The organism is Geobacillus sp. C56-T3, from assembly GCF_000092445.1.
In the GTDB taxonomy this organism is placed as follows: domain Bacteria; phylum Bacillota; class Bacilli; order Bacillales; family Anoxybacillaceae; genus Geobacillus; species Geobacillus thermoleovorans.
In genome coordinates, this window is record NC_014206.1 from 2,044,151 (window position 1) to 2,274,836 (window position 230,686).

General features: G+C 52.2%; 213 protein-coding genes, 1 other RNA gene, 8 pseudogenes and 1 riboswitch (2 of these 223 cut by a window edge). Of the genes and pseudogenes, 48 read left to right on the forward strand and 174 right to left on the reverse strand.

From position 1 onward, the window contains the following. A pseudogene (locus GC56T3_RS10180) lies at positions 1–291 on the reverse strand (NAD(P)/FAD-dependent oxidoreductase); it reaches 1,150 nt to the left of the window's first position. 212 nt (positions 292–503) lie between these two features. Here GC56T3_RS10180 and GC56T3_RS10185 point away from each other — a divergent pair. Beyond that, positions 504–1,065: pseudogene (locus GC56T3_RS10185) on the forward strand (DUF502 domain-containing protein). A 42-nt stretch (positions 1,066–1,107) separates the two neighbouring features. On the opposite strand, the gene GC56T3_RS10190 reads toward GC56T3_RS10185, so the two are convergent. After that, on the reverse strand, positions 1,108–2,046 hold the full coding sequence (locus GC56T3_RS10190; RefSeq protein WP_013145444.1) for a magnesium transporter CorA family protein: 939 nt from the start codon (positions 2,044–2,046) through the stop codon (positions 1,108–1,110). A gap of 314 nt (positions 2,047–2,360) precedes the next feature. Continuing rightward, entirely contained in the window at positions 2,361–2,507 is a 147-nt protein-coding gene (locus tag GC56T3_RS19675) for a hypothetical protein (protein ID WP_013145445.1), read from the reverse strand. Positions 2,508–2,822: 315 nt separating this feature from the next. Between GC56T3_RS19675 and GC56T3_RS10195 the strand changes: the two genes are divergently transcribed. Further along, on the forward strand, positions 2,823–4,187 hold the full coding sequence (locus GC56T3_RS10195) for an ISLre2 family transposase (RefSeq protein ID WP_013145704.1): 1,365 nt from the start codon (positions 2,823–2,825) through the stop codon (positions 4,185–4,187). A gap of 218 nt (positions 4,188–4,405) precedes the next feature. Beyond that, entirely contained in the window at positions 4,406–4,696 is a 291-nt protein-coding gene (locus GC56T3_RS10200) for a HesB/YadR/YfhF family protein (protein ID WP_013145446.1), read from the forward strand. A gap of 23 nt (positions 4,697–4,719) precedes the next feature. Here the strand turns inward: GC56T3_RS10200 and GC56T3_RS10205 are convergent, their stop codons facing one another. The 17 genes from GC56T3_RS10205 to GC56T3_RS10275 all read right to left on the reverse strand — a co-directional run bounded on the left by GC56T3_RS10205 (position 4,720) and on the right by GC56T3_RS10275 (position 18,028). Beyond that, positions 4,720–5,139 carry a PaaI family thioesterase gene (locus GC56T3_RS10205; RefSeq protein WP_013145447.1) on the reverse strand — a complete coding sequence of 140 codons (420 nt, stop codon included), beginning with the start codon at positions 5,137–5,139 and terminating at the stop codon, positions 4,720–4,722. Next, a complete protein-coding gene (locus GC56T3_RS10210) occupies positions 5,139–5,453 on the reverse strand; it encodes a hypothetical protein (RefSeq protein WP_011231059.1) in 315 nt (104 codons plus the stop codon). Before GC56T3_RS10210 ends, GC56T3_RS10205 begins: the two co-directional genes overlap by 1 nt. A gap of 14 nt (positions 5,454–5,467) precedes the next feature. Then, positions 5,468–5,884 (reverse strand): thioesterase family protein, encoded by a 417-nt coding sequence (locus GC56T3_RS10215; protein WP_013145448.1) that lies wholly within the window; start codon positions 5,882–5,884, stop codon positions 5,468–5,470. Positions 5,885–6,002: 118 nt separating this feature from the next. Continuing rightward, the gene (tlp, locus tag GC56T3_RS10220; RefSeq protein ID WP_013145449.1) at positions 6,003–6,230 is read right to left on the reverse strand and encodes a small acid-soluble spore protein Tlp; all 228 of its coding nucleotides are present in this window, start codon (positions 6,228–6,230) and stop codon (positions 6,003–6,005) included. Positions 6,231–6,260: 30 nt separating this feature from the next. Then, complete coding sequence (locus GC56T3_RS10225) at positions 6,261–6,404, reverse strand: acid-soluble spore protein N (protein WP_011231056.1); 144 nt, start codon at positions 6,402–6,404, stop codon at positions 6,261–6,263. A gap of 55 nt (positions 6,405–6,459) precedes the next feature. Continuing rightward, complete coding sequence (locus GC56T3_RS18685) at positions 6,460–6,591, reverse strand: FbpB family small basic protein (protein WP_011231055.1); 132 nt, start codon at positions 6,589–6,591, stop codon at positions 6,460–6,462. A 121-nt stretch (positions 6,592–6,712) separates the two neighbouring features. Continuing rightward, positions 6,713–7,234 (reverse strand): TlpA disulfide reductase family protein, encoded by a 522-nt coding sequence (locus GC56T3_RS10230; protein WP_013145450.1) that lies wholly within the window; start codon positions 7,232–7,234, stop codon positions 6,713–6,715. 112 nt (positions 7,235–7,346) lie between these two features. Next, positions 7,347–7,499 (reverse strand): hypothetical protein, encoded by a 153-nt coding sequence (locus tag GC56T3_RS19680; protein WP_011231053.1) that lies wholly within the window; start codon positions 7,497–7,499, stop codon positions 7,347–7,349. A 249-nt stretch (positions 7,500–7,748) separates the two neighbouring features. Further along, positions 7,749–8,597, reverse strand: coding sequence for a sulfurtransferase (locus tag GC56T3_RS10235; protein WP_013145451.1), 849 nt, complete (start codon positions 8,595–8,597; stop codon positions 7,749–7,751). 120 nt (positions 8,598–8,717) lie between these two features. After that, on the reverse strand, positions 8,718–8,993 hold the full coding sequence (locus GC56T3_RS10240) for a YpbS family protein (protein ID WP_013145452.1): 276 nt from the start codon (positions 8,991–8,993) through the stop codon (positions 8,718–8,720). Further along, positions 8,990–9,178 carry a hypothetical protein gene (locus GC56T3_RS10245; RefSeq protein WP_013145453.1) on the reverse strand — a complete coding sequence of 63 codons (189 nt, stop codon included), beginning with the start codon at positions 9,176–9,178 and terminating at the stop codon, positions 8,990–8,992. The genes GC56T3_RS10240 and GC56T3_RS10245 overlap by 4 nt, the downstream gene beginning before the upstream one ends. After that, the gene (locus GC56T3_RS10250; protein WP_013145454.1) at positions 9,178–12,927 is read right to left on the reverse strand and encodes a dynamin family protein; all 3,750 of its coding nucleotides are present in this window, start codon (positions 12,925–12,927) and stop codon (positions 9,178–9,180) included. The genes GC56T3_RS10245 and GC56T3_RS10250 overlap by 1 nt, the downstream gene beginning before the upstream one ends. A 178-nt stretch (positions 12,928–13,105) precedes the next feature. Further along, positions 13,106–13,729 (reverse strand): isoprenylcysteine carboxyl methyltransferase family protein, encoded by a 624-nt coding sequence (locus GC56T3_RS10255; protein ID WP_013145455.1) that lies wholly within the window; start codon positions 13,727–13,729, stop codon positions 13,106–13,108. Next, positions 13,726–14,793, reverse strand: a complete 1,068-nt coding sequence (locus GC56T3_RS10260) for a type III polyketide synthase (RefSeq protein WP_013145456.1) — start codon at positions 14,791–14,793, stop codon at positions 13,726–13,728. The genes GC56T3_RS10255 and GC56T3_RS10260 overlap by 4 nt, the downstream gene beginning before the upstream one ends. A gap of 469 nt (positions 14,794–15,262) precedes the next feature. Next, positions 15,263–15,979, reverse strand: a complete 717-nt coding sequence (locus GC56T3_RS10265; RefSeq protein WP_013145457.1) for a hypothetical protein — start codon at positions 15,977–15,979, stop codon at positions 15,263–15,265. Positions 15,980–16,136: 157 nt separating this feature from the next. Further along, positions 16,137–17,444 carry a nucleobase:cation symporter-2 family protein gene (locus GC56T3_RS10270; protein ID WP_013145458.1) on the reverse strand — a complete coding sequence of 436 codons (1,308 nt, stop codon included), beginning with the start codon at positions 17,442–17,444 and terminating at the stop codon, positions 16,137–16,139. Then, positions 17,441–18,028: a xanthine phosphoribosyltransferase gene (locus tag GC56T3_RS10275; RefSeq protein ID WP_013145459.1), complete on the reverse strand. Its 588-nt coding sequence runs from the start codon at positions 18,026–18,028 to the stop codon at positions 17,441–17,443. Before GC56T3_RS10275 ends, GC56T3_RS10270 begins: the two co-directional genes overlap by 4 nt. A gap of 116 nt (positions 18,029–18,144) precedes the next feature. Then, positions 18,145–18,246, reverse strand: a riboswitch (purine riboswitch). Between the two features lie 29 nt (positions 18,247–18,275). On the opposite strand from GC56T3_RS10275, the gene GC56T3_RS10280 reads away from it, so the two are divergent. The 4 genes from GC56T3_RS10280 to GC56T3_RS10295 all read left to right on the forward strand — a co-directional run bounded on the left by GC56T3_RS10280 (position 18,276) and on the right by GC56T3_RS10295 (position 20,981). Then, on the forward strand, positions 18,276–18,566 hold the full coding sequence (locus GC56T3_RS10280; protein WP_041468426.1) for a hypothetical protein: 291 nt from the start codon (positions 18,276–18,278) through the stop codon (positions 18,564–18,566). Between the two features lie 125 nt (positions 18,567–18,691). Next, a complete protein-coding gene (locus GC56T3_RS10285) occupies positions 18,692–18,838 on the forward strand; it encodes a cytochrome c oxidase subunit 2A (protein WP_013145460.1) in 147 nt (48 codons plus the stop codon). A gap of 21 nt (positions 18,839–18,859) precedes the next feature. Continuing rightward, positions 18,860–19,330: a cytochrome c oxidase subunit II gene (locus tag GC56T3_RS10290; protein WP_011231043.1), complete on the forward strand. Its 471-nt coding sequence runs from the start codon at positions 18,860–18,862 to the stop codon at positions 19,328–19,330. A 1-nt stretch (position 19,331) separates the two neighbouring features. Next, positions 19,332–20,981: a b(o/a)3-type cytochrome-c oxidase subunit 1 gene (locus GC56T3_RS10295; RefSeq protein WP_013145461.1), complete on the forward strand. Its 1,650-nt coding sequence runs from the start codon at positions 19,332–19,334 to the stop codon at positions 20,979–20,981. A gap of 132 nt (positions 20,982–21,113) precedes the next feature. On the opposite strand, the gene GC56T3_RS10300 is transcribed toward GC56T3_RS10295, so the two are convergent. From GC56T3_RS10300 to gpsB, 5 genes are all read right to left on the reverse strand, one after another. Beyond that, positions 21,114–22,616 (reverse strand): carboxypeptidase M32, encoded by a 1,503-nt coding sequence (locus tag GC56T3_RS10300; RefSeq protein ID WP_013145462.1) that lies wholly within the window; start codon positions 22,614–22,616, stop codon positions 21,114–21,116. Between the two features lie 118 nt (positions 22,617–22,734). Beyond that, positions 22,735–24,672, reverse strand: a complete 1,938-nt coding sequence (locus tag GC56T3_RS10305) for an ATP-dependent DNA helicase (RefSeq protein ID WP_013145463.1) — start codon at positions 24,670–24,672, stop codon at positions 22,735–22,737. A gap of 122 nt (positions 24,673–24,794) precedes the next feature. Further along, complete coding sequence (locus tag GC56T3_RS10310) at positions 24,795–25,937, reverse strand: class I SAM-dependent RNA methyltransferase (protein WP_013145464.1); 1,143 nt, start codon at positions 25,935–25,937, stop codon at positions 24,795–24,797. 147 nt (positions 25,938–26,084) lie between these two features. Beyond that, an RNA gene (gene rnpB / locus GC56T3_RS18695) (RNase P RNA component class B) lies at positions 26,085–26,481 on the reverse strand. Positions 26,482–26,580: 99 nt separating this feature from the next. Then, on the reverse strand, positions 26,581–26,877 hold the full coding sequence (gene gpsB / locus GC56T3_RS10315; protein WP_011231037.1) for a cell division regulator GpsB: 297 nt from the start codon (positions 26,875–26,877) through the stop codon (positions 26,581–26,583). Here gpsB and GC56T3_RS10320 point away from each other — a divergent pair. Then, positions 26,876–27,070 (forward strand): hypothetical protein, encoded by a 195-nt coding sequence (locus tag GC56T3_RS10320; RefSeq protein WP_041468429.1) that lies wholly within the window; start codon positions 26,876–26,878, stop codon positions 27,068–27,070. The two genes, gpsB and GC56T3_RS10320, sit on opposite strands and share 2 nt — an antisense overlap. Positions 27,071–27,112: 42 nt before the next feature. Here the strand turns inward: GC56T3_RS10320 and GC56T3_RS10325 are convergent, their stop codons facing one another. The 13 genes from GC56T3_RS10325 to GC56T3_RS10395 all read right to left on the reverse strand — a co-directional run bounded on the left by GC56T3_RS10325 (position 27,113) and on the right by GC56T3_RS10395 (position 43,827). Continuing rightward, positions 27,113–27,358: a CotD family spore coat protein gene (locus GC56T3_RS10325; protein WP_025950050.1), complete on the reverse strand. Its 246-nt coding sequence runs from the start codon at positions 27,356–27,358 to the stop codon at positions 27,113–27,115. A 439-nt stretch (positions 27,359–27,797) separates the two neighbouring features. Then, complete coding sequence (locus tag GC56T3_RS10335; RefSeq protein WP_013145466.1) at positions 27,798–29,063, reverse strand: ribonuclease H-like domain-containing protein; 1,266 nt, start codon at positions 29,061–29,063, stop codon at positions 27,798–27,800. A gap of 83 nt (positions 29,064–29,146) precedes the next feature. Further along, complete coding sequence (locus GC56T3_RS10340) at positions 29,147–31,423, reverse strand: DEAD/DEAH box helicase (protein ID WP_013145467.1); 2,277 nt, start codon at positions 31,421–31,423, stop codon at positions 29,147–29,149. 248 nt (positions 31,424–31,671) lie between these two features. Beyond that, on the reverse strand, positions 31,672–32,457 hold the full coding sequence (locus tag GC56T3_RS10345) for an IclR family transcriptional regulator (RefSeq protein WP_013145468.1): 786 nt from the start codon (positions 32,455–32,457) through the stop codon (positions 31,672–31,674). Positions 32,458–32,612: 155 nt separating this feature from the next. Next, a complete protein-coding gene (locus GC56T3_RS10350) occupies positions 32,613–33,401 on the reverse strand; it encodes a fumarylacetoacetate hydrolase family protein (RefSeq protein ID WP_013145469.1) in 789 nt (262 codons plus the stop codon). Positions 33,402–33,407: 6 nt separating this feature from the next. Further along, positions 33,408–34,625 carry an NADP-dependent malic enzyme gene (locus GC56T3_RS10355; RefSeq protein ID WP_013145470.1) on the reverse strand — a complete coding sequence of 406 codons (1,218 nt, stop codon included), beginning with the start codon at positions 34,623–34,625 and terminating at the stop codon, positions 33,408–33,410. Between the two features lie 189 nt (positions 34,626–34,814). After that, positions 34,815–36,998 (reverse strand): malate synthase G, encoded by a 2,184-nt coding sequence (locus tag GC56T3_RS10360; protein ID WP_013145471.1) that lies wholly within the window; start codon positions 36,996–36,998, stop codon positions 34,815–34,817. Positions 36,999–37,105: 107 nt separating this feature from the next. Next, positions 37,106–38,551, reverse strand: coding sequence for an FAD-linked oxidase C-terminal domain-containing protein (locus GC56T3_RS10365; RefSeq protein WP_013145472.1), 1,446 nt, complete (start codon positions 38,549–38,551; stop codon positions 37,106–37,108). Continuing rightward, positions 38,548–39,909: a (Fe-S)-binding protein gene (locus GC56T3_RS10370; protein ID WP_013145473.1), complete on the reverse strand. Its 1,362-nt coding sequence runs from the start codon at positions 39,907–39,909 to the stop codon at positions 38,548–38,550. Before GC56T3_RS10370 ends, GC56T3_RS10365 begins: the two co-directional genes overlap by 4 nt. Further along, complete coding sequence (locus GC56T3_RS10375) at positions 39,909–41,231, reverse strand: FAD-binding oxidoreductase (protein ID WP_013145474.1); 1,323 nt, start codon at positions 41,229–41,231, stop codon at positions 39,909–39,911. The genes GC56T3_RS10370 and GC56T3_RS10375 overlap by 1 nt, the downstream gene beginning before the upstream one ends. 244 nt (positions 41,232–41,475) lie before the next feature. Further along, positions 41,476–42,381, reverse strand: coding sequence for an NAD(P)-dependent oxidoreductase (locus tag GC56T3_RS10385; protein WP_013145475.1), 906 nt, complete (start codon positions 42,379–42,381; stop codon positions 41,476–41,478). Further along, complete coding sequence (hyi, locus tag GC56T3_RS10390; RefSeq protein ID WP_013145476.1) at positions 42,378–43,175, reverse strand: hydroxypyruvate isomerase; 798 nt, start codon at positions 43,173–43,175, stop codon at positions 42,378–42,380. Before hyi ends, GC56T3_RS10385 begins: the two co-directional genes overlap by 4 nt. A gap of 64 nt (positions 43,176–43,239) precedes the next feature. Continuing rightward, complete coding sequence (locus GC56T3_RS10395; RefSeq protein WP_013145477.1) at positions 43,240–43,827, reverse strand: TetR/AcrR family transcriptional regulator; 588 nt, start codon at positions 43,825–43,827, stop codon at positions 43,240–43,242. Between the two features lie 175 nt (positions 43,828–44,002). On the opposite strand from GC56T3_RS10395, the gene GC56T3_RS10400 reads away from it, so the two are divergent. Together GC56T3_RS10400 and GC56T3_RS10405 are read left to right on the forward strand one after the other, a co-directional pair. After that, entirely contained in the window at positions 44,003–44,890 is an 888-nt protein-coding gene (locus tag GC56T3_RS10400; protein ID WP_013145478.1) for an ABC transporter ATP-binding protein, read from the forward strand. Next, positions 44,887–45,690 carry an ABC transporter permease subunit gene (locus GC56T3_RS10405; RefSeq protein ID WP_013145479.1) on the forward strand — a complete coding sequence of 268 codons (804 nt, stop codon included), beginning with the start codon at positions 44,887–44,889 and terminating at the stop codon, positions 45,688–45,690. Before GC56T3_RS10400 ends, GC56T3_RS10405 begins: the two co-directional genes overlap by 4 nt. A gap of 152 nt (positions 45,691–45,842) precedes the next feature. On the opposite strand, the gene GC56T3_RS10410 is transcribed toward GC56T3_RS10405, so the two are convergent. Together GC56T3_RS10410 and GC56T3_RS10415 are read right to left on the reverse strand one after the other, a co-directional pair. Further along, positions 45,843–46,481: a Bax inhibitor-1/YccA family protein gene (locus GC56T3_RS10410; protein ID WP_013145480.1), complete on the reverse strand. Its 639-nt coding sequence runs from the start codon at positions 46,479–46,481 to the stop codon at positions 45,843–45,845. A 48-nt stretch (positions 46,482–46,529) separates the two neighbouring features. Next, positions 46,530–47,684, reverse strand: coding sequence for an AbrB family transcriptional regulator (locus tag GC56T3_RS10415; protein ID WP_013145481.1), 1,155 nt, complete (start codon positions 47,682–47,684; stop codon positions 46,530–46,532). 222 nt (positions 47,685–47,906) lie between these two features. Here GC56T3_RS10415 and GC56T3_RS10420 point away from each other — a divergent pair, with 222 nt between their 5' ends. Then, positions 47,907–48,395, forward strand: coding sequence for a GNAT family N-acetyltransferase (locus GC56T3_RS10420; protein WP_013145482.1), 489 nt, complete (start codon positions 47,907–47,909; stop codon positions 48,393–48,395). Positions 48,396–48,758: 363 nt separating this feature from the next. Here the strand turns inward: GC56T3_RS10420 and cysK are convergent, their stop codons facing one another. After that, a complete protein-coding gene (gene cysK / locus GC56T3_RS10425; RefSeq protein ID WP_013145483.1) occupies positions 48,759–49,682 on the reverse strand; it encodes a cysteine synthase A in 924 nt (307 codons plus the stop codon). Positions 49,683–49,906: 224 nt separating this feature from the next. Between cysK and GC56T3_RS10430 the strand changes: the two genes are divergently transcribed. Together GC56T3_RS10430 and GC56T3_RS10435 are read left to right on the forward strand one after the other, a co-directional pair. Then, complete coding sequence (locus tag GC56T3_RS10430; RefSeq protein ID WP_013145484.1) at positions 49,907–51,010, forward strand: sensor histidine kinase; 1,104 nt, start codon at positions 49,907–49,909, stop codon at positions 51,008–51,010. 44 nt (positions 51,011–51,054) lie between these two features. Further along, a complete protein-coding gene (locus tag GC56T3_RS10435; RefSeq protein ID WP_013145485.1) occupies positions 51,055–51,411 on the forward strand; it encodes a hypothetical protein in 357 nt (118 codons plus the stop codon). Positions 51,412–51,485: 74 nt separating this feature from the next. Here GC56T3_RS10435 and GC56T3_RS19685 read toward each other — a convergent pair whose 3' ends face one another. Together GC56T3_RS19685 and GC56T3_RS10440 are read right to left on the reverse strand one after the other, a co-directional pair. Continuing rightward, positions 51,486–51,626: a hypothetical protein gene (locus GC56T3_RS19685; RefSeq protein ID WP_013145486.1), complete on the reverse strand. Its 141-nt coding sequence runs from the start codon at positions 51,624–51,626 to the stop codon at positions 51,486–51,488. Positions 51,627–51,728: 102 nt separating this feature from the next. After that, the gene (locus GC56T3_RS10440) at positions 51,729–53,666 is read right to left on the reverse strand and encodes a hypothetical protein (protein WP_013145487.1); all 1,938 of its coding nucleotides are present in this window, start codon (positions 53,664–53,666) and stop codon (positions 51,729–51,731) included. Positions 53,667–53,860: 194 nt separating this feature from the next. On the opposite strand from GC56T3_RS10440, the gene GC56T3_RS10445 reads away from it, so the two are divergent. The 3 genes from GC56T3_RS10445 to GC56T3_RS10455 all read left to right on the forward strand — a co-directional run bounded on the left by GC56T3_RS10445 (position 53,861) and on the right by GC56T3_RS10455 (position 56,055). Further along, positions 53,861–54,046: a DUF892 family protein gene (locus GC56T3_RS10445; RefSeq protein ID WP_011231015.1), complete on the forward strand. Its 186-nt coding sequence runs from the start codon at positions 53,861–53,863 to the stop codon at positions 54,044–54,046. 20 nt (positions 54,047–54,066) lie between these two features. Further along, complete coding sequence (locus tag GC56T3_RS10450; RefSeq protein ID WP_013145488.1) at positions 54,067–54,363, forward strand: spore coat protein; 297 nt, start codon at positions 54,067–54,069, stop codon at positions 54,361–54,363. 330 nt (positions 54,364–54,693) lie between these two features. Further along, the gene (locus tag GC56T3_RS10455) at positions 54,694–56,055 is read left to right on the forward strand and encodes a S8 family peptidase (protein ID WP_013145489.1); all 1,362 of its coding nucleotides are present in this window, start codon (positions 54,694–54,696) and stop codon (positions 56,053–56,055) included. A gap of 197 nt (positions 56,056–56,252) precedes the next feature. Here GC56T3_RS10455 and GC56T3_RS10460 read toward each other — a convergent pair whose 3' ends face one another. The 4 genes from GC56T3_RS10460 to GC56T3_RS10475 form a co-directional block, all read right to left on the reverse strand. Next, positions 56,253–56,828, reverse strand: a complete 576-nt coding sequence (locus tag GC56T3_RS10460) for a YitT family protein (RefSeq protein ID WP_013145490.1) — start codon at positions 56,826–56,828, stop codon at positions 56,253–56,255. A 167-nt stretch (positions 56,829–56,995) separates the two neighbouring features. After that, positions 56,996–57,166, reverse strand: coding sequence for a twin-arginine translocase TatA/TatE family subunit (locus tag GC56T3_RS10465; RefSeq protein ID WP_011231011.1), 171 nt, complete (start codon positions 57,164–57,166; stop codon positions 56,996–56,998). A gap of 108 nt (positions 57,167–57,274) precedes the next feature. Then, the gene (locus GC56T3_RS10470) at positions 57,275–57,454 is read right to left on the reverse strand and encodes an H-type small acid-soluble spore protein (RefSeq protein ID WP_011231010.1); all 180 of its coding nucleotides are present in this window, start codon (positions 57,452–57,454) and stop codon (positions 57,275–57,277) included. Further along, on the reverse strand, positions 57,455–57,616 hold the full coding sequence (locus tag GC56T3_RS10475; protein WP_227456639.1) for a hypothetical protein: 162 nt from the start codon (positions 57,614–57,616) through the stop codon (positions 57,455–57,457). Between the two features lie 125 nt (positions 57,617–57,741). Between GC56T3_RS10475 and GC56T3_RS10480 the strand changes: the two genes are divergently transcribed. Then, entirely contained in the window at positions 57,742–58,737 is a 996-nt protein-coding gene (locus GC56T3_RS10480) for an acyltransferase family protein (RefSeq protein ID WP_013145492.1), read from the forward strand. Positions 58,738–58,827: 90 nt separating this feature from the next. Here the strand turns inward: GC56T3_RS10480 and thiE are convergent, their stop codons facing one another. The 8 genes from thiE to GC56T3_RS10520 form a co-directional block, all read right to left on the reverse strand. Next, on the reverse strand, positions 58,828–59,493 hold the full coding sequence (thiE, locus tag GC56T3_RS10485; protein WP_013145493.1) for a thiamine phosphate synthase: 666 nt from the start codon (positions 59,491–59,493) through the stop codon (positions 58,828–58,830). 5 nt (positions 59,494–59,498) lie between these two features. Next, positions 59,499–60,299, reverse strand: coding sequence for a bifunctional hydroxymethylpyrimidine kinase/phosphomethylpyrimidine kinase (gene thiD / locus GC56T3_RS10490; RefSeq protein ID WP_013145494.1), 801 nt, complete (start codon positions 60,297–60,299; stop codon positions 59,499–59,501). Between the two features lie 18 nt (positions 60,300–60,317). After that, positions 60,318–61,127, reverse strand: coding sequence for a hydroxyethylthiazole kinase (gene thiM, locus GC56T3_RS10495; protein WP_013145495.1), 810 nt, complete (start codon positions 61,125–61,127; stop codon positions 60,318–60,320). Between the two features lie 172 nt (positions 61,128–61,299). Then, on the reverse strand, positions 61,300–62,322 hold the full coding sequence (locus GC56T3_RS10500; RefSeq protein WP_013145496.1) for a glycosyltransferase family 2 protein: 1,023 nt from the start codon (positions 62,320–62,322) through the stop codon (positions 61,300–61,302). Between the two features lies 1 nt (position 62,323). Next, complete coding sequence (locus GC56T3_RS10505) at positions 62,324–64,003, reverse strand: DUF6044 family protein (RefSeq protein WP_013145497.1); 1,680 nt, start codon at positions 64,001–64,003, stop codon at positions 62,324–62,326. 381 nt (positions 64,004–64,384) lie between these two features. Further along, positions 64,385–65,365, reverse strand: a complete 981-nt coding sequence (locus tag GC56T3_RS10510) for a phosphotriesterase (RefSeq protein ID WP_013145498.1) — start codon at positions 65,363–65,365, stop codon at positions 64,385–64,387. Then, positions 65,365–67,047: a long-chain fatty acid--CoA ligase gene (locus tag GC56T3_RS10515; RefSeq protein WP_013145499.1), complete on the reverse strand. Its 1,683-nt coding sequence runs from the start codon at positions 67,045–67,047 to the stop codon at positions 65,365–65,367. Before GC56T3_RS10515 ends, GC56T3_RS10510 begins: the two co-directional genes overlap by 1 nt. A gap of 175 nt (positions 67,048–67,222) precedes the next feature. Next, positions 67,223–68,059 (reverse strand): HAD family hydrolase, encoded by an 837-nt coding sequence (locus GC56T3_RS10520; RefSeq protein WP_013145500.1) that lies wholly within the window; start codon positions 68,057–68,059, stop codon positions 67,223–67,225. Between the two features lie 220 nt (positions 68,060–68,279). Here GC56T3_RS10520 and GC56T3_RS10525 point away from each other — a divergent pair, with 220 nt between their 5' ends. Further along, positions 68,280–69,560, forward strand: a complete 1,281-nt coding sequence (locus GC56T3_RS10525) for an IS110 family transposase (protein WP_041468437.1) — start codon at positions 68,280–68,282, stop codon at positions 69,558–69,560. A 396-nt stretch (positions 69,561–69,956) separates the two neighbouring features. After that, on the forward strand, positions 69,957–70,226 hold the full coding sequence (locus GC56T3_RS10530; RefSeq protein WP_013145501.1) for an excalibur calcium-binding domain-containing protein: 270 nt from the start codon (positions 69,957–69,959) through the stop codon (positions 70,224–70,226). Between the two features lie 88 nt (positions 70,227–70,314). Here GC56T3_RS10530 and GC56T3_RS10535 read toward each other — a convergent pair whose 3' ends face one another. From GC56T3_RS10535 to GC56T3_RS10630, 20 genes are all read right to left on the reverse strand, one after another. Then, positions 70,315–71,286 carry a DUF523 and DUF1722 domain-containing protein gene (locus GC56T3_RS10535; protein ID WP_013145502.1) on the reverse strand — a complete coding sequence of 324 codons (972 nt, stop codon included), beginning with the start codon at positions 71,284–71,286 and terminating at the stop codon, positions 70,315–70,317. A 193-nt stretch (positions 71,287–71,479) separates the two neighbouring features. Continuing rightward, complete coding sequence (locus tag GC56T3_RS10540; RefSeq protein WP_013145503.1) at positions 71,480–72,250, reverse strand: 5-oxoprolinase subunit PxpA; 771 nt, start codon at positions 72,248–72,250, stop codon at positions 71,480–71,482. Next, positions 72,247–73,218: a biotin-dependent carboxyltransferase family protein gene (locus tag GC56T3_RS10545; protein ID WP_013145504.1), complete on the reverse strand. Its 972-nt coding sequence runs from the start codon at positions 73,216–73,218 to the stop codon at positions 72,247–72,249. Before GC56T3_RS10545 ends, GC56T3_RS10540 begins: the two co-directional genes overlap by 4 nt. Then, positions 73,211–73,903 (reverse strand): 5-oxoprolinase subunit PxpB, encoded by a 693-nt coding sequence (gene pxpB, locus GC56T3_RS10550; protein WP_013145505.1) that lies wholly within the window; start codon positions 73,901–73,903, stop codon positions 73,211–73,213. Before pxpB ends, GC56T3_RS10545 begins: the two co-directional genes overlap by 8 nt. Continuing rightward, entirely contained in the window at positions 73,900–74,649 is a 750-nt protein-coding gene (locus tag GC56T3_RS10555) for an IclR family transcriptional regulator (RefSeq protein ID WP_013145506.1), read from the reverse strand. Before GC56T3_RS10555 ends, pxpB begins: the two co-directional genes overlap by 4 nt. Before the next feature lie 131 nt (positions 74,650–74,780). Beyond that, positions 74,781–75,269, reverse strand: a complete 489-nt coding sequence (locus GC56T3_RS10560; RefSeq protein ID WP_119877459.1) for a GNAT family N-acetyltransferase — start codon at positions 75,267–75,269, stop codon at positions 74,781–74,783. Positions 75,270–75,540: 271 nt separating this feature from the next. Further along, on the reverse strand, positions 75,541–77,061 hold the full coding sequence (locus GC56T3_RS10565; RefSeq protein ID WP_013145507.1) for a bifunctional ADP-dependent NAD(P)H-hydrate dehydratase/NAD(P)H-hydrate epimerase: 1,521 nt from the start codon (positions 77,059–77,061) through the stop codon (positions 75,541–75,543). Between the two features lie 348 nt (positions 77,062–77,409). Continuing rightward, on the reverse strand, positions 77,410–77,808 hold the full coding sequence (locus GC56T3_RS10570) for a hypothetical protein (RefSeq protein ID WP_013145508.1): 399 nt from the start codon (positions 77,806–77,808) through the stop codon (positions 77,410–77,412). Positions 77,809–77,871: 63 nt separating this feature from the next. Beyond that, positions 77,872–78,276: a thiol-disulfide oxidoreductase DCC family protein gene (locus GC56T3_RS10575; RefSeq protein ID WP_013145509.1), complete on the reverse strand. Its 405-nt coding sequence runs from the start codon at positions 78,274–78,276 to the stop codon at positions 77,872–77,874. Beyond that, a complete protein-coding gene (locus GC56T3_RS10580) occupies positions 78,276–78,959 on the reverse strand; it encodes an SOS response-associated peptidase (RefSeq protein ID WP_013145510.1) in 684 nt (227 codons plus the stop codon). Before GC56T3_RS10580 ends, GC56T3_RS10575 begins: the two co-directional genes overlap by 1 nt. A gap of 265 nt (positions 78,960–79,224) precedes the next feature. Further along, a complete protein-coding gene (locus GC56T3_RS10585; protein WP_049775748.1) occupies positions 79,225–80,778 on the reverse strand; it encodes an ATP-binding protein in 1,554 nt (517 codons plus the stop codon). Continuing rightward, positions 80,751–81,035, reverse strand: a complete 285-nt coding sequence (locus GC56T3_RS10590) for a response regulator (protein WP_015731693.1) — start codon at positions 81,033–81,035, stop codon at positions 80,751–80,753. The genes GC56T3_RS10585 and GC56T3_RS10590 overlap by 28 nt, the downstream gene beginning before the upstream one ends. A 114-nt stretch (positions 81,036–81,149) precedes the next feature. After that, a complete protein-coding gene (locus GC56T3_RS10595; protein WP_013145511.1) occupies positions 81,150–82,757 on the reverse strand; it encodes a diguanylate cyclase in 1,608 nt (535 codons plus the stop codon). Between the two features lie 145 nt (positions 82,758–82,902). After that, the gene (locus GC56T3_RS10600; RefSeq protein ID WP_013145512.1) at positions 82,903–83,832 is read right to left on the reverse strand and encodes an alpha/beta hydrolase; all 930 of its coding nucleotides are present in this window, start codon (positions 83,830–83,832) and stop codon (positions 82,903–82,905) included. A gap of 123 nt (positions 83,833–83,955) precedes the next feature. After that, positions 83,956–85,638 (reverse strand): acyl-CoA dehydrogenase family protein, encoded by a 1,683-nt coding sequence (locus GC56T3_RS10605; protein WP_013145513.1) that lies wholly within the window; start codon positions 85,636–85,638, stop codon positions 83,956–83,958. Between the two features lie 23 nt (positions 85,639–85,661). Continuing rightward, positions 85,662–87,197, reverse strand: coding sequence for a class I adenylate-forming enzyme family protein (locus GC56T3_RS10610; protein WP_013145514.1), 1,536 nt, complete (start codon positions 87,195–87,197; stop codon positions 85,662–85,664). After that, positions 87,194–87,583, reverse strand: coding sequence for a MerR family DNA-binding transcriptional regulator (locus tag GC56T3_RS10615; protein ID WP_013145515.1), 390 nt, complete (start codon positions 87,581–87,583; stop codon positions 87,194–87,196). Before GC56T3_RS10615 ends, GC56T3_RS10610 begins: the two co-directional genes overlap by 4 nt. A gap of 373 nt (positions 87,584–87,956) precedes the next feature. Next, complete coding sequence (locus GC56T3_RS10620; RefSeq protein WP_013145516.1) at positions 87,957–88,745, reverse strand: ABC transporter permease; 789 nt, start codon at positions 88,743–88,745, stop codon at positions 87,957–87,959. 2 nt (positions 88,746–88,747) lie between these two features. After that, positions 88,748–89,521, reverse strand: coding sequence for an ABC-2 family transporter protein (locus tag GC56T3_RS10625; RefSeq protein WP_013145517.1), 774 nt, complete (start codon positions 89,519–89,521; stop codon positions 88,748–88,750). Next, positions 89,518–90,489, reverse strand: coding sequence for an ATP-binding cassette domain-containing protein (locus GC56T3_RS10630; RefSeq protein ID WP_013145518.1), 972 nt, complete (start codon positions 90,487–90,489; stop codon positions 89,518–89,520). The genes GC56T3_RS10625 and GC56T3_RS10630 overlap by 4 nt, the downstream gene beginning before the upstream one ends. A gap of 159 nt (positions 90,490–90,648) precedes the next feature. Here GC56T3_RS10630 and GC56T3_RS10635 point away from each other — a divergent pair, with 159 nt between their 5' ends. After that, positions 90,649–91,014 carry a hypothetical protein gene (locus tag GC56T3_RS10635; RefSeq protein WP_013145519.1) on the forward strand — a complete coding sequence of 122 codons (366 nt, stop codon included), beginning with the start codon at positions 90,649–90,651 and terminating at the stop codon, positions 91,012–91,014. A 465-nt stretch (positions 91,015–91,479) separates the two neighbouring features. Here GC56T3_RS10635 and GC56T3_RS10640 read toward each other — a convergent pair whose 3' ends face one another. From GC56T3_RS10640 to GC56T3_RS10695, 12 genes are all read right to left on the reverse strand, one after another. Further along, on the reverse strand, positions 91,480–92,172 hold the full coding sequence (locus GC56T3_RS10640; RefSeq protein WP_013145520.1) for an ABC transporter ATP-binding protein: 693 nt from the start codon (positions 92,170–92,172) through the stop codon (positions 91,480–91,482). Next, on the reverse strand, positions 92,156–92,851 hold the full coding sequence (locus GC56T3_RS10645; protein ID WP_369769985.1) for an ABC transporter ATP-binding protein: 696 nt from the start codon (positions 92,849–92,851) through the stop codon (positions 92,156–92,158). The genes GC56T3_RS10640 and GC56T3_RS10645 overlap by 17 nt, the downstream gene beginning before the upstream one ends. Before the next feature lie 96 nt (positions 92,852–92,947). Then, the gene (locus GC56T3_RS10650) at positions 92,948–93,934 is read right to left on the reverse strand and encodes a branched-chain amino acid ABC transporter permease (RefSeq protein ID WP_013145521.1); all 987 of its coding nucleotides are present in this window, start codon (positions 93,932–93,934) and stop codon (positions 92,948–92,950) included. Then, positions 93,931–94,803: a branched-chain amino acid ABC transporter permease gene (locus tag GC56T3_RS10655; RefSeq protein WP_013145522.1), complete on the reverse strand. Its 873-nt coding sequence runs from the start codon at positions 94,801–94,803 to the stop codon at positions 93,931–93,933. The genes GC56T3_RS10650 and GC56T3_RS10655 overlap by 4 nt, the downstream gene beginning before the upstream one ends. Positions 94,804–94,820: 17 nt before the next feature. Beyond that, positions 94,821–96,029, reverse strand: a complete 1,209-nt coding sequence (locus GC56T3_RS10660) for an ABC transporter substrate-binding protein (protein WP_013145523.1) — start codon at positions 96,027–96,029, stop codon at positions 94,821–94,823. 726 nt (positions 96,030–96,755) lie between these two features. Beyond that, complete coding sequence (locus GC56T3_RS10665; RefSeq protein ID WP_013145524.1) at positions 96,756–97,346, reverse strand: hypothetical protein; 591 nt, start codon at positions 97,344–97,346, stop codon at positions 96,756–96,758. A 151-nt stretch (positions 97,347–97,497) separates the two neighbouring features. Then, positions 97,498–98,622 (reverse strand): cupin domain-containing protein, encoded by a 1,125-nt coding sequence (locus tag GC56T3_RS10670; RefSeq protein WP_041468440.1) that lies wholly within the window; start codon positions 98,620–98,622, stop codon positions 97,498–97,500. Between the two features lie 16 nt (positions 98,623–98,638). After that, positions 98,639–99,139 carry a DinB family protein gene (locus GC56T3_RS10675; RefSeq protein WP_013145526.1) on the reverse strand — a complete coding sequence of 167 codons (501 nt, stop codon included), beginning with the start codon at positions 99,137–99,139 and terminating at the stop codon, positions 98,639–98,641. After that, positions 99,130–100,077: a fumarylacetoacetate hydrolase family protein gene (locus tag GC56T3_RS10680; RefSeq protein WP_013145527.1), complete on the reverse strand. Its 948-nt coding sequence runs from the start codon at positions 100,075–100,077 to the stop codon at positions 99,130–99,132. Before GC56T3_RS10680 ends, GC56T3_RS10675 begins: the two co-directional genes overlap by 10 nt. Next, complete coding sequence (locus tag GC56T3_RS10685) at positions 100,077–100,505, reverse strand: thioesterase family protein (protein WP_013145528.1); 429 nt, start codon at positions 100,503–100,505, stop codon at positions 100,077–100,079. Before GC56T3_RS10685 ends, GC56T3_RS10680 begins: the two co-directional genes overlap by 1 nt. Before the next feature lie 15 nt (positions 100,506–100,520). Beyond that, the gene (locus tag GC56T3_RS10690; RefSeq protein WP_013145529.1) at positions 100,521–101,747 is read right to left on the reverse strand and encodes an FAD-dependent monooxygenase; all 1,227 of its coding nucleotides are present in this window, start codon (positions 101,745–101,747) and stop codon (positions 100,521–100,523) included. 38 nt (positions 101,748–101,785) lie between these two features. Continuing rightward, entirely contained in the window at positions 101,786–103,063 is a 1,278-nt protein-coding gene (locus GC56T3_RS10695) for a phenylacetate--CoA ligase family protein (protein WP_013145530.1), read from the reverse strand. A gap of 176 nt (positions 103,064–103,239) precedes the next feature. On the opposite strand from GC56T3_RS10695, the gene GC56T3_RS10700 reads away from it, so the two are divergent. Further along, complete coding sequence (locus tag GC56T3_RS10700) at positions 103,240–104,001, forward strand: IclR family transcriptional regulator (RefSeq protein WP_013145531.1); 762 nt, start codon at positions 103,240–103,242, stop codon at positions 103,999–104,001. Between the two features lie 181 nt (positions 104,002–104,182). After that, a complete protein-coding gene (locus GC56T3_RS10705) occupies positions 104,183–104,950 on the forward strand; it encodes an IclR family transcriptional regulator (RefSeq protein WP_013145532.1) in 768 nt (255 codons plus the stop codon). A 119-nt stretch (positions 104,951–105,069) separates the two neighbouring features. Here the strand turns inward: GC56T3_RS10705 and GC56T3_RS10710 are convergent, their stop codons facing one another. The 13 genes from GC56T3_RS10710 to GC56T3_RS10770 form a co-directional block, all read right to left on the reverse strand. After that, positions 105,070–106,530, reverse strand: a complete 1,461-nt coding sequence (locus GC56T3_RS10710) for an aldehyde dehydrogenase family protein (RefSeq protein WP_013145533.1) — start codon at positions 106,528–106,530, stop codon at positions 105,070–105,072. A 27-nt stretch (positions 106,531–106,557) separates the two neighbouring features. After that, entirely contained in the window at positions 106,558–107,268 is a 711-nt protein-coding gene (locus GC56T3_RS10715; RefSeq protein ID WP_013145534.1) for an ABC transporter ATP-binding protein, read from the reverse strand. Further along, positions 107,261–108,016: an ABC transporter ATP-binding protein gene (locus GC56T3_RS10720; RefSeq protein ID WP_013145535.1), complete on the reverse strand. Its 756-nt coding sequence runs from the start codon at positions 108,014–108,016 to the stop codon at positions 107,261–107,263. The genes GC56T3_RS10715 and GC56T3_RS10720 overlap by 8 nt, the downstream gene beginning before the upstream one ends. Further along, a complete protein-coding gene (locus GC56T3_RS10725; protein WP_013145536.1) occupies positions 108,013–109,002 on the reverse strand; it encodes a branched-chain amino acid ABC transporter permease in 990 nt (329 codons plus the stop codon). The genes GC56T3_RS10720 and GC56T3_RS10725 overlap by 4 nt, the downstream gene beginning before the upstream one ends. Position 109,003: 1 nt before the next feature. Then, positions 109,004–109,864: a branched-chain amino acid ABC transporter permease gene (locus tag GC56T3_RS10730; protein WP_013145537.1), complete on the reverse strand. Its 861-nt coding sequence runs from the start codon at positions 109,862–109,864 to the stop codon at positions 109,004–109,006. 155 nt (positions 109,865–110,019) lie between these two features. After that, entirely contained in the window at positions 110,020–111,249 is a 1,230-nt protein-coding gene (locus tag GC56T3_RS10735) for an ABC transporter substrate-binding protein (RefSeq protein WP_013145538.1), read from the reverse strand. Between the two features lie 230 nt (positions 111,250–111,479). Next, a complete protein-coding gene (locus GC56T3_RS10740; RefSeq protein ID WP_013145539.1) occupies positions 111,480–112,334 on the reverse strand; it encodes an extradiol ring-cleavage dioxygenase in 855 nt (284 codons plus the stop codon). An 18-nt stretch (positions 112,335–112,352) separates the two neighbouring features. Continuing rightward, the gene (locus GC56T3_RS10745) at positions 112,353–112,556 is read right to left on the reverse strand and encodes a 4-oxalocrotonate tautomerase (protein ID WP_227456641.1); all 204 of its coding nucleotides are present in this window, start codon (positions 112,554–112,556) and stop codon (positions 112,353–112,355) included. Positions 112,557–112,563: 7 nt separating this feature from the next. Further along, positions 112,564–113,349, reverse strand: coding sequence for a 2-keto-4-pentenoate hydratase (locus GC56T3_RS10750; RefSeq protein ID WP_013145541.1), 786 nt, complete (start codon positions 113,347–113,349; stop codon positions 112,564–112,566). Position 113,350: 1 nt separating this feature from the next. Further along, complete coding sequence (gene dmpG, locus GC56T3_RS10755; RefSeq protein ID WP_013145542.1) at positions 113,351–114,376, reverse strand: 4-hydroxy-2-oxovalerate aldolase; 1,026 nt, start codon at positions 114,374–114,376, stop codon at positions 113,351–113,353. Then, positions 114,373–115,272 (reverse strand): acetaldehyde dehydrogenase (acetylating), encoded by a 900-nt coding sequence (locus GC56T3_RS10760; RefSeq protein ID WP_013145543.1) that lies wholly within the window; start codon positions 115,270–115,272, stop codon positions 114,373–114,375. Before GC56T3_RS10760 ends, dmpG begins: the two co-directional genes overlap by 4 nt. 17 nt (positions 115,273–115,289) lie before the next feature. After that, positions 115,290–116,075, reverse strand: coding sequence for a 2-keto-4-pentenoate hydratase (locus GC56T3_RS10765; RefSeq protein WP_041468442.1), 786 nt, complete (start codon positions 116,073–116,075; stop codon positions 115,290–115,292). 21 nt (positions 116,076–116,096) lie between these two features. Continuing rightward, positions 116,097–117,572 (reverse strand): aldehyde dehydrogenase, encoded by a 1,476-nt coding sequence (locus tag GC56T3_RS10770; protein WP_013145545.1) that lies wholly within the window; start codon positions 117,570–117,572, stop codon positions 116,097–116,099. Positions 117,573–117,801: 229 nt separating this feature from the next. On the opposite strand from GC56T3_RS10770, the gene GC56T3_RS10775 reads away from it, so the two are divergent. Then, on the forward strand, positions 117,802–118,599 hold the full coding sequence (locus GC56T3_RS10775; RefSeq protein WP_013145546.1) for an IclR family transcriptional regulator: 798 nt from the start codon (positions 117,802–117,804) through the stop codon (positions 118,597–118,599). A gap of 163 nt (positions 118,600–118,762) precedes the next feature. Beyond that, positions 118,763–119,701, forward strand: a complete 939-nt coding sequence (locus tag GC56T3_RS10780; RefSeq protein ID WP_013145547.1) for an amidohydrolase family protein — start codon at positions 118,763–118,765, stop codon at positions 119,699–119,701. 69 nt (positions 119,702–119,770) lie between these two features. Here GC56T3_RS10780 and GC56T3_RS10785 read toward each other — a convergent pair whose 3' ends face one another. The 7 genes and pseudogenes from GC56T3_RS10785 to GC56T3_RS10815 form a co-directional block, all read right to left on the reverse strand. Further along, positions 119,771–120,361, reverse strand: coding sequence for a hypothetical protein (locus tag GC56T3_RS10785; RefSeq protein ID WP_013145548.1), 591 nt, complete (start codon positions 120,359–120,361; stop codon positions 119,771–119,773). A 25-nt stretch (positions 120,362–120,386) separates the two neighbouring features. Next, positions 120,387–120,813, reverse strand: a pseudogene (locus GC56T3_RS10790) (acyl-CoA thioesterase). Between the two features lie 15 nt (positions 120,814–120,828). Then, entirely contained in the window at positions 120,829–122,052 is a 1,224-nt protein-coding gene (locus GC56T3_RS10795; RefSeq protein ID WP_013145549.1) for an FAD-dependent monooxygenase, read from the reverse strand. Between the two features lie 23 nt (positions 122,053–122,075). Beyond that, entirely contained in the window at positions 122,076–123,527 is a 1,452-nt protein-coding gene (locus tag GC56T3_RS10800; protein ID WP_013145550.1) for an MFS transporter, read from the reverse strand. Positions 123,528–123,546: 19 nt separating this feature from the next. After that, positions 123,547–124,410, reverse strand: a complete 864-nt coding sequence (locus tag GC56T3_RS10805; RefSeq protein WP_013145551.1) for a fumarylacetoacetate hydrolase family protein — start codon at positions 124,408–124,410, stop codon at positions 123,547–123,549. A 22-nt stretch (positions 124,411–124,432) separates the two neighbouring features. Further along, entirely contained in the window at positions 124,433–125,986 is a 1,554-nt protein-coding gene (locus tag GC56T3_RS10810; protein WP_041468779.1) for an AMP-binding protein, read from the reverse strand. 113 nt (positions 125,987–126,099) lie between these two features. Further along, positions 126,100–127,194 (reverse strand): cupin domain-containing protein, encoded by a 1,095-nt coding sequence (locus tag GC56T3_RS10815; RefSeq protein WP_013145553.1) that lies wholly within the window; start codon positions 127,192–127,194, stop codon positions 126,100–126,102. A 215-nt stretch (positions 127,195–127,409) separates the two neighbouring features. Between GC56T3_RS10815 and GC56T3_RS10820 the strand changes: the two genes are divergently transcribed. Further along, positions 127,410–128,189: an IclR family transcriptional regulator gene (locus GC56T3_RS10820; protein WP_013145554.1), complete on the forward strand. Its 780-nt coding sequence runs from the start codon at positions 127,410–127,412 to the stop codon at positions 128,187–128,189. Positions 128,190–128,344: 155 nt separating this feature from the next. Here the strand turns inward: GC56T3_RS10820 and GC56T3_RS10825 are convergent, their stop codons facing one another. From GC56T3_RS10825 to GC56T3_RS10860, 8 genes are all read right to left on the reverse strand, one after another. Next, positions 128,345–129,523 (reverse strand): acetyl-CoA C-acetyltransferase, encoded by a 1,179-nt coding sequence (locus GC56T3_RS10825; RefSeq protein ID WP_013145555.1) that lies wholly within the window; start codon positions 129,521–129,523, stop codon positions 128,345–128,347. Positions 129,524–129,541: 18 nt separating this feature from the next. Beyond that, on the reverse strand, positions 129,542–131,083 hold the full coding sequence (locus GC56T3_RS10830; RefSeq protein ID WP_013145556.1) for a class I adenylate-forming enzyme family protein: 1,542 nt from the start codon (positions 131,081–131,083) through the stop codon (positions 129,542–129,544). A 28-nt stretch (positions 131,084–131,111) separates the two neighbouring features. Further along, entirely contained in the window at positions 131,112–131,612 is a 501-nt protein-coding gene (locus GC56T3_RS10835; protein WP_013145557.1) for a DUF3237 domain-containing protein, read from the reverse strand. 6 nt (positions 131,613–131,618) lie between these two features. Continuing rightward, on the reverse strand, positions 131,619–132,971 hold the full coding sequence (locus GC56T3_RS10840; protein ID WP_013145558.1) for an aromatic acid/H+ symport family MFS transporter: 1,353 nt from the start codon (positions 132,969–132,971) through the stop codon (positions 131,619–131,621). Between the two features lie 152 nt (positions 132,972–133,123). Further along, positions 133,124–133,903, reverse strand: coding sequence for an enoyl-CoA hydratase/isomerase family protein (locus tag GC56T3_RS10845; protein ID WP_013145559.1), 780 nt, complete (start codon positions 133,901–133,903; stop codon positions 133,124–133,126). Positions 133,904–133,971: 68 nt separating this feature from the next. Beyond that, positions 133,972–134,832: a 3-hydroxyacyl-CoA dehydrogenase family protein gene (locus GC56T3_RS10850; protein ID WP_013145560.1), complete on the reverse strand. Its 861-nt coding sequence runs from the start codon at positions 134,830–134,832 to the stop codon at positions 133,972–133,974. Positions 134,833–134,938: 106 nt separating this feature from the next. Continuing rightward, complete coding sequence (locus GC56T3_RS10855; protein ID WP_013145561.1) at positions 134,939–137,158, reverse strand: helix-turn-helix domain-containing protein; 2,220 nt, start codon at positions 137,156–137,158, stop codon at positions 134,939–134,941. 176 nt (positions 137,159–137,334) lie between these two features. Further along, complete coding sequence (locus tag GC56T3_RS10860; RefSeq protein ID WP_041468781.1) at positions 137,335–139,323, reverse strand: acetoacetate--CoA ligase; 1,989 nt, start codon at positions 139,321–139,323, stop codon at positions 137,335–137,337. 237 nt (positions 139,324–139,560) lie between these two features. On the opposite strand from GC56T3_RS10860, the gene GC56T3_RS10865 reads away from it, so the two are divergent. From GC56T3_RS10865 to GC56T3_RS10875, 3 genes are read left to right on the forward strand one after another with little or no spacing between them, the layout of a single operon-like run. Then, entirely contained in the window at positions 139,561–139,815 is a 255-nt protein-coding gene (locus tag GC56T3_RS10865; protein ID WP_013145563.1) for a FeoA family protein, read from the forward strand. Beyond that, entirely contained in the window at positions 139,808–140,542 is a 735-nt protein-coding gene (locus GC56T3_RS10870) for a FeoB small GTPase domain-containing protein (RefSeq protein ID WP_013145564.1), read from the forward strand. Before GC56T3_RS10865 ends, GC56T3_RS10870 begins: the two co-directional genes overlap by 8 nt. Beyond that, positions 140,511–141,905, forward strand: a complete 1,395-nt coding sequence (locus GC56T3_RS10875; protein WP_013145565.1) for a nucleoside recognition domain-containing protein — start codon at positions 140,511–140,513, stop codon at positions 141,903–141,905. The genes GC56T3_RS10870 and GC56T3_RS10875 overlap by 32 nt, the downstream gene beginning before the upstream one ends. Before the next feature lie 65 nt (positions 141,906–141,970). Here GC56T3_RS10875 and GC56T3_RS10880 read toward each other — a convergent pair whose 3' ends face one another. The 9 genes from GC56T3_RS10880 to GC56T3_RS10920 form a co-directional block, all read right to left on the reverse strand. Next, entirely contained in the window at positions 141,971–142,597 is a 627-nt protein-coding gene (locus tag GC56T3_RS10880; RefSeq protein ID WP_013145566.1) for a histidine phosphatase family protein, read from the reverse strand. A 36-nt stretch (positions 142,598–142,633) separates the two neighbouring features. Further along, positions 142,634–142,786, reverse strand: a complete 153-nt coding sequence (locus GC56T3_RS10885) for a peptidase U61 (protein ID WP_013145567.1) — start codon at positions 142,784–142,786, stop codon at positions 142,634–142,636. Further along, positions 142,783–143,238 (reverse strand): GNAT family N-acetyltransferase, encoded by a 456-nt coding sequence (locus GC56T3_RS10890; protein WP_013145568.1) that lies wholly within the window; start codon positions 143,236–143,238, stop codon positions 142,783–142,785. Before GC56T3_RS10890 ends, GC56T3_RS10885 begins: the two co-directional genes overlap by 4 nt. Positions 143,239–143,286: 48 nt before the next feature. Beyond that, entirely contained in the window at positions 143,287–143,589 is a 303-nt protein-coding gene (locus GC56T3_RS10895; protein ID WP_013145569.1) for a DUF5634 family protein, read from the reverse strand. A gap of 77 nt (positions 143,590–143,666) precedes the next feature. After that, positions 143,667–145,646 (reverse strand): bifunctional diguanylate cyclase/phosphodiesterase, encoded by a 1,980-nt coding sequence (locus tag GC56T3_RS10900; RefSeq protein ID WP_041468783.1) that lies wholly within the window; start codon positions 145,644–145,646, stop codon positions 143,667–143,669. Positions 145,647–145,780: 134 nt separating this feature from the next. Further along, entirely contained in the window at positions 145,781–146,518 is a 738-nt protein-coding gene (locus GC56T3_RS10905; RefSeq protein WP_013145571.1) for an IucA/IucC family C-terminal-domain containing protein, read from the reverse strand. Further along, complete coding sequence (locus tag GC56T3_RS10910) at positions 146,518–147,330, reverse strand: ABC transporter ATP-binding protein (RefSeq protein ID WP_013145572.1); 813 nt, start codon at positions 147,328–147,330, stop codon at positions 146,518–146,520. The genes GC56T3_RS10905 and GC56T3_RS10910 overlap by 1 nt, the downstream gene beginning before the upstream one ends. Before the next feature lie 12 nt (positions 147,331–147,342). Continuing rightward, positions 147,343–148,395 (reverse strand): iron ABC transporter permease, encoded by a 1,053-nt coding sequence (locus GC56T3_RS10915; RefSeq protein ID WP_013145573.1) that lies wholly within the window; start codon positions 148,393–148,395, stop codon positions 147,343–147,345. After that, on the reverse strand, positions 148,392–149,393 hold the full coding sequence (locus GC56T3_RS10920; RefSeq protein ID WP_013145574.1) for an iron ABC transporter permease: 1,002 nt from the start codon (positions 149,391–149,393) through the stop codon (positions 148,392–148,394). The genes GC56T3_RS10915 and GC56T3_RS10920 overlap by 4 nt, the downstream gene beginning before the upstream one ends. A gap of 199 nt (positions 149,394–149,592) precedes the next feature. Here GC56T3_RS10920 and GC56T3_RS10925 point away from each other — a divergent pair, with 199 nt between their 5' ends. Together GC56T3_RS10925 and GC56T3_RS10930 are read left to right on the forward strand one after the other, a co-directional pair. Then, on the forward strand, positions 149,593–150,567 hold the full coding sequence (locus tag GC56T3_RS10925) for an ABC transporter substrate-binding protein (protein ID WP_013145575.1): 975 nt from the start codon (positions 149,593–149,595) through the stop codon (positions 150,565–150,567). A 176-nt stretch (positions 150,568–150,743) separates the two neighbouring features. Then, complete coding sequence (locus GC56T3_RS10930; RefSeq protein ID WP_013145576.1) at positions 150,744–151,235, forward strand: PCYCGC motif-containing (lipo)protein; 492 nt, start codon at positions 150,744–150,746, stop codon at positions 151,233–151,235. Between the two features lie 178 nt (positions 151,236–151,413). Here the strand turns inward: GC56T3_RS10930 and GC56T3_RS10935 are convergent, their stop codons facing one another. The 5 genes from GC56T3_RS10935 to GC56T3_RS10955 form a co-directional block, all read right to left on the reverse strand. Then, complete coding sequence (locus tag GC56T3_RS10935) at positions 151,414–152,142, reverse strand: 3'-5' exonuclease (RefSeq protein WP_013145577.1); 729 nt, start codon at positions 152,140–152,142, stop codon at positions 151,414–151,416. Further along, the gene (locus GC56T3_RS10940) at positions 152,135–153,187 is read right to left on the reverse strand and encodes a DUF294 nucleotidyltransferase-like domain-containing protein (protein WP_013145578.1); all 1,053 of its coding nucleotides are present in this window, start codon (positions 153,185–153,187) and stop codon (positions 152,135–152,137) included. Before GC56T3_RS10940 ends, GC56T3_RS10935 begins: the two co-directional genes overlap by 8 nt. Before the next feature lie 17 nt (positions 153,188–153,204). Then, positions 153,205–154,506 (reverse strand): ammonium transporter, encoded by a 1,302-nt coding sequence (locus GC56T3_RS10945; RefSeq protein ID WP_013145579.1) that lies wholly within the window; start codon positions 154,504–154,506, stop codon positions 153,205–153,207. A gap of 176 nt (positions 154,507–154,682) precedes the next feature. Then, a complete protein-coding gene (locus tag GC56T3_RS10950) occupies positions 154,683–155,090 on the reverse strand; it encodes a VWA-like domain-containing protein (RefSeq protein WP_013145581.1) in 408 nt (135 codons plus the stop codon). A gap of 150 nt (positions 155,091–155,240) precedes the next feature. Next, entirely contained in the window at positions 155,241–155,435 is a 195-nt protein-coding gene (locus GC56T3_RS10955; protein ID WP_013145582.1) for a YozQ family protein, read from the reverse strand. A gap of 149 nt (positions 155,436–155,584) precedes the next feature. Between GC56T3_RS10955 and GC56T3_RS20185 the strand changes: the two genes are divergently transcribed. Both GC56T3_RS20185 and GC56T3_RS10960 read left to right on the forward strand, forming a co-directional pair. After that, the gene (locus tag GC56T3_RS20185) at positions 155,585–155,713 is read left to right on the forward strand and encodes a hypothetical protein (protein ID WP_013145583.1); all 129 of its coding nucleotides are present in this window, start codon (positions 155,585–155,587) and stop codon (positions 155,711–155,713) included. 15 nt (positions 155,714–155,728) lie between these two features. Beyond that, a complete protein-coding gene (locus GC56T3_RS10960; RefSeq protein ID WP_013145584.1) occupies positions 155,729–156,241 on the forward strand; it encodes a YndM family protein in 513 nt (170 codons plus the stop codon). Between the two features lie 338 nt (positions 156,242–156,579). Here GC56T3_RS10960 and GC56T3_RS10965 read toward each other — a convergent pair whose 3' ends face one another. Both GC56T3_RS10965 and GC56T3_RS10970 read right to left on the reverse strand, forming a co-directional pair. Next, positions 156,580–157,770, reverse strand: coding sequence for a toxic anion resistance protein (locus tag GC56T3_RS10965; RefSeq protein WP_013145585.1), 1,191 nt, complete (start codon positions 157,768–157,770; stop codon positions 156,580–156,582). 2 nt (positions 157,771–157,772) lie between these two features. Continuing rightward, entirely contained in the window at positions 157,773–158,417 is a 645-nt protein-coding gene (locus GC56T3_RS10970; RefSeq protein ID WP_013145586.1) for a 5-bromo-4-chloroindolyl phosphate hydrolysis family protein, read from the reverse strand. Positions 158,418–158,577: 160 nt separating this feature from the next. Here GC56T3_RS10970 and GC56T3_RS20190 point away from each other — a divergent pair, with 160 nt between their 5' ends. Together GC56T3_RS20190 and GC56T3_RS20325 are read left to right on the forward strand one after the other, a co-directional pair. After that, the gene (locus GC56T3_RS20190; protein ID WP_013145587.1) at positions 158,578–158,706 is read left to right on the forward strand and encodes a hypothetical protein; all 129 of its coding nucleotides are present in this window, start codon (positions 158,578–158,580) and stop codon (positions 158,704–158,706) included. A gap of 20 nt (positions 158,707–158,726) precedes the next feature. Next, a pseudogene (locus GC56T3_RS20325) lies at positions 158,727–159,408 on the forward strand (SIMPL domain-containing protein). Here the strand turns inward: GC56T3_RS20325 and GC56T3_RS10980 are convergent. The 6 genes from GC56T3_RS10980 to GC56T3_RS11005 form a co-directional block, all read right to left on the reverse strand. Next, the gene (locus tag GC56T3_RS10980) at positions 159,398–160,147 is read right to left on the reverse strand and encodes a hypothetical protein (RefSeq protein WP_013145588.1); all 750 of its coding nucleotides are present in this window, start codon (positions 160,145–160,147) and stop codon (positions 159,398–159,400) included. The pseudogene GC56T3_RS20325 and the gene GC56T3_RS10980 overlap by 11 nt on opposite strands. A 134-nt stretch (positions 160,148–160,281) precedes the next feature. After that, positions 160,282–161,547, reverse strand: a complete 1,266-nt coding sequence (locus GC56T3_RS10985) for an MFS transporter (RefSeq protein ID WP_013145589.1) — start codon at positions 161,545–161,547, stop codon at positions 160,282–160,284. A 218-nt stretch (positions 161,548–161,765) separates the two neighbouring features. After that, positions 161,766–162,500 (reverse strand): CAP domain-containing protein, encoded by a 735-nt coding sequence (locus GC56T3_RS10990; protein ID WP_013145590.1) that lies wholly within the window; start codon positions 162,498–162,500, stop codon positions 161,766–161,768. Positions 162,501–162,967: 467 nt separating this feature from the next. Then, a complete protein-coding gene (locus GC56T3_RS10995) occupies positions 162,968–163,192 on the reverse strand; it encodes a hypothetical protein (RefSeq protein WP_013145591.1) in 225 nt (74 codons plus the stop codon). Positions 163,193–163,271: 79 nt separating this feature from the next. Further along, a complete protein-coding gene (locus tag GC56T3_RS11000; protein ID WP_013145592.1) occupies positions 163,272–164,027 on the reverse strand; it encodes an SIS domain-containing protein in 756 nt (251 codons plus the stop codon). 145 nt (positions 164,028–164,172) lie between these two features. Continuing rightward, on the reverse strand, positions 164,173–165,609 hold the full coding sequence (locus GC56T3_RS11005; protein ID WP_013145593.1) for an NAD-dependent malic enzyme: 1,437 nt from the start codon (positions 165,607–165,609) through the stop codon (positions 164,173–164,175). On the opposite strand from GC56T3_RS11005, the gene GC56T3_RS19690 reads away from it, so the two are divergent. Beyond that, on the forward strand, positions 165,578–166,000 hold the full coding sequence (locus tag GC56T3_RS19690) for a hypothetical protein (RefSeq protein WP_193568266.1): 423 nt from the start codon (positions 165,578–165,580) through the stop codon (positions 165,998–166,000). The genes GC56T3_RS11005 and GC56T3_RS19690 overlap by 32 nt on opposite strands. Here the strand turns inward: GC56T3_RS19690 and GC56T3_RS11010 are convergent. Next, entirely contained in the window at positions 165,969–166,520 is a 552-nt protein-coding gene (locus tag GC56T3_RS11010; RefSeq protein ID WP_013145594.1) for a DJ-1/PfpI family protein, read from the reverse strand. The genes GC56T3_RS19690 and GC56T3_RS11010 overlap by 32 nt on opposite strands. 145 nt (positions 166,521–166,665) lie before the next feature. Here GC56T3_RS11010 and GC56T3_RS11015 point away from each other — a divergent pair, with 145 nt between their 5' ends. After that, positions 166,666–167,394, forward strand: a complete 729-nt coding sequence (locus GC56T3_RS11015; RefSeq protein WP_013145595.1) for an NAD-dependent deacylase — start codon at positions 166,666–166,668, stop codon at positions 167,392–167,394. After that, a complete protein-coding gene (locus tag GC56T3_RS11020) occupies positions 167,391–168,263 on the forward strand; it encodes a fructosamine kinase family protein (protein WP_013145596.1) in 873 nt (290 codons plus the stop codon). Before GC56T3_RS11015 ends, GC56T3_RS11020 begins: the two co-directional genes overlap by 4 nt. A 24-nt stretch (positions 168,264–168,287) precedes the next feature. On the opposite strand, the gene GC56T3_RS11025 is transcribed toward GC56T3_RS11020, so the two are convergent. The 5 genes from GC56T3_RS11025 to gltB all read right to left on the reverse strand — a co-directional run bounded on the left by GC56T3_RS11025 (position 168,288) and on the right by gltB (position 178,295). Continuing rightward, positions 168,288–170,381: a GDYXXLXY domain-containing protein gene (locus tag GC56T3_RS11025; RefSeq protein WP_013145597.1), complete on the reverse strand. Its 2,094-nt coding sequence runs from the start codon at positions 170,379–170,381 to the stop codon at positions 168,288–168,290. A 146-nt stretch (positions 170,382–170,527) separates the two neighbouring features. After that, complete coding sequence (locus GC56T3_RS11030) at positions 170,528–171,253, reverse strand: hypothetical protein (RefSeq protein WP_013145598.1); 726 nt, start codon at positions 171,251–171,253, stop codon at positions 170,528–170,530. A 176-nt stretch (positions 171,254–171,429) separates the two neighbouring features. After that, a complete protein-coding gene (locus GC56T3_RS11035; RefSeq protein WP_013145599.1) occupies positions 171,430–172,026 on the reverse strand; it encodes a phosphatase PAP2 family protein in 597 nt (198 codons plus the stop codon). A 79-nt stretch (positions 172,027–172,105) separates the two neighbouring features. Beyond that, a complete protein-coding gene (locus GC56T3_RS11040; RefSeq protein WP_013145600.1) occupies positions 172,106–173,590 on the reverse strand; it encodes a glutamate synthase subunit beta in 1,485 nt (494 codons plus the stop codon). Between the two features lie 145 nt (positions 173,591–173,735). After that, positions 173,736–178,295: a glutamate synthase large subunit gene (gene gltB, locus GC56T3_RS11045; protein WP_013145601.1), complete on the reverse strand. Its 4,560-nt coding sequence runs from the start codon at positions 178,293–178,295 to the stop codon at positions 173,736–173,738. Between the two features lie 125 nt (positions 178,296–178,420). Between gltB and GC56T3_RS11050 the strand changes: the two genes are divergently transcribed. Further along, the gene (locus GC56T3_RS11050; protein ID WP_013145602.1) at positions 178,421–179,332 is read left to right on the forward strand and encodes a LysR family transcriptional regulator; all 912 of its coding nucleotides are present in this window, start codon (positions 178,421–178,423) and stop codon (positions 179,330–179,332) included. 308 nt (positions 179,333–179,640) lie between these two features. Here the strand turns inward: GC56T3_RS11050 and GC56T3_RS11055 are convergent, their stop codons facing one another. Next, the gene (locus GC56T3_RS11055) at positions 179,641–180,627 is read right to left on the reverse strand and encodes an acryloyl-CoA reductase (RefSeq protein ID WP_013145603.1); all 987 of its coding nucleotides are present in this window, start codon (positions 180,625–180,627) and stop codon (positions 179,641–179,643) included. Between the two features lie 218 nt (positions 180,628–180,845). On the opposite strand from GC56T3_RS11055, the gene GC56T3_RS11060 reads away from it, so the two are divergent. Continuing rightward, positions 180,846–181,415 (forward strand): Uma2 family endonuclease, encoded by a 570-nt coding sequence (locus tag GC56T3_RS11060; RefSeq protein WP_013145604.1) that lies wholly within the window; start codon positions 180,846–180,848, stop codon positions 181,413–181,415. A 248-nt stretch (positions 181,416–181,663) separates the two neighbouring features. Here GC56T3_RS11060 and GC56T3_RS11065 read toward each other — a convergent pair whose 3' ends face one another. Then, on the reverse strand, positions 181,664–183,016 hold the full coding sequence (locus GC56T3_RS11065) for an aspartate aminotransferase family protein (protein WP_013145605.1): 1,353 nt from the start codon (positions 183,014–183,016) through the stop codon (positions 181,664–181,666). 207 nt (positions 183,017–183,223) lie between these two features. Beyond that, positions 183,224–184,846, reverse strand: coding sequence for a PucR family transcriptional regulator (locus GC56T3_RS11070; protein ID WP_013145606.1), 1,623 nt, complete (start codon positions 184,844–184,846; stop codon positions 183,224–183,226). 227 nt (positions 184,847–185,073) lie between these two features. On the opposite strand from GC56T3_RS11070, the gene gabP reads away from it, so the two are divergent. Both gabP and GC56T3_RS11080 read left to right on the forward strand, forming a co-directional pair. After that, a complete protein-coding gene (gene gabP, locus GC56T3_RS11075; RefSeq protein WP_013145607.1) occupies positions 185,074–186,465 on the forward strand; it encodes a GABA permease in 1,392 nt (463 codons plus the stop codon). A gap of 198 nt (positions 186,466–186,663) precedes the next feature. After that, positions 186,664–186,975: a hypothetical protein gene (locus GC56T3_RS11080; protein WP_013145608.1), complete on the forward strand. Its 312-nt coding sequence runs from the start codon at positions 186,664–186,666 to the stop codon at positions 186,973–186,975. Between the two features lie 101 nt (positions 186,976–187,076). On the opposite strand, the gene GC56T3_RS11085 is transcribed toward GC56T3_RS11080, so the two are convergent. Both GC56T3_RS11085 and GC56T3_RS11090 read right to left on the reverse strand, forming a co-directional pair. Further along, positions 187,077–188,510 (reverse strand): site-specific DNA-methyltransferase, encoded by a 1,434-nt coding sequence (locus GC56T3_RS11085; RefSeq protein WP_013145609.1) that lies wholly within the window; start codon positions 188,508–188,510, stop codon positions 187,077–187,079. 342 nt (positions 188,511–188,852) lie between these two features. Then, complete coding sequence (locus GC56T3_RS11090; RefSeq protein WP_041468447.1) at positions 188,853–192,614, reverse strand: bifunctional RecB family nuclease/DEAD/DEAH box helicase; 3,762 nt, start codon at positions 192,612–192,614, stop codon at positions 188,853–188,855. Between the two features lie 169 nt (positions 192,615–192,783). Between GC56T3_RS11090 and GC56T3_RS11095 the strand changes: the two genes are divergently transcribed. Then, positions 192,784–193,512 carry a hypothetical protein gene (locus GC56T3_RS11095; RefSeq protein WP_013145611.1) on the forward strand — a complete coding sequence of 243 codons (729 nt, stop codon included), beginning with the start codon at positions 192,784–192,786 and terminating at the stop codon, positions 193,510–193,512. Between the two features lie 38 nt (positions 193,513–193,550). Here GC56T3_RS11095 and GC56T3_RS11100 read toward each other — a convergent pair whose 3' ends face one another. The 7 genes from GC56T3_RS11100 to GC56T3_RS11130 form a co-directional block, all read right to left on the reverse strand. Then, the gene (locus GC56T3_RS11100; protein WP_013145612.1) at positions 193,551–194,510 is read right to left on the reverse strand and encodes a siderophore ABC transporter substrate-binding protein; all 960 of its coding nucleotides are present in this window, start codon (positions 194,508–194,510) and stop codon (positions 193,551–193,553) included. A 267-nt stretch (positions 194,511–194,777) separates the two neighbouring features. Beyond that, on the reverse strand, positions 194,778–195,533 hold the full coding sequence (locus tag GC56T3_RS11105; protein WP_013145613.1) for an ABC transporter ATP-binding protein: 756 nt from the start codon (positions 195,531–195,533) through the stop codon (positions 194,778–194,780). Continuing rightward, complete coding sequence (locus tag GC56T3_RS11110) at positions 195,527–196,477, reverse strand: iron chelate uptake ABC transporter family permease subunit (RefSeq protein WP_013145614.1); 951 nt, start codon at positions 196,475–196,477, stop codon at positions 195,527–195,529. The genes GC56T3_RS11105 and GC56T3_RS11110 overlap by 7 nt, the downstream gene beginning before the upstream one ends. Then, complete coding sequence (locus GC56T3_RS11115) at positions 196,470–197,417, reverse strand: ABC transporter permease (RefSeq protein WP_013145615.1); 948 nt, start codon at positions 197,415–197,417, stop codon at positions 196,470–196,472. The genes GC56T3_RS11110 and GC56T3_RS11115 overlap by 8 nt, the downstream gene beginning before the upstream one ends. Positions 197,418–197,870: 453 nt before the next feature. Continuing rightward, entirely contained in the window at positions 197,871–199,337 is a 1,467-nt protein-coding gene (gene gucD / locus GC56T3_RS11120) for an alpha-ketoglutaric semialdehyde dehydrogenase GucD (RefSeq protein ID WP_013145616.1), read from the reverse strand. A gap of 357 nt (positions 199,338–199,694) precedes the next feature. After that, a complete protein-coding gene (gene cysI, locus GC56T3_RS11125; protein WP_013145617.1) occupies positions 199,695–201,416 on the reverse strand; it encodes an assimilatory sulfite reductase (NADPH) hemoprotein subunit in 1,722 nt (573 codons plus the stop codon). A 24-nt stretch (positions 201,417–201,440) separates the two neighbouring features. Further along, the gene (locus tag GC56T3_RS11130) at positions 201,441–203,270 is read right to left on the reverse strand and encodes an assimilatory sulfite reductase (NADPH) flavoprotein subunit (protein ID WP_041468449.1); all 1,830 of its coding nucleotides are present in this window, start codon (positions 203,268–203,270) and stop codon (positions 201,441–201,443) included. A gap of 240 nt (positions 203,271–203,510) precedes the next feature. Here GC56T3_RS11130 and GC56T3_RS11135 point away from each other — a divergent pair, with 240 nt between their 5' ends. Continuing rightward, positions 203,511–204,407, forward strand: a complete 897-nt coding sequence (locus tag GC56T3_RS11135; protein ID WP_013145619.1) for a LysR family transcriptional regulator — start codon at positions 203,511–203,513, stop codon at positions 204,405–204,407. 30 nt (positions 204,408–204,437) lie between these two features. Here the strand turns inward: GC56T3_RS11135 and GC56T3_RS11140 are convergent, their stop codons facing one another. The 3 genes from GC56T3_RS11140 to GC56T3_RS11150 all read right to left on the reverse strand — a co-directional run bounded on the left by GC56T3_RS11140 (position 204,438) and on the right by GC56T3_RS11150 (position 206,197). After that, complete coding sequence (locus tag GC56T3_RS11140; protein ID WP_013145620.1) at positions 204,438–205,361, reverse strand: cation diffusion facilitator family transporter; 924 nt, start codon at positions 205,359–205,361, stop codon at positions 204,438–204,440. A gap of 17 nt (positions 205,362–205,378) precedes the next feature. Beyond that, complete coding sequence (locus GC56T3_RS11145; protein ID WP_011230902.1) at positions 205,379–205,687, reverse strand: helix-turn-helix transcriptional regulator; 309 nt, start codon at positions 205,685–205,687, stop codon at positions 205,379–205,381. A 192-nt stretch (positions 205,688–205,879) separates the two neighbouring features. After that, positions 205,880–206,197 (reverse strand): YbjQ family protein, encoded by a 318-nt coding sequence (locus tag GC56T3_RS11150; RefSeq protein ID WP_011230901.1) that lies wholly within the window; start codon positions 206,195–206,197, stop codon positions 205,880–205,882. A gap of 111 nt (positions 206,198–206,308) precedes the next feature. On the opposite strand from GC56T3_RS11150, the gene GC56T3_RS19695 reads away from it, so the two are divergent. Continuing rightward, a complete protein-coding gene (locus GC56T3_RS19695) occupies positions 206,309–206,527 on the forward strand; it encodes an SDR family oxidoreductase (RefSeq protein WP_193568239.1) in 219 nt (72 codons plus the stop codon). 120 nt (positions 206,528–206,647) lie between these two features. Here GC56T3_RS19695 and GC56T3_RS11155 read toward each other — a convergent pair whose 3' ends face one another. Continuing rightward, positions 206,648–206,905, reverse strand: coding sequence for a membrane protein (locus tag GC56T3_RS11155; RefSeq protein ID WP_013145622.1), 258 nt, complete (start codon positions 206,903–206,905; stop codon positions 206,648–206,650). Between the two features lie 358 nt (positions 206,906–207,263). Between GC56T3_RS11155 and GC56T3_RS11160 the strand changes: the two genes are divergently transcribed. Continuing rightward, positions 207,264–208,103, forward strand: a complete 840-nt coding sequence (locus GC56T3_RS11160) for an MBL fold metallo-hydrolase (protein WP_013145623.1) — start codon at positions 207,264–207,266, stop codon at positions 208,101–208,103. A gap of 252 nt (positions 208,104–208,355) precedes the next feature. Beyond that, positions 208,356–209,483: an FAD-binding oxidoreductase gene (locus GC56T3_RS11165; RefSeq protein WP_013145624.1), complete on the forward strand. Its 1,128-nt coding sequence runs from the start codon at positions 208,356–208,358 to the stop codon at positions 209,481–209,483. 104 nt (positions 209,484–209,587) lie between these two features. On the opposite strand, the gene GC56T3_RS11170 is transcribed toward GC56T3_RS11165, so the two are convergent. From GC56T3_RS11170 to GC56T3_RS18720, 5 genes and pseudogenes are all read right to left on the reverse strand, one after another. Then, a complete protein-coding gene (locus GC56T3_RS11170; protein WP_013145625.1) occupies positions 209,588–210,136 on the reverse strand; it encodes a YpiB family protein in 549 nt (182 codons plus the stop codon). Between the two features lie 18 nt (positions 210,137–210,154). Next, positions 210,155–211,642 (reverse strand): annotated as a pseudogene (locus GC56T3_RS20330) (glycosyltransferase). A gap of 354 nt (positions 211,643–211,996) precedes the next feature. Then, a complete protein-coding gene (locus GC56T3_RS11185) occupies positions 211,997–213,502 on the reverse strand; it encodes a malate:quinone oxidoreductase (protein WP_041468452.1) in 1,506 nt (501 codons plus the stop codon). Positions 213,503–213,911: 409 nt separating this feature from the next. Next, the gene (locus GC56T3_RS11190; RefSeq protein ID WP_011230891.1) at positions 213,912–214,403 is read right to left on the reverse strand and encodes a hypothetical protein; all 492 of its coding nucleotides are present in this window, start codon (positions 214,401–214,403) and stop codon (positions 213,912–213,914) included. Between the two features lie 243 nt (positions 214,404–214,646). Beyond that, positions 214,647–214,805 (reverse strand): annotated as a pseudogene (locus GC56T3_RS18720) (DUF4351 domain-containing protein); the annotation flags it as partial. Positions 214,806–214,950: 145 nt separating this feature from the next. On the opposite strand from GC56T3_RS18720, the gene GC56T3_RS11195 reads away from it, so the two are divergent. Beyond that, positions 214,951–216,387 (forward strand): DDE-type integrase/transposase/recombinase, encoded by a 1,437-nt coding sequence (locus GC56T3_RS11195; RefSeq protein ID WP_041468455.1) that lies wholly within the window; start codon positions 214,951–214,953, stop codon positions 216,385–216,387. 266 nt (positions 216,388–216,653) lie between these two features. On the opposite strand, the pseudogene GC56T3_RS11200 reads toward GC56T3_RS11195, so the two are convergent. The 3 genes and pseudogenes from GC56T3_RS11200 to GC56T3_RS11210 form a co-directional block, all read right to left on the reverse strand. Then, positions 216,654–217,372 (reverse strand): annotated as a pseudogene (locus tag GC56T3_RS11200) (DUF4351 domain-containing protein); the annotation flags it as partial. Positions 217,373–217,624: 252 nt separating this feature from the next. Further along, positions 217,625–219,037 (reverse strand): amidase, encoded by a 1,413-nt coding sequence (locus GC56T3_RS11205; protein WP_013145627.1) that lies wholly within the window; start codon positions 219,035–219,037, stop codon positions 217,625–217,627. Then, on the reverse strand, positions 219,003–219,212 hold the full coding sequence (locus tag GC56T3_RS11210; RefSeq protein WP_013145628.1) for a hypothetical protein: 210 nt from the start codon (positions 219,210–219,212) through the stop codon (positions 219,003–219,005). The genes GC56T3_RS11205 and GC56T3_RS11210 overlap by 35 nt, the downstream gene beginning before the upstream one ends. A 220-nt stretch (positions 219,213–219,432) precedes the next feature. On the opposite strand from GC56T3_RS11210, the gene GC56T3_RS11215 reads away from it, so the two are divergent. Then, on the forward strand, positions 219,433–220,737 hold the full coding sequence (locus GC56T3_RS11215) for an acetamidase/formamidase family protein (RefSeq protein WP_013145629.1): 1,305 nt from the start codon (positions 219,433–219,435) through the stop codon (positions 220,735–220,737). A gap of 70 nt (positions 220,738–220,807) precedes the next feature. Here GC56T3_RS11215 and GC56T3_RS11220 read toward each other — a convergent pair whose 3' ends face one another. The 7 genes and pseudogenes from GC56T3_RS11220 to GC56T3_RS11250 all read right to left on the reverse strand — a co-directional run. Then, positions 220,808–221,797: a restriction endonuclease gene (locus GC56T3_RS11220; protein WP_013145630.1), complete on the reverse strand. Its 990-nt coding sequence runs from the start codon at positions 221,795–221,797 to the stop codon at positions 220,808–220,810. 395 nt (positions 221,798–222,192) lie between these two features. Next, a complete protein-coding gene (locus GC56T3_RS11225; RefSeq protein WP_041468208.1) occupies positions 222,193–223,473 on the reverse strand; it encodes an IS110 family transposase in 1,281 nt (426 codons plus the stop codon). A gap of 270 nt (positions 223,474–223,743) precedes the next feature. After that, positions 223,744–224,262 (reverse strand): hypothetical protein, encoded by a 519-nt coding sequence (locus GC56T3_RS11230; RefSeq protein ID WP_033021287.1) that lies wholly within the window; start codon positions 224,260–224,262, stop codon positions 223,744–223,746. A 355-nt stretch (positions 224,263–224,617) separates the two neighbouring features. Further along, the gene (locus tag GC56T3_RS11235; RefSeq protein ID WP_013145632.1) at positions 224,618–227,572 is read right to left on the reverse strand and encodes a type III restriction-modification system endonuclease; all 2,955 of its coding nucleotides are present in this window, start codon (positions 227,570–227,572) and stop codon (positions 224,618–224,620) included. Between the two features lie 3 nt (positions 227,573–227,575). Continuing rightward, the gene (locus GC56T3_RS11240; protein WP_013145633.1) at positions 227,576–229,477 is read right to left on the reverse strand and encodes a site-specific DNA-methyltransferase; all 1,902 of its coding nucleotides are present in this window, start codon (positions 229,475–229,477) and stop codon (positions 227,576–227,578) included. Beyond that, positions 229,428–230,252, reverse strand: a complete 825-nt coding sequence (locus GC56T3_RS11245; RefSeq protein WP_013145634.1) for a DUF4391 domain-containing protein — start codon at positions 230,250–230,252, stop codon at positions 229,428–229,430. Before GC56T3_RS11245 ends, GC56T3_RS11240 begins: the two co-directional genes overlap by 50 nt. Positions 230,253–230,257: 5 nt before the next feature. Beyond that, positions 230,258–230,686: pseudogene (locus GC56T3_RS11250) on the reverse strand (helicase-related protein) (its annotated part continues 1,884 nt past the right edge of the window); the annotation flags it as partial.

The following is a 230,686-nucleotide window of genomic DNA, read 5'->3' on the forward strand; positions in this document are numbered from 1 at the left end:
AGCCGCCGAATTCGCTCGTGATATTGAATTTGCCGTCCGAATACGCCCCCGCTCCGCCGAATCCATTCGTGATCGAACAGGCCGGCACGCAGCCGGCATAGTCTTTTTTGCCGGCCGGCGGCGGACACTTTTCAATTTTTTTTGCAAAATCGGACAATTGCGTTTATAGATATCGTGCCCTTTATCGATTAAGAGCACGTTCGCTCCAGGGAGTTTGAGCGTCAGTTCGTAGCAAGTGAAAATGCCGGCCGGCCCAGCGCCGACCACGATCACATCGTAATGATTGTTCATGATCCATCCCCCATTTCCCATGTTCCATTCGAAAGTATACGGAACATTTGGCAGTTCGTCAAGGAAAAACACGAACTTTCTTACCGAATATAACAAAAAACGTTCGATATAATAGAGAGTTGTATAAAGCCAAAAAAATTGGTATGGTGGTAGAGAATGAATAGCGGGGAGGGAAAGGGATGCGTTTTTTCGTGAAACATTTTCTAAACGGCATGCTGACGATCGTGCCAATTTTACTCGCCGTCTATGTGTGCTACAAAGTGTTCACCGTTTTGGATGGGCTGCTTGGCCAATACGTCCGTCCGTATTTGGATGGCCGCTACATTCCCGGCCTAGGCCTATTGGCGACTGTCGCGCTGATTACCGTCTGCGGTTGGCTGTCGACGCAATACGTAAGCGGCCGCCTCATTCGACTGATCGACCGGTTGCTTGAAAGCATTCCCTTGATGAAAACGGTTTATTCCGTCGCCAAAGATACAATCGCTTCCTTCGTCGGGGAAAAACGATCGTTTTTCGCAAGTTGTGCTCGTTACAATGCCAGAAAGCGGCTGGAAATGCCTCGGCTTCATGACGATGGAGGATGTCGGCGCTTGGCACGATCCTCTCGCCGACTACGTCGCCGTCTATATCCCGCAGGCGTTTCAAGTCGCCGGGCTCACCCTGCTCGTCCCGAAAGAGCAAGTGGAAGTCGTCGACATCTCGCCGGAAGAGGCGATGAAATTCATCCTCTCCGGCGGTGTGGCCGTCCGAAAGCAAAAGCGGCTGCCCCAATGACAGGGCAGCCGTTCGCATGGCCATCCAAAACGCGCCTGGCCGTCAAAAGTATCGCTTTTTCCAAAAGATGTACGCCGTCGCCGCTGACAGTGAACCGGCGAGCGCCATCGCGATCAAAAAGGCGTACGGAGAGTGTTGGTACGGAATCGGTACGTTCATGCCGTAGAAACTCGCCACCATCGTCGGCAGCGAAATGACGATCGTAATGGCCGTCAAAAACTTCATCACAATGTTTAAGTTGTTTGAGATGACCGAAGCGAACGCGTCCATCATGCCGCTTAAAATGCTGCTGTATACTTCGGCCATTTCAATCGCCTGCTTGTTTTCAATAATGACGTCCTGCAGCAAATCCTGGTCATCTTCGTACATGCGCAAATAATTGAGGCGCATGAGCCGCTCCATGACGATGTTGTTCGCCTTCAGCGACGTCATGAAATACACTAAGCTTTTTTCCATGCTGAGAAGCGAAAACAGCTCCTTGTTTTTCATCGATTGGTGCAATTCTTTTTCGATTTCGCTCGTCCGCCGATTGATTTGCTTCAAGTAGCGCAAATAATACGTTGAAATCATGTACAGCATTTGCAACGCAAACCGCGTCTTCATAAACGTGTAAAAGTTTTTGATTTTGTTTTTGGAGAATTCTTCGAAAATCGGATTCTCCTGCAAGCAAACCGTAATAAAACACGTGTTCGTAATGATCATGCCGATCGGAATCGTCTCGTAAATCGGGCCGTCCACTTCATCATGGGCGACAATCGGAATGTCGACGATAATGAGCACATGGTTGTCTTCCTTTTCGACGCGCGACCGCTCCTCGTCATCCAACGCGTCTTTGATCGAATCGATCGGAATGTCCAAATGGTGGGCGATGTAGCGAATTTCGTCTTCCGTCGGGGCAACGAGATTGATCCAGCAGCCATTTTCAATATGATCGATTTCGCGCATTTTGCCGCTGGCATCGGACAAATACATTTTCATCATCTGGCATCCTTCCTCCTTTTCACGCGAGGAAGGCGGCGCCTCTTCCTTTCCGTCCGGAGCCCGTTTTCGTATGATGAGCAGCCGGCAAGAAAAGGAACAGGCCGCGTTCCCCGCTATATTCCGGTTCCGGTTCGTTCGGGCTTGAACTACTCATATACGAAAACGCCACTCCTTTCGAAAAAGATGTCCCTCAAGTAATGATAGCGCGGACCGGCCCGTTTGTATAGTAGGTGCCATAAAAAAAAGCAGCCTACTGGCTACTTTATTCACAAAACAGCGCGATGTTCAACCATCGCCCGCTCGATTCGGCTTTTTTATTCGCTCGATGGCGTCGTGTTGAAAAAATCAGGCGCTTGTTTGCCCGTTTGCCGGCTGTCCGAGCGGCGCGGATGCTTTTCATTGCTTTTCCCCATCAGTCCGTCGGATTCGTAGCTGAGCGGAAACGTCCGCTTTTTGCCCACCGCCCTCACCCCCTTCGCTTTTACTGTTTGCCGCCAGCCAGCGTTTTACTCCAACCGATGAAAACAAGGACACCGTCACTTTATGGAAAGCGCTTTATCCTAAAATTGTCAGCTAATGTTCACAGTGTGAGTAAAATATTTGTGGGTGACATTCCGAAATGATCCCCGACGAGGGTTGCGAACTTTTGTTCGCGACGCTCGTCGGGGCCACCAAGCGAAGCGCGGTAGAAAAAAGCAAATGTCATGCAAAAAGGACTCTCTCCCTGCTATGATGGTGATTGTCAACATCAACCGAAAACAGGAGGGAGAGAGTCCATGAAACATCTTACCACAGAATGGCCTTTATTAAAAGAGCTGGAGGAACAATTAGTCAGAACTCTTCAAAAGGTGTTCGCTGTCTTGTTGGCGGCCCTTTTGGAGGAGATTGATCAACAACTGGCGGAAGCGCGGGACAAGCGCCGGTATCAGCTGAAAGACAAACGGCCGACTACGATCCAAACGCTGTTTGGAGAAGTGACGTTTCGACGGAACTACTACTATGACCGGCAAACGGGGAACTATACCTTCTTGCTGGATGCCGAATTAGGCTTTGATGGGGCCCGATCGATCAGTCCTTGCCTCGAGGAAACGGCGGTCGAGTTGGCCGTAGAGTGCTCTTCCTACCGCAAAGCGGCTCGCACACTCGAGTCGATCGTAGGGTATGCGGTCATGAGCCACGAGGCGATTCGCCAACTGGTGCTGGAGGCCCCTGTCTCGCTGCACCACCCTGTTTCCAAACGGCACGGCCGAGTGCTGTTTGTGGAGGCGGATGGGCTGTTCATTTCCCGCCAGGGGAAAGGGAAACGGGCGAAAGAAGAGAAAATCCTGGCGATTCACGAGGGATGGAAACGAAACGGTTCGCAGCTTGAGCTGGTAAACCGGCGCCACTACCTCCATGAAGGGGCGGGAGACGTGTGGGAACGGTTTGAAGAGTGGCTGATGAACGAATATGCCTATGATCCGTGCCGGGACCTTTTGATCATCAACGGCGACGCGGCGTCGTGGATCACGGCCTGCCGGGAGTATTTTGGGAAGCGGGCGTGCTTTCAGCTGGATCGATTTCATGTGGCGCGGGAGCTGCGTCAGTGTCTGTCCGGCCATCCGCGTTGGCGGGAGGTGCGGAAGAAGCTGGCGAAACAAGACGAAGAGGGGCTTCTGGTGGAGCTGAACAGCGCGGTCGGCACGTTGGAGGACGAAGCGAAAGAGAAGCAGATGGCTGCCATGATCCGCCGGATCGAGTCGATGCCGGGATGCATCCGGGACTATCGGGAGTGGCTGTCGGAGCAAGGGGTGGAGACGACCGGCATGCGTCCGATGGGCCACGCCGAGAGCGTGATGAGCCGGTTTGCGCATCGGGTGAAATCCCGCCGCAGCTGGAAAGACCAAGGGCTTCGGGCGTTTCTGAGGGCGATGGCGGCCCGAATCGACGGGATCGGGTGGAGAAAGGGACGGTGGGAGGAGCAAGAGCCCCAGTCGGCCGTCTCGGCCTCAACAAAGTCCAAGCGGATCGAACAGGCCAAACGGAAGGCCGGACGGTTATGGGCAGATGTGGTGCGTCAGAATCTACCGTGTCTGCAGCGGTCATCCGGGACGCCGATCCATCAAGCGTTGTCGGCGCTCCGGGATGGTGGTTGGGTGTAAAAAAATGGAATATCGTATCATCGCCTCAAGATGAGGGATGAGAGTCCGAAAGCGCTTACGATATTAATTCCTGAAAATGGTTCGCTAACTAGTGATTGACAACGCCCGTAGTGAACCGAAAAAATGTTCTCCACAAAGTCTTGACTGACTCATGTTCACACAATCGTTTTACCGGCGCCGTCCATTCACTTATAATAAACAAGTGAGGAGGGGAAGCCATGAACATCATGATTACAAAAAAAGCGTTTGATTGGTACAAGCGGGAGCTCGGGCTGAAGCCGGGCGATGCGATCCGCTTTTTTGCCCGCTACGGCGGGTGCAGCACCGTGCAAAAAGGGTTTTCGCTTGGCATGGCCAAAGACGAACTGGTCGACAAGCCGGCGGCGCAGACGACGGTTGATGGCATCACCTTTTTTATTGAAGAGAGCGACCAATGGTATTTCGATGGACGTGATTTGACTGTGGATTTGGACGAAAAAAGCGAGGAGCCGGTTTTTCTCGTCCATTGAATGTCCCGCGGCGATTGAAAAAGCTAGCCTTGGCGCTCGCTTTTTCGAATAATGGCGATCGTGCAGCGGGAGATGCAGACGAGCTCCCCTTGTTCGTCCGTAATGCGCACATCCCACACCATCGTCGTCCGGCCGCGGTGCAACACCGTCCCTGTCGCCGTCACCGTCCCGCGGCGAACGGCGCGGACGTGATTGGCGTTGATTTCCAATCCAACGACGTTTTCCGTGTTGGGGTCCACAAGCGCGTACGCGCCGATGCTGGCGACCGTCTCCGCTAAGGCGACTGAGGCGCCGCCATGCAGCAGCCCAGCCGGCTGGTGCGTGCGCCAGTCGACCGGCATCGTCGCGACGACGCGGCCTTCGCCAATCTCAACAATTTCGATGCCGAGCGTATCGATCAACGTATGTTTCGACATTTCCTTCACAACGGCCAAATCGATCATCATTCCTTCTTCCCCCGTTTCGTGAATCGTTCCAGTTCAAACAGCCGTCCTTCCTGCTGCAAAATGCGCGTTTGCGTCTCACCGAGCAAATCGAAATGCGGAAACTCACCGCGCCGGTCGATCCACTCTTCCTTCAGCCCGTACTGCCGCCCCCAAGCGGCGAGTTTTTCGACATCGGCGCAGCCGACTTTCGTCACTGTCGTGCAATGCGGAAACCGTTCGTCGTACCAATAGTGGGTCAAAAAGGCGATTTCACCGCGCTTCACTTTCTCTTTCCATGCCGCGAGCTCATGTCGGCGGATGCCAAACGCCATCGCACCGCTCCCCTTTACCGCTTCGCCCGCTCATATGCTTCATGCCAGTCAGGAAAATATTTGCGGATCACGATCGGCCGAAACGTATCGCGCTTGACGCAAACATGCTGCGACTTTCCGGTCACCGCCACCTCGCCGTCCGGGGCGAGAATCTCGTAGCCGTATGTCACGCGGATGCCGTCATAGGCGTCAATCCATGTGCGGACAGTCGCGGTTTCCCCATAACGAAGCGGCTTTTTGTACGACACTTGCAAATCGACAACAGGCGAAATGATGCCTTCTTTCTCCATGTCAGCATAATGAAAGCCAAGCTGTTTGATCAATTCCGTGCGCCCGACTTCCATCCAAACTAAATAGTTCGCGTGGTAGACGACGCCCATTTGGTCTGTTTCCGCATAACGCACTTCAATTTGTTTTTCTGCCACTTTCACGTTCGTTCTCCCTCCATTTTTTACCGGGCCTCCTCTTCTATGTTACCATTCGCCCGTCGGCTCGCTCAAGCGGTAGACAAAAAAACGAAGCCGCCCCCCCGCATGAGGGCTGCTTCGTTTACTGGTAGCCGTGCTCCCGTGCAGCGGCTTCGTCTTTAATTTCCGCGCGCATGGCCGCGATCGCTTCTTCGCGGCGGCGGTTTTTCGCCCGGATCTTCTCCTGCTCCTCCGGCGACGCAAACTGCATCGTTTCTTCGGCTTTTTCTATGTTCTCAATGGTGTTTTGCACCATTTCTTGCAGCTTTTCCACATTGTCGCTGCGGTCATCCGGTTTCGGACGCGGCATGAATGCTTCCTCCTTTGCGCGAGTTTCCGGCTATTCGCCCTTCGTTTGGATGACTTGGGCGTGCTGGCCGGACTGGTCTTGCATTTGTTTGCCCTTGTTTCCTCCTGCGGCGCGAGGCTGTGTGCCGATATGGTTTGGCACGAAATGTTTGCGGCTTCCTTTCGGATTGCTCATTGTCTTCGCCTCCTCGCCATCTAGTCTGTCCGCCCGGAGAACCGCTATGCATGGGTCATTCTGCTTTTTTGAGCATCCGCTCTTCCAGCTTTTTCTCGATTTTTTCGAGCGCTTCCCGATCGTTCAACAATTGCCGTTTGTTCTCGCTGATCAGTTCTTGGAGAGTCATTTTGCGGGATCGTCTCATCGCTTCAACCTCCCCTCACTTTTATTGTAATCTTATTCATGCCCAAAAAAGATAAAAATTATGACAACTTTTTGAAAAATAACGAACCACGAAGAAAGCGCCTTTCGCTGCAGCCATCTGCTCAACGAAAAAGCGCTGTTTCCTGCTCGAGCCGCTTCGCCGTCACCGGGCCGACAATTTTTCGCCGAATGACGCCGTTTGGATCGATAATATACGTCGTTGGAATCGTTTGGATTCGATATTGACGAAGCGCTTCGCCGCGCACATCGAGGCCGACTGGAAACATGAGCCTGTTCGCTTTCGCAAACCGCTCAGCGTTGTCCAACGTATCTTGCGTCGTCAAATGAACGGCAAGGAGCGCAACTTCGCGGCCATACCGCTCGTAAAACTTGGCAAGCTCCGGCATTTCCTTTTTGCACGGCGGGCACCACGACGTCCAAAAGTTGAGGACGACCGCTTTGCCGCGCAGCGCCGACAACTTAACCGACTGGCCCCCAAGCGCCGGCAAGGTCAAGTCGGGAGCCGTCTGACCCACTTCCGGACCGGCTCCGTTTGCTTCATTCGGTTTGTCAGCTGCCATCACATTCCAAAGGCCATAGCCGGCGACAGCCAAGAACAAAAGAATGACTAGCCATTTCCGCACGTTGTCCCCTCCCTACCGGCGCCTCCCGCCGCTCTGTCCACGATTATAGCACATACGTTTGCCATTTGCCAACCATCGTGCTTAAAACGAAAAAACGAGGGGCGCGCCCTCATCATGATCGGATGTTTTTATGATCGTTTTTCATTTTCTCCGCTTCGACTTCTGCGTACGAAGCGAATTCGCTCCTCCATTCGTTAAAGCCGTTTTTCTTCTTCGCGTTGTTGTTTCGTTGGGCATTGGCATTGCCAAGTTTTGTCCGGCCCATGCGTCTCCTCCTCTGCTTCCGTCGGTTCACCTATAGTATCCGCCGGCGGCCAAAAAACTATGCATACAGCGGCTTCAACCGACGGCCGAAACAATGGAAGAAAAGCGAAACAAACACTAGGTGAAAATCGTTGAAAATCAACAACGCTTCGACCTCATGCGGACCGAAAAAAGAAAACGAAAAGGAAACAACGGTTCCATCCGACAACACCGAGGCGTCGAATGATGTTTCAGCCCGAATCGGAGAAAACTAAGCATCGGATGACGGGTCACCCGTTTCAATCGGGTGGTCCGGATAGGAAATCCAGTCGCTGAAACTGCCGACGTACAGCCGAACGTTGTGATAACCAGCTTCGTGGAGCGCCAACACGTTCGGGCAGGCGGTGACGCCGGAACCACAGTAAACGATCAACGGCTGCCCACGGTCAAAATCGGCAAACCGAGCCGCCTGCTCGACAGCGCTTTTCCAGTAGCCGCCTTCCGTCATTCCGTCTTTCCAAAACCGGTGCACCGCTCCTGGGATGCGGCCGGCTCGGCGGTCGATCGGTTCTTCCAGGCCGGCATATCGCTTCCATTCACGCGAATCAATGAGCACAGCCGAGCGATCGCGGACGGCGGCGCGCACATCCTCAACCGTCGCCAGCCATGACCGATCCGGACGCGGCCGAAACGGGCGGGACGCCACAGCAGGGACGACGTTCGTCACCGGATGCCCTTTCTTCTTCCATTCACGATAATTGCCGTCCAATACGTATGCGTGGGCATGGCCGAAATAGCGAAGCAGCCACCAGCAACGCGCCGCCATCGCCCCGTCTTGGTCGTCGTAAGCGACAACGGTCACCGTTTCATCGATGCCGACCCGGCCAAACACGTCCGCCGCTTGCTCGGCCGACGGAAGCGGGTGGCGGCCGCCGTGCTCTCCGACTGGGCCCGACAAGTCGCGTTCCAAGTCCATATACACGGCACCGGGAATATGATCTTCCTGGTAAACGGCCGCTCCTTTCGCAGGATCGCCAAGCCAAAACCGACAATCAAGAATGCGCGTGTTTTCGTCGTGCAAATGGCGAAGGAGCCATTCATGGGAAACAAGCGACGCCATATGTCCTCCCCCTTTTTGTTTTTGCTGACGCCAAACGTTGTTTCTTGATCGGAACGGAAAGCAGCCAATCATCAACAGGACGCCGGCGGCGCCGACACGCTCAGCCAGCGCTCGCCATCGTCACGATCGCTCTTTCCCTTCAAGCCGGTTCACGTACTCGCGCACCATCTCCGGCGTCACGCACCGGCGCGCCGGCACGAGGCCGCTTTTGGCCAGTTCGTTCATCCGCTTCGTCACTTCATTGATCCCATCAACCGTAAACGGCTCGCCGCGGCGGCACCGCTCGACCGCTTCGTCGATGAGCCGCTCGCGCTCGGCGTCGAGCATAGCAAATTGCTTCAAGATGGTATGCTGTTTTTGCACATGGGCAGTGATCGCGTGATGCACTTCGCTCAATGGTCCTCGTCCTTTCCTGCTTCTTTTTCCATCAAACGCCGGACGTTCGGTTTCGGCGTCCAACAGTTGAACCGATAGTTCGGTTTCGTCGCATAGCCGAGCCGGCGGCAATACGTGTACAGCCCGTCGGCTCGCTTTTCTATACGGTAGTGGATGCATGTAGCGCAAGCGTGAAACCGGTTCATCAACGCGCCTCCCCGCCGCGGCCCGAAAGAAGGCCGCGAAGCGCCGCTTCGATGCGGGCGAGCGCCTCATGATCCGCCGTTGCGGAGAGCACGGCAAGCAAGCCCTCCATATAGCTGTCGACTTGTTCCGCGAGAGCGGCCGAAAGTGCGGCGACGGCAGCCTTGTATTGTTCTGCATACGTCGCCACAAGCCGCTCTTTTTGCTCAGCCAAATAGGCGTCGATCGGCTCGACAAGCGCCGCCTCAATTTCCTCTTTCATCCGCCGCTTTTCGTCGCGCTCAAAAAATGATTTGGCGTTTTTATACAGCGAAAGCGCCTTGGTAAACCGCACCCGGTCTACATCCCCAAGGGCGTTGGCAAACTCCGGCGCCGAAAAGGCAAACGGCTCAGGCGGCGTGAGCGCGAGCGCATCATCGAAACGACGAAGCTCATGGAATAGGCGCGAGAACTGCTCGGCCAGCTGCTTGTGCAAAAACGACTCAACACGCAAGCTCGTCGCCCGCAACTCTTGGGCCAAATCAAAGCCAACCGATGCGAGCAACTCGTCGAGGCAACGCTCAAGCGCCCGACGCGCCGGGCCTTGGTCGTCGCGGAGCACCGCCGGGTTGAACGCCTCCTTAAACACATCGTTGAGGCGGAAAAAGACGCGCTGCTTGACGTAATAGAGCAATTCGTCGACTTCCTGGCAAAGCGCCTGCCGGCCGTAGGCATCATCAATGCCAGCAAGCACGGCGTGCATCTTCGTTTTCACCGCCTCAAGCGCCTGCCGTTTCTCCGCTTTTTCCGCTTCGCTTTGCCCGGCGGCGCGCGCGAATTCCTCTGCCGTCCGCCGCGCCCGCTCAAGCTCGGCATATGCGCTCTCGACGGCGACTTCCGCCAGTTCTTCCGTTAAGAAGCGGAAGAAGTCGGTTTCAAAGGCAGACAAGCCGGAGTCCGCCAAGACGCCGCGCGGACCGGGCTCGGCCCCCGTTTTTTCCGCCAGCGCCAAGCGGCTTGAGAGCGCATAAAGGCGCGGAAAGCGGATGCCGAAGCGGGCGAGCTCTCCGTTCATATAGGAAATGACGGCCTCAAGCTCCTCTTTCGACTGGGCCAAATCAGCCGCATTGATGACGAAAAACATTTTATCAAGCGCAAACGTGTCTTTCACGCGCCCAAGCTGAAGCAAAAACTCGCGGTCTGCTTTCGAGAACGCATGGTTATAATACGTCACAAACAACAACGCATCAGCATGCTTCATGTAATGAAACGCCACTCCCGTATGGCGGGCGTTAAGTGAATCCACCCCCGGGGTATCCACAAGCGTCACCCCTTGGCGGGTGAGCGGACAGTCGGCGTACAACACGACCTCATCTAAGAAACATGACACCGCTTCGTCAGCGACATACGTCTCGAGTTCTTCCCAACCGATGGAGACGATCTCCCCGAATCGACCGTTCATCCGCTCATAGCCGGCCGCGGCAGCTGCCAAAAAAGCCACATGCGGCTTTTGCGCCGGATGTTCGGCTCCCGATTCGGCCAGGCGGGCGCAAAGGCGGAGCGCTTCATCCCATGTATCCGCCTCATGGCCGCACTGCCGAAGCGACGATTGCACATCCGCCCAAATTTTCGGTTCGCTTTTCACCTTGACCACCGCCGTGCCGTGCGGATGCTTGTGATCAGGCGGGGCGATTTTGCTGATGGCGGCGGTTGTCGGGTTGGGCGACGATGGCAGAAGCGGGGCGCCGAGCAAGGCGTTCGCCAGCGACGATTTGCCGGCGCTGAAGGCGCCAAACAAGGCGACGGTAAACGATCGCTCGCGAAGCCGACGCGCCTTGTCGCGCAACGGTCCAGCGAAGCGGCCAAGCATTTCGGACCGTTCAAGCCAAGCCGCCGCCGCCTCAAGCCGATCGGCCGCCTCTTCGCTCCGCTGTTTTCCGCCGCTTGAAAGCGTCCGAGCTTCGTCCGCTCTTTCGCTCACTCCGAGGCCGGCCGCTTCCTGACCAAGCGCTTGCTCTTTGACGGAAAGACTGCTTGTTTCCGCTGGCTTGGATGCTGCTTGCGGTTTTGCCGCCTCGGCATGACGCGCTTTCCGGAAGACCGGCGGCGCCGTCAACGCGGCGAGACGGTTTTCATCAAGCGATGCAGACTCGCATGGAGCAGCGATCAGCTGCTCGAACGCACGCCGGCGCTCGTCCCGCTCGGCTCTGAGGCGGGCGAGGCGGGCGGCGAGCTCCACTTTTTCGCGCGCCGCCGAAAGCTGTCCGTTCAATGTTTCTGTTTGGGCGGCCGCCCGTTTGGCGATTTGTTCCTTCAGTTCGGCAAACAAGGCGAGCGCCGAGTCACGGTAGCGTTTTTTCAGCGCCGCCGCCACCTCATCCGTATAATTTAATAGCGCGGCGCCGCTTGATTCCGCCCCTTGTTTGACGAGGCCGGCAAGCATCGTCTCATCCCACTCCGCCGTCCATTGCTGGCACTCGCTGAGCCAAGCGTCATCAGCATGCCATTCTTTCCCAAACTGAACAAGGAGCTGGCGGACGTGCCATTCAATTTGCGCCGCCGCTTGCGCTTTGACGCTTTCATAAAACACCTCAAGCCGCCGCTTGCGCTCTTGCTCCGTTTTTGTCTTCGCGAACAACAAGCCCACTTTGAAATTCGGCTGCATCGCCTGCAAGTACGCCTCAGCCCGCTCCCTCGTCTCAAACGGCATCACGTACGCGTTTTGCAACACGCGCTCAAGCTCCGAACGGAACGCCTCCTCCGCCCGCGACGGCGCTGTTTGCCAATCGGCAAGCTCCGCCTCAAGGCGATCGAGCTCCGCGATGGCAGCCCCCTCGTCATCGGCGCCGCCAAGCGCCTCGAGGCGCGCCTCAATTTTTTGCTCAAGCGGCTCGTGCCGCGCGCGGAGATGCTCAAGATGGCAGTCGGCGATCCGTTTTAACGCCGACTCGGCGCCGCGGACGAGCCATTCCTCCTTGTCGGCAAACAACCGGCGCAAACAAGCGACAAGCTCATGCCATTCGTTGTGCGGATGTGACGGGTCTTTCAGCGACAAGAAAAACAAACGGGCCGCCTCAACCCCCCAACGCCGGAACGCCTCGGCGGCCGAGGCGCGAAATTCAGCGAACGGCAACTCGTCGTCGCAATGTTTATCGATTTGGTTGATGATCAAATAAACGGTCTTTCCTTCATCTGTTAATTGTTTTGTAAATTGGAAGTTTAATTCCGCCTGCACATGGTTATAATCCATGACGTAAAAGACGACATCCGCCAAATGAAGCGCTGACTCCGTCGCCAGGCGGTGGGCGTCATCGGTCGAATCGATGCCCGGCGTATCGAGGATCGCGACCCCCGGCGGGATGGCGTCCGTCGTTCGGCTGATTTCAATCCATTCGATCGTCTCCCCGTCCCGGCATTGGGCGCGAATCAAGTCCGGGTCGTACGGCGGTTCATACTCGACCGGCTCATCGCGGTGGAAAAAGACGCGCACATAGTCCGGACCGGCTTTCACCTTGACGAGATTGGCGCTCGTCGGAATCGGGCTGGACGGCAGCATCGGCTCGCCGAGCAACGCGTTGATCAAACTCGATTTGCCGGCGGAAAAATGGCCGCAAAATGCGACAATGAGCTCACCGGATGCCGCTTTTTCGATGAGCTGCTTCACTTTGTCCGCATGCTCCTGGTCATCCGCGGACTGAAGCTGATCGTGCATGTCGATCATTTTCGAAAGCCACAGCCGCAATGACGGCCGCTCAATCGCAATATGCCCCATGACCAAAACCCCTTTGTTTCCGTCAATGTCATTTACATTCATTTTACTGCATTTCGCCCCGTTTCCCAATAGAAAAAAAGAAAAATCCCGCCGTAACCCGACAGGATGACATAGAGAAAGAGGCAACGCCCTGCCGCCGCCCGCAGGCGAACGGCGAACAGATGCCATCATAGACGGCTCAAGGGCTGTTTTTCATTTGTCCGCTGCTTTCAGCTTGCCGCATCTTGCGGATGGCAGCCTCCCCCCTTAACCGGGGCAAAAAACGCGGCCGCTCCCGAAACGCCTCCCGGTAGTCGGTGAGCGCCACCAGCGCTCTTTCCTCAACCGCGATGCGAATCGACAGCAAAAATGCGTTCAAAAGTGAAAAGACAAGCGCGGTGATCGGTGCTTGAAACAAAAGCGGCAACAGCGCGATCTCTAAGGCGACAACCACATAGTTCGGGTGGCGAAGCCATCGGTACGGCCCTTTTTTCACTACTTGGCCGTTTGGCACGATCAAAATTTTCGTATTCCAAAAACGGCCGAGCGACCCAATTGTCCATACGCGCAGCCCTTGCACGACAAGAAAAAGCGGAAACAAAAGCGGCCAGCGGCGCGACGGGCGCGCGCCTTTTCGAAGCGCCTCAACAGCCAACGACAAAAAGAAACCGACATGCATCAATACGATCAACGGGTAATGGCGAGCGCCGAACTCCCACGCCCCGAGCGCTTTCACATACTGTTCGTTCCGTTTTGCAAGCCGAAGCTCAATGACGCGCATGCCGGCAACCGCCAAAAACACGAACCAAAACCGCACGATCATCCCCCCCATTGAAGCAGCACCATTTCCGCACTAAAGCCCGGGCCGAGAGCGATAAGCAGGCCGTTCCCGGGCGAAAGCGGCTGCCGCATCATCTGTTCGAGCACAAAATACACGGTGGCCGACGACATGTTGCCGTAGCGGGCGAGCACGTCTCTAGCGGCTTTTGTCTGTTCCGGACCGAATCCGAACGCCTCCTCGTACGCTTCAATGACTTTCCTCCCGCCCGGGTGGGCGATGAAATAATGAATATCCCCAAGTCCTAACCCATGTTCCTGCAAAAACGACTCGACTTGCGGGCGCAGCCAAGAGCGAACGATCGCCGGGATGTCTTTTGAAAAGATGACAAACAAACCTTCGTCACGAACATCCCAGCCCATCACGTCTTCCGAGCCGGGCATGAGCACCGAGCGGGCGGCGATGACACGCGGCGCGCCAGCTGTCGGCGCCGCTCCGTCGCCGGCCACAAGCAAGCACGCCACGCCGTCGGAAAAAAGCGACGTACCGATCACATTGCTTTTGGACCAATCATTGAGTTGAAACGTCAAACTGCAAAACTCAACGGCGATCACAAGCGCCTTGGCATTCGGAAACGCCCGGCAATAGTCGGCTGCCCGGGCGAGCCCAGCCGCCCCTCCCGCACAACCGAGCCCCCAAATCGGCACTCTTACGGCATGAGGGGAGAACGGCAATACGTTCATCAGCCGCGCCTCGATGCTCGGCGTCGACAGCCCTGTCGTTGAGATGTAAAACAGCGCATCGATCTCCTCATGCAAAACAGGGACGGACGAAGCCTTGCGCAAACAGTCATTGACCGCCTCTCGGCTGTAGCGGACGGCACGGTCGATGTACACCCGATTTTTTTCACCGAAACCGCGCGGCGCGCTGTACCAGGCAAGCGGTTGGACAAACGTGCGCGTATGAATGCCGCTGTTGTCAAACGCCTGCAGCAGCCGCTCCGCACGCGCCATTCGACCGGCGAACAGCCTGGCGACATGCTGCTTCACCTCGTTTTGGGAGGCTGTATACGGCATCCTTGCTGTGCCGACGGATAAAAGAACCGGCATACAAACACCTCGGTCTGTTCCTCTTTATTCTATTAGGATGCGCAACAAGCCAAACTATATGCAATGGAAAATATGTTTGTACACCCGTTTTTTCAGGAACAGCGGATGGATCTCTATATAGATGCAATTTGAAGCTTTACCATTTGCAACTTTTACCCAGTATTTGATCGACTGTCGGGCGACCGAACAACGCCGCTTCCAGACCCATATATGGGTCTGTGAAGCAGGCGGTTGTTCGGTCCTCCGTCACGCCTTGGCGTGACAGAGAAGCCTGTGGCTTTCCTCCGACAGTCGAAAAGAGGCCAACCGCTTTTCCGTCAAGGATATGTTAAACTTCTTCGTTGCATCTATATTAGTTTTCGCAGCCAAAAAAAGTTGCTGCAATCAAAAAACAGGCGCGGACAAAACCGGCCTGTTTTGGAAGAAACATGATCATCAGCGAGGATGTACAATAGGAGAGGTTCGTTATTTATCTCGCTTTTAGCGCGCGGATTTCACTTTCATGCTCGAGCAAGTGCAAAGCGAGGGATTGAAGTACGAGCTCTTGCCGCGCTTGTCCGGCAATGACTTCATTGACTTTTTGTTGCATTTCTGTGAGGGTTTGTTTCATCGCCGAAATTTCATGGAGCGTTTCTAACGTTTCCACGACAGCTTGCCGAATAAACGGCAATTCGGCAACGTCCTCTTTCGTCGCCATCGTTTGTTCCATGCGCCCAATCCGGCTGTCGAGCGCCGCAATGTCGTCTCTGTTGGCCGCCACGGTCTCTTCGAGCTGCCCGATGCGCTCATCCAGCACTGCGACATCCTCTTTCGTTGCCATCGTCCGCTCGATGGTTCCGATGCGCCCATCCAGCGATGCGACGTCTTCTCTCGTCGCTGCCACGGTCTCTTCGAGTTGCCCGACGCGTCCGTTTAACCGCGCAACATCCTCTTTCGTCGCGCTCACCGTTTGTTCAAGCCGATCGATGCGATCATTCATCCGGACAACGTCTTCTCTCGTCGCTGCCACGGTCTCTTCGAGTTGCCCGACGCGTCCGTTTAACCGCGCAACATCCTCTTTCGTCGCGCTCACCGTTTGCTCAAGCCGATCGATGCGATCATTCACCCGTACAACATCCTGTTTGGTCGCCATCTGATTCCGTATTTGCCGCAGCTCATCGAAAAGGCGCTCCACCCATTCATCCATTGTTTCACCCCCTTTCCTATTCGCTTTCCATTATACCATCATCCCTCCACCAGTTTCTATCATTTTCTCTGTCAATCGACACGCCAATAAAAAAGCCACCCCCATTTCCCGAGCAGTGGCCGGAAAACGAAGATGGCTATAAAAGCGATCAACACCATTATGAAATTTTTTGTTCCTGCAGCGGCAGGGCAACTGATTTTCTCGCTTTGCCTAGATGGAAGACGGCGTTTAAGATAATGGCGGTCATGCTGCCGGCGACGATGCCGCTGTCGGTTAAAATGCGCAAGCCGGTCGGCAGCTCGGCAAACAAGTTCGGCACCGCCGTCACCCCAAGCCCCACGCCGACCGAACAGGCGATGATCAGCAAATTTTCTTGCACAGTTAGGTCAACTTGGCCTAACATTTTCACACCGTAGGCAATGACCATGCCAAACATCGCGAGCATCGCCCCGCCTAAAACTGGAGCTGGTATGATCGCCGCCACCGCGGCGATTTTCGGCACGAACCCAAGCAAGACAAGAAACGCAGCAGCAGCGTAAATGACGCTGCGCGTTTTCACGCCCGACAATTGGACAAGGCCGACGTTCTGCGAGTACGTCGTGTACGGAAACGCGTTCAACAGCCCGCCGATGATGATGGCCAATCCCTCGGCGCGGTAGCCGCCCGCCAAATCCTCATCCGTCAGCCGGCGGCGGCAAATGTCGGATAAAGCGAAGTAGACGCCGGTCGATTCAACAAGGCTGACGATCGCGACGAGCACCATTGTTAAAACAGCGGGGCCATGAAACGACGGAGCGCCGAAGTAAAACGGCTGCGGCCAATGAACCCACGATGCCTCAGCGACCGCTGTCCAGTCCACTTTCCCCATCGTGGCCGCTGCCGCCGTGCCAGCTGCCATGCCGAGCAAAATGGCAATGGAGCGAATGAACCCTTTGAAGCAACGGTACAACACGATAATGAGCGCAAGCACGCCAAACGACAACGCCAAGTTAGCCGGATCACCAAAGTCCTTCGCCCCTTGTCCGCCGGCCATATTGTTCACCGTTGCCGGGATGAGCGTCAAGCCAATGACGGTCACAACCGAACCGGTGACAACTGGCGGAAACAACGTCCGCAACTTGCCGAAATACGGACTGATGAGCACCACAACCGCTCCGGCGCAGAGGATCGCCCCATACACCGCCGGCATCCCGTACTGTCCGCCAATAGCGATCATCGGCCCGACCGCCGTAAATGTGCAGCCAAGCATAACCGGCAAGCCGATGCCAAACCACTTGTTTTTCCACGCTTGCAAAAACGTCGCAATGCCGCACGTCAATAAGTCAATGGCCACTAAATACGTCAGCTGCTCGCTCGTTAAATGCAGCGCCCCGCCGACGATGAGCGGAACGACGATCGCCCCGGCGTACATGGCCAATACATGTTGGATGCCGAGCGATCCGACTTGCCACCATTTCATCTTCATCGACTCATCACCTCGTCAGCAAATTGAATGGCGCCACCATCAAGCGATGCGATGCGGGCGAGCGACACAACGCGGAAGCCGCGCGAACGAAGCAGCCGGCCGCCGTCTTGAAACGCTTTTTCAATGACAATGCCGATGCCAACCATATCAGCCCCCGCTTGCTCGATGATCTCCACCATTCCGAGCGCCGCTTGGCCGTTGGCTAAAAAATCATCAATGATCAGCACCCGGTCGCCGCGGCCAAGCAGCGAGCGAGAAACGATGATTTCATTCGCCTCTTGCTTTGTAAAGGAGTATACTTCCGTGCGGTACACGTCGCCGGTCATCGTCAACGGCCGCCGCTTGCGGGCAACGACAAGCGGAATGCCGAGTTCATAGGCGGCCATAAGCGCCGGGCTGATGCCGGACGACTCGAGCGTCAACACTTTCGTCGGCCGCTCGTCACGAAACCGGACAGCAAACGCCTCGCCAATCCGCTTCATCAGCTGAGGATCCACTTGATGGTTTAAAAACCGGTCGACTTTCAGCACCCCGTCCGCCGCGACCTCCCCTTCAGCGGCGATTTTCTCAAGCAACTCACGCATATTTGGTTCCCCCCAATAAAAAAAGCTTAAAAAACACCGGCCTCACTCATTCCATGAGTCAGGCAATGTCTTTTAAGCCAAGGCAAAAGAAAGGCGCAAAACATCCATTGCCGCCTTCCCTTGACATTGCCACTCATAGTCAGCCGATTTACGGTCGGCTGGTAGAGACTCGCAAGCCATATTCTTGCGATTATATGAGTGAGTCAGCGCGATTCAGTTATTAGCAGTATACCATGAGGGGGCGTGTTTGAAAAGCGGGTTTTCAAAAAAAACACGAACATTAAACAAAAAAACTTTCAATCATTCGTTTATTTCGATATTCGCCTTGACAGAAGCCGTTGCTTTAACGGGTGGCAAACAGCGTCTTTATGATAGGCTTAATCTCTTTGCTGCATCGCATTGCCTGTTCAATCGCCGGCGCTTTACATGCCAGCAAAAAGAACATTGGCGGGCTCTGCTGCCGCGAGAGAAAATGACGTCTTCATCATTTTTTCACAAACGTCACCATTTGTTCACACTTCCAGCATCGTTTTTGTGAGAAAAGTCACTGTTGCCCCAGTTTTGTACAGTTATGATAGTGTCAAAGCAGGGAAATTGGCCGTTTGGCGCACCTGCCGAATTGCTGTTATGGGGGATGAATCCAACAAAGAGGAGGGATACGGCATGGCAAAACTGATCACAGCGGCCCGGCAAACGAAAAAGGAAAAAGAGCCGGCGCTCAAAGGCACGCTGGCCTCTGTGTTTCTGCTCGGCTTTTTCGTCATTTTTTCTTGGGTCAGCGTCTACTTTTTATTTTTGCACCGCCTGTAAGCGGCAAAGGAGGGAATCGGTATGCACATCCATAAGTATGAAAAAATTTGGCTTGCGTTTGGCATCGGCTGTTTGATCGTTTTTTTGACGGTCGTCGGCGTAAGTGCATTCGCCGCCGGACAGCAGCCGCCGAGCTGCCTGACAACGATCGATCCAGAAAAAGTCGATTCGACCCCGCCGTTTGATCATCCGGGGCTCGTCAAAAAAGGAGACAAGGAATACGAGTTGAACATCGTCGTCGCCGCGTTTTCTTTTACACCGAATGCGATCGAAATTCCAAAAGGAGCGAAAGTGACGATCAACGTCACTTCGAAAGACGTCATCCACGGATTTGAAATCCCGGGAACGAACGTGAACATGATGGTCGAACCCGGTTATGTGAACAGCTTAACAACCACGTTTGACAAACCGGGCGAATATACGATTCTTTGCAACGAATATTGCGGCGCCGGCCACCATATGATGACGGCGCGCATAAAGGTGGTGGAGTAATATGGCACAACCGTTGGAAAAAGTCGATCGCCGCGATGCGAAACTGGCGCTTGCCCATTTGTTCGTCGCCTTTACCGCCCTCGCGCTCGGGGGGTTCGCCGGCCTATTGCAAACATTAGTCCGTTCCGGCAAGTTTGAGCTCCCGGCTGGGATCAGCTATTACACGATTTTGACGACGCACGGCGTCTTGCTTGGACTCGTGCTGACGACGTTTTTCATTATCGGCTTTCAGTTCGCCGCGGTCAGCCGTACAACCGGGGCGCTCTCAGACGGTTCGCGCCGGACCGGTTGGATCGGTTTTTGGCTGATGACAATCGGAACAGCCATGAGTGCGTTTTTCATCTTAACCGGTAAGGCGTCTGTCTTATATACGTTTTACGCGCCGCTGCAAGCGCACGCCGGCTTTTACATCGGCTTGGCGCTTGTCGTCGTCGGCAGCTGGGTGAGCGGCTTTGCGATGTTCGCTCATTATGCCCGCTGGCGGAAAACGCACCGCGGTCAAGTGAGCCCGCTGCTGGCGTTCATGTCAGTGACGAATATGGTGCTATGGCTCGTCTGTTCGCTTGGCGTCGCCGCCACCGTCGTCTTCCAGCTCATTCCGTGGTCGCTTGGGCTCACGGATCGGGTGAACGTGCTCTTGAGCCGGACGCTGTTTTGGTATTTCGGGCATCCGCTCGTCTACTTCTGGCTATTGCCGGCGTATATGGTTTGGTACGCCGTCATTCCGAAAGTGATCGGCGGCAAAATGTTCTCCGATTCACTCGCGCGGCTGGCGTTTATCTTGTTTTTGCTGTTTTCGATTCCGGTCGGCTTCCATCACCAATTGCTTGAGCCGGGGATTTCGCCGTTTTGGAAATACGTGCAAGTCGTCTTGACGTTCATGGTCATCATTCCGTCGCTCATGACCGCGTTCGCCATGTTTGCGACGTTTGAATCGTACGGCCGCTCGCAGGGAGCGACCGGCTTGTTCGGCTGGCTGCGGAAACTCCCGTGGAGCGACGCCCGCTTTTTCGCTCCGTTTGTCGGAATGCTGTTTTTCATTCCGGCCGGCACCGGCGGGATTATTAACGCCTCGCACCAACTCAACCAAGTCGTCCATAATACGATTTGGGTGACCGGCCACTTCCATTTAACGGTGGCAACGACTGTCGTCCTCACATTTTTTGGTGCGTCATACTGGCTCATTCCGCATTTGACCGGCCGGGTGATGACGAAAGCGATGAACCGGCTCGCCATCATTCAAACGATCGTTTGGGCGGTTGGGATGACGTTCATGTCCGGCTCGATGCATTTTGCCGGTCTGCTCGGCGCACCGCGACGCTCGGCGTTCTCAACGTACGGCAATTCGCCGCAAGCGCTTGAATGGATTCCGTACCAAATCGCGCAAGCGGTCGGCGGCACCATCTTGTTCATCGGCATTATTTTGATTCTCGTCATCGTGATCAACTTGGCCTTTTTCGCCCCGAAAGGCGAAACGGAGTTTCCGGTCGCCGAGGCAGCTGCTCCGTATGAACGGGCTGCACTGGCGCTTGAAAACTGGAAGCTTTGGATCGGCCTCGTCGTTGCGCTCATTTTGATCGCCTATACGGTGCCGATCATCGACATCATTCAAAACGCTCCGCCGGGGTCGAAAGGATACAAATTATGGTGAAACAAGAAGGTGTCCCCAAGCGATCGGGACACCTTCCTCTTTATGTGCATAAAACCGAGACACAATAGGACTTTGTCGACAGAAAAACGAAACGAACAGCGTAAGAACGATGTTTGCACTGACGCGCCTGTTCTATAATCGATAAAGCGCCTTATATTTTTCTTCTAAATATTGAATAAGATAATCGGCTTTCAGCGTTTCGCCCGTCGCATCGTGCACAAGTTCGAGCGGCTTTTTCATTTTTCCAAACTGGTGGATATGAACGGTCAGCCATTCACGGATCGGTGCGATGTTCCCCTCTTCAAGCAGCCCAGCTACATCCAACTCTTTTTCCATCGCTTGCTTGAATTGCGCCGCATACATATAGCCAAGCGCATACGATGGGAAATAGCCGAAGCTGCCGCCGGACCAATGGACGTCCTGCAACACGCCGACCGCATCGTTGTGCGGGCGGATGCCAAGGTATTGTTCATATTTCTCATTCCATACATCCGGCAAGTCGATCGCTTCCAGCTCCCCAGCAAACAGCTGCTTTTCGATTTCATAGCGGATGATAATATGGAGCGGATACGTCAGTTCGTCCGCTTCAATACGAATGAGCGACGGCTTCGCTTCATTGATCGCCCGGTAAAACGCATCAAGCGAAACGTCGGCGAACTGCGTGGGCGCGTATTGCTGCAGGCGCGGGTAATGCCGCTTCCAAAACCCATAGTGGCGTCCGATCATATTTTCAAAAAAGAGCGACTGCGATTCATGAATGCCCATCGACGCCCCGCTTGCAAGCGGAGTGCCGACAAGCGACTCGGAAATGTGTTGTTCATACAGCGCATGGCCGCATTCATGGATCGTGCCAAACACCGCGGTGCGGAAGTCGCGCTCGTCGTAGCGCGTCGTAATGCGCACATCGTTCGGGTTGAGCCCGATCGCAAATGGATGGACCGTCTCATCAAGTCTCCCCTTGCCAAAATCATAGCCGAGCTCTTTAAGCAACTCAAGCAGAAAAGCGCGCTGCTTTTCTTTTGGAAACGGCGCGAACAAAAAGGACACATCCGGCTTGTCGGACGCGGCGGAAATGGCGTGCACAAGCGGGACGATGCGTTCGCGCAGGCGGCTGAACAGTTCGTCAAGCAAATCGACGGTCATGCCCGGCTCGTATTGATCGAGCAGCGTATTGTACGGGTGTCCTTCATACCCCCAATAACGGATAAAGCGGCGCTGAAACTCGATGATTTGCTCCAAATACGGGCGAAACCGGGCGAAATCAGCAGCCGCTTTCGCTTCTTCCCAAACGCTTTCCGCTTTGGAACAAAGCACGACAAACTCTTTGTATTCATCCGCTGGAATTTTTTTATTGCGCTCGTATTCTTTTTTGCATTCATCAAGCGTTTTCTTTGTCACGTCATCCAGCTGCTCGTAGACGGCTTTGGGCGACAGCTTGGCGATAAAGGCTGCCATCTCCTCGGATGTCGACATGCGAAACACTTCTTCTGACAGCATGCCGATCACTTCTGATCGCTGCTCGACCCCTTTTTTCGGGGCGCCAGTCCGCAAATCCCAATACATGAGGCCAATCGCTTCGCGGTAGCCCGTCATTTTTTTCACGTATTGCAAAAACTGCGCTTCGATTGGTTTCACTATACTCAGTCCCCCTATGTATTTCATGGCCGTATCATCATTTCCATAACAAGGTGCCATTTTCCTGCTTGCCAGCGAGAAAATGCTATTTTTGTGGAAAATGAAAAAGGGAAGAATATCATTCTTCCCTCACCGCTGTCGGCAACACGTCTTTGATCGCCGCAATGACCCGTTCATCTTCCCTGTCGGTGACGAAAATGGAAACAATGCCGCGGTCATCGCGCGTGCGGATGAGCCGTCCGACTCCTTGGCGAAGGCGAAGAAGCATATACGGCACATCGACGTCCCAAAACGGGTTGCTATACGCTTTTCGCTTCGCCTGAAACACCGGATCATTCGGCGGATACGGCAGCGACCAAATCATGACGTTCGAAAGCGACGGCCCCGGGATGTCAAGTCCTTCCCATAAATGTTCGGAACAAAGCACCGTCTCTTCCTCGCGCTGAAATCCAGCGACCAAATCGCTGATTTCGCGGTCGCCTTCAAACAAAAACGAAAATGGTTCGCCGGCTGCCGCCTCTTTAAACTGAAGAAGCTCCTCGCGCGTCGGGAACAAGATGAGCGCCCGGCCTCCAGTTTTGCGCAGCTTTTCGAGCGCGTACTCGTACTTTTTGGCAAACAGCGTCTCATCCGCGCGGAACGTCGGCATAAAAATCGTCATCTGTTCGTCGTAATCAAACGGCGACGGCACGCTGAACGATAAATAGTCATCAATGCCTAAGCTTTGGGCGATATAGGCAAACGATTTTCCGCTCGATAGCGTCGCTGACGAAAAGATAAACGGCATTCGTTTGCTGAACACTTTTTCGCGCAACACTTCTTGAACGGTGCGCGGCATGACGACAAACGTCGCCTCTTGACGCGACGACTCAAGCCACGTAATGGCGTCGGCGTTTTTCAAAAACAAATCGAGTGAATACTGGATTTGGTCCAAATATTCATCCACAATGTTCAGCTGGTAATGATCGATCGTATACGTCTCGCTTTCAAACACAAGCTCGTTGCCGATTTCGACTATTTGGCCGCGGAGCCGCTTCGCCCATTGTTCAAGACGCGGCGACGGCAAAATTTCTTTCCGGTTCGAACCCGGAACGTCTTTCGCGCACGCTTTCAGCTCATCAAAAAAGCGCGTGCTCGTCTCCAGCGTCTCCTCAATTAAATAGGCGAGCTCTTCACGGATGTCGTTTTCAAGAAGACGTGTCAGCAACGTCTCAAGCGTCGTCTCTTTCATTCGATATGTCAACGCCTTTTGCGCAGCGAACTCCAATAAATGCCCTTCGTCAAACACGACACAGCTCGCTTCCGGCAACAGCGGCAGCTGTCCTTCCCGCTTGCGCGCTTCATACGTCCAAACATGTTCCATATAAAAATCGTGCGAGCAGACGATCAAATCCGCCGCCTTCCGGTAATAGTCGCGCCAAAGCGTCTGTCCGCAGCGATGCCGCTTTTCGCACGTGAAACAGTCTTGAAACGGATCCCAGGCGATTTTTTTCCACTGTTCATCAGTCAGGTGGGCGTATTCTTTTCGGTCGCCGTAGCGGTAGAACGACTGCAACGGTTTGTTGTCATGGACGAAGGCCGGAAGTTCATCGTAAATTTGCTCATACAGCTCGATGTCGTCATCGTCATACGTCGTCACTTCTTCCAGTTTATTCAAACATAAATATTGATCCGGCGATTTCGCCAGCCGGACGTCGATTTCCAGCCCGAGCACGTTGGATAGCTTCGCAATATCGCCTTCCTTTTTGACGAGCTGCTCAATGAGCGTCTCATCGGCACAGGCGATAATGGCCGGCTTGCCGGTATAGCGGGCGTAGCAGACTGCATACAGCAAATACACGATCGTTTTCCCTGTGCCAACTCCCGCTTCGGCGAAGATCACCTTTTTTTCTCGAAACGCCCGCTCGAGCTGAAACGCCATATAAATTTGCTCGTCGCGCAGCTCAAAGCCGGCTTCCGGCAAAATGTCATAAAAAACATCGCCGATCCACTGGCTCAACTTATCAAAAAAGTTTTCATTTTTTTCTACAACAAACGGATAACGCTCATGGCCCATCGTCGCCACCCCTCCAATTGGCATAAACTCACCCGGCATATCATGCATAAGCGCGCAACAAGTTTGTTGCGCGCCCGATCCCTAGTAACAAAACAATATTATGATCGATGGCCGCCGAGAAGTCAACTTCGAGCTTCGCGCGGCGGCCGCGGCCCCCAGTACTGGTAGTAATGCGTTTCAATAAAGCCGTTAAACAGTTTGCGCCGCTTCGTCGCCGGGCGGCCGTAATGCGTTTCAAAACCGCGGTGGGCGGTTAAAATGTACACCGACCACGTATCCAAGGCGGCGAAGGCGCGGCCGATGGCGCGATAGAGCGCTTCGACCTCCCGTTGTTCGCCAAGCCGTTCGCCGTATGGCGGGTTGCCGACGATCACCCCGTATTGTGCATCGGTCCGAAACTGCTCGGCGCGGCCCTCCCGAAAAGAAATGAGATCGGAAAGCCCCGCTTCGGCTGCATTCATCTTGGCGATCTCGACCATGTGCGGGTCAAGGTCAATCCCGCAAATATCAAGCGGTTGGTCGTAACGCGCCATCTGTTCCGCCTCTTGGCGCGCCTCTTCCCATACCGATTCCCCGATCCACGGCCATTGCTCCGAGACGAAATCCCGGTTAAACCCTGGGGCGATGTTTTGGCCGATCAGCGCCGCCTCAATGGCAATCGTGCCCGACCCGCAAAACGGATCGACGAACGGGCGATCGGGCGTCCAATTGGTGAGCAACACTAAGGCGGCCGCGAGCGTCTCTCTTAGCGGCGCCTCCCCTTGGCGAGCACGGTAGCCGCGTTTATGCAGCCCAGCGCCGCTTGTATCGATCGTCAACGTAGCGATATCTTTGTGAAGCGCCACCTCGATCCGATACAACGGCCCGGTTTCCGGGAACCACGACAAATGATAGCGCGCTTTTAAGCTTTCGACGACTGCCTTTTTCACAATGGCTTGGCAGTCGGAAACGCTGAACAGCGTTGATTTGACCGACTTCCCGATCACCGGAAACTCGGCATCTTTCGGCAAGTAATCGGCCCATGGCAACGCCTTCGTTTGTTCAAACAACTCCTCAAACGTCGTCGCTCGAAACTCACCGACTTTCAGCTTCACGCGGTCAGCGGTGCGCAGCCAAAGGTTGGCCCGGCAAATGGCGAGCGCATCGCCTTCAAACGTCACTTTGCCGTTCTCCACTTGGCACTCATAGCCAAGCCGGCGCACTTCTTCCGCGACGACTGATTCGAGCCCCATCGCGGCCGTGGCAATCAGCGAAAACGAAGTCATCTTGTTCCCCCTATCTGATAGATGTATGTATCCTCATTCATGGCCTATACTTCCATTATAGTCATATGGAAGGAAAACACACAAAAGAGAAAGCCCTCCTTCCTGCAGGAGGGCTTTCCCACGATTCCAATCACCGCGTTAATCATGTTCTGTAAGCCATGTTCTGTACCTTCGTACTGCAAGCGGCTTTCGCCTCGTACTCCGGCGGTAATCATCTATCTACAGGCAGCGTACGCCGCCTGTCCTTCCCTCCGTTCATTTCCTTCGGGAAGGTGCCCCTACCATCATTTGGGTTTCTCGCTCGTGGGGTTTACCGCGTTCCACCTCTAAGGTTTCCCTTAGAGCTGCGTCACTGTGGCACTTTCAGGGTAATCGAACCATATCCGCATGCGGACGTAGGTTCTTTCCCCGCCGTCAGCCCAGCCGAAGCCAGACTGCCCTAGCTTATGGATTCGCTAGGCACGAACACTACGGGCATCTCAGCACCGTGCGAGCATGGACTTTCCTCTACGGCCGAAACCGGCCGCAGCGATTACCCGAACATGATTAACGCTGCGAGCATCTTACAGTATAGCTGATCTTGGTGTGAGAATCAAGAAGAAAAAATTAGAAATCCCTGCATCAACTTCGCCCTGCCGGCTGGTTATTCATACAGTTTCCGGCCAAACACATGCTTTTCTAAGTTGGAAAGGCGCTGCAAAATGTCGTAGTTCGTCGTTCCCGCCGACATCGCCGGCCGTTTTTGAAGCTCCTCGACTTGCCGCTTCAGTCGGGCGTTTTCCTGGCGCAGCTCGTCAATTTCTTGCTGAAATGCTTCATAATCTTTAATAATGAGATCCAAAAATTGATCCACTTCGTCTTGGTTGTACCCCCGTATGCTTACCTTAAATTCCTTTTCTAAAATGTCTTTCGGCGTCAGTTTCACTTGGTGGGCTGACATGGCTTTTCACCTCAATCCGCATTCAACGATCATCTTCTCTTTATTTTTTCAGAAATTCAGCCGGTTGTCAATTGATGGTTGGCTTGCCGCATCGATCGGGAAGCCGCATGGCGCCCAAGCAGACTTCCCGGCGGCGCCGAAACGCCGTCCTCCCGCCCAAACGCCGCCGGCTGCCGGCGTTTTCCATCCGTAAAAAAACAGAAGCCGACAAAGCGGCTTCTGTTTTTGGCCCTTACTATCGAAGCGGAAACGGCGGAAATGGCATCGGTCCCGGACCCGGGCAGTACAGATGGCGATTGGCAGCCTGAGCCACCGCCGATTCCGTATGCGGGAAATAATGTTGATGTTCATACAGGTGATGATAAACATGCGTCGTATGCGATGGATGGATATGCGGCACAATCGTTGCTTCGAAATGATGCAAAACGTTGCAACGAGGCGGATGAACGATCGGCGCCGTTACATTCGGCAGGCAATGCATCATATTCCTCTCCTTTCATCAATTTAGGCTGTTGCTTGACAATACTAGCCTATGATGAACGGAGTGGACTCGTACTAGTATAAACACCCATTTTGAAGAGCCATTCGCGCCAACAATCTACCGGCTCTCTCGCCCCCGGTGCTTCGGACGTTTTGGCATCGTCATTCGTCTTTTTGAATCCGTTATGCGGCGCCGGCCGCTCTGACGTTCATTAATAGATATAATTGAACACGACAAACGTCAAACCGACGACAATAAAAAAGAGATACAAAATTTTTTTGTACATGCTCCGCATCGTCTTCTTCTCCCTGCCATCGTTTTCGTTCATTCCGATGCCATTGTACACGTTTTTTCTTTTTTCTACAAGATTCACAACAAAAAGACGAAACATTTTCGTTTTCTGTCATATTTTGCGCTTGCCAGGGAAATGGACGAGTTCTCATCCGTTTTTCTTGCGTTCAAGCCGCGCGAGCCGCCTGCGCCATTCCGCTTCTTCTTTCTCGCTATGTTGTCGGCTCATCTTAGCGAGCGACCTCCACGCTTCATATGCCATAACGGCATAACGGTGCGCTTCGGCCGCATCCCGGAAATAATGTTCATACACCTTCGCCAGTTCAAGCCCGGCCTTCGCCTTCCAATAGCCATTTCCGTGGATCAACAAGTCGCGCCAAAGGAGAGCAGCCTCTTCATATCGTTTTTCTTTTCGGTATAAAAGCGAAAGCTGCCATTTCGCCGCCTGCGCTTCCTTCGCCCCTTTGCCGCTCGCCTCCTCGTACACCCCCCTTGCAGCCGCTGTTTCCCCGACCGCTTCGAACCAACGGGCGGCGGCCAACTGCTCCTTGGGGTCAGCGAGCCGGTCCGCTTCAAGCAGCTGAACGGATAGGTGAATGTAGAGAACAATGAGCGACAACACGTCGCGCTCGTTATGGCGCAATACTGGCATGAGCCGGTCTGGATGGGGCGTTTGCAAAAACTCCTTGTACATCATCGGCGCCAAAAAGCCCGGCACATCATCGCCCCGCTCGACATGGAGAATGTGCCGCTCCACTTCCGAAAGGCGCAGCGAATCCAATTTGTCTTTCCATAAGCGGCGGGCGGCGTGATACAAATCAAAATGACCGAACGCTGGCAATTTTGGCACCATGTTGCGGACAAGCGCATGGCGCGTTTTCAGGCGCGGCCAGTCGAACGCTTTTCCATTATAGGTAACAAGCGTCGTATAATCGACGTCAGACAAAAAACTTTGATAGAGCGCCACTTCCGCCCCTGGGTATGGCAGAAGATGCTGGCGGATGGTGACGAAATCGCCAAGAATGCGGGCGTGGCCAAGCAAGAACATGATGTTTCCCGCCCCGCTTGAAAGTCCCATCGTCTCCGTGTCAAAAAAGAATAAGTCGCGAACGGCAAAGCCGCGGCAGGAGAGCGGATGGGAAAACGGCGCTTCCTGCCATCTTTCGTGCACTTCATACAGCGCTCCGAGCCGATAGCGGCCGTGCTGATAGTCAAGCGGATACACCGTTTCCCGAATGAGGCAGTAATCGCCGGCAAACCAATACGGCTTGGCGCCGTACTCCCGCCAAACGTCGGCATACAGCACGTCCGTCACAGGTCGTCCGTCCGGTTTCTCTTCTTCTTTTTCTTCATCGTTCTCCTTTTTATGCCGGGCGGCAAGCAATTCTTTCCATTGCGCCAACTTCGGCTTCATCCGTTCACCCCCTCCTTGCTTGACGTCGGCTTGCTTCTATAAGTTGATTCTCCCACACTCGGCAAAAACACGCATGACGACGCTTAAACGGACGGACCGGCCCAAACAGCAAGTTGTTCGTCCAAAAACTGGACAAGTTCGCGCTTCAACGACGGTCCGTCAGCGCTTGAAATGCCGATGCACGATGGGCAGCCGTCCGCACACGGGCAGCGTTCGACCCATTCTTTCACATGTTTCATGATCTCTTCATACCGTTCAAACACCGCCTCCGACAGGCCGACTCCGCCTGGATAGCGATCATAAAGGAAAATCGTCGGCCGTCCGGAATGCGGCGCCTTAAGCTGCGGCACGACGTGAAGATCGGACCGGTCGCACATGACAAACACCGGCACGAGATGACCAAGCACATTGGCGATGCCGACAAGGAGTTGTTCAAACAGCGCCGGGGAAAACCGTGACGGCACCGCCTCCCACTCGATCCACGCCGCCGACGTATGAAGCGTTTCCTCCGGAAGGCGGATCGGCCCTGATCCGATGTTTTCAAACGTCGACAGCTTCAGCTTTTTAAAAATCGTCGCCATCGCTCGGACCGATACATCACCGTAACGCACCGCCATTTGTCCGCGCGTTTCGCTCCGGTCTTCCGACAGCACATCAAGCCGGACAGCCAAATTGGCGTCCGTAAAATATTCCACATCCACTTGGCGGACGTACGCCTTTTTCTCCTCCCAGTCGAGCTTTTCGACTTGGTATTGTGCTCCTTCGTGCAAATAAATCGCTTCATCATGAAGCAGCGTCATTGCGCTGAAGCGGTCCATTTCGCCAATGACGCGATGGCGGGCAGTGTCGGAAATATCGATGATGACGACGTTTTCCTGAGCCGCGGAGCGCAAACTGATATCATGCGCGGGAAACGCGTCGCTCATCCAGTGCCAGCGCCCAGCGCGTTCGTTTAGCACCCCTTGCTCGGCCAAAAAGTCGAGCACCTCTTCGACCTCGACGCCGCCGAACGTCTCGCCGCGCCGGAACGGAAGCTCATAGGCGGCGCATTTGATATGATCGACCAAAATGAGCAGATTGTCCGGGTTGATGCGCGCCGCCTCCGGCGAGCGGGCGAAAAAGTATTCTGGATGGGAGATGATGTACTGATCGAGGGGGCTTGCGCTTGCGATCATCACAACGAGCGAATCGCCCTGGCGCCGGCCGGCGCGCCCGGCTTGCTGCCACGTGCTGGCGATCGTTCCCGGATACCCTGTTAAGATGCACGCTTGCAATTGGCCGATATCAACACCGAGCTCGAGCGCATTCGTGCTCACCACACCGATAATCTTCCCGCTGCGCAACCCTTTTTCAATGGCGCGCCGCTCGTTCGGCAAGTAGCCGCCGCGGTAGCCGCGGATCGTCGTATCGCCGATTCGTTCGTTCACCACCGCCTGCAAATGGCTTAAAATCAACTCGACACGGACGCGGCTGCGGGCGAAAACGATCGTCGGAATGCGGTTGACAAGCAGCTGTCTTGCGAGCTCAACGGCCGTTTTTGTCGCGCTTTGGCGGATGTTCATCGTCCGCTCGACAACCGGCGGATTGTAAAACACAAAATATTTCCGCCCGCGCGGCGCCCCATTGTTGTCAATAAGCGTCACCGGTTCGCCGATCAGCCGCTCCGCCAACTCTTTCGGATTGGCGATCGTCGCCGACGTGCAAATAAACGTTGGTCGACTCCCGTAAAAGGCGCAAATGCGCTTTAAGCGGCGGATGACGTTCGCCACATGGCTGCCGAATACGCCGCGGTATGTATGCAGTTCATCGATGACGACGTAGCGCAGCTGTTCAAAAAGAGAAATCCATTTCGTATGGTGCGGCAAAATGGCCGTATGGAGCATATCTGGGTTGGTGATGACAATATGGCCCGCTTGACGGATTTTTTGCCGCAGCGCCGGCGCCGTGTCGCCGTCGTATGTATGGCTGTAAATCGACACCCCCATCTCGGCGATGATCTCGTTTAGTTCATTTTTTTGATCTTGAGCGAGCGCCTTCGTTGGAAAGATATACAGGGCGCGGCTCGATGGCTCTTTGGCAATGGCATCGAGCACCGGCAAATTGTAGCAAAGCGTTTTCCCTGAAGCGGTCGGCGTCACAGTGACAATGTTCCGCCCGCTTTGGACCGCGTCATAAGCGGCCGCCTGGTGCGTATACAACGAAGCGATGCCGCGCGCTTTGAGCGCCGCGCCAAGCCGCGGATCGAGTTCGTCTGGAAACGGAACGAAATTCGCTTCTTTCGGTTCGATTTCATGCCAATACACGACATTCGGATCTTGGCGAAGCTGTTCGATCCATTCCGAAAGCGTCTGTTTTTTCACGTCGCAAGTCACCTCGTTTTCTATTTTACATGCATTCCGTTTGTTTGCACTACAAAAAACGCCCACCCAGAGGCAGTCCTCTCTCGTTTCAAACTGGCAGACAACCGATATATCGGAGCCGGCCGAACGACAGAACGTTCGATTGTATCTGAACGGTTTTGGAAAAAGGATGCCTTCCTCTCATCTTCCCCGCCAAGGCGGCATCCACATGGGTCATTCTTCTTGGCACAAAAAAAAACGTCCAGCCGCTACAGCTGGACGGAATGGGCTCCACGATAGCCGAGCCTTGCCGACAGTTCTTTGCCGATCTGCCGCATGCGCACAGTGAGCGATGTGATGCGGTCGTCCGTCATGCGGATCGTCGGGCCGGAAACGCTGATCGCCGCGACGACGCCGCCGGTATAGTCAAAAATCGGAACGGCAACACATCGGATACCGTACTCGTTTTCTTCCAAGTCAAGCGCATACCCGTTTTGCCGGACGGTCTCAAGTTCGCGGAAAAATGCCTCTCGGTCGGTGATCGTCCAATCGGTATGCTTCGGCAGTCCTTTCCGATCGATGATCTCTGCAGCCACCGCGGGCGGCAAATGGGCTAAAATGGCCTTGCCGACCGCCGTGCAATGCATCGGAGCCCGCTTGCCGACTTTGGAGTGCATGCGCAGCGTCTCCGTTCCTTCCAATTTTTCAATATAAATGACTTCCCCTTGGTCATAGACGACGAGGTGGATGACCTCGTTCGTTTCTTTTTCAAGCTGGCGCAAATATGGCTTCGCCTCTTGACGCAAATCAATGGAATCGAGCAGCTTCGAGCTGAGCTCTAAAAACTTGTACCCAAGCTTATACCGCTCCGTTTCCGGATGTTGTTCGATATAACCGTATTGGGCGAGCGTCGTTAAAATGCGGTACACCGAACTTTTGTTGATGTCCATTTGTCTGGCGATTTCCGTAACGCCCAGCCCATCCTTTTTCCCGCTGACGATGTCGATGATTTGCAGCGCCCGGCGGACAGATTTGACCATGTTTTCTCTTTCCATCGCATTCACCTCGATTTGTTCTCTCCGCTCGCCATTATACACGAACGGCCGGGCTTTTGCAGGTGAGCGGCGCGGCGCTGCCGTCAAAACGGAATGCTTTGACCGCTGGCACACCTGATGCTTTGCTTCTTTGGCGCAAGGATGCCGCGGGTTCGTTATGTGCGTCGGATGGAAACGGCCGGCGCTTTGGCGGCGACAAACGTATTGCGGAGCGTACCGATGCCGTCCACTTCGCATTCAATGACCGTCCCTGGACCGACGAGCTCGGCGCCGACCGGGCTTCCGGTTAAAATGACGTCACCTGGCTGCAACGTCATAACATGGGACAAATACGAGATCATTTTACTGATCGAAATGATCATCAACTCAGTCGGACTGTTTTGTTTTTCCTCGCCATTGACCCGCGCTTTCACCGATACGGCCCGAGGATCAAGCTCTGTTTCAATGACCGGGCCAAGCGGGGTGAATGTATCAAACGATTTGCCGATCGTCCAATGGCCGTCCGGGTGGAAAAACTGCGGCGCGGTGACATCGTTGGCGACCGTATAGCCAAAAATATGCGCCCATACATCTTCCTCGCTTACTTGCTTCGTTTCTTTGCCGATCACGACCGCCAGCTCGGATTCAAATTTCACTTCACCGGCCGCGTTTGGAATGACAACCTCCGCTTCCGGCCCGACGACGGATGAAGATGGTTTAAAGAAAAAGACGGGAATGTCCGGCATTTCAGCCGGCAGCTGTTCATGGGAAGCCACATAGTTGGCGCCGATGCCGATCACATGGCGCGGCGCAAGCGGCGCCAAAAGCGAAACACGATCATAGCGGAATACATTTCCCGTATAATCCCAATCAGCAAACATATTTCCTTCGATTTCGCGGATCACTTCATCGTTCACCACACCGGCGCGAATCGCGCCGTCGGCGAGAAAACGAACAAATTTCATCGGCAGTTACCCCTCTCTGACACGATCTTGTTCCTCGTCTTTTTCCTTGATTCGAGCCACCCCTGTCTCAATGGCGGCGCGGGCGACGGCGGAAGCCACCGCTTCGACAACACGCCGGTCAAACGGGTTCGGGATGACGTATTCCTCGGTCAACTCTTCCGGCTGGATCAGCCCGGCGATGGCTTCGGCGGCGGCGATTTTCATCGCCTCATTAATTTGCGTCGCCCGCACATCGAGCGCTCCGCGGAAGACGCCGGGGAACGCCAGCACGTTGTTCACTTGGTTTGGCAAATCCGACCGGCCAGTCGCGACCACGGCGGCTCCGGCGGCTTTTGCCTCATCCGGCATGATCTCAGGCACCGGATTGGCCAAGGCGAATACGACCGCCCCGCGGTTCATCTTCCGAACCATCGCCGGCGTCAACGCCCCAGCAACCGAGACACCGATAAACACATCCGCGCCTTGAATGACGTCCGCAAGCGTCCCGGAGACGCGGCGGCGGTTCGTTTGCCGGGCGATTTCTTCCTTGATGGCGTTCATCCCATGCGAGCGCCCTTCATAAATCGCTCCTTTTGTGTCGCAAACGATCAGTTCGCCGACTCCGATCGACAGCAGCAATTTGGCGATCGCCACCCCGGCAGCGCCAGCTCCGTTGATGACAACCCGGCAATCGGCGAGCTGTTTGCCAACGACTTTTAAGGCGTTCGTCAGCCCAGCGGCCACGACAATCGCCGTGCCATGCTGATCATCATGAAACACCGGGATCGCCATCTCTTGGCGAAGACGCTCTTCAATGACAAAGCAGGCGGGGGCGGCGATATCTTCCAAATTGATGCCCCCAAACGCCGGTTCCAGCAACTTGACCGTTTGAATGATTTGTTCCGGATCTTCAGTATCGAGGCAAAGCGGCACGGCATCGATCCCGGCGAACGCTTTGAACAAGGCGGCTTTCCCTTCCATGACCGGAAGCGCCGCCCGCGCGCCAATGTTGCCAAGCCCAAGCACCGCCGTGCCATTCGAGATGACGGCGACAAAATTGCCCTTCACTGTATAGTTGTACATTTCGTCTTGGTCGACGTAAATTTCTTTGCACGGTTCAGCCACTCCCGGCGAATAAATGAGACTTAAATCATTGGCATTCACGACCGGCACTTTCACTTCAACTGACAGCTTTCCTTTTGCCTGCCGATGGACAAGCAACGCTCGTTCTCGCAAATGTTCCATCACTGATCCCTAGCTACTAGCCTTCCCCTATCCCCTTGTACCGCCTTTTGTGCTGCTTTGCGTTTGACAACCGGCCAGTAGTAACTAGGAGCTGCCTCCTTTCTCTATTTATTTTCTTAATTTTCTGATCAAAATAGATAAGAAGGAACAAGGTCATCCATCCCTTGTTCCTTATACAGCTTTTGGCGTTTATTGCTGAATGGCGGCAAATTTCGCTTTTGCTTCTTGACGGCGGCGGTGCAAAATCGGCTCGGTATAGCCGTTTGGCTGTTCATAGCCGCGGAAAATGAGATCGCATGCCGCTTGGAACGCCACCGAATCATCGTAATTCGGCGCCATCGGACGATAGTTCGGATCGCCGGCGTTTTGTTCGTCGACGACTTTTGCCATCCGCTTGAGCGTCTCAAGCACTTGCTCTTTCGTGCAAATGCCATGATGGAGCCAGTTGGCGAGAATTTGGCTCGAGATGCGAAGCGTCGCCCGGTCTTCCATCAGTCCGACGTTGTGAATGTCCGGCACTTTCGAGCAGCCGATCCCTTGGTCGATCCAGCGGACGACATAGCCTAAAATGCTTTGGCAGTTGTTGTCGAGCTCTTCTTGAATCTCTTCCGCTGTCCATTGCGGGTGGTCAACGACCGGGATTTGCAACATGTCGTCGCGATAATCGTTCCGATCGTTCGCCAGTTCGCTTTGCACAGCGGAGACGTTCACTTGATGGTAATGAAGCGCATGGAGCGTGGCCGCTGTCGGCGACGGCACCCATGCCGTATTGGCGCCTGCTTTGAGCTGCGCTCCTTTTTGCTTCAGCATTTCTGCCATCAAATCCGGCATCGCCCACATTCCTTTGCCGATTTGCGCCCGGCCGCGGAAGCCGGCGGCAAGCCCAACGGCGACGTTCGATTTTTCATACGCCTGCAGCCAAGTCGATGATTTCATCTCGTTTTTGCGCAGCATCGGCCCCGCTTCCATCGACGTATGAATTTCGTCCCCGGTCCGGTCGAGGAAGCCGGTGTTGATAAAAATGATGCGGTCGCGCACTTGGTAGATGCAGTTTTTCAAGTTGATCGACGTGCGGCGCTCCTCGTCCATCACGCCGATTTTAATCGTATTCCGCTCAAGGCCGAGCATATCTTCGACACGGTCAAACAGCTCGTTGGCAAACGCCACTTCCGCCGATCCGTGCATTTTCGGCTTGACGATGTAGATGGAACCTTTGCGCGAATTCAAGTAGCGTGTATTGCCGATGAGCGAATGTTTCATAATCAAGCTTGTAATGACGGCGTCCATGATCCCTTCATGCACTTCCTCGCCATTCGCATGCAAGATCGCGTTGTTCGTCATTAAGTGCCCGACGTTGCGCACGAACATGAGCGAACGACCCGGCAGCACGAGCTCCCCGCCATCCGGCGTTTTGTATACGCGATCCGGGTTCAGGGAGCGCGTCATGATTTTGCCGTTTTTCTCAAATGTCGCTGTCAAATCGCCTTTAACGAGACCAAACAAGTTGCGGTAAACGAGCACTTTGTCTTCGGCGTCAACGGCCGCCACCGAATCTTCGCCGTCCATGATCGTCGTGACCGCCGCCTCCAACACGATGTCTTTGATGCCGGCTTTATCCGTTTTTCCGACCGCATGCTCGCGGTCGATTTGAATTTCAATGTGAAGGCCATTGTTCTTCAGCAACACCGCTGTCGGATGTTGCGGGTCGCCTTGGAAACCGACAAATTTTTCTGGCTCTTTCAGCCCCGTCGTCGCCCCGCCTTCGATCGTCACGACAAGCTGGCCATTCGCAACCGCATATTGAACGACGTCTTTGTGAGAGTGTCCCGCCATCGGCACTGCTTCATCCAAAAACTGCCGCCCGTAGGCGATGACTTTCGCCCCGCGCACCGGGTTGTACGACGAACCGCGCTCGGCGCCGTCTTCCTCGCTGATGGCATCGGTGCCGTACAGCGCGTCGTACAAGCTGCCCCAACGGGCGTTGGCAGCGTTTAATGCATAGCGGGCGTTCGTGAGCGGCACGACGAGCTGCGGCCCGGCTTGCACGGCAATTTCATCGTCGACATTGTCGGTCGTAATCGCAAAGTCCTCGACTTCCGGCTCCAAATAGCCGATGTCTGTCAAAAATGCTTTATATTCGTTAAAATCAAAGCGGCCGCGATGCGCTTTATGCCACTCATTCAATTTTTCTTGAATTTCGTCGCGGCGGGCGAGCAATTCTTTGTTGCGCGGCGTCAAGTCGGAAATGATCGCGCCGAAATCGCTCCAAAACTTGTCTTGATCCAACCCGCTGTTCGGCAGAAGCTCCTCGTTGACAAAGTCGTACAACACTTTGGCGACTTGGATGTTCCCTTTTTGTACGTATTCGCCCATTATTCTCTTCCCCTCTCTTGTTTCTTATTACGAAACATTGTTTCTCAATTTCTCTAAAAAGATGATACCATGAAACGAAATGACTGGCAATCGTTTTCAAAAAATTTTCATTTCACTGTCGACGGCGTCTTTGTCTCTACACAACGCCCCGGCGTCGGGAACAGCTTGCCGGCGTTGAGCAAGTTTTTCGGGTTAAACACGTCGCGGATTGCCGTTTGCGCCAAAATTTCCTCGTCAGTGAAAATGAAGCGCATCTCTTCTTTTTTCTCAATGCCGACACCATGTTCCCCTGTAATCGATCCGCCGACCGCCGCGCACGCCTTGAGGCATTCGCTTCCGGCGGCAAGCGCCCGCTCCGTCTCCCCAGGCTTGCTCGCATCAAACAGCACAAGCGGGTGCAAATTGCCGTCGCCGGCGTGGAAAATGTTTGCGATTCTCAGTCCATACTTGCGGCTGATATCGGCGATTTCCCGCAGCACTTCCGGCAGACGGCTGCGCGGAATGACGCCATCTTGCACTAAATAGTCAGGCGAAATCGCCCCCATGGCGCCAAAGCCGGTTTTCCGGTTCGCCCACCAGCGGGCCCGTTCTTCCTCTGACTGGGCGACTTTCACTTCGCGCACATGATGGCGGCGGCAAATCGTTAAAATATCGTTGATTTGTTCGTCGATCCCGGCGGAAATGCCATCCACTTCAATGAGCAACAGCGCGGCGATGTCTTTCGGATGCCCGACCGGAAACGCGGCCGCTTCGACCGCCTCGATGGCCGTTTGATCCATCATCTCGAGCGCCGCCGGCACGATTCCAGCGGAAATGATGTCGGAAACGGTCTGGCTCGCATCTTCCACTTCGTCAAAATAAGCGAGCACCGTCTGTTTGGCCTCGGGATTTTTCAACAAACGGACGGTGATTTTTGTCACGATGCCAAGCGTCCCTTCCGACCCGGTCAGCAGCCCGAGCAAATCGTAGCCGGGCGGATCGGGAACGCCGTTTCCGCCGATTTCAATCACTTCGCCGTTCGGCAAGACGACTTCAAGCCCTAAAATATGGTTCGTCGTCACTCCGTATTTTAAGCAGTGGGCGCCGCCAGCGTTTTCCGCGACGTTGCCGCCGATCGTGCAGCAATATTGGCTTGACGGGTCGGGCGCATAGTAATAGCCGCGGTGGGCGACCGAGTTCGTCAACTTCAAGTTGACAAACCCCGGCTCGACGACGGCGCGCCGGTTTTCGAGATCGACGTGCAACAGCCGCTTCATCCGCGTTAGGCTGATGACGACTTCGCCGTTTAGCGGAATCGCCCCGCCGCTTAACCCCGTGCCGGCGCCGCGGGCGAGAAACGGAAGATCATGCTCATGGCAGTATTTGACGACCGCCGCCACTTGCTCCGTGCTGTTTGGAAATACAACCGCCCTTGGCAAATGGCGGTGGACGGTGAAGCCGTCGCAGTCATACGCCATTAAATCTTCTTTCCGGTATAAAATCGCCTGTTCCCCAACGATGCGGGCGAGCGCTTGGATGTGCGGGTCGTTCGTTGCAATCGGCCGTTTTCTCATATGCGCACGTCCTTCCCTTCTTCTTTTTGGTACGCCCAATCGAGCAGCTGCACCGTATGGACGATTTTTTGGTTTCGTCCATGTTTCATGACGCCAAGCGCCATTTGCAGCATGCAGCCTGGATTGCCCATCAAGATAAGCTCCACCTCTTGCGGCACGTGTTGCATTTTGCTCTCAAGCACCGCTTGTGCCATGTCCGGATGGGTGAGGTTGTAAATGCCGGCGCTGCCGCAGCAACGATCGGCGTTTGGCATGGCGACCATTTCCACCCCCGGAATGCTTTCAATCAAAGCGCGCGGCTCTTGGCGGATGCCCTGGCCATGGGCCAAATGGCACGCATCATGGTAGGTGAGGCGCACGTTCAATTCCGCTTTCGGCGGTTTGAAGCCCGTGTCGTACAAAAATTTGGACACGTCCTCAACTTTGGCGGCAAATTGCTCCGCCTTTTCATGCCATTCCGGATCATGGCGGAACAGTTCCGGATACTCTTTCAACATGCAGCCGCAGCCGGCGGCGTTAACGATGACATGGTCGACATCTTGAAACGCCTCAATATTTTGCTTGGCGAGCTTCCGGCCGGTTTCGCGGTCGCCGGCGTGAACGTGAAGCGCCCCGCAGCACGTCTGGTTCGGGACGATGACGACATCGTTGCCGTTATGGGTCAACACACGGATCGTCGCTTCGTTAATATCACTAAACATAACATCCATGACGCATCCGGTCAAAATCGCGACGGTCCGCTTTGTTTCCCCCTTCGCCTTAATGAGCGGCTGATGTTTATACTTTCTCCGAACCGGCGTACCGACCGCTGGCAAAATCGCCTCCATCTCAGCCAAGTGATCGGGCATGACACGCAGCAGTCCGGTTTTGCGCGCCACCGTCTGCAAGCCGCTTTTTTGGTACCATTTCAGCAGGCGGCCGAGCCAATCGAGGCGCGACGGATGCGGAAAAATGCCTTTTAAGAAAACGTCGCTGACAAGCGCCTTCCAACCGGTGAGCGGAACCGCTTGGCGGAGCTGGCCGCGCACTTGTTCAATAAGTCCACCGACATCGACATCGGCCGGGCAAGCCGTCGTGCATGCACGGCAATCCAAGCACGTAAAAATCGGATCGAGCAAATCAGGCGTCAACTCAAGCTTCCCTTCGCCGACCGACTTCATCAAATGAACGCGGCCGCGCGGAGAGTGCTGTTCTTCACCCGTCTGTTCGTACGTCGGGCATGATTCTAAACACATGCCGCAATGAACGCAATCAGCCCACTTGCTCGGGTCCGGCAAATCGTGAAAACGATAGTTGCCAAGACTCGCGGTCGCACACGCCGGGCTGTCCGCCCGTTCATTGGTCATCGTGCTCATCATTAAATCCCCCCAATAAAGCGTTGATCGTTGACCGTTTTGTTCGGATCGATTTTTCGCTTAATGCCTTCGAGCAAGAAAAAGTACGACGGCTTTCCGCCCCAGACGTCGACGCGCTGGCGCAGCGAAAGCGGCAAATGTTTCACAATCGCGTAGCCGCCAAGGCGAACCGCCGTTTGGCGCAGCTCCTCGATCGCGGTCAACACTCCCTCTTCGCCGCCGTGCATATACGCCTGACAAAGCCCGTGGCCCAATCCGCCGTGCGCCTCGATGCGGACATGGCAACGGTCAGCGATTAAAACGCTTTCACGCAAGATGGAGAGTACATCCAAGTTGACAACCCCGATTTTCACTGCCGCTTCAACACCGTTTTCCGCCTGCTCCAGACGCCCGTTCGGTGCAATCGTGTAAAACGTCCGCCAAAACGCCGCTGTCTCTTCGCCGGCTAAAATGGACATTTCCACCGCTTTCGGCCGCAGTCGTTCAACCCAATGCTCTTGGTAATGGACGGCGTTTTCCACATCTTCAAACCCGATCACAAGCGTATAAACCGGCCGTCCCGTCAGCCGCTCGGAAAGCGCCGGATTGAGCAGTTCAAAACAAATCGGCTCCATCATTGTATCAAGGAACGAAACGGCAAACGAGCGAATGTCATGAAGATCGCCGCTTGGGAACGACAGCAACACAACGCTTTCATATTTCGCGAGCGGTCGAAGCTTGAGCGTAATCTCGCTCAGCACCCCGAGCGTCCCCATCGCCCCATTGAACAACTTATTCATATCGTAGCCGGCGACATTTTTTACCACTTTGCCTCCGGAACGAATGACGGTCCCGTTCGGATAGACGACGCGCAGCCCGATGACCGAATCGCGCGCTGCCCCATAGCCGAGCCGCTTCGGACCGCTGTCATTCGCCGCAATCACCCCTCCGATCGTCGCTTCCTCCGGCCAAAACGGGTCCAAGGCGACCTTTTGCCGATACGGAGCGAGCGCGCGCTGCAAATCACCAAACACCGTTCCGGCTTTGACAGTGACCGTCATATCGGCGGCCGCATGTTCGACAATGCCGGCGTAGTGTTCCAACGACAGCAAGATGTCCGCCTGTTCCCGTTGCCCGCCAAACCCCCGTTTTGTGCCGCGTCCAGCGATGACGACTTTTTTGCCATGGCGGTCGGCATAGCGGAGTACCGCAGCGATTTCTTCCTCTGTCCGCGGATAGACGGTCACCGCCCCATCATTGCCGAGGGGGTGGAACGATTCATTCCGTTTGATCTGTTCTGGATGCAAAAATGCCTGCAGCTCCTCAATCCATGTCAATGAAAGCATGAGCGCCCTCCTTCGTTTCGTAATAAGAAACATCGTTTCTTTTTATCTGTAAAAAAAAGCGAACCGCTCGAACCGTTTTCTTTATCAGGCGGAGGGTGTCCCAAAAGAATCGGGACACCTTTTCTGATCACCATCATATATACAAGTGATTTAGCCCAAAACAACCTTTGGAGCCAACCCTCCCTGCTACTTCTATTAAACCATCGCTCCTCCATTTTTTCAACGAATTTTTTGAATTTGACGATCATTTTGTCCATTCTGTCTCTTTTACCACCACCCCGACCCGCTGCTCGAGCGGCTGAATGACCGCGGCCATATCCAAGTCGGCAAGGCCTGCGGCGATCGCTTCGGCAAACGCTTTTTCCACCTGAACGCCAAGACGGTGGCCAAGGCCGATTTCATCCATCAACTCGTTCGCCAGGCGCACGTCCTTATGCACATACTTCACCGCCCCGCCAGGAGTGAATCGACGCGGCAACACGAACTGCTCCATATGGCGGCGCAGCATCCGGCTGTCTCCGTAGCTTTCTTTTAACAGCCGATACAGCTTACCGGCATGAAGCCCATAAGCGACGCCAGCGACCATCGCTTCCGCCGCGGCGACAGAATGGACAGCGACTAAGTACTGGTTGATCACTTTTGCCGCGCTGCCGGCGCCGCTTTCTCCTAAATATTCCACCGTTTTTCCTAACACCCGAAGCAGCGGGCGCACCCGCTCCCATGCTTCTTTCGCCCCGCCGACCATGATCGTCAGCGCCCCTTGTTCCGCCCCTTCCGGCCCGCCGCTTACCGGTGCGTCCAAATAGGCGACGCCGTGCTCATCGGCGCGCCGAGCGACAAACCGACTTGTTTTCGGACCGACGGTTGTAAAATCAAGGCAAATCGTCCCCGGATGGGCCGCGCTAAGGACGCCGCCTTCACCTGTATACACCTCGATGACATCATCCGGCATCGATAAGCACGTGCAAATGATATCCGCCTCGCCAGCCAGCTCTGCCACTGTCGCCGCCTGTCGGGCGCCAAGGTTGACAAGCAGAACCGCTTTTTCTGTCGTACGGTTGTACACCGTGACATTGAATCCCGCTTCAAGCAGCCGTCTAGCCATGCGCGAGCCCATCACGCCCAACCCAATAAAGCCGACGCGTGTCATCGTCCGCCTCCCCCTTTCATTCCGCGGTATTCATCATACCAGACAAAACTTTCGCTGCTTTTCCCCGATGGAATGTACTCAAGTCCAATCGCTCCATTGTAGCCGTGCTCTTGCAAAAATGCGAAAATCTCGCGATACGGAAGCTCTCCCGTCCCCGGCTCATGCCGCCCGGGGGCATCAGCGAATTGCACATGCGCGATGAGCGGTGCGTAGTCGGCAAACGTCGCTGTCACATTGCGTCCGAGCCGAGCCATATGATAGACGTCATATTGCAATTTCACATTCGTCCGGCCGAGACCGCGGATGATCGCCGCCGCTTCCTCAATATCGGTTAAAAAGTAGCCGGGCATATCGAACGGATTGATCGGTTCAATCGTCAGCGTCAAACCATGAACAGCAAGCGTTGCAGCCGCTTCGTCAATGCGGCGCATATACGTCTCCTTCGCCCGCTCGCGCGGCAAGTCCCTTGGCAACACTCCGGCCATGCAATGAAGATTCGGCACACCGAGCGGGAGCGCATAACGCACTCCTTCCTCCAGTGCACGCCGGAATTCATCATGACGGTCAGAAAAAATGGCGAGCCCGCGCTCCCCCTTTTCCCAATCGCCAGCGGGCAAATTCAGCAAAACAAGCGACAGCTCAAGCTGCTCGAGTTCATCAGCAATCGCCTCAGGAGCCACCGAGTACGGAAACTGGCATTCAACGTGCGAAAACCCATGTTGCTTCGCCTTGGCAAACCGGGCGAGAAACGGCGCTTCCGTGAAAATCGTCGATACATTGACGGCAAACTTCATCATGAGGCTCCTTTCTTCTCCATTTCTTTCTCTATATTCGCCCCACCGTTTGCCGATTCCTGCCTCACCGCGTTTCCCCTTTAATGCCGTAAAAAAACAGCCGCACCAGTTCTTCGATCAATCGCTCGTTATACAGGGAAACAGGGATTTTTTCCGACAGCTCCCGCCATCCATTCAAATAAATCAACAACGCCTCGATGGATAAACGCGGATCAACTTCCCCTTTTTGCTGGGCTTCGCGAATCATGTCCACCACCAACGGCAGCACCCGCGTTTCATTTAGCAGCTCGATCGAACGGCGAAATTCTTCATCCTCCTGCATCCAGCGCAGCATCACATCTGCCCAACCTTCTTTAAACAATTTCACCTCTTGGAAAATCGTATGCTTCACCCTTTCCTCAAACGATCCCGCTTGTTTCAAAAACGCCTCGTATTCATCCACTTGCCGGACCACGTCATCGAGGAGCGTTTCGCGGATAAGATTTTCCTTGCTTCCGAAATGATTGTAGATCGTCACCGGCGATACATGGGCCTGTTTCGCGATCTCTTGGATTGTCACCTCGCGCGGATCTCTTATTTTTTGGAGCAGCTCCAATACCGCCTGCTTGATCGCCTGCTTTTTTTGTTCCGTCCGCCTGGCAAAGCCGTTCATCCAGTACCACCTTCCGCTCCGTTTTTCTTTATCTTATTATACCGCTAAATATAATGAAATATAAATAAAAACAAATTACAAAATACATTGATGAACCACTAAATAATGACGTATAATAAAAATGAAATATTTAAACATAAATATTTCAAAAATCGATTCTGGGGGAAATCACGTCATGATCGAACTTCAACAGTTAACCAAAGTCTTTCCGAACGGCAGGGGCATTTTGGATGTCACCTTAACCGTCCGACAAGGAGAAGTGTTCGGATTTTTAGGGCCGAACGGCGCTGGAAAGTCCACGACGATCCGGCACTTGCTTGGATTTCTGAAACCGACAAAAGGGTGCGCTTCCATCAACGGGTTTGACTGCTGGCGTGAGTCGGTTCGGGTGCAGGCGCTCGTCGGCTATTTACCCGGCGAAATCGCCTTCCCTGAAGGAATGACCGGGATGGAATTGCTCGACTTGCTTGCTGGGATGCGGCGAATGAACACGACCCGCTACCGTGACGAGCTGATTGAACGGCTGCAGTTGGATGTCCGACTCCCGATCCGGAAAATGTCCAAGGGAACAAAGCAAAAAGTCGGCCTTGTCGCCGCGCTCATGCATGATCCCGAGGTGATCATTCTCGATGAGCCGACATCCGGCCTTGACCCGCTCATGCAACAAACGTTCATCGATCTTATTCGTGAAGAAAAGCAAAAAGGGAAAACGATCTTTTTGTCTTCACACATCTTCCCTGAAATCGAGCGGACGTGCGATCGAGTGGCCATCATGAAAGACGGCCGGCTGATGGCCGTCAATGACATTCATGAACTGCAATCGATGCAGCGGAAACTGTTTGACGTCATGTTGTCCCGCGAAGAAGATGCGGCAAAACTGCTCGCCTCGCCGCTTGAGATCGTTCACCATGCCGGCCGCCGCGTCTGCATCGCCGTGCAAGGAAACTACGATGCCTTCATTCGCGAGCTGGCTCAATACCAAGTGCAAAGTATCGATCTCCGCACACAAAGCTTAGAAGATATTTTTCTGCATTACTATGATCGCCGGGGGGACGAACGATGAATGCCGCATTATATAAACATATGGTCAAAGCGCAAGCCAAAACGATCATCAGCTATTCGGTCGGATCAGCCTTTTATATCGCGCTGATCGCCGGCGTCTATCCATCGTTGGCCGATTCCAAAGCCATCAATCACTATCTTCAACAGCTGCCGGATGAGCTTCTGAAAGTGTTCAACATCACCGGCATGGGCAACCTGCTCGAATTCATCGCTGGGGAGTATTACGGGCTGCTGTTTCTTTTAATTGGTTCGATCTACTGCATGACCGCTGCCAATCAACTGATGGCGCGGCCCATTGACCGTGGTTGGATGGCCTATTTGCTTGCGACGCCGAATTCGCGGCGAACGATCGCTTTCACCCAAGCGCTCGTACTGCTCACGGGATTAGCGGCCATCGTCATCTTGACAACCGCAGCTGGTTTTGCTGCCGACGCGTGGTTCGTTGCCGATGATGCTCTCGATGCAGAGCGGTTCCTGATCATGAATGCGATTGGGTTCCTTCTCTTTTTCGCCATCAGCGGCTATTCGTTTTTCTTCTCCGCCATAGCCAGCGACGAAAAGCGGGCGCTTTCTTTATCTGGCGGGGTCACCGTTCTGTCTTACAGCTTGGACCTTATCGGCAAGCTGGCTGAGAAAGCGGAATGGCTTCGGTATGGGTCAATCTTTGCCGCCTTCGAACCCGGAAAAATCGCCCAAGGCCAAGCTGAATGGCTCCCTGTCTCCCTGTTGTTATTGGCGATCGGCGCCCTTGGCTACACGGTGGGGATCAGTTTCTTTTCCAAACGCGACTTGCCGCTTTGATCAATGCCACCGTCATGGAAAAAGAGGGTGTCCCAAAAGGATGGGGACGCCCTCTTCCGTCTCTATATATGTGTGCTGACCGCTTCTTTAACACTATATGTTGTGCCTATCTTAAAGACAGACGGCCTTTTGGGTCAGCCCCTTTTTGGCGCTCAATCCTCATCGCTGGCGAAAAAACGCAAAATGTAGACAAACAAATTGATGAAATCAAGGTAAATATTGACGACAATCATCGGGATGTCCGCTTCCGTAAAGCCATAGCGGGCCAAACGGTTGATGTCGTAAATCGTAAAGCCAAGGAAAATCAAAATCCCCAAAGCAGCGATGCCTATTTGCCCCACGCTTGAGAATGGGATGAACCATTGGATGATCAGCAAGCCAAGGAGCGCAAACGCTCCAAGCATCAAAAACCCGCCGAGGAACGAAAAATCTTCTTTCGTTCTCGCCGCGTAAATGGCAACGCCGGAAAACGATACAACGGCCAGCGCAAACGCTTTGAACACCGCCGCCGCACCGATGATGGAAATGTAATAGCCGATGAGCGGATAGAGCGTCGCCCCCGAGACAAACATAAACGCAAACATAAGCGGATAGCCGACAGCTTTTTTCACGCGGGCGAACATCATGACCAACAGCAGCACAAGCTCAAGCGCGTAAAGGGGCAAATACAGGCCAGCCGGCACCCATTGCCCGGCATACAGCCCCGCCGTCGCAACGGCCAGCGCCGCTAAAAAGGAAACCGCCAACTTCGCCACTGGGCTATGCGGACGATAAACGGTCGAATGGTTCATGGCAACCCCCTCCTTTTTCTTTCTAGTTTAGCATATATTTGTTTCTTGTCACAGTCCTTTCTTTTGGATTGACGCAGACTGCATGGACCGCCCACCATGATGTATGGTCCATCGTTCGATCCACCGAAACCAGCGGGCGGCAAACCATTTTTTCAGCACCGGTGGAACGACAAGCAAAATGAAAAAAATGCGGAACATTTGATAACTTGTCACAACGGCAAGGTCGGCATGCGCCTCCCGCGCCAAAATTCCCATTTGATCCATACCCCCCGGCGCCAAAGCGATGAACGCTGTCAAATACGGCACGCCATGCAAAACCGTTAAGACAAATGCCGAAGCCATGGAAAACAAAATGAGCGCAAGGCCGGTAACCACAGCGGCCAGCACGGCTCTTCCCTTTTCCGCGATGCGAGCCGGTTTCAGCATTAAGCCTAGATAAGCGCCCATCGCGATTTGCGCGATATCTAACAAAGGCGCTGGCAAATGGGGCGCCGGCGTCCCGGCAATGACCAGAGCCGATGTTCCCATGATCGGGCCAAGCAAATAGGCAGTCGGCAGTTTGATGCGCCTTCCGATGATCGCGCTGGCAACCGTGACGATCAAATACAGCCAAACAAGACCGACGCTCCAATGCGCCCCTTGTCCGCTTTCTGCGCCCGTCCGCGCCTCAGCGCCGCCGGAAAAGAACGGGCTTAAGGCGATAAGCGGGACGAGAAACACGACGCCCATCAGGCGCATCACTTGAAAAAACGTGACAATCGTTGCATCGACACCGTCGAGCTCTTCGCCCAACACAAGCATTTGCGACAATCCGCCGGGGATGCTGCCGGCGGCGACCGAACGGAGCGGAATCCTTGTCCATCTCGCGACAAGGCAAGAAACAAGGAAGCTAAACAACAAAATCAACACCGTCGCCAGCAACATCACCGGCAATTGCCGGCCCATCTCCACAAGCGTTCCTGCCGTCATCGATGTCCCTAGCGTATAGCCGATCGGAATGAGCGCAGCGTTGCGAATGCCGACCGGCCAATACAACTTTCCCTTCAAAAAACGACCAACCAAAAGCAACGCAACGGCTGGACCGAGCATCCAATGGAGCGGAACGCCAAACAAGGCGAAAATGAAGCCGCCGAGCGCCGCGATCACCAGCGTCAACACGAGGCGCGCCATGTTGCTCCACTTCTCTTGTCTTTTCGATGTCAAGGGAACACCTTCTCTCTTCCTTTCGCAATGACTTTCATAGAACAAACCTTTCTGTGTTTTCTCTCCCCCCATGCACATAGCGAAAGCTTTCAGCCGTCCATAGTCAATACATAGTCAATACACACAGCGATGAGACCGTGCAAACAAGAAGAAAAAGATGGAAAAACAAAAAGGATCATTGGTATAATATTGTCTGATTCATCAAAAATGGAGGAATTCGAAATGGTTCATGAAATCCGTCTCTGTTTTTATCATTCCGACCATGACGCAACGCTGCGCTCGTTCTATCTACCAAAAGAACAGCAACGATTCACCGCACTCCCCGCTGAGGCGCTCAAAGCATGCTCCGAGGAAAAAGAAAGAAAGCCGATTGTCATCCTTCATCAAGAACGACCGGTCGGTTTTTTTGTTCTTCACACTGGCGAACAGATCCATCCGTTTACCGACAATCCGCGGGCCGTGCTGCTCCGGTCCTTTTCCATCAATTATCCAGAACAAGGGAAAGGGTTCGCCAAGCAGGCGCTCGCTTTGCTGCCGGCCTTCGTCAACACCCATTTTTCCGATATTAACGAAATTGTGCTTGCTGTCAATGAACAAAACTTGACAGCGCAGCGATTGTACTTGACTGCCGGTTTTATCGACAGCGGACGGCGGCGCGAAGGAAAAAAGGGGCGACAACTGTTGCTCTATTATCCTCTTTCTGCAACCTAGAAGACTGGTGATTTAAAAGGAAGTGCTGCTCTCCAACAGTATTTCTCAAATTGAGAAACCTTGCAACACCGCAACTTCATTTCTTTTGATTTCTCAAAAACCAAGCGAATCCGTTGTTTTTCACCAGTCTCCTAGAAGTCTGCCCGACGAAACCATTTTGGCGGATTCCAAAACAGTGAAATAAACAAATGTTCAAATCGTATAAAACGGAAGATTTTGCATAAATATTCGCTGACTTCAATCCATCGGACAGATTCCTAGGAACTATCAAACAAAAGCATTCCTCTTTGTTTTGCAGAGAGGAATGCTTCCCTTCCCATGAAAGGCAAGAAATCCTCGCTTTTTTCGTCGATCGACGTCCGCTTAATCAGCGAATAAATCGGATGACAAATACCGCTCGCCGGAATCGGGCGCCATGCAAAGGACGCGGGCGCCTTTCGGGAGCTGTTTTGCCACTTTGATGGCGTAATAGGCACTGGCAGCGGCCGAAGCGCCGACCAAAATGCCTTCCTTCGCCGCCAGTTCGCGCGCCATCTGTTGGGCATCCTCATCTTTGATCAAAAAAATGTCATCATAAATCGAGCGATTTAAAATTTTCGGGATAAACCCCGGACCCGTGCCGGGAATTTTGTGCGGCCCCGGCTTGCCGCCCGACAACACAGGCGAACCGTACGGTTCAACGACGTAAATGCGCAAATTCGGGATGCGTTTTTTCAGCTCCTCCCCTGTTCCGGTCACCGTCCCGCCGGTGCCGGCGGTTAACACGAACGCATCGAGCCGTCCATCAAATGCTTCATAAATTTCCACCGCTGTTGTATGCCGGTGTGCATCCGGATTGGCCGGATTTTCAAACTGCATCGGAATAAAGCTGTCAGGGATTTCGCTAGCAAGCCGGTTTGCCTCATCGATCGCCCCTTGCATCCGCTTCTCCGCCGGCGTCAAATAGACTTCGGCTCCGTACGCCTTTAAAATTTTCACCCGTTCGACCGTCGCATTGTCGGGCATCGTAATGATGCAGCGATACCCCCTGGCGGCGCACACCATGGCCAAGCCGATGCCGGTGTTGCCGGACGTCGGTTCAATGATCGTGCTTTTTCCCGGTGTAATTTTCCCTTCCGCCTCCGCACGGCGGATCATTTCCCAAGCGGGCCGATCTTTGACGCTGCCGCCCGGATTGAACGATTCGAGCTTTATGTATACCTCTGCCCCGTTTGGATCAGGAAGGCGGCGCAACTTGACAATCGGCGTGCCGCCGATCAAATCTAAAATCGAGTCATACAATTTCACGATCGTCCCCAACCTTTTGCAAAATATTTGTTCGTCCCATTCATTATAAATGATTTTTCCTTTTTCATTCAAACAGTCTGTCCGGCCCGCAACACCACGCGTTTTTGGATCGCTTTTCGCAAAAGGACGTTCATTTAGCCGGATTGATTGCGATTTTTCCTCTGTTCTAGTCCGATATTCCCCCTTATAATAAAAAATAAACGATGGAAAGCGAGGTGGCTTTTTTGGCATCTGCCGCACAGCAGCTGGTTGCCCATCTGGAAACCCATTTGCCGGACTTTCTCGCCTATTGGCGGCAGCATATGAAAATTGCCGACGATGACAAATACATCGATCATGTCGAACAAAACGGCTTAGCCGTGTTTGAGCTGGTCAAAGAAGCACTGTTGCGGTCGCTATCTAGCGAGACGGTCGAACGGTTAGCCAACAAAATCGCGAAAGAACGTGCGGAAATGAATGTCGGCATCGGCGCTCTCGTCTACAACGTCAACCTTGGGAGGCGGCTCGTCATCAACCACGCGCTCGCCGCGCCGCTGTCGGTCGACGAGCTGTCCCCGCTCATCGACCATTTGAACGAGCTGTTTGACCAATTTCTGTTTCATGTCATCACAAAATACAATGAGTTAAAAGAAAAAGAACTGCATGAAAAAAACGCGCTCATTGCCAGATCGCATCAAGACCGGCTGACGCTGCTCGGACAAATGTCATCGAGTTTTGTCCATGAGTTTCGCAATCCGCTTACGGCTATTATTGGTTTTATTCAATTATTGAAGTTTGAGCATCCGCATCTTCCTTATTTAGACATTATCGACCATGAGTTGCAGCAGCTGAAATTTCGCATTTCGCAATTTTTGCATGCCTCACGCAAAGAAATTGTTGAAAGCGAAAAAGAAACGTTTTCGCTGCGCCAGTTGTTGGAGGAAATTATCGAGTTTTTATACGCCACGATCGTCGACAGCGATGTCGACCTTTCGGTGGCGATCGATGAATCCATACATATATTTGCCTATAAAGATCAGCTGCGCCAGGTGCTGGTAAACATTTTGCTCAACTCGATCGAAGCGGTGAAAGAGAGGGAAAAACCGCGGCGGATCAACATCGCCGCCCGTTGCCAAGACGGAAGCATCATCATCGAAATCGCCAACAACGGTCCGTCAATTCCGGCCGACATTGTGGAAACGATTTTCGAGCCGTTTTTTACGACAAAAAAACTCGGAACCGGCATCGGCCTGTACATTTGCAAAAAAGTGATTGAAGACCATGGCGGAGATATCTGCTGTTTTTCCAATGACAAGGTGACGACGTTTTCCATCCGCCTCCCTGCATAATGAACAGCGGAAATGGGCATGATGGATGAAAAAAGGTGATGCCGATGAAAACGTTTTGGAAAGGCTGGTTGGAGCAGGCGGCAAGTGCCATCCGCGAATGGCTCGAGCGGGAGATGCATTCGTTCGCCGAGCTCGCTGCGTTCATCCGCCATCATCCGGATACCGTTCGACAAGAACGCACATGGCTTGGCTTGACGTACCGGTTCTACTCGCTCACGATAAACGGAGTGTCATTGAAAATGGAAACGAAAGTCGCCCGTGAAGGCGAGGAGCGCATTCTCTTTTTATCGGTCCATGCTCCGCGTACGAAAGCCGCTGTCTACCGCGCCTATGACGAAGACGGCGATTTGGCGGACATCATCGCCACTCCGCCGCTGTCCCAAAAAACCGCACCAGTTTGACCACGGTGCGGTTTTTTCATCATCATTTCGCGAAAAAGCCCCGCTTCCGAGCGAAATGAAAGCAGGAAGAAAGGTCAACCTTTCATGCCCTGCAGCCATTCTTGGTAACATTCCGGACAAAGCGTTTCTTCGCGTTCTTCGCCATTCGTATGGAACGATACGTAATGCACCTTGTCATCGCACTCGCACTGACAGTAAAAACATGTTTCGCTCATCGCTTTCCCTCCCTTGCCTATTAGTGTGAGCCGTCTTATAACAGCGTTGCAAGGGAACTATTCCCATCGGCATGAGCGCAGAATAAACGACGCTCGATGCGGTCAGCGCGAGGTGAGCGACAACAAATAGTCCAATACCGCCTCTTGCTCTTCCTTCGTAAATCCGGCTTGACGGTCGATCCAATACCGGTGCCCGGCGCCGGTCACATGCACCGTCCGCAAGTCGGAGTCCTTGGCGTTGGCGGCGATGACGCGCTCGCGCCATGTCCGGTCGATCAGCGCCCGCAGACTGTTGCGCGCATCAGGAGCAATACCGTTTCCGACCGTGCCCGTCAACCCGAGTTCCCCGTTCGGCCCAACCGCCACGCCGCCGTCGTGCAAATACGGCGCACTCCACGCCAGGCCGATGAGGCTCGGCACTTTATACCCGCCCGGCGAATCACCGTGGGCGAAGGCAAGCCTGATTTGTTTTGGATCTAAATGGTTCGTCGGCACGTTCAATACTTTCGCCCCCTTTGGGATCGGGACCGGCGTATCCGGAGCGTACAACACGGCCTCTCCGAACACTTTTTCTGTCTTTTTCAGTGCTTTCGCCCGTGACGGTTCCGTGCCGATGACATTCGCCGCCACGACGCGGTTGTTCGTCAAATACGCCCCGGCATGGCAGCGGATGCAGCCGGCGCGGACAAACACCTCTCTTCCTCTCGCCGCCCGCTCCTCGCTGATCCGTTCATTTGGCGGCGGAGGATTGAGCGTATTTTGCCAAGCGGCCACGGCATTGTTTTGCTCATTGAACCGATAACCCGGCTCGCTGACGATCAACCCATCTGGAGCGACGAGCGATACTTTCGGAAACTGCGGCGGCGCGACAAACTGATTAACGCCGGCCGTTTTCGGCGTCGGGTCGACTTTCGCGAAAAAGGCGGACGGTTTCTCCTTTGTCGTCGGCTGATAGCGAAACCGCGGATGGGCGGCGTTTTGCAAAATCGTGCCAATATACACTTCTTTATCAATGCCAAACAGCGCTTCGCTAATTTCCGCCTGCGCGAGCGAATCGGCATTTTGCGCGTGCACGTTGTTGCTGAAAGCGGCCAAGCCATGGAATGAGCCGGCGGCGGCAAAGCCGCTCCACCCGTACGGATGGTCGCCGCGCGTAAACGAATCCGGAATTTGCGCCGGATTCGCTTTCATATCGATCGTCGAATCAAAATTGCCGCGCGGCCAGCTGGCAAAAATGCGATCCACGTCCCGCTCAAGCAGCTCCGGATCCGGCAGCGCCGCTTTGCGCCCGTGCGAATCGATGATCGTCCGATCGAACGAGCGGATATATTTTTTCAGCGAGCGGATATTGGCATGAGTAAAATAAGCGCTCGAATTCGTCGCCAACGCCATGAGCATTCCGGCATTCAAATCGTTGTTCGGCGCCCCTTCCACCACTTTTTTCGTCACTGGATCGACGGTCGCATGGCAGGCGGCGCAGCTGATGCCGACGCGCACGCGGCCACCGTCGGTAACGATCGGCATCCCGAGCGGCAAGTATGACCCTTTGGGCACGTCGATGCCCGTGTCGATCAACTCGCCTTTTTTATATGTGCGGCCGCCGATCGTCACATCTTCGGCAAGCGGCACGCGCAAATTCGTCGTCCCTTCTCCTTTTAATGCGACAATGGCTTTGGCCATATTGGCAAGCGTCAGCGGCCCGTCGACAATACCCATAATGTCGGTCAAAAACACTTCATTGCCGAACGTTTCTTTATAAAACACCTCCTTGCCGAGACGAAGCAACCGGTCATCGACGACAACCGCCCCTTCCTCTTTTTGCAAATGCCCGTTTCTAGCCGACAACGCTTGGATGCGGCTGTCATCCGCTGCGATCCATCGCCCCCACACATCGATTCCAGTCTGTTTGCTCGCTTCATACGGCGCAATATCGCTCCCATCCGGCACAAACGCATACTCGCCCCGGCGCAAAAGAAGAACGGCGCCGGCGGCTAAGAGAAGGAGAACAGCAACGCTTAGCACAATGAATATTTTTCTCACCCGTTTCCCTACCTCCTTCATAAGCGGATTGCGCCCATAGTATACCCCGCTCTAGACAAAACTTGAGCGCGCGGACTCCTTCTTTTTCCCATTGTCGCGATCGTTCAAAGCGCCACGACCCGCTTTTCCCATCATTCCCCACCCATACAGCAAACAGCCGGACACATACTATGTCACGGAAGGTGGTGAGAAGAATGAACGCGGCAGGAACACACGAAACGCTTGAGCTGCACGAACTGCTTATGTTTAAAAGCACCTGTCTTGCCAAAAGTGCCGCCATGCAGCAAATGGCAAGCGATCCACAATTGAAATCGCTCATTCAACAAGACATGCAAAAGACACAGCAGCACATCCGCGACTTGCAAAACTTGCTGTCATAAGGAAAAAAGGAGGGACAACGATGCAGGCAACGATGACACCGACCGGCGTATTGAACGATCAAATGATCGCCGCTGATTGCCTGATCAGTGTGAAAAACGCCATTAAAGGATGCGCAATGGCCATCGCCGAAGCTTCCACCCCGGAAGTGCGCAACACGTTAAAGCAACATTTGAATGACGCGATCACATTCCATGAACAGATCAGTCAATATATGATCAACAAAGGATACTACCATCCGACCAACGTTCAAGAGCAGCTGCGCCTCGATTTGCAAGCAGCGCAGCAAGTGCTGTCTAGATACAATCAAAACGTTTAACATATCTTGGACAGAAAAGCCGCTTATCTATTTTTCGACTGTCGAGGGCAAGCCACAGGCTTGCCCCCGTCACGCCTTGGCGTGGCGGAAGACCAAACAACCACCCGCTTCCTAGACCCATACATGGGGCTGAAAGCGGCGTTGTTCGGTCTCCCGACAGTCGATCAAATGCTCGGCAAAAGCCGCAAATGTGAAAACTTCAAATTGCATTTGTATGCAATCGGTCGGCCGCTGAAGAAGAAAATGGGATTCGCCATGGCAAAAGGTGAATCCCATTTTTCATGATTTGTCCGTCAATCGCCCATCCTAACAACAAAGGAGGTGAACAGCGTGAAACGCCGATACCGAATATGGGCCGCGGCCAGCGCGGTTGTTGCTCTACTCGTTGCCGCAGCCGCCTTGGGGCGACCGGCTCTAGAAGAAAACGCCCCGGCTCCACCGCGGCTGAAGCCGTTTGACGCCGAGGTCGCACCCACCCATCCAACCGTTGTCGCCTTAGACAGCTTAAGCGCAGGCGAGCAGCTGAAACAGCAGTTGAACAAGCACCCGCGCATTCGGGAAATCCTCCATAATCGCCGCGGTGACCGAAGCCATTATTTCGCCAATGAGATCGTCGTCCGCTTTCGGGCATTGCCATCGGAAAGCCGTCTTCAACAAATGGAGGCAGCCATCGCCGGCCAGCTCATCAAGCAGGTCGACCACGTGTTTGTATTCCGCTCGCGCGGGCAAACGTATGAAGAGATGCGCCGCTATTTCCGATCTCTTCCGATGGTTGATTATTGCGAACCGCACTACATTTACATGCAAAATGAGTGGAACAAGCCGGCGCCGGTGCCGAACGATTCGTTTTACGCCCGCTACCAGTGGAACTTGCCGGCCATTCATACGGAAGCTGGTTGGACGCTGTCGCGCGGCAAGCGGAATGTGCCTGTCGCCATCATTGACAGCGGGGTCGATTTGACCCATCCCGATTTAATCCGCCGCCTTGGTCCCGGATACAACGTATTGGCCGACGACCGCTCTCCGAATGACGAAAATGGCCATGGCACCCATGTCGCTGGCATTATCGCCTCACAGCCGAACAACGGCGAAGGAGTCGCCGGCATAACATGGTTCAACCCGATCATGGCCGTCAAAGCATTAAATGCGGACGGCTATGGAACGAGCATTGATGTAGCGAAAGGAATCCGCTGGGCGGTCGACCACGGGGCAAAGGTCATCAATTTAAGCCTTGGCAACTACCAACCGTCCTCGGTGCTTGAGGAAGCGATCCGCTACGCCGACGCCCATGATGTCGTGCTTGTCGCCGCTTCCGGCAACGACAGCACGTCGCAGGCGAGCTTCCCAGCCGCTTATCCAGAAGTGATCAGTGTTGGCGCTGTCAACCCGGATCTTTCCTATGCGCTTTATTCCAACTACGGCGACTATGTGGATGTCGTCGCGCCTGGAACGAACATTGCCAGCACGTTTGCCGGCCACCGGTACGCCGCCCTTTCCGGCACGTCGATGGCCGCGCCGCACGTCACCGCGCTCGCCGCTTTGATCCGCTCCGTCAACCCGCGGCTTTCGAACGATGAAGTGCGCGACATTATTCTCGAAAGCGCTGACGATTTGGGAGAGAGAGGAAAAGATCCGTATTACGGCTATGGGCTGATTAACGTCTACCGCGCGCTCGAGCTGGCTAAGCGATAACCGATGCTCCTTCCGCCAATGATTGGGGAACTCGTCGCTGGGAAAGGTCAAACGGACAAAATTCTCATCTCCTGTGCGAACGATGTTAAAACTCCCCCACAGCATAAATCAGCAAACAGCCGGAAACGGCGCCTTCGGTGCCGCATTCCCATAGAGGAGCGCCTATCTGCTGAAACGAAAAACGATGGGGATTCGGGCTATACCCCCATCGTTTTTTCGCGCGTCAACATCGTCGTCACCGCCCCGACGACCGTGACAACGACAAGCGAGTGGACAAACGGCACTGAGTCGATGATCATGCTCCCAGCTGAAATAATGCAGGCGTCAATGACAAAAATGATGATCCCGACGTTCCAGTTCGTCCATCTAGCGATAAACTGGGCGAGCAGGTCGGTCCCGCCCGTGCTCGTCTCCTCGCGCAGCATCAAGCCGATGCCCGCGCCGACCAGCACCCCGCCGATGACCGCGCTCAAAAGCGGATCCAACACCACCACGCCGCGCAAAACGGACAATACGTCAATCATCCATGAGGAAAATAAAAGTCCGTGCAAGCTGTTGTAAAAAAACGGGCGGTAGTAAAACCATGCGGCTGCATAAAGCGGAACGCTTAAGACGATCATCGTCAACCCAGCCTGAACGTGCCACACGTATTTGGCGATCAGCCCGAGCCCGATCATCCCCCCATCAAGCAAATGGTGAGGGACTAAAAAGACGTTGATGCCAACGCCAAGAAGCAGACTGCCGACAATCACCGCCGCCATTTTTTTGATCATCGCGAAACCCCTCCGCCACGGCTTATCCCAACGAGCCAACATGCCTCCATATATATGTATATGGCGCCCCTTGACAGAGCTTGTCTCTTTTTTGCCGCATCGCGGAGGAAATGGCTAGTCACGGACGAAATACAAAAATAAGAGGCCAGGCCTCTATGCCCAACCTCTTATTTTTGCGCTTTTGTCGTCTCGTCATCGTCGATGATGCCTTTTGTCGCATTCTTAAATTCGCGCAGCGTTTTCCCGGCCGCTTGTCCTAACTCCGGCAGCTTTTTCGGTCCGAAAATGAGCAAAGCGAAAAAGACGATGAGCGCAATTTCTCCAAAGCCGATGTTCATGTTTGTCACTCCAATGTTCAAGCGTCGTTTCTTGAATCATTATACCATAGAAGAACGGACGGTGTCATCGTCTTTCCCTTGACAAAACGGCGACAATTTGCACATCTCTCATTGTTCCTCAAGCAGTCGCACCGGTACGTCTTGTTCGTGTTCCGGCTCATCGGTGAAATAAACGCGAGCCATTTCGCGCTCATCATCGACGTGCTGAATCACCACTTGTTTCCCTTTATACATCACCGGAACGATCTCCCCAGCTTCAGCCATTCGCTTCGCCCGCAACAGTTCCATCTACTCCCCTCCTTTCGCACTGTCCTCCGCCTGCGCCCGCAAGCTTTTCCAAAACAACTCGTCGCTGCAGACGATCTCATGAAGCTCGCCTTCGTCTCCTTTGGCGTTGATGATTTCAAGCAACTGCGTCATATCGCCCATTTCGTGCCGATCGTTTTTCACCGAATCATCCCCTTTCTTTGGCAAACTGATGACAGCGGACATCCCATCGCTTCGTTTCCTGCGTTGACTCCCTCAAAAAGAAGGAGTATGATTCGAATTGGTGTGTATAGAAAGGAGGAAACACTATGAAGGAGCGGGACTATTATTTTGACAACGCGAAATGCGCGCTCATGCTCCTCGTCGTGTTTGGCCACTTTCTACGCCCGTACATTGACGGCGTCTTATGGGTGCACAGCTTGTATACGTGGATTTTCTTTTTCCACATGCCAGCGTTCATTTTCATTTCCGGCTATTTCGCCAAAAAATTCCATGAGCACGGCTACTTGCAAAAAATCACGAAAAAATTGCTCATCCCGTACGTTCTGTTCCAGCTGCTGTATTCGATCTACTATTTCTTCCTGTATGACAAACAGTCGCTGGAACTTGACTTATTGACCCCGCATTGGAGTTTATGGTTTTTGCTCAGCCTGTTTAGCTGGAACGTGCTGCTGTTATGGTTCGGCCGGCTGCCAAAGCGGATCGCATTGCCGATGGCGCTTCTTCTCGGCTTGACCGGCGGCATGATGGAAGCGGAAAAATGGCTGAGCTTGTCGCGGACGCTCACGTTTTTCCCGTTCTTTTTGCTTGGATTTTTCTTTCAAAAGTCGGCGATCGAGCGCTTGTTTGCCGCCCCAGTGCGCCTCGTTTCGCTATTTGTGCTTGTTAGCATGTTTTTCGTCATCCATTTCGGGTTTCCGGATTTGCCGCAAGATTGGCTGTACGGCTCGAAATCGTACGATACGCTCGGCGTCTCGGAACCAGCCGGCATTGCGAGCCGCCTCGCCATTTATGGGGCGAGCCTGCTCATGATGTTTGGCTTTCTGTCGCTCATCCCGAGCCGTCGCTTCTCCTTTTCCGTGCTCGGGGCGCGCACGTTTTGCATCTATATCTTGCACGGGTTTATTTTAAAATATTTGCACGAGACGCCATTCCCAGACTTTATTATGGATGTGCACGGCTATCCGCTTCTGCTTGCACTGTCGGTTGCCATGATGCTCATCCTTGGAAGCAAGCCGGTCGCCCGGCTCGTGCGGCCGCTGTTGGAATGGCGATGGCCGAACTGGCGGCAGACAACGACCTAGCAGTCAAAAAAGAAGGTGTCCCGAAATATCAACGGGACACCTTTTTCCATTTATGGCGCTTTGCCTACAAGTGGAAACCGACTTTTTCATTCAGCGCGTGCGAGCTGCCCGCACCGCTTCCGCTAAGGCGGCGGCCGCCGCCTTTGGCGACGGAGCCGAAGCGATGGCGCTGATGACGGATACCCCATCCGCCCCGGCTTCCACAACGGTTTTGGCGTTCGCAGCCGTAATGCCGCCAATGGCGACGATTGGAATGGTGATGCCGGCTTCGCGCAAGCGGCGGAGAACATCCGGTCCTTGCGCTTCCTTTGCATCCTCTTTCGAACTGGTCGGGTAAATCGGGCCGACGCCGAGGTAATCGGCGCCCGCCTCAACGGCCGCCATCGCTTCTTCGACGTTGTGCGCTGAGACGCCCAAAATTTTATCGCCGATTTTTTCCCGCACGCGCCGCGCGTCCTCATCGTCTTGACCGACGTGGACGCCGTCGGCATCAATGGCGAGAGCCAGCTCGACGTCATCGTTGACGATAAACGGCACCCCATAAGCGCGGCAAAGGTGCTGCAGCTGCCGGGCGAGCTCCTCTTTGTCCGCCCCTTTTAAAGCGCCCGGCCCTTTTTCGCGGAATTGAAACAACGTCACACCGCCGTCAAGCGCTTCTTTCAGCACATCGGCGGCCGGACGTTCGCTGTTTTGGCTTCCCATAATGAAGTAAACAGCCAGCCGCTCCTTCATTTCACCGCTCGCGATGCGCGCCATCGTTCTCACTCTCCGTATTGGCGGTACGCCCAATGGTTCGTCGGCCCATGGCCTTGGCCGATGCCGAGCGGATGGGCAATCGCCGATTGCACAAACGCCTTCGCCGTCGCGACAGCGTCGACAGGATGCCGCCCTTTCGCCAGCTCAGCGGCGATCGCCGCGGCAAATGTACACCCCGTTCCGTGCGTATGGCGCGTGTCAATTCGCTTGCTTTTAAAATAGGAAAATTCGCTGCCGTTATACAGCAAGTCGACGGTTTCTTCGCCATCATCGTCATGGCCGCCTTTCACGACGACATAGCGGGCGCCCATCCGGTGGAGGAGGCGCGCGGCTTCACGGCGGTCATCCATCGTGCGGATGACAACGCCCGTCAACGCTTCCGCTTCTGGAATGTTCGGTGTAATGACAAGCGCCATCGGCAGCAGCTCTTCTTTCAGCGCGGCCACCGCTTCCTCTTGCAACAGCGGAGCGCCGCCTTTGGCGATCATCACCGGGTCGACGACCAGCCGCTCCCATTTATGTTTTTTCACTTGTTCAGCAACCGTACGAATGATCTCGGCACTAAAGAGCATGCCGGTTTTCACCGCATCCGCGCCTAAATCGGCGGCCACCGATTCGATCTGGGCGGCGACGGCTTCCGCCGACAGCGGAAAGACGCCTTGCACGCCAAGTGTGTTTTGCGCCGTCACCGCCGTGATCGCTGACATGCCAAAGACGCCGAGCTCCTGGAACGTTTTGAGATCGGCTTGGATGCCGGCGCCGCCGCCGCTGTCCGACCCGGCAATCGTCAACGCTTTGTACACCATCGTGTTTCTCCTCCCCTTTTACCGTTGTTCCACCCGGCCATACCGTTTGACATCATCGACGCTTGTATACGCCAACGCGTCCAAAAACGCCGTCTGGAAGCTGCCCGGTCCGCGCTCCCCGGCTTTGGCCGCCGCCTGCTCCGCTGCGACGCCGTAATACACAAGCGCGGCCACCGCCGCTGCCGCCGCATCGCGCTCAACGGCCGCAAACGCTCCGACAACCGATGTCAGCAAGCAGCCCGCTCCGGTCACTTTTGTCAACAACGGATGGCCGTTCTGAATAAGATACGTCGTCTGTCCGTCCGCAACGACGTCCTCTTTTCCAGTAATCGCGACAACGGCGCCGAGCTGCTCCGCCGCCCGTTTGGCCAACGCCACTCGATCGCCGCTTCCTCCGCCGGCGTCGACTCCTTTAATCGCCCACGCCTCACCGATCATATTGGCGATCTCCGCCGCATTGCCACGGATCACGGCGAGCTTGACTTGTTCCGCGATGCGGCGCGCCGTCTCCGTCCGGTAGCGCGTGGCCCCGGCCCCGACCGGGTCGAAAATGACCGGCACGCCGGCTTCATTGGCCGCCTGGCCGGCGACAAGCATCGCTTCCACCTCTTTGTCATTCAACGTCCCAATATTGAGGACAAGCGCTCCAGCGAGCTTCGCCATCTCGCCCACTTCCTCTTTCGCATACGCCATCACCGGCGAAGCGCCAAGCGCAAGCAGCCCATTTGCCGTAAAATTCGTCACAACGACATTCGTGATATTATGGACGAGCGGATTCTCCTCTCTTACCCGCTCGAGCAGTTCCGCCCATTCATGCCAATTGGCCATTTCCGGTTTCTCCCCTTTCCAAGCCTTTTCGCCGGCCATACACTGACTTTCGCCGTATTTTCGGCCAATGGAATGATCCATTCTCCCCATCCATCAGTCTACTCTTTCTTTTTTTGAATTGCAAGACAAAGAAAAAAGGCGGCCGCCAAAGCGCACCTCCCTTTTTGTTCCATTACGAACGCGGCCATTCGGCCGCCCCTCCCTCTTCGGACGGCGCCGCTGGCGACAGCCGCTGCGGCAGCGGCCAATTCCACAAATCCAAATCGATGATATAGCGCGGCCGCCGTTTCGTTTCTTTGTAAATTTTTCCAATATATTCACCAATCAGCCCGAGCGCCATCAGCTGCAAGCCCCCTAACAGCCAGATGGACGTAATGAGCGACGTCCAACCCGTTTCCGTATGCCCGACCCATTTGAGAAAAAGAAAATAGGCGCCAAACATCAAGCTGACGACAAACGAGAGAAACCCAACGAGCGAAATGAAACGGATCGGGGTGACGCTGAACGACGTCACGCCGTCAAGCGCAAAGGCGATCATTTTTTTCAGCGGATATTTCGTTTTCCCGGCCAGCCGCTCTTTTCGGTCATAATAAACCGTCGCCGACCGAAAGCCCAAAAGTGGAACGATGCCGCGCAAAAACAAGTTCACTTCCCCGAACTGTTCAAGCGCGTCCACAGCGCGCCGGCTCATAAGGCGATAGTCGGCGTGATTGTAAACGAGATCGACGCCAAACGCCTTCATCAACCGATAAAACCCTTGCGCCGTATGGCGCTTGAACCATGTATCGGCATCGCGCCGCCGGCGCACGCCGTAGACGATGTCATAGCCTTCGCGAAACTTTTGCACAAATTCCCGAATCGCCGCTACATCATCTTGCAAATCGGCGTCGATCGAAATGAGGCAATCGGCATGCCTTTTCGCGGCGAACAGCCCAGCAAGCAGCGCGTTTTGATGCCCGGCGTTATGCGCCAGTTTCAGCCCTTTCACTTCCGGGTGGCGCAAACTCGCTTTGTATATGATCTTCCATGTGTCATCACAGCTGCCGTCATCGACGAACAAAAGCGCGCTGTTGGATGAAATGAGCTGCTCTTCAATCAATTGTTCGCGCAACTCCCGTAAGCGGCGGATCGTCTCCGGCAGCACCTCTTCTTCGTTGTAACACGGCACAACAATAGCCAACGTCGGTTCGAACATGTCACCTTCCTCCCTCCGGCACGACTTTGTATAAATAGATGGTCCACGCGGACTCTTTGGAACGGAACACCCGCTCAAGGCTCAAGGCGTTTTTGCTGGCATTTTCAATCGGCAGCGCTGAAAAAATGTAGCGCCCGCCCATGTCATAAAACACGTTTGTGTTCAATTCCAAGTTGCGAATCGTCCGCTTCGAGTTTTTCTGAAACATATACCGCTTGCCCAGCTCATCGACGAACAAATAGCAGCGCCCGCCCCATTCATCGAAATACTGGCGCAGTTTTTTGTTTTTCGCGAGCTCCTTGGCGATGATGCGGCGAAACCGATGCTTGTATTCGAGCGGATAAAAGTTGTTGTACGTATCGAGTGTGTAAAAGCCGTTGTATTGAGCGATCGCCGGGTGGATGCCGATGCTGGCGACACGGTATGTATGCACCGGTCGGCCGATATAGCGGCGAATGGCGGCAAACTGCTTTTCCGCGTAAAACTCGCGAAACGACGGCTTGTCGCGGTAGACGATTTCCTCATTGCATAAAGCAAGCACGACAAGCTGCAAGACAATGGCCGCCGCAACGACCGCCCGCCACCTTCGGCCTTCCTGCCAAAAAATTTTCAGCGCCAGTGCAAACAAGACGTAAATCACCATTGGCCGCAAAAAATGGTAGCGGGCGAAATTGAACTTATCGAGCAAATCAAACCGTTCGGTGAGCGGCAGCCATCCTTTGTAAAACCAAAACGCATACCATGTCGACAGCGCGAAGTTCAACCCGTGCAAAATCAAAAACAGTTTCTCCCGCCGCCAGCTTTTCCGCTTCCATACAATGTACAAGGCAACGAGCGTCACCGGTAAAATGACGAGCCCATGCACGGTCATGACGTGGGTGTGGCCGAGCACATAGTTTTTGAACGTCAGCCGGATGACGCGCCAAAGCGGCAGACGGGCGTGGAAATATTCGTCGCGGCTTGTCGGCTCATTGGAAAACAAGAGCGAATGGACAAGCCGGTAATCGACCGCCAAATAGAGCATCGTCATATAGACGATGGCCGCCAAAAACCGCCAATTCCAACCCTTGCCGCGGATGACATCAATGAGCCACCAAATCCCAAGCGCGCTCAAGAAAAAGAAAAATCCAAGCACGAAGCTCGAATAGAGCGGCAAAAGCGTCAACACCGCCCAGTTCACCCATGAACGCTCGCCGCCCCGAATGTTTAAAAACGCCCAAAGCGCAAGCGGCATCCCGAGCGTACTTAACATTCCCGATGGCCAAAACGGCGTCAAGGCAAACGTCAACGAAGAGCCGATGCGAATCCATCCCCAGCGCTCGCCCGGCAGCACATGTTTTCGCAGCAGCAAATACATGCCGATGAACGCCAATACGCGGGTTGCGGCTTGACTGAGCCCATAGGCGTAAATGGATGGAAACAGGGCGTGAAGCCAAACGATGCCGCTGAATTCTGTGCCGAACGCGTTGCGCGGCAGGCCGTTGATGATTTGCGGAATGACCCCATCGACCGGTCCGAACAGCTCACCGCTTCGAGTGAGCACCTTATACCAAGCGATGTTGGAATCCAAATTGTCATGAACGCGCATATGCGCATCTTCACCGAGCACAAAGTACGGCGACACGTACAAGGCGATGGCAACGAAAGAGAAGAGCAGGAGTCTCTTTTCGATGGACGGCACCTTTTCTCCCCCTTTCGCTTTTACTCATGTCTTTCCTTATTGTTCAACCCAACAGGAAAATTATTCATGGGAATGGAAAAAAACGGACTCCCGTCCAAACAAAAAAAACCGCCGTCGGCCAATTGAAGCCTGATGACAGCGGTTTTCTATTCACCTTTTGAACAGCCTTTTGCAGGCAACACAACGTTGCCCAAAAAAGCTGGTGATGGAACGAAAAAAACGCTCGGACCATGGAGATTTCGCTCTTGAACGCTCTCCACCTACGCTCACGCGTGGAAGTGTGGGGTCTTCTCGGTTCAGGATGATCAACAACCGCTTTTCCGCGCGTTGGCAACAACGATTTTGAAGAAAACGCGGTTTTTATCGACCTTGCAAACGGCGTCAAGACGAGAACAACGCCGCCGGATTGCCGATGAACATTTGCTCAAGCACTTCGTCGCGGACTCCTGCATTTTTCAGCGCGGGAATGAGGTTCACAAACAAATGCTCGACATGCCAATTTTTCATCATTTCCGCAAACGGTTCCGGCAGCGTAAACGGACGACCGAGCCAAACGTTGACAGTGTCATGCGACAGCATAATTTGTTTCTCGTACCCATCGCGGAGCAGAGCAAGGAGCGTCCGCACCCGCTCCTCATCAGTCGGCGCGCCGACCATCCCTTGGATGCCGAAGCGGTCAAAAGCGATGTAAACGCCGTAAGCAAGCGTCTTTCGATGATAGTCCGGGTCCGTGTTGCCGCACATATGGCCGATGACAATTTTTTTCGGATCGGCGCCGTGCTCAAGCAAATAGGCGGCTTGTTCCGGCCCCATCGTTCCTTCTTGCGTATGGGTGATGATGACCGCACCCGTCTCTTTTTGCGCGCGGGCGGCAGCGCGGAAGAACATCTTTTCGTACTCGGTGATGCGCCCTTTGCTCGAGGCGAGCTTGATGACACCCGCCTTGATTCCGGTATCGGCAATGCCCTCGGTCAGCTCGGCCATAAACATATCGTAAATATCATCTTCCGCTGTTCCGAGAAGCCGGCGGAATTGGAAGTACGGCGGCGCCCCTTCCCCTTCATAATAATAGCCGGTGGCGCAAATAATGTTCATCCCTGTCTCTTCAGCAACGCGCCGCAAAAATGCCGGGTTGCGCCCGCAGTCGTTCGGCGTCGGATCGACAACCGTTTGAATGCCGTGCCGCTTCATCTTTTCCGCCGCCTCGACTGCGACGCGAAGCGCCTCGTCTTCGCGGAACGTGCCGCGCGTCACATCGCCTTGAAACCCTGGATAGCCGAAGAGGAAATGCTCGTGGATGAGCGTTTTGCCAAGCTGTTCCACCGGCACTGGGCCAAGGACGGTTTCGACCGTCTTCGCCATCAGGCGTTCACCCCTTTCCCCGCTTTTTCATATTCCTCTTCCTGCAATTTTCGCCAAAGCAACTTGCCGCTTGACGTCATCGGCAGCGACGAGCGGAATTCGACGAGGCGCGGATATTTGTACGCCGCCATTTGCGTCTTGGACCATTCAATGATCTCTTCTTCCGTTACTTTGCCGACATACTCGTCATGAAGGACGATAAACGCCTTCACCGTTTCGCCGCGGCGCGGATCCGGCACGCCGACGACGCACGCCTGCTGAACAGCCGGATGTTTGTACAAAAGCGACTCGACTTCGGTCGGCCACACTTTGTATCCAGAAGCGTTGATCATCCGTTTGACGCGGTCGACGATGAAAAAGTAGCCTTCCTCATCCATCCGCCCGATGTCGCCGGTGCGGAAAAACCGCTTGCCGTCGAGCTCGATGAACGCTTCTTCCGTTTCTTTTTCACGCCGGTAATAGCCGCGGAACACTTGCGGACCACAAACGACGATCTCCCCGACTTCGCCGACGCCAAGCTCCCGCCCCGTCGCCGGGTCGATGATGCGCGCGTCGACGTCAAACGACGGAACGCCGAGACATTGCAATTTCGGCCGGTCCGGCGGATTGAAATGCGTCTGCGAAATCGTCTCCGTCAGCCCGTAGCCTTCAAAATAACGGACGCCGGTGAGCTGGAACAATTTTTCCCCGACCGCTTCCGGAAGCGCCGCTCCGCCGCCGGAAATGCTCGAAAGCGAGGAAATGTCATACCGGCCAAGCGCCGGGTTGGCCAAAAAGTCGATCAGCATCGTGCTGATGTTCACCCAATGCGTGCAGCGGTGCAATTCAATCAGCCGGGCGGCCGCGTCCCGATCCCAGCGCGTCATCAACACCATGGCGGCGCCGGCGAAAATCGGCGTATGCATGCTATGGACCATCCCCGTGACATGGAAAAACGGCAGCGTCGCCAACGCGACCGAATCGCTCGTCACATCGCCCCAGTGGTAGGCGCCGACGATGTTGGCGTTCACCGTCCGGTGCGGGTGGATGCAGCCTTTTGGCACCCCGGTCGTCCCGGACGTGTACGGCAAGACGGCGATGTCATCAACATGGCTGTTGTATGGAAGCGGCGGCAATTGGGCGCTGAGGCAGTCCAACCATAAAAGAATGCGCTCATCCCCAATGGCCCGCCGCGGCGCCGCCACTTCAGCCGGAAGCGAAACCGGCGATTCATCGGAAGCATAATCAGAATAAGCGGCGACTATGATTTGTTCCAACGCCGTTCGTCCAAGGAGCGGGGCCGCTTTGTCAAGCAGCTCCTGCCCAACGATGGCGGCTCTCGTTTCGCAATCATTGACGTAAAAGGAAAGCTCCTCTGAGGTGTTCATCGGATTGATCGGCACGACGATCGCTTCAGCGCGCAAAATGGCATAGTAGGAGATGACAAACTGCGGAGAATTTTGCATGTACAAGAGAACGCGGTCGCCCGGTTTGACGGACAGCTTTTGCTGCAAATAGCCGGCCAACGCGTTCACTTCACGGAGCAGCTGTTTGTACGAATACGCGGCTCCGTAATAGTAAATCGCCGTTTTGTTCGGATAGCGCTTCGCGGACGTTTCGAGATGATCGATGAGCGTCGTCTCCGGCACAGCCAGCGTTTTTGAGAGCCGTTTCGGCCAATACGGGTAATGTCTCGAATTCATTCCGTTCCCCTCCTCCTTTTCACGCGATCGTTCACTGCGGCAACCGCCGCGCAAGCAGCATTGGATAGCTTTTTTACTGACCGGTTGGTATATAGCCGGCTGTTTTTTTATTGTACACGCTCTCATGAATATTTTCAACAATTTTCAGAATATACAAAACAAAAAAATACACCGCCTACAACAGGCGGCGCAACACCGGCACACAAGCCGACGTCGAAGCGACGATGAAATCTGCATCCCCTTGTTTCGCCAAGCCATAGGTGTCGATCAACATCGTCCGGCAGCCGAGCCGGCGGGCTGGAGCGATGTCATTGCCGATGTTGTCGCCGACGCAAAGCATTTGCCGATAGTCGACGCCAAAACGCGCCCGGATTGCTTCCAAGTGGGCGGCCGTTTTCATCGGTTTGGCAGCTCGGAAAATTTTATGGTCAAATGCATCTGCCAACCCCAGCTTCCGCAAAATGGCTTCGCTGTCCGACTCCGGGCTGTTCGTCATCAACACAAGCACCGCTTTTTCGCGCAACTCGGCGAGCGTCTCCGCCAACCTCGGCGCCCCGTTCATTTTGAATTTCGGCCCCATCATCCATTCGCGCGTCTCCAAAAACGCCGCGTAGGTGTCTTCGTTCGTCAATCCGTAATGGCGGCCGATCGAGCTTGGCACCCACCAAAGGTCGCCGATGCTGAAAAAGCGGTCCAAGTCGACCGCCACCGGCTTCGTGTAAACCGTTTCGATTTCCCGCTTCGTCAACGGCTCGCCGCTCCAGCGGAACGCCTTACGAACCTCGCCTTCTTCGAGCCATACAATCAAATCTTCTTTCGCATCGTACACGCTCCCGATTCGAAGCGGATGACAACCGGCGAGCACGGCGCGGTAGTCGTCCCAAAAGCGCGGCCGATCTGCTTCACGAAGACGTTTCGCCACCTGCTCGGCATAATAGTCAAAATGCTCCGTTTCCTCGTATAATGTTCCGTCCAAATCAAAGACGATCGCTTTGATGTCTGCTCCGTGCATACCGTTTCCCCTTTCTTGGCCCGTCATCATTTGCTTGTTCGTTTTTGGTTGATAGACGAAAGCAAATATGGCAAAATATGATTCTAGAAAAGCTTACCATTATGTTGCAAAGAGGAGCATTCCCGTTAGGAGCTTTTCCGGGGACTTGATCAAAAAAAGCCCTCTTGGTATGATGCAGGGGTGTCAAACACATCACTCACCATACCAAGGAGGACTTCAGATGAATTGTACACAAAACTATAAAATTGATCAAGTCACCGAACAAACGCTTGTCGTGGGCATCGATATCGCGAAACGAACCCACTACGCCTGCTTCGTGGATGACCGGGGGCGTGTGCTTCGCAAATCGTTCCCGATCTTCCAGTCGAAAAAGGGCTTTCGCCAGCTGTATGAAGCGATTCAGGAGGCGATGCAAGCGTTCGGAAAGCCGCAGGTGATCGTCGCGGTGGAGCCGACCGGGCACTACTGGTTGAACCTGGCCTACTTCCTCGAGGAGCACGGGATCCCGTTGGTCATGGTCAACCCGGCGCATGTGTGCCGGTCGAAAGAACTCGATGACAATCTGCCGACGAAACATGACGCCAAAAACGCCCTGGTCATCGCCAGACTGGCGAAAGACGGACGATTCCTCGTCCCCCGGCTGCTGCACGAGATCGAAGCCGATTTGCGCGTCGGGAGCACCCTCAAAGAAAAGTTCCGCAAGGAACAGACGGCGGTGAAAAACGCGATTACCCACTGGACCGACCGGTATTTTCCGGAGTTTTGGACGCTGTTTCGCGACGTGGGAAAAACGGCGCTTTCGGTGCTGGAGTGGACGCCGCTTCCGGCTGATATGGCGGGCCGATCCGCCGAGGAGCTCATCGAGGTGTACCGGCAAAGCGAAGGGTTGAAAAGCCCGCAGAAAACCAAGATTCGGGCGTTGATCGACGCCGCAAAGGACTCGATTGGGGTGACGGAAGGGACGACGATGGCCCGGTTTGAAATCGCCGCGCTCGTCCGCCGATACCGCCAATTGGAGGCTGAGATCGCCGCGTTGGACGCCGAGTTGAAGGCGTTGGTTCAAACGACGATGGAGTATCAATGGCTGAAAACGGTCGACGGGTTGGGAGACGCCACGATCATCGATCTGCTGGCGGAGATCGGCAGCTTCGCCCACTATCGGGACCCGCGTCAATTGGTGAAGTTGGCGGGCCTGACGCTCAAAGAGAACTCCTCCGGCCAGCGCAAAGGGCAAAAGCACATCTCCAAACGGGGACGGAAACGGCTGCGATCGGTGCTGTTTCGGGCGATGATTCCGCTGATCCGGCACAACGAGGCGTTTCGCGAGCTGCATGAGTATTACACGACCCGCCCCGTCAATCCGCTGACCGGAAAGCAGTCCATCGTCGCATTATGCCGGAAGCTGTTGAATGTGCTGTTTGCGATTTGTATGAAGAAACAAGCCTTTGACGCGGAGCGAATGAAACAGGACGTCTTGTCCCAGGTGCAACGGGCGGCCTAAGGCCTCCCCCTGCGAACGGAAGAATCGTTGGACAACAGGATGACACCGGAGAAGCTGGCGTGATTTTATCCATTCGACCTTGAGTCCCCAAAGGAGCTTGGCCGGCCTCCGCCTGATGACGAGACCGAACGAGGGAATGTTGGCGCGAAGACGCCCGGAGACATGGGAGGGTTCGTCCTCATCAGCGACGCGGAGATCCAAAGGGTGCATCGAATACGCTTCTCCCCACGGAAGGAAAATGTACCCAGCCGTGGCCGCGAAGCGCACCCTAGGTCTGTAAGATATCCACAAAACTGAAAAAGGATGTAAGGGATTTTGTCGAAAAATATTTTTTGGACACCCCTGAGAGGCTGAAAAGCCTTGATAAATCAACATTTCTAGAGGGAGGAACACATGATGAGATTCGTGATCTCGCTTGTCCTTTCCTTTGCGCTCGCAGCCAGCTTTTTCTTCGACTCGTTCCGTTCGGCCGAAGCGGCAACCAAAATCAAAACGTATCCAAACTGCACCGCGCTGAACAAAGAGTATCCAGGGGGCGCGGCTCGCTCCGCCTCTGTCAAAAACAAAGGAGGAAAAACGAGATATAAGCCTTATGTATCGAAAGCATTATACGATGCCAACAAACGATTGGATCGAGATAAAGATGGGATCGCCTGCGAACGATAGGCTTTCGCCTTTCGTTCTCCATCTTGTTCAAAGCCAAAGAGCAATCGAATCGCCCTTTGGCTTTTGTTTTCTTCGAATGCACGATCGCTCACACCGCCTTTTCTCGTCCTTTGCCCGAATCGCGGACATCTAAGAGAGCAGGCGGGTACGGGGCGAAGTACCGCTGTTGCAACAAATAATCGTTTTCTTCGCGAATGGCCCATGATTTCAAGACGCTCGCCACACTGCTGAGCGGCAGTTGTTGCGCCCGGTATTGCGCCAGCAGTTCCAAAACATATTGCTTTTCTTTCGCCGACATCTCTTTTTTGAAATAGCCCATCAAATGTTGGCAAACGTTCACATGGGAGCGGCGCTGTGGAGCGCGGGCAAATAACGCGTGCAATCCTTGTCCATACGCCTCAAGCACCTGTTCGACCGGGAGGCGGTCGCGATTCGCCACCAAGCGTCCAAGTTGTTTCAGCCACGTTTGACTGTACGCCATAAATAAATATTTATGTTCAGAATGAAATTGCACGAGCGCCTTCATTGACCGTTTTGCCTTCACTTCGCGAAATAAAGCCAACGCAAACACCTTCGTCAAAAAGTGTTCGCGAATGGCCGCATTCGTCAAGCGCCCTTCTTCCTCAATGGCGGCATTAGGGAAGCGTCGGAAAACATGCTCGGCGAACAGTCCGACTCCCTTCTCAAGCAACATGTTGCTTTCCTCGTCATCATACACTCTCACATCTTTGATGCCGCACGTCGGGGAGCGCCCCTTTAAAATGAATCCATCGACTTCTCCGACTTGACCGAAAAAGGAGGCGGCAAATTCATTCATTTCCCTCGTCCAATCTCGGTTCGTCGACGACTGCACAAGCCGCCTTTCCTCGCCTCGTTTCACAAGTCGGACCGTCTCCCGCGGAACTCCAAGCCCAATGGCCACTTCTGGGCATACAGGCACAAGCCGAGCAAACTCCCCTAAACGAGAGACAAATGAATTGTGAATGATATCGCCGTTATACCGGCAGGCAGAAAAGCCGAGGCATTCGCTGACAACCACTGTTGGAATGGCATAATACATCTCTATTCCCCTTTCTCCTTCCATCGTCTTACTTTTTATTGTAACCAATCGAACAGGTGACTGTCATAAATGCTGATTTCATGTGGCGGTTAGCAAAAAAGAGCACAAAAAACGAAAAGCTGTGTAGGAGGGGGCGACTGAAACAACGCCGTCCGACCAAAAAAGCTGTACGTGAGAAATGAGTCGTTCTCGATCACCCATTATTCCGTTGTTGCACCGCCTGAATGGCGATTCCTTCGTTTTGCAAGGCTTGATAGAGCCGCTTGGCAAATCGCACCGCCTGTTCATTGTCGCCATGGAGACAGACGGTGTCGGCTTCAATCGCCACGTCCGTCCCTTGCACCGAGCAAACGCGCCGGTCGCGGATCATCATAAGCACTTGCGTGACCGCTTCGTCTTCATCCGCGATGATGGCGCGCGGATCGCTTCTTGGGGTGAGCGAACCGTCCGCCTGATACGTCCGGTCGGCGAACACTTCGCTCGCCGTACACAAGCCGTAGGCGCGACCCGCTCGGATCAGCTCACTTCCCGACATGCCGTATAAGACAAGCATCGGATCGACATCATGCACGGCTTTGGCGATCGCTTCGGCCAGCGCCGCGTCTTTCGCCGCCATATTGTACAAGGCGCCGTGCGGCTTCACATGCGTCATCACGCCGCCTTCCGCCTTCACAAACGCAGCCAGCGCACCGATTTGGTAGACGACGTACGCATACACTTCTTCCGGCGAAACGGCCATCGCCCGCCGTCCGAAGCCAAGCAAATCCGGAAACCCCGGGTGGGCGCCGATGGCAACGCCATGCTGGATGGCGAGTTGCACCGTCTGCCGCATGACGAGCGGGTCGCCGGCGTGAAACCCACAGGCGATGTTGACAGAGGTCACGTACGATAAGATTTCTTCCTGCCCAAGCCTATACACCCCAAAGCTTTCGCCGAAATCGCAATTCAAATCAATCGTCCTCACCGTTCTCCCTCCCATTGACGGCGAATGGCCGTAATCCATCGAGTCAGCCGTTGCTGTTGTTCCTTATAAAGCCACATCGCTTCTTCCGGCCCGATCGGCTGAAATTGGATAAAGTCACCCGGGCGAGCCTGCGCGAGAATCGGCAAATCCACAGACGCAACCTGGGCGATGCGCGAGTAGCCGCCGGTCGTCTGGCTGTCCGCCATCAATACGATCGGCTGGCCGGATGCTGGGACTTGCACCGTGCCGAAAACGACCGCTTCCGAGACCATCTCCCGCTCGCGCACAAGCGCCAACGTTGGACCGGAAAGCCGATAGCCGATCCGATCGGACTGCGTCGTCACCTCATAGCGGGCGGCGAAAAACTGGCGGCGGCTCGCCGGCGTAAATTCGTCATACTCCGGACCGGGAACCGCGCGCACCGTTTTCGTTTTCCCACCGATATAGCGGCGGGCGGCCGAAGCAAGACCCCAACGCATCCGGCCGATAACACGACGCCCATGAGTAACGCCGACCGGCAGTGCATCGCCCCGCTGCAACGGGCGGCCTGAAAGCCCGCCAAGCTGGGCTGGAACGTACGTGGAACGGCTGCCCATCACGGGCGGGACGTCGATGCCGCCTGATACAGCGATATACGCTCGAAACCCCGTCCGACACACCCCTACTTCGAGCACATCGCCCGATTTGACGATCTCCGGTTTCCAAAGGGAAATCGGCTGCCCATTGAGCGTGCACGGGAAATCGCCGCCGCATACCGCAACGACGGCCTCGACGCGAAACCGAAGCGTCGGTCCGGCCATCGTCGCCTCAAGCACCGCCTCATCACCGTTGTTGCCGACAAGCGCATTAGCCAGGCGATACGCCCACGCATCCATCGCCCCGCCCGCCGGCACGCCGGCATGCCGGTAGCCAAAACGCCCGCCATCTTGCACGGTTGTAAACAACCCAGCCTCGATGACGTCAATCATGTTCCTCGCTCCAACGTGCAAATTCATCAGCCCCAATCGGCTGAAACGCGACGATATCGCCAGCCGCAAGCAAACTTGGCTTCTCTCGGTGCGGGTCAAACAGCTTCAGCGGCGTTCGACCGATCAGTTGCCAGCCGCCCGGCGTCGCAAGCGGGTAGACGCCCGTCTGTCCGCCGGCGATGCCGACCGAACCGGCAGGCACTTTTGTGCGCGGCACCGACCGCCTTGGCGTCGCCAAGCGCGGCGACAGCCCTCCTAAATAGGCAAATCCAGGAGAAAAGCCGATCATATAAACTCGGTAGCGTCCGGCCGAATGGAGCGCTATCACTTCGTCTTCTGTCATCCCATGGAAACGAGCGACATCCGGCAAATCCGGACCGAATTCGCCGCCGTAACAGACGGGAATGACGACCGTCCGCGCCGAACGCCGCACCGCTTGTTCAGACCGCCTGATGTTTTTCCTTAGCCATGCGCCTATGCCGATGTAATCGATCACCAATGGATCATAGTAGATGGTGAGTGACGAAAACGCCGGCACGATCTCCTCGATGCCTTCTTTTCGCTCGGCCTGAAGCCGGGCGGCCGTTTGGTGGACGATATCATTCACGTCCTCGTCAATGCGGTCTGAAAACCGAACCGTCACCGCATATTCGCATAATGGAAACAACGTATACTCCACCGTCATCCCTTCCCCCGAAAGCCGAGTTCGCGCGAAATGTCCATCGCCGCCTGCTTCAATCGCGGAACGATGCGCGCCACATCATCTGGCGAAAAGCGCTGTTCCGGCCCGGCAACGCTCAGCCCGGCAACCGCCGCGCCTTCATGGTTGAAAATCGGCACCGCAACGGCGGCCGAATAGTTTTCCAGCTCAGAATAGCTGACCGTATAGCCGCGGTCCCGGTCTTCTTCCAACAACCGGCGCAGCGCTTCTTTGTCGGTCACCGTATGTTTGGCGATTTTGACAAGCTCGACTTGTTCTAAATAACGTTCCCGATCCGCCTTGTCCATAAACGCGAGCAAGACACGAGGGCACGCCCCGGCATACAGAGGGGCGCGCCGCCCGACTTTCGTATAGACGCGCACCGGCTCGGACGTCTCGACTTTTTCAATATACAGCGCCTCATCGCCGTCGCGAATGACAAGATTCACCGCTTCGTTCGTCTCCTCTTTCAGCCGCTTCATCACCGGCAGCGCCGCCCGGCGAATATCGAGCCGCTCGGCGACGAGCGCGCCAAACGTCAAGAAGGCTAAACCGAGCTCATAGTAATCGCCTCGTTTTTGCAAAAAACCGAGGACAACAAGCGACTGCGCCATCCGGTACACCGACGTTTTGGGCATCCGAAGCCGCTCGACCATTTCCGGCAGCGTCAACCGTTCGCAATCGAGAAACAAATCAAGCAGTTCTTTTGTTTTTAAGACCGTTTTATTCATCATTGCCCCTCTGTTCCGAATATCAGAATATTAATTCCAAAATACGAGTTATATATTTTTTATTATAATGAAAAGTGGAACAACTTTCTACCACAAAATGAAAAGCGCCCGCTGAACGGACGCCGTCGGATTCAAATCGATAAGCGTTTCAAAAACACATAACTCACTTTTTGATATTCCATTTTTTCCTCATAGAAGCGATGGGCGTCAACCCGTTGCAGGCCGGATGACAGCGAGACAATCCCGTAGCCGTGCTCCTTCGCCCATTCGTGCACATGCGACAGCAACGCTTTTCCATACCCTTTCGAACGTTCGGCTGATGTCGTGACCAAATCGCAAACCCAAATAAAACGGCCGTTATAGAGCGTGATCATCGGCATGAATCCGACAACGGCAACCATTTTGTCCTGATCATATAACGCCGCAAGCTTATACCCTTCTTTTTCTTGCGCTTCACGCACAAGCGCGACATACGTTTCTTCATCCAAATGAGTGCGCAGCTCCCGCATGACCGGAAAAGCGCTTCTTACTTCCTCCTCCGTCTCGAGCCAAACAAATTGCGGCATGACTCCCATCTCCCTTCTTCTATTTCTACATTCATGATATCCATGTTTGTCCAAAAATGGAACTTCCGCCTTTCCGCAACGTTGATCATCGTTTCGAAAGAAGACTCCCGCTTCAAGCGCGTGAAGGGCGCAGCCCAGCGATCAGTGGAAGATTGTCGGCTGATAAACCAACGATTACAGCTGCAGCCGCAAATACGGCCTCAGCGGTAAAGTTTGCGCCCGAACCACATGCCTTATGCGCAGGAAAAAGACAACGCCAGCCGGTCATCGCAAACCGGCTGGAATCGTGTTCATCCCCCATTGTCCCTTTCAATGGGCCGGTTGATCACGTCAGCGAAGCGAGCACAGCCGGCAAGGCATCCACAACGTCCGACGCCAATACATCCCAGGGCGAATGACCGTGTTGAACAAGCCAATCAGCAGCCTTTCCATGCACGAAAACAGCATTGCTCACCGCAGGCTGCACCGCCTCGTGCTGCAACAAAAACGCCGCCACGATGCCCGTTAACACGTCACCGCTGCCGCCTTTCGCCAAAGCCGGGTTTCCGGTCGTGTTGACATATTGCGATCCATCCGGTGCCGTAACAATCGTATACGGCCCTTTCAACACGACATATACGCCATATTCCATCGCCAACCGCTTGGATACCCCAAAGCGGTCGTGCTCCACCTCGCGAATGGAGCGACGGACGATGCGCGCCATTTCCCCCGGATGCGGAGTGATGACCGTCGGCGCGCTTCGGCGGCGCACCTGTTCGGCGTAATCATCCCAGAAAAATAGGGCATCGGCATCGAGGATAAGGGGCATCGGCTTTTGCACCAACTCCCCAACAAGACGGCGCACCCCTTCCGTTCTCCCCATTCCTGGTCCAACGGCGAGCGCATCGACATCCAGCCCGTCCCAATCGGCCGCTCCGGCAAACGCTCCCCCCTCGGCCGGCCACGGTCTACACATCGCCTCGGGCACCCGATTGGCAACCGCTTCGTACACCGTTTCCGGAACAGCCATAGTCACAAGTCCGGCCCCACTTCGCAGCGCCGCTTTGGCGGCGAGCGTCACCGCTCCGGCCATCGCCTGTGACCCGCCGACAACAAGCAGTTTGCCGTACGTTCCTTTATGAGAGAACCGCTTCCGCTTTGGCATCGTCCCCATGACATCGCTTCGCTCCCACACGAACCGACAGGCTGCATTCGTTTTGACCACGAGCGGCGGAATGCCGATATCCACAACAGCAAGCTCCCCGTAATAATCGGCCGCTGGGAATGTGTACGCCCCAAGCTTTGGGCATTGAATGGTGAATGTCACATCCGCTCGAACGGCTACGGCGACATCACCGCCATCAGCCGGCACCCCGCTTGGAACATCGATTGCGTACACAACAGCCCGCGAGCGGTTCACTTGTTCAATGATTTCTTGATACGGAGAACGAACCTCACCTTTCACGCCGATGCCAAGGAGCGCATCAATGATCACGTCGTAGTGCGGCGCACGCATCGCAAACTCTCGTTCATTCCCTTCATACGGAATCCACGAATACCCGGACCGCTCGTACACCTCAAGTGCGGTGCGCGCCGCTCCTTTCACCTTTTCCTTTGGTGGAACGAGCCATACATCGGTTTCGTAGCCGTAGCTTTTCAACATGCGGGCAACAACAAACCCATCCCCGCCGTTGTTGCCTGCCCCGGCAAGCACCACCACGTCAGCGGTGCGTGGAATTCGTTCTTTCAGCGCTGAAAACAGCGCCTGCCCGGCGTTTTCCATCAATGAATCAGCGCTGATGCCGATCCGCTCCGTCACTTCTCGGTCGATGGCGTACATTTCATCAGATGTTACGATCGGAATCATGTTCTTTTCCCCTTTCGATTTCCACTGCTATGTTTGATGTACAATGTTTTCATAAGGAAAGACGTGCCGAAACGTTTTCCTTGAGCTGCAGAAGGCAACCGCCAAAGCCAACAAGTAAACAATTAAGGAGGAAAACCGAAATGGAGATTGAAGCAACACCAACAGCGGGGACGCGCCACTGCCACACCATCCTCGTATCTTCTATCATATCTTCACCATGAAAAACCTCGTTTCCACCGTAGGCAAGTAAGGGGGAGAAGATCAACGCCGTCTTGCGCCTTGTCATATTCGCTTATCAATTTTGCCGAAAAACGACGGTCATCGCCTTCGCGATGACCGCCGCCTCGATTACGGCTGCTTGGCGATCACTTCCAGACCAAACTGCAGGCAATCGTCGCAAATCGCCGCCAGCGGACCTTTGGCCAGCCTTGGTTTTTCTTTGAGACAAAATGAGCAGCGGCCGTCGCCATGCATCTCTTCGGCCTCCAAGGCCAGCGTTTCCTCAAGTTTTTCCAATGAGAAGATAGCCAACGCCTCGTATACATTATCAAGCAAATAATCATCAATATAGGCACATTTTCCTTCCCAACGGAGCGCGATGAGTTTCGCCGCCACCGCCATCCCTTCGTAAAACCGGCGCCGGGCCTCGTCCTCCCTTTGCTCGGCCATAGCGATCAATTCATCGGCAAAACGCTCAAGCGCCCGAGGCGTGCAATCATCAAGCCATCGTGTTGTTCCGCTTGTCATGCCCATTTCCCCTCCCTCGTTTCTTTCCCTTTTCAATACGACAAACGGGCGTATTTTCCTTCTTCACTGCGGTAATTCATCAAGAAAACGAGCCCGCAGTTCAGGAGGCGGCAGCTGGCAATGATCACGCTTTGGAACGAGACGATGCCGACGATTGGCAATCGCGTCATACATATGATCGCGCAACAGCCGAGGGATGAGAAACCCAGCCGCTGCCAGCCAATTCCACGGCCAAGCTAGACGCCGGCCGATGCGCAGGACAGCGTCGGATTTTACATAACAGCATCCGTTCTCGATGAGGACGACGCTGTCTTCTGCTGACATCTCCTTCTTTGCCAGCAACGCTTGGCCAACGATGCTCTGTTGCGCCGCAAAGCGGAACACCGCCTGGCGGTCGCGTGCGGCGATCCAGTGCGCGCTCACATGGCAAAACAGGCAATCGCCATCAAATAAGATGACAGGATGCATCACGTTCCCTCCATTGACCGGCTGTCGACCGGCTCGATGCAGGCGATCACGTCGTTTTTCGACGAGTTGACCAGCGGCGCCACTTCGTACATGCGCATCTCGCCGCTCGGATACGGCGACAACAACGATTTCAAATACTCGCTGTCATCCAAGCGCGGATCAAGCCAGTCGTCATGCCGCTCGTAAGGCAACATGACCGGCATCCGATCGTGAATGGGGGCGATGAGCTCGTTCGCCTTTGTCGTGATGATCGCGCACGTCTCAATCGGATCGCTCGCTCCCTCCCAGCGCTCCCACAATCCAGCGAACGCAAACGGCTCGCCCGTTTTGAGGGTAAACCGGTACGGCACTTTTTTCGTTCCTTCCTTTTTCCATTCGAAAAATCCATCGGCTAAAATCAAACAGCGCCGCCGCTTGAACGCATGGCGGAAACTCGCCTTCTCATCGACTGTTTCCGCCCGGGCGTTGATCATCTTGGCGCCGATGCGGGCATCTTTCGCCCAAAACGGCACAAGCACCCAGCGCATCATTTTCCCGACTCTTTCTCCCCCTTCCGCGACGATGGTCAACACATCTTGACCCGGGGCGATGTTGAACCGGGGCGTAAGCGAACCTTGATAACGGAAGTGAAATCGATCCTGCAACGCCAACAAATCAACAGTTAAGGTAAACCGCCCGCACATGCCTTTTCCCCCTTCTTCTCATTAGCTCGATGGAAATAAACCATCTTCTACCATCAAACTGTCAACAACGCTCTTCCCATGTACACTCATGTGCTGAAAGGGTAAGTGTTCCTAATCTGTTCTCCTTTTTGATCAAATAACGACGGTTTGAGCAAAAAACTAATTTTTCACCAGCCTTCTAGATGATCCCATTCCTTTCCTTATCAGTTTACAAAAAAAGCGGCCGAGAGGGAAATCCGGCCACCTAATGAAAAAGAGCATCAGTTCACCTCTTGCGGCAACGGCGCCAGAGGAAACCGAACCGTAAACGTGCTTCTTTTTTCTCTTCCGAAACGACGGTTACCTCACCGCCGTGCGCTTTCGCAATTTCTTTGACGATCGTCAAGCCGAGCCCTGTTCCGCCGATGCGGCGGCGATCGGAGTTATCAACGCGGAAAAACTTCTCAAAAATATGCGGCAACGCTTCCGCCGGGATGCCAAGCCCTTCATCTTGCACATCGACGCACAGGCAGCCGCTATGTTCATACAACCGGATCACAACGGCTCCACCGTTTGGAGAATATTTCACCGCATTATGAACTAAGTTCGTAAACAGCTGCCGCAAACGCTCTCTGTCGCCGCGGATCATCGTCCGCTTTGTCTCGACCGAGACGGAAAACGTATGAATATCCGTACCCATTTTTTCGGCGTCGATGATTTTTTCCATGATCGGAACAAGATCAACCGGCTCCCAACGATACGTTTGCCGACCGGCTTCCATGCGCTGCACATCGAGAAAATCATTGATCAAAGCCATCAGCCGCTCCGCTTCTTGGCCAATGGCGGTCAAATATTTTCGCTGCCGTTCCGGCGCAAGCGGTTTGTTCAGCAACAACTCCGCCAAACCGAGAATGCCCGCAAGCGGCGTCCGCAATTCATGGCTGACCGTGCTGACCAGCTCAGACTTCATCCGATCCACTTCCGCCTGCTTGGTGATATCGCGATGGACAAAAATCGTGCCAAATTTCGCTCCCCCGCGATAAAGCGGCGCAGCATACACTTCCATCACCGCCCGCTTTTCTTTCAGCTCATACGTCATGACCGATAACTCATCCGCTGGTCCAAACACGGCTTGATCAAGAAAAGCGCCAAGCGGTCTTCCATCGACGACCAACGCGCAAAGCTGCTGCTTCCATTCGGCGTACGGCATCTCGTGCCATCCGTTGGCCGCGGCGCCGAACCATTCTTTCATCCGCCCGTTCATGAGCTTGTTCGTTCCTTGAAGGTCGACAAGCTGAATGCCTTGATGCAAATGATTGAAAATCTCTTCTGCCAGACGGCGGTCTTTTTCTGCTTCTTCATACAAAGCTAGCTTTTGCAAAGAAATCGAAATATGCCTGCCAAGCTGCTCTGCCTCGGCCGCTTCCTCATCCGTAAAGGCCGCCCCCAACCGACTTAAGACGATGATGGCCTCTATGTCATCGCTTGGCGATAACACGGGGACAAACAAATCGTGCGAATACAGCGGCCCATCATGGTAACCGCGTTCAAACATCGGCAGCTCGCAGCGCACCGCAAATGCACGCTTCGTCTCGAGCAGACGGTGTTCAAGGCCGTTGTACAGCTGGTGCAAAAACCGCTGAACACTCATCGCTGATAAACCGAACGAAGCATGCGTCCGCTCATCATCCATCGCGACGATAATGCCCCGTTCCGCCTTCATGATGGCGCACAAACGATCGATGATGCTGTTTAATACTTCCTTCTTATCAAGAGATTGCGCTATGCCTTTAATGAGAGCGTTGCGTCGCTTCAGCTCCTGTTCGCGGCGCTCAGCCATCGCCAGTGCTTGCTCCAGCTCAACTTGCTGGGCTGTTTCCCGGGACAGTCACGACGAACATGTTCGAGCACCTCAACACCGCTATAAAACGGCAGCATATAATCCAGCACCACCAAATCATAATCGCGTTCGCGCAGCCGAACGAGCGCCTCTGCTCCGTCCACCGCTTCGTCCACTTGATGCCCTTCATCGGTCAACAAATCGACTGCCAACATGCGCAACACATCTTCATCCTCAACAAGCAAAATCCGTTTCAATCGTTCTTCCTCCCCCCTGCTTCTCCCCTTGCCGGCCAAAGGCAAATCCTTCTCCACTCTCCCCGATGCCCAACGGGGGTTATCCCACAAGGGCATAGAACGGTCGACACAACTCTACATCCGTTTCAGCAATCGGCTGACCCGCGCCTCGAGCTCAAGCCGTTTAAACGGCTTCGTTATATAATCATCCGCTCCCAACTGAAGCGCTCGCGCGATATCTTCTTCACTTTGCCGCATGGTCAACATAATGATTCTATACCGTGAGGCATCGCGTCGGCTGCGAAGACGGCGCAATACCTCAAGCCCGTCCATTTTGGGCATCACTCCATCCAAAATGACAAGGCATGGCGAACGGTCCTCGTGCCACGATGATTCGACAAACGACAACCCATCCGCAAACGCCCGCACTTCACACTGCTCTTTCCGATCCCGGGCAATGTGATCAAGAAGATCTGCCACAATCGTGCGAACAATCACATCATCGTCAACAATCGCCATTTTCACGGTTTTTCGTTGCTGTCTGCCGTCGAGCTTTTCGGCAACCACCGTCCGATCACGCCCGCCGTTTTTGGCCGCATACAGCGCCGCGTCCGCCTGCTCAAGCCAATCATCAAGCACCGCTCCCCCTGCGTTTACTTCCACGATTCCACAAGAAAAGGTGCAATGAAACACTTTGTTCCCCCCAGAAAAAGAGCGGGAGCGAAATTGGTCGCGAAGCCGCTCAATGACTTCGATCGCGTCTTGTTGCGGTGTTTTCGGCAAAAAGAGAAGAAATTCCTCACCGCCGAAGCGAAACGCCAAGTCATTGGGCCGTGTTCCGTTCCGAAGAAGCGCCGCAAATTCACGCAACACTTCATCTCCGACTAGATGGCCGTACTGATCGTTAATCTTTTTAAAATGATCAAGATCAAGCAATGCAATGCAATACGGATCCCCATGTCGCTCCCGCTCGCTTTCGAACTGGCGGTAGGCCTCAGGCAAATATTTGCGGTTGTATAATCGGGTCAATTCGTCGACAAGCAAAAGAGCTTCCAACTGCCTTTTCCGCTCAACCAGCCGATTCACGCGAATCAGAAATTCGGATAACGAAAACGGTTTGACTATAAAATCGTCAGCGCCCAATGCATAACTTTGCAGGCGCACCTCTTCACGATCATCGGCGCTGATGATGACGGTTGGAACAAATTGTGGGCCAAGCGCCGCTTTCAATTCTTTAAGGACAATCAACCCGTCCGTTCCGTTCATATGGACATCGATGACAATACAGTCGGGCTTCACCTCATAAAATTGCGCGACCGCCTTTTCCGGTTGGGCGACAGTGACAATATGCCAACCTGTTTTTTCCATATGCTCTTTCATAAACATAAGAAAGAGCGGGTCGTCATCAATCATCAAGACCAATGGCGCTTCCTCGACCGCCGCTTTCGAAAGCGAAAAATGAGGTGGAATGTCGCGATACGTCTCATCGTAATACCAATGCATCAGTTCGTACACATGCTCCTTCAAAGCCGCAGGCGTCCATGCTTGTTCCCTTTCTGACTCAAGCCGCTTCAGCAGACGCCGCGCTTTTTCTCCAAGCTCTTCCATGCCAATCACCGCCGCTGTGCCCGCAATGTTATGGAAAAACCGATGCACATCTTCATACGTAATTGTTTCCGCCCGCTCCCATTGTTCCAATTTGGAACGAATATTGCGCCAAAAATGCTCCTTGTATTTGTCCATGGCCCGACGCTGTCCCCCCCCCGTTTTCATCTCATCTTCTTAAACGGCACAAAAAAGAAGGAACTGCCGAAGCCGTTCCACTATTTTTCATTATATATAGTTTTTGTTGTGCTGTACACGATCAAATCTATTTTTCTAGCCTCTGTCATTCAAGCGACTGTAAAAAAGAAAGCATGCGGCTCACGTATTGGTCGCCGTACAACGAGAAACTTTTGACATGATCCGCTTTGTCCGTCAGCCATAGCTGAAACGCATCCGGATGGGTTTTGTACAGTTTTACGCTTTCTTCATACGGAATCGAACGGTCGTCTTTGCTGTGAATGAACAAAATCGGCCTCGGCGCGACACGATCGACGGCATGGATGGGCGAAGACACGCCTAGATCCAAATCGGCCAGCGCCGGAACGATCGCCAAAATCAAATACGTAAACGGCACGTTCGGCAGATGCGTCCATACCGGCATATTGGCTCGCAAATACGATTCGAGGTCGCTGAACGGGCTGTCCGCAATCACCCCGCGCACGTCATTGTCTTCTGCCGCCGCCAAGATCGATGTCGCCGCTCCCATCGAAACGCCGTATAAGGCGACTGGCTCGCGATAGTGCCGCTTCGCGTAATCGATGACGCCAAGCAGATCGTCTTTCTCTTTGACGCCGATCGTAATCATATCGCCTTCCGACTCACCGCTCGCACGAAAGTCAAACAAGATGATTCGATACCCTTTGTCAACAAGCCGCTTGGCGAGCGGCAAAAACGGCACGTTTTTCTGAATCCGGTTGCCGGCATACCCATGGGCAAAAATGACCGTCATCTTCGCCGCTCCTTTAGGCGGAATGATCCAGCCTTCGAGCGCCGTTTTCCCATCTTTGCTTGTAAATGTCGCACTTTCATACGCCATGCCATAGTCTTTCGGCGTCATGGTAATCGGCTCGCGCGGTTTATGCGTCAGCTGCCAGCCGACATAAACGGACAAACCGACGCAGGCGAGCAACCCCAAAATAACAACGCCAATGGCCGCCGAAACCCAAACGCGCCGTTTCGTCCGGCGAGGCGTGCGCACCAATTCCATGCGCATTTCCCCCTTCTTGTTTTTCCCTTTCTTTCATCCTACTTGTTCAATTGCTCATTTGGCAATCAAAAGAGATGTCCGCCCAAAACGAACATCCCTTTCACCCACGGCCCGCTTCATGCCGCCAATTTACGAATGGGCAAGCGGGGCAGACGCTCCTTTACATCTGACGATCAAGTCAAACTCACGCACCGACGTCATGCGTTCATCGACGAGCCCGCGCTCCCAAACATGGCGCAAAAACAGCTCAGCGATCAGCCTGTTCCGTTCGTTTTCTTGCCCGCGTTCAAGGGCGATGATGCTCAAATACAGATCGCACATCCGATTGGCGATCGCTTTCGCATGGAACGTCTGGACCTCTTCCGACTGGCCGTTAAGACGCGCCAGTGCTGCCCCCCATTCCTTAAGCCCTTCTTCGACCGGGCGGGCGAGCGGCTTCACGTCAGCTGCCAAACGCTCAAGGCGCTCCTGCATCTCGGCGGCAAACCGTTCGTGGATGCGATATTTGCGCATCAAACGCAGCACCTCGAGCGCCAAAATGTTCGCCGTCCCCTCCCAAACCGTCAGCACTTGCGCATCGCGCAACAGGCGTGGCGTGACAAAATCTTCAATATACCCGTTGCCTCCATGCATTTCAATCGCCTCATGGCTGAACGCGATCGCCTCTTCGGCGGTGCGCATCTTAAGGAGCGCAATCAGAAGCCTGAGCCATGCTTTCTCCGCCTCGTTCGCTTCATGCGGCGCGGCCATGACGCGGTCAAACAAGGCGATCATGTCAAAGCAGGCGCTCGTTTCCACTTCCTGTCTCGCCGTCAAATTGGCAAGCGTCTCGCGCACCATCGGGTAATCCGTCAAGACATGGCCAAAGGCAGTGCGTCGCTCAGCGTATTGTTTCGCCTCTTCAAGCGCCCGCTTCATGATGCCGACCGAGGCGACCGCATTGCAGACGCGCGACAAATTGAGCGCTTCCATCATATAATAGAAGCCTTTCGCCGGATCGCCGACGACATACGCCTTGGCGCCGTCAAACACGACTTCGGCGGACGGCACGGCGCGCACGCCTAACTTGTCTTTCAGGCGGCGAATCGAGATGCCGTTTAACGTCCCATCTTCTTTGCGCCACGGGACAAGGAACAAGCTCAGCCCTTTCGTCCCCGGCCCGCTCCCGTCGATGCGCGCCAACACGAGCGCCACGCCGCAGCGGCCGGCATTGCTGGCAAAATATTTTTCCCCGTATAACTTATAATGATCGCCGCACGGCACGGCGCGCACCGCATTGGCGCCAACGTCCGACCCTCCTTGGCGCTCGGTTAAAAACGTCGCCCCTTCGTACAACTCGACTTCCCCGGTGGAGATGACATGGGGCAAATACGTCGCCTTCAGCTTTTCATCGGCAAAATGCTCGAGCACATAGGCGGTCGCCATCGTCAGCGTCACCGGGCAGTAAAACCCAGGCTCTGCTTGGGATAAGATATACCCTTGGGCATATGAATAAACATAGTTTCCTTTTCTCCCAAGCTCGGGAATCGGCTTGTGCACATAGCCGACAATCCCCGTTTCGTACGTCTGTTTTGCCGTCTGCTCGTATCCTTCGTTCACCCACACTTCAGAAATGTCGTTTCCAAACCGGTCGTACTTAATGAGGCGCGGCTGCCCTTCGCGGTCGGTGTGCACGGCGCGGCGGTCAACGTCCGTCAAGCAAAATTCGTAAAACGACGCGAGCTTTTCTTCCGCATACCGATACAATTCGTCATCCAAATGCCGTTTCAAATTCGCCAACAAATTCGGATCGACTTCATAAAGCGGTTTCATCGTCTCTCCCCTTTCCCCTCTTCTTATCGTCCCTGTGCTCCCTGCGCCGTCGTCTCCCGCGTCCGCAGCACTTGTTTCAACACTTTTCCCGTCGCATTGCGCGGCAATTCAGCGATCGCCTCATACAGACGCGGAATTTTATAGCCAGCCAGCTTGTCAGATAGGAAGCGCTTACATTCCTCCGCAAGCGGTTCGAGCGGTTGGCTCAATACAACAAACGCTTTTGCCGTTTCGCCCCACTCCGGATGCGGCACGCCGATCACGGCAACATCGGCGATCGCCGGATGCGTTCGCAGCACATCTTCGACTTCCTTTGGATAAATGTTGACACCGCCGGAAATGATGACATCTTTTTTCCGGTCGACGATCCAAATGTAGCCGTCTTCATCGCGGCGCGCCAAATCGCCGGTGTACAGCCAGCCGCCTTTGATCACTTCATTCGTTTTTTCTTCGTCCTTGTAGTATCCTTTCATGATGCTCTCCCCGCGCAGCACGATCTCCCCGACCTCGCCGGGCGCAACTTCCTGTCCGTCCTCATCGACGATGGCCACCTCGCAATGAAGAGCGGCATACCGGCCGACGCTCCCTGCTTTTTCGCCATGCTCCTCGGGAGACAAGTACGTCCCGTTCGGGCCGGCTTCGGTCAAACCGTATAAACACATCATCCGCCCGGCGCCAAAACGGCTGGCGACAAACCGCACTTCCTTGCGAGACAGCGGCGCCCCTCCGTACATCCAACAGCGGACGGAAGAAAGGTCGTATTCGTCAAACCGCGGATGCTTCGCCGTCAACAAATACGCCACTGGCGCGCCGAAAAAGTGGGTGATCTTATGGCGCTCAACGAGTTCAAGCAAGGCATCCGGAGAAAAGAAAGGAGCCAGGACATGGGTCGCACCGACGTACGTGCCGCCTATGAAAAACAAATGAAGCGGCGCCGAGTGGCTGAGCGGCATGAGATGCAGCAGGCGGCTTTGACGGTCGATTTTCGTTTCGATCACGATCATATCCGCGACCGTGATGACATTGCGATGGGTGAACAACACCCCTTTCGGCCGCCCCGTTGTCCCCGACGTATACAAAATCGTCGCCTCATCATCTCCTTTGGCTCGGCAGACGATCTCTTCTGGATCACCCGAATCAATCAACTCCTCGAGCGACAGCCAGCCGCCTTCCGCCTTCCCCGTCTTCACCCAGATTCCATCGCTTCCACCGACAAGCGGGGCGAGCACTTGATGCACCGAATCATGAGCGATAAGCCCCTTCGCCTCGCTATGGCTGAGAATGTACTGCACTTCCGCCGCCGTAAGACGGGCGTTGATCGGCACAACAACCGCGCCAAGGCGCAAAACGGCAAAGTACGAAATGGCAAACTCCTTGGTATTGGGCATATACAGCGCGACTTTATCGCCGCGACCGACGCCAAGCCGAGCCAATGATGAGGCCAAGCGATTGACGATGCGGTCGACCTCGGCGTATGAAAGCTCCGTTTCCCCCTCGATGATCGCCGTCTTGTCGGGAAATTTTCTCGCATTGCGGGCGAGCAGTTCTGAAATGTTCATCCGTCTGATTCCTCCCATTCTCGCAATCGCTTTTCAAAGTCAGAAAGCATCGCTTCCATCTCCGCCTTCAGCTGCTGCAAATCCTCAATCCGCTCGCTCACCTCCTTCAATTTCCGCCGTCCGTATTCGACCGTTTTTTCAAGCTGTTTCTTCCCCGTTCGGTCCTCATCAAACAGCGAAATCATCTCATGGATTTCGTCAAGCGAAAAGCCGAACCGTTTGCCGCGCAAAATGAGCTTGAGTTTCGCCCGCTCCTTTTTCGTATACAGCCGCTGCCCTGACTCGGTCCGGATTGGGGAGAGCAATCCACGTTCTTCATAATAGCGGATCGTCCGTGTGCTCACATCAAACTCTTGCGCCAAATCGGAAATGGTGAAATAGTGCATGGCCATCCCTTTTCTAGAATCAATATTCTGAATTTTATTTTAATTGACGTTGACGTAAAAGTCAATGAGTAGGAAAGCAAAGAAACCATCATCCTCCCTTCTCTGTTCCATTCTTTCCGTCGCCCAACCATCAACATAAAAAAATGGCTGTGGGAGCCGTCGGCGAAAGGAGACATCCTAAGCCAATGCAAAGAAAGAGACAGTCGACCGAACGCACAGGTCATCAGCACTGAAACGCTTTTCCATTATTCATGGCGGCCAGAAGCGAATCGAGCGGCATGATGCTCGTCGATATACTGCCGATCACCGTCGATATCTTGGCCAAATAGCCATGACTAAAGAAAAAAAAGCCCCCGTCTAGGGAGCCGTTTCCTCACCCGCCTGCCCCGGTGTAAAAGCGCAAGGCAAACCGCCAAAAGCGACGGGCCAGCCATAAAAAGAGAATGGCCGCAGCCAAAGCCGCCAGCGCTGTCGGGATGCGCCATTTTCCAAGCAGCGCCAAAGCCGGCGTATTGGTGATCAACACCGCCGGCAAGATGTAGGTAATCACCAACCGCACCGCCCCGCGGTACATGCTGCCGGGAAAGCGGGCCGTATCAAAAAACGAATCGAAAATAAACGACAAGTCATCGATGCGCACGACCCAAAACGAGGTCGTCATCAACATCATCCATAGCGAATAAATGAGCAAAAGAGAAGCGACCATCACGATCAGAAACATGCATACGTCGGCCGCCGATGGCACGTAGCGTTCGACATACAAGCCGAAGCCGATGACGCCGATGCCAAGCGCCACATCGATCAGCCGCCAAAAGACAAGGTGGCGGAAGCTGACGTAAAACATGCTGTCGACCGGCTTCGTCAAAATATAATCGAGCGTGCCGCGCCTGACATGCTCAAGCAGCCGCGGCATGTTCGGGCGGAGCGCAAAGTCAATGAATCCGCGCAGCGTATTAAAAACGCCGAGCAGCACAAGCACCTCCCCATACGTCCAGCCGCCTAAGCGATCCGTCTGGTAAAAAAAGATATGGACGGTGAGCAGGGCGATGCCGACGCCAAAAAAGCTGGCGATAAAATTGCCGAAAAATTCGCTCCTGTATTCCATTTCCTCGACCAAACAAGCGCGGAAAAACTCGCGGAACACCCGCCCGTATCGCCGCATGTTCACCCACCTACCGCCTGATTTTTTCTCATCCCCGCTTTCCACAGCCATTGCAAAGCACCAATCAGCGCAATCATCCACCCGGCGGCGATCGCAAAGCCGCGCGCCAACTCTCCTCCATCCGCCGCCCCGGTGGCGATTTCGATCGGAAAACTGATCATATAGCGGAACGGCAGCCATTCGCTCCATTCGCGAAGCGCCGGCGGAAGCATCTCGAGCGGCGCGATCCGTCCTGACAAAAACAACGAAATGACGTCGATCACGCCGTACACAGCCGCCACTTTCGTCATCCAAAACGCAAGCAACCCGCACGAGTAACTAAGCAAAAAACGAAGCGCCGCGCCCAATACAACTGCCATCAAAAACAACATGATTTGACTTGCCGTCATGTGAGGACGAAGCGCCGGCCAAAATGTCGCTGCCACTACCCAGACAGGCACTAAAATGACGGCAAACAGCCATTTGTAGACGATATTTTCCGCGATCGCCCAATGGATCGGATGAAGCGGCCTAAGCAGCAAATTCGAAAACGTCCCTTCACGAATTTCACGGTCCAACTCCCATACATCCCACGCGCTCGTCATTCGTTCGACAAAAATGACGGCCATAAAATAAAAGACAAACGAATCGCTCTCTTCCGGATGAATGTTCATCCAGACAAACATCGTAATGAGCGGCTGCGTGATCGCACCGGTCATCCAGACGAACGTCGCGAGTCGATACGCGAGCATTTCGATGTATTTCATCCGCAACAAAGCGATATATTTGCGAATCATACACGCTCCTCCTGAAACGCGCGCGTAATCACTTCCTCAAGCGGCGGGTCTTCAATATTGATGTCGCGGACATCAAACCGCTCTAATAACCGCGCTGCTGTCCCCGCCGCCTTCTCGCGCGCCACCCGCAATACGACTGTTCCTTCTTCGATTTCCGCCACTTCTCCATACTCTCCCCAATCCATGTCCGGAACCCGTGAAAACCGGACTTCCAACCGCTTGTACGGCGCCAGCTTCTCCGTCAGCACTGACAGTTCCCCGTCGTAAATCAATCGCCCGTAGTTGATGATCATCACCCGGTCGCAAAGCGCTGCGACATCACCCATGTAATGCGACGTCAACAAAATCGTCGTCTCGTGCTCCCGATTGTAGTCAACGATAAAGCGACGCACGTTTTCTTGCGTATGAACGTCAAGCCCGATCGTCGGCTCATCCAAAAACAACACTTGCGGCCGATGCAAAAGCGCCGCCGCCAGCTCGCAGCGCATCCGCTGCCCGAGCGACAGACTGCGCGTCGGCTTGTCCAACAGCGGCGCCAAGTCGAGCAGTTCCGTCAATTCCTCGAGCGTCTGGCGGAACGACCGATCGTCGATGTCATAAATCGCTTTATTGACCAAAAACGTCTCCATTGGCGGAATGTCCCAAATGAGCTGGCTTTTTTGCCCCATCACCAAGCTCATCATTTTTTTAAACTCTCGCTTTTGTTCAAACGGCACAAACCCGCCGACCGTGATCTCTCCTGATGTCGGATGCAACAGGCCGGCAAGCATTTTCATCGTCGTCGTTTTCCCCGCCCCGTTTGGCCCTAAAAAACCGACAATCTCCCCTTTTTCAATCGTAAACGAAACGTCCTTCACCGCCTCAATGACGCGGTAGTCGCGCCGCCATAAACTGCGCGCCGCCTCAAGCCATCCCGCTTCGCGGCGATGGACGCGGAACGATTTATGCAAATGGCTGACACGGATCACAGTCCCCATCCTCCACTGTTTGTGCTGTTGACATTCTTTTGTTATATCACATCGAGGGGGCGCGCCGCAAAGAAAAAATTTTCGTCATTTTTCCTCTATGGTTTCCTTCTTTTGTCATGTATAATAGAAAAAGAATCGAACCGGAAAGGAGATTGTCGAATGGGAACCATCTCAAATGAAATGATTTGGCAAGCCATTAAAGAACTCGCCGATCAGCTCCAACAGACAAACGAACAAGTCGGACAGCTTAGCAAACAGATGCAGCAAACGAACGAGCAAGTACAGCAGCTCGGCGGACAAGTGCAGCAATTGAACAAACAAGTGGAGCAAACCCATGTGCAAGTCGAGCAACTCACCAAACAAGTGCAGCAAACCAATGAACAACTCAGCCAATTAAGCCAGCAAGTGGCCGACATGGACAAACGGCTCACCGACGTCGCCAACGGCCAAAACATTTTGGTCGAAGAGCTGTTTGAAAACAAAAAAGAGATCAAGCGCGTCAAAACCGCTCTCAATATGTATTAGGGCCGGCCCTCTCGTCCGGTTCATCTTTTCGATGCTCAACAGCCCCATTATTTCGCCGTTTTTCTCCGCGTTTGTTTTCTCATCTTTGCTGAGCTCACCGGATGATGTTTTGGTTGAATGAGCCATCCCTTTGACAGTCCCCAGCTTCTTTGGTCAGCTTACAAACGATCGTGCGTTTCGAACGAGTAGCCATCTGTCTGCAATCCCCTGTCTGCTGTCGATGCCGGTCAACTGAATGATTTTAGCCGCAAAAAAGCCTGAAAGATCCAACGGAACAGATCTTCCAGGCTTTCTTGTGGACCTTTACTCCACCAACTTGCCTGTTGCGAAACGGGCGGATCAGCTGCCGTTGGGCCCGCCAAACGGGCGAACATGCCGAACCGGCAGCGAGAGAGGAAAATGGCACCAACCAAGGTTATGGCTTGACGCGGATCGGTATACAGCATCAATATGGCACCGGCCAAGCTAAGAGCTCAACAGCAAATACTTGTTTTTGACGTGGGCATCCAACTCGTCCGGCGCTCCGCCAAATACGACGGACCCTTTATTTAAAATGTAGACAAAATCAGCCAGCTCCAACGCCATCGCTAAGTTTTGCTCGACCAAAAAGATCGTTAGCCCTTGTTGTTTCAACTGTCGAATGATTTCCGCCACCTCCCGCACCATGAGCGGCGACAATCCTTCTGACGGCTCATCAAGAAGCAGCACTTTCGGATTGGTCAGCAACGCCCTGCCGATCGAAAGCATTTGCTGCTCTCCGCCGCTTAAATCTCCGCCCATCGATGACTCCCTTTCCTTCAGGCGCGGGAACATGGCGTAAATGTTCTCGAGCGTCCATCCGCCTTCCACCGGACGGTAGGTAGTCATTAAGTTTTCTCTCACGGTTAAATTCGGAAATACTCGTCTCCCTTGCGGAACGAGGGCAACCCCCAGCCGCGACACTTGAAAGCTCGCCTTATCCTGGATCTCGATCTGCTCCAAGACAATCTTCCCTGTCCGAGCCGGAACCATCCCCATAATCGAGTGAATCGTCGTCGTCTTTCCCATCCCGTTCCGGCCCAATAGAACGGTTACTTTTCCCCTTTCGACCGTTAATGAAACATTGTGAAGAATATGGCTATCTTCGTAAAAAGCATTTAAATTAGAAATATGAAGCACCAGCCGCCTTCTCCTTCCCGATATAAATGTCGTTGACCCGTTCGTCGCTTCGCACCTCTTCAGGGGCCCCGTCGATGAAAATGGAACCGTTGTACAGCACAATCATCCGTTCTGCCAAGCCGAACACAACATCAAGATCGTGTTCAATCACCATCATCGTAATATCCTTTGGCAACTGCCGAAGCAGCTCGGCGATGTAGTTCGTTTCGGCTTGAGATATGCCCGCCGTCGGTTCATCAAGTAACAGCACGTCCGGCTCCATTGCAATGCCAAGCAAGATTTCCACTTGCCGCTGTTCGCCATACGACAACGTTTTCACCCGTTCATTGGCTATGTCCGCAAGCCCCCACGTTTGCAGCAAGTGCTCTGCCTCCTCAAACAGCGCCAGCCACCGACGGGCGTTTCTCGGCTTGAACCAAATGTTGGCCATCCCCCGCTTTCGTTGCAACACTAACAGCAAGTTGTCAAGCACGGTCAGTTCATTCAATAAGTTGTTTTTCTGAAACGTGCGCACAATCCCCGCTTGCGCCCTGCGGAAGTTCGGCATGCGGGTGATCTCCTTCCCTTTATAGTAAATCTTCCCGCCAGTCGGAAGGAGATCCCCTGTCAGCAAATTGAAAAACGTCGTTTTTCCCGCTCCATTTGGGCCGATGATCCCGATTCGCTCTCCCTTTTTCACAGTAAGGGAAACATGTTTAATAATTTTGCAGCCCCCCAAAATGTTTGCTGATTCCCTCTACATGCAAGATGACATCCTTTTCCGCTTCCTTCCTCATCACTGGTTCGCCTCTTTCTTCACCAATGCTTTGGCTTTTCGCGAAAACGATAGCCGATTCGCTGACGGCTTAGTCAACGCACGCCCGAAACCGACAATCCCTTGAGGGATAAACACGACAAAGAGGATGAAAATCACTCCGATGATCAACGTCCACATCGTCGTATAAGAGCTGACGATCGTTTCGAGAACAACGATGAAAGCTGCTCCTAAAACAGGGCCGATCATCGTTCCGGCGCCGCCGATCAGCACCATGATCAACACCGATCCGGACATCGTCCAATACACATCGTTTGGCGAAACAAACCCGTTAAAAGTCGAGTATAAAGCGCCCGAAACCCCGCCGATGGCACCAGCAATGATAAAGGCGGCGTATTTATACAAGGTGGTGTTATACCCGATGGCTTTCATTCTCATCTCATTTTCCCGAATCCCTATCAACACATGGCCGAAAGGAGACTTGACCATCAAGCTTAACACGATGTACATCACGATAAAGACAAACAAAATGACATAATACAAAAAGACAGGATGAGAAAGGTCCAACGTTCCGAAAACCGGGCTCGGCAAACCGGACAGCCCGTTCGATCCACCGGTTAACGTCGTCGATTGGTGGACGAACGAGTAAATCATTTGCGAAAACGCCAACGTGAGCATAAGGAAATAAAACCCGTTGACTCTCACGCAAAACAAGCCGATGATGGCCGCTGCTATGGCGGCAATCAAAAACGACGCCAACATCGTCACTAGAAACTGAGGCGACCACTCCTTAGACAGCAAAGCGGATGCATACGCGCCGATCCCGAAAAAGGCCGCGTGTCCCAATGACACAAGCCCCGTATAGGCGACAAGCACATTTAGGCTTAGAGCAAAGATCGCCAAAATTAAAATTTCAGCGAGCAAATTCAAATAAAACAAGGAAAAGAGAAAGGGTGCGGCGGCAAGCAAGAGGATCGCAGCCGCACTGATGAACATTCGCTTATTCAATGTCTGACCACCTGCTTTCCGAGCAATCCATCCGGTTTGCAAATTAAAATCACCACCATCAGTCCGAATACAAGAAACAAGCTGAGCTCCGGCACGAGAAAACGGCCAAACGTTTCAACGATTCCCACCACTAAGCTGGCGACAAATGTTCCAGCGATCGAACCGAGGCCGCCGACAACGAGGACGACCAAAGCCAAAATCAACGTTTGAAACTCCATGCTTGGGTATAAGCCAAGGATGGGCGAGGCGATCACCCCGCCGACCCCCGCCAAGTATCCGCCGGCAAGGAAGACGGCCGTAAACACGAGCTTGATATTCACCCCTAACGCGTTGATCATTTCCTTGTCGCTCAACCCGGCGCGAATGATCGCCCCCCAGCGGGTTTTTTCTTGGACGAACCATAAACAAAACGCCAATACAACACCTGCGGCTACGACAAACAGCCGGTATGCTGGAAAGTCCTGATTCCATAAATGCAATGTTTCTGACAAAGGAGGAGGAAGGGGGATAGATAGTACATCTGATCCCCATATCATCGATGTTACATCATGAATGACATACGCTAATCCGAACGTCAGCAGCACTTGGGATAAATGCCCTAAATGGTAGGTTGGTCGAAGCAAGATGAGTTCGATGGCGAGGGATAAGACAGCTACAACGAGCGGTGCAACAATTAGGGCAAGCCAAAAGTTTTCAAACCATTGCGAGGTCATCGTATAGGCGACGTAAGCTCCAATCATATATAGGGAGCCGTGAGCGAGGTTCAACACCCCCAATATTCCAAACACTAAAGACAAGCCGCAAGTGATGACAAACAACAACATGCCATACGACACGCCGTTGACAAGTTGGGCGGCAATGACGTCCATTTTTCTTCTCCCCCGTTCTATTGCCCAGGATCTTTCACCTTTTCGATTACCTCAATCACTTTGTTTTCTGCTTGGCCGTTCACTTCTTCTGTTTCGATGATGTACATATTTTGAATGATATGATGGGTTTCTTTATCAAACTGAATCGGTCCCCGCGGGCTGACAAATTGCACGTTGGAAATCGCCTTAACTACTTTGTCAGGATCGGAAGCATCGCCGCCGACGGCTTCCAACGCCTCTGCGATGATTCTTGCGGCATCATAGCCTTCCAACGCTTCAATCGTCGGGCGTGCGTTATATTTTTTCTCAAACGCTTCGATAAACGCTTTATTTTCCTTTGTATCCAAATGGTAATCCCAGAAAATAGATGCGATCGTTCCGACTCCCGCATTGCCTTGCTGCTTGCGAACGTCCTCTGAAACAAGCCAGCCTGAACCAATTAATTTTTTCTCTTTTTTCAACCCGAATTGCTCGTATTGCTGAACAAATTTCACTGCGTCGCTTCCTGCAAAGAAGGCATAAACCGCATCTGCTTTGGCGTTTTTGATCGTCGTTAAATACGAGGAATAGTCATTGTTGCCTAAAGGCGGATACACTTCGCCGACCACTTTTCCGCCCGCTGCTGTATATGCTTCTTTAAACGCCGCGGACACCTCGCGTCCAAAGGCGTAATCGGCTGCTGTGATATATACGGTTTTTCCGACATGATCGTACGCCCATTGGCCCAGCGAATAGCCGATCTGCCAGGAAGAGAACGACGATCTCCAAATATAGTCGCTTCGCTTGCTTCTTGTTAGGTCATTTCCTCCAGCATGGGATACAAGAAACGGAACCTTTTTCTTGTCCACCTCATCCCGAATTGCATAAGCAACCGCCGTGCTCACTGTTCCCGTCAAAAGATCGACTTGATCTTGATCAATTAACTTTCTGGCCTTTCTGAGCCCCACTTGCGGATCGGCTTCTGAATCTTCGACAATGAGCCGAATATCCTTTCCAGTTGTTTTCCAACCGATGCTTTCAAAATAGAGTTCCATCCCCATTTGTAAATTTTTTCCTAAAGAGGCATAAACACCAGATAGAGGCAAAAGAACACCGATTTTGATCGTTCCTCCTTCCTTCGACGCTTTCTCGGTTTTTTTCGTTGTTGACTGGATGGCGCTATTGCCGCAGGCGGATAAAACAAGCAACAACATCGCCAGCACGATCAAGTAGAACTTTCTTTTCACCCAGGCCCCTCCTTGCAAATATTTTTTTGGTTTCTTACTCATATTTCGCAACCTTTGCATAATATACAAAAAACGACCAGAATATTCGCATAAATATAATTTTTTATACAAAAATTGTAAAATAATTAATTTTTATTCGGTCAAATCGGGCTTATTTCAAATTTTTATTCAGGGTGCGAAATGTGAGTTCTTAAAACGCTTTCATTTTTTTGAATCGCTTCCTCCATTCACCCCTATTTTAACTATTTAAAACTTATCAATATTTATAATATATATAAATTTTATAAAATTCAATATATTATTTTATCTTTAGTCAAAAAAACGTATAGGTAAAATAGTCTAGATGAGATTCAATTGTCTTTATAAATACAGATTCTTCGGAAAATATATATTTTATTTATTATGATTTCGCTATTTTTTCGTAATGTCATAATTTTAAAGATCTTTTCAAAAAATGCATGAGGAAGCAAGAGGCTGCTTAAAGCGGCCGGTTGGCCAGCTTTGTTTTCCGAAGCCAACGGTCATAAGAAACAAATGCCCCTGATTTCAACGCTCCTCGCTCCCATTTTCTCCGCCATAAAAAGAGCCTGGACGATCTTGTCTAATCGATCGCCCAGGCTTTCCTGCCGTCAAAACGGATATGGTCTCGATTTGTCCTCCACCTACACTTCCCTCACCGTCAAGCCGTTGAGACAAAACAAATCCGTTTGAGCAAACTATTTTAGTTTAGATGACGACAAACTGTCCATTAACACCCCCTAAGGGCCAATGGCCGCGCTCCAACACAGAAATAAGAGAAAGAAACGGATTTGTCTTCCACCCCTCCAGGTCGGATAACATCTCCCACGCACAAACCATTCCGCCGATGTACATCATATACCCGACCGCAGTGGTCACAACATTGTTGCCGTACGGGCTCAATGCCGCAAAGATCGGATCAAAGCTATGTTGAAAAATCAAAGCCGGCACCTCATCGGCAAGCGCCAAAAGCGCCTCCAATCTTCCTGTTTGCTCAGCCTGCTGTTTCAATTGATCGGGAACATGCCGCAGCACTTTCCAAATGTCATCGTCTTCAAGGCGGAGCGCCCCAACGAATGAGGCGAGCTCTTCTTTAGCCAACCATCTGATCTCTAATCGGCGAATGCCGAAAAAATCGGCGAACTGGCGGAGCCTCTGTTCTACTTGCTCATCTCCCTGCTCGCCAAGCGAAGAAAGCCAATCGATCACCGCGAACCGTTCAAGCAGACGATGAATCGACGCATGCTCCGCCCCGACGGCTTCCGCATCGTTTGTCCCTTTGGCTGAAATCACGCTCATTTGGTTCCCCCCTCAGCTTGTTTAATTGCAGCTCCGAAGAACAACATTCAATCAGTTCGGTGCAATGACCACTATATTTTCTTGAACGAAACAGCACAAAAGGTTGCATTTCATGTCACACTTCCCCTGCAACTGTAGAGGGCGCAGACACTTAGCCGCGCACCGCCTCCGGCTCAAACTCTCCGACAACTGTTTGATGGCCGTTGTTGTTCGGGTATGCTTCCTCACGCTGCAATCCGAGCTTTTCCATAATCGGCAAATCGTTGGCGCAGAACAGAAGCGCTTCTTCGTTCGATGTGTTCACATGCTCGTGCCAAGCCCAGTTCGGAATGACAAAATAGTCGCCTTTTGTCCAATGGAACCGAACGCCGTTGATGACTGTATATCCTTCTCCTTTGAACACGTGGTAAATCGCCGAATACGTATGGCGGTGCGCCTTTGAACGGTAGCCGACCGGCAGTTTTTGCATCCATGCACCGATGTTTGGGTTGGCCGTCTGGCCGTTCGATGGGTTAATGTACTCAACGGCGATGCCATCGTACGGATCGGGTTCAAAATCGCTGAGCCCCTCCAACGCCGCTTCGGTCTGCTTCCATTTATACAACCCAAGCGGAGCCACTTTTGATTTCCGGTCACCAATCGGCCGAACCATACCGCCGCGGTACTTGCGCGCCGAATAATCGTCTGGAAGCGACGGCGGCTCGATGCCGTCCGGATACGGCTCAAAGAACGTGCCGCCTGTGGCGTAAATAAACGGAATATCCAAGCAATCCATCCAAAACATCGGCCCTTCGCCCTGATGGCTATGACCATGCCATAATCCACCCGGGGTGATGAGAAAATCACCTTCTTCCATGAACAACCGCTCGCCTTGGACGATCGAATACGCCCCTTTTCCGTCTGTGATGAACCGCATGGCGTTTTGAGTATGACGGTGGGACGGCGCCGTTTCGCCCGGCAAAATAAGCTGGACAGCCGCGTACAGCGTGTTGGTTGTTGACGCCCAACCCCACGGCTGGCGCTGTTTGAGCCCCGGGTTTTGCAAGTAAATGGCCCGCCGCTCGCCACCCCGTTCCGGCGTAAAAATTTGCGTCGCCTCCAAAAGCAGCTTGCGGATCGTCTCTCCTTTCCATAAATACGGCACTGCTTCCGGTCTCGGCTCTTTATGCATCAAGTCCGGAATCGCTTCCCAAAGCGGACCTAAATGGTATTGTTCAATTTTTTTCGTAAACTCTTTCACTTCTTTGCTTTGGAAAAAAGGATTTTTTTCCGCCACATGAATTTCCCCTTTCTCATTGTTTTGATTGAGCGGCCTCATGTTTGCCTAAATTTCGTTCAATTTGCCGCAAATGGCCGGCCAAATGCTCGGTCAAAAAATGCTCGACTAAAAACGTCATCGGCTTGACACCAAATTTCGGGTTGCGATGTGGGGCTTCAAGAGCCAACTGATCATCTCTCAACCGTTCCAGCTGTTCATCCGCAAATTTCGCTGCTTTCTTAATCCCATGGATGACGTCGCTGACAGTGCGAGAGTCTGCTTGACGAACCGCCGCCAGCCTCGCTTCATCATTGAGCCCCCGGCCCCACTCCCCGCCGCCGGCTTGAATGACGCGTACAAGCTCCCTTGTCCAATAGCCGATCACTTCTTCGACGTGGCAAAGAATTTCCATGATCGACCATTCATCAGCAGACGGCTTCCAGCGGATCACCTCCTCCGTCAATGAGCTGACTTTTTGGATGATCTTTTCTACTGTTTCTTTCATTTCTTGCCGATATTGCTTAATCAACGGCATGACGACTCCACCTCCACCTGACTTGGCACAGCGGCAACGCGATTTTCGAGCACGCCAATGCGCTCTACCTCAATGCGCACGACATCGCCGTGCTGCAAAAAAACTTGCGGATTGCGGGCGACCCCTACACCGCCCGGAGTTCCTGTGCAAATGACATCTCCTGGTTCAAGCGTCATGATATGCGACAAAAACTCTACAAGATAATGAACGTTAAACACCAAATTTTTCGTATTCGACCGCTGCCGCTCTTCCCCGTTAACGCTCAATGAAATTTCGAGCGAATGTGGGTCCGGAATTTCATCCTTCGTAACAAGCCACGGTCCCATCGGTGCGCTCCCATCAAGCGTTTTTCCTTGCAGCCATTGGATCGTCCTCCGCTGCAGATCTCTTGCTGTCACATCATTGACAATCGTGTACCCGGCGACATACTCAAGCGCCTCCGCCTGCTTGACATTCCGCGCCCGCTTGCCGATGACGAAGGCAAATTCCGCTTCGTAATCGAGCTGACTCGTGATCGGTGGCAATGGAATGTTATCTTCCGGACCGATGATCGTGTTGCTAAATTTGGCAAAGATGACGGGGTATTCCGGCAGTTCCCGTTTCATTTCCAAAATGTGTTCACGGTAATTGTGACCGACGCAAACAATTTTGTTTGGTTTTAATATCGGCGCTTCGATTTTGACGTTGGCCCGGTCGATCACCAGCCCGTTTTCCAAAGCAAATTCCACCGCCTTTTGCGCCTCTTCTAGACTTTTTTCCCCACCTTCGAGCAGCTCGATCGTATTGGGTGGAACAAGCGCCGCGGCGAGCTGTTCGGCGCGCGGGCACCCCTCCGCTCGAAGCCGCGCCACATATGCTTGATGGAGATCGATGACTTGGTTGTCCACGATGCATCCAGCACGCACCGCATCCCCTAATCGGTAGTTGATCATTTTCATCATGATCCCTCCTTGTATCTGATCATTGCCCCTTCTCTTTTCATCTTTTCGCGAAGCTCGGCTGGAATGGGGGCTGCTTTCGGCCTGCCTCCGGCAAACGTCGTCCACACCCGCACTTCATATCCTTCGGCAACGAGCTGTTCTCCTCGGAAAAACTGATGCTGGATGTGAAACGATTTTTCTCGCAGCTCGGCAATGGTGGACTTTACACAAACTTGATCTTCAAAAAAGAGCGGCGCATAAAACTGACATTTCGCTTCCACAATCGGCATCCCGATTCGCTCTTCTTGAAACCATTTCCATGTCGAATGCCCAAGGCTGATGAAAAAGTGGTGGGATGCTTCATCCATCCATTTGTAAAAATTTGGATAAAAAACAATGCCGGCCGCATCCGTATCCCCCCAGCAGACTTGGAAATGATACTCCATTGCTTTCCCTCCTGCTCAATATTTTGTCGACAGTTGCGGTGGACCCGATTTCGGCCCGTACGGCCCTTCATCGAGCCACTTGCCAAGGCGCGGCAAAATCGGTGCCAATGAAGCGGCCACTTCGCGTTTCATATTGATCGCCGGATCGGTGCCTTGAATGTGCTCTAACGCGATCCCCGCACAATCGCGGTTGTATCTCGCCGCAATCAGGCGTTCATTGGCAGCAGCAGCAATGGCTGCTTTTGCTTCTTCGCGCGTGTTGGCCTGAAGCGCCGTCTGAATCGCCTTGGCCGCCATAATCGCATCCGGCACGCCGGAGTTCATGCCGCGGGCCCCGAACGGGGCGAACAGGTGAGCCGCTTCGCCGGCCAACAGCACACGGTGATGGCGGTCAGTGAGCGACTTCGCAACCACCTGGAAAAAGCGGTACGTCGACACCCAGGTAATGCGGTCGGCATATTTTTCCGGCATCACTTTCGGCAACCATTGCTTCACGCCTTCCACACTGCCGAACTGCTCCGGATCATCGCCGTCAAGCAATTGCAAATCAATGCGCCAGCCGCCGGCAAACGGCACAAAGAGAACGTTGCGTCCACCCACAGCCGGATGCTGATAATGAAACACCCGCTCAAGCGGCAGCGGATCGGCTTCATCTTCTTTGACATCAACGACGACAAAGTAGTCTTTCGTCCGCGGCCCTTCCATTTCGATGCCGACCGACTGGCGGACAGTCGAACGAGCCCCGTCAGCCGCAATGAGATAATCGCACGACCATCGTTCGCCGGATGCAGTGATGACAGTGGCTCCTTCCTCATCAGTTTTGACATCGGCAACCGGCGTCTCCCAAACAAACTCGACTCCCGCCTCCAGGCAGGCTTGATACAAAAACTTCTCCGCCTCGACTTGCGGCAAGCTTGTAAACGGTGGAAGCGCATTCGGATCAGGAGCCGGATACCGCTTCATATACACCTCCTTGCCGCGGAACAATGTACGCTTGATCGGCCATACGATGCCGTGTTTGGCAAAGGTCCTGCCTAACCCAGGGAAAATATCCTCTAAATGCTGTAGCGTCGCCTTATGGAAGTAGATCGCCCGGCTTCCCGGACGGAGGCGGTCTTTTGGTTCCGCTTCCAATATGGTCGCTGGAAGCCCAAAATGGCAGAGCGCCAACGCCGCGGTTAATCCGATCGGCCCGGCTCCGACAACGAGAACTGGACGCCGTTGAACGTTTGATTGGTCCATCACTCTTCTCCTTTCCGTTTTCATATCATCTATTTTGTTTAGCTCACTTGTTGTGGGCGGTTGCGCTCGTCAATGATTCGCTTCGCTTTCATAGAGAAACGCGGCAATGATCCCGGAGGGACCCGTTCGACATCAATTCGAATGCCAATCCGTTCTCTGAGACGGTCGGCTAAACGCCGCCCGACATCCTCTTCCGACTCGATTTGCACTTTCACTTGATTCATTTCGTGCTCTGTGTAATAGACAATGCGAAATTCTTTAATCTCCATAAATTCCCTGACAATCGTTTCAATCGACGATGGAAAAATGTTAACGCCACGAACAACAACCATGTCGTCAGCCCGTCCAATAATCCCTCCCGGCAAAAAGCGATACGGATTTCCACAAGAACATGGCGCTGACGAACAAAGCACGATATCTCTCGTCCGGTACCGAATAAGTGGGTAACCGTAACGGCTGAAGTTGGTAAGCACGAGCTCCCCCCGCTCCCCCTCCTTCACCGGCTGCAATGTTTCTGGATCAATAATTTCTGCTAAAAATTGTGCTTCGTTAATATGAAGCCCGTTGCGAGCCGAACATGAGTAGCCGTACGCTCCCATTTCCGTCATCCCGGCATGATCGTACACGGCCGCTCCCCATCGCATTTCAATTTGCTCCCGCGTTGACGGCACCGACCCGCCCGGCTCTCCTGCGGTGATGATGGCTCTAATCGGCGTCGATGGCAAATCGATGCCCATTTCCTCAGCTACTTCGGCTAAATGAAGGGCATAGCTCGGTGTGCAAAGCAATACGGTCGCCCGGTTTTCAATCATGCTGGACAACCGCTCCTTCGACGACTGGCCGCCTCCGGGGATGACAAGCGTTCCCATTTTTTTCGCCGCCTCATAGGCAGACCAAAAACCGATAAACGGTCCGAACGAAAACGCCAAAAACAGGCGGTCGCGGTTCGTCACTCCGCTTGATTTCAATACTTCCACCCAACAATCCCGCCACCAGTTCCAACTTTCTTCCGTATCCAAAATTTTCAGCGGCTTGCCGGACGTACCGGATGTTTGATGGTAGCGGACATAGCTCGTTTCCGGGTAGCAGTGATTCCGACCAAACGGCGGGTAGAGATGTTGGTCTTGCACAAGCTCTTCTTTCGTTGTAAAAGGCAACTTCCGAAAATCATCCATGGTTTGGATTGGCAAGCAAATATCGCGAAGCTTCTCCCTGTAAAACTCATTAAACTGAGTGACAAAAACAAGCAATTCATTGATTTTATGAAGCTGATACTGTTTCAAGCTCATCTCCATCTCTCGAACCGACAACTCCATGCGCTTTTCGATCCCCTCTTTCTATTTTCTTTAATCACATTTACAATATTTAAAACGTTCTGAAAGTTATGTTATACTATTATTGTCCCGTATAAAAGTTTTGTATTCCTCTATACGAAACATGGTGAGATTTTTTGAAAACGATTTCTTATTAAATGAAGGAGGCAGAGCAACTCATGGAAGTTCGCAAAACTCGAACGTCTTTTTCGTCATTAGAAAATGCCTTGAGACTGCTGCAACTGTTTTCGATGGATGAAACAGAACTTAGCATCACCGATATTTCTGAGAGGCTGAATATCAGCAAAAGCGCCGCCCATCGGCTGCTGCAAACGTTAAAAAGCGAGGGATTTGTCAAAAAAGACGCGAAAACCAACCTATACTCCCTCGGTGCTTCTTTATTGGCAATGAGAAAAATCATTCATTCCCGATTTCCGATTTGCCAGATCGCTCTCCCTTTCTTGCAAGAACTTGTTTCGCTATCAGGAGAAAGCGCACATATCGCCACCCTGCACGGCGCTGATGTCATTTATTTGCACAAAGTAGAGTGCGATCATCCGATTCGTCTTCTTTCTTACGTCGGCAAAAAAAACCCGGCGTTTTGCACGAGTACCGGTCAAGCCATTCTCGCTTATCAACCAAGAGAGACGATCGACCGCATCATCGCCCGTGGACTCCCAGCGTTTACACCAAGAACGATCACCTCACCGTCTGCACTTCTAGAAAAACTCGCACAAGTCAAACAACAAGGCTATGCCATCAGCCGAGAAGAACTTCATGAAGGGGTGACGTCAATCAGCGCCCCGATCCGCCACCGCAATGGGGAGGTGCGCTATTCTGTTTCGATCGCTGGACCGATCCAACGCATCAACGACCGTTCCATCCCTCATCTCGTACAGCTTGTCATGCAAACAGCCCATGCGATTTCTGCCAAACTGTAAAGCTGTCCTCCAAATTTTATAGAGCAAGCACATATAAGTTGAACTTTGTTTTACATCCAGCAAAGCGCCCGCCGCATTCTATCAAAGTCGACTTGTATGAAGGAAAAACAGAATCGAACAATCGGAAACTCTTTATCGCAACTTATACAGTTGGCATGAAAACCAAGAGGAGGTGTCTTACTTGAAAAAAGCGGCGGATACTCTTTCCTCTGTCAAAAACGGGATGCGCATTTTACGCTTATTTTCTGTTGAAACACCGGAGCTGGGCGTTACAGAGATGGCTCAACGACTCGGGCTGCACAAGACGACCGTTCACCGACTAGCCACCCTATTAGAAAAGGAAGGATTTCTCGAGCAAAACAAAAAAACACGCAAATACCGCCTTGGCCTTTCTATTTTGCATTTAAGTGGAGTGATTGATCTGCATACTGAAATATTTAAGGACGCTGTTCCGATCCTGGAATCATTGATGAAGAAAGCTAATGAAGCTGTTCATTTATCTGTGTTGGAAGACGACCGAATCGTTTACTTATACAAAATCGAATGTCCACACCCAGTGCGCCTGCTCTCTCATATCGGCCGAAGCAACCCGTGCACGTGCACAAGCTCAGGAAAAGTCATTCTAGCGTTCAGTCCGAAATCGATAGTAGAAAGCATTCTCCGCCGCGGGCTGCCAAAATACGGACCGAACTCGGTGACTGACCGTAACGAGTTCATCCGCCAGTTAGCCACCATCCGCCAGCAAGGGTACGCCGTCTGCATCGACGAACTGCATGAAGGAGCGACAAGCATCGCCGCTCCGATCCGTGACTATTCCGGTGATGTTGTCGCCGCCGTCAGCATCGTCGGGCCGAATCAGCGGATCACTCAAACAAACATTCTCCGGCTGGTTGAGCTCGCCTGCCAAGCCGCCCGAGACATTTCATTGCTGCTCGGATATTATGACTAAAGGGTTCTCTCCCTCTCTGCTAAATAAGTGCAACCAATGACCAAAAGATGAACAGCTGCCGTATCATCACAAAAAGCCTGGAAGATCCGACTAAACCCGATCTCCCAGGCTTTTCTCTATTAAAACGGATACGTTCTTGCCTTCGTCTGCACGGACACCCATTTCACCGTCGTAAATTCATCGACCACCCATGGGTTTCCAAAACGGCCTAGGCCGCTTGCTTTATTGCCGCCAAACGGAATGTTCGGAGCGTCATTGACCGTTTGATCGTTAATATGTGTCATACCGCTGTCAATTTGCAGCGCCCATTCTTTTCCTTTTTCAACATCACTTGTAAAAATGGCGGAACTGAGCCCATATTCCGTTTGGTTGGCGATAGCGATCGCCTCTTCGTCTGTTCTCGCCTTAATCACCACAGCAATGGGGGCAAACAACTCTGTTTGAGCGAGCTTGCTCGCTGGATCGACATCCACAAATACATACGGGGTCAGCACATTACCGATTCGCTTTCCTTCCAAAGCCATTCGAATACCTTCTCGTTTTGCTTCTTCGATCATTTGCAACGCCTTTTGCATTTGCTTTTCGTTGATGATCGGTCCGATCACAGTGCTCGGATCGCGCGGATCGCCGCACGGGAGCGTAGCCGCTCTTTGCACGAACTTCTCAACAAATTCGTCATACTTGCTCTCGTGGACGATGATGCGATTGATGATCATGCAAATTTGTCCTTGGTGAATGAATTTCCCGAAAATAGCCGCATTAACCGCTTGATCTACGTCGGCGTCAGATAAAACGACAAATGGGCTGTTTCCTCCTAATTCCAACGCCACTCGTTTTAACTGTCTGCCGGCGATCTCCCCAATTCGTCTGCCTACCGCCGTCGACCCCGTGAAGCTGATGAGGCGTGGGTGTGGGTTGGTCAACATCTCATCACCAATCTCATCAATGTCGGTTAACAAAACGTTCAATACCCCTTTCGGCAGCCCGGCATACTCAAACGCTCGGGCGATCACCACTCCCCCGACAAGCCCGACTTGAATATCAGGTTTATGCACAACAGTGTTGCCCAGAGCGATCGCCGGCACAATCGTTCGCAGCGATAAGTTTAATGGAAAGTTGAAAGGAGAAATGGAAGCAATCACACCCAATGGCAATCGGTAGATGTAGTTGACTTTCCCCTCTATATTCGAAGGCACCTCTCTCACAGTCCGCACTTCATCGACATAATGCAACGCCTCTTCGAAGAGCTCGAGAGCCAAATGAAACTCGACATTCGCCTTCAATAAAGTGCCCCCTGTTTCGCGAACAATCAAATCGACGATCTCCTCACGATTTGCTTGTAAATATTCCATCGCTTTGTGCAATACTTCTTTTCGCTGAGCAGCTGAGGAGCGCCCCCACTCCTTTTGCGCTTCACCTGCCGCTTCAAACGCACGGTGAAGCTGTTCAACTGTCGCTAACGGGACAGAGGCAACAACCGACCGATCATACGGATTCAAAATATCATAGGTGCGGCCGCTTTCTCCTTCTACCCATTCTCCATTAATAAAGCTTTTGTTCCATTGTTCGTAACGTTCCATTTTTCTTTCACTCCTTAGCAAATTATCTCAAGCCGAAACCCCCAAATACTTATGCTGGACATCTTCATTGACCATCAATTCATCCGGCGAACCGCTCCATACGATTTTTCCTTTATTCATAATTAAGATTACATCTGCTGCCTTGCAGGCTAGGGAGATGTTTTGCTCCACAATTAAAATCGACAACCCCGCCTCTTTCAACTGAACGATAATCTCCCCAACTTGGTCAATGATGACCGGAGCCAATCCTTCAGATGGTTCATCCATTAATAAAAACTCTGGATTGGTCATCAGCGCCCGCCCGATGGCCAGCATTTGCTGCTGGCCGCCTGATAACTGCGTGCCGAAGTTGTTTTCCCGTTCCTTTAAGACAGGGAACAATTCATAAATTTTCTCCAGCCCCCAATGTCCGCGGCCTTCCTGCTTTCGTTTCCGCGCCGGCATCGTCAAGTTTTCTTTTACCGTCAACGACGGAAAAATTCTTCTCCCCTGCGGAACGAAGCCAATGCCAAGGCGGGAAATTTGATGGGGAGGGAGCGATTCAATCGGTTGATCTTTAAACCGGATGCTTCCTTGTTTTGCTTTATGCAACCCGACAATTGTATGGATGGTGGTCGTTTTTCCTGCTCCGTTTCGCCCGAGCAGGGCGACGCATTTTCCCTGCGGAACGGAAAAACTCACTCCTTGAAGAATGTAGCTTGTTCCGTAATAAGAATGGATATCTTGAAGCTCAAGCATGTTGTTTCGCTCCTCCCCCGAAGTAAATTTCCTTAACCATCTCATTGTTTCTAATCTCGTCTGGCGATCCACTTAAAATAACTTCCCCGTGATGCAGAACCGTGATGCGGTCCGCAATGGAAAAGACGACATCCATATCATGTTCCACCACCACTAGCGCTATAGAACGGGGCAATTTTTGAATCATTGCCGCTGTCTGCGCCGTTTCCGCTGGCGACATTCCGGATGTCGGTTCGTCAAGCAAAAGAACTTTCGGGTTGCTGGCCATGGCCAACAACACTTCAAGCAATCGCTGCTCCCCATAGGAAAGATGTTTCACCTTTACATGACGGCGATCGGAAATTTCCCATTGCTCCAAAATATCGTTTGTTTCCTTGCGTATATCGGACCGGACGGTCAGGGGCGAAAAAATATCGTACCGATACGGTTTTTTCGCTGCGAGCGCCAAATGAATATTTTCTTCCACTGTCAAGTCGCCAAATAAGTTGTTTTTTTGAAACGTCCGCGATATCCCTAAATGGACGAGGCGGTGGGCAGGAAGTTTGCTGATCTCTTTTCCGTCCAAATACACAGCACCGGCATCAATAGGCAGAATGTTCGTTATGCAATGGAAAAGAGTCGTTTTCCCTGCACCATTTGGACCGATGATGACATGGCGCTCTCCAGGGCCCACCTCCAAAGAAACGTTGCGCAACACTTGCAACGTTTTGAACGATTTGCTAATGTTTTCTACTTTAAGCAGACTCAATGGACTGCCTCCCCCTTCTTTACCGGTTGTTGCGAAACCGCTTCACCTGTCTGTTTACGGAAAACCAAAAAACGCCTTCCGTGTTGCAGCCAATGAATAAGTCCTCCTTTTCCAGCAAGAACAAGAGCGACAAGCAGTCCCCCCATGATCATCGGCCATCGTTCGGTATACGTGCTCATAAAATTTTGCAAGTAAACAAAGACGCTGGCCCCAAGCGCCGGTCCAAGCAGCGTGCCAACTCCACCGATAATCACCATCACCATCACTTGCCCAGAAAACATCCAGCTGGATAAATCCGGTGAAACAAAGACGTTAAAATAGGCATAAAGCGCACCAGCCAGTCCCGCCAGTGATCCCGACAATGTATAAACAAGAAGTTTGTAGACTCGAACGTTATAACCGAGAGCGCTCATCCGTGCCTCATTTTCCATTACACCTCTCGTAATCTTTCCGGCCGGTGATCCCACAAACAGATACAAAAGAAAGTAAGACATGACAAAAGCGATCCCCATCACATAATAGAGAGCATTTGGAGACACAATTTCTCCAAAACCAAAATTCATGACAGCGGAAACGGACATTCCATCTGCTCCGCCTGTCCAAGGCTTTAATTGCCAAAACAAAACATACAGCAATTGTCCAAATGCGAGGGTAATCATCAAAAAGTAAAATTTGGACGTACGGATAAACACTGCTCCGGTGACCAAGGCAATCAGCCCGGAAATGACAACGGACAACAGAAGCAGCAAATATGTGTTCGCTACATGCTGACCAATGACCGCAACCGTATAAGCGCCGATGCCAAAAAAGCCGGCATGCCCAAGTGACACCATTCCCCCATAGCCCATGATCAACCCGAGGCTCATTGCAAAAATCGCCATGATATAAATCTCCGTCGCCAAATTGATCCCGAAATCGGACAGAACAAGCGGCATAGCGAAAACAAGAGCAATCAGCAACACAACGCCAAGCAACAGCTTTTTCACTCTATGCCACCTCTCTTCCAAACAATCCTTGCGGACGGATGATGAGGACAATCATCATGATGAGAAACACCGTCAACATCGATAAAGACGGGAACCATACCTTTCCGAGCGTTTCAATCACTCCAATGGCAATCGCTCCAATAAACGAGCCCTTCCATGAACCTAAACCGCCGATAACGACGACAATGAGGGACGTGACGAGAATCTCGCTGTCCATTCCCGTATACATGCCGATCAACGGCCCGCCCAATACGCCGCTCAATCCTGCCAACGCCGCCCCAAACGCAAATACCCCGGTGAAGACGAGCCCAACATTGATGCCAAGGGCGCTAACCATGGCACGGTCGTCCACACCTGCACGAATGATCGCCCCAATACGCGTTTTCGTTTCCAAGTACCATAGCAACAAAGCCAATAGGCACCCAACTAAAACAACAAACAGCCGATACAGCGGAAACGCCGTGCTTCCAATGGCTAATGATCCGCTCAACAAATCTGGTACAGGAAGCGTGTGCATCTCCGTTCCCCATATCCATTCAACAGCATCAGCAATGATGAAACTTAACCCAAAGGTCAGCAACACTTGTTCAAGCTCTTTGCCATATACATGCTTAATCAGCCATTTTTCCAGGAATAATCCGAATATAGCTGTCAGAAAGACAGCTAGAAATAAGGCAATCCAAAAATTTAGTTCTTCATTGATAAAAGTAAACGCAATATAAGCGCCAAGCATAAACAACGTTCCATGGGCAAGATTTACGACATTCATGACCCCAAGGATAATCGTCAAACCAGCAGCAATCATGAAATAGAGCATCCCATAGGCCACTCCTGTCAACAACTGTGCTGAAATGGCGGACACCCCTGATCCCACCTTTTTCTCTAAATTTTTAGCATCTTCATTCAGAAGTTGTACTTGACTGTTTCAAAATATGTCATACTTTGTTCAGAAAAAATTAAGTTCCATCACTAATTTTTTAGCAAGGAGGAGACGATCATCTCCTCCTTGTTGATGAATTAAAACGGCGAGGCCTCAGGCATCTTTACATTCTCTACCGTCTCAAGTATTTGAGGAACAATTGCACCGTCTTTTAAAACATTTTTTGAAATATAGAAATTTTGAATCGGGTTATGTGTTGCCGGATCGATCGTAATTTTGCCACGCGGACTATCGAGAGAAATGCCTTTCAAGATTTTAATCAAATCCTGAGAGTTTAAACTCCCAGCTTTATTTATTGCTTGATCAATCGCTGCCGCTGAGTCATATCCTTCGACGGCAAAAATATTTGGCAATTTCCCATATTTCTCTTTATAAGCTTCAACAAATTGTTTGTTTTGTTCATTATCCAAATACGGTGAATAGTTGATGCCGGCAATGATTCCTTCAGCCGCTTCACCAGTCGGCTGAGTCAAAAGCTCATCCCCAAACTCCAGGGGGCCTGTCAACGGAATCTTCCCTTTTAAACCAAATTCTTTATACTGGGTAATAAACCGAATACCGTCGCTTCCAGTAAAGAACGCGTAAATGAAATCCGGCTTTTCCGCTGATGCCTCTTGAAGATACGGAGCAAAGTCGTTCGTGTTCAATTTCGGATAAATTTCTTTCAAGACTTTTCCGCCCGCCGCTTCAAAGGCAGCCTTGAACGCCCGAAGCACTTCCTTTCCGGCTGGATAGTCCGGCGCAAGGATAACGGCTTTTTTGCCTACTTGTTCTGCTAAATATTTCGCGGTGCTGCTGCCGTTTTGCCAGTTCGAGAACGAGACACGATAGACGTAATCGCTCTTTTTGCTCCACGAAAGGTCATCACCAGCAGCGTTGGCATCGATTAGCACTTTTTTATCCTTTTCGACTTCATCACGCAATGCATACGCAACCGCTGAAGAAATCGGCCCTACCAGGATATCAACTTTTTCCCCATGAACGAGTTGCCGATATTTGCGCAAAGCCACCTGTGGGTTCGCTTCATCATCTTCTACCTTCATTTCGACTTTCTTCCCGCCAAGCATCCCGTTATGTTGCTCCAAATACAATCGGAAGCCGTTTACAATCCCCACGGACAGAGGCGCAAACGTACCGGTTTGGGAAAGAATAAAACCGATTTGGACCGATCCCCCAGAACCTCCTCCTTTGTCATCCGAACCGGATCCGCTCGATGTGCTGCTTTGCGCGCATCCCGTTGTCATGAGCAGGGCGACCATCGCCATCACCCCCGCTGCCCGTTTCCAAATCCCTTTCGTTTTCCTCATTCTTCTCGCCCCCTTTGTTATTAAAGCGTTTTCATTTTTTGTCAAATGAATAGATTGCAATCAAAAAATCGGAATCCCTCCCTAGCGCATGCCACGTAATATATTGTAAATATTTAAAAAATTACAACTATTATATTAATGCAAAAGTTGTTGCATATGAAAGCGTTGTACTCCTCTATATGAAACAAAATGAGTTTGCTTTTTTAGTAGAAAACCTAATGAAGCTACGTTCACGAGTGCTGTGTAGTCTGTTGAGGAATGTACACCATCTTGTACTGAGCAGGAGCAGGTTCAAACGTCATCACGACATTCCCGCTGCCAGATGATTGACCATACCCATAATAACGGCTTTGATAGTTTTCCTGAATGACACCGAGCAAGGCGGCCAGGTGGCGCCCTCCGGATTCAACACCCGCTGCACGCGCGTACTGTGGAAGCATGTTCCAGGCGGCTTGCACATTATTGCTTTGTAAGTATTGCAAAAATTGCCGATCCAATGCCTGCTCGGCCAATGTCGGCAGCGCCTCGGGCCGACGGACGAGATTATGCGCCAGTGCACCACTACATACAAACATCGTCTTTTTTTTGCTTTCGCGCAGCACTTTACCGATTACTTGCCCCCATGTGTACGTTTCTTCCAAGTTCGCCGCCCACGTCACCGATAGGCTGATGACGGCGATGTCCTCATTCGGCGCTAAATAGCGGAGCGGAACAACCGTCCCGTAATCCCAAATGTAGGTCGGGTCATTGACTTCAACGACCCGAAGCCCGGCTTCTTTCCCCGCCTTTACAAGTTGTTTGCCAAGCTCTTCATCCCCTGGATAATCATAAGGGACATCGGCAATCAAATCAGGACATTCTACGGCGGTCAATACCCCCTTATGTCTTGGCGTAGCATCGACAAAATGGTCGAAGCTTGACATCCAATGGCAAGAAATCAAAACAAGAGTATCCGGTTTGACTTGCTCGATGATTTTCGCCACTTCGTGCATCCCTTTGACGAGTTCATGTTGAAACTCAGGAGTTCGATCCTCAAAACACATTCTCGGCGTATGCGGCACAAGCATGGCTAATTCCAAACTCATCGTGATTTGTCCCCCTCTTCATTTTCGTTGTTTATCTGACATTGGGATGCCGGCGACACCCCAATGAGATTTCGGCACTTCTGATACGATCACCCGCACGTTTTCCTTGGGCGAACCTAAAACAGCGCTGATTGTACCGGTTACTTCGCGAATCACTTCTTTAATCTTTTCTTCCGGCCTTCCTTCGAGCAGATGAATATGAACAATCGGCATGCGGCTCATCCTTTCATCAATCTGTCGATCGGAACGAAACCGTTCCTAATTGCTCAAACTGGGCAAACACAACATCCCCTGCCACAAAACGGACAGCTTCTGTCATCGCTCCGGCTAAAATGATTTCCCCCGCTTTCAATCCTTTTCCTTTTCTGGACAACATGTTGGCCAGCATGGCAATCGCGTTGGCCGGATGCCCCAACACCGCCGCGCCAGCGCCGAACGCCTTCCCTTCACCGTTGATGGATAAACTCACTCCCAGCAAGTCGAGTTCAAGGGAGACGGGAGGAACGAGGCGGCTTCCGAATACGACCCTAGATGAGGAAGCGTTGTCGGCAATCACATCCGGCAAGGCAAACTCGAAGTTAGCATAGCGGCTATCGATAATTTCCAGCGCTGGGATGATATACTCCGTTGCCGCTAAAATGTCCGTCGCGTCAATATTCGGCCCTCGGACATCCTCTTTTAAAATGAAGGCGATTTCCGCTTCCACCTTCGGATGGATCAGTTCGTTCATGGCCACCGTCCCTCCGTTAGGGACGACCATATAATCAAACACATACCCGTAGATCGGCTCGTTCACCCCCATTTGCGCCATTTTCGCAGCGCTCGTCAATCCCATTTTCGGGCCGATGATCCGATAGCCGTCTTTCTGTTTCATCGCCACGAGTTGTTCTTGTATAGCGTACGCTTCTTCGACCGTCATATTTGGATATTGGACTGTGAGACGAACCATTTCTCTCTTCTCATGCTCAGCGTTCAAAAGCTCCATAGCGAGTTTTTCGTAGTCAAGAGAAGTCACTTTACTGCCCCTCTCCTACAGCCGCTTTTGGACGCGCCATTTCCGCAGCGACGTCGACGATCATATCTTCCTGCCCGCCGACAACCTTCCGCCGGCCGAGTTCAATTAAAATATCGCGAGCATCGAGGCCAAACATTCGGGCGGCGCGCTGCGCGTGAAGAAGGAAGCTTGAATAGACGCCAGCATATCCGAGCGTCAAACTGTCACGCGTAATCTCCTGAGCTTTTGGCAAGATCGGCGCCACAAGCTGCTCAGCTAAATCCATCATTTTATACAAATCAATGCCGGTCGGAATGCCCATCCGATCCAACACCGCGACCAGCACTTCCGTCTGTGTGTTGCCGGCACCGGCCCCCAGGCAGCGGACACTGCCGTCAACGCGCGTCGCTCCTTCCTCAATCGCGGCCAATGTATTGGCCATCGCCAATGATAAATTGTTATGAGCGTGAAAACCGACTTCAATTTCAAGGCTTTCCCTTAATGCTCGAACGCGCTCTTTCACTTCATGCGGCAAGAGAGCACCGGCTGAATCGACGACATAGACGACGTCCGCCCCGTAGCTTTCCATAAGCCGCGCTTGATGAACAAGCACCTCGACAGGCGCCATATGCGCCATCATTAAAAACCCGACCGTTTCCATACCAAGCTCTTTTGCCGCGGCAATATGCTGGGCCGAAATATCCGCTTCCGTCACATGGGTCGCGATGCGCGCCATTTTCGCTCCTAAGCGGGCGGCCTGTTTCAATTCCTTGACCGTCCCGATGCCTGGAAGAAGAAGCACCGCAATTTTGGCCTGCCGGCAAACCGCCACAGCTGTTTCAATCAGCTCAAATTCATCGGTCCGCGACAAGCCATACTGCAGCGAAGATCCCCCCAAACCGTCTCCATGTGACACTTCAATATACGGAACGTTCGCTTCATCGAGCGCTTTGGCGATCGTGGCCACTTGTTTTGTTGTATATTGGTGGGCGATGGCATGGCTGCCGTCGCGCAATGCCACTTCTGTAATGGTAATGGCTCGCTTCATCGTTTCCCCTCCTCAGCCAACAACTTCGACAATCGATGCTTCGCCACTTCCTCCGCCACTTTCACCGCAGCGGCGGTCATAATATCCAAGTTTCCAGCGTACTTCGGCAAATAATCACCCGCTCCTTCCACTTCAACCATGACCGTCACCTGATTTCCTTCAATGATCGGACTCGTGCGGAGCCGATAGCCGGGAACGTACGAGCGGATCGTTTCTACCATTTCCTCGATCGAGTCGCAAATTTCCCGCGCCGCTGCTTTCTCCCCTTCGACAAGTGCGTATATTGTGTTTCTCATCAAAATGGGCGGTTCAGCCGGATTGAGAATAATGATGGCTTTTCCGCGCTTCGCCCCACCGATTTTTTCGAGCCCTCGAGCAGTCGTTTCCGTAAATTCATCAATGTTCGCTCTTGTTCCCGGCCCTGCGCTTTTGCTTGAAATCGTCGCAACAATTTCAGCGTAAGCAACCGGCTGCACGCGCCCAATGGCGTGGACAATCGGAATCGTCGCCTGTCCACCGCATGTGATGAAGTTAATGTTGGTCTCTTCCAAATGTTCCGTTATATTGACAGGCGGCACAACAAACGGTCCAACGGCCGCAGGAGTCAAATCAAAGACGACCTTCCCAGCCTGCTTCAACAGTTTGGCATGACGGATGTGCGCTTTCGCCGACGTCGCGTCGAAGACGAAATCAGCCCATTCGGGATGCTCCAAAAACGCTTGGATGCCGCTGTCAATGACGTGATACCCTTTCTCTTTTGCTAGACGCAGCCCTTCCGATTGAGGATCGATCCCAATTACTGTTGTCAACTGCAACACATCCGAACGTTCAAGCTTCAACATCAAGTCAGTCCCGATGTTCCCAGAACCAAGAATTGCTACATTGATCTTCTCCACGGTTTTTCCTCCCTTGTTTATGGCGCAAACTCGACCCGTACTTCCCCCAAATGGGCAAAGCGAGCGAAAAACACGTCGCCGGGCTCGGCGCTCACCGCTGCCGACAAAGCTCCGGATAAGATCACTTCTCCCGCCTTCAACTCTTTTCCATATTCATAGAGCTTATTTGCCAGCCAAGCGACGCAAAACGCAGGATGCCCGAGCGCTGCGGCCCCAACACCGGTGTTGGCCAGCTTACCGTTTCGGTAGAGCGCCATGCCGATTTGCGCAATATCAACAGCATGGACAGACAACCGTTTTTCCCCCAAAACGTAAAGTCCCGATGAAGCGTTATCGGCGATTGTATCTTCAAGACGGATGTTCCAATCGGCAATGCGGCTGTCAACGATCTCCAGCGCCGGAACGATATAATCCGTCGCCAGCAGCACGTCAATGACAGTCACGCGCGGGCCAACTAAGTCACGTTTTAAGACAAACGCAATTTCTGCTTCCACCTTTGGCTGCAGCACCCGCTCCCACGAAACAACCCCGCCGTTTTCCACCGCCATATCATCAAGCAAATGGCCGTAATCCGGTTGGTCAACCCCAAGCAGCTGCTGCATCGCCTTAGAGGTCAATCCGATTTTCTTGCCGACAATCCGGCGCCCTTCCTTTACTTTTTGTTTGATCGTCCGCAATTGAATTTGATAGGCGTCATACACGGTCAGCGCCGAATCGAGTGTCGTCAAAGGAGAGAGAGGACGTCTCTCCCTCTCAGCAGCCAGCAGCAACTCGGCGCAATCGTCCCACTTCTTCACCGTCATCACCTCTTTCGTCCATCGCGGCTAAAGCTTAATGCAAATGTTCGTCAATTCTGTATAAAACTCAAAGCTATGCATGCCGCCTTCGCGCCCGATGCCGCTTTGTTTCATACCGCCAAACGGTGTGCGCAAATCACGTAAAAACCACGTATTGACCCAAACGATTCCGGCTTCAATGCGCGCCGCCACCCGGTGCGCCCGACGCAAATCGTTCGTCCAAATCGTCGCGCTCAATCCGTAGTGGGTGTCGTTCGCTTGGGCGATCACTTCCTCTTCTTCGTCAAACGGCATGACCGTCACGACCGGTCCGAACACTTCTTCGCGGACGATGCGGCAATTTCGGTTGACACCGACAATAATCGTCGGTTCAAGATAATATCCTTGATCCAAGCCGTCCGGCCGCTTTCCACCGGTTAAAATACGACCGCCTTCCTCCTTCGCCAGCTCGATGTAGCTCATCACCCGTTCGTAATGCTCTTCGCTGATGAGCGCGCCGACATTTGTTCTCGGATCAAACGGATCGCCGACAACGAGTTCTTTCGTTTTGGCCACAAACTTTTGCAAAAATTGTTCATAAAGCGGCCGCTCTACATAAATTCTTGACCCGCACAGACACACTTCCCCTTGGTTCATAAAACTCGATTTCAACGTCGTCTCGATCGCTTCGTCCAAATCCGCATCGGCGAAAATGATGTTCGGATTTTTCCCTCCCAACTCGTAAGACAGCTTTTTCAATGATTTCGCCGCCGCCGCCATAATGACTTTTCCAGTTGTTGTCTCTCCAGTGAACGTAATGGCGTCAACATCCGAGTGCTCAGTCAACGCCGCCCCTGCCGAATCCGGACCAAAGCCATGAACAACATTCACAACGCCATCCGGCACCCCGGCTTCTTTGCAAATTTCGGCCAATACAGTTGCGGTGAGCGGCGTCCATTCCGCCGGCTTGATGACGGCCGTGTTCCCGGCTGCCAAACACGGGGCGAGCTTCCACGTCAACAACAGCAACGGCAAATTCCACGGATTGATCAGTCCGACGACCCCGACCGGTCGGCGGATCGAATAGTTGATGGCCACCTCATCGGTCTGATACGCTTCCGTGCCGACCGATCGCAAGTAGTCGGCGAAAAAGTGGAAGTTATACGCTGCCCGCGGAATATCCAACGTGAGGGAGAGAGAGTATGGCTTCCCCGTATCGAGCGACTCGAGGCGAGCCAGTTCCTCTTTGCGCTCTAAAATGAGATCGCCGATACGGCGCAAAACTGCGATCCGCTCCCCAGTCGTCATCCGCTTCCACGGTCCGCTAAGCGCCCTTTTTGCAGCGGCCACCGCCAAATCAATCTCTTCTTTCCCCCCTTCACAGACGGTGCCGATCACTTCCCCCGTAGCGGGATTAATGTTTTGAAACATCTTGCCGCTTTGTGAAGGCAAAAACCGCCCGTTGATGAAATGTTGGCAGTCAAATGCCTTCACTTTCTCGCTGGCTACCACTTCTGTTTTCATTCATCGTTTCCTCCTCCATCAAGTCTGAATAAACCAAAAAATTAGAAATCTTTTATCTCCATCATAACAACCTATTGTCCCGTATACAACATTGATGTTCTTATATATGAAACTATCAAAAAATTTTTTTATTTTTTCTCCGTAAATATCTGAAAATACCTTCTTAATATGTTATGATATAAGAAATATTGTTCTTTTATATGAAACTATCAAAAAGGGGATAGACTCAATGAAGCACACTGCCGAAGACTATTTGCTTTCATCCGTCAAAAATGCTCTTCGCATTTTGCGCAGCTTCTCACTGGATGAACCGGAAAAAAAAGTGACGGAATTAGCCTCTTCCCTTGGATTGTCAAAAAGCACGGTCAGCCGTCTTCTTCACACATTGGCCAGCGAAGGGTTCGTGACAAAAGATCCGGAAACGCAAAAATATCGGCTGGGCTTGACCATTTTGCAATTGAACACGGTGTTGACATCTCATTTAGAAATCAACCGGGAAGCGCAACCGATACTGGAACAGCTAGTTGATGACTTGCAGGAAACGGCGCACCTTGCCATGCTTGATGACCAGAGTGTGATCTACATTCACCGAGTGGAAAGCCGGCAGCCTGTCCAGGCTCTTTCACACATCGGCCGACGAAATCCGCTTCATTGCACAAGCTCAGGCAAAGTGCTGCTCGCTCATCAAAAAGATGAGGATATTGAAGCGTACATCGAGCAAGGATTGACGCAGTTTACGCTAAATACGATGACCGACCCCCGCGTGCTGCGCGAGGCATTGCATGCCATTCGCCGGCAAGGCTATGCCATCAGCATCGAGGAACTCCGCGAAGGGGTCGCTTCCATCGCGGCGCCGATCCGCGACTACACTGGAAAAGTCGCCTACGCTCTCAGCGTAATCGGACCAGTTCACCGTTTTCATCCATACGATCCTACAGTCATCGCCAAAGTAAAACGCGCAGCAAGTGAGATTTCGGAAAAAATCGGCTACTGGCCGCCGCCCTCGTCAACGAGGCAGTCGACATAATGGTCTAGAGAGCCGATGATTTAACAGAGAACCATCAAATACTTTCTCTATTTCTCTAATAACTGAAAAACAGTGCAGAAAAAGCCTTTGGTTGTATTCACGAACCGATGATTTTCAAGAAATCATTGTTTTTCGCCAGCCTTTCTAGAGAGGAGAAAAAGCAATGGAAAAATGTTTTGATATCCATACGCATTTCATTCCACCCGAAGTGATGCAGTGGCTGAAAGAGGAGCAAGCCCATATCTCTGTTCATTGGGATGACAAGGAAAAGATGTTGACCATCAACCGTCAGTGGGGGTTTCGCCTAAAGGAGGAATTCATCGATCTGCCTGCTTATTTTGAGGCGCAGCGGCGGGCGGGCGTTTCCCATTCGCTCCTCTCTCCCATTCCGCAGCTGTTTTTATATGACGCGGAAGCCGCCGTCACCAACGAACTGGCGCGCCTTTACAACGATGCGCTATGCCGATTGGCCTCAACCCATTCTGATCGCTTATCGGCCTTGGCGACCGTGCCGCTCAATGACCCAGAACAGGCAGCTTTAGAATTGCGGCGAGCGATGAAAAACGGGTTAAAAGGGGCGATCATCGGACCATCTGTCGAGCAGAAGCTTCTCACCGATGATTCGTTTATTCCATTTTGGGAAGAAGCCAATGCACTAGGCGCTATTCTGTTCATTCATCCGCTTCTTTGCGACGACCCACGCCTAAAAAGACGGCGAATGGCAAATTTGATTGGCGTCCCTTGGGAAACGACCATTTGCGCTACTGACTTGCTGCTTGGCGGCTGGCTCGATCGCTACCCGCACGTCCGCATTTTATTGGCCCATGGCGGCGGCTTTCTTCCTTATCAAATTGGACGGTTACAAAAAGGGTATGACGTATGGCAACCGGTGGCTTCTTTACTGCAAGCCCCACCAACCGACTATTTGCGCCGCTTTTGGTTTGACACCGTTGTTTGGGATTATCGCGTGCTGCAACTATTGATTGACCTCGTCGGCCAAGATCGGGTGCTTCCAGGCTCGGATTTTCCGTTCGACTTATCACAATGGCCGCCTGTACAGCCAAGCCTTGAATCCATCCAAGCTTTCTTAAACTTGTCATAGTAAAAAAACAAAAGGGGGCAGATGTTCGTCTCGCCCCTTTTCGTGCTGCGGCTATGCGTCGCCTAAAGCCTAAAATAGATATAATTGTTCATCACCCATGCCTAACGGGCAATGCCCATATTCAAATACGCGCAGAAGCGCCCGAAACGGATTTGATCCCCATCCGTCAAGGTCGGCAACAGATTCCCAGGCGCAAGCCATTCCACCGATATACATGACCGAGCAGACAGCCGTCTTTACCACTGATGAGCCGTATTGATGGAAAGCACGATACGCCGCATCAAAACAATGATGGAATAAACGGACTGGAACTTCGTCGACCAGCCTGGTCAAACATCCTTCTCTCCCTGCAACAGCCGCCGCTTGCTTCATGTGCTCCGGGATGGGAAACAAAGAGCGCCATAACGGGCTTTTCGCCAAGTTCATCTTTGCTAAAGAAGGGACAATCGTTCCTTCTTCTAGCCAATGGATATGATAATGATACTGCTTCAAATCAAAACTAGCCATCCATTCACGAATCGCTTCTTCTGCCTCTTTCCGATAATGTGGAATGCCTGCATTAACAAACCAATCTATGTTTAACAGTCCAGAAAGGACAGAAATCACTTGCTCAGTCCGCGGGCCATATTTCTCTTTTTCCATCTGCCACAACGTAGTCATGATTCTCCTCCTAGTTGTTTTAGAACTATGTCTGAGACTCTACTGAACGAGAAGACAACTGTTCAACCAACACTTGTTTCACATTAGTAGGAATCGGAACAGCTTTTGGCCTCCCATCAGCAAATGATGCCTATGCTCTCATCTCATACCCAACAGCAACCACTGTTTCATGTTCATAAAACTCGTGGACAATTTGAAATACCTTCTCCCGCACTTCCGTAATCGATGAACCAATACGGACTTCTTCACCAAACACTAACGGGAAGCGAAACTGGCATTTGGCCTCCAAAATCGGCAATCCTATCTTCTGTTCAAATAGTTATTGTTGTTGGATAGCCAAGTTCAGCAAAAAAATGATGCGTCGCTTCGTCCATCCATTTATAAAAATTCGGGTAAAAAACAATGCCAGCCGCATCCGTATCTCCCCAATGGACTCGGAAAGAATACTCCATCGCAATTCCTCCTCGTCAATATTTCGTTGACAGCTGCGGCGGCCCCGATTTCGGCCCGTACGGCCCTTCATCAAGCCATTTGCCAAGACGCGGCAAAATCGGCGCCAATGAAGCCGCTACTTCCCGCTTCATATTGATCGCTGGATCCGTTCCTTGAATGTGCTCCAACGCCATCCCCGCACAATCGCGGTTGTATCGCGCCGCGATCAGGCGCTCATTCGCAGCGGCCGCAATGGCTGCTTTTGCTTCTTCGCGCGTGTTGGCCTGCAACGCCGTCTGAATCGCCTTGGCCGCCATAATCGCATCCGGCACGCCGGAGTTCATGCCGCGGGCCCCGAACGGAGCAAACAGGTGGGCCGCTTCGCCAGCCAACAGCACACGGTGATGGCGGTCAGTGAGCGACTTCGCAACCACCTGGAAAAAGCGGTACGTCGACACCCACGTAATGCGGTCGGCATATTTTTCCGGCATCACTTTCGGCAGCCATTGCTTCACGCCGTCCACACTGCCGAACTGCTCCGGATCATCGCCGTCAAGCAATTGCAAATCAATGCGCCACCCGCCGGCAAACGGTACAAAGAGAACGTTGCGTCCACCCACAGACGGATGCTGGTAATGAAACACCCGCTCAAGCGGCAGCGGATCGGCTTCATCTTCTTTGACATCCACGACGACAAAGTAGTCTTTCGTCCGCGGCCCTTCCATTTCGATGCCGACCGACTGGCGGACAGTCGAACGAGCCCCGTCAGCCGCAATGAGATAATCGCACGACCATTGTTCGCCAGATGCCGTGATGACAGTGGCTCCTTCCTCATCGGTTTTGACATCGGCAACCGGCGTCTCCCAGACGAATTCGACCCCTGCCTCCAGGCAGGCTTGATACAAAAACTTCTCCGCCTCGACTTGCGGCAAGCTTGTAAACGGTGGAAGCGCATTCGGATCAGGAGCCGGATACCGCTTCATATACACCTCCTTGCCGCGGAACAAAGTGCGCTTGATCGGCCATACGACGCCGTGTTCAGCAAAAGTCCTGCCCAACCCAGGGAAAATATCCTCTAAATGTTGCAACGTCGCCTTATGGAAGTAGATCGCACGGCTCCCCGGCCGGAGGCGGTCTTTTGGCTCCGCCTCGATCACCGTCGCCGGCAGTCCGAAATGACGCAATGCCAAGGCCGCAGTTAATCCGATCGGTCCTGCCCCGACAACGAGAACAGGGCGTTTATTTGTTTTTTCTGTCATGCAAATATCTCCTTTCGTCAACTTCAATGGTTTACATCTGTTTCTTGGGCGTTTATTACAGTAGTTAGTCTACCTTCTAAACTAGGCTTTACAGCAATGACAAGCAGTAAGCTCGCTGCCATTAAAATACCATCAAGCAACAATGCACTTCCCCAGCTTCCTGAATGATCGCGCATGGCTCCCGAAATCACCGGCGCTAATAACGCTCCAATTTCGGAGAACAAATTCAGCATCCCAAACGCCGCACCTCTATATTTTGGCGGAGCAAAGTCAGCTGTAAGGGCATGGTTGACCGGTTGAAGCGCAAAAAAGAACACCCCGGAAGTAAATAAAATAAGAGACATGATTACCGGATTGCTGCCTCCTGACATTACATAAAAGGCAAAGATGAAAATGAAGACAGTCAGCAGCCCCGTCAACACTGCCAATACATTACGTTTTCCGTTGACTCCGTCAGCAAATCGGTCAGCTAATCTCCCCCCAAGTGGAAAGCCGATGAGACCTGCAACAGCATTAAACGAAGCAATTAACGCCGCTGAAACGAGCGTGCCTCCCCCAAAATCTTGCACAATCGCCACTGACCAAAATCCATAAAACCATAGATGCCATAATACCGGAATGAACGAAAGATATAGAAACAATAGGTTGCGGCTTTTTAGGATCGGCCCGACTTCTTCACTCTTTGCTTTATAAATATACACGATATACAGCACCGCCAGCGCCGTCAAAACGAGGCCGATCGTCGCTGGCGATAATTGCATAGCATTCGTGGCATAATACAAAGTCATAATGATGATCAAGAATAAGAAAGAAGTTTGCAACAGTCGCCCCACTGGTGGACCGTACGACTCCGATTGCACTGCAAAACCGTCCGGCCTCATCCATTTGTACATCATAGCGCCGACGATAAGCGTAATGGCTCCCATAAGCAAAAACGGCGCTTTCCATGCATGCGTCCCCATCGATGGCTGAAACAGTTGAATAACATATGGAGTAGCAATTGTCGCAATCGTTAACCCAAGCGTAAGGCCGGTCAGCACAACGCCCATCCCAAGCCCGACTTTTTCCGGTGGCGTCACTTGGGTGATCAAGGAACGGTCGTTCGAATAAAAGACACCCTCCCCAAGCCCCGTAAGCACACGCAAGGCGATAAACGCCACCAAACCACCGACCAATCCAGTCAACAGCGTCGTCACACCGGCCCATATAATGCTGATGATGACGATGACACGATAGCCAAACTTGTCGCCGAAATATCCGCCGGGGAATTGCGTAAGCATATACCCGGCGAAAAACAAGCTGCCAAGCAAACCTCCAAGCGCGTGGGGATTGGACGATTCCGCCAAAAACTCAACTTTGTTTTCAATCATCCATGTAACGACAGGTCCCGTCAATGTTCGATCAATGTAGGAAACAACCCATCCCAAAAAGAGCATTAACCACACAGTATGGTACCGCTTCCATCCTCTTTCCATGAACAATCCCCCCTTACCTTTATCGCAATGCAGCCGTGCGGGAAGCCAAGGCGACGTGGACGGAATAACCCCCGATCCCCTCAATCTCCATGCGGATGACATCCCCGTCATGAATCGGTCCGACGCCATCCGGCGTCCCTGTCGTAATGACATCACCCGGCTCAAGCGTCATAATGTGCGAATAAATTTCTACAAGCTCGGCAACAGAACAAATCATTTCTTTTGTATTGACTTTCTGCCGAACTTCTCCATTGACTGTCAGCACCATATTGACGTTGTTCGGGTCGTCAATCTCCTCTTTCGTTACGATCCACGGCCCCATCGGAGTGAATGTATCGAACGATTTGCGCAAACAACGTTCCTCATGATGCACATCATCCGGGCGCAACGTGACATCAATCAACCCTGTGTAACCAAATATATACTCGTAGGCATTTTCCGCCTTGACGTTTTTCGCCGTCTTTCCGATAACAAATGCGAGTTCCAACTCATGGTCAAAACGGCGGTTCGGATCGGGCAAAACAATCGTGTCACCAGGTCCGATGATAGAAGAAGGCGCTTTCAAGAAAAAACCGAGCCCCCTTGCCGTATGCTCCACTTTCATTTCCTTTTGGTGGGACACATAGTTGACGGGAGCGGCGACAATTTTCCCTGGTTTTTTCACTGGCTGGCGCAACCGAACATCTGCTAGTGCATAAGCCGGGCATTCGTGCAAATGGTTTTCGATTTCTGGACGATAGACATCAAACTCAGCAATCAGCTGCGTCATCGGACAGAAACTGACACCTTGATGAAGATGCCCGAACAATCGGCTCCCAATCTCATAAATGACATCATCGACAATAACTCCGAGCTGAAAGTCATCAAACAGTGCTAGTTTCATATCATTTATCCACTCCTTTTCTCTACTTGACTTCCATCTGGGCATATTGCTTCCGCAACATTCCTTTGCTTACTTTTCCCGATGCTGTCGTCGGCAATTCGCTGATGATTTTTAAATATTCCGGTAATTTATATTTTGCCATTCCCGCCTTAAGCAAATATTGCTGCATGTCCTCAAGTGAAAACGTTGTTCCTTCTTTCAAGGACACGATCGCACAGCCGCGCTCTCCGAGCCGTTCGTCTGGAACTGCGATCACTGCCGCTTGACGAATATGCGGATGTGAAAGCAAAACTTCTTCAATTTCTGCGGCGTGCACTTTCAGTCCACCACGGTTGATAATGTCCTTTTTTCGACTGACATAATGAACGTATCCTTTTTCGTCTTTCCATCCTAAGTCTCCAGTGAGGAAAAAACCTTCTTTCGTCATGAATTGCTGAGTTGCGGCTTCATTTTTATAATATCCTTTAAACAGCGAACGACCGCGAAAACCAATCTCCCCTACTTGCCCGTTTGGCAATGGCCTGTGGTTCTCGTCAAAAATGCCGATTTCCCCCGTCGGGCACGCCCGGCCGACCGTATCAGAAGCGAGATGTGGCGCATCATTCGGTCGCGTAAACGATCCCGCTCCAATTTCCGTCATCCCCCATTGGGCAACGATGCTGCAACGGAAACGCTGACGGAACGATTCGACCATCCAAGCCGGAATTTTTGTCCCCCCTGTTAAGACTAGACGTAGTTTTGATGGATATACCTTTGTCTCATCCGTTCCTTTTAATATATCAATCAAATGGGCAGGTGCAGCTACACAAAAGGTGACTCCATGCTGGCTGAAAGCATCTAAAACACGCTCAACCGAAAATTGCGATAACATCACTTGAGTAGCTCCGCTATAAAGGCCCATTAAAATCATCGGCAAAGAAAACATATGACTCATCGGCGTCAAACAAAGCATGACGTCATCGCTCGTCAATCCATATTCCTGCCCATTGTGCAAATGGGCAGGAATAAATGTCTCATACGTATGGATGACGGCTTTCGGGTCAGACTCCGTTCCCGATGTAAACAACATCATCATTGGATCGTCCGGGGAAACCTCGCCGTGATCCGCCGAAAGTCCGTTTCCTGTCAGCATCGCATCGAAGCTATAATGATCGGGCTGCTTTCTTCCCCCAACGATGATGATGTGTTGCAACGTCGGAATCATCTGACGGAGTGATTCCATCATTTCTGCATGATCGAATCCTTTCCATTGATCAATGGAAATGACTGCTTTTACATGGGCAAACGAAAACATAAAGGACAGCTCTTTTTGCCGATACACTAAGTTCACAGGCACCATGACGGCTCCCAAGCGCGCCAAAGCTAAATGGACCACCACAAACTCCCAGCTGTTCGGTAGCTGTACTGCCACGGCGTCGCCTTTCTGCACGCCCAAATCTCTCAACCGCTCAGCCAGCTGCAAAGATCGTTCGTTCACTTCCACAAAAGACAGTGCATGTTCCTCATCAATCATGGCGGTCTTATCCCCATAACGCGCCACTGCATGCTCAACAATGTCCTGCACCATATTCGGCATTTGGACCTTCACCTATACAACCCCCTCTTTTTGATTGGCTTACACAGACGCCAAATCAAATCATCTGGATCATTTAAAATCGCCAGGCGCACCTTGGAAAAACGGTATATATGTTAAACTCGAGAGAGAGGCTCGAATACATCAATGATAGATTGATAGCCGCCGTTTTTGTCATACGCTTCTTCTCTCTCCAAATCAAGGCGCTCCATGATCGGCAAATCATTAATGGAGAATAAATGGGCGTCTCCCGCTCCTGTATTGACATGCTCGTGCCAACTCCAAGGCGGCAAAATGAAGAAATCGCCTTTCGCCCATTCAAATTTGACTCCGTTGATTATCGTGTATCCTTCACCGTCAAGAACGTGATACACGGCGCTGTGAACATGGCGGTGCGCCTTTGTGTGCATGCCAGGGGTTAATTTTTGCATCGTCGTTCCAATGCGCAAATCCGCTGATCCCCCAGTCAACGGGTTAATGTAATCAACCGCATAGCCGTCATACGGATCAGGATCAAGCTTGGACAAGTTCTCAAGCACTTGTTTCGTTGTTTTCCATTTATAGGCGATCAACGGAGAAGGATAGCCTTTTCGCTTCCGGTCGGAAACCGGACGTAACGCCCCCGTTGCATATTTAAACGTTGAACCGTTGTGAGGACCAGAAACAGGAAATACATCTTCAGAATACGGCTCAAAGAACGAACCAGCAAAGTTTCTTACCAGCCCAACATCGAGGCCATCCATCCAAATAACCGGTTCCGTCCCTTCATGGCCGTGATCGTGCCACGTCCATGCCGGTGTCAAAATCAAATCTCCGCGCTCCATATATGTTCGTTCGCCATCGACGGCCGTATAGGCCCCTTCTCCTTCAATAATGAATCGGATCGCCGATTGACTATGGCGATGCGCAGGCGCCACTTCGCCTGGCAACAACAGCTGCACTCCGACGTACAGTGTGTTGGTCGAGTAACCAATTAGACCTTGTTTCAATAGCGATGGATTTTGCAAATAAATGACTCGACGCTCGCTCTCTCTCCCTAAGCGAAGCAACTCTCCAGCCTCGAGCAAATACTTACGGATCGTCTCCCACTTCCACAAATACGGCATAACCTCGTGATCAGGCTCAGGCGTCACCATTTTGCCAAGCTTCTCCCACAACGGCCCTAAATACACTTTCTCCAATTCTTCATTAAGACGGTCAAACGCTTTCATTTTTGTGTCCTCCATTATCCTCTCTCCCCTCAATTCGTATAGTGAATTAATAATTCATTTTTGCAATTTAAATAATACAACAAAACCAGATATTTGTCAAACTATTTAAAATATAAAAATAAATAACACTTCATCTTCTCTCTAACCTGGGCATCGGCTATCTCTTTATGTTACAATGAGTGTTGAAAACGAAATCGCTACAGAGGAGCACAATCATGAGAAAGGTAAATGTGGAGACGATTCGTTCAGTGGAACGCGCGGTTCAAATCTTGAACTGTTTTAGTTTTGAACGCCCTGACCTCTCTATTGAAGAGATTGTTACGAAAACAAAACTAGCGAAAGCCACTGTTTACCGCCTGTTATGGACGCTCGAAACGCAAGGACTGATCCATTACGATCAAAAGGAAAACGTATACCGCCTCGGTTATAAAATGCTCGAATACGGTGGAATCGTTCTCGAAAACCTAGACATGCGACGCGAGGCGGAACCGTTTTTGCATGACTTGCAGTCCCAAACAGGCTATACAGTCTTATTTGCTGTGCGCCAACAAGACAGCTTGCAATACGTCATCCGCCTTGACAGCGACGAAGGCTTTCAGCCACGCTCATATATCGGGCGCCGGCGCGTCCTGCATTACGGGGCGCTTGGAACAACCATCATGGCATACTTGCCCGATGAAGAGGCAAAGGCGATTCTCGAAAAATATCCATTGGAGGCCCATACGCCGAACACGATCGTGGACAAGCATCAATTTCTTGAACGTTTGCGTCTCATTCGCAAAGACGGATTTTTTGTCGATAAAGACGAAACATTTATCGGTTTTACGGCGGTCGCCGCGCCCGTTTTTGATCGAACTGGCATCATCGGCGCCATCGGGCTGGCCGGCGCCACATTTAAAATGGTGGAAACACTGCCTGAGCTGATCCGCCAAACAGTCAGCACAGCCCAACATATATCGAAACGACTCGGGCATCTTTCCTATTCCCCTTCCTAATTAGGAAGCTGTTTCTCGTCCCCGAAATTAATGCAACAATAAAATACGGCGGTTTTTCCTGTTGCATATGGAAAAACCGCCGTTGCGATCATTTGCTCCTCGACTTCCCTTGTAAAAGCACTGTCCAGTTCTTTTTGTGTTTATCTCTTAACCCATTACAGTCTTTCCCAGATCGCCGCAATGCCTTGGCCGCCGCCGATGCATAGTGAAGAAACACCGTATTTCTTTCCTCTTCTTTTCAACTCATAAACGAGTGTCAACGTGATGCGCGTTCCTGAAGCTGCCAATGGATGGCCAAGCGCGACCGCCCCACCGTTGACGTTGCCTTTGTCATCATCAAATCCCAGTTCCTTCTGGCAAGCCAAATATTGGGCTGAAAATGCTTCGTTGATTTCAATCAAGTCGAGGTCATCAATTGATAAATTCGCTTTGTCGAGTGCCTGGCGAATCGCTGGAACAGGGCCAATCCCCATATACTGCGGTTCAACTCCGACGATGCCCCACGAAACGAGACGGGCGAGCGGTTTCAATCCGCGCTTGGCAGCATAGTCCCCCGAGGCGACAATAACCGCGGCCGCACCGTCGTTCATCCCACTGGCATTGCCTGGTGTCACGACTCCGTTTTCGAGAAAGCGCGGTTGAAGCGCCCTTAACTGCTCCAAACTGGTCTTCCGCGGATGCTCATCGGTGTCAACGATCATTTCTCCTTTTTTTCCTTGCACGGTGACGGAGACAATTTCTTGGCGGAAATACCCATTGGCCATTGCCGTAAGCGCCCGTTCATGGCTGCGGAGGGCATGTTGGTCAGCCTCTTCGCGCGTAATGTCATATTTTTTCGCTAAATTTTCTGCTGTTATAGCCATGCTACAGCCGCCAACTGTGTCATACAGACCATCCCACACCCAGTCCTCCACCGTTGGGCTGCCTAATGGTGCTCCCCAGCGCATGCCTCGGATGACGTGCGGCACTTGGCTCATGTTTTCAGTGCCTCCCGCCAACACCACTTCCGATTCTCCGGTTAAAATAAAGCGCGCCGCCATGATAATTGTCTCGAGTCCCGTTCCGCACAACCGGTTCACCGTCACAGCCGGCACGTCGATGGGCACCCCGGCCTTCAAGCCGACGTGGCGAGCAAGCAAGTGAGCATCCCGGCTTGACTGCTGGACATTGCCAAATACAACATGGTCGATTTCTTCTGGCTCGATTCCTGCTTTTTTCATCGCTTCCCGCGCCGCAATAGCTCCTAAATCGGTCGCGGAGATTTCACGAAACGAACCGCAAAATTTAGCAAATGGCGTTCGTGCTCCTTCAATCAACACAATATCCGTAGACATATTCTCCCTCCCAAATATTCAATATTCTTTTAACATTTCTTTTAATTTCCCCTTCTGAATTTTTCCGCTCGCCGTCGTCGGGAATTGATCAACAAAAACAACTTTGTTTGGAAGTTTATAGTCCGCAACCAATGGACGTAAAAACTCGATGATGTCTGCCTCGGTTATATGAACGCCTTCCTTGGGTTGAATAACAGCGCAAACTGATTCGCCTAATACTGGGTCAGGCAAGCCGACTACTGCCGAGGCGAAAACGACTGGGTGCTGCTGCAAAATCGTTTCGATCTCTTTCGGATAAATGTTGTACCCTCCACGGATGATAAGCTCCTTTTTCCGTCCGATAAATCGAATATATCCGTATTCATCCATCATCCCAAGGTCGCCAGTATAATACCAACCGTCCTCATCAAGCACCTCGGCGGTCTGTTCCGGCATGTTGTAGTATCCTTTCATGACACCAAACCCTCGGCAGGCGATTTCCCCAATTTCCCCTGGTGGAAGCGTCTCTCTCCGTTCATTGACAATCTTCACTTCATTTCCTTCCAACGCTTTGCCGACCGTTTCAAATATTCGATCTTCTTCTGCCTCAAACGGGGTGATCGTAACAGAGCCAGTCTCCGTTGTCCCGAACGATATGCATAACGTCATTCCCATTTTCTCACGTATCGCTTTTACCGTCTCCAACGGACAAACATCCGCTCCCGTCATTCCTGCGCGCAATGACGACAAATCGAATGACTCACTATTCAATACGTTTAACTCCATATGAAGCATTGCCGGCACAGCATGATGAATCGTTACTTTTTCTTTTTCGATAAGCCGCAGCGCCTCTCTTGGGCTGTACCTTTCCTGCAGCACCATTTTTGCCTGGCTGTATACAGCGGACATCAAGTTGCACGCCATGCCGAACACATGGAAAATCGGCGTACAAATAAGAAACACATCATCTTGGTTGCACCTCAAGCTGTCGGCAATCGCCACACCTGATTGGACGATGCCGCGATGAGTAATCATCACTCCTTTTGGCGCTCCAGTCGTACCAGACGTGTATAAAAGACAAAACAGGTCATGTTGCGGATCAATCGTCACCATGGGAAACGATTGATCAGTTGCATAGGCCATAAGCTGTTCCAAAGAAAGGAAGCCTGATTTGACAAACCGAACCGTAATAATTTGATCAACACTGGTTCCAATGAAACTCAATCCGATATGCTTTTCGATTTCCTCACATACAAAAACAGCTTTCATTCCAGAATTTTTTATAATATGTTCAACTTCGTGCTGTCGATATTTCGGATTAAAAGGAACAACAATCGCTCCAATTTGGGAGATGGCAAAAAATAGTTGGACCGTTTCCAACCAGTTCGGCAAACAAACGCCCACCCGATCCCCTTGCTTGATGCCGAGCGAGACTAGAGCTGATGCCAACTGGTGGACTTCCTTGTGCAAATCACCGTAGGTGATTCGGCGCCGCAGGTCATAGATGGCCTCTTTGGATGGATTGTCCACCGCAGCTCGTTCCAATAGTTGAGGAACAGACAAAACACGAACGGTTTCCATCTCTCCCCGTCCCTCCGTTTTTCAAAAGTTAACCGGCTTGATAAAACGTGATTTCCACTTCCGTTGGCTTTCGAATTCCTTCCCCAACAAACACCATTTTATTCAAAAAATCATATCGTCCGCTTTTCACTTCAAAAATAGGGGTCGTTTTAAAATAATAAGAGTCCCGCGGCACATCTTCGCCGCGGAATATTTTATCGATGATTTCTTTCGACCCGTGTCGGTATCCTTTATTGACAACATAAATAGGCACCCCATCATCCGTCTCGATCACATAATGGGCGAGCAGCTCTGCTACCCCATCTCTCCGAATCAATTGATAGTCCGCCCCTCCAGGCAACACCTTTCCCCGCATTAAAGGTCCCTCAAAACTTCCACCGAGAATGGGGATCACTCTTCGGTGCCCATATCCGACATCTCCTATTTCAATCGGTTTTCCAACCTTAATGTGAGCAGTAAATATATGTTCAAATCGGATGGTTGTTCCCTTCTTTCTATGAAATTGGCCTTCTCCGTCTCTACAAAGCAGTTTTGTTCATGAAACAGTCACTTGCCCACTCTCTGTCTTCGCTTGCTCGTTGCGATAGATTGCATACTTTTCTTGCACGAGCAACACGGCAAGGCCCCCTAATACCGCGGCGCTTGCGATAGCAGCAAAATTATATTGAGGCGGCAAGTTAAGGGACAGCAAAACCCCAACAAATGTCGGTGCAACAATGCCACCAATTCTGCCGAACGCCATCGTGCTCCCTAAAGCAGTGGACCGCATCGCTTCCGGATAATATTGAGAAACAAATGCATTGGCAATGTTTTGGACACCTACTGAGGCAGCTCCAATAATGGCAATCAGTGCAAAAGCAACGATTGTACTGCTCATAAAACCGATCAGCGATAAAGCGACCGCTCCACAGAAGAACAAAGGAACAAGCACCCTCTTAAATCCCCATTTATTCACTAACGGACCGAAAACTATAGTGCCCACGATCGCCCCGATTTGCATTACAGCGGTGAATGCAAGGCTGGAACTCAAATCATACCCTGCTTTCATCATCAACCGGGGAAGCCATGTGTTCATTGAGTAAATGAGAACAAATGCGCTGAAGCAAGATAACCAAAACATCACGGTGCTAAACGCCCGATTCTCCGTGAATAATTTCACGATAGGCAAAGAGACTTGAGTCTTTCTTTCAGGCTTGACTAGTTCAACCACACCATCATGACTAATATGAGGATCAATCAAAGCAAGAATTTTTCGTGCTTCCCCTTCCCTTCCCTTTTCTAGAAGAAAACCAACCGACTCGGGAACACCTTTCATTAAAAACGGAAGGAATAATACCGGAACACCCCCGATCCAATAGATGGACTCCCACCCAACCGTCGGCAAAAGCGCCCGGCTCGTCAACGCAGCGGCAATAGCACCAACTGAATAACCGCAAAAAATCGAGGCAACAACGGCTGTGCGAACTCGTTTTGGAAACATTTCTGTCGCTAGCGCAATGACATTGGGCATAACGCCGCCAAGACCAAGCCCAGCAATAACCCGAGAGATGGTAAATAAAATTGGATTTGGAGCGAAACCGGCAAGGAAGGTAAAAAAGCCAAATAAAAATGTAGTCAACAAGATAATTTTTTTGCGTCCCATTCGATCGGCTAGCATGCCAAACAATACCGCTCCAATCGCTGTTCCTATGACTGTATAGCTGCCGATGGCACCAGCTGTGACATCTGAAATCCCCCACTCTTGAATCAATAAAGGAACCGAAGCTCCATAAATGACGACATCATACCCATCAAGCGTAATCACGAGAAACAGCCAAATCATAAGCCAAATATGGAATGAACGGACCGGGCTATTGTCAATCACATCAGCCGGATGAATTTGTTTCACATGGGTTCCCTCCCTCAAATATATTTACGTTTTTGCTCTTGCCATCCACCGCTTTGGGATGCTAGTCAAGACCGATTCGTTCCCCAAAGGCAGTAAACATCTATCCGGGTCAGAACTTGCTTAATAACCCTGTTCTCCGTTACTGACCATATCTATTTTCCACTAAACGCCGGCTTCCGTTTTTCAGCAAACGCCCGCATGCCTTCTTTTCGATCTTCGGTCGCAAAGGCGTTTCCAAAGCAGGCGGTTTCCACCATCAACCCTGACTGCAAATCCACATTGGCTCCTGTGTTGACCGCTTCTTTCAACATGCGCAGGGCCATGGTCGGTTTTTGCGCCAATTTTTCGGCCCATTCTTTTGCGGTTGGCAGCAATTGATCGGCCGGAACGACTTTGTTCACTAAATGGATGGCAAGCGCCCGCTTGGCATCGATCATTTCGCCGAAATAAAGCAATTCTTTCGCCACTCCTTGACCGACGATGCGCGGCAGCCGCTGCGTCCCGCCGCCGCCCGGGATGATGCCGAGGTTGACCTCTGGGAAGGCAAACTTGGCGTTCTCTGAGCAAATGCGCAAATCGCATGCGAGCGCCAACTCGCAGCCCCCGCCAAGCGCCAGTCCGTTCACCGCCGCGATTACCGGTTTGGAGGCGTTTTCAATTTTTAAAAACGCGATTCGTGAAATTTTGTTCATTTCCATCATGCCGGCCAAATCCAAGTCCATCATTTCACGAATATCGGCCCCGGCTACAAACGCTTTTTCCCCCGCTCCGGTGATGACCACGGCCCCTACTTGTTGGTGGGCTTCGAGCTCATCAATCAAAGCAGATAGCTCTTGAAATACTTTTGTATTCAACGGATTGAGCGGAGGGCGGTGAATGGATACAACCGCCACTCGGTTTTCGATTTCACATTGCAAAAATTCATAGTTCACGGTTCATTCCTCCTCCTAGAATTTTTGGCAACCTAGGGTGACGTATGGCGAGCATCGCCGCTCCACCCTCATCGGACATCATCGTAATCGTAAAACCCGGCTCCCGTTTTTCGGCCGAGCCTTCCTGCCCGGACAAGCTGTCTCAGCAATAAAGGCGCTGCAAATCGGTCATCCTTAAACTCTTGATAAAAATAATCCATGACATGAAGGCCGATATCGACCCCGGCAAAATCTTGCAGCGTAAACGGCCCCATCGGGTAGTTCAAGCCGAGCGTCACCGCTTTATCAATGTCTTCCATCGAAGCCACTCCCTCCTCGACGAGGCGAATCGCTTCGATGAACTGCGGAATCATAATGCGGTTGACGATGAATCCTGGGGAATCTTTCTTCACCTCAACCGGTTCTTTGTTCAGCTTTCGGGCAAGCTCTTTCGCCTGTTCGACCGTTTCATCGCTCGTTTTGTATCCGCGTACGACTTCGACGAGTTTCATCAGCTGCGGGGGATTGAAGAAATGCATGCCGACAACTTGGCTTGGACGGTTGGTGGCAGAAGCGATTTCTGTGATGGACATTGATGACGTGTTCGTCGCTAGGATGGCGTATTCTGGTGCAATGTTGTCCAATTGAGAAAAAACTTCTTTTTTCACCTCCATGTTTTCGATGACAGCCTCAATAATGACATCCGCCTGCCTCATTTCCTGTAAGCTTGTCGATCCTTTCACCCGTTCTAGCACCTCATGTTTTTGCTCGGCGGTTAATTTCCCTTTCGCCACGCTTTTATCCATAAATGCTTCCATCCGCGAACGTGCTTTTTGTAGCATGCGTTCGTCGATGTCTACTAATATGACATCAAATCCCGATAAAGCGGCCAAGTTGGCAATGCCGCTTCCCATCGTGCCTGCTCCTACGACTCCGATCGTTGATGTCATTTGTCAAGTCCTCCTCTGTTTTTTTAGAATTTTCTATATTATCTTTGCTATTGATTATAAAAAAGGTGAAAATAAAAAAATACCTGCATGATGCAGGAAAACACGCTTATCTTTTCGACATTTTGGCGGAAGGCAGACCGTATAAGTCGTATAATTTCAACGCCATCATCAAGTTGAACCGTTGCTCTGCACCCTGCAAAGAAAAACCGAGCATTTCTTCAATCTTTTCCAAACGATATTGAAGGGTGCTGCGGTGAATGTACAGCCTTTCAGCAGTTTCCGTTAAATGGCCGTTGCAATCAAGGAAAACGCGAACTGTTTGCAGCCAGTCGGCATTCCGCCCCACGGAATGCCGGAGCAACGGACCAAGGTATTTGTCGACAAAAAGTTTCGCGGCCTCTAATTCTTTTAAATGGTGCAATACCGTATACGCCCCGAGTTCATCAAAAAACGCCACGCTTTTTCCGGGAAAATTGCGGATCATCACTTGCAGCGCCTGCATCGCCTGCCGGTAGGAAACATAATAATCTCCAATCGACGAGGCCTTTCCACCGATCCCTAAAAAGACACGGTACGACGTCTTCTCTTCGTTGATCCATCGGCTTATCCGCTGGTGCCATTCGCTCCAATATTTCTCCGGCTTCTTTCTTTCTCTTGCCGCTGGGGCGATCAAAATATATTGGTCTTCAACAGCTCCGTACAACAAGCTGGAGTCCTCGGCGGCAATTCGCACTTTTAGCCGGTTCCAGAGCACCGTCTTCTCCGCATTTTGTTTGACTAAATCAACCGTCCCGTTCGATTCATCCATCTGCAAGTGCAACACAGCAAGCCGATGCTCTTCGAAAATGTTCCATTGAAATACATTGGCGTACTGAATGATGCTCTCTTCATCTTCGATTTCTGCGGCCAGCAACTTATGCAAAAAACTGTCTTTCAGCTGTTCTTTTGTCTCAAACACGAGTTTTTGTTTCATAAATTGAATCGAAAAAATATTGCGGGCCAACTCAACACCAAGAAGAAAAAAATCGTCCATTTCGTTTGGCGATGTCTCAATGGCTAAATAGCCAACCGCATCTCCACCATTATGAATCGGCCAAACCACAATCGACAAATCTGATAATCCTTCGAGCTGAATATGTCCGCCCATACGGCTTTTCCCTAGCACTTGATTGAATACCTGCTTCGCAATTTGCTGTAGCTGTTGCCCGCTCAGCCCACTTCGTTCATGTGCAATTGGCCTCATAAAACGGTCAAACACGATGACCGCTTTATCAAACATGTGGCTTACTGTTTTTGTAATACCGTGAAAATCTTCATGTCGAATCGTTTCTTTCATCAATTTTTGTTGGTATTGAAGCAGGAAACGCAAGCGGTTGGTATGATCCCGCTCCTGTTGGTACAGCCGGACATTTTCCAGCATCACGGCCACGTAGTTCGCCAGCATGTCCAAGATCTCGACATCTTCTTTTGTAAATGTCCCTTCGTTTTTCCGTTCGACGTGCAAGACGCCGATCGTTTTGAAGTTGACGACCAGCGGCACCGTTAACTCATCTCCGCCTGGTCTCTCCAAGAAGGGGAAATAATCGCTGACCCGATAGTTATTTTTCATCATCACTTGTTTCGGACTCGCTACTTTGCCGTATAAAGGGGGATGAACAACGAAGCTGTTGTCCTCTTCTCTGTATAAATACATACAGGCGCCGCCCGCATTCGTCCCCTTGCCCGCCCGTTCAACGATTTTTTCGACAAACTGCTCAAGCGGCGTATCCAATGAAACATGCTGCGCCAGCCACTGAAGGCCGACCATTTTTCGCCGTTGGGTTTCTTTTTGCCTGGCGACTGTAACAGCAAGGGCAACATCTTCTCCAAAATCGTCAAACAACTGCCTCGCCTCAGCCAGCAAAGAAACATAACGGCGAAATCCGATCATGCAAATGCCATATTCGCTTTCTTGATCCTTAATGGGAACGCTGAACCACGTTTTAATACCGTTTTTCCTCAACAATTCGATCAGCAAACACGGGCTGTCCTCTTCCACCTCTTGAAATGTTGTGCTTCCTTCAAACAGCCGCGGCAAACAATTGGCCATTGCGATCGGGGGATGGGGGATTCCGCGCTGAAAATCTCCTTGATATAACGTCGGAACAACATGGTCTCCTTCCTTTAGCACAATCGCAATCAAGTCGCACTCTAGTTCCTCACGAAATGAGTTCACCAAGTATTGCAGCGCTTCCCCTTCCGTATTAAACTTCACCAGTTTCCGCGCTGTTGTCCGCAAATGATTTTCAATTTTTTTCATCAGTTTTTGCCGCTTGTTTTCGTCCATGGTGCTTGCCTCCTCCTAGAAATATTGATGCATTACATTTTTGCGTCCTCTCAAGAAAGTCTTCCGGCAACATCAATGGCTTCTCTTATGAGCCAAGGAGTGTCTTAGACATAGAAAGGTTGTTATTAAGCGTCGTCACTTAATAACAACCTTTCGCACGTTTCAAGAAAAGGACTTCAGCTTATCTGCGTCTTCGCCGCCAGCGTCTTCGCCAGCTCGAGGAAAAAGTCGAGCGCCTCTGGATTGGCCATTGAGCCCGGGTTGACTGCCTTTTCGAGCGGGAAGCCTAAGAGCAGTTTCCGGATCGGAATCTCCATTTTCTTTCCGTTTAGCGTTTTCGGAATTTGCTTCACCTCGTAAATTTCATCTGGAACAAAGCGCGGCGAGACGTGTTGCCGAATCGATTGGCGGATGCGTTCTTTCAGCTCGTCATCGAGCGCTGCGCCCGGCTTGAGGACGACAAACAGCGGCATAAACGATTGCTTGCCCATCATTTCCAAATCGACAATGAGGCTTTCGAACACCCCGTCGACCGCTTCGACCGCACGGTAAATTTCGCTCGTGCCCATGCGGACGCCGGCGCGGTTGATCGTCGAGTCGGAGCGTCCGTAAATGACGCATCCCCCTTGTTCGTCAATTTTGATCCAGTCGCCGTGCTTCCAGATGCCCGGGTACGTGTCAAAATAGCTGTTCCGATACCGTTCGCCGTCTGGATCGTTCCAGAAAAAGAGCGGCATCGACGGCATTGGTTTTGTGATGACAAGTTCGCCGACTTCATTGACAAGCGGCCGACCGTTTTCGTCAAATGCCTGCACATCCGCGCCCAACGCGCGGCACGAGAGGACGCCGGCGCGCACCGGCAAAATGGGGGAGCCGACGACAAACGCGGTGCACACATCCGTTCCCCCGCTGCATGACGCTAGACAAATATCGTCCTTGACGTTTTCATACACCCATGCGAACCCTTCGACCGTCAGCGGCGAACCGGTCGAGAGCACGGCCTCGAGCTTTGACAAGTCATATTGCTCTTTTGGCTTCAGGCCGAGCTTCATGCAGATGTTGATAAACGCCGCGCTTGTGCCAAAATGGGTGATGCCCGCCTTTTCGGCCAAATCCCATAAGACGTTGCCATCTGGATACGTCGGGCTGCCGTCATAGAGCACGATGGTCGACCCGGCCAGCAGTCCGCCGATCAAAAAGTTCCACATCATCCATCCAGTCGTCGTAAACCAGAAAAACGTGCTGTCTTTCGTCAAGTTTTCGGAAATCGTCAATGCTTTCAAATGTTCAAGCAAAATGCCGCCATGCCCCTGGACGATCGGCTTCGGCAAACCGGTCGTTCCCGAAGAATACAAAATCCAAAGCGGATGGTCAAACGGAACGTCTTCATAGACGAGCTCCGCCTTGTCCGCCACGACATCATCCCACAGCACGACGCCCTCATCCGGTGCTTCCATCTGCCCGCGCCAATACGGAAGCAGCACCGTCTTTTTCAATGACGGCAATTTGGCGCGCAATTCGGATACGACCGGCATTTTGTCAAATTCTTTGCCGTTGTATTGGCAGCCGTCGACGGCAAACAAGACAGTCGGCTCGATTTGCGCGAACCGGTCAATGACGCTGCCAGCGCCAAAATCCGGCGAGCAGCTTGACCAAATGGCGCCGATCGAGGCGCACGCCAAAAACGCCATCACCGTCTCGGGGATATTCGGCATATAAGCGACGACGCGGTCGCCGCGCTTCACTCCCATCGCTCGCAATGCTTTGGCGATCGCCGCCGTTTTTTCGCCGAGCTCCTGCCATGACACTTCCCGGTACGGCACGCGTTCCGAGCGGAAAATGATGGCCGGGCGGTCGGCGCGCGCATGCCGGAAAATATGTTTCGCATAGTTGAGCGCAGCGCCTGGAAACCACTCCGCCCCTGGCATCTTCCGCTCCCGCAGCACACACTCATACGGCGTTGCCGCCTGAACACCACAATATTCCCAAACCGTTTCCCAAAATGACTCAAGCTCGTCGACCGACCATGTCCACAGCTCGCGGTATGAAGAGAAGGAGAGCCCTTTATGTTCTCTCAACCAATCCATATATCGATGAAGGTTGGAGCTCTTGATTTGTTCCTCCGTCGGCTGCCAAAGAATCGTCCCTTCCGTAATCGCTTTCATTTCATCGTGCGTCAATGGACGCCGTCACCGCCTTTCTGCCGATAATTTGTTCAGACTATTCATATGATAACATGATTTCCTACTGTTTTGAATAGTTGTTGGTTCGACAACTCTGTCAGAAAAAGATGAAACAAATTTGTTGACAACAGCGAGGCAACTGGAATATGATAAATTCAAAAGTTGGTCTAAGCAAAAAAAATGTCTTTTATAAAAAATATTAACCGGAGGGAAACTTTTATGGCACAAGGAAAACGTTGCCGCCTCTCCGATATGAAACCGGGCGATCGATTTCGCATCGAAAAGGTTGATGTTCCTGATCCTATGTTAAAAAGGCGGTTGCTTGATTTGGGATTTGTACCCGGCGGGGAAGTGAAGGTTGGACAAAGAAGCCCGCTTGGCGACCCGACCGCCTATCGCGTTTGTGGAACGACGATCGCATTAAGGAAAGAAGAAAGTGACTATATTTACGGGGAGAAGATCCACCATGACTGATATGACGTATACGATTGCCTTAATGGGAAATCCGAACACCGGCAAAAGCACGTTGTTCAACGTCTTAACGGGCCTGCGCCAACATACCGGCAACTGGCCCGGGAAAACGGTCACTCATGCGGAAGGAGAATGCCGCCACCGCGGCACATTGTACCGGATCGTCGACTTGCCGGGAACGTATTCGCTCTATTCCAATTCAGCCGATGAAGAGGTGGCGCGCGATTTTCTCCTGTTTCAACGTCCTGACGTCACGGTCGTTGTGGTCGACGCTACGGCATTAGAACGCAACTTGAATCTAGCGCTTCAAGTATTGGAAATGACCGACCGCGTCATTATCGCTATCAATTTAATGGATGAAGCGAAAAAGAAAGGCATTCATATCAATACAAAAAAATTAGCCGCCAAACTCGGCGTGCCGGTCGTGCCGATCTCGGCCCGCAACCGGGAAGGAATCGATGCACTGCTTGATACAGTGGATGCCATGGCGCATGGCCGCATCAACACCAACCCGCTTTCCATCCGGTACAGCCCGGAAATCGAACGAGGCATTGCCAAACTTCTTCCACTCGTGAAAGACGTGATGGGAGACACGTATCCTGCTCGCTGGATCGCTCTTCGTCTCCTTGACGGCGATACATCGCTGCTTCAAGCGCTGAAACAACCGCCGCAACCATTGATCAAGGAGGGGAACGCGTATGCCTGCTGCGGATCTGTCAAATCAGTTTGACCAGCTAATGAAAGAAGCCAAGTCATTAGCACCGGCTGACACGCGTGAACAGATCGTTTCTGCCATTTTCCAAACGTCAGCTGCGCTTTCTCAAGAATGTGTCACGCATACAGCGGTCGCAAAATGCGATCGAACGGAACAAATTGACCGGATCGTCACGTCGAAGCGGTGGGGATTTCCCATTATGCTGGCGCTTCTCGCCGCTGTCCTTTACATGACGATCGCCGGCGCCAACGTATTTTCCGATTCGCTCGCCCGCTTGTTCGGAACGATCGAAACGTATCTCACCATGGCCTTTCAAGCGATTCACGCCCCCGACTGGCTGCACGGCCTCATTGTACTTGGCCTATACCGCGGCACGGCTTGGGTCGTCAGCGTGATGCTGCCGCCGATGGCGATTTTCTTTCCCGTATTCGCTTTGCTCGAAAATTATGGCTACTTGCCGCGTGTCGCCTTTAACATGGATCGCTTGTTTAAAAAAGCGGGGGCGCATGGCAAACAATCACTGACGATGGCCATGGGCTTCGGCTGCAACGCGGCGGCCATCATGTCGACGCGCATTATCGAATCACCGCGCGAACGAATGCTGGCCATTTTGACCAACAACTTCGTCCCCTGCAATGGACGTTGGCCAACGCTGATCCTGCTTTCCTCCTTATTTATGGCAGCCGGCTATACAGGCGGATGGAAAACGTTCGTTACGGCGGGTGTGGTCGTCGCCATGGTGTTGTTTGGCATCGTCGTCACGTTGACCGTTTCATGGGTCTTATCCAAGACGGCCTTGCGCGGCATTCCGACCCATTACACTCTGGAGCTGCCGCCGTACCGACGCCCGAAAATCATGGAGACGATCATCCGGGCCACCCTCGACAAATCACTCTATGTGCTGAAACGGGCGGTAACGGTTGCGGCGCCGGCCGGCATTCTGACATGGGTGCTCGGCAACGTTCACGTGGGAGATACGACCGTGCTGGCGTATTTAGCCGACTGGCTTGACCCATTTGCCAAAGCATTGGGATTGGATGGCTACATTTTGATGGCGTTCATTTTAGGCTTGCCAGCCAATGAAATTGTCGTGCCGATTTTGCTGATGGGCTATTTATCCGCGGGGGCGCTCACTGAAGTCGATGGCCTGTATTCTCTAAAACAAATTTTGCTCGACCACGGCTGGACGTGGCTCACCGCCCTCAATATGATGCTGTTTTCCCTGCTTCACTACCCATGCGGCACGACGCTCGTCAACATTTACAAAGAAACGAAAAGCGCGAAATGGACGTTCGTCGCCTTTGCCTTGCCGACAGCGATTGCCATTGCGGTCACCTTTACGACCGCACAGCTGGCGAGATGGCTCGGGCTCGTATAAACGGCGCAGCCCCGCTTCCCGATCAAGGGAAACGGGGCTGTTTTTTGTCTAAATGAAGCCGCCATCTATACTTCTTTTACTTCCTCCACATGGGATGCGTCCCCTTCGACGACAACGCGAAAACCATCCCCATCTGCCTCCACGATCGTCACACTCGTGCCGTACATATACGGCGGCGACCACAGGTGGTCAAGCGGCGCGCCCTTGAACGCCGCCACAAGCGTTTTCAGCACGACGCCGTGAGTGACGATTAACACCGTTTCTCCCTCGTGCCGCTCGATGATGCGCCGCACCGCTTCAAGCGCCCGCTGCTGCACGTCACAAAACCGCTCGCCACGCTTTGGAGCGTACAGATGGGGCGCGTTCCAAAAATGGTCGAACGCGATCGGATCCATTTGCCGAATCTCGTCATGCGTCTTTCCTTCCCAATCGCCAAGATAAATCTCGCGCAGCCGCTCGTCTTGATAGATCGGAATGAGCCGCCCGCCGCGGACAATCTCCGCCGTCTCAAGCGCCCGGCCGCTTGTGCTTGTGTAAATCGCGGCCAATTCCACCGCTTCAAGCCGCTTTCCAAGCCGCATGGCGTCTTGCCGCCCTTTTTCCGTGAGCGGCGAGTCTTGCCAGCCTTGCATCCGCCTTTCGACGTTCCACTTCGTTTCCCCATGTCTGGTCAAATACAAGGTTGTCGCCATGTCTTCCCTCATGTCTCCTCTCTATTAATCTACCTCTCATTCAACCGCCCGCTCAGGCAAGCGAAACGCAACAGATCCGCTTTTGTCCGTTTTCATCTCTGCTTGAATGCCTTTTGGCAACACTGCCATTGGATCTGTATGGCCAAAATCGGCATCATACACAACCGGAAACTCGTACCCGCGTGTCATCCGCTTCGTTTCACGAGTTTCGTTAACTCGATTCTTTCCGGCGTTTCGATGCGCTCGATGGCACGAAACCCATGGCGTTCGTAAAAGCGAATGGCCGGCGCGTTGCCGCTTCCGGTCGTCACGACGATCTCGCTTATCGACGGTTCTTGCTTGATGACAAAGTCGAGCAACGCGCTGGCGATCCCTTGGCGGAAACAATCCGGATCGACCATCAGCCGGCAAAGGCGAAGCGTCTTCCCATTCCGCTTGCAAGCGATCGCCCCAACGAGTCGTTCCCCTTGAAAATAGCCGAAAAAGCGCTCGCCGCATCGTTGCAGAGAAGCGATCGTATCGTGAAGCGGCGGGAGCGCCTTGCTGCCGATGATCTGCGCCTCGATCGTATACGCGCGCCGCTGTAGGTGCAGCACCTTAACGGCCGTTTCGTCGTCTGCTATGTGAAGTTCCGCAATCATGCTCCTCTCCCTTTCGATGGCGAAAAAGCGGCCGAGCCCGGCCGCTTATCATGAATGAATCACTTCCTCCATCGCCTCTTGCAGCGAATGAAAGCCTTTTTTCTCCCGACCGTCTTTTCGAACGGTCCATTCCTGCTTCTCAAGCGCCAGTTCACCGCGTTCGTTTTTTACAAACGGCATGTGAATGGTGATCATCTCATCGTCTTTGTTGATCGTATAGCCGACATAATAGCGATTGCCTTCACCATGCTCTTCAAAAATGCCGACTTGGTCGAGTCCATAGGCTTCCATCATCGGCTCGAGCGTGTCGATGAACTCCTCGATCACAACGCTTCTTGGCGCAAATTCCATGGTTTTTCCTCCTCTTGCCTAGTCATCAAGTGTAGTTTGCGGCAAGCCGAGGAAACTCATGAGTGGAAATGACCGACTTATGACGAAGGCCCATTGCAAGCCGTGCGGTTGTACTCCTCAAGCCATTGCTGCAACTTTTTCGCTTCGAGCGAGCGGCTGAAGTAAAACCCTTGCGCATAGTCGCAATGCATTTGCGAAAGAAGCGCCACTTGCGGCTCGGTCTCGACCCCTTCAGCCAACACTTCAATATCCAGGCTTTTTGCTAAATGAATGATCGTATCGACAATCGTGGCATCTTTCGAGTTTTCCGCAATGCCTTGAATAAAACTGCGGTCGATTTTCAACAGCGACACCGGCAAATTGCGGATGTAAGCCAATGATGAAAAACCGGTTCCAAAGTCATCGATCGCCGCCTGTACGCCAAGTCGCTGCAGTTCGGTTAAAATGTGCCTGCCGGTCTCAATGTTTTCCATCAATCCGCTCTCCGTCACTTCCAAAATGAGCCGGTTAGGCGCAAGCCCCGTCTCGCGCAAAACGCGCTTCACATGCTCGATGAGCTCCGGACGATTGAGCAAAAACGGCGACAAATTGACGGCAAGCTTGAGGCCCGGAAATTTTTTTTCCCACTCTTTCACTTGGCGGCACGCCTGTTCCAACACCCATAATGTAATTTCAAAAATAAACCCGCTTTCCTCCGCCAACGGAATGAAATCGAGCGGTGGAATGTCGCCAAGCGACGGATGACGCCAGCGCAACAGAGCCTCAACCCCCATCGCCTTTCCTTTCGCGAGCTGCACTTTCGGCTGATAGCATAAATACAACTGCCCGCGCATAATGGCAAACGGCAAATCTTGCTCGATCACCGCCTGCCGATGCTCGGTCGGGCGGTAAAAGGCATAGCCGTTCCGCCCCCGCTCTTTCACTTCGTACAACGCTTGATCAGCGTATTTCATCACTTGCTCGATCCGATCGCTGTCTTTCGGGAAAAAAGCGATGCCGATCGATAAGGTCGATTGGATGAGCTGTTTTTCGTAATAAAACGGCTCGTGAAACGAACTGACAAGCCGCTCCGCCAAGGCGGTCATCTCTGTTTTCGTTATGTTCGGCAGCAAGAGAACAAACTCATCACCGCCGATGCGGGCAAAAAAGTCGCCGGGACGCAACGCCCGCTCGACGCGCTTGACCGCCTCGCGCAAAAAATAATCGCCGGCTTGATGGGAAAAATGATCGTTGATCCATTTGAATTTGTCAAAATCCAAATAACAAAGAGCAAACGGCGTCTGACTCGCGATCAGCTCATGAATATGCCGCTCGAAATAGCTGCGGTTGGCGATGCCCGTGAGCGAATCGAAATAGGCAAGCTGACGGAGCTTTTCTTCGTACCGCTTCCGCTCGCTGATGTTTTTCACGGTCACAATGACGCAATCGAGCGTCCCCGCTTCATCGATGATCGCCTTCCCTTGCGCCTCCATCCAAACCCATTCGCCTTTCTCGCCTTGCTTGCGAAATTCGGCGGATTGCGTCTCGTATGTATCGTACAGCTCAGCCAATTTTTGTGCCACGACCGGGGCGTCATCAGGGTGGACAAACGTCAGCACCTCTTCGTATGACACTGGAAGACGCTTGTTTGTTTTTCGCTTCCATGACGGCGGAATGTATGACAATTCACGATTGGGAGAAAAAATCAACACGTAATCGTTCGAATGCTCAACAATCAGCTGCAGACGCCGTTCCGCTTCGGCAAGCCGCGCTTGCAGGCCGCTCTCCTCCGCTTGGCGGCGAAGAACGCATAGGACGGCGGCCGTCTGTCCGTTTTCACCGATGATCGGCGACACGCCCGCAACCAATAAGCCGTCAAGCAACTCCCAGCGAAAGGCGGCCGGGCGCTGTTTCACCCGTTCAACCAACGCCCGTCCTTCGACGGACAGCGTCCTCTGTTCTTCTTCACTCAGCGCCAAGCCGGCAAAAGCCGGATTGTTGTAAATGATCACGCCTTGCAAATTCAAGATGACCACTGCTTCTGTGAAGTGATGGAAAAAGGCCGTATATTTGTCCATGCAATTGCTACCTCGCCGTTTCACCAAAATAAGCGATGTCCACACTTCCATTTTCACGAAAATCACGGCAAAAATCAACAAATTTCGCAAACATTTTGTCAAAAATATGGAACTGCCCACCGGCGGCCTTCCGGTCACCCGGTTTGCCGTTGGCGGGCGCGAATGGGACACGTTTGACAGCACGTTCCCCCATTTGTTTTCACGTACAGGCAGCACGTCGTCCGCTGCATGCCGCTTGCTCCTTTAAAAAAGCGGCGAAGTGGGTTGTCTTTTTGTCCAAACAACCGGCCGTCTGCTTCATGAATAAGGAAGCGGAAATCATCGCGCAGCCGGTCGGCGACCGGGGCAAGCGACTCATCCTCGAGCCAACGTTCATATACCCAATACACGTAAATCGCGACATTTTCCCATAAGACGAGCGGCGATATGCGCGTCAGACGCCGCAACCGAGCGATGAGCGGAGCGAACAAGCCGGCGAACACGTCGCGAACGACTTGCTCGCGCCAGCGGCTGCGCTCAATGCCGCACGCCTCCGCTTCCGGCGGCTCAAAGCGAAACCGCGGCATCCACATCTCCCCTTCGCCGTCCGTGTCAAGCCAAATTCGCCCAGGATCGAGCACAAGCCGCTTGTTCCATACCGACATGGCGTATAGCGTCATCGGCGCCAAAAAGCTTAAGCGCTTGACAAGCATCGACGCCGCAACGGCGTCATTTGCCGCTCCCATCTCGGTGCGGACGTGCGCGACATACTTCGCGAGCTGCCCGTCGTCATGAAGCAGCCAAGCAAACAACATCGACGACGAGACATCAGCCGCCCCGCTTGAAAAACGGTACGTTTCCAACGTTTTCATTTCGTCTTCACGCAGTCTCATCACGATACGCCTTCTTTCTGTAAAATTCGCCGTCCTTTCCCATACGGAATGCAAAGCGGGGTGCCAAAGATCGGATCGTACGTGATTTGGCAATCCATTTGGAACACATCTTTCACGAGCTGGCGGGAAATGACGTCTTCCGGCTTTCCTTCGGCATACACCGTTTTATCGCGAATGGCGACGAGATGATGGGCGTAACGGCACGCTAAATTCAAATCGTGAAGCACCATGACGATCGTCCGCCGTTCTTTTTCATTCAGCTCAAACAATAAATCTAAAATGTCAATTTGATGCGCGAGATCCAAATACGTCGTCGGCTCGTCAAGCAAAATGATGTCTGTTTCTTGCGCTAATGTCATGGCGATCCATGCGCGTTGGCGCTGTCCGCCGGAAAGCGAATCGACCGGCCGCTCGGCGAATTCGGCGAGTCCAGTTGCCTCTAGGGCCCGCACAACCGCTCGCTCATCTTCGTCACTCCATTGCTTGAACCACGTTTGATACGGGTAGCGCCCTTGCTTCACAAGTTGCAAAACGGTCAGTCCTTCCGGAGCCGTAGGCGACTGCGGCAAAATGGCGAGCCGGCGGGCGATTTCTTTTGTCGGCTGTTTGGCGATTTCTTTTCCATCCAGCAGCACAGCGCCGCTTGTTGGTTTTAGCAGCCGGGCCAAGGCGCGCAGCAACGTCGACTTGCCGCAGCCGTTCGCGCCGATGAACACCGTGATTTTTCCTTTCGGAATCGTCAAATGCAACCGGTCAATAACGATCGCCTCGCCATAGGATAGCGTCAACTCTTTCGCCTGCAACCCATGCATGCGCATCCCTCCTTATAATTTCCGACTTCGGTACAATAAATAAATGAAATACGGTGCTCCAATCGCCGCGGTAAACACTCCGGCCGGAATTTCCGTCGGCGCCAAAAGCAGCCGCCCAGCCAAATCCGCCCCCATGACGAGCACGCCGCCTAACAGCGCAGCGGTCGGAAGAAGAGCGCCAAACGCCGAACCGACAAGGCGGCGCGCCATATGCGGCGCCATCAGCCCGACAAAGCCGATGCCGCCGGCGAAAGCGACCGCGCCGCCGGTGAGCGCGGTGCTAAGCAAAACAAGTCCCAGCCGTTGCCGTTCGACCGCGCCGCCAAGCCCAATCGCCAGCTCATCGCCCAGCTCCTGCACATTGACATGCCGCGCGGCCAACATCGCCACAAGGAGCAGTCCGATGACCCATGGCGCCATGAGCGAAACGTGCTGCCAAGAAGCACCATACACACTGCCCGTAATCCACACGTTTGCCTGGCTCGCCCGATAGATGGGTCCTGTGATCATCAACAGTGTCGTCAACGCCTGCATGAGCGCAGAAACGCCGATGCCGACAAGCACGAGCCGAAGCGGGGCGAGGCCGTTTTTCCACGCCAGCATATATACGAGCCAAGCAGCGGCCGTAGCGCCGAGAAAGGCGGCAAGCGGCAGCCAGTGGATGCTGACGGTCAAAGAGTTGTTTTCATCGCTAAACAGCGCCAAAAAGCCAACGACCGCGGCCGCCGCTCCGCCGGTGATGCCGAGCACATCCGGCGAAGCGAGCGGATTGCGCACCATTCCTTGCAAAACCGCGCCGGCGACAGCCAGCGCCATTCCGGCCAGCCAGGCAACCAATACGCGCGGCAGGCGGAACGTCACAATCACCGTCTGATGAATTTCCTCTCCGTATCCGAACAGCGCGGCAGCGGCCTCAAGCGGGGACATGCGCATTTCGCCGCTGCCAATGCTGATAACGAAAAGGAAGACGGCCGCTGCTATGAGCGCGGCGAGCACCGCAACAGCTTTTTTGTCATAGAAAAACGAGATGTGTTTTCCCATTCGGACCGTGATGTATTTTTTCATTTTGCGGCGATCCCCCTGCGGGCAATGTAGATGAAAAATGGAACGCCGAGCAAGGCGGTGACGATGCCGACCGGCACTTCGCGCGGCATCAGAACGTAGCGCGCCCCAATATCGGCCATAAGAAGCAAAATCCCGCCGAGCAAGGCGCAATACGGGAGCAGCCAGCGGTGGTCGACGCCGGCAAGCGCCCGCGCCATATGCGGCACCATCATGCCGATAAAGCCGATCGGACCGGCGACGGCGACCGATCCGCCAGCCAGCAGCACGACTAACAGAGCGGCGGCAGCCTTGATCAAATTCGTTCGCTGTCCGAGTCCTTTCGCTACATCGTCTCCCACCATTAAGATGTTGACATGGCGCGCCAGCAGCATGGCCCCAGCCCAGGCGGCCGCCAAATACGGAAAAACGGCCGTCAACAACTCGAGCTTCCGGCCAGCGACCGACCCGGCCAGCCAAAAGAGCACTTCTTCAAGCGCTTTTTCATTCATCGCCAGCATTCCTTGCGTCAGCGAGGCAAATAAAGCCGCGACCGCCGTGCCGGCAAGCGTCATTTTGAGCGGCGTCAGCCCGTCTTTCCCCGCGGCGCTGATCACAAACACGATCGCCGCCGCGGCAGCCGCCCCCATAAATGCGACCCAAGACAACATTTGCAATGAAGAAATGGAAAAAAAGGTGACCATCACAACAATCAAAAAACCGGCCCCGGCGTTAATGCCGAAAATGCCTGGCGAAGCGAGCGGGTTTCGCGTCAGCGCTTGCATGAGCGCCCCAGCCATCGCCAAGCTGGCGCCAACGGCAGCCGCAATCAACGCTCGCGGCAGCCGAACCGTCGCCACGACTAAATGGGTGTTCGATCCATTATTGTCGATAAGAGCCGCCACCGCCTGCCGCCAACTCGTGTCGGTATATCCACAAACGATGCTCATCCACATGGCGGCAAGCAGCACAATCAGCAAACCGATAAGGCCAATCATTTTTTGACGGTTTGTCGCCAGCATCTCTGAGATCTCCCTTGCTTCATTCTCTATATCTCTATCGTCAAGTCTATTTGATAATGACTCTCATTGTCAATGTTTTTTCGCATTTTCTTATGATTTTTTTATCATTTTTTCATTTATAGTTGACAATGATTCTCAATTTTATTTATTATATCAACGTAAATGAAATTCATTATCAAATTCAAAGGGGGATTAGCTAATGAAATCAAGGCATCTCACCCTTCTTTCCGCCTTCATCCTTTCCCTCCTGCTTCTTGCCGGCTGCGGCGGAAAGCAGGAAGAAAAAACAGCCAAACCAGCGGAAAACAATGGGGCGAAAGCGGAAGTGAGCTACACGGTCGAACACGCCATGGGCACGGCCGAAATCAAAGGAACGCCAAAACGAGTCGTCATTTTGACGAACGAAGGAACCGAGGCGCTCCTCGCGTTAGGCGTGAAACCAGTCGGCGCCGTCAAATCGTGGACGGGCGATCCGTGGTACGACCATATTAAAGATAAAATGGAAGGCGTCAAAGAGCTCGGTTTGGAGTCAGAGCCGAACGTGGAAGCGATCGCCGCCTTGAAACCAGATTTGATTATCGGCAACAAACTGCGCCATGAAAAAATTTATGAACAGTTGAACCAAATCGCCCCGACCGTGTTCTCAGAAACGCTGCGCGGCAACTGGAAAGACAACTTTATGCTGTATGCGAAAGCTGTGAACCAAGAGGAAAAAGGGAAACAAATCATTGCTGAATATGACAAACGCATTGAAGACTTAAAAGCAAAACTCGGCGACAAGCTGAAGATGAAAGTATCGATCGTCCGCTTTATGGCCGGCGACGTGCGCATTTACCATAAAGACTCGTTCTCCGGCGTCATTTTGGATCAACTTGGCTTCGCCCGCCCGGAATCGCAAAACGTAAACGACTTTGCGGAAACCGGCGTGACGAAAGAACGCATTCCAGCAATGGATGGCGACATCCTGTTCTACTTTACATATGAGACGGGGGACGGCAAAGCGAGCGAACTTGAAAAAGAATGGATCAACGACCCGCTCTTTCAAAACTTAAACGTCGCGAAACAAGGCAAGGTGTACAAAGTGAGCGACACGATTTGGAACACGGCTGGCGGTGTGCTCGCGGCTCATTTGATGTTGGATGATATTGAGAAATATTTCTTGCAAGGGCAATAATCGCCCGCTAACGAAAGGCAGAAGCGGTCAGCTGCTTCTGCCTTTTTCCTCTTCCATCATTCCTGCCCTGTGGCTCGTCTCGACGCTAACTTCATTTCCCAAGGGCAAAAATAGTTGCTGCTTATCCATCGGTATGGTACATTCAAAATGCAAACCTCGCACGGAAAGGAAGAAAGATGGTGAAACGTTCTGCCTTCATCACCGCATGTGTATTGTCATTCAGCGTTCTGCTCTCAAGCTGCACCGATGACGGCGTTCAGGAACAAAGCCGCTCACAGATGACGAAAACCGCCACCGGCGATATTCGTGAAACGACAAAATCGATCGAGCATTTGCCAAGCTTTTTGAGCGCGTTTGAAGAAGAGATGGCTGTCTTGTACCAACAGGCTGCTGAACACCGCGAGCTGCTTGAGAATATCCCTTGCTATTGCGGCTGCGGGCAATCGGCTGGCCATAAGAACAATTATGACTGCTTTGTGTATGAAAATAAAAAAGACGGCTCGGTCGTCTGGGATGATCATGCGACCAAATGCGGCGTCTGCCTCGACATCGCCGCTGAATCGATCGCCGCTTACGATCAAGGGAAATCGATCAAAGACATTCGGCATATGATCGATGAAAAATATAAAGAAGGCTACGCCGAACCGACGCCGACAAAGCCGCTCTAATACGAACGAAAAAAAGCGCCAAATCCGGCGCTTTTTTCACTGCAACCAGCCCCCTTTGCCTGCAAACCCCTTTTTGCCCCGCCGAGCGCCCACTGCTTTTCGATCAACAGAAACAGGCTGCTTAAACTGGATTTCGCTCTTCTCAAGGAGAGTTCACAAAGGCTTCGCACAGGCAACATCAACACCGGCTGAGCGCGGCGTACAGATCATGCAGCGTGTCGATGCCGCGCTGGCGGAATTCATCGAGCAAGATCGCCCATAGCTTCGCCATCGCTTCGACGTCGCCATCCGCCGTATGGCGGCGCGGGCAACAGATGCCATAACAAGCTAACGCATCGTCAAACGTCGGGCACGAATGGCCGATCAGCGTCATCATCGGCTGCAAGTCGACAAAACGTCCGCTCCATTTTTGCCGATAATGACGCCAAAGGGCATGGCGCAAAAACGCCAAATCATGACCGATATGATAGCCAATTAAGACGCCGGCGGCAATAAACGGCACAAACGTGCGCAGCGCCTCGGCAAGCGGCGGAGCGAACACCACATCCTTCGCCTCAATCCCGGTCAAGGCGGAAATATGTTCCGGAATCGGCTTTTCCGGCTTGACGAGCGTCATGTACGCATCGGTCACGACTCCTCCAACCGTTTTCGCTGCCGCCATGGCCAAAATTTCATCGCCTTGCTCCGGGGAAAAGCCGGTCGTTTCCATATCGATGATGACAAACGGGATGTCAGTCAAACGGTCATGCCAATCGATGATGTGCTGTTTTTCCTTTTGCAGCGAGCGAAGCCATGTTTCCTGTTGCAGCGAATGGTCATGCCCAAATAAGGCGGATGATGCCTCGCGCGGAACGCCGAGCGACAACAAGCGGAGCGCCCGCTGCCAAAAACGGTGCCGCTCATGCATGAATGTTAGCCACCCGCCGGGCGACAAAGCGCTGCAACCGTTTTGCGGTGCGCATCGCTTGCTTCAGCTGCTTTTGCTCTGTCCGCTCAAGCGTCCGCCATAACACATATTCACGCCCGTCCCCCGCCTCGGTGCTGTACTTAAGACGAATCGAATAGTAAACAGACAGCGCCTCGCAAACGGCGGCGGAAAGCGGCGCCGTCAATACGCCAGCCGCCTCAAGCGCCCGTCGCCGCTCAGCCGTGTCCGCCGCCGGGACGCGCGCAAAACAGGCCAACCATTTTAAGGCATTGGTGAGCTGCACGTAGCCGCTTTGTTTCATATGAACGGCCCCGCTGTGCGGCCCCCATCGCTCCGTTTGCACGTTGCCCAGCCAACCGAGCGGAACCGGAGGAAATTGAACGTGCTCCCCCATGCGCGCCAACAGCGGCGGCCGTTTGGCCACCGCCGAAAACAGCATCCTCCTGCCCTCCTCAGCCAATTCCGTCTCGCCATAAAGCGGACGCATATCCATCGCGATCAACAAAAAGCGAATGTCGTTCGGCCACCCGCTGTCTAAATAGGAAGAAAGTTGTTGCTCCCAACCGCGGACCGACTGCGCCCACCGCTTGTTCGTCGCCATCACGTAACCGGAGCAGTACGGATAGCCGGCCTCATGCAACATGTCCACCCCAACCGCCGCCATATGGCGGATGAATTCATAACAAGCCGCCTCCTCTTCCTCAGGACAGTCGAATAAAATGCCGTGGTCCTGGTCCGTCCAAATCGTCGGCTCACGTCGGCCGATGCTTCCCATCACATACCAGCACCACGCCGGGGGACGAATGCCGACCGACCGTTTCATCGTCTCCCGCTCCGCAAGGAAAAACGCGCGGCGAAGGATGGCTTCATGCACGCAAACGACGTCGCTTGCAAGCTGCTTCATTTGTTCAGGTGCCAGACAGCGCCGCAGTTCGCGCGCCAGTTCATCATGACAAAAACGAAGTTCGGCGGCCGACTCAGCTCGGTTTAGCCGCTCGACCACCTTTGCCGCCAACGATTCCATCACCTTTCCCCTCCTGGCTACTGCTGGGCGAGGGTCTTGGGCTGATACGCCGGATCGAGCTGTTCCGGATAGCCATAAGAACCGTGCTCGCTAATATCAAGACCTGAAATTTCTTGTTCCGCCGTGACACGCAGCCCGATCGTTTTCTTCATGGCATATAAGATGACAAACGAAACAGCAGCGACATACACCGCAGCGCCGAGCACCCCGACCGTTTGCACAATCAGCTGATCAAATCCGCCGCCGTAAAACAGTCCAGCCTTCCCGATGCCCGTGATCTCGACTAAACGCGGCGAGGCGAAAAACCCGGTTGAAATCGTGCCAATAATGCCAGCGACACCATGGACGGAAAAAGCATAAATCGGATCGTCAATCCCTTTGCGTTCAAAGTAGATGGATGTCCAGAACGTAAACGACCCCGCCACTGCACCGATCACAACCGCCGCCCACGGTTCGACGAACGCGCACGCGGCGGTAATGGCAACCAAAGCCGCGAGCACGCCGTTGACCATCGCTGGAATGTCCGCTTTGCCGACCAAAATTTTCGCCGTCACAATCGCGGCGATCGCTCCCGCCGCGGCGGCCAAATTCGTCGTCAGCGCGACATAGCCGAAAAATCCGTCGCCAACCGCCATCGTGCTGCCAGCGTTAAAGCCGAACCAGCCGATCCATAAAATCAATCCGCCAATAACCGTATATACTTGGTTATGCCCAGGAATGACGTTTGGAGTCTTATCTTTATTGAACTTGCCGATGCGCGGCCCAAGCAAAATTGTAGCCACGAGCGCCGCAATCGCTCCTTGCAAGTGAACAACGGTCGAACCGGCGAAATCTTGCATTCCCATTTTTCCAAGCCAGCCGCCGCCCCACACCCAATGGCCGATCACCGGGTAAATGGCGATCGTAAAAATCGTGCCGAAAAGAAAATAAACAGACAGTTTCGCCCGCTCAGCGAAGCCGCCCCAAGCGATGGCCAGCGACACGCCGGCAAAGCCGAGCTGGAATAAAAATTTGAGCTCGAGCGGCACATTCGCCCACGACAACGAGTCAAACGTTCCTTTTCCTTCTTTTAAAAACCATCCTTCCGTCCCGATGAAGCTATTCCCAGCCCCAAACGTAATAGCAAAGCCGAACGCCCAAAACGCCAATGAGGCGATGGCAAAGCTTAAAATTTGTTTGCCAGCCACATGCCCGGAGTTTTTCATGCGCGTTGATCCAGCCTCAAGCAAAGCAAACCCTGCCTGCATGCCGATGACGAGCACCGCCGAAAGCATGACCCAAAGGGCATCCAGCCCAAGCGTCAACGTTTTTTCATCCATTTACGCATCCCCCTTTTTGTTATTTATCATTCCTTTTATATGTCATAATATATAACACAAATACGCCAAAAGCAATGTCTGTTTTTGGTTGTAATCGGTTTCATGCACAAAAAATTTGTTAAGTTTTCTAACGAAAAAGAGAATGCCCCTCATCACGAAGGGCATTCCTCACAGTGTTACGCCACGCGAATCGGCTTGCCAAACGGCACGCGCGGCATATAATCGTCCGGCACAAGCCAAAACACTTCATAGTCGACTTGCAGTTCTTCATAAAAATAGCCGGTTACATCGGTGATGTAAAACAACGTATCGATTTTTTGCGCAGCGGCCCATTCCAGCACTTCGGTGTACGACGATTTCCCGTGCTTGAAATATTGAATCGTCGCCACGCCAACCGGAGATACATCGCGAATTTTAAAATCCGCTTGGACGAGCAGCGTGTCCGGGCGCAGCTTTTCAAACAGCTTCACAATGTTTTGAATGAGCATTGGCCGCTCCGGACGGTTTGATGTGTCGATCGCCAACGCGATGGAATGGTCTTTCCGCTCTTTGAGCAACGCCAATAAAGCCCGCTGCCATCTCACGATGATCATCCCCCTTATATCGGTGAATCGCCGTGCGCACTACTAGTATAGACGACGATGGGGGAAAGTACGAACTGTTTTTCTTTCCTTTTTCCCCTCCCGTTTCACAAACATAAACCAAAACGCTAAGGAACAGCTCCTTGACGTTTCTTACTCCCGCGGAGAAAGGGGGGAGTCTGAGCCATTTTTGTGTTCGATCGTGGCCTCGATGGTTCCCTCCGCGTACATATCGCTCACTTGTTCATGTGTTTCAGCCAATGCTGAACCAAGAAACGAAGCTGCCTCATCATTCGACGGGACATACTGCTGTCCAGCCATCTCAAGCGATTGTTTGTTTTCCGCCATCTGTATTCCTCCTTGTTCATGCCGTTCATTATATTAATGTAGAACAGGGGGGGAAAATAAAAAGAGGAAGTTTATGGATCATGTATGTATACATCAAGACAAACGCGGCAAACTAACGATAAACAAATGGAAAGAGAGGATGATGGCTAATGAGACAGCCAAAGCAAAACAACAGCCCTGAACAACAAGAAAAAAAACAACAACCGGACAAAGACAGGGAAAAACAGCCGGGGTACGGCGATAAAAAACTAGAAGGTCCAAACCATCCAGCAGAATAAAGGCGGCGAATCCCAATGAGACATTTGCTTGCGTTAGTGCTGAAATATTTGCTGACCGCCACGGTGATGTTTGCCATTTTACCGCTGTTTTTGCGCATTTCATCGGCAGAGATTTTATGGTTTAGCCTTTGGCTGACGCTTGTCGCCTATGCGCTCGGCGACTTGTACGTTCTGCGGCGCCTTGGCAACGTCTCAGCGACGATTGCCGACTTTGGACTTGTGTTTGTGGCGGTATGGATCGGCATCGGCGCGTTTTATGACATCGCCGGCGCCGCCATATTAAACGCGGCGTTTTTCTCTGCTCTGCTTACAGCGTTCGGAGAATTGCTGTTTCACGCCTATGTGCTGCGATTTGTCACTGTCGAGCACGGTGAAAAAGACGCCCCGCTTATCGGCCGCCAATGGCAAACGGAGGCGGCAGAAGAGTTTGATGTCCGCGCCGCCCGCCCGGACGGCAACGATCGTGAACGAGCGGAACAAGAGGATGAACAGCATCATCAAGAGCCTCCCCATCCCCCCATCCTATGAAGGAGGAACAAATGTTGGCGGCTGCAGTCCGAGACGCCAGCCTCTTCCCCTTCCTTCCAAACAGGGCTTCAACGTGAATGACTCCACCTTTGTTTGGAACATTCAATGGCCGCATCTCCACTTCGTTTTGGGTTGCGCCCTGTACAAAAGGGAAGTGGGGGAGCTTCAATTGGGAAATCATAAAACAGATGGCGAACGAAAAAACGGGTGTCTGCTCGTTCGCTAGACACCCGTTTCGCATGAGGATCTTTGGTTTTTCGGCGCTTTCTTCTACAGCCATGGTCGGATCCATCGGACGTTTGGCCGCAAGCCGAAACAGGACGATCTCCTATCCGCCCTTATTGCTCCGGTCGCTTCAGCGCAAGCAGCGTCTGTTTCAATTCCGCTTCCATCGCCGCCAGCTCGCGTTCGGCCTGCTGCCGTTTTAATCGGCCTTCCGCTTGGATTTTCAACGTTTCTTCGAGCGTAGCGATCAAATTTTCTTGTGTTCGCTTCAACGTTTCGATATCAACCAAGCCACGCTCGTTTTCCTTGGCGATTTCAATGCTGTTTGTTTTTAACATCTCCGAATTGCGCAATAACAGCTCATTCGTCGTTTCGGCGACCTGCTTTTGCGCCGCAGCCGCCCTTTGCTGCCGAAACAGCGTCAAGGCAATCACGACTTGATTTTTCCAAAGGGGGATGGCATGCAAAATCGACGATTGAATCCGCTCGACAAGCGTTTCGTTCATATGCTGAATCATGCGGATTTGCGGTGCCGTTTGAATCGTCACTTGCCGGCTGAGCTTTAGGTCATGCACCCGCTTCTCAAGCCGCTCGGCAAACTGCCGCAAATCCTGTACATCCTGCCATGCCATTTGGTCGCCGGAGCGCTCCGCTTCCGCTTGCTTTTCTGGAATCGTCTTCGTCCGCAGCTCTTCGAGTTTGTATTCCGCTGCCGCAATATAAATATTGAGCGCTTCAAAATAGTCTTTGTTTTTTTCATAGAGCGTCTCAAGCATCATGATGTCGCGAAGCAACAAATGCCGGTGCTTCTCAAGCCGATCAGCGATTTTGTCAATTTCAACGCCGATTTTTTGGTATTTCGCCACCATCTCTTGCAGCGGCTTGGCCACTGCGCCGAACAAGCGGGACAGCCACCCTTTTTTCGCCGGCATTAGGTCATCGGGGTTGACCTCCTTAATTTTGGCCATCAGTTCGCTGATCACTTCGCCGACCGGCCCAGCGTCTTTCGTTTGCACATGATGCAAAATCGCATGAGAAAACTTCGACAGCTCGGCTTGCGCCGCCACACCGTATTGCAAGACGGCCTGATGGTTGGCCGGGTCGATTTGTTTGGCGAGCGCAAGCGCTTTTTCCCGATGCTCAGGCTTCAACGCATCAAGCGCGCGCGCCGGCTTTTCTTCCTCCTTGAGCCGCGGTTCGGCCGGCGAAGAAAACGGCTTTGCAAGCAGCTCATCAAGGGAACTTGTCCGTTCCAGCCCTTGCAGCCAATCCGTCGATTCCATCCCGTGATTCCGTTCGTCCATCGTCATTCTCCTTTCTTTGACAGCGGCAGACGAAGCCCATCCGATTGTCGGAGCGATCGCTCGAGCCATTTCGCTTCCGTTTGCAGCGACCAGATGTCGTTCGATAACACCTCAAGCAACTGCCGTTCAGCCGCTGAAGTCAGCTCGTCAAGCACTCTTTCCGTCTCCTGCAACGCTTTTGCCATATCGGCGCTTTGCACCGGCTGCTGCGCCAAATAAACGTATTTCTCCACCATCTCCACCGCCGTCGGCCATTCGTTTAAGAAAAATGGCTGGGCGAGGCGCAGTTGATGTGGTTGTTGCTCGATGGCGCGAATGATTCGATCGACGATGGCACTCAACCGGGAAACCGTTTGCCACATCACCACAGAACGAAGCCGATAGCGAGCGCGACGCAGCCGCTTCCATAACGCGCGCGCTTCGCCAAGCTGGCTGCGAACGTAGACAAGCTCCTCAGCGGACACATCAGCCGGCAGGCGATGATGCCGCCTTTTCATGATGGCGGACACCCCCCACATCGCCCCCATTCCGGATAAAATCGAAGGCCAAAAGCGAAAATCAGCAGCGATGAATACGATCACCGCGACGATGACCCCTGCGTTCCATGAGACAAACCAACGCCATATCGTACGAAGCAGCTGCTTCATTGTCCCTCTCCTTCTTTAATCTTTTCTTTCATTATAGCATGTCCATTCCATGATACGTACAAGCGCCCAAAGAAGTTTCATCGCCAACTGGACGGCGCGCATAGGACAATGGCCGTTTCGAATAGGCTATAGTAACAGGGCCATCGAAAGGGGAATCGGGATGAAAGCGATCAATTGGCAGCTTGTCTCCTTTGTCGCGATCTCGCTGTTGAAAGAATATTGGTGCTATGCCGGACTGCCGCGCGTCTACTATTGGCAGGCGGCGGATGATGACAAAAAAACTGCCTAACAGCAGAAGGAGGGAACACGATGCAGCCTTGGCACCGCCCCACACCGCCAACCGCCTCCCGCGCCGCACTGACCGTCACCGGCCAAGGGACAGTCAGCGCCAAGCCAGACACCGTCCTCATTGCGATCGGGGTGCGCACCGAACACGTCCATATTCAAGAAGCGCTTGCTGACAACGCGAAACGCACCGACGCAGTCATTGGAGCACTCAAGGCGCTTGGCGTGCAAACAGAAGATTTGGAGACGACGGCGTTTTCCATCTATCCCCAATACGAACATCACAATGGAGCCGACGTATTATCCAGCTATGGAGTCGAACATTGGCTTGAAATCACCGTCCGCGACCCTAAAAAAGCCGGCGCCATTTACGAAAGCCGGCGCCATTTACGAGGCGGCCGTTGCCCATGGAGCAAACCTCGCTCGCGGCTTGGAATTCCGTCTAGCAAACGAACAAGCCCATTACCAGCAGGCATTGGCGTTGGCCGTGAAAAACGCCAAAGAAAAAGCGCTGACCATCGCCCGCGCTCTCAGCTTGCCTCTTTATGACACGCCGATTGAACTGAAAGAACAGTCATCGATCCGGCCGACGCCATACGGTCCGGCTGTTCTCAGCGTTTCCTCATCAGCGCCGCCTGTGCAGACGCAAGATGTTGTCATTACCGCCGTCGTGGAAGCGGTATTTGCTTATTCGTTCATTTCGTGATATCGACTTCATGGACGCGGGCGCCGCCAAACAGCTCGACACGGACGGTTTTCTTTTTCCCATTCGAATGGACGACGGTTACAGCGTACGCGCCCGGCAAATACGGGCCGATTTTTTTGACAAATGGGTCTTTCGTCGCCTCCTCTTCCGTTTTCACCCCATTGACGACAAGCAACGCCTCCGGATCATCGACGCGCACATGGAGAAAATAGAGGGCTGGCTCAAACACATACCGGTCCTCAAACACGTGAATCGTAAACACCGGCGGGTGAGATGTCAATCCTTTAATATACACGTGGCCGCTCTTGCGCTGGCGGGCAAACTCCCGATCCAGCTGTTCATACGCTTCTGGGTGCCGTTCCACATACGCGAACAACGGCGCCAACGTTTTCTCGTTGATCGGCACGCTTTCCTCCGTCACCCGCAGCATCGCCTGCAAAGCGGCCACATCGCGGTCTTCGATCGCATCTTTTAAGCGCATAATCGCCATTTCTCGGCTCGCGGCCGTCTTCAACGCCCCATACCCGCTCCAAAGAAGCGTGCTCGCCCCCCACAGAACGACGATGGCGACAAGCAGCCAGCCGATGAGACGGTATTGCTTTTTTCTCCTCTTTTCCCGAGACAAAACGCGCGCTTGCTGCCTCTTTTCGCTGCGCGCCAACGCCGCGGCGCCGTTCTGACCGCCGCGGCTTCCCGTTTCCCCCTCAATGGCATCCGGTTCGAACACGCGCGGTTTCATGAGCGCTTCCCCTCTCCTTCTCGCTGTCTAGTTCCACTTTATGTCAGAGACAGGGAATATATGTTACACGAACAACGGTGCGCTTTTTATTATACCCGCCTGAGCGAAAAACGGATAGCCGTTTGCACCGCCCATTATCGCAAAAACGAAGCGTTCGGTCGCTCCATTCGCCGCCCGACTTGTTGAAACATCCAGGCGTATAAGGCCGCGCTTCCTAGCGCCAGCATCCCAAGGACAACGAACGTCCATGCATAGCCGATCCATTCCGCCGCGGCGAGCGACAGCGGCGCCAACATCCGCCCGATCGTAAAACGGAGACTGGCGGCGGCAAAATATTGGCCGCGCATCGCCTCCGGAGCCAAGCGGGAAATGAACGACTGCTGCAAGCCAGCTGTCATCAGCTCAGCCAGCGTAAACAGCGCCATGACCGCGATCAATCCGAGCAGCGAAGACGTTTGACTAAACAGCCACATCGAGATGCCGTATAAGACGGATGAACCGACAAACGCCTGCCGCTCCGAGTAGCGAGACATCCAACGCGTCACAGCCACCGTGCATAGTGCGACCAACAGACCGTTTTCGGCAATGAGCCAACTAAAGGCGCTCGCGCCGTCAATCGTCCATCCTGCCAATGTTTCGGCTTCGACCGTTTCTTTTGTATATACCGGGATCAGCAAGTCAAGCTGTGTAAACGTTTGTGCTACCAACACTCCAGCAACGATAAACAGGAAAAAGACACGGTCGCGGACAATGATGGCATACTGCTTGAACTGCGTGCGCAAAAAAGACTGCCATGTCCCTCTCCTTTGTTGGCCGGCTGCGGCTAGAGGCGCCGTCTCACGCAACGTTTTGGAGAGCAGTGTTGCCATCGCAAAACATGAACATGCCGCCAAAAGCAATAAGGCAAACCGATGCTCAGCATAAAAAAGACCGCCAATTGTCGGGCCGATGACAACCGAAATATTGATGGATGTGTAAAACACAGCAAACACATCGCTCCGGTCTTTCTCCGGAACCACATCGGACACCATCGCCTGGCTCGCCGGCCAATAAAATGACCCGCAAATGCCAGCCAGCGTAAAACTAAGAAATCCAACAAACGGCGACGACCACCACGGGGAGCTGGCCAAGGCGAAAACGAAAAACGCCGCCCCCTGTCCGTAGGCGGATAACACCATCATCCGCTTGCGTCCGAATACATCAGCACAATAGCCGCCCATTAAATTGGTGATGACCGAGAACAACTGCGAAACAATCAACAACAACCCCGCTGTCTCTTTGCCAAAGGCATCGGCAAAATAAATCGATATAAACGGAAAAAACATCCAAAAGGTCGTATTCATGAGCGCCTCGCCAAACAGGCGCACTTTTAGGTTGCGGTCCCAATCGCGTATTCGCATCCGCTGTCCCCCTAATCTTTCGTCTTTCGAATTTCTTTGGAAATTATATCATATTTTTATAGGGGATCGGAGAAATATTTTTCAAATAAAAAAGGGCTGACCCAAAAGGGTGTTTTTCCTTAAACCAAACACAACATATTGTTTTATGCCTATATACATAATAAAAAAAGGTGTCCCGATCCTTTTGGGACACACTCGACTTGCATTTCTTTTGTCTCTTACTTGCGGATGAATTGCTGCGTCCAAATATATCCATTTTCTTCAAAACCAACGCCGATATGCGTAAAGTTTTTGTTCAAAATGTTTGCCCGATGGCCTTCACTGTTCATCCACGCATTGACCACTTCTTGCGGGGTGCGTTGGCCTTTGGCAATGTTTTCCCCGGCAGCCGTGTACGAGATGCCGAATTTTTTCATCATCTCAAATGGAGAACCGTACGTCGGGCTGTTGTGCGAGAAGTAGTGGTTCACCGCCATATCGCGCGATTTTTCGCGGGCGACTTTGCTGAGGGCCAAGTCAACTTGAAGCGGCGGCAAGCCGTATTTTGCCCGCTCTTTATTCGTCAGTTCAACGACTTGTTGCTCATAGGCGTTTAAGCCAGTTGCTTTTTGCGGCGCTGCTGTTGGGGCCGTCGCTGGCGTTTTTGCCGGTGCTTGCGTATTCGCAGCCGGTTTCGTCGCTGGCTGTTTGACCGTTGCCGGCGCCTGCGGTTTTGTCGTTGGCTGTTTTGCCGCCGGTTGTTGTGTTGCCGGTTTTACCGGTTGGAACGACACGAACGGGAAGTATTGTTGCAGCCATTTCTCAAAATCTTGAACGTTTGTGCTGACATATTTTACTTGATACGCATTCGCTGTCGGACACGTCGTCCCGGCTGCTTCCGTTTTCGTTGCCGCGAACGAAGCGCCGGCGAGTGCGACCGAAGCTGCGATGGTTGCTAACGTTTTTTTCTTCATCGGAATTCCTCCTTGTATCCTCTATTTGAAAGTTTCAGAGATATTGCGTCCGTCAGTCATGCCTACACGATGAGATTCGAAGAGGAACGGTTTCGTTGTTCCCTTGCCTTCGCCCTCATTATAACACGAGTTTTTTGTAATATTTTTGGGCTAAAATGGAAAAAAACGCAGACTGGCAACACCCGGAAAAACAAGCGCTTGTTTTCATTGCCAGTTGGCTGCCCATCACGTCAGCTGCAACGATTGGAAGCGGCATCTTTTCATTAACTGTCCTTCCTTTTTCCCCTCTATTATTCTAGCCACCCACATTTTTCTAGGAAAAAGGGAGTTGACAGCCTCTTTTTTGAACCATTTCATTTAACAATTGTTACAGCTGTGTTACAAGACAGGGGAGATATTCACATTCTTGTTTTAAAAAAGAAGCTGGTGGTGATCAGCCCCAGCTTCTGTCATGATCTTTTTCGTTCCTAGTCGACAACGAGCACCGTTTGCACTTCATTCGGCTTCACCTCGACGGCAAACGTTCCGCATTCGTCCGCCGCGAGCGAGTCAAGCGGCTCCTCGTTGAGATTCGCGCGAAAAACGCCCGAGAACGGCTTGTTCCATTGGAACGCCGCCGTCGTTATCGTTGGCGTTGAATTGTAAAAGAGGAGCTTATCGGCATACAGCCGCACCCGTTCGTCAAAGCGCATCGATCTCCATCCCCCACCGTCTCATCGTTTGCTACTATTTTAGCAAGAACGGATGGCGGTTGGCTATAGAGCGCCTCTTCTATTGCGATAGTTGATGCCCCTCAACCAACACCGGAATGCGCGCTTTATACTTCTCCACCCATCGGCGGTTATGTTCATCCGCCCCCTCAATGTTGCCGCTTAAAAAGATCGGCGGTTCTATTCCATTTTCCGCCATGAGGACAATCGCCTCGGCGAAAACGGCGTTTAAAATCGCGCTGCCGATCACGGTCGAAGTAGGGGCAAATGGAACGGAAACATTCGGATGAGCTAAAATCGCGTCTCCTCTCACACAATGATTGTCAATCACCAAGTCCACCACTTCATACAATAACCGACCGCTCTTATGCCTCGACGGTTGACTCTTCGAATATTCCAAAGATGTAATCGCGATCGTGTACGCCCCTTTCTCCTTTGCTGCCAACGCCACATCAATCGGAACAGGATTGCGCCCCGATGTGGACAAAACAAAAAACACATCTTCAGGACGTATATCCTCATGATTGATAAAATTTTGTGCCAAATCATTCATTCTCTCCAACATTGACAACCGCACCGCCCCTTCGTGAAGCATCAGCGGCTCGACAAAGATCGGTTTCACCGGAACAAGCCCTCCCGCCCGGTAAAACACTTCCTCCGTCAAAATATGGGAATGGCCGCATCCGAATAACTGAACGATTCCGCCGTTTTGAATCGCTTCGCTTACCATATGGGCGGCCTTTTTTAGATTGTCCTTTTCATGGCTTAAAACGAGTTCCAGACGTTCATTGATTTTTTGGAAATATTGATCGATCATCGGCCATTCGCCCCTTAAGCGCTTGATTTCCTATCCCTAAACTAGATTTAGCCCGCCGCAGCCACGGTTAGACCCGCTCCTGCAGCCAAAAAAACGGCTTCCCCTATAAAGGAAGCCGTCCGTCGGTTCCATCGCATTCCTTGCTTTACTGCCCTGTATATCCGCCAACCGGGATATTGTCCTTCCGCGCCACCCCAGTGCGGTAAGCGGCTTCGATGACCGCTTGTCTGACGCGTTCAACGACTTTGCTGTTGAAGACGCTCGGGATGATGTATGTTTCGTTCAATTCATCCTCCGTCACGACAGAGGCAATCGCCTTCGCGGCAGCGAGCTTCATTTCCTCGTTAATTTCTCTCGCCCGGCAGTCGAGCGCCCCGCGGAAAATGCCGGGGAAGCAAAGAACGTTGTTAATTTGGTTTGGATAGTCAGAGCGCCCGGTCGCCATAACGCGCACGTACGGTTCGGCCAGCTCCGGATCAATTTCCGGAATCGGGTTGGCCATCGCAAACACGATCGGGTCGCGCGCCATTTTTTTCACATCTTCCACTTTTAAAATGCCGGGAGCTGAGACGCCAATAAACACATCTGCGTCGGCGATGACATCGGACAAGCTTCCTTTCAGATTATCCGGGTTCGTGATTTGCGCATATTCTTGCCAATACGGATTTTCATACGTTTCATCGCGATGGATGGCGCCATGACGGTCGACCCCGATAATGTTGCGTACGCCGGCCGCAAGCAAAATTTTCGTGCAGGCGATGCCAGCGGCGCCAATGCCGGTGAGAACCACTTTAATGTCCTCGAGCTTTTTGTCGACGATTTTCAACGCATTAAGCAACCCGGCCAAGAGCACGACCGCCGTACCGTGTTGGTCGTCATGGAACACCGGGATGTCAAGCTCTTCCTTCAACCGCTTTTCAATCTCAAAGCAGCGCGGAGCGGAAATGTCTTCGAGATTAATGCCGCCAAACGCCGGAGCGATCGCTTTCACAATTTGGATGATCTCTTCCGTATCTTTCGTGTTCAAGCAAATCGGAAACGCGTCCACTCCGGCAAACTCCTTAAACAGCATCGCTTTCCCTTCCATGACCGGCATCGCCGCATACGGGCCGATGTCGCCAAGCCCGAGCACCGCCGTGCCATCCGAGACGACGGCTACCGTATTCCGTTTAATCGTCAGCGAATACGCCTTGCGCGGATCCTCAGCGATGGCCGTGCAGACGCGCGCCACGCCCGGCGTGTACACCCGCGACAAGTCATCACGCGTTTTCACTGGGATTTTTGAATTTGTTTCAATTTTCCCCCCGATGTGCATCAAAAACGTGCGGTCGGAAACGTTGATGATTTTGACACCTTGAATTTTTTTCAGCGCCTCAATGATCAAATCGCACTGCTTCGTGTCGAGCGCGCTGACGGTGATGTCGCGCACCGTATGGACTTTGCTTGATGAAATGACGTCAATCCCGACAATGTCCCCGCCCGCTTTGCCAATCGCGGCGGCGATATCGCTGAATGAGACGATATCTTTTTCGAACTGGAGACGAATCGTAATGTTCATCGCTGCCCCGCCTGGTAATGCCATAGATAACCGCCTTCCTTTTCTCTATTTCATGGTAAGACACTCTATGGTACAAATGTTATCTCATGAATGGGAAAAAGACAACCCTTATCCTCCATCAACCTCTTTTCCGCGGCCGCTTCTTGCTTACCGCCGCATTGCGTTTAGGCTTGGGGCTATGCGGTCCATTTTCGAATTCGCCACCGGTGCGGCCATCCCATTCGGCATCTATTGGGCAATCAAAGCACGGAACAAAATGGAGGTCGCCAAGCAACCATCTGTCCTGCCGCCCCACACGGTTGGTCCGAACGGCAAACGGTCGGCAACACAACAAAACAACGGCCTCCCTTCCTTTAGCCCAAAGGGAGGCCATTCTCTTCCACTTATTGAAGCAGGCGGAGAAATTCACGCATAAACGCCGGCAAATCCGGCCACGCATGAGCGGAGACAAGGTTGCCGTCAACATGGACCGTATTGTCAGACACATACGTTGCTCCGAGCGCTTCGACACCGGGTTTGCAGGCAATATACGCTGTCAAGCTCCGTCCTTTCAACAAATCCGGCATCGTTTCAAAAATGAGCGAGGCGTGGCAAATTGCGGCAATCGGCTTATTCGCTTCAAAGAAATGGCGAACGATTCGTTGCACGTTCTCATCAAGGCGAATGTATTCCGGAGCGCGCCCGCCCGGAATGACCAATCCGTCGTATTGCGCCGGGTCAACCTCGGGGAACGACGCATGAGCGTCGATCAAATAGCCTTGTTTTTCTACATACGTATCCCAATCGGCAAAATCATGAACGACCGTGTGCAGTTTCTTTTTCTTCGGCGCGGCAATCGTAGCTTCATAACCTTCTTCAAGCAAGCGGTAATACGGATAGTATACTTCAAGCGCCTCAACAGCATCACCCGTGATGATCAGCACTTTTTTGCTCATGGATTCCCGCCTCCTTGTCCATTTTTTTCTTTCATTTCTATCATACTGGAAACGAGTGAAAAGGAAAAGTAAAATGATTGGTGGAAAGGTATGAAGCAGCAGAAACGAGAGTCGCTATGGTTGCGACAGTAAGGAGGGAAACAGAATGACCATCACCTCATGGCTGGCCGCCTCGCGCCGCACCGTTGTGCTGACCGGCGCCGGCATGTCAACCGAAAGCGGGCTGCCCGATTTCCGCTCGCCGCGCACCGGGCTGTGGGCGCGTTTTAACCCGAGCGAACTCGCTACCATCGATGCGCTGTACCATCGCCGTGAATCGTTCGTCGAGTTTTACCAATATCGCATTCGCACATTGCAACAGTGCCAACCGCATGACGGACACCGCTTGTTGGCCGATTGGGAGCGGCGCGGAATCGTGCAGACCATTGTGACGCAAAATGTCGATGGCTTTCATCAAGAAGCGGGAAGCCGACGCGTCATCGAACTTCACGGCTCGCTCCGCACCGTCCATTGTCAGCGGTGCGGGCAATCAAAGCCAAGCTTTGTCTATTTGCACGGTGTGTTGACGTGCGAATGCGGCGGAGTTTTGCGCCCGTCGGTCGTGCTGTTTGGCGAGCCGCTGCCGGAGAAAGCCATCGATCAAGCGTGGGAAGCGGCCCGCCAAGCGGACTTGTTCGTTGTGCTCGGCTCCTCTCTGCAGGTATCCCCAGCCAACCAGCTGCCGCTTGTTGCCAAGCGGAGCGGGGCAAGACTTGTGATTATCAATTGGAAACCGACTGAACTGGACGATCTCGCCGACGCTGTCATCCATCAGCGAAAAATCGGTGAAGTGCTGAACGAGCTCAATGAGCAGTTGGCGGAGGTGAATCCATGACTAAAGAAATCATGTTGCAAATGGCGCTCGAATCGATCGGCGACCACTCCCGCATCCGCCATTGGCGCCGCGTCTCGGGCGGCGACATCAATGACGTCTATCGCGTCCAAAGCGGCAAGCAAACGTACTTTATCAAAATGCAACGTTTCCCGCCGAGTGGATTTTTCGCTGCCGAACAAATGGGCCTCGAGTTGATCAGGCAAGCACGCGCCATCAACGTTCCGCATACCTTCGGCTTCGGGGAAGCGGACGGTTGGGGCTGGCTCGTCTTGGAGTGGATCGAAGGAGCAGAAACGGAACAGACGGCCGAACAGCTCGGCCGCGGCCTTGCCCGCCTCCATCAATGCCGCGGACCGGCGTTTGGCCTTGACCGCGATACCTATATCGGCATGCTGCCGCAGCGCAACGGCTGGTACGGCCGCTGGCCCGACTATTACCGCGACGCCCGCCTTAGACCACAAATGACGCGAGCGGCGGAGAGAGGTCTCCTGCCCGCCAAGCGGCGCAAACGTCTCGAATGGCTGCTCGAGCGGCTGGACCAATGGCTCCCGGATGACTGTTTTCCGTCGCTTTTGCATGGCGATTTATGGAGCGGCAACTGGATTCCAGGGCCAGACGGAGTGCCGTATTTGATCGATCCGTCTGTTTTGTATGGCCATCATGAGTTTGAGATCGCGTTTACCGAGCTGTTTGGCGGCTTCCCATCCCGATTTTACGACAGCTATCGCGAGCTTATGCCGCTCTCGGCTGATTATCATGACCGAAAACCACTCTACCAGCTGTTTTACTTGCTCGTTCATCTAAATTTATTTGGCGAAACATACGGCAGCGCTGTTGACCGCGTGCTGGATCGTTACGCGGGGGAGTAGTTTTTCCTGCTTCCCCCGCCATCCTTATTCAGCACGGATCGCTTCGAGCAGCGCATCACCGTTTTCGCTCACGCGCACATAGGCAAACCGAACATTCTCTTGCCGTTTCATCCCCGTTTTTTCCGGAATGAAATACGATTCAATGCCATACACGACTTGCGGGCCGTGAAACGTACCGGTGATGATCACGTCCCCCGGTTGCGGCGTGTATCCCGGCCTTTTTTCCCCATTGACCATATATACGCCAGCCAAACGGTGCACCCCGTCCTCTCCTTTTCGCAGCCCGACTTGCACCCGTCCGCTTCCGTCAAGCGACGGAATGGTGGAAATATCGTACCGAAGCTGAATATAATCCCCTTGCAGCATGGAACGTGGATCGATCGGCTCAAGCTCCAGCTTTACGACGTCACCATATCGCAGCAATCGCTCTTTTTGCCACACGGTATAACCTAAAAATGAAAATTGAGCGATCACGATTATGAGCGTCAACAACGAAACGCGCCGCCCCCAGCGCACGCCCCGCCCCCATGTGAAGCCATTTCGTTTCTCAAGCCATACCGCCCATGCGAGCAACACCGCTCCCGCCGCCAGCAAACTGACTGATTTATGAAGCAAATTCCATGCGAGTTCATAATATTTCAGCACGAGATAAAGCGCTGTGTACACCCAAGCGGTCTTCCGCTCCAGTTGCCGACCGCGGAAAAGAAAGAAGGCAAGCGCCAAAATCATGGCGATATTCAACGTCACGTACAGTCCATCAGCCGCAAACACATCAACGCTTGTCGCGATCCCAAGCGCGCCGAACGCCAAGACAAGCGGAGTGAGAAACGGCGTTCCGCGAAAGCGGCCATACGCATACAACCCGCCGCTGACCAAAGCCAAGGTGAGCAACACCTTCCGGCCGTCATCCATCACCGAACTTAAGGCGATCCCTAAATAGACCGTCAGCGCCGCCGTCGTCAACCGGCGCACTCCGCTGTCTGATGATCGGATGACGCCAATCGCGAGCCCAATGGCATAGAGGAACAGAGCCGACCGCGAGACCTCCCACGCCATCGCCACCCCGAGCCCATAGCCAACAGCCAGCAGTGTATAACGAACGACCGGATTCCAACGCCGACCAAATGAGGCAGGAACGACAAACCCAAAGATGGAAATGAAAAAGAGCACGTAAGGAGACCATGACTCTGTCCAAAGGAAATACAAGCCAAGCAGGCTTTGTATGGCCAACACCGAAGCCGCGAGCGTGACAATCGCTTGAAACGCCGCCAAAAACCGCCTTCCAGCTTTCGTCTCCGCTGAAAACAGCCCAGCCCGCCGCAATAGCACAACGCCGCCGCACAGCACAGCAACGGCCGCCATAAGCCCAATGAGAAGCAGCCACGTTTCAAAATGATCTGCGAGCAAGCGAATGTATTGAATGAACAAAAACAGTCCAGCAAACAAACTCGTCAACAACACATACGGCCGCTGCTTGGCGATGACAAGAAAATAATAAAGCAACACGGCGAACAACACGGCATACACGTATGGCCACCATGCGTCGCGCCCATAGGAAAAACCGGTTACGTCAATCACAAGCAGCCAACCTTGCATGGCCATGTAAGCCAAGCAAGCGATGAGCGGCGTCCGAACGAAAATAAAAAGAACACCGTTTACGATCACGAATAACGATAGCACGCCAAACGAAGACCATTCCGTCCACTCAATCCGATAAGCGGACGGAAAATAATAAAACCAGCACGCAAGCTGCAGCAACCCAATCGTGATCACGGACAGCACCCGTTCTTTTGTCAGCAGCGCCAACAAAGCGGTCGGCGCAAGCCAGGCAAGAAACAGCCAATAACTGTCAGCATGCGAATTGTAAATTTGTCCAAGCAACGCCAACGCAATGCCAAATGACAACACCCCACCGATCAGCATCCAGCGCCCTAAGAAACGATGGCGGCCCCAAAGCGCCGCGCTTGCGATGTAAAATGCCGCCATCATGCCGATGCTGGTCCCGACTTTCACCTCTCGCCCCATCTCAGGCCAGTTGGCGGCAAAAAAATACACAATGCCGGCAATGATGCACAAAAACGCCAACGCATACCCCGTTTTCACGATACGGGCCGCCATATCGCTTCCCCCTTGTGACTTGATCTTTTCTATAACATATGCTGAAAAAGCTGTCTAGAAGACCAGTGAAAACACGCCTTATTGCATCGCATTTTCCTAGTTGCCACCGGCCTTTTAGACTTTTTTCTTTGTTGCGGTGAAGAACATTATGGTTGGAGATAATTTTTTAAGTGGAAAATTTCCATATCATGCTCTGCGACTTTTTTCATCAAATAATCGATGGATGCCTGTTTAGAAGAGAACTCGCGCGAAGCCATATCAAGAGCGGCCTGATGCTTATGGAGCATATTTTCAATGTGGCGAAAGTGGCTCCGCATTTCCGTAGCAAGGTAGTCAACTTTTTCTTCGAGCCGTTGCTGTCCTTCTTTCAATGTTTGAACATCGTCCTTGACCGCGTCCATGTCGGCTTTCAGTGTTTGAACGTCGCCTTTGACCGCGTTCATATCCACTTTTAATGTGCGCACATCCTCCTCAACCCGGTGAAGCCGTTGGTCCAAGCGGACTTGTCCCTTCTGTAACAACTGCACTTCATCTTCCAGGCGCGCCTGCCCTTCCTTGAGCACCTGCACTTCTCCTTCGAGGCGTGCTTGCCCTTCTTTGAGCGCCTGCACCTCGACTTCAAGGCGCATCTGCCCTTCCTTGAGCGCTTGCACCTCGCCTTCGAGGCGTGCTTGCCCTTCTTTGAGCGCCTGCACCTCGACTTCAAGGCGCATCTGCCCTTCCTTGAGCGCTTGCACCTCGCCTTCCAAGCGCGCCTGTCCTTCTTGAAGCGCTCGGACATTTCCTTCGATCCGATCGAGCCGCACGTGGATGGGATTGAGCTTTTGGTCAAGCAGTTCGGCCATCATTTGCACGAGTTCGGCTTGCCCCATCGTTTCACCTCCTTTTCCCCATTGTATCATTGTCTCGGTCAACGCGATAGTATAGAAAAAGAGATTTTCTCCCTAATTTCGACAATGGCAAAGCTCAACACAAAGCCGCAAAATTTGCTTTTCACCGCGCGAAATCAAAACAAAAATCGTTTTTTGTCCATGTTCTAAAATCCGCTTCAGCGAGTGAACCTACGGTAAAGAGCCAGGCAGGCTGATACATAGGCAACCCCGAGCAAAAACCCACCAAGCACATCAGATGGATAATGCACTTGCAGACTTAACCTGCTTAAGCCAGTCAACAGGGCAAGCGCTCCAAAAACGCCGTAAATCGCGGCCCGCTCGCCTCGCTTCGTGCGCGTTTGCGCCAAAAAGTACGCCAAAATCAACAAGTAAATCGTCCCGATCATCGCGTGGCCGCTTGGAAAACTAAATCCACCGATTTCAGCATGAGGCGGTCGAGGCCGTCCAATGATATGTTTTAGCCACTCATTGATGCCATATCCCCCGCCAACAGCGGCCACAACCAACACCATTCCGTAGACGTCGCGGCGAAAAAACCATAAACCAATGACAAGCATAATGCTGATGGTGCCAATCGTCTTTCCATTGCCAAGAAACGTAAACGGGTCAAGCCAATTCCAATAATCAAACAGACGCAGCCCCTCTTCATCAATTCCCTCCGTCCATCCAGCGGCCACGCCTGTCCAAACAAGCAAAAAAAGGCCAAGACTCATAGCCGCGGTGATCCATAATCGTCGATTCATGCTGAGCATCACTCTCCTCCTTATATCTTCTTTTCCAGAAAAACAAAAAATCCTCCTTAAAAAGCGGTGCTTTTTAAGGAGGGATCCATCACCACGGCAACTTCGTCTCTCCCATCAGGAACCGATCGACTTCACGAGCCGCCCCTCGGCCTTCATGGATGGCCCAGACGATCAAGCTTTGGCCGCGGCGGGCGTCGCCGGCGGCAAACACGCCCTCGATGTTTGTTGTATATTTGCCGTATGGGGCTTTCACTTTGTTGTTGGCCGTTTCAACGCCAAACTGCTTCAACAACGGCTGCTCTGGCCCTTCAAACCCAATGGCGATAAACACCAAATCGCACGGCCATACTTGTTCCGTCCCCGGAATTTCTTTAAAGATCGCTTTGCCGTTTTCATCGATGATTTTTTCCATTTGAATCGTATGCAGCTCTTTCACGCGGCCGTGCTCGTCGCCAACGATTTTCTTTGTTTGAATACAATATTGACGCGGGTCGGCGCCGAATTTCGCTTTTGCTTCTTCATACGCGTAGTCAAGCGTAAAGACGAGCGGATATTGCGGCCACGGATTATCGTCCGGGCGCTTGTCCGGCAAGGCAGGGTGTTTGCCGAACTGGACGACGCTTTTGCAGCCTTGGCGCAGCGCGGTCGCCACGCAGTCGGCCCCCGTGTCGCCGCCGCCGATCACAATGACACGTTTTCCCTTGGCATCGATAAACTGGCCGTCGGCAAAATTCGAATCCAATAAACTTTTCGTCACGCCGGTCAAATAATCCATCGCAAAATGGACACCCTCAAGCTCCCGGCCTTCAATGGCCAAATCGCGCTGCTTTTGCGCACCGATGCACAAGACGACGGCGTCGTACTGAGCACGCAGTTCGTCAGCCATAATATCTTTGCCGACTTCGGTGTTCGTAATAAACGTGATGCCTTCCTCTTCGAGCAGACGCACCCGCCGCTCGACCACTTCTTTTTCCAACTTCATATTCGGAATGCCGTACATCAATAAGCCGCCGATGCGGTCAGCCCGCTCATACACCGTCACCGAATGGCCGGCTTGGTTGAGTTGGTCAGCGCAGGCCAACCCGGCCGGGCCGGAGCCGACGATGGCCACCTTTTTCCCCGTGCGCGTCTTCGGGATGCGCGGTTTCACCCATCCCTCGGCAAACCCTTTATCAATAATGGCCCGTTCGATTCCTTTAATCGCAACCGCTGGGTCGGAAATGGCCACCGTGCACGATCCTTCGCACGGCGCCGGACAGACGCGGCCGGTAAATTCTGGGAAGTTGTTGGTCTTTAAAAGTCGGTCAAGCGCTTCTTTCCAACGGCCTCGGTACACCAAATCGTTCCATTCTGGGATCAAGTTGTGCACCGGACACCCCGAGGTAAGGCCGTTTAGCTCCAATCCCATATGACAAAACGGCGTGCCACAGTCCATACAGCGGGCGCCTTGGCGGGCCAGCACCTCTTCCGAAAACGGCTGTGTATATTCTTTCCAATCATCAAGACGGGAAAGCGGGTCGCGCTTTTTTTCTTCCTCGCGTGCATATTCCATAAACCCTGTTGCTTTTCCCACGATGGTTCCCCTCCTTCTTTCCGTACACGTCCTCTCTTCTCCCCGATGCGGCCTTCCCGCCTGTTAGGCCAGTTAAAAAGCGAGCCCCGCGCGGCCGCGGGGCCAAAGCGGCGCCGCCATGCCACAGCCGCCCGAAAGGAAGACCTTATTTCGCGGCCGCTTGCAACACATGGACACCGACGGCAGCCGCTTTTTTCCGTTTCGCCACCGTTTCAAACGCCGCCATGACGGCTTCTTCATGTGAAAACCCAGATTGCTCGAGCGTTTGAATCGTTTCCATCATCAGTTTATAGTTGCGCGGAATGACTTTGACAAACCGGCGGACATACGCATCCCACTCTTCGAGCACTAACGCCGCCCGCGGGCTTCCCGTATAGCGGTAATGGTTTTCGATCATCCGACGCACGTCGCGAATTTCTTCCTCGTCTTCGAGCCGCTCAAACGAGACGAGCTCAAGGTTGGCGGTTTGCTGCCAGCTGTCTTCGTCAGCGAGAACGTAAGCGATGCCCCCGGACATGCCAGCGGCGAAGTTTTTGCCAACCGAACCGAGGATGACGACGCGGCCGCCGGTCATATATTCACACCCGTGATCGCCGACTCCCTCAACAACGGCATGGACGCCGCTGTTGCGCACGCAGAACCGCTCCCCGGCGCGGCCGCGAATGTACGCTTCACCACTTGTTGCTCCATAGAAAGCGACGTTGCCGATAATGACGTTGTCAGCCGCGGCAAACGGCGCCTCATGCGGCGGGCGAACGATCACTTTGCCGCCGGAAAGCCCTTTGCCGACATAGTCGTTCGCATCGCCGACCAGTTCGAGCGTCATCCCTTTTGGCACAAACGCCGCAAAGCTTTGCCCGGCCGATCCCGTGAAGTGGAGGCGGATCGTGTCGTCCGGCAGTCCTTCCTCGCCGTAGCGTTTCGAGATTTCGCTTCCCGTCATTGCCCCGACCGTGCGGTGGACATTGCGGATGGCGAGGTGAAGTTCGATCGGCTCCTGCCGCTCAAGCGCTGGCTGCACCGCCGGCAAAATTTTCGTATAGTCGAGCGTCTCTTCCATTCGATGGTTTTGCCCTTTGCTGCCTGTGCGCGGGCCATCGACTTGGTACAGAAGACGCGACAGATCGAGATGTTTCGCTTTCCAATGCGCTTTCGCCCGCTCGCTTACCTTCAAGACATCGACGCGGCCGACCATTTCGTCGATCGTGCGGAAGCCGAGCTCCGCCATCATTTCCCGCACTTCTTGAGCGACAAAGTACATAAAGTTGACGACATGTTCTGGCTTCCCGGTGAATTTTTTGCGCAGTTCCGGATTTTGCGTCGCCACGCCGACCGGGCATGTATCCAAATGGCAGACGCGCATCATGACACAGCCTAAAACAACGAGCGGGGCGGTCGCAAACCCGAACTCTTCGGCGCCAAACAGCGCCGCCATCACGACATCACGGCCGGTCATAAGTTTGCCATCGGTTTCTAGAACGACGCGGTCGCGCAACCCATTGAGCATGAGCGTCTGGTGCGTTTCCGCCAATCCAAGCTCCCACGGCAGGCCGGCGTGCTTAATGCTCGTTTTCGGCGAAGCGCCCGTGCCGCCGTCATAGCCGCTGATGACAATGACATCGGCGTTCCCTTTCGCCACGCCAGCGGCGATCGTGCCAACGCCGGCTTTGGCGACGAGCTTCACGCTGATGCGCGCATCTTTGTTGGCGTTTTTCAAATCATAAATGAGTTGGGCCAAATCTTCAATCGAGTAAATGTCATGGTGCGGCGGCGGAGAGATGAGCTCCACCCCTGGCGTTGAGCCGCGCACTTTGCCGACCCACGGATACACTTTGTTGGCCGGAAGCTGCCCGCCTTCACCCGGTTTTGCTCCTTGGGCCATTTTGATTTGCAATTCATCGGCATTGACCAAATAATGGCTTTTTACGCCAAAACGTCCGGATGCCACTTGTTTGATCGCGCTGCGGCGCCAGTCGCCGTTTTCATCTTTCACATAGCGGGCCGGGTCTTCGCCGCCCTCGCCGCTGTTGCTTTTTCCGCCGATCCGGTTCATAGCGATCGCCAGCGCCTCATGGGCTTCCTGGCTGATCGAACCGAACGACATGGCCCCTGTTTTAAAGCGGCGGACGATCGACTCGACCGGTTCGACTTCCTCAATCGGCACCGGCTGCCGGCTCGAATCGAAATCGAACAAATTGCGCAAGAACGTCAACTGTTCTTCATTGGCCAGTTTCGAATATTGTTTATAGAGGTTGTAATCGTTTTTCCGGCACGCCCACTGCAGCAAATGGATCGTTTTCGGGTTGAACGCGTGATGTTCGCCGTTGCGGCGCCATTGCAGCTCGCTGCCCGTATCCAGCACATCGTCTTCGTACCGTGCGTCAAATGCGGACTCATGGCGCATTTTCGCTTCTTTGGCGATTTCCGCAAGCCCGATGCCGCCAATTTGCGATGCCGTGCCGGTAAAGTATTCATCAATGACATCGTTGCCGATGCCGACGGCCTCAAAAATTTGTGCGCCGCGGTAGCTTTGCACCGTCGAAATGCCCATTTTCGACATCACTTTGACGACACCGTCAACAGCCGCCTTGATATATGTTTTCACCGCTTCACGGTAAGACAAGGCGATCGTGCCGTTTTCTGACGCTTGGCGGATCGTCTCCAGCGCCAAGTACGGGTTGATGGCGTCCGCCCCGTAGCCGATGAGCGCCGCAAAATGATGCACTTCACGCGCTTCACCGCTTTCTACAAGCAGGCTGACGTTCGTGCGCGTCCCTTTGCGGACAAGATGCTGGTGAAGCCCGCTTGTCGCCAACAAAACCGGAATGGCGACATGTGTTTCATCAACGCCGCGGTCGGACAGCACAAGAAGCGCCACCCCGTTTTCGATCGCTTCATCCGCTTTGGCAAACAGCTCATCAAGCGCCTGTTTCAAATCATCAGTAAACAGCGTCGGCAGCACCGCGCACGCAAATTCCGGGTACGGATTGGCTTTTAACGCTGCGAGCTCTTCGTTCGTCAATAGCGGAGTTTCCAAGCGGATGCGCCGCGCCGCTTTGGCGTCCGGATGCAAAATGTTCCCTTCTTTGCCAAGCAGCGTCATCGTCGAGGTGACGACATATTCGCGGATCGCATCAATCGGCGGATTTGTCACTTGGGCGAACAGCTGCTTGAAGTAGTTGAACAAACTTTGCGGCCGCTCCGACAGCACGGCAAGCGGCGCGTCCATGCCCATGGCGCCGGTCGGATCTTTTCCTTCCGCCGCCATCGGCAAAATCGTTTTTTCCACATCTTCAAACGTGTAGCCGAACGCTTTTTGCAGTTTGACGAGTTGCTTCGGCGCTTCGACGTCCTCCGGAATTTCCAGATCGCCAAGCGTGATCATTTGCTCGTTGATCCATTGGCGATATGGCTTTTCATGAGCCATTTCTTCCTTGATTTCCTGGTCGGAGATGATGCGCCCTTGCTCGAGGTCAACCAAAAGCATTTTCCCCGGGCTCAGCCGTTCCTTATATAAAATGTTGTTCGGGTCGACATCAATGACGCCGACTTCGGATGAGAAAATAATGTAGTCGTCTTTGGTGACGTAATAGCGGGCCGGACGCAAGCCGTTCCGGTCCAAAATGGCGCCGATTTGCTTGCCGTCGGTGAACGAAATCGCCGTCGGTCCATCCCACGGCTCCATGAGACAGCTATGGTACTCGTAAAACGCCTTTTTCGCCCCGTCCATCTGCTCATCCCAAAACCACGGTTCCGGAATGAGCATCATCGCGACATGGGCCGGCTTCCGGCCAGCAAGAACGAAAAATTCGAACGCATTGTCCAAAATCGACGAGTCGCTGCCGTTCGTATCCAAAATCGGCACGACTTTTTCCAAATCCGCGCCGAACGCTTCCGACACAAATTGCTTCTCGCGCGCCGTCATCCAGTTGACATTGCCGCGCAGCGTGTTGATTTCGCCGTTATGGATCAAATAGCGGTTCGGATGGGCCCGCTCCCAGCTCGGGAACGTGTTCGTGCTGAAGCGCGAGTGCACGAGGGCAAACGCCGAACGGAACCGTTCATCTTGCAAATCCAAATAAAACGCATCGATTTGTTCCGGCGTGAGCAGCCCTTTATAAACGATCGTCCGGCTCGAGAAGCTCGCTACATAGCACTCGTTGTTTTCCACACATTTTTCGAATTGTTTGCGGATCACATACAGCTTCCGTTCAAACGCCAACTCATCAGCCACGTCATCACTTGCCGCGACAAACACTTGGCGGATGAACGGCTGGCTTTGCCGCGCCAGTTTGCCAAGCTTTTCACGATCGACCGGAACTGTCCGCCATCCGAGCAACCGTTGCCCTTCTTGAGCGACGATCTCATTGAACATCGATTCATAGTACGCCCGTTTCGCTTCCTCTTCCGGCAAAAAGAACATCCCGACCCCGTAGCGCCCTTTTTCCGGCAAGTTCATCCCGCCGCACACCGCTTGAAAATACTCATGCGGAATTTGCGTCATAATGCCCGCGCCATCGCCCGTTTCCGGATCGCTCCCTTGTCCGCCGCGGTGTTCAAGCTGGCGAAGCATATGAAGTGCCTTTTTGATAATGTCGTGCGACGGTTTTCCTTTCAAATGCGCATAAAACCCGATCCCGCATGCATCATGTTCAAATTCCGGGCGATATAACCCTTGCGCTTCCGGTAATCCGTAGTGTTTCATGCTGCCTTCCCCTCCCGTTCCGAATTGTCTGTAATATTCATTGTAGTTTTCAAAATTAATATAAACAATATATAATTTAGATAAAATCCATCTCATTTTGCGATCAATCAAAAGGAGGGAGAAAAATGGAGCTGCGGCAACTGCAATATTTCGTGGAAGTCGCCCGGCGCGAACACGTCTCCGAAGCCGCCGATGCCCTCCATGTCGCGCAGTCGGCGATCAGCCGGCAAATCGCAAACTTAGAAGCGGAGCTTGGCGTGCATCTTTTTGAACGGGAAGGGCGGAACGTGAAGCTCACCCCGATCGGCCGCCATTTTTTGCCGCACGCCGAAGCGGTGTTGAAGGCGGTCGATGATGCAAAGCAACAAATCGAAGAATATTTAGACCCGGAGCGCGGGACGATTAAAATCGGGTTTCCGACAAGCCTGGCAAGCCACATGATGCCCATGGTCATCTCCGCCTTTAAAGCGGAACACCCAAACGTCTCGTTCCATCTCCGCCAAGGGTCGTACTATTATTTAATCGAAGCGGTGAAAAAACGGGAAATTGACTTGGCCTTTCTTGGACCAATTCCCGCACGCGAAATCGGCATCAAAGGGGAAATTTTATTTTCTGAACCGTTTGCGGCCCTCCTGCCGAACAGCCATCCGCTCGCTCGCCGCGACCGGATCGTGTTAAACGAACTGCGCCACGACCCGTTTGTTACGTTTCCAAAGGGATACATTTTGCATCAAATCGTCATTGACGCTTGCCACCAAGCCGGATTTTCGCCTAACATCTCATCGGAAGGCGAAGATCTCGATGCCATTAAAGGGCTTGTCTCCGCCGGCATCGGCGTGACCCTCTTGCCGGAGAGCGCCCTGTCGGAAAGCTTGCTTCGCTACGCCGCCAAAGTGCCGATTGAAATGCCGCAAGTGAAGCGAAATGTCGGCATCATCGTCTCCGACCATCACGAGCTCGCCCCGTCGGTGAAAGTGTTTTACCGGTTTGTGAAAGACTTTTTCTCCGAGCTGGAGCGGTATCAATTGCGCGGATAAAAAAAGACGCAGGCGCTGCTTCCTGCGTCTTTCTCTTATTCTTCTGCACGCCTGCCTCCCCCGTCCCCTTCACTCTTTTTCGTTTAGAAGACTGGTGATTTAATGAAAAAATCAGCTCAACAATATCCCTTCTCAAGTTAAAAAACCTTGTAAAAATGGCTCTTCTTTCCCAACAAAAATCACCCATTTGACGAAAATGATCGTTTTTCACCGGCCTTTTAGGAAGTGTTCGTGTCAAGGACAAAACAAGAAGGAATGTGGAAGCATCGGGCTTTTGGCGTTGCTTCAAGCAGACCGCGTCCCGAACGTCATCCTAACCGCACCACCATCCGGCCGCGCAGTTCGCCACGCAAAATGCGCTTAAGCGCTTGCGGCAATTCAGCGAGCGAAATCTCTTGAGCAATCCGCTCCAAATCCGGCTTTAAGTCGCCAGCGAGCCGTTCCCAAATGCGCAAACGCAAATCCATTGGACAATAGACGGAATCAATGCCAAGCAAACTGACGCCGCGCAAAATAAACGGATGGACCGTCGTCGGCACTTCCGCCCCTCCGGTCAGTCCGCTCACCGCCACGGCTCCGCCGTAGCGGATGCGGCTTAACACCGTGGCCAGCGTCCGGCCGCCGACCGGATCGACTGCCGCTGCCCAGCGCTGCTTATCAAGCGGACGAATGCGCTCAGCCGTGACGTCCTCTCGCGTCAACACTTCTTTCGCCCCTAAAACGCGCAAATAATCGTGCTCCGCCGCTTTGCCTGTGCTCGCTTCCACCGTGTAGCCGCGCTTCGCGAGCATCGACACGGCCAGACTCCCGACGCCGCCCGTCGCCCCCGTGACAAGCACCGGCCCGCGTTCCGGCGTCAGCCCGTGCTCCTCAAGACGGTGGATGGACAGCGCCGCCGTGAACCCAGCCGTCCCGATCGCCATCGCTTCTTTCAACGTCAACCCTTTCGGCAGCGGCACGAGCCATTCGCCGTGCAGGCGAGCATATTCACTGTAGCCTCCGAAATGTGTCACGCCGATTTCATAGCCGGTCGCAATCACCTCATTTCCTTCGCGAAAACGCGGATGTTGCGACGAAACAACCACCCCGGCCAAATCAATTCCCGGCACAAACGGATACGTTTTCACAATTTTGCCGTCCGGAATGGACGCCAATCCGTCTTTGTAGTTGACGCTCGAATAATGGACACGGACAAGGACATCGCCTTCCGGCAAATCATCCATGGAAATCGTCTGCACACCGGCGGTAAATTCTGTTTCGGTTTTGTTGACAACGAACGCTTGAAATGCGGACATCATTCTCTCCCTTTCCCCATACATTCTTCACTCATGTCATTCGACAAACAAACGCCGGATTCCTTTTTTATCATCCTGAACCAAGAAGACCCTCACTCCCACTTGTGAGCGTAAGCGGGTGATGAATAAACGTCTAATGAAAGTCCTCCCTACACTTCCTTGATTTCTTTTGCTAAACTGTAAACAAACGTATTCTTAAAATGAAAGAGGGTGAAACAATGGGCAATATCCCTGACTCGAACAAAATTTACACTTACGCTGACTGGAAAACATGGGAAGGTCGCTGGGAACTTATAAATGGAAAAGCATATAATATGACACCTGCTCCATCTTCGGAACATCAATTTGCAGTCGGAGAATTGTATTTTGCTTTGCGCCATTTTTTTCAAAACAAACATTGTTATGTTTTTATGGCGCCGTTTGATGTATTCCTTAGCAAAAATGAAACGTATGAAACCCCTGATGACATTGTCCAACCCGATATTGCAGTTATTTGCAATAAAAGACAGATTGTCCAAAAAGGATGTTACGGGGCACCTACACTGGTTGTTGAAGTCTTGTCACCTTCAACCGCTTTAAAAGACTACAACGAAAAATTTTATACTTACCAACACTATGGAATTGCGGAATATTGGATTGTTGATACTGCTAATAAAATGATTCATGTGTACTATTTGCACGAAGGTACATATCAACGACATGCAACATACGGACAACAAGACACGCTGCATTCCGCACAATTTAAGGACTTAGCTATTCCATTAACGTATGTATTTGAATGGGGTTAAAACGGCTCTTGTTCGGAATGACCATTCAGTGTTCATGATCGATCTTTCGTCAAACACACAGGAATCGATGATCGGGCAGCCTGCCCTAAGGCAGGTGTCTAAGAATCTCCCATCTCGAAGAACAAGCGCATAGGCGGGAGAACGTTCAGCCCTAGCGACAGCCGCCTGCTTCTATGTTTTTCCGAATGTCTGCACGAAGGCAAACAAAACACCAGCCTGTCGACCCAAGCTGGCGTTTGTCCTTCTTCTTATTGAATGGCCGCTAGCGCCCCGGTCAAGACACGCACCACAAACGAAAGTTCATCATCCGTGATGCAAAGCGGCGGCGACAGCGTGAGTACGTTGTTGTATCCGGCGACTGTCGTTCCGTTTTTGCCGATGATGAGGCCGTTTTCTTTGCATCGATGGATCACTTGATTGACAAGCGACACATCAAGAGGCTCTTTCGTCGCCTTGTCAGCAACAAGCTCAATGCCCACAAGCAGCCCTTTGCCGCGCACATCGCCGACATACGGGTGGTCGGCCAAGTTCGTTTTTAGCTCATCAAGCAGCCATTCCCCTGCCTCGCGCGAGCGGTCAAACAGCCGCTCTTCCTCCATAATCTCGATGTTTTTCAGCGCCACCGCACAAGCAGCCGGGTGGCCGCCAAATGTATTGACATGGCGGAAATAGTCGTATTCGCCTGTTCCTTTGAACGCGTCATAAATATCCTTGCGAACAGCGGTGGCCGCCAACGGCAAATACGCGCTCGTAATGCCTTTCGCCATTGTGATGATGTCCGGCTTGACGCCGTAGTGTTGAAATCCGAACGCTTTTCCCGTCCGGCCGAAGCCGCAGATGACTTCATCGACAATAAGCAAAGCCCCGTGTTTTTCACACACTTCTTTGACCGCTTTCATATACCCGTCCGGAGGAATGAGCACACCGCCCCCGGTGATGATCGGCTCCATAATGACGGCCGCAATCGTTTCGCTCAACTCCCACGTCATGACATCATCAATGGCCTTTACCGCCCGCAGTCGACGCGGATCGTCCGCCGCATCCGGGTCGCGGTATACATCCGGCGGCGGCACGTGGATGAAACCTGGGGCGAGCGGCTCGTATTTGTATTTCCGCTGCGCCTGCCCGGTGGCTGAGAGCGCCCCCATCGAGTTGCCGTGGTACGCCCGGTAGCGGGAAATGATTTTGTACCGGTGATGCTCCCCGCGTTGCTGATGGTATTGGCGGGCGATTTTAAACGCCGTTTCGTTTGCTTCCGACCCGCTGTTGGAAAAGAAAATCATATACTCATCGCCTAACAGTTCGTTGAGTTTTTCCCCGAGCTCGATCGCCGGACGATGGCTTTGCGTGAGCGGGAAATACGCCAGCGTCTTCAGCTGCTCATACGCCGCTTCGGCAAGCTCCTCGCGCCCATAGCCGACGTTGACGCACCAGAGCCCGGCCATCGCATCCAAATACTGATGGCCAGCTGCATCCGTCACCCAGCAGCCTTTCGCTTCGGCGGCAATCAGCGTTGCTTGTGGGTTATATGGCTTCATCGAATGCCAGATATATCGGTCATCTTTGTCGAGCCACAGTTGGTGGGTTTGTTCAGTTTTCATCTCACCTCTTGCTCCCTTCCATAATTGAAATCGAGTCATGCTAGAGACATTATCACTCAACTTCTGTCGCTATTCATTAGACAGAGTGTCAAAACGGTGAACACATTTGTTCCACAGTTTGACCACTGCGTTCACTCCCAACCGCGACCGCAGAATATTTTTAAGCGAAAAGCTTTTTCACGAATCCGGCGTCTTGTCCGATCACCCTCAATCGGCCCAACGCTGCGCATTCCGCTGTCCGTATGAAATCCCGCCCGCATCCATCAAGTAGTCGTACGCTTTGATCATCAGCTCAATGGCCAGTCGTTTATCGGCCACCATGAAATCTGGCCCAAGGAAGCTTTCTAACTTCTCTATGCGGTGATACAACGTTTGCCGGACGATAAACAGCCGTTTCGCTGTCTCTTGTTTCGAGCCGTTGCACTGCAAGTACACCTTGAGCGTTTCTAACAGCTTCCCGTTGTACTTCCTGTCGTACTCGATAATCGGCCCTAAATATTGGCAGACCGTTTCGCGCAGATTGCTATATTTATCCAGAACCATGATCATCCGGTACAAATGCAAATCATCGTAAAATGGACTGACCGCTTGATCTTTCAACCGGTTTCGAATTTTCAGCGCCTCCAGCGCGGCTCGATAGCTTTGATTCATGGCAGAAAGAGAGTTGACAAACGTTCCAACGCCCATGGACAAGGAGGAAAGACGCGTCCGTACAAAATCTGACGCCATAATGGATTCAATTCCATCTTCGACCCGCTTTTTCCACGTGGACTCACCCCGCCAATCAAGGGCGATAAACGCCAGTTGCCGGCCTATCTCCACAGAAAACAAGAAAAACCCGCACTGCTCAAATAGCGAACGGCATAAAAGCTTGAAATATGTCGAATCAAAATTTCCTTTTTGATGAGCCCTTTCCACCTTGCAAACCCACACAACTCCCCGATGGCTGTCAAGGGAGGGATGATGATCCAATAAAAAGGAGGAAATCTCTTGGTCTGAGTATTCTCCTTCAAGCCATCCTTTCAGCCACTCGTTTTCTTCCGTGCGCCGTTTCTCCTCGGCATAAAGGTTCCGCAATAAGTGTTGCGCCAAAGCAGTCGCGGTGCGGTCCAAAATGAGAAGGTCAAACTCATTGACATCGCGGCCGTCAGGGAGAAGGGCCAGCTCCGCATACTCGGCGCCGAACAAAGAAATCGGCTTGACGATCGCATCTACGGGCCAGCCGCTGTTCCCCAAATAGATGCTGGCCTCGCGTTTCTGCCTCGGCCGACATGGAATGTACTCCACATCCCCGCCCTGCATTTTAAAAGCCACTTGATGACCTAAACAATCATGCAAACACGTTAAAATCTCCTGATGGTCATGAACGGTCAACAGCTTTTTGTTCAACTCTTGGGAATACGATTCAAGCTGGGAAATCATTTGATACTGTTGGTTGATCAAATGCGTATGGATGTCATGGGTGATTTCAACGAACGGGACTTCTTCAAGAAAAACAATGAGCGGGAAATGGTGCTGGTTAGCCAGCTCAACGGCCTCTTCTGGAATAGAGGAAGTATATGTCCCCAGCTCAATGCATAGTCCAGAGGCATCACACTCAATCAGTTGCCGAAGCAGCGATAAAAACAGCGAAACATCTTCCCGCCATCCGACTCCAGTGGATAAAATCAACTCTTTGCCGCGCAACAAGTTGTTAATTTTCGTCACCTCGACGACATGCACCCATTTGACTGTTCTTGACAATCCTTTTTTTCCGGCGACAACGACCGCGTTTTCAAAATGTTTTCTCCTTAAAACGTCAGCGACCGTAAGAGGAAAGCTGCATTCCATCCTTGCCTCTCCCCCTCTTGCTTTGTCTTTATTATCATAAATATTCGAAACTTTATAACTAAACCCCTTCTATAGCCGAGACGCCTATTGACAAATTGTCCAATGGAACTCTATTTTTAGTTGGCATTTTGTCTAATGTGTAGAGTGGATTTTTCCATATACACTAAAAACAATCATGCAGTCAGATTATTTAATAAATTTAAACTCTTTTCGAGAGGGGAATAGGGATGAATCATTCCGGTCTGCAAAAAGGATTGAAAGAGCGCCATATGGCTATGATTGCCATCGCTGGGGTCATCGGCGCCGGATTGTTTGTCGGAAGCGGGGCTGTCATCCATTCAACAGGGCCGGGAGCTGTGTTTTCGTATGCCTTAGCGGGTGTCTTAGTCGTTCTCGTTATGCGGATGCTCGGGGAGATGGCCGCGGCTCGCCCGACGAGTGGATCATTTGCCGCCTACGCACATGAAGCCATCGGCCCATGGGCAGGATTTACGGTCGGATGGCTTTACTGGTTTTTCTGGGTGATTGTCGTTGCCATTGAAGCCAATGCGGGAGCAACGATCATCCAATATTGGTTTCCTGACGTGCCGTTATGGCTGCTCAGCCTTGTTCTGACCATTTTGATGACACTTACAAATATTTGGTCAGTAAAATCCTACGGGGAGTTTGAATATTGGTTCGCCTTCATCAAAGTAGCGAGCATCGTTCTTTTTCTCATTATTGGCTTAGCGTTCATTTTCGGCCTTGCCCCGGGCAGCGATCCGGTCGGCTTGAAAAATTTGACCGGCCATGGCGGATTGATGCCGCATGGGATCGGTTCCATCCTTGTCGGCATTGTCATCGTCATTTTCTCGTTCTTCGGGACGGAAATCGTGACGATTGCCGCCGGAGAATCAGCCGAACCGCAAGAAGCCGTGTCGAAGGCCACTAAATCGGTCACATGGCGGATTTTAGTGTTTTACATCGGCTCCATCGCCGTTGTCGTCACATTGCTCCCTTGGAACTCGGCGAGCGTGTTGAAAAGTCCGTTTGTCGCCGTGCTCGAACACGTCGGCGTCCCTGCGGCCGCGCAAATCATGAACTTTATCGTATTGACCGCCGTTTTGTCCTGCCTCAATTCGGGGCTGTACACGACATCGCGCATGCTGTACTCTTTAGCTCAAAAAGGAGAAGCACCGCAACTATTTTTAAAACTAAGTAAAAACGGCGTCCCAGTTCGAGCGGTCATCGCCAGCACGTTGTTCGCCTATATCGCCGTCATCATGAACTATGTCTCTCCGGACAAAGTGTTTCTCTTTCTCGTCAACTCTTCCGGAGCGATCGCACTGCTCGTCTATTTAGCCATTGCCGTCTCGCAGTTGCGCATGCGGCAAAAACTCGAGCGGGAAAACGGCGCCGCCTTAAAAATCAAAATGTGGTTGTTTCCGTACTTGACCTATTTTACGATTCTCGTTTTGCTCGTCATTCTCGCCTCGATGTTGTTCATCCGCTCAATGGTTTCACAGTTGTTGCTGACGTTGCTCATCACTGCCGTCGTCATCGTTTGCTACTTCGTCTTCGCCCGGCGCCGCCTCAATCCAAACTACCAGCCGGCGGCATCCACAACAGCGAAAGATTGATCCCTATCACATGAACGGGCGCCCGTCGACACGGGCGTTCGTTTTGTGTGGAACAGATCTTTTCCGCCCCTCTCGTCCAAATCGCGCCGTCATGTAAAAATGACAACTTTTTAAACTTCCGTCAGCTCCTATTACATTAGCTGCCATTCCGTTGTATACTTGCATTGAGAATAATTTCACAAACTAGGAGGACTAAACATGATCGTCCACGAACTGACGGACATCGAACATCTATTCACTGAACAATTGCAGGAAGGCTACTACGTGATTCGCGAAACATACCAAAACGTACTCGTTGAGCCGGAAGACGGCGACACCATCCGGCAAGTGGACGCCGGAACGGAAGAAGTCGTCACCATCGTATTTGACCCCGGCGACGAGTATTCGCTCATTCGCCTTGACACGTACACCTTCGCCGGCGGCATTCCGTCCTTGGCGGAGCTCAAAGAAACGATTGCTGCGGAGTACGACGTCTTTGTCGACCACAGTTGGGCTGCAGCGTCGTTGTAAAAAGCGCCTGAAACGACGGACACCAAGGACTCGGAACATAGACGCAACGCCTGCTTTATAAAGCGCTTTTCATCAGCCGAATCGGGAAACAGCCCGTCCGCCTAGCGAGCGGGCTGTTTTGATTTCTTTTCGAGCCGAAATGCGCGAAAGCCAATATCAAGCTTCGTGTTCCCGCTTTCACGGACGATTTTTTCTCCTGCGCGGCGAATGCGCTCGCGGCCGATGTCACAAATCGTCCGAAACCCCGCCCGATACGCCGCTGACGTTTCCGCAAGCGGCTCGGGAAGCTGCACCATGAGAAACGACCGCCGACCGCCGTCTTCAGCGTTTTGCTGCATTACCGCATGGGCCGTTGTCGCCGAGCCGGAAAAAAAGTCGAGGATGAGGTCGTCATCTCTCGTAGTCAGCGCCACCATGCGCTGAATGAGCTTCACCGGCTTCGGGTAATCCATCACCGCCAGCCCGCCGAACAGCTCCTTCAGCTCCTTTTTCGCCTCCTGCGAATGGGACACCTCGTCATGCGTCCAAATCGTAAGCGGCGTCACCGTCGACTTCACTTCGCTTAAAAACCGCTTCAGGCGCGGCACCCCGTTTCCGTCTTTGCCAAACCAAATGCGGTTATCCGCCGCCAGCTCGGCGAAGCGCTCCTTCGTCACCCGCCAGCAATACCCGTTCGGCGGGGAAACGACCCGGCCACCCGGGGTCACGATGTCATAAATTTTTTCCGGAATCGGCGGACCGACCGACAAATCTCCTGACGTCCACGGCCCGCGCGGGTCGTTGTCCGGATTGGCATACCGCCCGTCCGCTTCCGGATGGCGCGGCAAGCCGTACCAAGCTAAACGGTCGATATTTTTCGCGTAACAGAGGATGAAGTCATGGTTGCGCGAGGCAAACTTGTTCATGTTCACAGGGGAAAACGCCCGCTGCCAAATGAACGTGGCGATAAAATTCCGCTCGCCAAAAATTTCATCGCACATTTTTTTCAAATTCGCCTGCTCTGTATCATCAATAGAAATAAACATCGCCCCTGTCTCCGCCAACAGCGTTCTCGCCACCCAAAGGCGCGGGTACATCATATTCAGCCAGCCGGCATGGCCGCACGCTTCTTCCTGGATCCCGCTAGAAACAACGGCTTTCCCCTTGCGCCAATTGTCTTTATACGTGAGCACTTTTCCTGTATTGTACGGCGGGTCGATGTAAATCATTTGGATAGCCCCTGCATGCGACGTCCGCAGCAGTTTTAATACTTCTAAATTGTCCCCTTCAATATACCAATTGTTTGTTGTCTCCCACTGCTTGCTCGCTGCCTGATCCGGCCGCAATACTCCGGACGCAGGCGTTTCAGCGAGCCGCCTCGCCTCTGCCTTCCCCGGCCACATGAACTCATATGCTTCCTGCCGTTTGTGACCGCCAAACACCCTCTTCAGCCACTCCCAATCGATGCCCCCATCCACAACCGCTTCCGGAAAGAGCTTTTTGATCACCTCAAGCCTTGCATCCGACACCGATCTTCTCCCGCCGGCATTTGCCATGGCACGCCCCCTCTCTTGTCGCGTATTCCTAGCACAGTGCTTCTTATCGACAAATCTTATTTCCATTATTTCTCCATGGCTCGGCGGTTTCCTTCCTTAAATTTCTTATCAACTATTCACCGTTCGCACATCAATACCCATTCCGTCCAAAAAAATCGCCATGCCCTCCCTCCTCCGGCACAGAAAACAAAACGAGCCAACAAACGGAGAAGGCGGCATGGCGGATGGCGACTGTTTATGCGGTTTTTGAGCAAGAAAATGGGGATTCTCGGATGCATCAAAGAATTTCTCAAGTTGAACAGCGCCTTGATTCATCCTTTTTTCCTGTCAAACTCAGCAGCTTCATAGAGTGTCCATGTTTTCCATCTTCGGACGACTGACCCGGTACATTTGCAGCGCGGCGCCGTCGACCGTAAACGTTTGGGCTTCCCCGTGCCGTAAAGCGTACTGCTCAAGCCCAAGCATAAAGTTGACTCCTTCGCGGTATTCCTCGTTGCTGATCACCTGAAGCGACGGCGACATGAGTTGGCGCGAGAGGAAGAGGATCGCCTTTTTCCGCGCCCGCGTGAGCGAAACGTTGAGGCGGTTCAAACTGTAGATGAACTCCCCTTCCGTCATGGCCAGTTCCGGATCGGCGACGCCGTAGCTGATAATCACGGCTTCCGCTTCCTGTCCTTGCATTTTATCGACCGTATCGACGAAAAACGGCGGGCGCAGCCCCTCGCGTTCAAGCGCGCGGCGAATGGCGCGGTTTTGCGCCCGATGCGGCGCGATGATAAACAGCCCGCGGCGCCAAAATGCTTGATCGCCGTCTTGTGTGGCGGCATACCGGTTTCCGCCGCCATCAAGGAGCCGCTCCCGAAGCGCTTTTGTGATGCCCGCCACCCAGCGCGCTTCCGTCTCGTTTTCTTGCGTGCCGTGCACGCCGTCGTAAACGAAGACGATAAGCGGATAGTCGGGATCAAGCGCCGCTTCGATCCACTCATCGGCTCGCGGCGCGGGGGCGAGCGCCAACGTTTGCTCGGCAATTTGGCGGGTGAACGCCGTGTACTGAGGGCCGTAGATCCGCTCGGCCGGGTAGCGGCAAAGCGCCTCATTCATGCGGAAATTGTCCGTCAGTTGGCGGGTATACCGCTTCTCCACATCCGCGTCAAACAGCAGGCGGAAAATCGAGTCAAACAGGTGCGGCTCCCCTTCCGCGGCCGCATACGCCCCTTGAATGATTGGCGGCAGCTGGAAATGGTCGCCGACGATAAGCAGCCTGCCTGCTTTTTTGACATGGCGCAACGCCAACAGTGAATCGGCCACGCGGATTTGCGACGCCTCATCCAGAATGACGACGTCAAACTCTTCTAGATAGCCCTTTTCATACGCCCTTTGAATGCCGTACAGCGTGGCGCCAAGCACCCGATGCCCGCCGTTGCCCAGCCATCGGGGAAGGTCACGGTCCGCCACCTCGGCGATTCCTTTGGCGTTTTCCGTCTGAATCTCACCAAGTTTCGCGATATGGACGCTGCGCCGCGGCGCAAGCTCCTGAATTTTGCGCAGAACGTTTTCGATCGCCGCATGGGTGAAACCCGAAACAAGAATGGCAAGCCTTCGCCCCCGTTTTTCATACATTTCCATCAGCAACCGAAGAGCAACGGCAATAAAATGCGTTTTCCCGGTGCCAGGCGGCCCCCAGACGAGCGTCAACGTATGGCGGAGAAAGTGGAGAAACGCCTGACGCTGGCTTTTTGTCAACCCGCTTCGGCGGAGAAGCGCCTTGACTTCCTCTGCATCCCAGTTGGGACGAAACGTTTTCCGATAGCGAATCGGATCGCGAATCAAGTCCAAGATGCGATGATTGTCCTCGTCCAACTGTTGCAACGCCTGCAAGACGCGCTGGGTGGTAAAATCGGCATGCCGGATCGACAGCCAATACTCCTCTCCTTCCACAAGCGGGAACCGATCGAACCATTTGGGCAACTCGAGCTTGAGTTCAGCTGTCTTGCCATCATCTTCGATGGCGCGAATGCGGACAAAATAGACATTGGCCCATTGGGGTGGCTTCCATTCACTGGCGTACTTGTGATCAGGAAACGTCTGTTGCGCCTTTTCCCCTTCCTCATTGCACTCGGTGAGCAGCCAGCTCGCCTTTTGATCGATCGTTTCAAGCGCCTGGCGGTTGTTCAATCGGAACCGATCGCCGCCAAGGTACGTGACATGAAGCGTCACTCCGTTCTCAAGCCGCTCCGAAAGCGGGAGCAGGCGGCTTTGGCGAATATCCAAGTAGTTTAATAGCGCCTCGTAGCGCGTCATAAACGCCAACTTGGACACAAGCGGATCACGGTAATCAGCCGAATGAGGAAACGCAAATTTTTCCGGCCAGATCATAAGCGGTGAAGGATGGACGCTCTCGGCCCACGCACGGATGCCTTGAATGATGCTGTGAGCGGCCCAAAGGCGGCGGCTCAGCTCCTTCTCGACCGCTTGTCGTTTTTCCATGTCCCCTGTTTGCCAGGCATCATGCAGCACATCCAGTTTCATGGCGTTTGTCAAGCGGAACGAAAAGCGCTCGCTCGCCGAGTACAGAAACGGCGAATCATGGTAGGCCGCAATATACCGCGACAAGTCTTCAAGACGGTACGCAACATGCGTCGGCAAGGCGAACAGCTGGCTCACGGCCGTTGTCAGAACAACGACAGGAAGCGGAACGATTTCATCTGGATGATCGCTGGCGCTCGCTAACACGCTGCTATGAAAATACGACAGCAGCCGAACGGCTTTTTCGTTATATTCTGGATCCAACAAAAGCTCTTGAAGCAGCTGCTGCACATTGTCCCATTCATAGTTGTCGGCGACATACGCCTGCACGGACTTTTGCGCCCGCCACTCTCGCGCTCGGTTGTAATCGTGCACCGTCTGAAGCAGGCGGTCCAGCGCATCGGCAAACTTTCGGCCGACCGCGTCGCATTCCTCAAACGAACCGGCGATAACATGATGCATTTCCGACCCTGTTCCAAACACATCTGTTCCACCAACACGGTACAACGATGCCGCCGCGATCTTGCCCGTCAACGGATCGCGTTGCGCGGTGAGAATCAGACGGATGTCTTCCCATATCGGCATATGCGTCACCGCCCGGTCATACGGAACGACTTTTTCCTCCGCAATCGCCTCAAGCTGCGCTTCAAGCCGCCGAAGTTGGCGCGCCAATCCAGCGTTTTGTTTCAGGACGTGTCTCGTTTCTTTACGCCCAAGAAGTTGGCGAAACTCGTCGATCGTCTCAGGCAGTTGCCGCTCGCGAATAAAGCGGGACGCATGGCTCGATAAGTACGGAACGAGGGAAATATGCGACTGTTCCCGCGCTTTGTCTAAACAATAATCGTAAAACGGGCACCATTCGCAACGGTAATCCAAGTACCAAAACAGCTCATCAAGTTGCTTTTCGGCCAGTGCCGGCAGTTCGTCGGTCAAAAACGGTTCAAGAAACGGAAGCAACTGACTGATATCGGCTGCTTGCGGCTGCTCGGTTTTGTACGTCCATATCCCCGCTTCGCGCAAATCCACATTGCCCCTAATGCCGTACTCCTCTAAAACGGAAGACAAAATCAAGGCGTACAACGCCGTTTGCACGCGGTGGGAAATCTTTAACACATCTGATGATTTGATGTCGATGATGCGGAACACAAAGCCGTTTTGCCCCGGAATGCACTCAATCAAATCCGGACGGCACGCCGCAAATCGGATCACTTTCAGATCCAACCCGTACCGTTCGTAAAAGCGCGGCGGCGCGATCAATGTCGGCTGGTATAAATAGCGCTTGCTCGGCCTTTTAAGTTCTTCGATCGTCTCTTCCCCATCCAAATAACAATGAGAAAGCGGCGCACCAAGCCTCCGCTCTCCCATCTTCACCTGGCCGGCCAAATAGGTCGTAATCACTTCCTCTTCCCACTCAACCCCTCGACGCAGCACGCCCTGATGCACCGCGGGCCGCTCAAACAGCTCTTCCGGCACATCGAGCTCGCCGCGTCGTTCTTTCGCCAACGACTGAAAATAAAAATTCCGCTCGCACTCATGATAAAAATAGCTTGCGATTTTGGCAGGAGAAACGTAAAGCATACATCGATCCCTTTCTAAAACGTACTGGCCGATGCCCGCACTGAGATTTGTCAGTTTGTTTATCCATTGTATCATATGTTTGTACACTTTCCTATATACACCATTCTTGCTTGTCTAACAAGAACATATGTGCTATAATGAAGAAAATTAAGATGAAAGAGGGGCCAACATGAGCGAAGAGATCCTCTTGCAACTGTTCGACCGGCTCGGTCACATCGAAAACACGTTGCATCTCCTCGTCGAAAGCCACAAACGGCTGGAAGCGGAACAACAAGAAATGCGAAAAGAGCAGCAGGAAATCCGAAGAGAACAACAAGAAATGCGAAAAGAGCAGCAGGAAATCCGAAGAGAACAGCAAGAAATACGGAAAGAGCAACAGGAAATCCGAAGAGAACAGCAAGAAATACGGAAAGAGCAACAGGAAATCCGAAGAGAACAGCAAGAAATACGGAAAGAGCAACAGGAAATCCGAAGAGAACAGCAAGAAATGCGGAAAGAGCAACAGGAGATCCGAAGAGAACAACAAGAAATGCGGAAAGAACAAGAAGAATTCCGACGCATCCAGCAAGCTCTCCTTGAAGGCCAAAAGCGGTTGGAAGAAGAACAAGCCCATATCAAAGCCGGCCAAAAAGAGCTGTATGACTTGATGTCTGCCCTGCTTCACCGCCAGGATGAAACCGACGCCGCACTCGACGCCCTCGCGATGGACGTGCACAAACTTCACGGTGAAGTTTCTTCCATCCACCAAAGACTCGACTCCTTAGAGAAAAAAGTCGATTCCCATGCCCAATCATTCAATGAACAGCTGAACAACATCAAACTTGACATCACCTTCCTCTCGAACAAAGTCATCGAACACGAACGGGAAATCTACAAAATTAAGAATATCATTTTATGACGATAAAGCAGGCGGGCCGCCTAAGCCCGCCTGTCCTTTTATTTCAATCCTTCTTCCACCTGTTTGATCATTTCCGACACCGACGTCAATCCGCCGCCTGAGAGATACCAATAATTTGGATCCAAGTAGACAATGTGGCCGTTTTGATATGCTTTCGTCTTTTTCACAAGCGCATTTTCAATCGTTTGCTTCGCTGTCGGCTTTCCTTCTACAACGGCGTCGCGGTCAATGACAAACAAGTAATCCGGGTTTTTCTTGGCAATGTACTCAAATGATACGCTTTGTCCATGAGGATTCGTCACTTTCAAATTCGGGTCTGCGGCTGGCACGCCGAGCACATCATGGATGAGCCCAAAGCGCGAACCTTTGCCGTACGCACTCACTTTCCCACCGGTCATCAAAATGATCAGCGCTTTTTTGTCTGCAGCCTTTGTCTTCACTTCTTCGATTTGTTTTTCAATATTGGCCAGTTCCTCATCTACTTCTTTTTCTTTGCCAAACATTTGCCCGATCAGCTTCATATTGTTTGTAAATGAATCCCAATAATGTTGAGTGTCAATCCCTATATACACGGTTGGGCCAATCTCTTTCAACTTGTCATACAAATTTGCTTGACGACCGGAAATAAAAATGACATCCGGCTTGATTTCGCTCAATTTTTCAAAATCCGGCTCCATCAAGCTGCCGACGTTTTGGTAGTCGCTGCTTTTATATTTCTCCAAGTATTTCGGCACGTTCATCTGCGGCAAAGCTGTCACCTTCACCCCTAGTTTATCAAGGGTGTCTAGCACTCCGAAATCAAAGACAACCACTTTCTCTGGATTTTTCTTGACTTTCGCCTCTCCAAGCTGGTGCTTGATCGTCATTTCCTCGGCTTGTTCCGTTTTCTTCTCGTCATTCTTCCCACTTGCTCCGTTGCTTGTATTCTCCTTATTGCCGCAAGCAGCCAGTACGATGAGAAGCAAAGCAACCACTACCATCAGCCAACGCTGTTTCATTGGCTATACCCCCCTTTGGAAATTCAAATTATATGTTGACGGCTTTCGTATTCACTCGACAAGGGGCGCCCTTTCTTGCCGATGTCAACATGAAAGCCGGCTCAACCATTTTTTGCTTAATTGGAATCTTCTTCATATACTTGACTTTGATCGCGTCTCCCCGTCCCATGTTTGAATCCGAGACGGAGCTCTTCACCAAGCATGCCCATAGGCTTCCACAGCCCGCTTTTTCACTAGTCAAGATGGACGCTTTCTCATGGGAAATTGCTAAAAATACACACAGATGCGCCGATTTTCAATCGTCTGCACGCGCACATCCAAATCATAAATGCCGCGAAGCACTTCATCGCTCATGATCGATGAAACATCCCCTTCACAGACGACCGCTCCATCTTTTAACGCGACCATATAATCGGAGTAACAGGAGGCAAAGTTAATATCGTGCATCACCATCACGATCGTTTTGCCAAGCTCATCGACCAGCTTGCGCAACACTTTCATCATTTGCACGGCGTGTTTCATATCCAAATTGTTCAACGGCTCGTCCAAGAAAATATAATCCGTATCTTGCGCCAACACCATCGCGATATAAGCTCTCTGCCGCTGTCCGCCGCTCAACTCGTCCATATAGCGGTCTTGCAATGGCTCCAGCTCCATATAGCGGATCGCCTCACGCACATAGTCGCGATCTTGGAGCGTCAAGCGGCCGCGCGAATACGGAAAGCGACCGAACGACACCAATTCGTGTACCGTCAAGCGAGCCGCAATGTGGTTGGATTGCTTCAAAATGGAAATTTTTTTCGCCAACTCTTCTGTCCGATAACGAGCAATTTCCTTTCCTTCAATCCAGATTTCCCCGCCATCTTTTGGAATTAAGCGGCTCATCATGGACAAAAGCGTGCTTTTCCCCGCCCCGTTCGGGCCAATGAGCGATGTGAGCTTGCGGCGCGGAACAGATAAAGATACACGGTCAATCACGGTCTTCCCGCCGTATCGCTTCAATACTTGTTTCACCTCTACCATGCTTTTCGCTCCTTTAACAAAAGGTATAGAAAATAGACGCCTCCGACCATGTTGACAATGACAGACAACGTCGTCGAAAAGGTGAACACTCGCTCGACTACCAGCTGGCCGCCAACGAGGGCGATGATGCCGAACAGCGCCGCTCCTGCAAGCAAATAACGATGTTCATACGTTTGAAAAAACGCATACGCCACATTGGCGACTATCAATCCGAAAAACATGATGGGACCAACAAGCGCGGTCGAAACCGACACCAACACCGCCACAATCATCAGAAGCCGTTTGACGACCGTTTCATACGCCACGCCTAAATTGATCGCATGATCTTTGCCGAGCGACAGCACGTCCAACTCGTGAAGATGACGGTATGTATACAATGTCGCAGCCGCAATGAGCAGGCCTGCCGGCCAAAGCAAGTCTGTTTTTATATTGTTGATGCTCGCAAACATTCGATCTTGAATGATGGAAAATTCATTTGGGTCAATCAAATATTGCATGAAAGACGTCAAACTTTGGAAAAACGTACCGAGAATCATCCCAACAAGCAAGATGAAATATAAATTTTGCCCTTCACGGTGAAACAAAAACGAATACAATAAAACTGAAAAACCGATCATCGACCCAGCAGACAAGAGAAAGTGCAAGGTGTTGCCCATCATGGTCAACGTAGTCGAACCGAACAAAAACACCACAGCAGTTTGTACAAGCATATAAACGGAATCAAGCCCAATAATGCTTGGAGTTAAAATACGATTATTGGTCATTGTCTGAAATAAGACGGTCGAAACCGCCCCCGCCCAACCGACAAGCACCATCGCGACAATCTTTTCGCTCCGCGAGCGCAACACATAGTCAAAATCCCCTCGCAAGTGTGCAAACAAAAACAGCACGATCAATCCGAGCGCCAATACCACGAGCACAACCACTTTCATCCGATTAGACATACTGCTTCGTTCTCCTTACGAGCAAATATAAAAAGACACCGCTTCCGATTACTCCAACCGTCAAGCCGATCGGAATTTCGTATGGATAAATGGCGACTCGGCCAAATACATCGCAAATTAGCACAAACAAAGCGCCAAATATGGCTGTCAACGGCAATACTTTGCGCAAATGATCCCCATAATACATCGTGACAATGTTCGGAACGATCAGCCCTAAAAACGGCAGCGTCCCAACCGTCAACACCTCAACAGCAGAAACAACAGCGACAATGAGGAGACCGGTGTAGACAATCGAACGGTAGCGAACCCCTAAGTTCGTCGCCATCTCCTCCCCCATGCCGGCGATCGTAAACCGATTGGCGTATACATAAGCGATTGCCATGAGCGGAACGCTCACATACAGCATTTCATAGCGTCCTTGCATCATAACGGAAAAATCGCCGTGCATCCATGCGGACATCGATTGAATCAAATCATATTTATAAGCCAAAAACGTCGTGACAGAACCGACAATATTGCCAAACATCAAGCCGATGAGCGGAATAAAGATCGAATCTTTGTACTTCACACGATCCAAAACCGTCATAAACAGCAGCGTCCCCGCAAACGCAAACACAACGGCAATAGCCGCCTTCACAAGCGGCCCTGCGGCAGCGAATGCAATCATGGACACCAACAGGCCAAGCCGCGCCCAATCCATCGTTCCCGCCGTCGTCGGCGACACAAATCGGTTTTGGCTCAACTGCTGCATGATCAAGCCGCAAATGCTCACGCTTGACCCGGCGATCAGAATGCTGATGAGCCTCGGCAAGCGACTGATCAAAAACACTTCCCACGCCTCACGGTCGCCGGCAAACAGCTCGCGAGGCGATAAATCATGCACCCCGACAAACAATGATGCCGCAGCCAAAACAACAAGAAGCACCATCCATTTTTTCATGTTTTCTCATCCTGTCTCCCGTTCTATCCCATCATACAAGTCGAATGACGATGCCATGTCCAGACTCAATTGCTTTACAGGCGCAATTATGATATTGATTATCTTTCCCAATTAAAAAGATAAATTCTGCTTGTGTTGAGAAGCAACCAGCACCGCCAAGATAGCTGGCATCTCCTCAATCGCTGTTCTTTTCAAGTCAAGCCATTCTGTCCGCATGCGGCCACCACATCTCACTCCATTCTTTTGAAAACCATGTTCCCGCCCAAACCTCTAAAAAGAGAAGGATTATCATTTTCACATACCATATTTTAATTGATAAAAATTATCATTGTCAATATTTTTCATCATTTTTTTGTAAGCAAACCGTTTGCTCGCCGACAATCGCCTTCACCAATGGCTTGACGCTAAAAAAAAAGCGCCCTGCCTAAACGGCAGCGCACTTTGCTCCATTTCTTATCCTTTGACCAACACCGTTTTAATCGCCGTGAAAAACTCGATGGCTGCCCGCCCTTGCTCACGCGAGTGGGAGCTCGACTGCTTCATCCCGCCAAACGGCGCTTGCAGTTCGACTCCTGCGCTTTCTTCATTAATCCGGACGAGCCCGGCCTCGATGTCTTGGATGAACGCGAGCATCTTGCCGATATTTTGCGTGAAAATCGAGGCGCTCAATCCAAACGGTGTGTCATTGGCGAGAGAAAGCGCTTCTTCCAGCGAATCCACTTTGATTAACGCCAACACCGGCCCGAAAATTTCCTCGCGAGCGATCGTCATGTCGGGCGACACGTTTTCAAAGATGGTCGGCTGCACATAAAACCCTTTTGCCCGCTCCCCATCCGTCAAACGTTGGCCTCCGTAAACGAGCGTCGCCCCTTCTTCGATTCCTTTTTGGATATAAGAAAGGACCGTCTCGAGCTGCTTTTGGCTGGCGCACGGCCCCATCCAAACGCCGTCCTCGAGTCCATTGCCGATGTTCAGCTGCTTCACTTTTGCCAACAATTTTTCCTTAAATTGATCATAGACGGCGCGCTGGACGAACACGCGGCTTGTCGCCGTGCATTTTTGCCCGGTGGAGCGCAGCCCGCCGCTGATCGTTGCTTCGACGGCGCGGTCCAAGTCAGCGTCCTCGAGCACGATCACCGGATTCTTTCCGCCCATTTCCAGCTGGTATTTCGCCCCTCGGGCCACCGCTTTTTGGGCGATCGTTTTGCCGACTTCATTGGAGCCGGTGAAGGTGATGCCGTGAATGTGAGGGTGTTCGGCGATCGCATTGCCGATGACCGATCCTTTGCCCGTCACCAAATTCACAACGCCGGCCGGCAGCCCCGCTTGATCAAAGCACTCCACGATTTTCGCGGCGGTGACAGCTGTTTCTTGCGCCGGCTTAAACACAACGGTGTTTCCATAGACGATGGCGGGTGCGATTTTCCAAATCGGAATCGCGACTGGAAAGTTCCACGGCGTGATGACCCCAACCACGCCAAGAGGCACGCGCGTCGTAAACATCAACGCTTCGCTGTCCATGGATGGAATGACCTCGCCGATGGACCGCATCCCCTCCCCAGCATAGTAGCGCAAAATATTGACTCCCCGCTGCACTTCCCCTTTTGCTTCCGGGAGCGTTTTTCCCATTTCTCTTGTCATCGTTTCGGCGATCTCGTCAAGCCGTTTCTCAAGAACGTCAGCCGCGCGGAACAAATACTCTCCGCGTTTCGGGCCGGACAGCTTCCGCCATGCCGCCTGCGCCCTTCGCGCCGCCTCAACCGCAACGTTCACATCCTCGACTCCGGACTCTTGAACGTAGCCGACGATATCATCGATGTTGGCTGGGTTAAGGCTGGCTTCGATTTTTCCAGTGGAGGAATGAATCCATTCGCCATTGATGTAATTCAAGTATGTTTGTTTTTCTGTTCCCATCTTCATAATATCTTCTCCCCCTTTCCATTCACGTGATCGCTGCATACGATCTTGGAAAAAATGTTTGCCCCTGGTCATGATCTGAAAAATACAAGTTCATAACACTACTATAATATAGTTGAAATATTTTGTGAATTATATAAGTTGCAACTTTTTTACATAGCATTGTTCGCTCTTTTTGTCACCGTGCCAGCTTTTCAAGTGATAAAGATAGGACATGGAGATCGGAAATCCTTTATTACAACCTAATATAGATTGAATGCGGCTACAATGAACAAAACACCGAAGCCATTGCATGAAAGCAACAAAAAACCAACCTCCCCTAAACAAGGAGAGGCTGGTTTCCATTTCACCCTGACCACTTTAATCATGGAAATTCGTCCCATCCGTCACTTCTTTGACGATGCCGGCGCGGATGACGAAGTCGCCGAAATGTTCACCGTCAAGACGCTCTTTCGCATAGCGGGATAGGAGGACGCGCAGTTCGCGCAAAATTTCTTCTTCGCCGATGTTTTCGCGGTACAGTTTGCCAAGGCGCGTGCCGTTGAACGCAGCGCCGAGGTACATGTTGTATTTTCCGACCGCTTTGCCGACGAAGGCGATTTCTGCGAGCACGTGGCGGGCGCAGCCGTTCGGACAGCCCGTCATGCGGATCGTGATTTCTTCGTCGCGCAAACCGTTTTCGTCGATAATCTCCTCGATTTTATCAAGCAGCTTCGGCAAGTAGCGCTCCGCTTCCGCCATCGCCAAGCCGCACGTCGGCAAGGCGACACAGGCGAGCGCGTTGCGGCGCAAGGCGGTGTACCGGCGGCCATCGGTCAAGCCGTATTCGGCGATGAGCGCCTCGATTTCCGGCTTTTTCTCGCTCGTGACGTTAGCGATGACCAAGTTTTGGTTTGGCGTCAGCCGGAAATCTCCCGTATGGACTTTCGCGATTTCGCGCAGGCCGGTCATCAGCTTGTAATCGTCGTAGTCTTTGACGCGGCCGCCTTCGACAAAGAGCGTGAAATGCCATGTCCCATTGACGCCTTCGACCCAGCCGTAGCGGTCGCCGCTATGCTCGAAATGGTACGGGCGCGCTTCGCCGAGCCTCCAGCCGAGGCGGCGCTCAATTTCTTCTTTCACCGTTTCAAGGCCAAGGCGGTCGATCGTGTATTTAAAGCGGGCGTGTTTGCGCGATGAGCGGTTGCCGTAGTCGCGCTGAACGGTCATAATTTTCTCCGCCACTTCCACGACTTGATCCGGCCGGCAGAAGCCGATCACCTTGGCAAGCTGCGGATACGTCGTTTTGTCCCCATGGGTCATCCCCATGCCGCCACCGATGGCGACATTAAACCCGGCGAGCTTGCCGTCTTCGACAATGGCGATGAACCCGATGTCTTGCGAGAACACATCGACGTCGTTGGACGGCGGAACGGCGATGCCGATTTTAAACTTCCGCGGCAAATACGTCGGACCGTAAATCGGTTCTTCTTCACCGTCGACCGGCGGCGTGCCCGCCACTTTTTCGTCATCCAACCAAATTTCATAATACGCCCTCGTCCGCGGCAACAAATGGTCGCTGATCAGCTTCGCCCATTCATACACTTCCGCATGCACTTCCGACTGGTACGGATTCGGGTTGCACATGACGTTTCGGTTGACGTCGCCACACGCCGCAAGCGTCGTCATCAGCGCGTTGTTAATGGCTTGCATCGTTTTTTTCATGTTCCATTTTAAGACGCCGTGCAATTGGAACGCTTGGCGCGTCGTCAGTTTCAACGTGCCGTTGGCGTATTTGCGGGCGAGTTCATCCATGACAAGCCACTGTTCGGGCGTCGCCACCCCGCCCGGCGTGCGCACGCGGATCATAAATTGATAGGCCGGTTCAAGCTTTTGTTTTTGCCGTTCGGTGCGCACGTCGCGGTCGTCTTGCAAGTAGCTGCCATGGAACTTCATCAGCCGGTTGTCATCATCTGGGATGCCCGCGCTGAGCGGATCTTCCATCGTTTCGGCGAGCGTGCCGCGCAAGTAACGGCTTTCCTGTTTAATGCGCTCAACATCGCTTGGCGGTCCGTCTGGCGCGGTTAAGATGACTTTCGCCATTTCCGATCCCACTCCTTTGGATGATTAGTAGACGTCGCGTTGATACCGTTTTTGCTTTTGCATCTCGGTGACATACGCTTCCGCCTGTTCGCGGCTCATGCCGCCTTCTTTTTCGATAATCTCGATCAACGTCTGATGAACGTCGCGCGCCATGTGTTGCTTGTCGCCGCAAACGTAGACGACAGCGCCTTCCTCAAGCCAACCGAACAGCTCTTTGCTTCGCTCGAGCATCCGGTGTTGGACGTATATTTTTCGTTCTGTATCGCGCGAGAAGGCGACGTCCATTTTAGTCAGCACACCGCTTTTCAGCCAAGCGAGCCATTCGGTTTGATACAGGAAGTCGGTCATAAAGTGTTGGTCCCCGAAAAAGAGCCACGATTTTCCTTTCGCCCCGATGGCCTCGCGCTCTTGCATAAAGGCGCGGAACGGCGCCACTCCGGTGCCTGGACCGATCATAATGATCGGCGTGTCGGGATCCTTCGGCAACTTAAAGTTCGGGTTCGGCTGCACAAAGACCGGCAACGTATCGCCGATTTGGACGCGTTCGGCGCAGAACGTCGAGCACACCCCTTTGCGCAGGCGGCCGTGCGACTCATAACGGACCGCACCGATCGTCAAGTGCACTTCATCTGGATAGGCCGCTAAGCTGCTCGCGATCGAGTACAGGCGCGGCGGCATTTTCCGCAAGATGGAGATGAGTTGCTGCAAAGTGGCGTCCCATGGGCCGAAATCGCGGAGCGCATCCAACAAATCACGGCCTTTGGCGTATTCTTTCAATTTGGCTTCATTGCCGGGCGCCACAAGCGCTTGAAGCTCGCTGTTTTTCGACAGCGGCGCAAGCTTTTGCAACAGCGCTTTCGTCAGCACCGTAATTTCAAAATGTGAGGTGAGCGCTTCACGCAGCGACCGCACTTCCCCATCTTTGTCGATCGTCACCGTTTCTTCCGGATTCCATTTCATTTCTTGAATGATCCGCTCAACCAGCTCGGGATCATTTTTCGGGAAAATGCCAAGCGCATCGCCCGGTTCGTACTTCAACCCCGATCCCTCGAGCGACAATTCCAAATGGCGCGTTTCCTTGTTCGATCCGCGGCCGTTTAAGTTGATGTTTTCAAGCACCTCGGCCGGGAACGGGTTTTTCCGCGAATAGACGACAGCTGGTTCCATTTTTGGCGCCGTGGCCGCAACGGACAAAAGCGGCGTGGCCCCAACATGGGCATTCGCTTCTTTGTTTAACTCGCCAAGCACGCCATCAAGCCATTTCGCCGCCGCTTCTTCATAGTCGACATCGCAATCGACGCGCGGATAAAACCGTGTTCCGCCCAGCTCCTCAAGACGTTTGTCGAAATCTTTCCCCGTCTGGCAAAAATGTTCATACGACGTATCGCCGAGCGCCAAGACAGAGAAACGAAGATGGTTGAGCTTTGGCGCCCGTTTGCTGTGGAGAAATTCGTAAAACGATACCGCATTGTCCGGCGGATCGCCTTCCCCATGCGTGCTCACGACAATGAGCAGCGTCTCCACTTTCTTTAATTCGTTCGGCTTAAAATCAAGCATGGACAACACTTTCGCTTCAAACCCACGCTCTTTGAGCGCTTTGCCGGCTTTCTCAGCCAACTTTTGTGCATTGCCGGTTTGCGAGCCGTACAATACCGTCACTTCTTTCGAAACCGGTTTGCTGCTCCCAGCAAACAGCGCCGGCGCTTCGGCATCCAAAACGGCGACCGCCGCCTCGGCAGCAGCCAAATACCCGCTCAGCCAAAGCTTTTGCGACGGCGTCAACGTCGGCAACAAACGATTCAAAAGCTCAATCTGCTCCTGGGTAAACGGACTGTTAGTTACTTGCAGCTGCAACGATGCCCACCCCTCGACTATAAAATGAAATAGAACGGTGGCGCGACCTTTGCCCATTCGGCGCTGCCGCCCAATATCCATTTATTCCTATAAAACAAGTATACTTTAAAGGCGATATTATATTTACACTTTACCGCAAAACAAAACATTAGTAAAATAAATATAAATTATTGAAACTATTAATTTTTATAATAGATACTCTCTGCAACAACGATCGAGCGATGGGCAGGAGGAACGAAGATGTACTATGACGAACTGAAAACATTTATTACATTGGCGGAAGTGAAAAATTTCACAAAAACAGCGGAAATTCTCCATTTGTCGCAGCCAAGCGTCAGCTTGCACATCAAAAATTTAGAAAAAGAGTTTCAAACGAAACTGTTCATCCGCTCCCCGAAGCGGCTGCGCATGACGCCGACCGGCGAGCTCCTATACGACCGCGCCAAACAAATGGTGGCGCTTTATGAACAAACGAAACAAGACATTTTGGAACACCATCATTCCGTCAAAGGAAAATTGAAAATCGGGGCAAGCTTTACAATTGGAGAGTATATTTTGCCGCCGCTTTTGCCCGATTTCCAAAAACGTTACCCAGAGTTGGAGCTTGAGGTCATGATCGGCAACACAAAAGAAATTGTCGAACTCGTCAAATCATATCAAGTCGACATCGGCTTGATCGAAGGGCAAACGAACGAAAAAGAACTGTCCGTTCATCCGTTCATGCAAGACGAGCTTGTCATCGTCGCCTCCAACCGCCACGAACTGGCGCAAAAAGAGGAGGTCACGATCGCCAAGCTGCAAAACGAAGCATGGGTGGCGCGCGAAGTCGGGTCGGGAACAAGGGAATATTTCAACCATTTCATCCGCTCGAACGGGCTGAAAGTCAAATCGCTCATGATCATCAGCAGCAACCAAGGCATTAAAGAAACGTTGATCAACGGCAACGCCCTGTCCTTGCTGTCGCGCAGCGTCGTCGCCCGCGACATCGAGCACGGCCACCTGTCCATTGTTCACCTGAACCATCCACCGTTTTACCGAATGTTTTCCTATATCTATGCACCGATTATGGAAAACAAACAAAACGTCCGCATTTTCCTTGAAGCCTTGCAAACCAACTGGACTGGCGTCAGCCAATAACAGAAGGGCGTGGTCATGGATGACCCGCCCTCACACTTCCATCTCCCCATGGCGGATGTGCGGCATTTCAATTTGAATCGTCGCATGGCGAATGTGAAAGCGCGTTTCGACCAAATCAATCGCCCGCTGCAAAACCGCCTGTCCATCGCATCCTTCCTCAATGAGCAAATGGCAGCTTAACGAATCAAGCCCCGAGGTGATCGTCCAAATATGCAAATCGTGGACATCGATCACCCCATCAATGCCCGAGAGCGCCGCCTTCACTTCCGCATGGTCAATCGCCGCCGGCGTTCCTTCCATTAAAATATGCACTGTCTGCTTGACTACGGCAAATGCTCCTTTTAGAATCAAAACCGCCACCGCGATGGAAATGAGCGGATCGGCCGCGTACCAATCGAACAGCCAGATGACAAGCCCTGCCGCCATCGCCCCGACCGAGCCTAACGCATCGCCGAGCACGTGCAAATACGCACTGCGGACATTGACGTTCTCTTTGACATCCCCTTTGCGCATTAACACCCAAGCGCTCACAAGATTTGCCAACAACCCAACGGCGGCCACCGCCATCATCGGCCCGCTCGCGACAGCAGGTGGATTCACAAACCTCCCGACCGCTTCCCAAATAATCCAAGCGGCAATCACCACCAACGTGACCCCGTTTACGAGCGCCGCTAAAATCTCGAACCGGTAAAATCCATACGTTCTCTTCGGCGACGCGGGCTTCGCCGCCAGCCACACCGCCGCCAGGCTTAACAGAAGCGAAATGGCATCACTCAGCATATGCCCTGAATCCGAAAGAAGAGCAAGGCTGTTCGTCACAAGCCCGCCGACAAACTCGAGCACCATGATCCCGATCGTTACACCGAGGGCGATCACCAGCCCTTTTTGATTTCCTTCTCTGCCGTGATGATGCCCGTGATGGTGATCACAATGGCCGCGCGCGTGATGATGCATCCATCTTCTCTCCTTACTTATTGGTGTTGTGCGTGATCAATCGCCTGCTTTAGCAACGAAATGACATGTTCGTCATCACATGAGTAAACCAACATCTTCCCCTCACGGCGATATTTCACAAGCCGCAACGTCCGAAGCAGCGCCAACTGATGGGAAACCGCTGATTGCGACATGCCGAGCACTTCCGCAATATGGCCGACATGGCATTCTTCCTGCGACAACAAATACAACATCTTCATCCGAGTCGGATCCGCTAGGGCTTTAAAGATCCGTGACACTTCCTCAATCACACTTTCATCTAAAAACGAATGATCCTCTGCGTTCATGGCTGTTCCCTCACATTTTAATATATGAGCATTTGTTCATATATGTGAATCATAAACCGCTTTTTTTCTTCTGTCAATCCTATTTCAAGCTGCAAAACCCAATCAGCATCAACAGCCGATGCACTGACACCTCCACAACGGCAGCCAGCAAAGCAAAAAAAAGCAGGGGCCGATAGACCCGCTGCTTTCCCATTACGATTTCAGCCGCACCGCCGTCCCAGTCGCAATGCACATCATCATGCCGTCGCGCAGCGTTTCAAAATCGAGATCCACCCCGATGACGGCGTTGGCGCCAAGGCTTCTCGCCTTATTGACCATCTCCTTGATCGCCATCTCCCGCCCTTCGGCCAGCTTGCTTTCATACGTTCCGCTCCGCCCGCCGATGATGTCGGTGATGCTGGCGAGAAAATCGCGGACGACATTCGCGCCCAAAATGACCTCTCCCGCTACGATGCCCAAATACTCTTCAATTTCTTTTCCCTCAATGGTATTGGTGGTCGTGACAATCACAGCTATGTCCCCCTCGTGGCTCATAATAGATGGAAGCACCTCATTCCATTATACTACATTGCCTCTATGACGTCGCCGGTCCACTTCCCCCTCTTAGCTAACGCTTGAAGGTTGCAACGCCATCGCACCTGGGGGTCAGTACGAACAAACATTCAGCGCCACGATTACGGCGTCAACTCCATTCGAAACAGCCATGGCAGACGCCGCCCTCAAACCTCGCGCAGGGAACCAGAGGAAATCGCCAACATCGCCCTGTTTTTAGCTTCCGACGATGCCAGTTTTCTAAACGGCGCTGTGATCGTCGCCGATGCCGGATGGACGGCGTATTGACGCGCCGCCCCCTTCCGCTTTTCCGGTTAGGGGAGAGAGGCATCTTTTGAAGACGAAATCGAAAAGAAAAAACCGCCCCAACACGTTTCGTTCCCTGTCGAGACCGGCTTTTTCCTTTTGTCAGCCGCGAACCATTTGGTACACATGCATTACCAAAGCAACGACCGCCGCCACTCCAACAAACGACACCAAATACAAAATCGGCGACCCCGTGTGGCCAAACACCACTTCATTTTGCAGCATGGCCGCTTTCTCCCAAGCATTCTCCACATCGGGCTTGTAAAGCTTCGTTTTCCAATACCCTATGCCGATGGTGGATGCCAAATACACGACATGAACGATGATCGAAATGAGGAAAGCATAAATAACGGTTTTCATGAACATCCCCTTCTCACCTGTCGGAAATATGGACGGTCCTCCATTGGAAGCGTCGGCGCAAATGTCCATCCATTGCATCCGCATTCCGATACGATCTTCTATCATTTTATCATACAAGTTGCGCAAAACCATCCCCTGCATATTTCCGAATCGTTCCTTTTGATCAAACGTTCAATCCCCCAAAAGAGGGGATATTCACAGACGCTTGATTGAAGTAAGCTTAACTGTAGCATCGCTTTTCTCCATCCCATCAAGCACATGATGGGTGTGAAACGCCAACAAAAAAATGAATGAACATTCATTCTGTTGTGGTATAATGGTAACAACATCCTCACACCAATAAGGAGGCACGTTCGCCATGCTGATCGATAAAGTGATCAAAAAACGGTTTGAAACAGAAGTGGTTCAAAACGTGCATATCGCCAAAGGAACGGCGATGTTTCAAGGCGTCCGCCTCACCGTCCGCTGCTTTGTCATCGATGGGGTGCTGATTGACACCGGCGCAAAATCGATGGAAAACGAATTTACTTCGTTTTTCCAACAACAAGACATCGACCAAGTCGTCATCACTCATTTTCACGAAGACCATACCGGCTGCGCAGCGTTTTTGCAGCGAAAGATGGGCCTGCCCATCTATATGAACGAACTGATGATCCATTATTGCCAGCAAAAGGCGGACTATCCGCTCTATCGAAAAGTGTTTTGGGGCAAGCGCGATCCATTCACCGCCAAGCCCATCGGCGCGACGTTTTCCTCGCGAAGCGCAACGTGGGACGTCATCCCGACGCCAGGCCATTCAATCGACCATGTGGCGTTTTTGAACCGCGAAACCGGCCAGCTGTTCAGCGGCGACTTGTACTGCCAAGAGAAAACGAAAGTCATCTTGCGCGAAGAAAACATCCCGGCGATCATCACTTCCTTGCAACACGTGTTGACGTACGATTTCGGCGACGTCTTCTGCGCCCATGCGGGCTATCTCCCGAACGGGCGCGAAGCCTTGCAGCGGAAGCTTGACTATTTGCTTGAACTGCAAGGGACGATCATCGATTTATACGAAAAAGGAACACCGCCCAAACAAATCCAGGCCCTTTTGTTTCCGAAAAAATACCCGATCGTCTTTTTCTCGGGTGGAGAATGGGACTCGCTCCATATCATCCGGTCGGTCATTCAGGAATATGAGACGAAACAAGCGAGCTGAGGCGGGGCTGCCCGAGATGGCCATGATTGTGTTGTGGGGCAGCCTTTTTACGCGCGCCGCTGCTGCTTTCTTTTCTGCCGCCGTCTCCCCCAACTCTCGTTGTCTTCCATTTCACACTTTTCCCTTGCCATGGACAGTTACACCTTTTTGGCGCTGGACGGCCCATTGGCCGTTCAGGCAGGCGTCTGCTGTTCCCCATTGACGCTGCGTATGTTATGCTAATAGAGAAAAACGCAGAAAAGGTGTCAGGGAATGAAGTCATACATCGTCATTGGAGCTGGCATTTTAGGGGCCTCTACCGCCTATCATTTGGCTAAAGAAGGGGCAAGCGTGATGATCATCGACCGCGGCGACAAAGGCCAAGCGACCGATGCGGCGGCGGGGATCGTGTGCCCTTGGCTGTCGCAGCGCCGCAACCAAAAATGGTATCGGTTAGCGAAAGGCGGGGCGAAATTTTATCCTTCCCTCATTGAAGAGCTGGAATCATACGGGGAAACGGAGACCGGTTACGCACGCGTCGGGGCTCTATGGCTGCACACGGATGAACAGAAACTGGAACAAATGGAGGAGCGCGCTCTCAAACGGCGCGAAGACGCGCCGGAAATGGGAGAGATCGTGCGGCTTCATCCCCAAGAGGCGAAGGAGCTGTTTCCGCCGCTTGTCGGCGAGCATCATGCCCTTTATGTGAGCGGCGCCGCCCGAGTGAACGGTCGGGCGGTGCGAGACGCCCTCATGAACGCTTCCCAAAAGCGCGGCGCCACCTACATCCGCGGAAACGCCCGACTCCTGTTTGAAGGCTCCCGCATCATCGGCGTGGAAGCCGACGGAGCGAAATACGCTGCCGAAGCGGTCATCGTCACGGCCGGCGCCTGGGCCGGCGAGTTGCTGGAGCCGCTCGGGATCAAACTGCTCGTCACCCCACAAAAAGGGCAGCTCATTCACTTGGAGCATCTGGAATGCGACACATCCCATTGGCCAGTCGTCATGCCGCCGAACAATCAGTATATGCTCGCCTTCCCGGGAAGCAGAATTGTGATCGGAACCACACACGAAGATGAAGCGGGCATGGACATTCGCCCCACCGCCGGGGGAATGCACGAATTGTTGGACAAAGCGCTTGCCGTTGCGCCGGGGCTCTCCACCTGGACATATATCGAGACGCGAGTCGGATTCCGCCCGCGCACGCCTGGGTTTCTCCCGATCTTCGGACCGCTTCCGGGCTTTTCTGGGGTGTATATCGCCAATGGGCTCGGCTCCTCAGGTCTCACCATCGGCCCGTATTTAGGAAAGGAGTTGGCGAAACTCGTCATCGGCCTGCCGACGGAACTCGACCCAAGCGATTATGACGCAGCAAGCGCCGTCGCACCGATCGTTCAATGAGGGGATCAGAAAAAGCAATAACGGATCTTCCACGATATAGACAACAGCCAACGCAGCGACTGATATCCCTTTCTCACCGTCAGGGCAAAGCTGATCGTGTTTTGTCAGCTTTGTCCTTCATATTTTTTCAACTGCTCCGTCAGCATTTGAAACCATTCCATATCTTTGCGGTCAAGCGCTTGATCGATTTGCATCTTCAAAATCGACACTTCATGGCGTTTCAACGCTTCATCGAGCACTTGCTCGGCCGCTTTCGCCATTTTCTCATGGCGCTCATGCCGCCGGACGTTTTCAAACGCTTGGTGATCAATGAGCCGAAGGTACGAAAAATTCCTTGCCTTTCCTGGAAAATGAAGCGTCAAATAGAGCGGTTCATTTGGATGCAGCGCCAAATCGCCCATAATGGCGGCCAAACTCGTGCTTTTTTGACCGCGTCGATAAAACACAAGCCCCTCTTCTTCCGCCATCGCGGTTGAGATGATGAGCCACCGCGCTTGCTTTTGCTCGGTTTCTGTAAAATGGACGTTCTCAAGCAAATGGGGGTGCTGAAGCAAATACTTAAGCACAAATCGGGCATCCGGATGCTTTAAGCGATGATTGTGCAAAAACGATGTTAAAAAATTGCGTTTTTCTAAGGCTGACACCCACCTCATCGCACTGTCCCCTCCTCCCTATTTCCAAACTCTCCTTAACCGAGCTAACTCTTGTATATATCCCCAAAATGACACTGGAGACATGATCATTTGGTAAAACAAGACAAAGACGACAAAACCAATTCTATTTCTTCTGATCTTGAGATCCAATTTTCGGAACACTGATCTTTGATATCGGTATAGAACCCAATACGCGATCAACGTCAGCGGTACAACCAACAACGTCATCGGGCCAACAATGTAATAATAACCGAAGAAGGCCAAAATTAATCCCGGTAACCAACATAAAGTATAGATGGTGTCTAAATAAGGGAGTAACAAATTCACCATCGTGAGGTATTTCACAAACAATTGTGGTTGCTGCCACGGTTTTACAACTTTCAACGCCTCGATCATTCCCCTTGCCCACCGAGATCGTTGTCTGCAAAAATGTACCCAAGAAACCGGAACATCCGTAAACGCCACCGCATGAGGTTCAAAGTAAATTCTCCATCCTTTTTCTAGGAGGCTGGTGATTTAGTACAAAATGCTGCTAGTTCCAGCTATTTCTCAATTAGAAAAACCTTACGAAATCAGCCTTCTTTTTTGGCGAAATGCCGCTGATTTGCTCGTGACAACCGTTTTTCACCGGCCTTCTAGCAAACGCCAAGAAAGGACAATATCCTCTCCAATGGCATCAGGCCAACCGCCAACTTCTCTAATTGCCTCCGTCTTATATAAGCTATATGCCCCTTGGGCCACCAAAGTTCCTTGGTATAATCCTTGCATTCGCTTAATCGAAGCAATACCAAGAAAATAATCCCATTCTTGAATTCTAGCAAGAAGGTTCTCCCGACTGTTTCTCACTAAAACAGCACCAGCTACAGCACAAACATTCACTGGAGCCGACTCTATCCTAGCAATCAAATATCTTACTGCTGATCGATGAAGCAATGTATCGGCATCTAACGTTATCATCAAATCGGTACTAACATGCTGGAGGCCTTTATTTAACGCGTGGAATTTTCCCGGTTTCTCCTCTTTCAAAATGGTAACATCCAGTCCCAATCTCATTGCCGCACGGCGCGCTTTCTCTACTGTTTGATCTGTTGAGCCATTATCAACCAATAACACACGTATTTCCCCATTGTAATCTTGCTTAGCAATATACTTTAATGTGTTTTCAATTTTATCAGCTTCATTTCTGGCTGCGATCAATATCGTTACCGCTTTGTCTGGATATTCAGTTTTCAACGGAGGCTGGCGATCAAGCAATAAACTAACAACCAAAAAAGCGGTCAAATATCCGGGGATATAGGCTAAACCTGCTATAATCACTACAGAGAGCGGAAAACTTACCAAATGAGCCAAATCAAAAATCCATGGTATGGAGACATAAACGCTAAAGCACAGCCACAAAAATGCAACGATATGGCCTATTATAAATTTGTATTTAACGGGTATATAGGCTTTGGTCCTTGGTTTTATTTCAGGAGAAGACTGATTGAAAGACAAATTGGTATTCACATGAACACCCCCCTCCCAAAATGATAATCTTTTTGGAAATATCATGAATCCAAGCCTTACAACCCCTCAGATCAGAACATAGAAAACAAAGTTGCTATCATGGAATTAACTCCTTTTGCCTATCCAACTCAAAAGTGTATGAGACAATTATATGATAACCGCTCATAAAAAAGCAATTGAGTCATTAACGTTTCCCAAATTTTTCAAGAGGAAATGTACAGTGAAGATCATTTCGTCTGTGGATATAAACTTGGAGACACAAGACAGCAAATAAAAACAGCTGCCCTTCGTCTTCAGGCAGCTGTTTCTCACAGACGGCCAAGCTATCCCCAGCAGGCCGCAATTGGCATGGGCCTACGCAAGCTGCAGCGCAAAGTGGCCGTTTAACCCGAGCGCTTCGGCTGTGGATGCTTGCACTTGCCGCAAAAGCGATTCGTTTTTCATCAATGATTCACCGTAGGACGGAATCATTTCTTTCACTTTCGGCCCCCATTCTTTCATCCGTTCCGGGAAGCATTTCTCAATCACTTCCAACATCACATGAACCGCCGTCGATGCGCCTGGCGAAGCGCCGAGCAACGCCGCGATCGAGCCATCGGCCGCATGAACGACCTCCGTGCCGAATTGCAATGTTCCTTTGCCGCCAGATTCCGTGTCTTTGATCACTTGCACGCGCTGACCAGCGACGACGATGTCCCATTCGTCGCTTTTCGCCGTCGGGACGAATTCACGCAGCTCTTGCATGCGCTGTTCTTTGGACAACAGCACTTGCTGGATCAAATAGTTGGTCAAGGCCATATTTTTCACGCCCGCCGCCAAGATCGTCAATACGTTATGCGGCTTGATTGAAGTGAACAGGTCGAGCATCGATCCGTTTTTCAAAAATTTCGGCGAAAAACCCGCAAACGGCCCAAACAGCAACATTTTTTGATTGTCGATGAACCGCGTGTCCAAGTGCGGCACCGACATTGGCGGCGCGCCGACTTTCGCTTTGCCGTACACTTTCGCGTGGTGCTTTTCCACAACCTCCGGATTGTTGCACACCATAAACAACCCGCTCACCGGGAAGCCGCCAATCCCCTTTCCTTCGGGAATGCCGGATTTTTGCAACAAATGGAGGCTGCCTCCCCCGGCGCCGATGAAGACGAATTTGGCCGCATGGCGCTCAACGGCGCCCGTGTCCAAATTCCGCACCTTCAACTCCCATAAGCCATCGCTTGTCCGTTGGATATCCTCGACATGATGGCGGTAGTGAATGTTGACATTTTTCCGTTTCAAATGTTCAAACAGTTGACGCGTCAACGCCCCGAAGTTCACGTCCGTTCCCGATTCGATCCGCGTCGCCGCAATCGGTTCGGTCAAAACCCGATCTTCCATCATGAGCGGCACCCATTCGGCCAACTTTTTCGGGTCATCGGAAAATTCCATCCCTTTAAACAGCGGATTGGCCGCCATCGTTTCATGCCGCTTTTTCAAAAACGCCACATTGTCTTCCCCTTGCACGAAGCTCATATGCGGCAATGGACGGATGAAATCTTTTGGGTCCGCAAGCACGCCGCTGTTCACTAAATAAGCCCAAAACTGCAAGGAGACGTAAAACTGTTCATTGATTTTGATCGCTTTGCTGATGTCGATCGACCCATCGGACTTCTCAACGGTATAGTTCAGCTCGCAAAGCGCCGCATGCCCGGTTCCAGCGTTGTTCCACTCGTTGGAGCTTTCCGCTCCTGCCTCTTCCAGTCTTTCAAAGACGACAATGTCCCACTCTGGCGCCAATTCCTTCAAGAGCGTCCCCAACGTCGCGCTCATAATGCCAGCGCCGATTAAAATGACATCCGTTTTTCCTTGTTTGTTGCCCATGTTTACCATCCCTATCCATGAATAGTTGTAAAAGAGCATCGAGCGATCGCTCGAAATGATTCCACCGATACCCCTTTTGTTTTTGAGGGCGATTACAAAATTTATTATAACACAATTGATTAATAGTATGTCACTATTATCGATTTTAACAAAAATATATTAATATAATTCAATGCACCGTTGCATATTCATGACATCAACACGACCATCCGCAATCGCCCTTCACAATAATTTTACAAAATCGTTGAATATTTCGCCACCATCTCGAGAAAAAACGCAGAGATTTTTCAAGAAGACTGATGAAAAACAAACGAAATCATTTCATAGCAGCAAAAAAGACGGCTCCATGCCGCCAAAGCGTCATATAAGCCATCTACACCCGAAACATTCCAAGGTGACATCCATCGTATTAGGCAATCGTTTTTTCAATTTCTCTAACAAACGGCTCGTGCGAAGTATTCTCTAAAAAATCTTCGAATATTTCATCAAGTTGCAAGTTGAGATCTTCATTGACCTCATTCCCGTCCTCGTCATAAATCTCAAAGTGGCTGTACTTCCATTGATCAAATGTTTCCCTAAGCAAGTCACAGTATGTCACCCAACGCTTTCCATAGTTAGACATATACGTCGGCACCCATTGATCAATGTAAACGTTGTTTAACAACTCATCTAACGGAGAACAATAAAATCGCGAGCCCTTACTTCTCCCCAGCGATCGGACAAGCTCGGCAAACTCTTCCTTCTTCATTTTCCTCACTTCACCGGAATAGTCATAGCTGATCTTGCCGTTGTATGGGTTGATGAATGGTTCAGCGGTGTATATCCATTGGTGCGGTATATGCGTTTGAATCACTTCCATGAGCATTCGGGCAATGAGTTGCGGGATATCACGGAAATCCAATTTTTCTCTTCCTCCCTCACAAGAAGATGCGAAACAACACCGTCTTTCATCCCGCAATGGAAACCGTAGGATGAAAGGCGGCCAAATTTCGTAATCAAGCAAGGCGCTTCCGCGGTCACGGTCTTCACAAACGCGGCGGCCCTTCGGCATCCTTAGGCCATGCCGTCCATACGACGATCAATTGGCCGCTTGTCGTCACCAACCTTCTTATTCCCCATGGCCATCCCCTTGTTTTTTATTTCCCTACTCTTCAAGCAATCCCCGAACATCTTCCTCTAGAAGATCCACCAACCGAGCAATGTCTTCCACCGTCATTCCTTTGCGCTCCATGTTACGAATCAGTTGTTTCATTCCTTGTTGAATTCCACGTTCGATCCCTTCTTCCAACCCCTCCTTCCTTCCCGGTATTGTCAAAAGTGTATCCTCCACACTCACGGTTTTCCCTTGAGTTTCAACGGTTGAACGAAAAAAAGCTTGCCACCCCCGTTGTTTTCGGCCATCATTGAGGCAACAACACTCAACAGCCAAAACAAAGGAGTGACAAGCTTTGTTACCTCAATTATTAGCCTATTTGCTTCAAATCATCAAGACCCAATATCAAATCATTGTGTATTTGATGGGTGTGATATTGGGAAAATCCTTGAATCTCGAGGACTTGGACGAACCCATCCAAAAGCCGTACCGGAAACTTCAGGTCGATGACCTTCCCATCATCGATGTGCCGGAAACCCTTGATTACCGGAAGCTGTTGGCGGACTACGAAGCCCAGCACGGACGTCCTTTACGGCCCATCCAGCGCCGCGCGAAGGCGAAACACCGTGTTCCGGATTCGTTGACCTGCCCTCGCTGCCAGGCTCCCTCTTCTTACCTGTACGCCAATAACGGCGGAAACGGGCAATACCAATGCAAAGTGTGCCAATGCCGGTTCAACCACCGAAATCGGTTCACCAAGCAAGCGGTCTTTCGCTGCCCGCACTGCAAAAAGACGCTGGAAAAAATCAAGGAACGCAAAGAATACCACATCTATAAGTGCAAGAACAACGATTGCCCGTTTTACCAGGCCAACCTTCGCCGGATGACGAAGAAGGAGCGCCAACAGTTTCAACAGGATCCTCAAGCCTTCAAGGTGCGGTATTTGTTTCGAGAGTTCTTGTTTGACTTTCTCCCGTTGGCTTCCTCGTCGCTCATCAAGCCGAAGGTCGATTTGTCCCGGCTGGCTGCGTCGCCGCACGTGTTGGGGCTCGTGTTGACGTACTACGTCAACTTTGGGATGTCCTCGAGGGAGACCGCCGCCGCCATGAAGGACATCCATGGCGTCTCGATCTCCCATCAGACGGTGCTCAACTACGCCAACAGCGTCGCGCTTTGGATCAAGCCCTTTGTCGACCGGTTCCCGTATGAGCTGTCCGGTTCGTTTTGCGGGGACGAGACGTATATTCGCGTCAAAGGGCGCTGGCATGACCTGTTCTTTCTATTTGACGCCGTCAAAAAGATCGTGCTGTCCTATCGCGTCTCGCCCAACCGGGACACGCTCTCGGCCATCAAGGCCATCGATGATGTCCTGAGGAAGCTGGCGTCCCTCCCAGACGACTTGTCGTTCGTCGTGGATGGCAACCCGATTTACCGGCTGGCGCAACACTTCTTTGCCCAGCACGGGATTTCGTTTGACGTCCGCCAGGTGATCGGCCTGACCAACGAAGATCCGGTCTCGGAAGAGTTTCGCCCTCTCAAGCAGATCATCGAGCGATTCAACCGGACTTTTAAAGGCAACTACCGCCCGACCCATGGGTTCGGTGCGGAAGAAGGCTCGGTGTCCTTTGTGACGCTGTTTGTGGCGTATTTCAACTTTCTGCGCCCGCATAGCGCGCTCGAGGGCCGGGTGCCGGTCGTCATCCCGGAATTGGCGGATCTTCCGCATATGCCGGCCCGGTGGACGAAGCTGATCGCCATGGCACAAGCGTTTCTCCAACAAGAGGCGGCCTGACTTTTTTGTCCTCCGGAGCCCGTTGAACAGAACTCCTGCCGGATTCGGCGAAGCGAACCCTTGACCAACCGAACACCGCCAAAGGTAAAATTCGGTCATGGCAAGGGCGGCTTTCTTATTGCCTTCTTTTTTGTCCCCGTCGCCCTTGACGACTCTTCCGCACCTTTGGCGGGTGTTGGTCAAGGGCGAATCCGGCTCTCCGCATGCCCCACGATGCTCAACGGGATGATCTGTGTGGAGTTTTCATAGAACTTTTGACGCTACCTCCTTCCCTTTTGCTCATAGGAAATGATCAGCTCCAACACTTTCTCTTTTTCTTTCGTTTCCATCGCCTTCACTTCTCTTTGCAGTTGTTGCTCTTCCTCCTCCGACAACTTCACATACGTTTCAAAAAAGCCCAAGAGCAGCCGCTGCCTCGCTTCATCCAGCTCCAATCGCACCAACATGCGCAAAAACTCTTTTTTCAACTCGACTTTCTCACTTTCAGTATACCCCATTTTGCCAAGCAGCGCAGCCGCAATCGGATTGTCATGCCGAATAGAATCCCGCCAATGTTTCTTGCGCAGCTCCACCGGGAAAAAGCGGAACTGCAGCACCTCGCCAAAGGGAAACTCAATCGAAAACACGGACGGTTCATCACGGAGGGCATCATGGCTGAAGACGGCAATGGGAACAATGCGGATGCGGTATTTTCAAACAAACGGCTGAAATAGACAAACATGCGCTCCGGAAAGGACGACTGCACGCAGCTTTGATTCTCCACATGAACGATGATCAATCCATCTTCCCCTTTCAGCTTCGTCTCGACCAACAGATCGACGCGGTATTTTTCTCCTGCGGTCACATCGGTGAACAGTTCTTCGGACAAAAAGGACAAATGGCGGAAATCGATATGCTCGTGCATGTCGGGGAAAAAGAGGAGGAAAAACTCTTCGAAGAACGTCTGGATCAGCTCTTTGAACAACCGGTCATGGTCAATCGCCATCCGATCACCTCACGATGAAGATGTTCACCAACTATCATTCGTGAGCACGAGGCGAAAATCCTGCATGGAAGACATAAAAAATGGAGAGCCAGGAAAAAAGCTCTCCGTTTTGTGCTTGCTCCCCGTCATACAAACAGCAGCGAACGCAAGTGAAAAACACTCAGTTGAAAAAGGCTGTCCCAAAAAGTTATGTCATCATCACCTTTTGAGACCGCCCTTCAGTAAGTACATCGCCACGACCAGCGTTTGCTTTTACTTTCTTGGAACGGCCGGTGGGTATTTCAGCTCAGGATGCAGCGTTTCAAACACATCAGCAACATTTAATATCGTTCCTTCTCCAAAGGCTGGGCCGATGATTTGCATCCCTACAGGAAGTCCTTGAACAAAACCACATGGCACCGTTACAACAGGCAAGCCCGTCAAGTTAAACGGTCCTGTAAAACGGATGATATGGTCAAGAAAGTTTACTTCCTCTCCATTGATCCATACCGTATCCTGCCCGATTTTGGGAGGGAGAAACGGAATGGTTGGGGTGATCAAAACATCTACCTTATTGAATATTTCCATGAACTCGTGATCCAATTTCAAACGAATTTGTTGTGCTTCCAAGTAGTCTACAGCGGAAGGGAGTTCTCCAAGCTTTAAAAGGAAACGGACATCATCGCCAAAATCTTCTTCCCTTTCTACTAAATGATTGTGATGAATAGCGCTGGCTTCTGAAAGAATCGTGATCATTTCCGCATACTGCGCATATTGCAATGTTGGAATTCGCACGGTTTCTACAACAGCACCTTCGCGTTCCAAAGAAGCAATCGCCTGTTTAACCGCTCTTTCGACTCCTTCATCCACATGATCAAAGAAGTACGGTTCTATGCCAATTTTTACACCTTTAACAGACTCCATGAATTGTGTGGAATAACTCGTTGCAGGGGCATTGGTGGAAGTAGGATCTTTTGGGTCGTATCCTGCCATGGCTTCTAAAATATAGGCGGCGTCCCTCGCCGTTTTCGCCATCGGACCGATATGGTCCAACGACCATGCAAGCGGGAAACAACCATATTTGCTTACTAGTCCATAGGTGGGCTTTAAACCGACAATGCCGCAAAACGAAGAAGGAATTCGAATCGAACCACCGGTATCTGTTCCTAGGGAAGCAATCGTCATATGCGCCGCCGTTGCGACCCCCGATCCTCCGCTTGAGCCTCCGGGAATGCGTTCAGGATCCCAAGGATTTCGGGCAGGTCCGAAATGAGGATTATTGTTCGTTGCTCCCCAAGCATACTCATGCAAGTTTGTTTTTCCAGGAAACACTGCTCCCGCTTCCGTCAACTTCTCGATTACTGTCGCACTGTAAGTTGGCCGGAAGTTTCGGTGAATTTTTGACCCCATCGTTGTTGTTTCATTAGCTACGTAAAGAATATCTTTGATTGCTATAGGGATGCCATGTAGCGGGCCGCGGTAATTTCCAGATCGGATTTCCGATTCCGCCAACTCAGCTTGCTTGCGTGCTTTCTCTGCTGTCACCTCTATATAGGCATTCAGCTTATCGTTTAATGTTTCAATTTGTTCGAGTACATCGTCAACGAGTTCAACAGGTGAAACTTCTTTGTTTTTTAGAAGAGGGGAAAGTTCAGAGATTGTTTTCGTATTTAGCCGTTTTTCCACGATACACACCTCCCGGTTGGTGGACGACTCCAATATCTTCCTCATTCAAACCGAGTTTTTCGACTCCCTGTTTTAGTTGCTGAATGGCTTTCCACTGATGCTCAAGCATCATCAATTCCTGTTCTGAACACTTAATCCCTTTTTCTCTTAATTTCTTTTCTATGCTACTTCTCATTTCGTCGCCTCCCTTCCAAAATGATTATACATTACAAGAATTAAATTACAAAATATTTTTTCTTAACAAAATATAATAAATATTACAACGATTATTTTGACAATACTCTACCGAATTTCCTAAAATGTAGTTAGACATTATCTATCGAAGGTTCGTGGTCAGCGATCCAAGGTTCCTATGTAACCAATCCTAAAACCTAAAAGTAAAGAGGGGGAACGTCATGGAAGCGAAACAAACCGTGTTTGTCAATGAGTTCACAAACGGCATCTTAGATCCTCATGGAAACATGCTTGGCCCCGTGCAGGATGGGGGATACATTGTCGCCAATACTACTCCTGGCTGCTGGGGGCCGATGATCACTCCTTGCATCCGCGGTGGCCATGAAGTGACAAAGCCCGTTTTTGTCGAAGGAGCTGAAGTAGGAGACGCCATTGCGATTAAGATCAAATCGATTCGCGTCACCTCTATCGCCACATCCTCAGGAAATGATAAGCCAATGGAAGGTCGGTTTGTCGGCGATCCGTTCGTTGCTGTCAAATGCCCACAGTGCGGAACGATGTACCCGGAAACGAAGATCGAGGGGATCGGCCCGGAAGCCATCCGGTGCGCGAATTGTGGCGCGGACGTGACTCCATTTGTATTTACGAACGGCTATACGATGACGTTTGATCCAAACCGACAAATCGGCGTGACCGTGCATAAAGAAGCGGCAGAACACATCGCTCGACAAGGACGGTACTACATGGCGACACCCGACAACTCCGTCCAAAACCCGATCGTCACGTTTGCGCCCCATGACTTAGTCGGAACGGTGGCCAGACTCCGCCCGTTCCTCGGACAGCTCGGCACCACCCCGGCGCGTCCGTTGCCGGATTCACATAATGCTGGCGACTTTGGCCAATTTCTGATCAACGCCCCACATGAATACGGGATTACGAAAGAACAGCTGGAAGATCGCACGGACGGACATATGGACATTAACCGTGTACGCGAAGGCGCCGCGTTGATCTGCCCTGTGAAAGTGCGGGGCGGAGGCGTTTATCTCGGTGATATGCATGCCATGCAGGGCGACGGGGAAATTGCTGGGCATACGACCGACGTATCTGGCATCGTCACCCTTCAAGTGAAAGTGATCAAAGGGTTGACCATTGACGGACCGATTCTTCTTCCTGTTGCTGAGGACCTCCCCTACTTGGCAAAGCCATTGACAAAAAAAGAAAAAGAGATCGCCCTCGATTTGGCACAATCATGGGGAGTAAACAAATTGGAAGAATCGTTGCCGATTTCCTTTGTCGGGACAGGCGCCAACTTAAACGAGGCAACAGAAAACGGGTTGCAACGGGCAGCAAAAACATTAGGCATCTCTGTCCCTGAGGTGATGAACCGTGCCACGATTACCGGCGCCATCGAAATTGGCCGACATCCTGGGGTCATCACCGTGACCTTCTTGTGCCCCATTCGTTATTTAGACAAGATTAGTTTGACCTCGCTGGTGTACGATCAATATCGCAACGTTTTGGAGTAAAAACATATCGATCATCACCAAAGGCTTCATCCTCTCGCACTTGTCACGCGGGGATGAAGCCGTATGTTTATCAAAATTCAGGCACATACATTCTCTGCAGCGGAAGCAACGCCCTTGCATCGCTGGGCATGTTCTCATACCAATGGACAATCAAGTTGACCAGCTCTTCCAAATCAATCAGTTTCACGGAATTATGTTTGGCGACTGCCTCTGCATGGGAAGTGAAACCGCCTGTTGAGACGAACAGGCAATTGGCATCAATCGGGTTGGCTCCGAGAAGCTGCTGGATTTCCGGAGCCGAGGCGGCGCTTTTGCGATGCTTCACTTGCACCTTAATTATGGGTTTTTCAAAGCCAAACGCGTCCTTATAGGCCAACACATCCACACCGCCGTCAGGGCCTTTCGGGCTCACTTGCACGTTGTACCCCATCGCTTGAAGCAAGCCTGCCACTAAATCTTGCATTTGCCACGGATCAAGCTGATCCACCTTATCTTGGATCATCATCAACGCTTTTCCAACAAGGTCTTCGACGATTTCTTCCGTTTCCCCCTCTTCAGATTCATCCCGAGGTTTTGGGAATGATTGGCTGTTTAAACGCTGCTCGATTTCATCGCCCCATTCGTCCACTCGAAAAACCGTCAGCGTCGAACCTAAACTGTTCTTCGCTCCGTCTGACAACGAATCCCTTGGAACTGTGGCATTTTCCCATTTTACACGGATGATGTTCGGATAATAGGGATGCCCGATGGCAGGATCGTAACGATGCTCTTCTGTCACGGTTCCAACAATGTACTCCCTTTTCTCTTTCGAATATGTGATCACACGATCGCCTTTTTTGATTTCATGGGCAAAACGCCATACTTGATTCACCCAACTCGTTCTCGATTTTGGTTTTGACTCGGCGAACACTTCATCAGCCTTTCGCTGCAACTGTTCCTTCGACTGAAAGTTCTTCGGGTCGCCCAATCTTGCCCAGCCGATCGATGCGATGCCCTTTTCCAGCCAAAGCGGAATCAGTTCATTGCGGTCGCCCGCGCGGATCATCCACCATTTTGACATTCGGGTTCCTCCCTCTAGAAATGTTGATTTATCAAGGCTTTTCGGCCCCTCAGGGGTGTCCAAAAAATATTTTTCGACAAAATCCCTTACATCCTTTTTCAGTTTTGTGGATATCTTACAGACCTAGGGTGCGCTTCGCGGCCACGGCTGGGGATATTTTCCTTCCGTGGGGAGAAGCGTATTCGATGCACCCTTTGGATCTCCGCGTCGCTGATGAGGACGAACCCTCCCATGTCTCCGGGCGTCTTCGCGCCAACATTCCCTCGTTCGGTCTCGTCATCAGGCGGAGGCCGGCCAAGCTCCTTTGGGGACTCAAGGTCGAATGGATAAAATCACGCCAGCTTCTCCGGTGTCATCCTGTTGTCCAACGATTCTTCCGTTCGCAGGGGGAGGCCTTAGGCCGCCCGTTGCACCTGGGACAAGACGTCCTGTTTCATTCGCTCCGCGTCAAAGGCTTGTTTCTTCGTACAAATCGCAAACAGCACATTCAACAGCTTCCGGCATAATGCGACGATGGACTGCTTTCCGGTCAGCGGATTGACGGGGCGGGTCGTGTAATACTCATGCAGCTCGCGAAACGCCTCGTTGTGCCGGATCAGCGGAATCATCGCCCGAAACAGCACCGATCGCAGCCGTTTCCGTCCCCGTTTGGAGATGTGCTTTTGCCCTTTGCGCTGGCCGGAGGAGTTCTCTTTGAGCGTCAGGCCCGCCAACTTCACCAATTGACGCGGGTCCCGATAGTGGGCGAAGCTGCCGATCTCCGCCAGCAGATCGATGATCGTGGCGTCTCCCAACCCGTCGACCGTTTTCAGCCATTGATACTCCATCGTCGTTTGAACCAACGCCTTCAACTCGGCGTCCAACGCGGCGATCTCAGCCTCCAATTGGCGGTATCGGCGGACGAGCGCGGCGATTTCAAACCGGGCCATCGTCGTCCCTTCCGTCACCCCAATCGAGTCCTTCGCGGCGTCGATCAACGCCTGAATTTTGGCCTTCTGCGGGCATTTCAGCCCTTCGCTTTGCCGGTACACCTCGATGAGCTCCTCGGCGGATCGGCTGGCCATATCGGCCGGAAGCGGCGTCCACTCCAGCACCGAAAGCGCCGTTTTCCCCAGGTCGCGAAACACCGTCCAAAACTCCGGAAAATACCGGTCGGTCCAGCGGACGATCGCGTTTTTCACCGCCGTCTGTTCCTTGCGGAGCTTCTCTTTGAGCGTGCTCCCGACGCGCAAATCGGCTTCGATCTCGTGCAGCAGCCGGGGGACGAGGAATCGTCCGTCTTTCGCCAGTCTGGCGATGACCAGGGCGTCTTTGGCGTCATGTTTCGTCGGCAGGTTGTCATCGAGTTCTTTCGACCGGCACACATGCGCCGGGTTGACCATGACCAACGGGATCCCGTGCTCCTCGAGGAAGTAGGCCAGGTTCAACCAGTAGTGCCCGGTCGGCTCCACCGCGACGATCACCTGCGGCTTTCCGAACGCTTGCATCGCCTCCTGAATCGCTTCATACAGCTGGCGAAAGCCCTCTTTCGACTGGAAGATCGGGAACGATTTGCGAAGCACACGCCCCCGGTCATCCACGAAGCAGGCGTAGTGGGTTCGTTTCGCGATATCGATGCCCACGACAAGCGTTTGTTCGGTGACTTGATCAATTTTATAGTTTTGTGTACAATTCATCTGAAGTCCTCCTTGGTATGGTGAGTGATGTGTTTGACACCCCTGCATCATACCAAGAGGGCTTTTTTTGATCAAGTCCCCGGAAAAGCTCCTAACGGGAATGCTCCTTTTTGCAAAAAGAAATCGCTCCGCCTGTGAAGCAACCATTCTTCTAAAAACAGGAGCCGAAACAATGAGCCTATAGCTCACCGCTATAGGCACTACATTTAAGATGTGCCAAAACGAACAAACCGTATAACATAAGCCCATCCATCGGTGTTCTTCACCTAATTACAAACTGTTTAATCGATTTCGTTCAATTTTGATCGTATGATCTTTTCCATCCAATACATCTGCGCGCTTGCTGCCGTAGAGGCGAAGCTTGGGAGAGCCTTTCACCGCTTTTATGGAAAGCCGCGGAGTTCCCCGAACTTGTTGTCTTTGCAGGTCGACACACTCGAGAAACTCATTCCAACGGACGATGGCAATCACTTGATTGGAGTCACTCGGCTGTTTCTGTGCGCAGACAAATGCAAACATGATTTCTTTTTCCTTGCTGTGTTCGAGATAAATCTTGTTAATTTCTGCAATCTCATGATCGCTGAATACAAACGACCAAGTGAAATCTTTGGAGCCGGATGGATTCGTGTTGTATTTCGTGTACATAATATAGCTCGCTTTATTCGTCGTGACTTCATAAATTTGTCGGTTGTCATTTTCCTTTTCAAACAGCGCCGGCGCCAACCCGCCGTTGACCAGCGCGGAAAGAAGTGCTCCATAGTAATAATCCGCTTTACGAATCGTTGCCATCCCGTGACCCCTCCCTTTGTCATAGATAAAAAGATTCAGTTGATTTGATTGTATCAACTTTTGTAAAACGTTGCCGTCGAACTTTGTCGACCGATCAAAAATACAAAAAGAGCGGCGCGGTGCCGCTCCCTTTTCTACATCCGAGGGCGAAGCGATGAAAACACGTAACACTTCCGCTTTGAAGCTCATTTTTTATCAACTCCTATTTCTCTAAGTGTGCAATACACTAGCGCCCTGTTGCTGCTCGGGAATGTGCTCTTGGATGTCTCAAAGATTTTGCATTCAACCGGGTCGATTCATAATGTGATGCTAAGACAAAGCAGAAGCCCAATCGGCCTCTGCTTTGTCCCCACCTTCAACGGCTTAAGGCTCGTAACATAAACCGCTCGACATCATTCTCCGGTCCGATGAATTCCACGTCCGTTCCGATGGCTTGGAAGTGTTTGCGGGCGAAGGCAATTTTCGCTGCTTCACCGGGACGCAGTTCGTCCTCCCATTCCTGTCCTTTCGTCTCGAGGACGAAGTACAGTTTTTCCTCTCCATCCTTTTCGATGACAAGCGCCCAGTCGGGATTGTAGGAGCCGATCGGTGTGTCAATTTTAAACCAACTCGGCAGTTTGACGTACACTTTCACATGCTCATCGTGTTCAAAACGTTTGGCGAACCGCTCTTCCACCTCAGAATCGTAAATGATATGGTCAAACGGCGATTTTTCGCTCGGGATGGCGTTGTCGTTCAAATAGGCGAGCAGCTCTTCATTTTGGAACAGCTCGACCGCGTAATACGCATCATCGCCGATTTTGTAATATTTCACGCCATCTTTCAGCAACAGCCTCATTTGGCGCTGGATGATGTTCGCCACTTCTTCAATAAACTTTTGCGGATTGTTTTTGAAATCATCGAGCCGTTTGCAGCCGGTCAAAATGCGCACGATCGTCTTCCGCGTTAAATTCGTCCGGTTTTGCAGCTCGGTGACAACATCCGGAAGCGTATGGTGCAAGCTCACGTAATCTTCCACTTTTTCGCTGATCGTTTGCGCCTGTACGCCTGTCACATGGTCGATCTCGACCCGTCCTTTTCGGCTGACAATGCGGATTTTCTCAATCGGCCTCATTTCCTGAATGGCGGCGATGCACAGGTCAATGAGCTGTTCGCTGTCAAAATCAACGGAATAGACGGTTTTGTATTTGATTTTATCCCACAGCCGCCTGAACTCCTCTTGATTAAGGACCGCCATATTGACACTGACTTTTTTCTTTTTCGTCCCGTCTTTGACCGGCAATGCTTGCAAATGGCGTTTGATTTCTTTCACAATGGCTGATCGCCAAGGCTGGAATTCATCGCCTAAATGGAGGTCATAGTCTTCAATGGCTTGCTTAAGTTTTTCCGTTGCTTTGCCCTGTTTGTCAATATAGCCGTTTTGTTTTAATTCCTCATACAGCTTCAATGATAAATCATAACCCATTTGCACCGGCTCTTCCGTCGCCTCATCCAAATAGATGAGTTTGGCAAATACATGTTTTTCGATTTTGCCGAACTGGATGCCCGTATCCTCTTCAATCTCTTTTTGCAACGTAGCGACGAATTCTTCATACGACTCATTCGCCATCACCGTCAATATGTTGACATGATCGTCATGCACCCGCTCTCCGTTTTGATCGACAGCCAGCCGCAATCCGCGCCCGATTTCTTGGCGTCTGGATACATACGTGCCGGACGAGTCTTTCAACGTGCAAATTTGGAAGACGTTCGGGTTGTCCCATCCTTCACGGAGCGCGGAATGGGAGAAAATGAAACGGAGCGGCTCATCGAGGCTGAGCAGCCGTTCTTTGTCCCTCATAATGAGATTGTATACATCCGTATCCGCCTCTGTATTCCCTTTCGTATCTTTCAACCGTCCTTTTTTATCTTGAGCAAAATAGCCATTATGCACCTTCTCGATATCTTGGTCAATGCCCGGATCGTCCCAGAGCGGACGGTATTTCGGCTTTTGCATTAAGTTCCGATACTCTTCCTCAAACATCACTGCATATTTTCCTTTGATTGGATTGCCGTCTTGATCATAATCGCGGTAATGGGCGACTTTGTCGATGAAGAACAGACTTAATACTTTAATCCCGCGCGGGCGGAGCCACAATTCTTTATTTAAATGTTCTTCAATCGTTTTGCGGATTTGATACCGCTTGATGGCATCGTCATCGACATCCCCGATCGCGTCGCCCACCCCGAGTCGGTATCCGTTGATTTCAACCGCTTCATTTCCTTCCGTCCAATCGATTTGCACGACGATATAGCCGCGGTACAGTTCGCGCTCCCCCGAAACGTCATACAAGTCATCGCCGTATTTGACCGTTTTCGTCGTTCGCTTCACCTTTCCGCGCGATTCGACATCGAGCTCAAGTTTCGCTTTCCGCTCTTTCACCTCGACAAGTTTGATGTACGGCACATTGAACGACGGCTCAGAGCGGACAGACATGACCTCAATTTTTTTCACAAGCTTTTGATTGTACGCATCGACCGCATCGAGGCGATATATCATATTGTATTTATCCACATGCGTCGCTGAGTAGCGCAGCGTGCAAAGCGGGTTCAGCGACGCGATCGCCTCCTTCGATTTCGGCGTCGTATCGACGCTTTGCGGTTCGTCGATGATGACAATCGGGTTCGTCTGTTGGATAAACTCAATCGGGCGGTACCCATTTAAACGATCGTTTGGCCGATGAATGACGTTCGCCTTGTCCTCCTTTTCCGGATCTTCGAAGCTTTTGCGAAACGCATCGATATTGATGATCATGATTTGAATCGTGGTTGCCGTCGCAAAATTGCGCACTTGGTCAAGCTTTTGCGAATCATAAATAAAGTACTCAACCGGCGTGCGGTCATACAGTTCATCAAAATGGTCGCGGGTGATTTGCAGCGACTTGTACACCCCTTCGCGAATCGCCACGGACGGGACGACGATGACAAATTTCGTAAACCCGTAATGCTTATGGAGCTCATAAATCGTCCGCAAATATACGTACGTCTTCCCCGTCCCTGTTTCCATTTCAATCGTAAAATGCATGCCATCGAGCCGCTCGCTGCGTGGCAGGCCGTTTCTCACCTGGATGTCTTGGACGTTTTTTAAAATTTCCTCAGGAGTCAGGTCGAGACGATTCCCAACGCCTAAGTCCGTTTGAATCATTCCCGCATCAGGACCGTACGACACGGTGAAGTTCGACTGGCTCATCTCTTGTCCTTTGAAAATATGCACCACCGACTCCACCGCGCGCCGTTGGTAGTCCAAATCCGCGTTAAACTTCAGCTTCATCGGTTATACACTCCTAACATCCGTGATGCCGTGCTTTTTCAACGTTTGCAAGGCGTTCGTTTTCACCGCGTCGCTCATAAAGCCGGATTCTTTAAAAATGACTTTTGGCGGCAAATGCTCGGACCGGTAGTTCAACATCTCCTGAACAAGGTCAAGGTCAATCTCATCTTCTAGGCAGACCAACACAGAACCGTAGGCGACGTTGTAAATCGTTTTGCCGCGGCAGTCGATTTCCTCAATCGGCACCGTCAACGGCAACCCGATTTTCAACAAAATCTCATACAACAAGTCTTCTTTCGTCCGATCTTCCTTAATGTTGTTCTGCAAATCGAAAAGCGTTTGTTCGAGGTTGTCAAAGTCCGGATCCCATTCTTTGATATTGGAAGAATCGAGCTTAAACACTTTAAAACCGATATCCAAATCGGTCTTTCCGGTTTCTTGAACGATTTTCTCCCCTGCACGGCGGATGCGTTCCTTGCCGATTTCAGATAAAATAGGTGGTTTACTAATGGATTTTAAGTATTCATAAGTTCTCTTTTGCTGGTCATCGCTTGGATCCAGAAACTCATCTAACTGAACCATAATAAATTTTCTACTACCATCGTCTTGCGCATTTAAAGTCATCACAGCTTCTGCAGTGGCAGCGGATCCAGCAAAAAAATCTAAAACTATCATTTCCTTATCATAATAACCTAATGTATTAATCAAATATTTCACTAAACTTACTGGTTTAGGGTAACTAACCACCCCCTCTTCTCCAAAAAGTAAGAGACATTCTTCATAAGCATCCTCATTTGTCCCAATATTCAGCTTATTATCTAGTAAAGTTGGTGGTCTTTTTACTTTACTTTCTTGGTCAAATTTTAATACATTAAAACCAAATTTACTCGATAGTGATACTGAAGTGCCTAATCTTAACTCTTCATCTAGTTTATTTTGCGTCCACACAAATGGTCCATTGGCTGTAATCTTAGATATAACCAAACCATTTTTAACTATAAAAGGTTCCAAAAAATTTATGGAAGTGCTCCCCTCTCCATATATTCCAGCTTCATAAGTTCCATCTTGTAATGTAGTTTGTACTGAATTAGCGGGAAAAACTAGCACCTTATGACTATTTGTCCTCTTCACTAATGGTTGCCATTTATCAGAATATGCATTTTCTCCAAATAATTCAATGTTTACATCTTTCTTCTTATAAGCAATTACATACTCAGTTATGTTACGGATAGTCTGAGACAAATGACTACCTTTCTTTTTTTTCACCCAAGTAAATTGGGCAATAAGATTATTTTCTCCAAATATCTCATCACAAACTTTTCTTAAGTTGGCAACCTCATTATCATCAATACTTATAAAAATAACCCCATCCTCCCTCAACAAATTCCTTGCCAACTTCAACCGGGGGTACATCATATTCAACCAATCGGTATGATACCGTCCGTTTGTCTCCGTATTCGCTTTGGTCGTTTGCTGCGTGATTTCTTTATAATTTTTGATATTGTCGCGAAAATCGTCTTTGTACACAAAGTCTTTCCCCGTATTATACGGCGGGTCGATGTAGATCATTTTGATTTTGCCAAAATACGATTTTTGCAGCAATTTCAGCACTTCCAAGTTGTCGCCTTCAATATACAAGTTCTCCGTTGTCTCCCAATTTTTGCTTGATGCTTTGTCCGGTCTTAGTGTGCCGGTCGATGGCGTTTGCGCAAGTTTCATCGCTTGTGTTTTGCCGTGCCAGGTGAATTCGTACTTTTCGTTGCGCGTTTCAATCTCTTCGCCGAGAACAAGCTTCAGTTTGTCAAAATCGATTTTTCCCTCCGTGACAACTTCTGGGAATAGCTGCTTTAACGCTTCAATGTTCGTTTTGATGAGATCCAATGATCTTCCGTCCAGTTTTTCCATCATGCTGCTCCTTTCCGTGCAATTGTTGCTTCCATTGTTCGATTTGCTTCGTTAGCTGTTGAATTTTCATATGGTATTCTACTTTTCGATTAAACTGTGTTTCTTTTTTGATTTCGTTTTTCCATTTTGCGATTTCGACTTCCGCCTGTTCGATTTGCGCGACGAGCTGTTTGGATTGTTCATCAGCGGCGATGTAAAAGGCGCCGATCGCTTTGGCGTGCTGGAACGCCTGCACCGCCAGATGGATGTCTTGATAAAACCGAAAAAAGTTGGCGAACGAAAGCCTCGTCATATGGACGGCGCGAAGAAACTGCTTGACTGTCTCGTCAGCATGATCGGGAGAAAACCACGGCGTATACGCCCATTCTTCGGCCACGGTTTTGGTCCGGTCGTTTTTGTTCAGCCGCTTGCGGCATGTCCCCATTCGAACGTTTCCTTCTTTTTCAAACACGATAACGGTTGGGTTGGGCACTGTTTTTTGGATGATCTCCCCGATCACGGAAACGTGCGCATCCTTCGATTCCGGGCGCAGCCGAACGGTGATAAACATAACCCCTTCGTAATGGTAGTCGTCGTTGACGAACGGCTGAATGTTGATGACGCCCGGAGACAACAAATACGTCAGCTCGATCCGCTCGATGTCTTTCGTCATATAGTCCTTTTCTTTTCTCGTCAAGTCCGCATAGTCGTAAAACATTTTTTTGTCAAGCTTTTTATGCAACGGGCGGACGCGCTCGTCCAGCCCTATTGTAGCATAAAACACGGATGCGGCCATGACACTCACCCTTCAATGATCAAATACGAAACGATCTCAAAGTCTTGCAAACTCGTGTTGGCGTTCGTCACGAAGGCGTCCAAGTTTCCAAGGCTGAAGATGTTCAGCATCAATTGCTGGTCCATCTTGCCGACGATCTCTTCCACCGCTTTTTCTAGCAGCGCCTTGTATTGCCCCATGTCTTTTCCGTTTTTCGTCTCTTGATAAAACGCCTTGTACAAGCCCCATTCGACGTCTTTTTTGCCGTTGCAAAGTGAGCGATACAGGTCCAACATTTTCTTGACATGCCCATGATGGTACAACACCGTGCCGTCTTTGCGGACATACACGAAATAATAGGGATGAAGCGCGTTTTGTTCATACGCCGATGCCGTCGGCGCCGTTTGTTTTAGGCAGAAAATGACGCCTGGCTGAATTTCGTCTTTCAGTTTTTC

Excerpts from the sequence above, each read along its gene's own strand:
- GC56T3_RS10270 (WP_013145458.1), bottom strand. The coding sequence starts at position 17,444 with ATGAAGATGAAATGGTGGCAAGTCGGATCGCTCGGCATCCAACATGTA.
- GC56T3_RS10275 (WP_013145459.1), bottom strand. The coding sequence starts at position 18,028 with ATGCGTGAGTTGCTTGAGAAAATCGCCGCTGAAGGGGAGGTCGCGGCG.
- GC56T3_RS10930 (WP_013145576.1), top strand. The coding sequence starts at position 150,744 with ATGGTGAAACGTTCTGCCTTCATCACCGCATGTGTATTGTCATTCAGC.
- GC56T3_RS10860 (WP_041468781.1), bottom strand. The coding sequence starts at position 139,323 with ATGAAAGCGATTACGGAAGGGACGATTCTTTGGCAGCCGACGGAGGAA.
- GC56T3_RS10200 (WP_013145446.1), top strand. The coding sequence starts at position 4,406 with ATGAACATCATGATTACAAAAAAAGCGTTTGATTGGTACAAGCGGGAG.
- GC56T3_RS18685 (WP_011231055.1), bottom strand. The coding sequence starts at position 6,591 with ATGAGACGATCCCGCAAAATGACTCTCCAAGAACTGATCAGCGAGAAC.
- GC56T3_RS10715 (WP_013145534.1), bottom strand. The coding sequence starts at position 107,268 with ATGCTTGAGCTTCAAGATATCCATTCTTATTACGGAACAAGCTACATT.
- GC56T3_RS20185 (WP_013145583.1), top strand. The coding sequence starts at position 155,585 with ATGAGACAGCCAAAGCAAAACAACAGCCCTGAACAACAAGAAAAAAAA.
- GC56T3_RS10850 (WP_013145560.1), bottom strand. The coding sequence starts at position 134,832 with ATGACATCAACGATCGGAGTCGTAGGAGCAGGCACGATGGGAAGCGGC.
- GC56T3_RS10855 (WP_013145561.1), bottom strand. The coding sequence starts at position 137,158 with ATGGACGAAAACAAGCGGCAAAAACTGATGAAAAAAATTGAAAATCAT.
- GC56T3_RS10740 (WP_013145539.1), bottom strand. The coding sequence starts at position 112,334 with ATGAGTTTGGAATTAGCCATGCTTGTGCCGCATACGCCGAGAATGTGT.
- GC56T3_RS10460 (WP_013145490.1), bottom strand. The coding sequence starts at position 56,828 with ATGATCAAAAAAATGGCGGCGGTGATTGTCGGCAGTCTGCTTCTTGGC.
- GC56T3_RS11240 (WP_013145633.1), bottom strand. The coding sequence starts at position 229,477 with ATGGAAAAACTGGACGGAAGATCATTGGATCTCATCAAAACGAACATT.
- GC56T3_RS10420 (WP_013145482.1), top strand. The coding sequence starts at position 47,907 with ATGGTTCATGAAATCCGTCTCTGTTTTTATCATTCCGACCATGACGCA.
- GC56T3_RS11170 (WP_013145625.1), bottom strand. The coding sequence starts at position 210,136 with ATGAGGTGGGTGTCAGCCTTAGAAAAACGCAATTTTTTAACATCGTTT.
- GC56T3_RS10520 (WP_013145500.1), bottom strand. The coding sequence starts at position 68,059 with ATGCACGGAGCAGACATCAAAGCGATCGTCTTTGATTTGGACGGAACA.
- GC56T3_RS10830 (WP_013145556.1), bottom strand. The coding sequence starts at position 131,083 with ATGGAAACCGTTCGTGTTTTGTCTGTTCCTCAACTATTGGAACGAGCT.
- GC56T3_RS10775 (WP_013145546.1), top strand. The coding sequence starts at position 117,802 with ATGAAGCACACTGCCGAAGACTATTTGCTTTCATCCGTCAAAAATGCT.
- GC56T3_RS10190 (WP_013145444.1), bottom strand. The coding sequence starts at position 2,046 with ATGATGAAAATGTATTTGTCCGATGCCAGCGGCAAAATGCGCGAAATC.
- GC56T3_RS10615 (WP_013145515.1), bottom strand. The coding sequence starts at position 87,583 with ATGCACTATTTCACCATTTCCGATTTGGCGCAAGAGTTTGATGTGAGC.
- pxpB (WP_013145505.1), bottom strand. The coding sequence starts at position 73,903 with ATGACGGTGGAGTATACGTTGTTTCCATTATGCGAATATGCGGTGACG.
- GC56T3_RS10530 (WP_013145501.1), top strand. The coding sequence starts at position 69,957 with ATGAGATTCGTGATCTCGCTTGTCCTTTCCTTTGCGCTCGCAGCCAGC.
- GC56T3_RS11080 (WP_013145608.1), top strand. The coding sequence starts at position 186,664 with ATGATCGTCCACGAACTGACGGACATCGAACATCTATTCACTGAACAA.
- GC56T3_RS10265 (WP_013145457.1), bottom strand. The coding sequence starts at position 15,979 with ATGGATGAATGGGTGGAGCGCCTTTTCGATGAGCTGCGGCAAATACGG.
- GC56T3_RS10235 (WP_013145451.1), bottom strand. The coding sequence starts at position 8,597 with ATGGCGTCGCTTGTTTCCCATGAATGGCTCCTTCGCCATTTGCACGAC.
- GC56T3_RS10970 (WP_013145586.1), bottom strand. The coding sequence starts at position 158,417 with ATGAAGCAGCTGCTTCGTACGATATGGCGTTGGTTTGTCTCATGGAAC.
- GC56T3_RS11215 (WP_013145629.1), top strand. The coding sequence starts at position 219,433 with ATGGAAGCGAAACAAACCGTGTTTGTCAATGAGTTCACAAACGGCATC.
- GC56T3_RS11220 (WP_013145630.1), bottom strand. The coding sequence starts at position 221,797 with ATGTCAAAATGGTGGATGATCCGCGCGGGCGACCGCAATGAACTGATT.
- GC56T3_RS10210 (WP_011231059.1), bottom strand. The coding sequence starts at position 5,453 with ATGGCGTTTGGCATCCGCCGACATGAGCTCGCGGCATGGAAAGAGAAA.
- GC56T3_RS10890 (WP_013145568.1), bottom strand. The coding sequence starts at position 143,238 with ATGATTGCGGAACTTCACATAGCAGACGACGAAACGGCCGTTAAGGTG.
- GC56T3_RS10565 (WP_013145507.1), bottom strand. The coding sequence starts at position 77,061 with ATGATTCCGATCGTAACATCTGATGAAATGTACGCCATCGACCGAGAA.
- GC56T3_RS10875 (WP_013145565.1), top strand. The coding sequence starts at position 140,511 with ATGCCTGCTGCGGATCTGTCAAATCAGTTTGACCAGCTAATGAAAGAA.
- GC56T3_RS10980 (WP_013145588.1), bottom strand. The coding sequence starts at position 160,147 with ATGAAACCGCGCGTGTTCGAACCGGATGCCATTGAGGGGGAAACGGGA.
- GC56T3_RS11225 (WP_041468208.1), bottom strand. The coding sequence starts at position 223,473 with ATGAATTGTACACAAAACTATAAAATTGATCAAGTCACCGAACAAACG.
- GC56T3_RS10605 (WP_013145513.1), bottom strand. The coding sequence starts at position 85,638 with ATGAAACCGCTTTATGAAGTCGATCCGAATTTGTTGGCGAATTTGAAA.
- GC56T3_RS10905 (WP_013145571.1), bottom strand. The coding sequence starts at position 146,518 with ATGAGACTGCGTGAAGACGAAATGAAAACGTTGGAAACGTACCGTTTT.
- GC56T3_RS11070 (WP_013145606.1), bottom strand. The coding sequence starts at position 184,846 with ATGGAATGCAGCTTTCCTCTTACGGTCGCTGACGTTTTAAGGAGAAAA.
- GC56T3_RS11000 (WP_013145592.1), bottom strand. The coding sequence starts at position 164,027 with ATGATCGATCAATATTTCCAAAAAATCAATGAACGTCTGGAACTCGTT.
- GC56T3_RS11020 (WP_013145596.1), top strand. The coding sequence starts at position 167,391 with ATGACTAAAGAAATCATGTTGCAAATGGCGCTCGAATCGATCGGCGAC.
- GC56T3_RS10260 (WP_013145456.1), bottom strand. The coding sequence starts at position 14,793 with ATGCCGGTTCTTTTATCCGTCGGCACAGCAAGGATGCCGTATACAGCC.
- GC56T3_RS10865 (WP_013145563.1), top strand. The coding sequence starts at position 139,561 with ATGGCACAAGGAAAACGTTGCCGCCTCTCCGATATGAAACCGGGCGAT.
- GC56T3_RS10680 (WP_013145527.1), bottom strand. The coding sequence starts at position 100,077 with ATGAAAATGATCAACTACCGATTAGGGGATGCGGTGCGTGCTGGATGC.
- GC56T3_RS10955 (WP_013145582.1), bottom strand. The coding sequence starts at position 155,435 with ATGGCGGAAAACAAACAATCGCTTGAGATGGCTGGACAGCAGTATGTC.
- GC56T3_RS11050 (WP_013145602.1), top strand. The coding sequence starts at position 178,421 with ATGGAGCTGCGGCAACTGCAATATTTCGTGGAAGTCGCCCGGCGCGAA.
- thiM (WP_013145495.1), bottom strand. The coding sequence starts at position 61,127 with ATGGCCAATTGGCATGAATGGGCGGAACTGCTCGAGCGGGTAAGAGAG.
- GC56T3_RS10355 (WP_013145470.1), bottom strand. The coding sequence starts at position 34,625 with ATGGAACATTTGCGAGAACGAGCGTTGCTTGTCCATCGGCAGGCAAAA.
- GC56T3_RS10435 (WP_013145485.1), top strand. The coding sequence starts at position 51,055 with ATGAAAACGTTTTGGAAAGGCTGGTTGGAGCAGGCGGCAAGTGCCATC.
- GC56T3_RS10305 (WP_013145463.1), bottom strand. The coding sequence starts at position 24,672 with ATGGGCCATGAGCGTTATCCGTTTGTTGTAGAAAAAAATGAAAACTTT.
- GC56T3_RS10290 (WP_011231043.1), top strand. The coding sequence starts at position 18,860 with ATGCACATCCATAAGTATGAAAAAATTTGGCTTGCGTTTGGCATCGGC.
- GC56T3_RS10600 (WP_013145512.1), bottom strand. The coding sequence starts at position 83,832 with ATGCGCATGGAATTGGTGCGCACGCCTCGCCGGACGAAACGGCGCGTT.
- GC56T3_RS10700 (WP_013145531.1), top strand. The coding sequence starts at position 103,240 with ATGGAAGTTCGCAAAACTCGAACGTCTTTTTCGTCATTAGAAAATGCC.
- GC56T3_RS10595 (WP_013145511.1), bottom strand. The coding sequence starts at position 82,757 with ATGGACAAATACAAGGAGCATTTTTGGCGCAATATTCGTTCCAAATTG.
- thiD (WP_013145494.1), bottom strand. The coding sequence starts at position 60,299 with ATGGTGTACAAAGCGTTGACGATTGCCGGGTCGGACAGCGGCGGCGGC.
- GC56T3_RS20190 (WP_013145587.1), top strand. The coding sequence starts at position 158,578 with ATGAAAGCGATCAATTGGCAGCTTGTCTCCTTTGTCGCGATCTCGCTG.
- GC56T3_RS11110 (WP_013145614.1), bottom strand. The coding sequence starts at position 196,477 with ATGTCTAATCGGATGAAAGTGGTTGTGCTCGTGGTATTGGCGCTCGGA.
- GC56T3_RS10910 (WP_013145572.1), bottom strand. The coding sequence starts at position 147,330 with ATGCATGGGTTGCAGGCGAAAGAGTTGACGCTATCCTATGGCGAGGCG.
- GC56T3_RS10250 (WP_013145454.1), bottom strand. The coding sequence starts at position 12,927 with ATGGGGCATATTGCGATTGAGCGGCCGTCATTGCGGCTGTGGCTTTCG.
- GC56T3_RS10800 (WP_013145550.1), bottom strand. The coding sequence starts at position 123,527 with ATGGAAAGAGGATGGAAGCGGTACCATACTGTGTGGTTAATGCTCTTT.
- GC56T3_RS10655 (WP_013145522.1), bottom strand. The coding sequence starts at position 94,803 with ATGGACGTCATTGCCGCCCAACTTGTCAACGGCGTGTCGTATGGCATG.
- GC56T3_RS10820 (WP_013145554.1), top strand. The coding sequence starts at position 127,410 with ATGAGAAAGGTAAATGTGGAGACGATTCGTTCAGTGGAACGCGCGGTT.
- GC56T3_RS10770 (WP_013145545.1), bottom strand. The coding sequence starts at position 117,572 with ATGAAAACAGAAGTGGTAGCCAGCGAGAAAGTGAAGGCATTTGACTGC.
- GC56T3_RS10405 (WP_013145479.1), top strand. The coding sequence starts at position 44,887 with ATGAATGCCGCATTATATAAACATATGGTCAAAGCGCAAGCCAAAACG.
- GC56T3_RS10410 (WP_013145480.1), bottom strand. The coding sequence starts at position 46,481 with ATGAACCATTCGACCGTTTATCGTCCGCATAGCCCAGTGGCGAAGTTG.
- GC56T3_RS10345 (WP_013145468.1), bottom strand. The coding sequence starts at position 32,457 with ATGGAAAGAGAAAACATGGTCAAATCTGTCCGCCGGGCGCTGCAAATC.
- GC56T3_RS10395 (WP_013145477.1), bottom strand. The coding sequence starts at position 43,827 with ATGAACGGCTTTGCCAGGCGGACGGAACAAAAAAAGCAGGCGATCAAG.
- GC56T3_RS11055 (WP_013145603.1), bottom strand. The coding sequence starts at position 180,627 with ATGTCCGCATTTCAAGCGTTCGTTGTCAACAAAACCGAAACAGAATTT.
- GC56T3_RS10940 (WP_013145578.1), bottom strand. The coding sequence starts at position 153,187 with ATGGAATCGTTGGCGGCAAAGGTGGTCGAGCGGCTAAACCGAGCTGAG.
- GC56T3_RS10375 (WP_013145474.1), bottom strand. The coding sequence starts at position 41,231 with ATGCTTTCATTGACATGGATTGAGGAGCTGCAGGCATTTTTGCATCCA.
- GC56T3_RS10965 (WP_013145585.1), bottom strand. The coding sequence starts at position 157,770 with ATGGACGAACGGAATCACGGGATGGAATCGACGGATTGGCTGCAAGGG.
- GC56T3_RS10535 (WP_013145502.1), bottom strand. The coding sequence starts at position 71,286 with ATGTATTATGCCATTCCAACAGTGGTTGTCAGCGAATGCCTCGGCTTT.
- GC56T3_RS10555 (WP_013145506.1), bottom strand. The coding sequence starts at position 74,649 with ATGAATAAAACGGTCTTAAAAACAAAAGAACTGCTTGATTTGTTTCTC.
- GC56T3_RS10900 (WP_041468783.1), bottom strand. The coding sequence starts at position 145,646 with ATGGACAAATATACGGCCTTTTTCCATCACTTCACAGAAGCAGTGGTC.
- gltB (WP_013145601.1), bottom strand. The coding sequence starts at position 178,295 with ATGAAACACTACGGATTACCGGAAGCGCAAGGGTTATATCGCCCGGAA.
- GC56T3_RS11095 (WP_013145611.1), top strand. The coding sequence starts at position 192,784 with ATGAGCGAAGAGATCCTCTTGCAACTGTTCGACCGGCTCGGTCACATC.
- GC56T3_RS10450 (WP_013145488.1), top strand. The coding sequence starts at position 54,067 with ATGCAGGCAACGATGACACCGACCGGCGTATTGAACGATCAAATGATC.
- GC56T3_RS10895 (WP_013145569.1), bottom strand. The coding sequence starts at position 143,589 with ATGGAATTTGCGCCAAGAAGCGTTGTGATCGAGGAGTTCATCGACACG.
- GC56T3_RS10805 (WP_013145551.1), bottom strand. The coding sequence starts at position 124,410 with ATGAAACTAGCACTGTTTGATGACTTTCAGCTCGGAGTTATTGTCGAT.
- GC56T3_RS10385 (WP_013145475.1), bottom strand. The coding sequence starts at position 42,381 with ATGACACGCGTCGGCTTTATTGGGTTGGGCGTGATGGGCTCGCGCATG.
- GC56T3_RS10795 (WP_013145549.1), bottom strand. The coding sequence starts at position 122,052 with ATGACAGAAAAAACAAATAAACGCCCTGTTCTCGTTGTCGGGGCAGGA.
- GC56T3_RS10825 (WP_013145555.1), bottom strand. The coding sequence starts at position 129,523 with ATGTCTACGGATATTGTGTTGATTGAAGGAGCACGAACGCCATTTGCT.
- GC56T3_RS10580 (WP_013145510.1), bottom strand. The coding sequence starts at position 78,959 with ATGTGCGGGCGGTTTACCTTAACTGTTGATTTGTTGGCGTTGCAGGAT.
- GC56T3_RS10585 (WP_049775748.1), bottom strand. The coding sequence starts at position 80,778 with ATGGCTGAGCGCCGCGAACAGGAGCTGAAGCGACGCAACGCTCTCATT.
- GC56T3_RS10870 (WP_013145564.1), top strand. The coding sequence starts at position 139,808 with ATGACTGATATGACGTATACGATTGCCTTAATGGGAAATCCGAACACC.
- GC56T3_RS10765 (WP_041468442.1), bottom strand. The coding sequence starts at position 116,075 with ATGACGGTGAAGAAGTGGGACGATTGCGCCGAGTTGCTGCTGGCTGCT.
- GC56T3_RS10925 (WP_013145575.1), top strand. The coding sequence starts at position 149,593 with ATGAAATCAAGGCATCTCACCCTTCTTTCCGCCTTCATCCTTTCCCTC.
- gpsB (WP_011231037.1), bottom strand. The coding sequence starts at position 26,877 with ATGTCAGCCCACCAAGTGAAACTGACGCCGAAAGACATTTTAGAAAAG.
- GC56T3_RS11085 (WP_013145609.1), bottom strand. The coding sequence starts at position 188,510 with ATGGCAAATGCCGGCGGGAGAAGATCGGTGTCGGATGCAAGGCTTGAG.
- cysI (WP_013145617.1), bottom strand. The coding sequence starts at position 201,416 with ATGGCGAAAGTCATCTTAACCGCGCCAGACGGACCGCCAAGCGATGTT.
- GC56T3_RS10510 (WP_013145498.1), bottom strand. The coding sequence starts at position 65,365 with ATGGCGAAGACGGTCGAAACCGTCCTTGGCCCAGTGCCGGTGGAACAG.
- GC56T3_RS11160 (WP_013145623.1), top strand. The coding sequence starts at position 207,264 with ATGCTGATCGATAAAGTGATCAAAAAACGGTTTGAAACAGAAGTGGTT.
- GC56T3_RS11210 (WP_013145628.1), bottom strand. The coding sequence starts at position 219,212 with ATGAGAAGTAGCATAGAAAAGAAATTAAGAGAAAAAGGGATTAAGTGT.
- GC56T3_RS11140 (WP_013145620.1), bottom strand. The coding sequence starts at position 205,361 with ATGCATCATCACGCGCGCGGCCATTGTGATCACCATCACGGGCATCAT.
- GC56T3_RS10745 (WP_227456641.1), bottom strand. The coding sequence starts at position 112,556 with ATGAGCCGCATGCCGATTGTTCATATTCATCTGCTCGAAGGAAGGCCG.
- GC56T3_RS11030 (WP_013145598.1), bottom strand. The coding sequence starts at position 171,253 with ATGGGGCAAGCCGAACTCGTGCAAATGATGGCCGAACTGCTTGACCAA.
- GC56T3_RS10480 (WP_013145492.1), top strand. The coding sequence starts at position 57,742 with ATGAAGGAGCGGGACTATTATTTTGACAACGCGAAATGCGCGCTCATG.
- GC56T3_RS10325 (WP_025950050.1), bottom strand. The coding sequence starts at position 27,358 with ATGCATTGCCTGCCGAATGTAACGGCGCCGATCGTTCATCCGCCTCGT.
- GC56T3_RS10470 (WP_011231010.1), bottom strand. The coding sequence starts at position 57,454 with ATGGAACTGTTGCGGGCGAAGCGAATGGCTGAAGCTGGGGAGATCGTT.
- GC56T3_RS11025 (WP_013145597.1), bottom strand. The coding sequence starts at position 170,381 with ATGGCGGCCCGTATCGTGAAAACGGGGTATGCGTTGGCGTTTTTGTGC.
- GC56T3_RS19685 (WP_013145486.1), bottom strand. The coding sequence starts at position 51,626 with ATGAGCGAAACATGTTTTTACTGTCAGTGCGAGTGCGATGACAAGGTG.
- thiE (WP_013145493.1), bottom strand. The coding sequence starts at position 59,493 with ATGGCGCGCATCGCGAGCGGTGAAATGAAGGAGCGGCTGGCTGTTTAC.
- GC56T3_RS10985 (WP_013145589.1), bottom strand. The coding sequence starts at position 161,547 with ATGCGAATACGCGATTGGGACCGCAACCTAAAAGTGCGCCTGTTTGGC.
- GC56T3_RS10780 (WP_013145547.1), top strand. The coding sequence starts at position 118,763 with ATGGAAAAATGTTTTGATATCCATACGCATTTCATTCCACCCGAAGTG.
- GC56T3_RS10625 (WP_013145517.1), bottom strand. The coding sequence starts at position 89,521 with ATGATTCGCAAATATATCGCTTTGTTGCGGATGAAATACATCGAAATG.
- GC56T3_RS10710 (WP_013145533.1), bottom strand. The coding sequence starts at position 106,530 with ATGGAACGTTACGAACAATGGAACAAAAGCTTTATTAATGGAGAATGG.
- GC56T3_RS10665 (WP_013145524.1), bottom strand. The coding sequence starts at position 97,346 with ATGAGCGTGATTTCAGCCAAAGGGACAAACGATGCGGAAGCCGTCGGG.
- GC56T3_RS10815 (WP_013145553.1), bottom strand. The coding sequence starts at position 127,194 with ATGAAAGCGTTTGACCGTCTTAATGAAGAATTGGAGAAAGTGTATTTA.
- GC56T3_RS10295 (WP_013145461.1), top strand. The coding sequence starts at position 19,332 with ATGGCACAACCGTTGGAAAAAGTCGATCGCCGCGATGCGAAACTGGCG.
- GC56T3_RS10620 (WP_013145516.1), bottom strand. The coding sequence starts at position 88,745 with ATGCGGCGATACGGGCGGGTGTTCCGCGAGTTTTTCCGCGCTTGTTTG.
- GC56T3_RS11230 (WP_033021287.1), bottom strand. The coding sequence starts at position 224,262 with ATGGCAACGATTCGTAAAGCGGATTATTACTATGGAGCACTTCTTTCC.
- GC56T3_RS11065 (WP_013145605.1), bottom strand. The coding sequence starts at position 183,016 with ATGAAAACTGAACAAACCCACCAACTGTGGCTCGACAAAGATGACCGA.
- GC56T3_RS10365 (WP_013145472.1), bottom strand. The coding sequence starts at position 38,551 with ATGAGAAAACGGCCGATTGCAACGAACGACCCGCACATCCAAGCGCTC.
- GC56T3_RS11005 (WP_013145593.1), bottom strand. The coding sequence starts at position 165,609 with ATGGCATTACCAGGCGGGGCAGCGATGAACATTACGATTCGTCTCCAG.
- GC56T3_RS10335 (WP_013145466.1), bottom strand. The coding sequence starts at position 29,063 with ATGAAGCCGAAGTTGGCGCAATGGAAAGAATTGCTTGCCGCCCGGCAT.
- GC56T3_RS10525 (WP_041468437.1), top strand. The coding sequence starts at position 68,280 with ATGAATTGTACACAAAACTATAAAATTGATCAAGTCACCGAACAAACG.
- GC56T3_RS10195 (WP_013145704.1), top strand. The coding sequence starts at position 2,823 with ATGAAACATCTTACCACAGAATGGCCTTTATTAAAAGAGCTGGAGGAA.
- GC56T3_RS11165 (WP_013145624.1), top strand. The coding sequence starts at position 208,356 with ATGAAGTCATACATCGTCATTGGAGCTGGCATTTTAGGGGCCTCTACC.
- GC56T3_RS10880 (WP_013145566.1), bottom strand. The coding sequence starts at position 142,597 with ATGGCGACAACCTTGTATTTGACCAGACATGGGGAAACGAAGTGGAAC.
- GC56T3_RS19680 (WP_011231053.1), bottom strand. The coding sequence starts at position 7,499 with ATGGGCCGGACAAAACTTGGCAATGCCAATGCCCAACGAAACAACAAC.
- GC56T3_RS10635 (WP_013145519.1), top strand. The coding sequence starts at position 90,649 with ATGGGAACCATCTCAAATGAAATGATTTGGCAAGCCATTAAAGAACTC.
- GC56T3_RS10915 (WP_013145573.1), bottom strand. The coding sequence starts at position 148,395 with ATGAAAAAATACATCACGGTCCGAATGGGAAAACACATCTCGTTTTTC.
- GC56T3_RS10545 (WP_013145504.1), bottom strand. The coding sequence starts at position 73,218 with ATGATTGACGTCATCGAGGCTGGGTTGTTTACAACCGTGCAAGATGGC.
- GC56T3_RS10960 (WP_013145584.1), top strand. The coding sequence starts at position 155,729 with ATGAGACATTTGCTTGCGTTAGTGCTGAAATATTTGCTGACCGCCACG.
- GC56T3_RS11135 (WP_013145619.1), top strand. The coding sequence starts at position 203,511 with ATGTACTATGACGAACTGAAAACATTTATTACATTGGCGGAAGTGAAA.
- GC56T3_RS11100 (WP_013145612.1), bottom strand. The coding sequence starts at position 194,510 with ATGAAACAGCGTTGGCTGATGGTAGTGGTTGCTTTGCTTCTCATCGTA.
- GC56T3_RS11060 (WP_013145604.1), top strand. The coding sequence starts at position 180,846 with ATGGGCAATATCCCTGACTCGAACAAAATTTACACTTACGCTGACTGG.
- dmpG (WP_013145542.1), bottom strand. The coding sequence starts at position 114,376 with ATGAAGCGAGCCATTACCATTACAGAAGTGGCATTGCGCGACGGCAGC.
- GC56T3_RS10675 (WP_013145526.1), bottom strand. The coding sequence starts at position 99,139 with ATGCCGTTGATTAAGCAATATCGGCAAGAAATGAAAGAAACAGTAGAA.
- GC56T3_RS11010 (WP_013145594.1), bottom strand. The coding sequence starts at position 166,520 with ATGAGCAAAAAAGTGCTGATCATCACGGGTGATGCTGTTGAGGCGCTT.
- GC56T3_RS10320 (WP_041468429.1), top strand. The coding sequence starts at position 26,876 with ATGGCTTTTCACCTCAATCCGCATTCAACGATCATCTTCTCTTTATTT.
- GC56T3_RS10885 (WP_013145567.1), bottom strand. The coding sequence starts at position 142,786 with ATGACACGCGGGTACGAGTTTCCGGTTGTGTATGATGCCGATTTTGGC.
- GC56T3_RS10310 (WP_013145464.1), bottom strand. The coding sequence starts at position 25,937 with ATGACTTCGTTTTCGCTGATTGCCACGGCCGCGATGGGGCTCGAATCA.
- GC56T3_RS11245 (WP_013145634.1), bottom strand. The coding sequence starts at position 230,252 with ATGGCCGCATCCGTGTTTTATGCTACAATAGGGCTGGACGAGCGCGTC.
- GC56T3_RS10205 (WP_013145447.1), bottom strand. The coding sequence starts at position 5,139 with ATGATCGATTTGGCCGTTGTGAAGGAAATGTCGAAACATACGTTGATC.
- GC56T3_RS10920 (WP_013145574.1), bottom strand. The coding sequence starts at position 149,393 with ATGCTGGCGACAAACCGTCAAAAAATGATTGGCCTTATCGGTTTGCTG.
- GC56T3_RS19690 (WP_193568266.1), top strand. The coding sequence starts at position 165,578 with ATGTTCATCGCTGCCCCGCCTGGTAATGCCATAGATAACCGCCTTCCT.
- gucD (WP_013145616.1), bottom strand. The coding sequence starts at position 199,337 with ATGAAGATGGGAACAGAAAAACAAACATACTTGAATTACATCAATGGC.
- GC56T3_RS10500 (WP_013145496.1), bottom strand. The coding sequence starts at position 62,322 with ATGTTCGAACCGACGTTGGCTATTGTTGTGCCGTGTTACAACGAAGAA.
- GC56T3_RS10685 (WP_013145528.1), bottom strand. The coding sequence starts at position 100,505 with ATGGAGTATCATTTCCAAGTCTGCTGGGGGGATACGGATGCGGCCGGC.
- GC56T3_RS11115 (WP_013145615.1), bottom strand. The coding sequence starts at position 197,417 with ATGAAAAAATGGATGGTGCTTCTTGTTGTTTTGGCTGCGGCATCATTG.
- GC56T3_RS11015 (WP_013145595.1), top strand. The coding sequence starts at position 166,666 with ATGACCATCACCTCATGGCTGGCCGCCTCGCGCCGCACCGTTGTGCTG.
- GC56T3_RS10810 (WP_041468779.1), bottom strand. The coding sequence starts at position 125,986 with ATGCCGAATATGGTGCAGGACATTGTTGAGCATGCAGTGGCGCGTTAT.
- GC56T3_RS10570 (WP_013145508.1), bottom strand. The coding sequence starts at position 77,808 with ATGACAAGCGGAACAACACGATGGCTTGATGATTGCACGCCTCGGGCG.
- GC56T3_RS11035 (WP_013145599.1), bottom strand. The coding sequence starts at position 172,026 with ATGCTCAGCATGAATCGACGATTATGGATCACCGCGGCTATGAGTCTT.
- GC56T3_RS11145 (WP_011230902.1), bottom strand. The coding sequence starts at position 205,687 with ATGAACGCAGAGGATCATTCGTTTTTAGATGAAAGTGTGATTGAGGAA.
- GC56T3_RS11155 (WP_013145622.1), bottom strand. The coding sequence starts at position 206,905 with ATGAAAACCGTTATTTATGCTTTCCTCATTTCGATCATCGTTCATGTC.
- GC56T3_RS10735 (WP_013145538.1), bottom strand. The coding sequence starts at position 111,249 with ATGAGGAAAACGAAAGGGATTTGGAAACGGGCAGCGGGGGTGATGGCG.
- GC56T3_RS10935 (WP_013145577.1), bottom strand. The coding sequence starts at position 152,142 with ATGCATGAGCGGCACCGTTTTTGGCAGCGGGCGCTCCGCTTGTTGTCG.
- GC56T3_RS10990 (WP_013145590.1), bottom strand. The coding sequence starts at position 162,500 with ATGAAGAAAAAAACGTTAGCAACCATCGCAGCTTCGGTCGCACTCGCC.
- GC56T3_RS10785 (WP_013145548.1), bottom strand. The coding sequence starts at position 120,361 with ATGACTACGTTGTGGCAGATGGAAAAAGAGAAATATGGCCCGCGGACT.
- GC56T3_RS10360 (WP_013145471.1), bottom strand. The coding sequence starts at position 36,998 with ATGGGCGAATACGTACAAAAAGGGAACATCCAAGTCGCCAAAGTGTTG.
- GC56T3_RS10255 (WP_013145455.1), bottom strand. The coding sequence starts at position 13,729 with ATGATCGTGCGGTTTTGGTTCGTGTTTTTGGCGGTTGCCGGCATGCGC.
- GC56T3_RS10400 (WP_013145478.1), top strand. The coding sequence starts at position 44,003 with ATGATCGAACTTCAACAGTTAACCAAAGTCTTTCCGAACGGCAGGGGC.
- gabP (WP_013145607.1), top strand. The coding sequence starts at position 185,074 with ATGAATCATTCCGGTCTGCAAAAAGGATTGAAAGAGCGCCATATGGCT.
- GC56T3_RS10445 (WP_011231015.1), top strand. The coding sequence starts at position 53,861 with ATGAACGCGGCAGGAACACACGAAACGCTTGAGCTGCACGAACTGCTT.
- GC56T3_RS10610 (WP_013145514.1), bottom strand. The coding sequence starts at position 87,197 with ATGAACATTTCAGAACTGCTCGCCCGCAATGCGAGAAAATTTCCCGAC.
- GC56T3_RS10575 (WP_013145509.1), bottom strand. The coding sequence starts at position 78,276 with ATGCATCCTGTCATCTTATTTGATGGCGATTGCCTGTTTTGCCATGTG.
- hyi (WP_013145476.1), bottom strand. The coding sequence starts at position 43,175 with ATGAAGTTTGCCGTCAATGTATCGACGATTTTCACGGAAGCGCCGTTT.
- GC56T3_RS10945 (WP_013145579.1), bottom strand. The coding sequence starts at position 154,506 with ATGGATGAAAAAACGTTGACGCTTGGGCTGGATGCCCTTTGGGTCATG.
- GC56T3_RS10245 (WP_013145453.1), bottom strand. The coding sequence starts at position 9,178 with ATGAACCGGTTTCACGCTTGCGCTACATGCATCCACTACCGTATAGAA.
- GC56T3_RS10995 (WP_013145591.1), bottom strand. The coding sequence starts at position 163,192 with ATGCGCTTTGACGAACGGGTGCGGCTGTATGCCGATAAGCTCCTCTTT.
- GC56T3_RS10465 (WP_011231011.1), bottom strand. The coding sequence starts at position 57,166 with ATGAACATCGGCTTTGGAGAAATTGCGCTCATCGTCTTTTTCGCTTTG.
- GC56T3_RS10225 (WP_011231056.1), bottom strand. The coding sequence starts at position 6,404 with ATGAGCAATCCGAAAGGAAGCCGCAAACATTTCGTGCCAAACCATATC.
- tlp (WP_013145449.1), bottom strand. The coding sequence starts at position 6,230 with ATGCCGCGTCCGAAACCGGATGACCGCAGCGACAATGTGGAAAAGCTG.
- GC56T3_RS10370 (WP_013145473.1), bottom strand. The coding sequence starts at position 39,909 with ATGATGAGCACGATGACCAATGAACGGGCGGACAGCCCGGCGTGTGCG.
- GC56T3_RS11105 (WP_013145613.1), bottom strand. The coding sequence starts at position 195,533 with ATGGTAGAGGTGAAACAAGTATTGAAGCGATACGGCGGGAAGACCGTG.
- GC56T3_RS10695 (WP_013145530.1), bottom strand. The coding sequence starts at position 103,063 with ATGGAGTTGTCGGTTCGAGAGATGGAGATGAGCTTGAAACAGTATCAG.
- GC56T3_RS10515 (WP_013145499.1), bottom strand. The coding sequence starts at position 67,047 with ATGAATTCGAGACATTACCCGTATTGGCCGAAACGGCTCTCAAAAACG.
- GC56T3_RS10285 (WP_013145460.1), top strand. The coding sequence starts at position 18,692 with ATGGCAAAACTGATCACAGCGGCCCGGCAAACGAAAAAGGAAAAAGAG.
- GC56T3_RS11235 (WP_013145632.1), bottom strand. The coding sequence starts at position 227,572 with ATGAAGCTGAAGTTTAACGCGGATTTGGACTACCAACGGCGCGCGGTG.
- GC56T3_RS11185 (WP_041468452.1), bottom strand. The coding sequence starts at position 213,502 with ATGGGCAACAAACAAGGAAAAACGGATGTCATTTTAATCGGCGCTGGC.
- GC56T3_RS11090 (WP_041468447.1), bottom strand. The coding sequence starts at position 192,614 with ATGCTTTACGTTTCTCCTGCCAAAATCGCAAGCTATTTTTATCATGAG.
- GC56T3_RS10350 (WP_013145469.1), bottom strand. The coding sequence starts at position 33,401 with ATGAAATTTGTTCGTTTTCTCGCCGACGGCGCGATTCGCGCCGGTGTG.
- GC56T3_RS10690 (WP_013145529.1), bottom strand. The coding sequence starts at position 101,747 with ATGGACCAATCAAACGTTCAACGGCGTCCAGTTCTCGTTGTCGGAGCC.